At 59.1% G+C, this 230,686-nt stretch carries 183 protein-coding genes, 3 tRNA genes and 15 pseudogenes (2 of these 201 only partly in view); 98 read left to right on the forward strand and 103 right to left on the reverse strand.

Going from position 1 to position 230,686, the window contains the following annotated elements:
* From xdhC to guaD, 4 genes and pseudogenes are all read left to right on the forward strand, one after another.
* Positions 1-403: the 3' end of a xanthine dehydrogenase accessory protein XdhC gene (xdhC, locus tag BLW24_RS20800; protein WP_090386559.1), read on the forward strand. It extends 443 nt beyond the left edge of the window; 403 of the gene's 846 nt are visible here — the last part of the coding sequence; its start codon lies beyond the left edge, outside the window; the stop codon is at positions 401-403.
* 61 nt (positions 404-464) lie between these two features.
* Positions 465-578 (forward strand): annotated as a pseudogene (locus BLW24_RS26085) (hypothetical protein); the annotation flags it as partial.
* Between the two features lie 35 nt (positions 579-613).
* Positions 614-1,594: an IS5 family transposase gene (locus BLW24_RS20805; RefSeq protein ID WP_090375326.1), complete on the forward strand. Its 981-nt coding sequence runs from the start codon at positions 614-616 to the stop codon at positions 1,592-1,594.
* Between the two features lie 138 nt (positions 1,595-1,732).
* A pseudogene (gene guaD, locus BLW24_RS20810) lies at positions 1,733-2,965 on the forward strand (guanine deaminase); the annotation flags it as partial.
* 74 nt (positions 2,966-3,039) lie between these two features.
* On the opposite strand, the gene BLW24_RS20815 reads toward guaD, so the two are convergent.
* Both BLW24_RS20815 and BLW24_RS25765 read right to left on the reverse strand, forming a co-directional pair.
* Positions 3,040-3,798 (reverse strand): GntR family transcriptional regulator, encoded by a 759-nt coding sequence (locus tag BLW24_RS20815; protein ID WP_090253579.1) that lies wholly within the window; start codon positions 3,796-3,798, stop codon positions 3,040-3,042.
* Positions 3,799-4,019: 221 nt separating this feature from the next.
* A complete protein-coding gene (locus BLW24_RS25765; protein ID WP_139272725.1) occupies positions 4,020-4,244 on the reverse strand; it encodes a hypothetical protein in 225 nt (74 codons plus the stop codon).
* Positions 4,245-4,412: 168 nt separating this feature from the next.
* Here BLW24_RS25765 and BLW24_RS20820 point away from each other — a divergent pair, with 168 nt between their 5' ends.
* Together BLW24_RS20820 and BLW24_RS20825 are read left to right on the forward strand one after the other, a co-directional pair.
* Positions 4,413-5,762: an NCS2 family permease gene (locus BLW24_RS20820; protein ID WP_394236665.1), complete on the forward strand. Its 1,350-nt coding sequence runs from the start codon at positions 4,413-4,415 to the stop codon at positions 5,760-5,762.
* Positions 5,763-5,829: 67 nt separating this feature from the next.
* Complete coding sequence (locus BLW24_RS20825; RefSeq protein WP_090386561.1) at positions 5,830-6,456, forward strand: LysE family translocator; 627 nt, start codon at positions 5,830-5,832, stop codon at positions 6,454-6,456.
* Positions 6,457-6,752: 296 nt separating this feature from the next.
* Here the strand turns inward: BLW24_RS20825 and uraH are convergent, their stop codons facing one another.
* Positions 6,753-7,106 (reverse strand): hydroxyisourate hydrolase, encoded by a 354-nt coding sequence (gene uraH, locus BLW24_RS20830; RefSeq protein ID WP_090386563.1) that lies wholly within the window; start codon positions 7,104-7,106, stop codon positions 6,753-6,755.
* A gap of 413 nt (positions 7,107-7,519) precedes the next feature.
* On the opposite strand from uraH, the gene puuE reads away from it, so the two are divergent.
* From puuE to BLW24_RS20845, 4 genes and pseudogenes are all read left to right on the forward strand, one after another.
* A complete protein-coding gene (puuE, locus tag BLW24_RS20835; RefSeq protein ID WP_090386565.1) occupies positions 7,520-8,461 on the forward strand; it encodes an allantoinase PuuE in 942 nt (313 codons plus the stop codon).
* Positions 8,458-8,580 (forward strand): annotated as a pseudogene (locus BLW24_RS26090) (2-oxo-4-hydroxy-4-carboxy-5-ureidoimidazoline decarboxylase); the annotation flags it as partial. The gene puuE and the pseudogene BLW24_RS26090, both read left to right, overlap by 4 nt.
* Positions 8,581-8,601: 21 nt before the next feature.
* A pseudogene (locus BLW24_RS20840) lies at positions 8,602-9,843 on the forward strand (nucleobase:cation symporter-2 family protein); the annotation flags it as partial.
* 82 nt (positions 9,844-9,925) lie between these two features.
* Positions 9,926-10,798, forward strand: a complete 873-nt coding sequence (locus BLW24_RS20845) for an outer membrane protein OmpK (RefSeq protein ID WP_090386567.1) — start codon at positions 9,926-9,928, stop codon at positions 10,796-10,798.
* Positions 10,799-11,002: 204 nt separating this feature from the next.
* On the opposite strand, the gene BLW24_RS20850 is transcribed toward BLW24_RS20845, so the two are convergent.
* Both BLW24_RS20850 and moaA read right to left on the reverse strand, forming a co-directional pair.
* Complete coding sequence (locus BLW24_RS20850) at positions 11,003-11,824, reverse strand: transporter substrate-binding domain-containing protein (protein ID WP_090386569.1); 822 nt, start codon at positions 11,822-11,824, stop codon at positions 11,003-11,005.
* A 73-nt stretch (positions 11,825-11,897) separates the two neighbouring features.
* Positions 11,898-12,890 (reverse strand): GTP 3',8-cyclase MoaA, encoded by a 993-nt coding sequence (moaA, locus tag BLW24_RS20855; RefSeq protein WP_420875009.1) that lies wholly within the window; start codon positions 12,888-12,890, stop codon positions 11,898-11,900.
* Between the two features lie 215 nt (positions 12,891-13,105).
* On the opposite strand from moaA, the gene BLW24_RS20860 reads away from it, so the two are divergent.
* Entirely contained in the window at positions 13,106-13,750 is a 645-nt protein-coding gene (locus BLW24_RS20860; protein ID WP_090386572.1) for a TetR/AcrR family transcriptional regulator, read from the forward strand.
* Positions 13,751-13,915: 165 nt separating this feature from the next.
* On the opposite strand, the gene BLW24_RS20865 is transcribed toward BLW24_RS20860, so the two are convergent.
* Entirely contained in the window at positions 13,916-14,356 is a 441-nt protein-coding gene (locus BLW24_RS20865; protein ID WP_090386575.1) for a GlcG/HbpS family heme-binding protein, read from the reverse strand.
* Between the two features lie 605 nt (positions 14,357-14,961).
* Here BLW24_RS20865 and gcl point away from each other — a divergent pair.
* The 7 genes from gcl to BLW24_RS20900 all read left to right on the forward strand — a co-directional run bounded on the left by gcl (position 14,962) and on the right by BLW24_RS20900 (position 23,413).
* A complete protein-coding gene (gene gcl, locus BLW24_RS20870) occupies positions 14,962-16,746 on the forward strand; it encodes a glyoxylate carboligase (RefSeq protein WP_090386577.1) in 1,785 nt (594 codons plus the stop codon).
* Positions 16,747-16,841: 95 nt separating this feature from the next.
* The gene (hyi, locus tag BLW24_RS20875) at positions 16,842-17,624 is read left to right on the forward strand and encodes a hydroxypyruvate isomerase (RefSeq protein ID WP_090386579.1); all 783 of its coding nucleotides are present in this window, start codon (positions 16,842-16,844) and stop codon (positions 17,622-17,624) included.
* Between the two features lie 13 nt (positions 17,625-17,637).
* Complete coding sequence (locus BLW24_RS20880; protein ID WP_090386581.1) at positions 17,638-18,537, forward strand: 2-hydroxy-3-oxopropionate reductase; 900 nt, start codon at positions 17,638-17,640, stop codon at positions 18,535-18,537.
* Between the two features lie 190 nt (positions 18,538-18,727).
* A complete protein-coding gene (locus BLW24_RS20885) occupies positions 18,728-20,014 on the forward strand; it encodes a glycerate kinase type-2 family protein (protein WP_090386583.1) in 1,287 nt (428 codons plus the stop codon).
* The gene (pyk, locus tag BLW24_RS20890) at positions 20,011-21,426 is read left to right on the forward strand and encodes a pyruvate kinase (RefSeq protein ID WP_090386585.1); all 1,416 of its coding nucleotides are present in this window, start codon (positions 20,011-20,013) and stop codon (positions 21,424-21,426) included. The genes BLW24_RS20885 and pyk overlap by 4 nt, the downstream gene beginning before the upstream one ends.
* 141 nt (positions 21,427-21,567) lie before the next feature.
* Positions 21,568-22,521, forward strand: coding sequence for an urea transporter (locus BLW24_RS20895; protein WP_090386587.1), 954 nt, complete (start codon positions 21,568-21,570; stop codon positions 22,519-22,521).
* A gap of 52 nt (positions 22,522-22,573) precedes the next feature.
* A complete protein-coding gene (locus tag BLW24_RS20900) occupies positions 22,574-23,413 on the forward strand; it encodes an ion transporter (RefSeq protein WP_090386589.1) in 840 nt (279 codons plus the stop codon).
* A gap of 56 nt (positions 23,414-23,469) precedes the next feature.
* Here BLW24_RS20900 and argR read toward each other — a convergent pair whose 3' ends face one another.
* From argR to BLW24_RS20945, 9 genes are all read right to left on the reverse strand, one after another.
* Positions 23,470-24,450, reverse strand: a complete 981-nt coding sequence (gene argR / locus BLW24_RS20905) for a transcriptional regulator ArgR (protein ID WP_090386591.1) — start codon at positions 24,448-24,450, stop codon at positions 23,470-23,472.
* Between the two features lie 67 nt (positions 24,451-24,517).
* A complete protein-coding gene (locus tag BLW24_RS20910; protein ID WP_090386593.1) occupies positions 24,518-25,282 on the reverse strand; it encodes an ABC transporter ATP-binding protein in 765 nt (254 codons plus the stop codon).
* Positions 25,283-25,300: 18 nt separating this feature from the next.
* Entirely contained in the window at positions 25,301-26,413 is a 1,113-nt protein-coding gene (locus BLW24_RS20915; protein ID WP_090386595.1) for a succinylglutamate desuccinylase/aspartoacylase family protein, read from the reverse strand.
* Between the two features lie 10 nt (positions 26,414-26,423).
* On the reverse strand, positions 26,424-27,122 hold the full coding sequence (locus BLW24_RS20920) for an ABC transporter permease (RefSeq protein ID WP_090386598.1): 699 nt from the start codon (positions 27,120-27,122) through the stop codon (positions 26,424-26,426).
* Between the two features lie 15 nt (positions 27,123-27,137).
* The gene (locus BLW24_RS20925; protein WP_090386600.1) at positions 27,138-27,827 is read right to left on the reverse strand and encodes an ABC transporter permease; all 690 of its coding nucleotides are present in this window, start codon (positions 27,825-27,827) and stop codon (positions 27,138-27,140) included.
* Positions 27,828-27,946: 119 nt separating this feature from the next.
* Positions 27,947-28,726, reverse strand: coding sequence for an ABC transporter substrate-binding protein (locus BLW24_RS20930; RefSeq protein WP_090386602.1), 780 nt, complete (start codon positions 28,724-28,726; stop codon positions 27,947-27,949).
* Positions 28,727-29,259: 533 nt separating this feature from the next.
* Entirely contained in the window at positions 29,260-31,215 is a 1,956-nt protein-coding gene (gene acs / locus BLW24_RS20935; protein ID WP_090386603.1) for an acetate--CoA ligase, read from the reverse strand.
* Between the two features lie 266 nt (positions 31,216-31,481).
* Positions 31,482-32,378: a DUF4824 family protein gene (locus tag BLW24_RS20940; RefSeq protein WP_090386604.1), complete on the reverse strand. Its 897-nt coding sequence runs from the start codon at positions 32,376-32,378 to the stop codon at positions 31,482-31,484.
* Complete coding sequence (locus tag BLW24_RS20945; RefSeq protein ID WP_090386606.1) at positions 32,375-33,457, reverse strand: DUF2157 domain-containing protein; 1,083 nt, start codon at positions 33,455-33,457, stop codon at positions 32,375-32,377. The genes BLW24_RS20940 and BLW24_RS20945 overlap by 4 nt, the downstream gene beginning before the upstream one ends.
* Positions 33,458-33,641: 184 nt before the next feature.
* On the opposite strand from BLW24_RS20945, the gene BLW24_RS20950 reads away from it, so the two are divergent.
* The 4 genes from BLW24_RS20950 to BLW24_RS20965 all read left to right on the forward strand — a co-directional run bounded on the left by BLW24_RS20950 (position 33,642) and on the right by BLW24_RS20965 (position 36,298).
* Complete coding sequence (locus BLW24_RS20950) at positions 33,642-34,313, forward strand: nucleoside deaminase (protein ID WP_244161225.1); 672 nt, start codon at positions 33,642-33,644, stop codon at positions 34,311-34,313.
* A gap of 274 nt (positions 34,314-34,587) precedes the next feature.
* On the forward strand, positions 34,588-35,256 hold the full coding sequence (locus BLW24_RS20955; RefSeq protein WP_090386608.1) for a CsgG/HfaB family protein: 669 nt from the start codon (positions 34,588-34,590) through the stop codon (positions 35,254-35,256).
* A 17-nt stretch (positions 35,257-35,273) separates the two neighbouring features.
* Positions 35,274-35,630, forward strand: coding sequence for a DUF4810 domain-containing protein (locus tag BLW24_RS20960; protein WP_090386610.1), 357 nt, complete (start codon positions 35,274-35,276; stop codon positions 35,628-35,630).
* A 5-nt stretch (positions 35,631-35,635) separates the two neighbouring features.
* Positions 35,636-36,298 (forward strand): DUF799 domain-containing protein, encoded by a 663-nt coding sequence (locus tag BLW24_RS20965; RefSeq protein WP_090387819.1) that lies wholly within the window; start codon positions 35,636-35,638, stop codon positions 36,296-36,298.
* A 71-nt stretch (positions 36,299-36,369) separates the two neighbouring features.
* Here the strand turns inward: BLW24_RS20965 and BLW24_RS20970 are convergent, their stop codons facing one another.
* Complete coding sequence (locus BLW24_RS20970) at positions 36,370-37,923, reverse strand: sigma-54-dependent transcriptional regulator (RefSeq protein ID WP_090386612.1); 1,554 nt, start codon at positions 37,921-37,923, stop codon at positions 36,370-36,372.
* A gap of 258 nt (positions 37,924-38,181) precedes the next feature.
* On the opposite strand from BLW24_RS20970, the gene phhA reads away from it, so the two are divergent.
* The 6 genes and pseudogenes from phhA (at position 38,182) to ggpS (ending at position 45,945) form a co-directional block, all read left to right on the forward strand.
* Positions 38,182-38,967 (forward strand): phenylalanine 4-monooxygenase, encoded by a 786-nt coding sequence (phhA, locus tag BLW24_RS20975; RefSeq protein WP_090386614.1) that lies wholly within the window; start codon positions 38,182-38,184, stop codon positions 38,965-38,967.
* Between the two features lie 94 nt (positions 38,968-39,061).
* The gene (locus tag BLW24_RS20980; protein ID WP_090386616.1) at positions 39,062-39,415 is read left to right on the forward strand and encodes a 4a-hydroxytetrahydrobiopterin dehydratase; all 354 of its coding nucleotides are present in this window, start codon (positions 39,062-39,064) and stop codon (positions 39,413-39,415) included.
* Positions 39,412-40,608 carry an amino acid aminotransferase gene (locus BLW24_RS20985; protein WP_090386618.1) on the forward strand — a complete coding sequence of 399 codons (1,197 nt, stop codon included), beginning with the start codon at positions 39,412-39,414 and terminating at the stop codon, positions 40,606-40,608. Before BLW24_RS20980 ends, BLW24_RS20985 begins: the two co-directional genes overlap by 4 nt.
* Positions 40,609-40,708: 100 nt before the next feature.
* Positions 40,709-42,044 (forward strand): annotated as a pseudogene (locus BLW24_RS20990) (DUF2254 domain-containing protein).
* 259 nt (positions 42,045-42,303) lie between these two features.
* Positions 42,304-43,581 carry an MFS transporter gene (locus BLW24_RS20995; RefSeq protein ID WP_090386620.1) on the forward strand — a complete coding sequence of 426 codons (1,278 nt, stop codon included), beginning with the start codon at positions 42,304-42,306 and terminating at the stop codon, positions 43,579-43,581.
* Between the two features lie 96 nt (positions 43,582-43,677).
* Positions 43,678-45,945, forward strand: a complete 2,268-nt coding sequence (ggpS, locus tag BLW24_RS21000) for a glucosylglycerol-phosphate synthase (RefSeq protein WP_090386622.1) — start codon at positions 43,678-43,680, stop codon at positions 45,943-45,945.
* Between the two features lie 52 nt (positions 45,946-45,997).
* Here the strand turns inward: ggpS and BLW24_RS21005 are convergent, their stop codons facing one another.
* From BLW24_RS21005 to BLW24_RS21055, 11 genes are all read right to left on the reverse strand, one after another.
* Complete coding sequence (locus tag BLW24_RS21005) at positions 45,998-46,417, reverse strand: VOC family protein (RefSeq protein ID WP_090386624.1); 420 nt, start codon at positions 46,415-46,417, stop codon at positions 45,998-46,000.
* A 31-nt stretch (positions 46,418-46,448) separates the two neighbouring features.
* The gene (locus BLW24_RS21010; RefSeq protein WP_090386626.1) at positions 46,449-46,868 is read right to left on the reverse strand and encodes a YciI family protein; all 420 of its coding nucleotides are present in this window, start codon (positions 46,866-46,868) and stop codon (positions 46,449-46,451) included.
* Between the two features lie 306 nt (positions 46,869-47,174).
* On the reverse strand, positions 47,175-47,588 hold the full coding sequence (gene arfB / locus BLW24_RS21015; protein WP_090386628.1) for an alternative ribosome rescue aminoacyl-tRNA hydrolase ArfB: 414 nt from the start codon (positions 47,586-47,588) through the stop codon (positions 47,175-47,177).
* 192 nt (positions 47,589-47,780) lie between these two features.
* Complete coding sequence (locus tag BLW24_RS21020) at positions 47,781-48,575, reverse strand: DNA adenine methylase (RefSeq protein ID WP_090386630.1); 795 nt, start codon at positions 48,573-48,575, stop codon at positions 47,781-47,783.
* A complete protein-coding gene (locus BLW24_RS21025; protein WP_090386632.1) occupies positions 48,545-48,739 on the reverse strand; it encodes a Com family DNA-binding transcriptional regulator in 195 nt (64 codons plus the stop codon). The genes BLW24_RS21020 and BLW24_RS21025 overlap by 31 nt, the downstream gene beginning before the upstream one ends.
* A 134-nt stretch (positions 48,740-48,873) precedes the next feature.
* A complete protein-coding gene (locus BLW24_RS21030) occupies positions 48,874-49,332 on the reverse strand; it encodes a YiiX/YebB-like N1pC/P60 family cysteine hydrolase (protein WP_090386634.1) in 459 nt (152 codons plus the stop codon).
* Between the two features lie 2 nt (positions 49,333-49,334).
* Positions 49,335-50,078 carry a hypothetical protein gene (locus BLW24_RS21035; RefSeq protein WP_090386636.1) on the reverse strand — a complete coding sequence of 248 codons (744 nt, stop codon included), beginning with the start codon at positions 50,076-50,078 and terminating at the stop codon, positions 49,335-49,337.
* 10 nt (positions 50,079-50,088) lie between these two features.
* Positions 50,089-51,855: a phage tail protein gene (locus BLW24_RS26700; RefSeq protein WP_244161226.1), complete on the reverse strand. Its 1,767-nt coding sequence runs from the start codon at positions 51,853-51,855 to the stop codon at positions 50,089-50,091.
* Positions 51,855-52,490, reverse strand: coding sequence for a phage tail protein I (locus BLW24_RS21045; protein WP_090387820.1), 636 nt, complete (start codon positions 52,488-52,490; stop codon positions 51,855-51,857). The genes BLW24_RS26700 and BLW24_RS21045 overlap by 1 nt, the downstream gene beginning before the upstream one ends.
* Positions 52,483-53,607, reverse strand: a complete 1,125-nt coding sequence (locus BLW24_RS21050; protein WP_090386639.1) for a baseplate assembly protein — start codon at positions 53,605-53,607, stop codon at positions 52,483-52,485. The genes BLW24_RS21045 and BLW24_RS21050 overlap by 8 nt, the downstream gene beginning before the upstream one ends.
* Entirely contained in the window at positions 53,585-53,968 is a 384-nt protein-coding gene (locus BLW24_RS21055; protein ID WP_090386641.1) for a GPW/gp25 family protein, read from the reverse strand. The genes BLW24_RS21050 and BLW24_RS21055 overlap by 23 nt, the downstream gene beginning before the upstream one ends.
* Before the next feature lie 254 nt (positions 53,969-54,222).
* Here BLW24_RS21055 and BLW24_RS21060 point away from each other — a divergent pair, with 254 nt between their 5' ends.
* Positions 54,223-54,660, forward strand: a complete 438-nt coding sequence (locus tag BLW24_RS21060; RefSeq protein WP_167360424.1) for a DUF4145 domain-containing protein — start codon at positions 54,223-54,225, stop codon at positions 54,658-54,660.
* Between the two features lie 130 nt (positions 54,661-54,790).
* On the opposite strand, the gene BLW24_RS21065 is transcribed toward BLW24_RS21060, so the two are convergent.
* Positions 54,791-55,771, reverse strand: coding sequence for an IS5 family transposase (locus BLW24_RS21065; RefSeq protein ID WP_090375222.1), 981 nt, complete (start codon positions 55,769-55,771; stop codon positions 54,791-54,793).
* 11 nt (positions 55,772-55,782) lie between these two features.
* Between BLW24_RS21065 and sph the strand changes: the two genes are divergently transcribed.
* The 5 genes from sph to BLW24_RS21090 all read left to right on the forward strand — a co-directional run bounded on the left by sph (position 55,783) and on the right by BLW24_RS21090 (position 61,448).
* Positions 55,783-57,027, forward strand: a complete 1,245-nt coding sequence (gene sph, locus BLW24_RS21070) for a sphingomyelin phosphodiesterase (protein WP_090386646.1) — start codon at positions 55,783-55,785, stop codon at positions 57,025-57,027.
* Between the two features lie 358 nt (positions 57,028-57,385).
* On the forward strand, positions 57,386-58,096 hold the full coding sequence (locus BLW24_RS21075; RefSeq protein WP_090386647.1) for an AzlC family ABC transporter permease: 711 nt from the start codon (positions 57,386-57,388) through the stop codon (positions 58,094-58,096).
* The gene (locus BLW24_RS21080) at positions 58,093-58,401 is read left to right on the forward strand and encodes an AzlD family protein (protein ID WP_090386649.1); all 309 of its coding nucleotides are present in this window, start codon (positions 58,093-58,095) and stop codon (positions 58,399-58,401) included. Before BLW24_RS21075 ends, BLW24_RS21080 begins: the two co-directional genes overlap by 4 nt.
* Positions 58,402-58,534: 133 nt before the next feature.
* The gene (locus tag BLW24_RS21085; protein ID WP_090386651.1) at positions 58,535-59,515 is read left to right on the forward strand and encodes an IS5 family transposase; all 981 of its coding nucleotides are present in this window, start codon (positions 58,535-58,537) and stop codon (positions 59,513-59,515) included.
* A 346-nt stretch (positions 59,516-59,861) separates the two neighbouring features.
* Positions 59,862-61,448: an ABC-F family ATPase gene (locus BLW24_RS21090; RefSeq protein ID WP_090386654.1), complete on the forward strand. Its 1,587-nt coding sequence runs from the start codon at positions 59,862-59,864 to the stop codon at positions 61,446-61,448.
* Between the two features lie 69 nt (positions 61,449-61,517).
* Here BLW24_RS21090 and BLW24_RS21095 read toward each other — a convergent pair whose 3' ends face one another.
* Positions 61,518-62,126 (reverse strand): FMN-dependent NADH-azoreductase, encoded by a 609-nt coding sequence (locus tag BLW24_RS21095; protein ID WP_090386656.1) that lies wholly within the window; start codon positions 62,124-62,126, stop codon positions 61,518-61,520.
* A gap of 124 nt (positions 62,127-62,250) precedes the next feature.
* Here BLW24_RS21095 and BLW24_RS21100 point away from each other — a divergent pair, with 124 nt between their 5' ends.
* Positions 62,251-63,150, forward strand: coding sequence for a LysR substrate-binding domain-containing protein (locus tag BLW24_RS21100; RefSeq protein WP_090386658.1), 900 nt, complete (start codon positions 62,251-62,253; stop codon positions 63,148-63,150).
* 2 nt (positions 63,151-63,152) lie between these two features.
* Here the strand turns inward: BLW24_RS21100 and BLW24_RS21105 are convergent, their stop codons facing one another.
* Both BLW24_RS21105 and BLW24_RS21110 read right to left on the reverse strand, forming a co-directional pair.
* The gene (locus BLW24_RS21105; RefSeq protein WP_090387821.1) at positions 63,153-64,082 is read right to left on the reverse strand and encodes an alpha/beta fold hydrolase; all 930 of its coding nucleotides are present in this window, start codon (positions 64,080-64,082) and stop codon (positions 63,153-63,155) included.
* Positions 64,083-64,168: 86 nt separating this feature from the next.
* The gene (locus BLW24_RS21110; protein ID WP_090386660.1) at positions 64,169-64,999 is read right to left on the reverse strand and encodes an undecaprenyl-diphosphate phosphatase; all 831 of its coding nucleotides are present in this window, start codon (positions 64,997-64,999) and stop codon (positions 64,169-64,171) included.
* 405 nt (positions 65,000-65,404) lie between these two features.
* On the opposite strand from BLW24_RS21110, the pseudogene BLW24_RS27280 reads away from it, so the two are divergent.
* The 5 genes and pseudogenes from BLW24_RS27280 to BLW24_RS21135 form a co-directional block, all read left to right on the forward strand.
* A pseudogene (locus BLW24_RS27280) lies at positions 65,405-66,067 on the forward strand (cache domain-containing protein); the annotation flags it as partial.
* A gap of 135 nt (positions 66,068-66,202) precedes the next feature.
* Positions 66,203-66,973, forward strand: a pseudogene (locus BLW24_RS27285) (methyl-accepting chemotaxis protein); the annotation flags it as partial.
* 7 nt (positions 66,974-66,980) lie between these two features.
* Entirely contained in the window at positions 66,981-67,598 is a 618-nt protein-coding gene (locus BLW24_RS21120) for a hypothetical protein (RefSeq protein ID WP_090386664.1), read from the forward strand.
* Between the two features lie 574 nt (positions 67,599-68,172).
* The gene (locus BLW24_RS21130) at positions 68,173-69,831 is read left to right on the forward strand and encodes a nitrite/sulfite reductase (RefSeq protein WP_090386668.1); all 1,659 of its coding nucleotides are present in this window, start codon (positions 68,173-68,175) and stop codon (positions 69,829-69,831) included.
* The gene (locus BLW24_RS21135; protein ID WP_090386671.1) at positions 69,815-70,312 is read left to right on the forward strand and encodes a DUF934 domain-containing protein; all 498 of its coding nucleotides are present in this window, start codon (positions 69,815-69,817) and stop codon (positions 70,310-70,312) included. The genes BLW24_RS21130 and BLW24_RS21135 overlap by 17 nt, the downstream gene beginning before the upstream one ends.
* 43 nt (positions 70,313-70,355) lie before the next feature.
* Here BLW24_RS21135 and BLW24_RS21140 read toward each other — a convergent pair whose 3' ends face one another.
* Positions 70,356-70,934, reverse strand: coding sequence for a TetR/AcrR family transcriptional regulator (locus tag BLW24_RS21140; protein WP_090386673.1), 579 nt, complete (start codon positions 70,932-70,934; stop codon positions 70,356-70,358).
* 113 nt (positions 70,935-71,047) lie between these two features.
* Here BLW24_RS21140 and BLW24_RS21145 point away from each other — a divergent pair, with 113 nt between their 5' ends.
* Positions 71,048-71,485 carry a hotdog fold domain-containing protein gene (locus BLW24_RS21145; RefSeq protein WP_090386674.1) on the forward strand — a complete coding sequence of 146 codons (438 nt, stop codon included), beginning with the start codon at positions 71,048-71,050 and terminating at the stop codon, positions 71,483-71,485.
* A 54-nt stretch (positions 71,486-71,539) separates the two neighbouring features.
* On the opposite strand, the gene BLW24_RS21150 is transcribed toward BLW24_RS21145, so the two are convergent.
* Both BLW24_RS21150 and sohB read right to left on the reverse strand, forming a co-directional pair.
* Complete coding sequence (locus BLW24_RS21150) at positions 71,540-72,529, reverse strand: YhdH/YhfP family quinone oxidoreductase (protein WP_090386675.1); 990 nt, start codon at positions 72,527-72,529, stop codon at positions 71,540-71,542.
* Between the two features lie 25 nt (positions 72,530-72,554).
* Positions 72,555-73,574 (reverse strand): annotated as a pseudogene (sohB, locus tag BLW24_RS21155) (protease SohB).
* 210 nt (positions 73,575-73,784) lie between these two features.
* On the opposite strand from sohB, the gene BLW24_RS21160 reads away from it, so the two are divergent.
* The 4 genes from BLW24_RS21160 to BLW24_RS21175 all read left to right on the forward strand — a co-directional run bounded on the left by BLW24_RS21160 (position 73,785) and on the right by BLW24_RS21175 (position 77,117).
* Positions 73,785-74,495, forward strand: a complete 711-nt coding sequence (locus BLW24_RS21160) for a histidine phosphatase family protein (protein ID WP_090386677.1) — start codon at positions 73,785-73,787, stop codon at positions 74,493-74,495.
* A gap of 60 nt (positions 74,496-74,555) precedes the next feature.
* Positions 74,556-74,867 (forward strand): SCP2 sterol-binding domain-containing protein, encoded by a 312-nt coding sequence (locus BLW24_RS21165; RefSeq protein WP_090255840.1) that lies wholly within the window; start codon positions 74,556-74,558, stop codon positions 74,865-74,867.
* Positions 74,868-75,075: 208 nt separating this feature from the next.
* Positions 75,076-76,143, forward strand: coding sequence for a phosphotransferase family protein (locus tag BLW24_RS21170; protein ID WP_090386679.1), 1,068 nt, complete (start codon positions 75,076-75,078; stop codon positions 76,141-76,143).
* Positions 76,144-76,349: 206 nt separating this feature from the next.
* Entirely contained in the window at positions 76,350-77,117 is a 768-nt protein-coding gene (locus BLW24_RS21175; protein ID WP_090386681.1) for an SDR family oxidoreductase, read from the forward strand.
* 54 nt (positions 77,118-77,171) lie between these two features.
* Here BLW24_RS21175 and BLW24_RS21180 read toward each other — a convergent pair whose 3' ends face one another.
* Positions 77,172-77,819: a hypothetical protein gene (locus BLW24_RS21180; RefSeq protein ID WP_090386683.1), complete on the reverse strand. Its 648-nt coding sequence runs from the start codon at positions 77,817-77,819 to the stop codon at positions 77,172-77,174.
* Between the two features lie 102 nt (positions 77,820-77,921).
* Between BLW24_RS21180 and BLW24_RS21185 the strand changes: the two genes are divergently transcribed.
* A complete protein-coding gene (locus BLW24_RS21185) occupies positions 77,922-78,707 on the forward strand; it encodes a TSUP family transporter (RefSeq protein ID WP_090386685.1) in 786 nt (261 codons plus the stop codon).
* On the opposite strand, the gene nudC is transcribed toward BLW24_RS21185, so the two are convergent.
* The 7 genes from nudC to BLW24_RS21220 all read right to left on the reverse strand — a co-directional run bounded on the left by nudC (position 78,675) and on the right by BLW24_RS21220 (position 86,658).
* Positions 78,675-79,502 (reverse strand): NAD(+) diphosphatase, encoded by an 828-nt coding sequence (gene nudC, locus BLW24_RS21190; RefSeq protein WP_090386687.1) that lies wholly within the window; start codon positions 79,500-79,502, stop codon positions 78,675-78,677. The two genes, BLW24_RS21185 and nudC, sit on opposite strands and share 33 nt — an antisense overlap.
* Before the next feature lie 2 nt (positions 79,503-79,504).
* Entirely contained in the window at positions 79,505-81,184 is a 1,680-nt protein-coding gene (locus BLW24_RS21195; RefSeq protein WP_090386689.1) for a FimL-related protein, read from the reverse strand.
* Positions 81,185-81,234: 50 nt separating this feature from the next.
* Positions 81,235-82,047 carry a crotonase/enoyl-CoA hydratase family protein gene (locus tag BLW24_RS21200; protein WP_090387822.1) on the reverse strand — a complete coding sequence of 271 codons (813 nt, stop codon included), beginning with the start codon at positions 82,045-82,047 and terminating at the stop codon, positions 81,235-81,237.
* A gap of 237 nt (positions 82,048-82,284) precedes the next feature.
* Positions 82,285-84,543 (reverse strand): Orn/Lys/Arg family decarboxylase, encoded by a 2,259-nt coding sequence (locus BLW24_RS21205; protein WP_090386691.1) that lies wholly within the window; start codon positions 84,541-84,543, stop codon positions 82,285-82,287.
* 128 nt (positions 84,544-84,671) lie between these two features.
* Entirely contained in the window at positions 84,672-85,415 is a 744-nt protein-coding gene (dnaQ, locus tag BLW24_RS21210; RefSeq protein WP_090386693.1) for a DNA polymerase III subunit epsilon, read from the reverse strand.
* Positions 85,408-85,860, reverse strand: a complete 453-nt coding sequence (gene rnhA, locus BLW24_RS21215) for a ribonuclease HI (RefSeq protein ID WP_090386696.1) — start codon at positions 85,858-85,860, stop codon at positions 85,408-85,410. Before rnhA ends, dnaQ begins: the two co-directional genes overlap by 8 nt.
* 36 nt (positions 85,861-85,896) lie before the next feature.
* A complete protein-coding gene (locus BLW24_RS21220) occupies positions 85,897-86,658 on the reverse strand; it encodes a class I SAM-dependent methyltransferase (RefSeq protein WP_090387823.1) in 762 nt (253 codons plus the stop codon).
* Positions 86,659-86,732: 74 nt separating this feature from the next.
* Here BLW24_RS21220 and gloB point away from each other — a divergent pair, with 74 nt between their 5' ends.
* A complete protein-coding gene (gloB, locus tag BLW24_RS21225; RefSeq protein WP_090387824.1) occupies positions 86,733-87,506 on the forward strand; it encodes a hydroxyacylglutathione hydrolase in 774 nt (257 codons plus the stop codon).
* A 98-nt stretch (positions 87,507-87,604) separates the two neighbouring features.
* Complete coding sequence (locus BLW24_RS21230) at positions 87,605-89,182, forward strand: lytic transglycosylase domain-containing protein (RefSeq protein ID WP_090386698.1); 1,578 nt, start codon at positions 87,605-87,607, stop codon at positions 89,180-89,182.
* On the opposite strand, the gene BLW24_RS21235 is transcribed toward BLW24_RS21230, so the two are convergent.
* A complete protein-coding gene (locus BLW24_RS21235; RefSeq protein WP_090386700.1) occupies positions 89,183-90,607 on the reverse strand; it encodes an HDOD domain-containing protein in 1,425 nt (474 codons plus the stop codon).
* A 168-nt stretch (positions 90,608-90,775) separates the two neighbouring features.
* On the opposite strand from BLW24_RS21235, the gene BLW24_RS21240 reads away from it, so the two are divergent.
* From BLW24_RS21240 to fabI, 6 genes and pseudogenes are all read left to right on the forward strand, one after another.
* Positions 90,776-92,605: an extracellular solute-binding protein gene (locus tag BLW24_RS21240; RefSeq protein WP_090387825.1), complete on the forward strand. Its 1,830-nt coding sequence runs from the start codon at positions 90,776-90,778 to the stop codon at positions 92,603-92,605.
* The gene (locus BLW24_RS21245) at positions 92,602-94,455 is read left to right on the forward strand and encodes an extracellular solute-binding protein (RefSeq protein WP_090386702.1); all 1,854 of its coding nucleotides are present in this window, start codon (positions 92,602-92,604) and stop codon (positions 94,453-94,455) included. The genes BLW24_RS21240 and BLW24_RS21245 overlap by 4 nt, the downstream gene beginning before the upstream one ends.
* Position 94,456: 1 nt before the next feature.
* Positions 94,457-95,530: a microcin C ABC transporter permease YejB gene (locus BLW24_RS21250; RefSeq protein ID WP_090386705.1), complete on the forward strand. Its 1,074-nt coding sequence runs from the start codon at positions 94,457-94,459 to the stop codon at positions 95,528-95,530.
* 1 nt (position 95,531) lies between these two features.
* A complete protein-coding gene (locus BLW24_RS21255; protein ID WP_090255856.1) occupies positions 95,532-96,551 on the forward strand; it encodes an ABC transporter permease in 1,020 nt (339 codons plus the stop codon).
* A gap of 1 nt (position 96,552) precedes the next feature.
* Positions 96,553-98,159: pseudogene (locus BLW24_RS21260) on the forward strand (ABC transporter ATP-binding protein).
* Positions 98,160-98,275: 116 nt separating this feature from the next.
* The gene (gene fabI, locus BLW24_RS21265) at positions 98,276-99,070 is read left to right on the forward strand and encodes an enoyl-ACP reductase FabI (protein WP_090255858.1); all 795 of its coding nucleotides are present in this window, start codon (positions 98,276-98,278) and stop codon (positions 99,068-99,070) included.
* Positions 99,071-99,181: 111 nt separating this feature from the next.
* Here the strand turns inward: fabI and BLW24_RS21270 are convergent, their stop codons facing one another.
* From BLW24_RS21270 to BLW24_RS21310, 9 genes are all read right to left on the reverse strand, one after another.
* Entirely contained in the window at positions 99,182-101,059 is a 1,878-nt protein-coding gene (locus BLW24_RS21270; protein WP_090386707.1) for a SurA N-terminal domain-containing protein, read from the reverse strand.
* Positions 101,060-101,279: 220 nt separating this feature from the next.
* Positions 101,280-101,552, reverse strand: a complete 273-nt coding sequence (gene hupB, locus BLW24_RS21275) for a nucleoid-associated protein HU-beta (RefSeq protein ID WP_010490206.1) — start codon at positions 101,550-101,552, stop codon at positions 101,280-101,282.
* A gap of 136 nt (positions 101,553-101,688) precedes the next feature.
* A complete protein-coding gene (gene lon, locus BLW24_RS21280; protein WP_090386709.1) occupies positions 101,689-104,082 on the reverse strand; it encodes an endopeptidase La in 2,394 nt (797 codons plus the stop codon).
* A gap of 149 nt (positions 104,083-104,231) precedes the next feature.
* Positions 104,232-105,512, reverse strand: coding sequence for an ATP-dependent Clp protease ATP-binding subunit ClpX (gene clpX / locus BLW24_RS21285; RefSeq protein ID WP_090386711.1), 1,281 nt, complete (start codon positions 105,510-105,512; stop codon positions 104,232-104,234).
* 112 nt (positions 105,513-105,624) lie between these two features.
* Positions 105,625-106,260, reverse strand: coding sequence for an ATP-dependent Clp endopeptidase proteolytic subunit ClpP (gene clpP, locus BLW24_RS21290; protein ID WP_090386713.1), 636 nt, complete (start codon positions 106,258-106,260; stop codon positions 105,625-105,627).
* 91 nt (positions 106,261-106,351) lie between these two features.
* Entirely contained in the window at positions 106,352-107,662 is a 1,311-nt protein-coding gene (tig, locus tag BLW24_RS21295; protein WP_090386716.1) for a trigger factor, read from the reverse strand.
* A 127-nt stretch (positions 107,663-107,789) separates the two neighbouring features.
* Positions 107,790-107,874: transfer RNA gene (locus BLW24_RS21300), tRNA-Leu, on the reverse strand.
* A 52-nt stretch (positions 107,875-107,926) separates the two neighbouring features.
* A tRNA-His gene (locus tag BLW24_RS21305) sits at positions 107,927-108,002 on the reverse strand.
* A gap of 34 nt (positions 108,003-108,036) precedes the next feature.
* Positions 108,037-108,113: transfer RNA gene (locus tag BLW24_RS21310), tRNA-Arg, on the reverse strand.
* Positions 108,114-108,384: 271 nt separating this feature from the next.
* Between BLW24_RS21310 and folD the strand changes: the two genes are divergently transcribed.
* Positions 108,385-109,239, forward strand: a complete 855-nt coding sequence (gene folD / locus BLW24_RS21315) for a bifunctional methylenetetrahydrofolate dehydrogenase/methenyltetrahydrofolate cyclohydrolase FolD (RefSeq protein WP_090386718.1) — start codon at positions 108,385-108,387, stop codon at positions 109,237-109,239.
* Positions 109,240-109,312: 73 nt separating this feature from the next.
* Here folD and BLW24_RS21320 read toward each other — a convergent pair whose 3' ends face one another.
* From BLW24_RS21320 to BLW24_RS21345, 6 genes are all read right to left on the reverse strand, one after another.
* Entirely contained in the window at positions 109,313-111,055 is a 1,743-nt protein-coding gene (locus BLW24_RS21320) for an ABC transporter substrate-binding protein (RefSeq protein WP_090386720.1), read from the reverse strand.
* Between the two features lie 83 nt (positions 111,056-111,138).
* The gene (locus tag BLW24_RS21325; protein ID WP_090386722.1) at positions 111,139-111,411 is read right to left on the reverse strand and encodes a DUF2160 domain-containing protein; all 273 of its coding nucleotides are present in this window, start codon (positions 111,409-111,411) and stop codon (positions 111,139-111,141) included.
* Between the two features lie 11 nt (positions 111,412-111,422).
* Positions 111,423-112,223: a carbohydrate ABC transporter permease gene (locus BLW24_RS21330; RefSeq protein WP_090386724.1), complete on the reverse strand. Its 801-nt coding sequence runs from the start codon at positions 112,221-112,223 to the stop codon at positions 111,423-111,425.
* 8 nt (positions 112,224-112,231) lie between these two features.
* Positions 112,232-113,095 (reverse strand): carbohydrate ABC transporter permease, encoded by an 864-nt coding sequence (locus BLW24_RS21335; RefSeq protein WP_090386726.1) that lies wholly within the window; start codon positions 113,093-113,095, stop codon positions 112,232-112,234.
* On the reverse strand, positions 113,092-114,204 hold the full coding sequence (locus tag BLW24_RS21340; RefSeq protein WP_090386728.1) for an ABC transporter ATP-binding protein: 1,113 nt from the start codon (positions 114,202-114,204) through the stop codon (positions 113,092-113,094). The genes BLW24_RS21335 and BLW24_RS21340 overlap by 4 nt, the downstream gene beginning before the upstream one ends.
* A complete protein-coding gene (locus BLW24_RS21345) occupies positions 114,204-115,298 on the reverse strand; it encodes an ABC transporter ATP-binding protein (RefSeq protein ID WP_090386731.1) in 1,095 nt (364 codons plus the stop codon). Before BLW24_RS21345 ends, BLW24_RS21340 begins: the two co-directional genes overlap by 1 nt.
* A 260-nt stretch (positions 115,299-115,558) precedes the next feature.
* Between BLW24_RS21345 and BLW24_RS21350 the strand changes: the two genes are divergently transcribed.
* Together BLW24_RS21350 and BLW24_RS21355 are read left to right on the forward strand one after the other, a co-directional pair.
* A complete protein-coding gene (locus BLW24_RS21350) occupies positions 115,559-117,424 on the forward strand; it encodes a sigma-54-dependent Fis family transcriptional regulator (protein ID WP_090386734.1) in 1,866 nt (621 codons plus the stop codon).
* 31 nt (positions 117,425-117,455) lie between these two features.
* Positions 117,456-117,671: a hypothetical protein gene (locus BLW24_RS21355; protein WP_090386736.1), complete on the forward strand. Its 216-nt coding sequence runs from the start codon at positions 117,456-117,458 to the stop codon at positions 117,669-117,671.
* Positions 117,672-117,771: 100 nt separating this feature from the next.
* On the opposite strand, the gene BLW24_RS21360 is transcribed toward BLW24_RS21355, so the two are convergent.
* The 3 genes from BLW24_RS21360 to BLW24_RS21370 all read right to left on the reverse strand — a co-directional run bounded on the left by BLW24_RS21360 (position 117,772) and on the right by BLW24_RS21370 (position 121,745).
* Positions 117,772-118,560, reverse strand: coding sequence for an alpha/beta hydrolase (locus BLW24_RS21360; RefSeq protein WP_090386738.1), 789 nt, complete (start codon positions 118,558-118,560; stop codon positions 117,772-117,774).
* 75 nt (positions 118,561-118,635) lie between these two features.
* A complete protein-coding gene (gene cysS, locus BLW24_RS21365; RefSeq protein WP_090386740.1) occupies positions 118,636-120,018 on the reverse strand; it encodes a cysteine--tRNA ligase in 1,383 nt (460 codons plus the stop codon).
* Between the two features lie 62 nt (positions 120,019-120,080).
* Positions 120,081-121,745, reverse strand: a complete 1,665-nt coding sequence (locus BLW24_RS21370; protein ID WP_090386742.1) for a glutamine--tRNA ligase/YqeY domain fusion protein — start codon at positions 121,743-121,745, stop codon at positions 120,081-120,083.
* A 306-nt stretch (positions 121,746-122,051) separates the two neighbouring features.
* Here BLW24_RS21370 and BLW24_RS21375 point away from each other — a divergent pair, with 306 nt between their 5' ends.
* From BLW24_RS21375 to BLW24_RS21385, 3 genes are all read left to right on the forward strand, one after another.
* A complete protein-coding gene (locus BLW24_RS21375) occupies positions 122,052-122,546 on the forward strand; it encodes a peptidylprolyl isomerase (protein ID WP_090386745.1) in 495 nt (164 codons plus the stop codon).
* Positions 122,543-123,271: a UDP-2,3-diacylglucosamine diphosphatase gene (gene lpxH, locus BLW24_RS21380; RefSeq protein ID WP_090386747.1), complete on the forward strand. Its 729-nt coding sequence runs from the start codon at positions 122,543-122,545 to the stop codon at positions 123,269-123,271. Before BLW24_RS21375 ends, lpxH begins: the two co-directional genes overlap by 4 nt.
* 99 nt (positions 123,272-123,370) lie before the next feature.
* On the forward strand, positions 123,371-124,705 hold the full coding sequence (locus BLW24_RS21385) for an SPFH domain-containing protein (RefSeq protein WP_090386749.1): 1,335 nt from the start codon (positions 123,371-123,373) through the stop codon (positions 124,703-124,705).
* Positions 124,706-124,755: 50 nt separating this feature from the next.
* On the opposite strand, the gene BLW24_RS21390 is transcribed toward BLW24_RS21385, so the two are convergent.
* Entirely contained in the window at positions 124,756-125,361 is a 606-nt protein-coding gene (locus tag BLW24_RS21390; RefSeq protein WP_090386752.1) for a MiaE family protein, read from the reverse strand.
* Positions 125,362-125,609: 248 nt separating this feature from the next.
* Between BLW24_RS21390 and BLW24_RS21395 the strand changes: the two genes are divergently transcribed.
* On the forward strand, positions 125,610-126,473 hold the full coding sequence (locus tag BLW24_RS21395) for a universal stress protein (RefSeq protein WP_090387826.1): 864 nt from the start codon (positions 125,610-125,612) through the stop codon (positions 126,471-126,473).
* Between the two features lie 61 nt (positions 126,474-126,534).
* On the opposite strand, the gene BLW24_RS21400 is transcribed toward BLW24_RS21395, so the two are convergent.
* The gene (locus BLW24_RS21400) at positions 126,535-127,011 is read right to left on the reverse strand and encodes a DUF1289 domain-containing protein (protein ID WP_090386754.1); all 477 of its coding nucleotides are present in this window, start codon (positions 127,009-127,011) and stop codon (positions 126,535-126,537) included.
* Between the two features lie 406 nt (positions 127,012-127,417).
* Here BLW24_RS21400 and acnB point away from each other — a divergent pair, with 406 nt between their 5' ends.
* The 5 genes from acnB (at position 127,418) to alaC (ending at position 134,908) form a co-directional block, all read left to right on the forward strand.
* Positions 127,418-130,027, forward strand: coding sequence for a bifunctional aconitate hydratase 2/2-methylisocitrate dehydratase (acnB, locus tag BLW24_RS21405; RefSeq protein WP_090386756.1), 2,610 nt, complete (start codon positions 127,418-127,420; stop codon positions 130,025-130,027).
* Positions 130,028-130,242: 215 nt separating this feature from the next.
* Positions 130,243-131,439 (forward strand): CmpA/NrtA family ABC transporter substrate-binding protein, encoded by a 1,197-nt coding sequence (locus BLW24_RS21410; protein WP_090386758.1) that lies wholly within the window; start codon positions 130,243-130,245, stop codon positions 131,437-131,439.
* Between the two features lies 1 nt (position 131,440).
* Positions 131,441-132,019: an ANTAR domain-containing response regulator gene (locus BLW24_RS21415; RefSeq protein WP_090386762.1), complete on the forward strand. Its 579-nt coding sequence runs from the start codon at positions 131,441-131,443 to the stop codon at positions 132,017-132,019.
* Positions 132,020-132,197: 178 nt separating this feature from the next.
* Positions 132,198-133,562, forward strand: a complete 1,365-nt coding sequence (locus BLW24_RS21420; protein WP_090386764.1) for a pyridoxal phosphate-dependent decarboxylase family protein — start codon at positions 132,198-132,200, stop codon at positions 133,560-133,562.
* 119 nt (positions 133,563-133,681) lie between these two features.
* Entirely contained in the window at positions 133,682-134,908 is a 1,227-nt protein-coding gene (gene alaC, locus BLW24_RS21425; RefSeq protein ID WP_090386767.1) for an alanine transaminase, read from the forward strand.
* A 35-nt stretch (positions 134,909-134,943) separates the two neighbouring features.
* Here alaC and BLW24_RS21430 read toward each other — a convergent pair whose 3' ends face one another.
* On the reverse strand, positions 134,944-135,336 hold the full coding sequence (locus tag BLW24_RS21430; RefSeq protein ID WP_090386769.1) for a hypothetical protein: 393 nt from the start codon (positions 135,334-135,336) through the stop codon (positions 134,944-134,946).
* 211 nt (positions 135,337-135,547) lie between these two features.
* Between BLW24_RS21430 and BLW24_RS21435 the strand changes: the two genes are divergently transcribed.
* The 10 genes and pseudogenes from BLW24_RS21435 to BLW24_RS21480 form a co-directional block, all read left to right on the forward strand.
* On the forward strand, positions 135,548-135,865 hold the full coding sequence (locus BLW24_RS21435) for a transcriptional regulator (RefSeq protein ID WP_090386771.1): 318 nt from the start codon (positions 135,548-135,550) through the stop codon (positions 135,863-135,865).
* A gap of 513 nt (positions 135,866-136,378) precedes the next feature.
* Positions 136,379-137,698, forward strand: coding sequence for a CmpA/NrtA family ABC transporter substrate-binding protein (locus BLW24_RS21440; protein WP_244161227.1), 1,320 nt, complete (start codon positions 136,379-136,381; stop codon positions 137,696-137,698).
* A gap of 55 nt (positions 137,699-137,753) precedes the next feature.
* Positions 137,754-138,746 carry an ABC transporter permease gene (locus tag BLW24_RS21445; protein ID WP_090386775.1) on the forward strand — a complete coding sequence of 331 codons (993 nt, stop codon included), beginning with the start codon at positions 137,754-137,756 and terminating at the stop codon, positions 138,744-138,746.
* Between the two features lie 14 nt (positions 138,747-138,760).
* The gene (locus BLW24_RS21450; protein WP_090386778.1) at positions 138,761-139,555 is read left to right on the forward strand and encodes an ABC transporter ATP-binding protein; all 795 of its coding nucleotides are present in this window, start codon (positions 138,761-138,763) and stop codon (positions 139,553-139,555) included.
* 133 nt (positions 139,556-139,688) lie between these two features.
* Positions 139,689-140,378: a polysaccharide lyase family 7 protein gene (locus tag BLW24_RS21455; RefSeq protein WP_090386781.1), complete on the forward strand. Its 690-nt coding sequence runs from the start codon at positions 139,689-139,691 to the stop codon at positions 140,376-140,378.
* A 103-nt stretch (positions 140,379-140,481) separates the two neighbouring features.
* The gene (locus tag BLW24_RS21460; protein ID WP_090386783.1) at positions 140,482-140,739 is read left to right on the forward strand and encodes a hypothetical protein; all 258 of its coding nucleotides are present in this window, start codon (positions 140,482-140,484) and stop codon (positions 140,737-140,739) included.
* Between the two features lie 145 nt (positions 140,740-140,884).
* The gene (locus tag BLW24_RS21465; protein WP_090386785.1) at positions 140,885-141,331 is read left to right on the forward strand and encodes a thioesterase family protein; all 447 of its coding nucleotides are present in this window, start codon (positions 140,885-140,887) and stop codon (positions 141,329-141,331) included.
* Positions 141,332-142,191: 860 nt separating this feature from the next.
* On the forward strand, positions 142,192-143,403 hold the full coding sequence (locus tag BLW24_RS21470; RefSeq protein WP_090386787.1) for a nitrate/nitrite transporter: 1,212 nt from the start codon (positions 142,192-142,194) through the stop codon (positions 143,401-143,403).
* Positions 143,404-143,643: 240 nt separating this feature from the next.
* Positions 143,644-145,311, forward strand: a complete 1,668-nt coding sequence (locus tag BLW24_RS21475) for a bifunctional protein-serine/threonine kinase/phosphatase (RefSeq protein WP_090386789.1) — start codon at positions 143,644-143,646, stop codon at positions 145,309-145,311.
* 283 nt (positions 145,312-145,594) lie between these two features.
* A pseudogene (locus tag BLW24_RS21480) lies at positions 145,595-145,819 on the forward strand (SAM-dependent methyltransferase); the annotation flags it as partial.
* 49 nt (positions 145,820-145,868) lie between these two features.
* On the opposite strand, the gene tnpC reads toward BLW24_RS21480, so the two are convergent.
* Together tnpC and tnpB are read right to left on the reverse strand one after the other, a co-directional pair.
* A complete protein-coding gene (gene tnpC / locus BLW24_RS21485) occupies positions 145,869-147,425 on the reverse strand; it encodes an IS66 family transposase (RefSeq protein ID WP_090384538.1) in 1,557 nt (518 codons plus the stop codon).
* A gap of 18 nt (positions 147,426-147,443) precedes the next feature.
* Positions 147,444-147,839 (reverse strand): IS66 family insertion sequence element accessory protein TnpB, encoded by a 396-nt coding sequence (gene tnpB / locus BLW24_RS21490; protein WP_244161054.1) that lies wholly within the window; start codon positions 147,837-147,839, stop codon positions 147,444-147,446.
* A gap of 61 nt (positions 147,840-147,900) precedes the next feature.
* Here tnpB and BLW24_RS21495 point away from each other — a divergent pair, with 61 nt between their 5' ends.
* The gene (locus tag BLW24_RS21495) at positions 147,901-148,929 is read left to right on the forward strand and encodes an IS30 family transposase (RefSeq protein ID WP_090375993.1); all 1,029 of its coding nucleotides are present in this window, start codon (positions 147,901-147,903) and stop codon (positions 148,927-148,929) included.
* 120 nt (positions 148,930-149,049) lie between these two features.
* On the opposite strand, the gene sigX is transcribed toward BLW24_RS21495, so the two are convergent.
* From sigX to ppsA, 8 genes and pseudogenes are all read right to left on the reverse strand, one after another.
* Positions 149,050-149,649, reverse strand: coding sequence for an RNA polymerase sigma factor SigX (gene sigX, locus BLW24_RS21500; RefSeq protein ID WP_090386790.1), 600 nt, complete (start codon positions 149,647-149,649; stop codon positions 149,050-149,052).
* Positions 149,650-149,737: 88 nt separating this feature from the next.
* Entirely contained in the window at positions 149,738-150,553 is an 816-nt protein-coding gene (locus tag BLW24_RS21505) for a mechanosensitive ion channel family protein (RefSeq protein WP_090386792.1), read from the reverse strand.
* Positions 150,554-150,555: 2 nt separating this feature from the next.
* A complete protein-coding gene (locus BLW24_RS21510; RefSeq protein WP_090255899.1) occupies positions 150,556-150,801 on the reverse strand; it encodes a CrfX protein in 246 nt (81 codons plus the stop codon).
* A 54-nt stretch (positions 150,802-150,855) separates the two neighbouring features.
* Positions 150,856-151,600 (reverse strand): annotated as a pseudogene (locus BLW24_RS21515) (CorA family divalent cation transporter).
* 20 nt (positions 151,601-151,620) lie between these two features.
* Positions 151,621-152,109, reverse strand: a complete 489-nt coding sequence (rraA, locus tag BLW24_RS21520; RefSeq protein WP_090255901.1) for a ribonuclease E activity regulator RraA — start codon at positions 152,107-152,109, stop codon at positions 151,621-151,623.
* Positions 152,110-152,139: 30 nt separating this feature from the next.
* Entirely contained in the window at positions 152,140-152,268 is a 129-nt protein-coding gene (locus BLW24_RS27425; RefSeq protein ID WP_477742880.1) for a Rieske (2Fe-2S) protein, read from the reverse strand.
* 215 nt (positions 152,269-152,483) lie between these two features.
* Entirely contained in the window at positions 152,484-153,491 is a 1,008-nt protein-coding gene (locus BLW24_RS21530) for an alpha/beta fold hydrolase (protein ID WP_090386794.1), read from the reverse strand.
* Between the two features lie 141 nt (positions 153,492-153,632).
* Positions 153,633-156,008: a phosphoenolpyruvate synthase gene (ppsA, locus tag BLW24_RS21535; RefSeq protein WP_090386795.1), complete on the reverse strand. Its 2,376-nt coding sequence runs from the start codon at positions 156,006-156,008 to the stop codon at positions 153,633-153,635.
* 180 nt (positions 156,009-156,188) lie between these two features.
* Here ppsA and ppsR point away from each other — a divergent pair, with 180 nt between their 5' ends.
* On the forward strand, positions 156,189-157,007 hold the full coding sequence (gene ppsR, locus BLW24_RS21545) for a posphoenolpyruvate synthetase regulatory kinase/phosphorylase PpsR (RefSeq protein WP_090387827.1): 819 nt from the start codon (positions 156,189-156,191) through the stop codon (positions 157,005-157,007).
* 67 nt (positions 157,008-157,074) lie between these two features.
* Here the strand turns inward: ppsR and prpF are convergent, their stop codons facing one another.
* The 5 genes from prpF to BLW24_RS21570 all read right to left on the reverse strand — a co-directional run bounded on the left by prpF (position 157,075) and on the right by BLW24_RS21570 (position 163,798).
* Entirely contained in the window at positions 157,075-158,262 is a 1,188-nt protein-coding gene (gene prpF / locus BLW24_RS21550; protein WP_090386797.1) for a 2-methylaconitate cis-trans isomerase PrpF, read from the reverse strand.
* A gap of 110 nt (positions 158,263-158,372) precedes the next feature.
* On the reverse strand, positions 158,373-160,982 hold the full coding sequence (gene acnD / locus BLW24_RS21555; protein ID WP_090387829.1) for a Fe/S-dependent 2-methylisocitrate dehydratase AcnD: 2,610 nt from the start codon (positions 160,980-160,982) through the stop codon (positions 158,373-158,375).
* Between the two features lie 11 nt (positions 160,983-160,993).
* Positions 160,994-162,154 (reverse strand): bifunctional 2-methylcitrate synthase/citrate synthase, encoded by a 1,161-nt coding sequence (prpC, locus tag BLW24_RS21560; RefSeq protein ID WP_090386799.1) that lies wholly within the window; start codon positions 162,152-162,154, stop codon positions 160,994-160,996.
* Positions 162,155-162,185: 31 nt separating this feature from the next.
* A complete protein-coding gene (gene prpB, locus BLW24_RS21565; protein WP_090386801.1) occupies positions 162,186-163,070 on the reverse strand; it encodes a methylisocitrate lyase in 885 nt (294 codons plus the stop codon).
* Positions 163,067-163,798, reverse strand: a complete 732-nt coding sequence (locus BLW24_RS21570; protein WP_090386802.1) for a GntR family transcriptional regulator — start codon at positions 163,796-163,798, stop codon at positions 163,067-163,069. Before BLW24_RS21570 ends, prpB begins: the two co-directional genes overlap by 4 nt.
* A gap of 306 nt (positions 163,799-164,104) precedes the next feature.
* Here BLW24_RS21570 and rloA point away from each other — a divergent pair, with 306 nt between their 5' ends.
* The 3 genes from rloA to BLW24_RS21585 are packed head-to-tail and all read left to right on the forward strand — an operon-like array spanning position 164,105 to position 167,164.
* Complete coding sequence (gene rloA, locus BLW24_RS21575; protein ID WP_090386804.1) at positions 164,105-164,641, forward strand: retropepsin-like aspartic peptidase RloA; 537 nt, start codon at positions 164,105-164,107, stop codon at positions 164,639-164,641.
* A gap of 5 nt (positions 164,642-164,646) precedes the next feature.
* Positions 164,647-166,173, forward strand: a complete 1,527-nt coding sequence (gene rloB, locus BLW24_RS21580) for an osmotic stress tolerance membrane protein RloB (RefSeq protein ID WP_090386806.1) — start codon at positions 164,647-164,649, stop codon at positions 166,171-166,173.
* Positions 166,174-166,177: 4 nt separating this feature from the next.
* Positions 166,178-167,164: an alpha-L-glutamate ligase-like protein gene (locus BLW24_RS21585; protein ID WP_090386808.1), complete on the forward strand. Its 987-nt coding sequence runs from the start codon at positions 166,178-166,180 to the stop codon at positions 167,162-167,164.
* A gap of 61 nt (positions 167,165-167,225) precedes the next feature.
* On the opposite strand, the pseudogene BLW24_RS27290 reads toward BLW24_RS21585, so the two are convergent.
* Positions 167,226-167,324, reverse strand: a pseudogene (locus tag BLW24_RS27290) (hypothetical protein); the annotation flags it as partial.
* Between the two features lie 72 nt (positions 167,325-167,396).
* Between BLW24_RS27290 and BLW24_RS21590 the strand changes: the two are divergent.
* Complete coding sequence (locus BLW24_RS21590) at positions 167,397-168,440, forward strand: IS110 family RNA-guided transposase (RefSeq protein ID WP_090375479.1); 1,044 nt, start codon at positions 167,397-167,399, stop codon at positions 168,438-168,440.
* Between the two features lie 262 nt (positions 168,441-168,702).
* On the opposite strand, the pseudogene BLW24_RS21595 reads toward BLW24_RS21590, so the two are convergent.
* The 7 genes and pseudogenes from BLW24_RS21595 to BLW24_RS21625 form a co-directional block, all read right to left on the reverse strand.
* Positions 168,703-169,755: pseudogene (locus BLW24_RS21595) on the reverse strand (MalM family protein); the annotation flags it as partial.
* Positions 169,756-169,764: 9 nt separating this feature from the next.
* Positions 169,765-171,357 (reverse strand): annotated as a pseudogene (locus tag BLW24_RS21600) (outer membrane protein transport protein).
* A gap of 17 nt (positions 171,358-171,374) precedes the next feature.
* Positions 171,375-172,382, reverse strand: a complete 1,008-nt coding sequence (locus BLW24_RS21605; protein ID WP_139272729.1) for a transporter — start codon at positions 172,380-172,382, stop codon at positions 171,375-171,377.
* Between the two features lie 38 nt (positions 172,383-172,420).
* Entirely contained in the window at positions 172,421-173,182 is a 762-nt protein-coding gene (locus tag BLW24_RS21610; protein WP_090386814.1) for a C39 family peptidase, read from the reverse strand.
* 88 nt (positions 173,183-173,270) lie between these two features.
* Positions 173,271-173,705 (reverse strand): DUF6160 family protein, encoded by a 435-nt coding sequence (locus BLW24_RS21615; RefSeq protein WP_090386816.1) that lies wholly within the window; start codon positions 173,703-173,705, stop codon positions 173,271-173,273.
* A 244-nt stretch (positions 173,706-173,949) separates the two neighbouring features.
* On the reverse strand, positions 173,950-176,673 hold the full coding sequence (locus BLW24_RS21620) for a helix-turn-helix transcriptional regulator (protein ID WP_090386818.1): 2,724 nt from the start codon (positions 176,671-176,673) through the stop codon (positions 173,950-173,952).
* Positions 176,670-179,384, reverse strand: coding sequence for a winged helix-turn-helix domain-containing protein (locus tag BLW24_RS21625; RefSeq protein WP_208600204.1), 2,715 nt, complete (start codon positions 179,382-179,384; stop codon positions 176,670-176,672). Before BLW24_RS21625 ends, BLW24_RS21620 begins: the two co-directional genes overlap by 4 nt.
* A 163-nt stretch (positions 179,385-179,547) precedes the next feature.
* On the opposite strand from BLW24_RS21625, the gene pabB reads away from it, so the two are divergent.
* Positions 179,548-180,897 carry an aminodeoxychorismate synthase component I gene (gene pabB, locus BLW24_RS21630; protein ID WP_090386820.1) on the forward strand — a complete coding sequence of 450 codons (1,350 nt, stop codon included), beginning with the start codon at positions 179,548-179,550 and terminating at the stop codon, positions 180,895-180,897.
* 128 nt (positions 180,898-181,025) lie between these two features.
* Here pabB and thrH read toward each other — a convergent pair whose 3' ends face one another.
* Complete coding sequence (gene thrH / locus BLW24_RS21635; protein WP_090386823.1) at positions 181,026-181,643, reverse strand: bifunctional phosphoserine phosphatase/homoserine phosphotransferase ThrH; 618 nt, start codon at positions 181,641-181,643, stop codon at positions 181,026-181,028.
* Between the two features lie 188 nt (positions 181,644-181,831).
* On the opposite strand from thrH, the gene BLW24_RS21640 reads away from it, so the two are divergent.
* Positions 181,832-182,566 (forward strand): phosphoadenylyl-sulfate reductase, encoded by a 735-nt coding sequence (locus tag BLW24_RS21640; protein WP_090386825.1) that lies wholly within the window; start codon positions 181,832-181,834, stop codon positions 182,564-182,566.
* 68 nt (positions 182,567-182,634) lie between these two features.
* Here BLW24_RS21640 and BLW24_RS21645 read toward each other — a convergent pair whose 3' ends face one another.
* On the reverse strand, positions 182,635-182,916 hold the full coding sequence (locus BLW24_RS21645) for a GNAT family N-acetyltransferase (protein WP_090386827.1): 282 nt from the start codon (positions 182,914-182,916) through the stop codon (positions 182,635-182,637).
* Positions 182,917-183,123: 207 nt separating this feature from the next.
* On the opposite strand from BLW24_RS21645, the gene BLW24_RS21650 reads away from it, so the two are divergent.
* Together BLW24_RS21650 and oprI are read left to right on the forward strand one after the other, a co-directional pair.
* Entirely contained in the window at positions 183,124-184,104 is a 981-nt protein-coding gene (locus BLW24_RS21650; RefSeq protein ID WP_090378610.1) for an IS5 family transposase, read from the forward strand.
* 525 nt (positions 184,105-184,629) lie between these two features.
* Positions 184,630-184,881, forward strand: a complete 252-nt coding sequence (gene oprI / locus BLW24_RS21655; protein WP_090242095.1) for an outer membrane lipoprotei OprI — start codon at positions 184,630-184,632, stop codon at positions 184,879-184,881.
* 136 nt (positions 184,882-185,017) lie between these two features.
* Here oprI and BLW24_RS21660 read toward each other — a convergent pair whose 3' ends face one another.
* The 3 genes from BLW24_RS21660 to BLW24_RS21670 all read right to left on the reverse strand — a co-directional run bounded on the left by BLW24_RS21660 (position 185,018) and on the right by BLW24_RS21670 (position 186,992).
* Positions 185,018-185,971: a L,D-transpeptidase family protein gene (locus BLW24_RS21660; protein WP_090386829.1), complete on the reverse strand. Its 954-nt coding sequence runs from the start codon at positions 185,969-185,971 to the stop codon at positions 185,018-185,020.
* A 75-nt stretch (positions 185,972-186,046) separates the two neighbouring features.
* Complete coding sequence (locus BLW24_RS21665; protein WP_090386831.1) at positions 186,047-186,328, reverse strand: hypothetical protein; 282 nt, start codon at positions 186,326-186,328, stop codon at positions 186,047-186,049.
* Between the two features lie 58 nt (positions 186,329-186,386).
* Complete coding sequence (locus BLW24_RS21670; RefSeq protein WP_090386832.1) at positions 186,387-186,992, reverse strand: arylesterase; 606 nt, start codon at positions 186,990-186,992, stop codon at positions 186,387-186,389.
* Positions 186,993-187,002: 10 nt separating this feature from the next.
* On the opposite strand from BLW24_RS21670, the gene BLW24_RS21675 reads away from it, so the two are divergent.
* From BLW24_RS21675 to mnmC, 4 genes are read left to right on the forward strand one after another with little or no spacing between them, the layout of a single operon-like run.
* Complete coding sequence (locus tag BLW24_RS21675; RefSeq protein WP_090386834.1) at positions 187,003-187,686, forward strand: ABC transporter ATP-binding protein; 684 nt, start codon at positions 187,003-187,005, stop codon at positions 187,684-187,686.
* Positions 187,686-190,184, forward strand: a complete 2,499-nt coding sequence (locus BLW24_RS21680) for an ABC transporter permease (protein WP_090386836.1) — start codon at positions 187,686-187,688, stop codon at positions 190,182-190,184. Before BLW24_RS21675 ends, BLW24_RS21680 begins: the two co-directional genes overlap by 1 nt.
* Before the next feature lie 33 nt (positions 190,185-190,217).
* Entirely contained in the window at positions 190,218-190,715 is a 498-nt protein-coding gene (gene greB, locus BLW24_RS21685) for a transcription elongation factor GreB (protein WP_090386839.1), read from the forward strand.
* Positions 190,716-190,726: 11 nt separating this feature from the next.
* Positions 190,727-192,706: a bifunctional tRNA (5-methylaminomethyl-2-thiouridine)(34)-methyltransferase MnmC2/FAD-dependent 5-carboxymethylaminomethyl-2-thiouridine(34) oxidoreductase MnmC1 gene (mnmC, locus tag BLW24_RS21690; protein ID WP_090387831.1), complete on the forward strand. Its 1,980-nt coding sequence runs from the start codon at positions 190,727-190,729 to the stop codon at positions 192,704-192,706.
* Positions 192,707-192,809: 103 nt separating this feature from the next.
* Here the strand turns inward: mnmC and rlmKL are convergent, their stop codons facing one another.
* On the reverse strand, positions 192,810-195,083 hold the full coding sequence (gene rlmKL, locus BLW24_RS21695; RefSeq protein WP_090386841.1) for a bifunctional 23S rRNA (guanine(2069)-N(7))-methyltransferase RlmK/23S rRNA (guanine(2445)-N(2))-methyltransferase RlmL: 2,274 nt from the start codon (positions 195,081-195,083) through the stop codon (positions 192,810-192,812).
* Between the two features lie 424 nt (positions 195,084-195,507).
* Here rlmKL and rmf point away from each other — a divergent pair, with 424 nt between their 5' ends.
* Positions 195,508-195,723, forward strand: coding sequence for a ribosome modulation factor (gene rmf / locus BLW24_RS21700; protein ID WP_090386842.1), 216 nt, complete (start codon positions 195,508-195,510; stop codon positions 195,721-195,723).
* Between the two features lie 170 nt (positions 195,724-195,893).
* Here rmf and BLW24_RS21705 read toward each other — a convergent pair whose 3' ends face one another.
* A complete protein-coding gene (locus tag BLW24_RS21705; protein ID WP_090386844.1) occupies positions 195,894-196,928 on the reverse strand; it encodes a quinone-dependent dihydroorotate dehydrogenase in 1,035 nt (344 codons plus the stop codon).
* An 80-nt stretch (positions 196,929-197,008) separates the two neighbouring features.
* Complete coding sequence (locus tag BLW24_RS21710; RefSeq protein ID WP_090387832.1) at positions 197,009-197,230, reverse strand: DUF2835 domain-containing protein; 222 nt, start codon at positions 197,228-197,230, stop codon at positions 197,009-197,011.
* A gap of 10 nt (positions 197,231-197,240) precedes the next feature.
* On the opposite strand from BLW24_RS21710, the gene BLW24_RS26095 reads away from it, so the two are divergent.
* Together BLW24_RS26095 and BLW24_RS21715 are read left to right on the forward strand one after the other, a co-directional pair.
* Positions 197,241-197,534, forward strand: coding sequence for a hypothetical protein (locus BLW24_RS26095; RefSeq protein WP_167360425.1), 294 nt, complete (start codon positions 197,241-197,243; stop codon positions 197,532-197,534).
* Entirely contained in the window at positions 197,531-198,403 is an 873-nt protein-coding gene (locus tag BLW24_RS21715; protein WP_090386845.1) for a DUF6685 family protein, read from the forward strand. Before BLW24_RS26095 ends, BLW24_RS21715 begins: the two co-directional genes overlap by 4 nt.
* A 103-nt stretch (positions 198,404-198,506) precedes the next feature.
* Here the strand turns inward: BLW24_RS21715 and BLW24_RS21720 are convergent, their stop codons facing one another.
* Positions 198,507-215,882: a retention module-containing protein gene (locus tag BLW24_RS21720; RefSeq protein ID WP_090386847.1), complete on the reverse strand. Its 17,376-nt coding sequence runs from the start codon at positions 215,880-215,882 to the stop codon at positions 198,507-198,509.
* Between the two features lie 437 nt (positions 215,883-216,319).
* Between BLW24_RS21720 and BLW24_RS21725 the strand changes: the two genes are divergently transcribed.
* From BLW24_RS21725 to BLW24_RS21735, 3 genes are read left to right on the forward strand one after another with little or no spacing between them, the layout of a single operon-like run.
* Positions 216,320-217,675 (forward strand): TolC family outer membrane protein, encoded by a 1,356-nt coding sequence (locus BLW24_RS21725; protein ID WP_090386850.1) that lies wholly within the window; start codon positions 216,320-216,322, stop codon positions 217,673-217,675.
* A gap of 32 nt (positions 217,676-217,707) precedes the next feature.
* Complete coding sequence (locus BLW24_RS21730) at positions 217,708-219,858, forward strand: type I secretion system permease/ATPase (RefSeq protein WP_090386852.1); 2,151 nt, start codon at positions 217,708-217,710, stop codon at positions 219,856-219,858.
* Between the two features lie 8 nt (positions 219,859-219,866).
* The gene (locus tag BLW24_RS21735; RefSeq protein ID WP_090386854.1) at positions 219,867-221,225 is read left to right on the forward strand and encodes an HlyD family type I secretion periplasmic adaptor subunit; all 1,359 of its coding nucleotides are present in this window, start codon (positions 219,867-219,869) and stop codon (positions 221,223-221,225) included.
* A gap of 6 nt (positions 221,226-221,231) precedes the next feature.
* On the opposite strand, the gene BLW24_RS21740 is transcribed toward BLW24_RS21735, so the two are convergent.
* From BLW24_RS21740 to aceK, 6 genes and pseudogenes are all read right to left on the reverse strand, one after another.
* A complete protein-coding gene (locus BLW24_RS21740) occupies positions 221,232-221,852 on the reverse strand; it encodes a tRNA-uridine aminocarboxypropyltransferase (protein ID WP_090386856.1) in 621 nt (206 codons plus the stop codon).
* Between the two features lie 96 nt (positions 221,853-221,948).
* Complete coding sequence (locus tag BLW24_RS21745; protein WP_420875044.1) at positions 221,949-222,968, reverse strand: methyl-accepting chemotaxis protein; 1,020 nt, start codon at positions 222,966-222,968, stop codon at positions 221,949-221,951.
* Between the two features lie 264 nt (positions 222,969-223,232).
* Positions 223,233-223,514 (reverse strand): annotated as a pseudogene (locus BLW24_RS27295) (PAS domain-containing protein); the annotation flags it as partial.
* A 178-nt stretch (positions 223,515-223,692) separates the two neighbouring features.
* Positions 223,693-223,824, reverse strand: coding sequence for a PA1414 family protein (locus tag BLW24_RS27025; RefSeq protein WP_338062088.1), 132 nt, complete (start codon positions 223,822-223,824; stop codon positions 223,693-223,695).
* A 99-nt stretch (positions 223,825-223,923) separates the two neighbouring features.
* Positions 223,924-225,966, reverse strand: a complete 2,043-nt coding sequence (locus BLW24_RS21750; protein ID WP_244161229.1) for a TonB-dependent receptor family protein — start codon at positions 225,964-225,966, stop codon at positions 223,924-223,926.
* Between the two features lie 5 nt (positions 225,967-225,971).
* Positions 225,972-227,702 (reverse strand): bifunctional isocitrate dehydrogenase kinase/phosphatase, encoded by a 1,731-nt coding sequence (gene aceK, locus BLW24_RS21755; RefSeq protein WP_090386860.1) that lies wholly within the window; start codon positions 227,700-227,702, stop codon positions 225,972-225,974.
* A 201-nt stretch (positions 227,703-227,903) separates the two neighbouring features.
* On the opposite strand from aceK, the gene BLW24_RS21760 reads away from it, so the two are divergent.
* Positions 227,904-228,785, forward strand: coding sequence for a DMT family transporter (locus tag BLW24_RS21760; protein WP_090387834.1), 882 nt, complete (start codon positions 227,904-227,906; stop codon positions 228,783-228,785).
* A gap of 66 nt (positions 228,786-228,851) precedes the next feature.
* Here BLW24_RS21760 and cysK read toward each other — a convergent pair whose 3' ends face one another.
* Positions 228,852-229,826, reverse strand: coding sequence for a cysteine synthase A (gene cysK, locus BLW24_RS21765; RefSeq protein WP_090386862.1), 975 nt, complete (start codon positions 229,824-229,826; stop codon positions 228,852-228,854).
* A gap of 214 nt (positions 229,827-230,040) precedes the next feature.
* On the opposite strand from cysK, the gene BLW24_RS21770 reads away from it, so the two are divergent.
* A protein-coding gene (locus BLW24_RS21770) for an AAA family ATPase (protein ID WP_090386864.1) crosses the window boundary here: on the forward strand, positions 230,041-230,686 show its 5' portion. The gene runs 200 nt beyond the window's last position; only the first 646 of its 846 coding nucleotides appear in the window; the start codon lies at positions 230,041-230,043; its stop codon lies off the right edge, out of view.

The raw sequence follows: 230,686 nt of genomic DNA on the forward strand, positions 1-230,686 counted from the left end.
TGTGGAAAAAGTGATCAATGAAGAGGTGATCGACGAGATCGAACGCATGCCCGCCGGCAGCTACTTTATCGTCATGACCCACAACCACCAGCTCGACCTGGAGCTGACCGCCGCAATCCTCAAGCGCAACGACTTCACCTACTACGGCCTGATCGGCTCGCAAACCAAGCGCAGCAAATTTGAACATCGCCTGCGTGATCGCGGTTTCAGCCCTGAAGTGATGCAGCGCATGCGTTGCCCCATGGGTCTGGCCGAGGTCAAAGGCAAGTTGCCGGTAGAAATCGCCGTGTCCATCGCCGGCGAAGTGATCGCCACCTATAACGCCGCCTTTGGCCAAGAGAGCAAAAAGGGCCAGTCCAGCGTTACCAAGCTACTGCCCGCCTCTCGCCGCAGCCAGGCCTGACTATCTGCTCAAGCGCACGCACGCCTGAGCGACCAACTCCATAGATTGAGATCAGCGTTACATGACTAGCCCAGTGAAAGCCTACCGCGCCGCCATCCTGCACAGCATTGCCGACCCTGCCGTGGTGGGCGTTGAACAATCCTATGGATGGTCTGAAAAAGACTTCCTGATTTTGGCAAAATATCCGCACTCCACCCGCCGAGTTTTCCGATGAAGCAGATGACCTTCGCCGACGCCGAGTATGCCGGCAAGCGCAAGCAGACCCGCAAAGAATTGTTCCTGATCGAGATGGATCGGGTAGTGCCATGGAAAGGGTTGATCGCTTTGATCGAGCCGCATTATCCAAAGGGTGAAGGCGGCCGACCGTCCTATCCGCTGATGGCGATGCTGCGAGTGCATCTGATGCAAAACTGGTTCGGTTACAGCGACCCGGCGATGGAAGAGGCGCTGTACGAGACCACCATCCTACGCCAGTTTGCCGGGCTGACTCTGGAGCGCATTCCTGACGAAACCACCATCCTCAACTTCCGCCGCTTGCTGGAAAAACACGAACTGGCTGCCGGCATCCTGGCCGTGATCAATGGCTACCTGGGTGACCGTGGTTTGTCGCTGCGCCAAGGCACCATCGTCGATGCCACGCTGATCAACGCGCCGAGTTCAACCAAGAACAAGAACGGTAAGCGTGACCCTGAGATGCACTCAACCAAGAAAGGCAATCAGTATTACTTCGGCATGAAGGCGCACATCGGGGTGGATGACGAGTCTGGCTTGGTGCACAGCGTGGTGGGTACTGCCGCCAACGTGGCGGATGTCACCCAGGTCGATAAGCTGCTGCACGGCGAGGAAAACATGGTGGGGGCCGATGCCGGATATACCGGTGTCGAGAAGCGCCCCGAGCATGAGGGCCGTCAAGTGATCTGGCAGGTTGCAGCACGGCGTAGCACTTACAAGAAACTCGGTAAGCGCAGCGCGCTGTACAAAGCCAAGCGCAAAATCGAGAAGGCCAAGGCCCAAGTGCGAGCCAAGGTCGAGCATCCGTTTCGGGTGATCAAGCGTCAGTTCGGTTATGTGAAGACGCGCTTCCGTGGCCTGGTCAAAAACACGGCGCAACTGGTGACTTTATTCGCGCTGTCAAATCTGTGGATGGCGCGCCGACATTTACTGACGAATGCAGGAGAGGTGCGCCCGTAATGCTGGAAATGGCTGCCGCGAGGTGCTCGCGGCGGCTAAAAACACAGAAATGAGCCGGTAATCTGATCGTTTTTGATCGATTTATCACTTTCGAAATCAGCAGAGGCTGACGTCAGCCAGAAATGCATGGCTACTTCAGAGGATCCCTATGAGTATTTCGAAGACGGTGTGCTGGTCGTCGATAACGGTCAAGTGGCCAAAGTCGGCCATGCCGCCGACCTGCTGCCAACGCTCAAGGGCGTGGAAATCACCGAATACCGCGACGCGCTGATCACCCCCGGTTTTATCGACACCCATATCCACTACCCGCAAACCGGGATGATCGCATCCTACGGCGAACAGCTGCTGGATTGGCTGAACACCTATACCTTCCCCACCGAACAGCAGTTTGCCGACAAGGCCCATGCTGCGGATGTGGCCGGTATTTTCCTGAAAGAGCTGCTGCGCAATGGCACCACCACCGCGCTGGTGTTCGGCACGGTGCACAAGCAATCGGTAGACGCCTTCTTCGAAGCCGCCCAAGCGCTGAACCTGCGCATGATCGCCGGCAAAGTGCTGATGGACCGCAACGCCCCGGACTACCTGACCGATACACCGGAATCCGGCTACGCCGACAGTAAGGAGCTGATCGAGCGCTGGCACGGTAAGGGCCGCCTGCATTACGCGGTAACACCACGCTTCGCCCCGACCAGTACCCCGGAGCAACTGACCCTGGCCGGCAAGCTGCTGGGCGAGTACCCGAACCTGTATATGCACACCCACCTCTCTGAAAACCACAAGGAAATTGAATGGGTCAAGGCACTGTTCCCCGAGCGCAAGTGCTATCTGGATGTGTACGACCACTACCAGCTGATCGGCGCCCGCTCGGTATTCGCCCACGGCGTGCACCTGTGCGACGAAGAATGCAAACGCCTGGCCGAAACCGGTTCGGCCGTGGCCTTCTGCCCGACTTCCAACCTGTTCCTCGGCAGCGGTCTGTTCGATTTGAACAAGCTGGAAGCGCATGGCGTGCGCGTCGGCCTAGGCACCGATGTCGGTGCAGGCACCAGCTTCAGCCAGCTGCAATCGCTGAACGAGGCCTACAAGGTGATGCAACTGCAGGGCAAGAAGCTCGACCCGTTCAAGTCGCTGTACCTGGCCACACTCGGCGGTGCCAATGCGCTGTACCTGGACGACAAGATTGGCAACTTCGCAAGCGGCAAAGACGCCGACTTTGTGGTGCTCGACTACAACGCCACACCGCTGATCAGCTACCGCATGCAACAGGCCAAAACCCTGGACGAAAAACTCTTCGCCCTGACCATGCTCGGCGATGACCGCGCAGTGAAGGAAACCTTCGCCGCCGGCCAGTCAGTGCATCTCCGCGACTAAGCCTGGTTGATAAACCACCACCACAAAAAAGCCCGCTGATTAAGCGGGCTTTTTGTTGATGCCGGTTACGCTGCTTAACGACTTGCAGCTTTCTTCTTGCTACCCGGCAACAGGTGCGAGAACACCGCGTGCAGGTCATCGGAGGCGGTCTCGCCATCCAGATTGAGCTTGGCGTCAACGCTGTCCATATGGCGCATCATCAGATCCACGGCCACTTCAACGTTGCCGGCTTCGATGGCATCAATCACCTGATCATGCTCGGCATCCGAGCAATGGGTGCGGCTGTTGCTTTCGTACAGGGCGATGATCAGCGAGGTCTGCGAAATCAGGCTGCGCAGAAAACCCAGCAGGGTCAGGTTACCGGCTGCTTCCGCGAGTTTCAGGTGGAACTCACCCGACAGGCGAATACCCATGCCACGGTCACCACGGGCGAAACAGTCGCGCTCATCGATCACCATCTGGCGCAGCGCGGCAATCTGCTCCGGCTTGGCATTCTTGCAGGCCAATTCGGTAATCGCCCGCTCGATCATGCGGCGCACATAGAAGATTTGCCGGGCTTCTTCGGCCCCCGGGCTGGCCACCACCGCGCCACGGTTCGGGCGCAGCAGAACCACGCCTTCATGGGCCAAGCGTGACAGTGCACGACGAATAATGGTGCGACTGACGCCGAAGATTTCACCGAGCGCTTCTTCACTGAGCTTGGTGCCAGGAGCTAGACGCTGCTCGAGAATGGCATCGAAGATATGGGCGTAAACGACATCGTCCTGAGTCCCGCTGCGAGTGCTCTTGCCTTCGCGCGTCTGCTTCTTAAGGGGCTGCAATTGTTCGTTCATTGTGGCTCGCGTGATCTGGATTCGGCGGTTGCTGATGCAACTCTACTGTGTCTCCCCCGCCTTCTGGCAAGCAGCACATCAGTAAAAAGCCCTTGCATTGTACACAATGTGATCAATGCGTACACCGCTACCAATGCATAACGGTCGTGCAAACGTGCATTTGCACGCGCTTTCCAGGCGCATTCCTCGGCCGCCTCATCCGAAGTGACCAGAATAATTGCTTATATGCAGCCTTTTCCTTGTTCGAGAATCTGCTTAGCAACGCTCAAGACGGCTCGCCATTTCTGCACCAACACAGCGGCAAATAATGCTGAACCGCCGCCAATCAAGGTGCTGTAAGCGCTTTGCCTGACTGCATTGGTGAACACTCCGATACACAGCGTAGAAAGCACGGCTAATCCATAGGTGAAAAAACCGTGTGCATACCGAATTTTAACCAGAAACATTATTTGCTTTTTTTGTATACAACATCATAATCGGCCTCAGTGTTATTTATTGACCGATAGGTCAGCTAAGCACGACAGCAAGGCAAAAAAACACCACCTACCTCAAGAGTCGAGCAGTGCGCAGCACAGGCTCTGGGTGGCACACAACAAGAGATGAGGAGTACCCCTGTGGAAAGCGCTAAACAAGAACAACAGGCGACGCAGATGCAAGACCTGATCAAACCCGGTCTGCTTGACCGCTTCTTCAAGCTGACCGAACACCGCACCACAATCAAAACCGAGCTGCTGGCGGGCCTGACGACTTTCGTCACCATGGCTTACATCATCTTCGTTAACCCCAACATCATGGCTTCGGCCGGCGTCGACCATGGCGCAGCCTTTGTCGCCACCTGCATTGGCGCAGCCATCGGTTGCTTCCTGATGGGGCTGTATGCCAACTGGCCAGTTGGCCTGGCACCCGGCATGGGCTTGAATGCCTTTTTTACCTACACCGTGGTCGGCGAAATGGGCTACAGCTGGCAGATCGCCCTCGGCGCGGTATTCATCTCCGGCGTGCTGTTCATGATCATGAGCCTGTCGAAGATCCGCGAATGGCTGCTCAACAGCATTCCCATGAGTCTGCGTTTTGCCATGGGTGCGGGGGTGGGTCTGTTCCTCGGGCTGATCGGTCTGAAGACTGCTGGCATCGTTGTCGACAGCCCAGCAACGCTGCTGACCATGGGTTCGTTCGGTGAACCGAGCGCGATCCTGGCGGCCGTATGCTTTCTGCTGATTGCCGTGCTGAGTCACCGCAACGTGTTTGGCGCCATTCTGTTCAGCATGCTCGGCGTCACCGCTCTGGGCTGGGCACTGGGCCTGGTTGAATACAACGGCCTGGTTTCCATGCCACCGAGCCTTGCTCCGACCTTTATGGCCATGGACATCGCAGGTGCCTTCAACGTTGCCATGGTCAGCGTGATTCTGGCCTTCCTCTTCGTCAACATGTTCGACACCGCTGGCACCCTGATGGGCGTTGCCCATCGCGCCAACCTGGTGGATGAAGACGGCAAGATCCAGAACCTGTCCAAGGCCCTCAAGGCTGACAGTACCTCCAGCGTGGTTGGTGCCATGGTCGGCTGCCCACCGGTAACCAGCTATGTGGAAAGTGCTGCAGGCGTTGCTGCCGGTGGCCGTACCGGCCTGACCGCTGTTGCTGTGGGCGTGCTGTTTCTCTGCGCGATGTTCTTTGCCCCGCTGGCCGGCATGATCCCCGCCTACGCCACCGCTGGCGCACTGATCTATGTAGCGATGCTGATGATGAGCGGCATGGCGCATATCGACTGGAAAGATCACACCGACACCATCCCGGCGATCGTCACCGTGGTCATGATGCCGCTGACTTTCTCCATCGCCAACGGTATTGCCCTGGGCTTCCTGACCTATGCGACGCTGAAACTGCTGACCGGTCAGCGCGACAAGGTATCGGTAAGCCTGTACGTTCTGTGCATCATTTTTATCGCCAAGTTCGCCTTCCTGTAAGGTTGGCCGGCGAGTAACCAAGCCCCGGCGCGCGCGTCGGGGCTTTTGCGCATCTGGAGAATCGCTCATGAGCCTGGAAACCTGGCTGTTGTTCGGAAGCGCTGCACTGGTGGTGATTCTGATCCCGGGGCCACTATCACTGTTGATGGTCAGCAACAGCCTCAACTACGGCCTGCGCCGCTCGGCCCCGGCCTTTATTGGCGGGGTGTCTGCTTCTATCTGTTTATTGAGTGCTTCAGCCCTTGGCCTTGGCGCACTGCTACTGGCTTCGGAGCAGCTGTTCAGCCTGCTGAAGCTGGTCGGCGCGCTGTACCTGTTCAACCTCGCCTGGCAGAGCTGGCAGGAATCGCGCAAAGCCGCCAAACCGGTGACGGCGGAAGAGCAGCCGGTCAATCCGAGCTTTCGCGCCATGTTCTGGAAGGCCTTCGGCCTTGGCGCCAGCAACCCCAAGGACATTCTGTTCTTTGCCGCCTTCCTGCCGCAGTTCATCAGCGCTGAACGGCCCATGCTGGGCCAGCTGCTGGTGATGATCGCCACCTGGGCGGTGCTCGATCTGTGTTGCAAGCTGTTTTACGGCCTCAGCGCCCAGGGCGCCGCGCGCTACCTGCGCTCGGGCAAGGGCCAGGTGTGGTTCAACCGCATCAGCGCTGCCTTGTTTGGCGGTGCAGGTGCAGCTTCGTTGCTAAGCAGGTAGACCGGGTCTTATTTGTTGGGCTTCGCTACGCTCAGCACCAACCTACAAAAGCATTCCACGCAAAGTAGGTTGGCGCTGAGCCTGCGAAGCCCAACGCCGGCCCCAGACGCACGGTCCGTAGGTAGATCCAGACGTAGCTCACCGCTCGCTGACATCTCTCCGGATTGCCTCCAGGCTACAAAAAGCGTTCTGCATCCAGGTGTATGGCCGCAACCCGAATCGCAGGCAAAAAAAAGCCCGCAGTGTGGGCGGGCTAGGGACTCTTAAATTGAGTCAGAGGGTGACAAGCATTCGGTTCAGCTACCGCGGTAGGTGGAGTAGCTGTAAGGGGAAATCAGCAGCGGCACGTGGTAATGCTCCTGCCCGGCATCGATGCCGAAGCGCAGCACCACGACATCCAGAAACGCCTGCTCTGGCAATTTGACGCCGCGTGCGCGGTAGTAATCGCCTGCATGGAAATGCAGCTGGTACACCCCGCTGCGGTAATTGTCACCTTGCAGCACTGGCGCATCACAGCGGCCGTCATGGTTGGTGACAACGCTGTTGAGCAGCTCCATCTGAGCCCCTTCAACGCGGTACAACTCAATCTTCAATTCGCTGCCCGGGCAACCATGGGCGGCATCCAGTACGTGTGTGGTCAATCGTCCCATCGCTTATGGGCGCCTACGCAGATATGCCAACGCAGGTACCGTACCTCCTCTACTTTTATTGAATTCGGCAGATTTATCAGGCTAAGCAGCCTCGACTGAGCTCAAGCATAGCATGTTGAAAATCAAAAATAAGACACTTTCACAAAAAAGTGTACACAATAAAGCACTCATCAAGCCCACTTTGCGCACCATAAGCGGGCAGTAAATTTGCCATAAGTGCTTGCTAACACTGCTTTTGCACAGAAACAGCTGACGATTCGGACAGATTCAGCATTAAGGAAAAATTTCACAAAATAAGTGAATTTTAGATTTACAAGATGCAAAGCACTTTGTATACAATCAGCCAATCACGGTCGTGCAACGCATTTATGCCTGCCCAATGACCGCCACAAACAGCAAGAAGGAAGACTGCAGTGAGCGCTGACTACCCACGCGACCTGATCGGTTACGCCAACAACCCGCCCCACCCGCACTGGCCGAACGATGCACGCATCGCTTTGTCCTTTGTGCTCAATTACGAGGAAGGTGGCGAACGCAACATCCTGCACGGCGACAAGGAGTCCGAAGCGTTTCTCTCCGAAATGGTCGCAGCCCAACCGCTGCAGGGCCAGCGCAATCTGTGCATGGAATCGCTCTACGAGTATGGCAGTCGTGCTGGCGTCTGGCGTTTGCTCAACCTGTTCCAGAAACACAACATCCCGCTGACCATTTTTGCTGTGGCCATGGCTGCGCAGCGTCATCCGGACGCGATCAAGGCGATGGCCGACGCCGGCCACGAGATCTGCAGCCACGGCTATCGCTGGATTGACTACCAGAACATGAGCGAGGCCGATGAGCGCGAGCATATGCTCGAAGCCATTCGCATCCTCACTGAACTGACCGGCGAACGCCCGGTGGGCTGGTACACCGGCCGCCTCGGCCCGAACACCCGCCGCCTGGTACGTGAAGAAGGTGGCTTCCTGTATGACAGCGACACCTACGACGACGACCTGCCGTACTGGGACCCGGCCAGCACCGTGGACAAACCGCACCTGGTGATCCCGTACACACTCGACACCAACGACATGCGCTTCACTCAGGTGCAGGGTTTCAACAAGGGCGATGACTTCTTCGAGTACCTGAAAGACGCCTTCGATGTGCTGTATGCCGAAGGCGTTGCCGGCGCACCGAAAATGCTCTCGATCGGCATGCACTGCCGCCTGCTCGGTCGCCCGGCACGCCTGGCTTCGCTGGCGCGCTTCCTGGAATACGTGCAAAGCCACGAAAAAGTCTGGTGCGCCCGCCGCGTCGACATCGCCAAACACTGGCACGCGACCCATCCGCTGCAAGAGCCATCCAAGGAGAGCTCGAAATGAGCCGTTTTCAAACCCTGACTCCGTCCCGCCTAAGCCGTGAAGACTTCGTAAAGGTCTTTGCCGACATCTACGAGCACTCGCCCTGGGTCGCGGAGAAGGCCTTCGACCTGGGCCAGGACGCCGGAAGCCCGGACGCCAGCATCGGCCCGGTCGGCTCCGGCTTGCTGTGCCTGCAGGGCACCAGCTTCGGTTTTCTCAGCGTGATTCTCAGCGCCGGGTTGATCGTCAAGGGCCGTGGCGGCAGCGAGGAGGAAATTCTCTCGACGATCTTTGGCGTGTGCTTCTGCGCAGCCTTTGTCGAGATCGCCTTCAGCCAGTTCATCAACAAACTGCGCCGTGCCATCACCCCAGTCGTCACCGGTACCATCATCTGCTTGATGGGCTTGCCGCTGATCAAGGTGGCCATGACCGATATCGCTGGCGGCTACGGCGCTGCGGACCTCGGCGCCCTGCACCACCTGGGTCTCGGTGGCCTGGTGCTGGTCACCATTGTGATCCTCAACCGTTTCCCATCGCAGGTCGTGCGCCTGTCGGCCGTGATCATCGGCCTGGCGCTGGGCTTTGGCGTAGCCTGGTTCACCGGCAAGGTGGATTTCGCCAATATGGCTGACGTGCCACTGGTCAGCATCCCCGTACCGTTCAAATACGGTTTCAACTTTGACTGGGTAGCGTTTGTGCCAATTGCAGTGATCTTCCTGATCACCCCGTTGGAAACCGCAGGCGACCTGACGGCCAACTCGATCATTTCCAAGCAGCCGGTCAAAGGCCCGCTTTATATGCGTCGAATCAAATCCGGCGTATTGGCCGATGGCTGTAACTCGGCCATCGCGGCAATGTTCAACAGCCTGCCAATGACCACCTTCAGCCAGAACAACGGCGTGATTCAGCTGACCGGCGTAGCCAGCCGCCACGTGGCCTTCTATATCGCTGGCATCCTGGTGTTGCTGGGTCTGTTCCCAGCAGTGGGCGCGGTATTGCAGCTGATGCCGAAACCGGTTCTCGGTGGCGCCACCCTGATCATGTTCGGCACCGTGGCCGTCGCTGGCATCAAGATTCTTACCGAGGCGGGCCTGCATCGGCGCAATGTACTGATTGTGGCTATCTCTCTAGGCCTCGGCCTGGGCGTTGCAGCCGTGCCGGAAGTGCTCTCGCAGATGCCCGATGCGCTGAAGAACATCTTCGGCTCGCCCATCACCATCGGTGCCTTCAGCGCCATTGTGCTGAACATCTTCTTGCCAGAAGAGCACCTGCAGCTGGAAGAAAACGACTACGACCCCGAAGCCCATCTGCACACCGTGCTGCAAAACCCGCAGGACGGCAGTGACGCCGATACGCCGGACAACAGCCGCAACGCACTCAACGTGGCACCGCGCACCAGCTGAACCACCACCTCTTTGCCTCACTGAGCCTGCGGTTCACCGCAGGCTCAAGAAAGCTTGTAAGTCCAATAATAAGGAACCCATGATGAAACTGAAGCACCTGCCCTATAGCATCGCCCTCGCGGTCGGACTGTTTTCCGGTCAACAAGCCTTGGCCAGCGATGCCTTCCTCTGGCAAGACACCAGCCTCTCCTACCTCTACGGCAGCAACTTCCAGCGCCTGAACAATAACGCCGAAGAGCAGCGTTCGCAGAGTACCTTCACCTTGGAAAACGCCAGCGGATGGACCTGGGGCGACACCTTTTTCTTCCTCGACTACATCGATGCCGACAACAGCCAGGCGCGTGGCAGCAACTTTGGCAACCTCAAGGTCAAAGAGAAAAGCAGCTTCTACTACATGGAGTTTTCGCCACGCGTCAGCCTCAGCTGGCTGACCGGCCAGGATCTGTCCGTAGGTCCACTGAAGGATGTCTACGCCGCCTTTACCTATGAAAAAGGCAACGGCGGCCCAGGCACCGAAAACTACCTGTATGGCATCGGCACTGCCTGGAACGCTCCAGGCTTCGCCTACCTGAATGCCAATCTGTATGCGGTGAAGGTCAACAACCACATCTTCTTCGATCATGACTTCAAGGCATCGGACAAGGGCAACGGCCACACCTATCAGCTGACCGTAAGCGGCGCCTATCCGTTCGCCATTGGCGAACAGGACTTTGTGGTCGACGGCTATATCGACTGGCGCGCCCCGTCCAGCGATGCCGACACCCAGACGTCGGTCGGCTCCTCGATCCAGATCAAATGGGATGCGGGCAAGGCGCTGTTCGGTGAAGGTCGTAAGTTGTATGTCGGTACCGAGCTGAACATGTGGCACAACAAGTACGGCATCAAGCCAATTGACGGCTCCACCAATGGCTTCGATCAGACCGCCGTGCAAGCGCTGGTCAAGTATCACTTCTAAGCCGCTGCGCTTAATGCGGATCGCCGGGTAGGCGGCCTCCGCAACCAAAGGGGATGGCAGTGCTGCCACCCCCTTTTTATTGCCTGTAGAGCGGTTTATGGCCGCTATCAGCTTTTTCGCGGACGTGGCCCACGCCTATACCCACGGCACGGTTACGCGCAGAAAAAAACCGCTCAATGGAGCGGTTTTTGTTGGTTCATCACATCACTGCGACTGCGCTTCCTTAAGCTTTTTCCGCTCTAGGAAATCCAGCTTCCATTGCTCCAGACCGATGCGCTCGGGGTCCAGATTAGCTTCGACCTTGTACTGGTTTTTCAGCGCAGCAATCTCACTTTTCTGCTCGACCAGAAAACGGTCAAAACGCTGCATCAAGGCCGTGTGCTCGAGGGTTGAAAGCTTGAAGCTGCCACGGTTGTGCGGCAGCGTCGGATCAAATACTAGGGCGCCAGGCCGGGCGCGAATGTTGTCCAGGTAATGAGTGGCCACCACCACGTTGAAATAGGCACCGTCAGTGTCCTTCTTCAACGCCTGGCGAATCATCTGGCGCAGATCATCGCTGTAGGTCAGCTCGATCTGGCCGGCATCGATCCGCTCCTGATAGCCCCAAGGCGTCCAGCCGTTGACCATAGCCAGGCGCTTGATCTGCTCAATGGGCTGACCGTGGCACTGCGGCGCAACCAGTACACCATCGACATACTCGACTACACCTTGGCTGTAGCTCAGGGTCTTGCCGGCCTTCTGCTCCTGGGCCCAGGTTTCACTGTCGGGGTATTTGAAATCCACCTGGCCGCTGAGCAGCGCGGGCAACAGCTGCTCAACAGGCAGCACCTTGTAGCTCAACTCCACCCCACTGGTCTGCGCGAACAGGTCGAACAGCTCACGGGCAAAACCCTGGTACTGGCCTTGCGCATCGATGCTGTAGTGCGGCGCAAAGGCCAGCTTCTCTACACCGATCACATAACTTTCAGCGCTGACCGCGCTGGAACAGACAACGGCGAACAAACTGCAGACGTGCAAGGGCTTCACAGCAAACCTCCTGTTTAGATTGTGAGAGTGAAACAAATGAAACCGCCCAAGGCGGTGAAGAAACGGCTAAGGGCTAGCCACCGGTCATGCTCATAAAGCGAATCACCTGCACCTGGGCATCGCTCTCGAAGTGATGACGCTCAGGCTTCAACTGTAAAGCCTGCATCAGGGCCTCACGCAGACGCTGACTATCACCTGGGTGGGCACGCATCAGACTTTTCAGGTCCAGGGCATTCTCATGACCCAGGCAGAGCACCAGCTTGCCTTCAGCGGTCACCCGCACGCGGTTGCAGTCGCCGCAGAAGTTATGGCTATGGGGCGAGATAAAACCGACCTGGGTGTCGCTGCCAACCACCTGCCAGTAGCGCGACGGCCCACCGGTCAGCTTGCTGCTACGCACTAGGGCATAACGCTGTTCGATGCGTTCACGCACCTCATCGCTGGAGCAGAAGGTCTGCTTGCGCTGATGGCTGGAAATACTGCCCAGCGGCATTTCTTCGATAAAACTGATGTCCAGGCCGCGCGCCATGGCGAACTCGACCAAGTCGAGCACTTCGTCATCGTTACGGTTTTTCTGCACCACGGCGTTGAGTTTTATCTTGCGAAAACCCGCCGCGCGCGCCACCTCGATGTCTTCCAGCACTTGATCGAGTTTGTCCCGACGGGTAAAGGCGGCAAAGCGCTCTCGCTGCAGCGAATCCAGGCTGACATTCAGGCGCTTGACCCCGACCGCGCGCAGTTGCGGCGCCAGCTCGGCCAGTTGCGAGCCATTGGTGGTGATGGCCAGGTCGTCCAACTCGGGACGCTGGCCCAGGCGATTCAGCAAGCTGGGCAGGTTCTTGCGCACCAGCGGCTCGCCACCGGTGATGCGGATGCGCTTGACCCCTAAGCCGATAAAGGCGTCGGCCACTGCATAGAGCTCTTCAAGGCTGAGGATCTGCTCGCGCGGGGCGAACACCATGTCCTCACTCATGCAGTAGGTGCAGCGGAAATCACAGCGATCGGTAACCGATAACCGTAGATAGGTGATGCGCCGACCGAAGGGGTCAACCAGCTGATTGTTCACTACGTGTCTCCTGGAGCTCATCGAGCCGAGACTTTTTGTTATGAATGCATATGGCGAGATAAAAACAGAAAAATTAAATTTTGCATACAACAACCTGACCTGCAAGTCAGATAGCCCGCCAGAGCCCAGGCCACAAGCCTTGAGCGCCGCGTAAAGCCGGTGCTACCATCCCGGCGCTGCCCAGCGACGGGCGTTCGACAGAAGCAAAGAGGCTTATGACCAGTATTCGCGAGCGTAACAGAGAGCTGATTTTACGCGCAGCCAGTGAGGAGTTCGCCGACAAAGGCTTTGCTGCCAGCAAAACCAGCGATATCGCCGCCAAGGCCGGTGTGCCCAAGCCCAACGTCTACTACTACTTCAAGTCGAAAGAAAACCTCTACCGCGAAGTGCTGGAAAGCATTATTGAACCGTTGCTGGAAGCCTCCGCACCGTTCAACCAGCCCGGCAAGCCTGCCGACGTGCTGCGCGCCTATATCCGCTCGAAGATCCGCATCTCCCGCGAACTGCCTTTCGCTTCCAAGGTGTTCGCCAGCGAAATCATGCACGGTGCGCCGCACCTCTCTGCCGACCAGACCGAACAGCTCAACGCCCAGGCCAAACACAATATTTCCTGCATTCAGGGCTGGATCGACCAGGGTCTGATGGCCAAGGTTGACCCGCACCACCTGCTGTTTAGCATCTGGGCCGCAACCCAGACCTACGCCGACTTCGACTGGCAGATTTCCACCGTCACCGGCAAAGCCAGCCTGGATGAAGCCGACTACGAAGCCGCCGCGCAGACCATCATCCGCCTGGTGATCAAGGGCTGCGAGATCGACGAAATCCAGCCCAGCCCTTCCGAGCAGGTCACCAGCGCATAAGCCGGGTTAGCACTCTGCCCTTCGCCATTTGGGTAATAAAAAACGGTGAATGCCGCAAAGCATTCACCGTTTTTTATTACCTGCGCAACCTGTAGGAGGCGCTTTAGCGGCGAGCGGTTAACCGTAGTTATCGCGGCTAAAGCCCCTCCTACAAGTCGCACACTATCAAGCGGCGATACCCGCGTCCGGCTTCAGGCCCACCGACTCCACAGCACTCACCGCGCACTGCTCATCGATATCCGAGGTATCACCAGTGATACCCACTGCACCGATCACCTCACCGCGCTCATCACGAATCAGCACACCACCCGGCGCCGGCACCAATTGACCGTCTGCCAGATTGTTAACCGCGCCGATAAATGCCGGACGCTGCTGCGCGTCAGCAGCAATCAGGCGCGAGCCCTTGCCCAACGCCAATGCACCCCAGGCCTTGCCGATGGCGATTTGTGGGCGCAACAGGCTGGCACCGTCTTCGCGCTGCAGGCTGATCAGGTGACCGCCGGCATCCAGCACAGCCACGGTCAACGGCGCTGCAGAGATTTCCCGACCGACCGCCAGGGCGCGGTTACTGATGGTGGTGGCGATTTGCAGATTCAACGTACTCATCTTGGGTCTTCCTCAATGCTGATAAATATTAGGGTCTGTTGCCGTTTCATCGCGAACCGCGTTGCAGCAAGAAATGGCCCCCGGTTAGGCGCTGAACGCAGGTAATGGTTGTTCCCTTGCCAAGTCCTGCAACAACAGCGGGGGCCATTTCCTGCGCAACCCGAAGGGCCGGGCCGGTTTTTGCGCGATGCGGCGTTTCTCGTCGCTTATTTGGAACAACCAAACCACGCTCCTCGTGCCTTGCCTCGCGCAAAAACCGGCTCCGGCGCGGCCGCGACTGAAACCGCAACAGCCCCTTAGAAACACCCAGCGCTGCGCCGCCTACAGGGCGATTGACAGCAACCGGGCAATCCAAAGCTCGCCACCACTATCCCACCAGAAACAAAAAACTCAATAGCCGAATACAATACAAATAGTCTTTGTATACAGTTCCGCGTATCGCCTTCCGCATCAGATCAAGCACCCCAGCTAAAACGGTTGTTTTAAAAGATTTTTTGTCAGACGGCGGCTTGGCGACAAAACGTGTTGACCAGAAGGTCAGGCCATGAATAGAATCAAAGCCAGCTGCTTTGTATACAATCTGATAACGAACGAGGCACAAGACAATGGCCAAAATGAGAGCAATCGAGGCCGCCGTACTGGTGATGCGCCGCGAAGGCGTTGACACTGCGTTCGGCATTCCCGGCGCCGCCATCAACCCCCTGTACGCTGCACTGAAAAAAGTCGGTGGTATCGACCACGTCCTGGCTCGCCACGTCGAAGGTGCCTCGCACATGGCTGAGGGTTACACCCGCACCAATGCCGGCAACATCGGTGTGTGCATCGGCACTTCCGGCACTTCCGGCCCTGCAGGTACCGACATGGTGACCGGCCTGTACTCGGCATCGGCCGACTCCATTCCAATTCTGTGCATCACCGGTCAAGCACCGCGTGCCCGTATGCACAAAGAAGACTTCCAGGCCGTCGACATCACCAGCATCGTCAAACCGGTGACCAAGTGGGCCACCACCGTGATGGAGCCAGGCCAAGTGCCGCGCGCCTTCCAGAAAGCCTTCTATGAAATGCGCAGCGGTCGTCCTGGCCCGGTGCTGATCGACCTGCCGTTCGACGTGCAGATGGCCGAGATTGAATTCGACATCGACGCCTACGAGCCGCTGCCACTGGCCAAACCGGCCACCAACCGCGTGCAGGCAGAAAAAGCCATCGCCATGCTCAACGACGCCGAGCGCCCATTGCTGGTTGCCGGTGGTGGTATCTTCAATGCCGACGCCGCCGACAAACTAGTGGAATTCGCCGAACTGACCGGCGTGCCGGTTGTACCGACCCTGATGGGCTGGGGCGTGATCCCGGATGACCACAAGCTGATGGTCGGCATGGTCGGCCTGCAGACTTCACACCGTTACGGTAACGCCACCCTGCTGGCTTCCGACCTGGTGTTCGGTATTGGTAACCGCTGGGCCAACCGCCACACCGGTTCGGTTGATGTCTACACCGAAGGCCGCAAGTTCATCCACGTCGACATCGAACCGACGCAGATTGGCCGTGTATTCAACCCGGACCTGGGCATCGTTTCCGATGCGGGTTCGGCGCTGGACGCCTTCCTGGAAGTGGCCCGCGAGTGGAAAGCCGCTGGCAAGCTGAAAGATCGCAGCGCCTGGCTGGACAGCTGCCGCGAGCGTAAGCGCACCCTGCAGCGCAAGACCCACTTCGACAACGTGCCGGCCAAGCCGCAGCGCGTGTACGAAGAGATGAACGAAGCGTTCGGCAAGGACACTTGCTACGTCACCACCATCGGTCTGTCGCAGATCGCCGGCGCGCAGTTCCTGCACGTCTACAAGCCGCGTCACTGGATCAACTGTGGTCAGGCCGGCCCGCTGGGCTGGACCATTCCGGCAGCGCTGGGTGTGGTCAAGGCCGACCCGAGCCGCAAGGTTGTGGCGCTGTCCGGCGACTACGACTTCCAGTTCATGATCGAAGAACTGGCGGTGGGCGCGCAGTTCAACCTGCCGTACATCCACGTGCTGGTGAACAACTCCTACCTGGGTCTGATCCGTCAGGCGCAGCGCGGCTTCGAGATCGACTACTGCGTGCAACTGGCGTTCGAGAACATCAACGCGCCGGAAATCAACGGCTACGGTGTTGACCACGTTGCTGTGGTGGAAGGCCTGGGCTGTAAGGCAATCCGCGTGTTCGACCCGAACGAACTGCAGAACGCCTTTGCCGAAGCCAAGCGCCTGATGGCCGAGCACCGCGTACCGGTGGTGGTGGAAATTATCCTGGAGCGTGTCACCAACATCTCCATGGGTACCGAAATCAACGCCGTCAACGAGTTCGAAGAACTGGCCGAGCGCGGCGTTGACGCCCCGACTGCCATCTCGCTGCTGGATTGACGCAACCGTAGGGTGGATGTCGCGAAGCACATCCACCAACTCCCAGGTGGAAAACGCTGCGCGGTTTTCCACCCTACGCAACCGAGGAATGTTTTATGCCCCGTTTTGCTGCCAACCTGTCGATGCTGTTCACCGAAGTGGACTTCATGGACCGTTTCGCCGCTGCCGCCGATGCCGGTTTTAGCGGTGTCGAATACCTGTTTCCCTACGATTTTGCCGCCGAAGAAATCAAAGCGCGCCTGGATGCCAACAAGCTTGAGCAGGTGCTGTTCAACCTGCCAGCCGGTGACTGGGCCAAGGGTGAGCGCGGTATCGCCTGCCACCCCGACCGCGTTGAAGAATTCCGCGCTGGCGTGGACAAAGCCATCGCCTATGCCAAGGTACTGGGCAACACGCAGATCAACTGCCTGGCCGGTATCCGCCCGCAAGGTCTGGATTGCGTCACCGTCGAGCAGACCTTTGTCGACAACCTAAAGTTTGCCGCCGAAAAACTGCAAGCTGCGGGCATCAAGCTGGTCATGGAAATGATCAACACCCGCGACATCCCGGGCTTCTACCTGAACACCACGAAGCAGGCGCTGGCCATTCGCGACAAGGTCGCCAGCAGCAATCTGTACCTGCAATACGACATCTACCATATGCAAATCATGGAAGGTGACCTGGCGCGTACCGTCGAAACCAATCTCTCCGTGATCAACCATGTGCAGTTGGCTGACAACCCGGGCCGCAACGAGCCGGGCACTGGCGAGATCAACTACCGCTTCCTCTTCGAGCACCTGGACCGCATTGGCTACCAGGGCTGGATCGGCTGTGAATACAAGCCGGCAACCACCACCGCTGCCGGCCTCGGCTGGATGAAAGCGCACAACGCAATCTGAGGAGACTCTACTCATGGCTAAAATCGGATTTATCGGCACCGGCATCATGGGCAAGCCCATGGCGCAGAACCTGCAGAAAGCCGGGCACACCCTGTTCTTCTCCGAGCACTTCGACAAGGCTCCGGCCGACCTGCTGGGCGACAACGGTATCGGCCTTGCCAACCCGCGCGAAGTGGCGCAGGAAGCCGAGTTCATCATCATCATGGTGCCGGACACCCCCCAGGTTGAGGACGTTCTGTTCCGCGCCGACGGCGTTGCCGCAGGCGTGGGCGCTGGCAAAGTAGTGATCGACATGAGCTCGATCTCGCCGACCGCCACCAAAGTCTTCGCCGAAAAAATCAAAGCCACTGGCGCGGCTTACCTGGACGCCCCGGTATCCGGCGGTGAAGTCGGTGCCAAAGCGGCCACCCTGTCGATCATGGTCGGTGGTTGCCCGAGTGCCTTCGAACGCGCCCTGCCGCTGTTCCAGGCCATGGGTAAGAACATCACCCGCGTAGGCGGTAACGGTGACGGCCAGACCGCCAAGGTCGCCAAGGTCGCCAACCAGATCATCGTTGCCCTGAACATCCAGGCGGTGGCCGAGGCCCTGCTGTTCGCCGCCAAGAACGGCGCCGATCCAGCCAAGGTGCGTGAAGCGCTGATGGGCGGTTTCGCCGGTTCGAAGATCCTTGAAGTGCACGGTGAGCGCATGATCAAGGGCACCTTCGACCCAGGCTTCCGTATCAGCTTGCACCAGAAGGACCTCAACCTGGCCCTGGCTGGCGCGCGCGAACTGGGCCTCAACCTGCCCAACACCGCCAACGCCCAGCAAGTGTTCAGCACCTGTGCGGCCATCGGTGACAGCAACTGGGACCACTCGGCGTTGATCAAAGGCCTGGAACATATGGCCAACTTCAACATCCGCGGCGAGTAAGCAACAGGTTTCAGAGCGGGGTCAGCCGCTCTGAAACAACCCCTTCGATCTGTCCGGCAGGCGGTGTCACGGCCTGCCTGCCGGGTGGGTCGATTCTAGTGCGCAGCGCCTTGGCCCAGGGCGCTGCGCACTAGAATCGAACGTGCTTCAGTAATAAAAAGTGGCTCCGGCCCTATCAAGAGAGATCGCCATGTCCATCGATCCGTCTTTCAATCCAACGTCCCTGCTGCGCGAGCTGTTCGCCAGCGCCATCGACGCCGCCCACCCGCGCCAGGTGCTGGCTGATTACCTGCCGGAAGATCGCAGCGGCCGCGTGATTGTCATCGGCGCCGGTAAAGCCGCTGCGGCCATGGCCGAAGTGATCGAGCAGGAATGGCAAGGCGAGGTCTCCGGCCTGGTAGTTACCCGCTACGAGCACGGCGCCAACTGCCAGAAGATCGAAGTGGTCGAAGCCGCCCACCCGGTTCCGGATGACGCCGGCGAGCGCGTGGCGCGTCGCGTGCTGGAGCTGGTGAGCAGCCTCAGCGAAGCCGACAAGGTGATCTTTCTGCTGTCTGGCGGCGGCTCTTCCCTGCTCGCCCTACCTGCTGAAGGCATCAGCCTGAAAGACAAACAAGCGGTCAACAAGGCGCTGCTGAAATCCGGCGCCTCGATTGGCGAAATGAACTGCGTGCGCAAGCACCTTTCCGCCATCAAGGGCGGCCGCCTGGCCAAGGCCAGCTGGCCGGCCAGCGTCTACACCTATGCGATTTCCGATGTACCAGGCGATGAAGCCACGGTAATCGCCTCCGGCCCGACCGTGGCCGACCCGACCACCTCGGCCGAAGCCCTGGCGATTCTCGCCCGCTACAGTATCGAGATCCCGGCCAACGTGCGCGCCTGGCTGCAGAACCCGGCCTCGGAAACCGTCAAACCGGGCGATCCGTGTCTGGCCCGCAGCCACTTCCAGCTAATCGCCCGCCCGCAGCAATCCCTCGACGCTGCCGCCGCCAAGGCGCGCGCCGCCGGCTTGCCAACACTGATCCTCGGTGATCTGGAGGGCCAGTCGCGAGATGTCGCCAAGGTGCACGCTGGCATCGCCAAACAGGTACGTCTGCATGGTCAGCCGATCAAGGCACCCTGCGTGATCCTCTCCGGTGGCGAAACCACGGTGACCGTACGCGGCAATGGCCGTGGCGGACGCAACGCCGAATTTTTGCTGAGCCTTACCGACAGCCTCAAAGGCCTGCCCGGTGTCTACGCCCTGGCCGGTGACACCGACGGCATCGACGGCTCGGAAGACAACGCCGGGGCCATCATGACCCCCGACAGCTATGCCCGCGCCCATGCAATGGGCCTGAGCAGCAGCGATGAGCTGGATAACAACAACGGCTACGGCTACTTCGCCGCCCTCGATCAACTGATCGTCACCGGGCCGACGCGTACCAACGTCAACGATTTTCGCGCCATTCTGATCCTTGAGAACCCTGCCCAATGAACGCCGACAAGAAAGTAAAAATCCTCGCCACCCTTGGCCCAGCGATCAAAACCATCGATGACATTCGCCAGCTGGTGGAGGCTGGGGTCAACCTGTTCCGCCTCAATTTCAGCCACGGCGAACACGCCGACCACGCCCAGCGCTACGACTGGGTGCGTGAAGTCGAGCAGCAGCTGAACACCCCGACTGGCATCCTCATGGACCTGCAAGGGCCGAAGCTGCGCGTCGGCCGTTTTGCCGAGGGCAAGGTCAACCTGCAACGCGGCCAGACCCTGCGCCTGGATCTGGACAGCACCCCAGGCGACGTCCATCGGGTCAACCTGCCCCACCCGGAAATCATCGAAGCGCTGCAGCCGGGCATGAGCCTGCTGCTCGACGATGGCCGCCTACGTCTGCAGGTCACCGCCAAGCACAGCGATGTAGTGATTACCGAAGTGATCGCCGGTGGTGAGCTGTCCGACCGCAAGGGCGTCAACGTGCCAGAAGCGGTGCTGCAATTGAGCCCGCTGACCGAGAAAGACCGCCGCGACCTGAGCTTCGGTCTGGAGCTGGGCGTGGACTGGGTCGCGCTGTCGTTTGTGCAGCGCCCGGAAGACATTATCGAAGCCCGCCAGCTGATCGGTGATCGCGCCTTCCTGATGGCCAAGATTGAGAAACCATCCGCGGTGATTCACCTGGAAGAGATCACCAAGTTGTGCGATGCGATCATGGTCGCCCGTGGCGACCTGGGCGTGGAAGTGCCGGCCGAGAACGTGCCGCGCATCCAGCGCGACATCATCCGCACCTGCCGCCAGCTCGGTAAGCCGGTGGTAGTGGCCACGCAGATGCTCGAGTCCATGCGCTTCTCCCCTGCGCCGACCCGCGCCGAGGTTACTGACGTGGCCAACGCTGTGGCCGAAGGCGCCGATGCGGTGATGCTCTCGGCGGAAACCGCCTCAGGAGATTACCCACTGGAAGCCGTGCAGATGATGAGCAAGATCATCCGCCAGGTGGAAAACGGCCCGGAGTTCCAGGCCCAGCTCGACGTCAGCCGCCCGCAGGCCGAAGCCACCGCCTCGGATGCAATCAGCTGCGCGATCCGCCGCATCAGCACCATCCTGTCGGTAGCAGCGCTGGTCAACTACACCGAGTCGGGCAACTCCAGCCTGCGCGCCTCGCGCGAGCGGCCGAAAGCGCCAATCTTGAGCCTGACCCCGAGCCTGGATACCGCACGGCGTCTGAGCGTGGCCTGGGGCGTGTACTCGGTGGTCAACGAGCGCCTGCACAAGGTTGAGGAAGTCACCCGCACCGCTTTGGAAACTGCCCGCTCGGCTGGGCTGGCGAACACTGGTGACACCGTGGTGATTACGGCCGGCGAGCCGTTTGGCCAACCCGGCAGCACCAACAGCCTGCGTATCGAAATTCTGCACTGATCCGGTTCTGCGGCAGGTTGCAAGACCCGCCGCAGAACACCTCTCCCACGCTGGCTTTGCCAGTTTGAAGGCACTCACTGTTCCCGCGGTGGGTGCCTCTTTTTATTCCCCCCCGGTGATCGTTTATTCAGGTTCGTCTGTATGTCGCCATTACCGCTCCCCACCCACGCCCTGCAAGGCTTTCGCGCACTACTTAACGGCTTTAGCCAGATATTTCTGCAAGCCAACCCCGTCTGCGGCTTGCTGATGCTGTTGGCGATTGCCATCGGCGCGCCGCAATTGCTTGGCGGCGCCCTGCTCGGTGGCCTGAGCAGCACACTGACGGCTCAGCGTCGCGGTTATGCCAAGGCAGATATTGAAATTGGCCTGTATGGCTATAACAGGGTGCTGCTGGGCATGCTGATCAGCCTGCAGTTCGCCTGGTCAGCACTGTTGCCGCTGCTGATCATCGTCAGCGCCGGGGCATCCAGCCTGCTGCTGGCCGCCTGGATGCAGCGCATGCGCGAGCGTCAGTGGCTGCCCGCTTTTACCTTCCCCTTTGTTGGTTTGAGCTGGCTGCTGTTATGGCTGGCACCCGTTCTGCAGCTTGAGCTGGCCCCGGCCATCCCAAGCCAGGCGAAGCCGCTCGACTGGTGGGCCAGCCTGATCGCCATGGCGCGCGGCTTGGGTCAGGTGATTTTTCTCGATCAGCCGTTGGCCGGCGTTTGTCTGCTGCTCGGCCTGCTGCTGGCGGACAGACGCGCCGCCTGCTGGGCGCTGCTCGGCTCAACAGGCGGACTGGCGCTGGCGTTGTATCAAGAGTTGCCGCAGCACAGCGCGTTGACCGGTCTGTACGGCTATAACGCTACCCTGGCGGCCATCGCGCTCAGCCAGGTACACCGCCGCCCCTGGTTACCGGCTCTCGGTATCGCCTTGGCGCTGGTGCTGCAACCCGGTTTTAGCGCACTGGGCCTGCCAGCCCTGACCATGCCGTTTATCCTCACCTGCTGGCTGGTCAGTGCCACCCAGCGTCTGCTGCGCAAAGCCGCGGCCGACTGCACACCGCCGCTACCCAACAAAGGTAAAGGCTTGCATCACCGCAACAAAACTCCCTAGGCTGCCTCCTCACGTTATCAGCGAACACCGCATACGGAGCAGCCAGAGCATCATGGATACGCCGCAGAACCTGCGTCAGCAGCTGTACAGCATCATCTTCCACACTGACACGCCAAGCGGGCAGCGCTTCGACCGTTATCTACTGCTAACCATTATGGCCAGCCTGGTGGTGGTGATGCTCGACAGCGTCGACAGCGTGCACAGCCAGTACGCGGGGCTGCTGGCGAGTATTGAATGGGGCTTTACCGCGTTGTTCGCCATCGAGTACCTGGTGCGCCTGTACTGCTCACCAAAACCACTGCGCTACGCTTTCAGCTTCTTCGGCCTGATTGACCTGCTGGCGATCCTGCCGGGCATCCTCGCCCTCTTCTATGCCGACGCCCAATACCTGCTGATCATCCGGGTGATCCGCATGCTGCGGGTCTTTCGCGTACTCAAGCTCAGCCCCTACCTACGCCAGGCCAATTTCCTGCTGACAGCACTGCGCGGCAGCAAACAGAAGATCATTGTGTTCTTTGCCTGTATCGCCATTCTGGTCACGGTGTTCGGCACGCTGATGTATGTGATTGAAGGCCCCGTACACGGCTTTACCAGCATTCCCAAGGGCATCTACTGGGCCGTAGTCACCCTGACCACCGTCGGCTTTGGCGATATCGTGCCGAGAACCCCACTGGGCCAAGCGCTGTCGACCCTTGTGATGATCACCGGCTACTCGATTATCGCCGTACCCACTGGCATCTTCACCGCCGAACTGGCCAACGCCATGCGCGGCGGCGACCAGCTGATTCATGACTGCCAAAGCTGCGCCAAAAACACCCACGAACACGGCGCCGCCTTCTGTACCCGCTGCGGTAACCCACTGTTTCCGCGGCAAGCCGATAAATCCGAGTAATACCAGGCCAATAAAAACCGCAGCGAGCTGCGGTTTTTTATGCGCGTTAAGTCAAGTCAGCCACGTTCGATCGGCGTAGAAGTCAGCTCAAATGGGCTGTTGCTGCGCCGCTGGTTGCGGTCTTCACGCGGCGTGGCACCGAAGAAGTTGCGGTAGGCGCTGGAGAAGTGCGGGCCGGAGGAGAAACCGCATGACAGGCCGATCTGGATGATCGACTTGCTGGTTTGCATCAGCAACTGGCGCGCCTTGTTCAGACGCAGTTCCAGGTAGTACTGGCTGGGTACGCGGTTGAGGTATTGCTTGAAGATGCGTTCCAGTTGACGGCGCGAGACACACACGTGTTGAGCAATTTCGTCGGAGGTCAGCGGCTCTTCGATATTGGCCTCCATCAGCAGCACGGCCTGGGTCAGCTTCGGGTGGCTGGAGCCCAGACGATTCTGCAACGGAATACGCTGACGCTCGCCACCCTCGCGAATACGCTCGACCACCAGCTCTTCGCTCACCGCACCGGCCAGTTCGGCGCCGTGATCACGGGCCAGCAAGGCCAGCAGCAGATCAAGCACGGCCATACCGCCACAGGCGCTCAGGCGATCACGGTCCCAGTCAAATAGATGGCTGGTGGCGATCACCTTGGGGAAACGCTCGCTGAAATCATCCTGCCAGCGCCAGTGCACCGAAGCACGGTAGCCATCAAGCAAGCCCAGCTGCGCCAGCGGATAGACTCCGGCGGCAATCGCACCGATCACGCAACCGCCACGCACCAGTTGCTTGAGCGCGCCGGAGAGTACCGCTGGCATCGGCCCTGGTGGCTCGTCGGCGAGCAGAAAGAGCTTCTGGCAGCCTTCCAGCTTGCCCACCCAGGACTCCCCCGGAAGCCGCCATGCACCTTCAAGCGGTGCTTCAGCCTGCAGAAACAGCAGCTCGTAGACCACCTCGGGGTGGACGCGCTGGGCTACGCGCAGCGCTTCTTCCGCTAAGGCCAGGGTCAGGGGCTTGGTGGTGGGCCAAAGCAGGAAGCCAATTCGGTGGGCATTCATGGGGGGCAGTTTAGGCTCTGTTGGCGATTATGGGCATAGCGCGGGTGCGTGCAGATGTTGCCGCGGGTTATTTGAGACTGCCAGAGAGAAACTGTTGCAGACGTACGGATTGCGGATTGGCCAGCACTTCTTTCGGGCAGCCACGCTCTTCCACCACGCCTTTATGGAGGAACACCAACTGGTTGGACACTTCACGGGCAAAGCCCATTTCATGGGTCACCACCACCATGGTGCGGCCTTCCTGCGCCAGGTCCTGCATGACTTTCAGTACTTCACCGACCAATTCCGGGTCCAGCGCCGAGGTCGGTTCGTCAAACAGCATCACCTCAGGCTCCATGGCCAGGGCACGGGCAATCGCCACACGCTGCTGCTCGCCGCCGCTCATGTGCGCCGGGTAGGCATCTTTACGATGGGCCACGCCAACCTTGTTCAGGTAGTACTCGGCTTTTTCCAGGGCGTCCTTTTTACTCATACCGAGCACGTGTACCGGAGCTTCCATGACGTTTTCCAATACGTTCATGTGCGACCACAGGTTGAAGTGCTGAAACACCATGGACAGGCGCGAACGCATGCGCTGCAGCTGCTTGGGATCAGCGGCTTTCAGGCCGCCGTCCTTATTGGCCACCAGTTTCAGCTCTTCGTTGTTGAGCAGAATCTTGCCGCCGTGAGGCTGCTCCAGCAGGTTGATGCAACGCAGGAAGGTACTCTTGCCCGAGCCGCTGGAGCCGATGATGCTGATCACATCGCCGGCCTTGGCCGCCAGTGACACGCCTTTCAATACTTCGTGGCTGCCGTAGCGCTTGTGCAGATCCTGAACTTCAAGTTTGTACATGGTTTCCACTCTCTTGAATCAGTCGCTGAGCAAGCGACCCTGGCGAATAGGGGTACGACCGGCCACCTTGGCCAACCACAAACCGGGCTGAGCAAAGCGCAACCGCTCGCGTGCATAGAGCACACCATCTGTAACGGCACAGACAGTTGTGTGGCGATCATCCAGAGGATCGATCACTTCAAACAAGGGGTCACCGGCCTTAACTTGCGCACCCACCGGCTGCAGAAAACTCACCACCCCGGCATGCGGGGCATAGGCGTATTGCGCGCCATCAAACGGCGTGGCCTCGCAGCTTTCGGCGGGCGCGGGCGGCCAGTCACCGGCAATCAGGCCCTGTTCGGCGAGGAACGCCAGAATGCTTTCGGCACTGGCCTCGGCGTCGGGTTTGCCGGTATCGGCCATGCCGCCCAACTCGACTGTTACTGCCAGGCAAGCCAACGGCACAGCCGCCTGAGGAAATTGCCGGGCCAGATGCACCCAGGGCAAAGCACAGGCTTCATCGAATGAGCTGCCGCCGGAATCCTCGACGGTCAGCGCCGCACCGGCCTGCATCCGTGCAGCCAGCGAGCGCAGTTGCGGCCACTGCTGTGGCAGCAGGTACAGGTGCACTGCCGCATCAAAATCACAGTGCAGATCGAGCACCACATCGGCATCGCAGGCATGTTTCAGCAGCAGGCGCTGCAAGCCTTGCAGTTCAGAGCCGGCTGGCGGCAAGGCCTCCAGTGCAGCGAGCATGGCCGTGCGAATCAGTCGCACATTACTCGGGCCGTCACTGCCCAGGCAGCCCTCCAGCGCCGGCACGATGGCGGCAGCCAGGTCAAAGAAATCGCGGTTGAAGTTCTTCCCGCTGCCCATCTCAAAACGGCCCTGATGGGTCGCCTGGAACATCTGCCCCAGGCCAATCGGGTTGGCCACGGGCACCAGCTCGATCACCCCAGTCAAACGCCCCTGGGCTTCCAGCTGGCGCAAGCGGCGCTTGAGTTCAACCGCCACGCGCATGCCCGGCAACTCATCAGCATGCAGCGAGGCCTGGATATAAGCCTTGCACGGCCCCTGGCCGAAGCGGAAGACACTCAAGCGGCGTTCGGTGCCGGGGCAGCCCCAAGGCAGTGGATGATCGATACGCTGCATGCTCTGTTCCTCAGGCCTTGCGCGGGGCCAGGTAGGCCAGCCAGCGGCGTTCGGCCAGCTTGAACAGGCGTACAAGGATAAAGGTCAGGCACAGGTAGAACAGGCCGGCAGTGATAAACGCCTCGAACGGCAGGTAGTACTGCGAGCTGACGGTACGTGCTGCGCCGGTGATGTCGATCAGGGTGACGATCGAGGCCAGCGATGTGGTGTGCAGCATCATGATCACTTCGTTGCTGTACTGCGGCAGTGCGCGGCGCAGCGCCGAGGGCAGCAGGATGCGGCGATACAGTTTGACGCGCGACATACCCATGGCCTTGGCGGCCTCGATCTCACCATGCGGCGTGGCCTTGAGGCTGCCTGCGAGAATCTCCGCGCTATAGGCGCTGGTGTTGATGGCAAATGCCAGGCAGGCGCAGAAGGTCGCGCTGGAGAAATACGGCCACAGCACGCTCTCACGCACAGTTTCGAACTGCGCCAAGCCGTAATAGATGAGAAACAGCTGCACCAGCATCGGTGTGCCGCGAATCACGTAGGTGTAAAGCCAGGCCGGAAAGTTGACCAGGGCCGACTTGGAGACACGCATCAAACCCAGAGGGATGGCCAGGGCCAGACCGCACGCCAGGGAAATCAGCAGAATTTTCAGGGTGACCAGTACGCCGCCAAAGTACAGCGGCAGGTTCTCCAGAATTACGTTGTAGTCAAAAATCATCGCTGCGCTCCCCGCTTACAGATCAGCGGCTTTGATGCCGACCGAGTAACGTTTTTCCAGGTAACGCAAAGCCAGCAGCGACACGCTGGTCAGCACCAGATACAGGGCCGCAACGGCCAGGTAGAAGGTGAATGGCTCACGGGTGGCATCGGCAGCACTTTTTGCCTTGAACATCATGTCCTGCAGACCGACCACGGAAATCAGTGCGGTAGCCTTGGTCAGCACCAGCCAGTTGTTGGTGAACCCAGGAATGGCGAAGCGAATCATCTGCGGCACCAGGATGCGGAAGAACACCTGTATGCCACTCATACCGTAAGCCGCACCGGCTTCGGCCTGACCTTTGGGGATGGCCATAAAAGCCCCACGAAAGGTCTCCGACAGGTAAGCACCAAAGATAAAACCCATGGTGAACACGCCGGCAATAAAGGGGTTGATGTCGATGTAGTCGTCATAGCCGAGCATCGGCGCCAGACGGTTAACCATATCCTGACCGCCGTAGAAGATCAGCAGGATCAGCACCAGGTCGGGAATCCCGCGGATGACCGTGGCGTAGGTTTCACCCAGCAGCGCCAGCCACTTGATCGGCGACAGGCGAAACGCCGCACCCAGAAGCCCTAACACGATGGCCACTGCCATCGACGTCAACGCCAGAATCAGGGTGAGCCAGGCACCCTCTAGAATGGTCGAGCCGTAGCCGTTGAGCATGCTCTGCTTACCTCATGCAAACGCAGGGCGGCGCCTGGGAGTACAACGGGAAAGTGGCGCAAGCTTCAGGGTATAGCCAGCTTGCGCCACTTTCAGTGAAAGCGACTGAGCGAACTCAATCAGTCGCCGTAGACGTTGAAGTCGAAGTACTTGTCTTGCAGTTCCTTGTACTTACCGTTGGCGCGAATGGCATCAATGGCGTTGCTGATCTTGTCCGCCAGCTCCTTGTCGCCCTTGCGCACGGCGATACCGGCGCCGTGGCCGTAGTACTTCTCTTGGGTGAAGTCCGGGCCTACCAGGGCGAAGCCTTTGCCTGCGTCAGTCTTGATAAAGCCTTCGTCGATATTGACCACGTCGGCCAGGGTCGCGTCTATACGACCGGAAGCCAGGTCGAGGAAAGCTTCGTTCTGCGAGCTGTAACGCACGACTTCAACGCCTGCTGGCTCGAACTCATCACTGGCATGACGATCGTAGATCGACGAGCGCTGCACACCGACTTTCTTGCCCTTGAGGTCGACCAGTGGATCGTTGATCACGGTGCCGGCCTTCATCGCCAGCTTGCCCGGAGTGTGGTAGTACTTCTTGGTGAAATCGACCGACTTCAAGCGGTCTTCGGTGATGCTCATGGACGACAGCACGGCGTCGAACTTGCGCACTTTCAGGGCTGGGATCAGGCCGTCGAATTCCTGCTCGATCCATTTGCATTCCACTTTCATCTCTTCGCACAGGGCGACGCCGATGTCGTAGTCAAAACCGCTGATAGCACCTTCAGGGGTTTTGAAGGCGAACGGCGGGTAAGCCGCTTCGATACCGATACGCAGAGGCTTAGCCTCTTCAGCCATGGCCAGCGGCGACAGCATGGACAGCGCCAGTGCGCCGAGAAGTGCAATCTTCTTCATTTTGTGACTCCTTCGAATGGGAATGGCATCGGTTGGCAGAGATTGTTCGGGTATGCATCCAGCCTTGCATGAATTGTAGCGAGTCACCGCCAAGCTGCGCGCTGCGCGCAGCGCAGAAGCCAGACGGCCCCAGCCGGGTGAGCGGCATTCTAGCGACAGCTCGAAAGTCGATATTTCTTCAATGCGACAAGTAATTACAAAAGGCCCGGACGGGTATAGCGAGGATATTGACAGCCCCTGGGCTTTATGCAGAGACAGAAAAGACAGTTAACCATTGGTTAAAGCAATTAACGCGCCCATCTTTAACAAAGCCTTTATTTTCGCGGCCTGATGGCGGTTTTTATTTTCACAGCTACACCGAACAATGCGCCATCCTGGCGCAAAACGTTCCCGCACACCCCATAAAAGTGCGCGTTGTTACGCCTAAGTGACAAGTAAATACTCAGATGAAAATCGATAACACCACACAAAGCACAACGCCCTGCCCGGCTTGTGGCCGGACAGGGCGTTGCTTACAGGCGCTTCAACCGAAATCAGGCAGCCTGCATCTCACGGTGAGTGTCGATAAGGTGCTGCACCACGCCAGGATCGGCCAGCGTGGAGATGTCGCCGAGTGCATCGTATTCGGCGGTTGCGATCTTGCGCAGGATACGGCGCATGATCTTGCCCGAGCGGGTTTTCGGCAGGCCTGGGGCCCACTGAATCACGTCCGGTGAGGCAATCGGACCGATTTCCTTGCGCACCCAGTTTTTCAACTCCTGGCGCAATTGCTCGGATGGCTGCTCGCCGCCATTCAAGGTGACATAGACATAGATGCCCTGCCCTTTGATGTCATGCGGCACACCAACCACGGCGGCCTCGGCAACTCTCGGATGAGCAACCATGGCGCTTTCGATCTCGGCTGTGCCCATACGGTGGCCCGACACATTGAGTACATCGTCAACCCGACCGGTAATCCAGTAGTAACCATCTTCATCGCGGCGCGCACCGTCACCGGTGAAGTACATGCCTTTGAAGGTCTTGAAGTAGGTGTCGACGAAGCGGTCATGATCGCCGTACAGAGTCCGCGCCTGACCTGGCCAGGAATCGATGATCACCAGATTGCCTTCGGCAGCGCCTTCGATCAGGTTGCCGAGGTTGTCCACCAGCGCCGGCTGCACACCGAAGAACGGACGGGGCGCCGAACCTGGTTTGAGCGCAGTAGCGCCCGGCAGTGGGCTGATCAGGATGCCGCCAGTTTCGGTCTGCCACCAGGTATCGACAATCGGGCAACGCTCTTTGCCGACAGTCTTGTAGTACCAGCTCCAGGCTTCCGGGTTGATCGGCTCACCGACCGAGCCGAGCAGGCGCAAACTTGAGCCATCGGCACCGGCCACCGCCGCATCGCCCTGGGCCATCATGGCGCGGATCGCCGTCGGCGCGGTGTAAAGGATATTGACCTTGTGCTTGTCGATGATCTTCGACACACGGGTAATGTCCGGACAGTTCGGGATGCCCTCGAACAGCAGCGTCGTCGCACCATTGGCCAGCGGGCCGTAAACGATGTAGCTGTGGCCGGTAACCCAGCCCACATCGGCGGTGCACCAGTAGATGTCGCCTGGCTTGTAGTCAAACACCCGCTCATGGGTCAACGCGGCATACACCAGATACCCGCCAGTGGTGTGCTGCACGCCTTTCGGCTTACCGGTGGAGCCTGAGGTGTAAAGGATAAACAGCGCCTCTTCGGCGCCCATTTCTTTCGGCGCGCAATGGCTGGACGCCACGGCCATCAGGTCTTCGTACCAGATGTCGCGGTGCTGGTTCCACTTGATCGGGCTACCGGTGCGCTTGCAGACAATCACTTTCTGCACACTGCTGGTTTCCGGGTTGGTCAGAGCGTCATCAACGTTGGCTTTCAGTGGGGTTTTCTTGCCGCCGCGCAGGCCTTCATCGGCGGTGATCACCACCTTGGACTGGCAGTCGATGATACGGCCGGCCAGTGCTTCCGGGGAGAAACCACCGAACACCACCGAGTGGATTGCGCCAATGCGGGTACAGGCCAGCATCGCTACCACCGCCTGCGGAATCATCGGCATATAGATGGTGACTACGTCACCGCGGTGCACATCCTGGCCACGCAGGGCGTTGGCGAATTTGCACACCTGCTCATGCAGCTGGCGGTAGGTGATTTCCTCGTGCTCGGACGGGTCATCACCTTCCCAGATAATCGCTACCTGATCGCCACGCTCTTCCAGGTGACGGTCCAGGCAGTTGTAGGACACGTTGAGGGTGCCATCGGCAAACCACTTGATGTCGACGTGGTGATCATCGAAGGAGGTCTGTTTGACCTTGGTGAACGGCTTGATCCAGTCCAGGCGCTGAGCTTGCTCACGCCAGAAACCGTCAGGGTTGATCACCGACTGCTGGTACATGGCTTTATAGGTGGCTTCATCAGTCAGCGACTGGGCCGCCACCTCAGGGCGCACGGGATACAAGGACGCAGCACTCATCAGAAACGCCTCAGTGGGTAGTTGTTGTTCTATGCGCCATTTTGTAGCCAGGCCCCCACCTTTGAGCCATTCGACCATGGTCTTAACGCTCTACGACCATGGTTGCAGAGGTAAATCGCACGCAAAAAAAGGCGGTCATCTGACCGCCCACCCAAATCATTCCAGGGAGAGGAATGGAGAAACGCTTGCATCCAAACCACGCAGGATTGGAACGCCGCCACTCTCGCCCAACACACTGTGCCGAGCTATTGCACCTTGGTCGTAGGCTACGGCGCGTTCACCTGCCGAGCACTTAAGTCAACAAACCAGGGCTCCAGCCTCCGGCCGAAGGCAACATCAGCAGTAAACAGTTTCTGATCACTCAGATAATCAACTGCGAGCTGCTCATTCTGCTGCGGCAGGCTGTCGAACGTCGCATGCCAGCGCTGCGGCAGATTCAGGCTCTGCACCCCAGGGGTTTCGGCCGAACCGCCGAGTTGCCAAGTCCAGCGCTGGTTATTCGGGCGCGGGTCATCGCCCTTTCCATCCCAGTCAGTCGCCACGCTGCTGGCCTGCACCTCGATGATGCTGCGCACAATGGCGTAGCGCGTACGATCCGGGTAACGCGCGCGCAGTACCTGCTGATCCATTCCGACATCGACCACCAGCAAGCGACTGGCGCACCGCCGCTCATAGTCCAGCGCATTAGCAGCATGCTGGGCCGCCTCGTGCAGCTCTTTGCTGTCCGGCACCGACTTCTGCAGGCGCAAAGCCTCGGCATGAGCGGCAGCCATCAGCGCGACTTCACGCTGATAGGCTGGGCCATCGAGCTCCAACACCAGCAACGCATCACGGTCCAGCTGACGACGATAGCGCCGCACTGTCTGCTCGTTCAGTTCAGTGGGTACATGGAAGCCCAGCTCTGCCATCTTCTCGGCACTGATCGACAGGTAGTAGTGATCATCATCCGCCTGGCTCGGCCAGCGGTAATCCAGACGCAGCGCCAAGCTGCTGTTGTCCTTGCGCCAATAGGCGTAGGTCGCGGCAAGCTCGCGCTCGGACAGTTGCAGGCGGCTGTCTTCAGGCGGCTGGCGATTCCAGGCCACACCCGCCAGGACGATGGCGTTGACCACGCCAATCAGCACCAGACCGGCAACCAGATAACCTGCACGCACCCCGTTCATTGCCCACCTCCCAGCAAGCCATGGCGGCTACGCAGACGCCGCAGCACCAGCAGAATCAGCAGAATCAGCACTGCACTCAGGCCCAGCACCAGGAAGAACAGGTACTTGGGCATGCTCTCCCACCACCAGTCGAACAGCTTGGTGTAGAGAAAAATCACAAAGAAACTCAGCCCGGTGTTCACCACATCCGCCCAGCCACGGCGCACGCCTAGCCAGATCACCAGCGCCGCGAGGATAAAGCCGCCGATATGGTAGGCATTCTCGAGGTATTCGGGCGGATAGTCGAAGTAACTGCCGCCCCCCCAGTGCGCCAGCACCAGTACCGGGACAAACACCCCGAGCAGGCCAAATATCCGGTAGATCACGGCAAAGCCATCGAAACGGCGCTGATCAATCAGCAGTGGCAACGTAAAGATCAGCAGCGCTGGCAGGATGAAGTTTTCCGGCCGCTGAGCAAACCCCAGCCAGTAGATGCCATCCCAGCTACCGATTCGCGCCGCGACAAAAGCCAGCAAACAGCTAAGCCCGGCCGCCAGTAGCAGGCGCGCACCACAGGCATAGGCCAGCAACAGCGCGTAGAGCGCCCAGGGCAGCAAGGCGTTGTTCGAGGGAGTGATATTGAAGATCTGCCCAAGCATGACGATGTTCAGCACAAAGCAGGTAAAGGCCACCAGTGCCGCCAACTTGCTGAAGTAGCCCGAGCTATCGAGGCGTTGCACCCACAGCGTCAAACCGAACGAGGCGATGCTCGCGGTCAGCAGAATCGCCACCTGGCTCCGGGTACCGAACACCCCCCAGAATTGATAGAACAGAAAAAACACACTGGCCGCCAACGCCAGCGCGCCAAGAAACGAGGCGATACGCATGCCCAATGACAGCTGCCGGGCCTGGATGTCGTGATCAATATCGAAGGCCGCCAGGTAGCTGTTGAGCAGCTGTTGCTGGTAGCCATGCAGACTGGCGCGCTGGCTGTCACTCAGGCGCAACACTTGCTCGGCCTCAAGGCGCGCCAATTCGCGGTTGAAAACGCCGATGTCATCGGCACGTCGCTGGGCATCACTGCGGTTTATGTTGGGCATGGCAATCCTTGCTGCGAGTCCATAAGGTCATAAGCTGATCAGCACACTCTAGCGCTAAAGTTTCGGCGGTGGGCTGACCCAATAGACTGTTTGTATACGCGAATAACCCCCGCGGCCAGAGCCCCTCCTACAAACAACATCTCCACGACTAAACTGCCCTGGGCATTTAGCTCACAGAAACCCGATGAAAAGCGCATACGCTGATCTGCTGCAACACGCCCCTCCCAGCCAAAAACCAGCCGACACCTGGGCCAGGCTCTGCTGTGAACAGGCGCTGTGGGCAGTGGAGCAAGGCTGCTATGGCTTAGGCGCGGTGCTGGTTAACCAGAACCAGGAGCGGCTGTGCAGCGCGCGCAATAAAGTATTTGTCGATGGCCACTACAACAGCGCCGCTCACGCCGAAATGCTGCTCCTCGATCAACTGGAAGCTGAATACCCAGAGCAGGACCGCAGCGCCCTCACCCTGTACGTCAGCCTGCAACCTTGCCTGATGTGCTACGGCCGCATTCTGCTGGCTGGTATCACCCGTGTGCGTTACCTGGCTCGTGACAAGCCAGGAGGCTTTAACGGCAAACACCTTCCCGCAGCCTGGGCAGAGCTGGCCGCATCCACCTACACCTCGATGCATCGGATGGCTACTGGATCAAACTGGCTGCGCAGGCGATCAGCACGCTACAAGACCGTCAGACGCTGCGTGAGCGCGTGGTTGCTGCCTGGAGTGGCGAGCCGAAAGCCTAAGCCGTCCGCAGAGTTGCCAGCACTGACTCAAATATCGCCATTAACACCCGCAAGACTCCGTGCGTGTGCTCCTGTCTCTGCAATATGGGCTCCTGATACGGATATACCGGCTGAATAATGAAGCGATAACACAGCTCATCACGCTGCAACGAGACACATAACATCAAATAGCCAGCATTTCTGGCAAAGCGCTCTGATGCCGATTAGAATCGCCGCCGCAGGACGCGCCCCCCCCCCCACCTTTTGGACTTACCGTCATGGATAAACTTATGCCGTCATTCGCACTCAGCACATGCTGCGGCAAACGCTCCCAGCGTTAGCACCATGCGAAACTCCTTGACGCCTCCCGGCCCGTTGCTGCTTTCCCTGTCTATTAATTCAATGAGATTCGTATGAACAAAATCATCACTGCCAGCCTCGCAGGCTTGCTTGTAATACTCAGCGGCTGCGCCACTGAACAATCGCGCACCCTGGAAGTTGCAAAAGTCACCACCGCCAGCAGCCACTACAGCGGCCCACGCAGCCCGATTGCCGTAGGCAAGTTCGATAACCGCTCCAGCTATATGCGCGGCATCTTCACTGACAATGTTGACCGCCTCGGTGGCCAGGCCAAAACTATTCTGATCACTCATTTGCAGCAATCGAACCGCTTCAATGTGCTCGACCGCGACAACCTAGCCGAACTGCAACAGGAATCGGGCTTTTCCAAACAGGTTCAGCAGGTGCGTGGGGCAAACTTTGTCGTCACCGGTGATGTAACCGAGTTTGGCCGTAAAGAAGTAGGTGATCACCAGCTTTTTGGCATTCTCGGGCGCGGCAAGCAGCAGATCGCCTATGCCAAGGTCAACCTGAATATCGTCGATGTACTGACATCCGAAGTCGTCTATTCCGCTCAGGGCGCGGGCGAATACAGCCTGTCCAACCGGGAGATCGTTGGTTTCGGTGGCACAGCCAGCTATGACTCGACGCTCAACGGCAAAGTACTGGATCTGGCGATTCGTGAAGCCGTGAACAATCTGGTCAGTGGCGTTGATAGCGGCGCTTGGCGACCAGCCAAGTGAGCACGGAGAAATTGCCCATGAACCTCACTCGTCGCGCACTTTCTCTAGCCGCCTTGGTTGCCGCAATCACTCTGGGCGGCTGCGTGTCTCAGCCGCAGCCGCTCTATTACTGGGATGGTTATCAGCAGCAGGTTTACCAGCGTTTCGAGAGCACCAGCAGCGCTGAAGAGCAGATTGCAGCCCTTGAAGAAAGCCTGCAAAAAGCCCGCGCTGCGGACCGTGCTCTGCCGCCTGGCTTCCACGCTCATCTCGGCATGCTCTATGCCGAAATCGGCAAAGCCGATCAAGTGCGCCAGCAATTCGAGACCGAGAAAACCCTGTTCCCCGAGTCCGCCCAGTACATGGACTTCCTCATGCGTAAATTTGCCAAGTGATCAGCATGCCTTTTCTAAACCCACTTCAAGCGCTCGCCGCACTGGTTTGTGCCGCGCTATTGGCTGGTTGTGTCACGCAACAGCCCTACGATTACAGTGCATTCAAAGAAAGCAGCCCAGCCTCTATCCTGGTTCTGCCGCCAGTTAACAAGTCACCAGATGTCAAAGCGTCCTACAGCGTTTACTCGCATATCACGCTGCCTTTGAGTGAGGCTGGCTACTATGTGTTGCCTGTCGCTGTGGTCGATGAAACCTTCAAGCAGAATGGCCTGATGAATGCGGATGAAATCCGCGAGGTTTCGCCGAAGAAACTTCACGAGATTTTTGCCGCGGATACAGTGCTGTATATCGACGTCACCGAATACGGCAGCAGCTACATGATCATCAGCAGCGAGGTTGCGGTCGCGGCTACAGCAACGCTGGTCGATCTACGCAGCGGCAAGGAACTGTGGAAAGGCGTCGCACGGGCCAGCACAGCCGAGCAGCAACAAAACAGCGGCGGCGGATTGGCGGGTATTTTGATCACCGCACTGGTCAACCAGGTGGTGAACACCTTGAGTGATCGTGGTCATGAAATCGCCGGCATCGCCAGTAACCGTCTGCTTTCGAGCAATCCGGTGAATGGCATTCTGCCTGGACCAAGAGCGCGGCCAACTACACCTCGCTAAAGCATCTAGATGCCAAGCCCCTACGCTGCAGTGGCGGGACTTGGCATCGTCAAGCGCAGCGCCTGGCTGCGCTACTCCTTGCCCAGCCCATGCTGACGCAGCTTGTTGGCAATAGTGGTGTGCGACACGCCAAGGCGCTTGCCCAGCTGACGGCTGCTCGGGTGGTCGTGGAACAGCCGCTCCAGCACGGCTTTTTCGAAACGACCGAGAATTTCATCCAGCCCGCCTTCCACGGAAAACTCGCCCAGCGGCTGCGGCGCGCCGTAGTCCGGCAGGCGGATATGTTCGCCCTTGACCAACCCGCCATCGCACAGGGAAACGGCCTGAAACAGCACGTTTTCCAACTGACGCACGTTACCCGGCCAGTGGTAGTGGCCGAGCTTGTCCAGCACCTGCGGCGCGAGTTTGGGCAGCGGGCAACCAATCTGCCGGCTGGCCTGATCGAGAAAATGCTCCACCAGCGGCGGCAGGCCATCCAGGCATTCGCGCAGCGGCGGGATATGCAGGCTGAGTACGTTGAGGCGGTGGTACAGATCCTGACGGAACTCGCCCTTGGCACACAGCTCGGACAGATCCACCTGAGTGGCGCAGATCACCCGCACATCCAGGTACACCTCCTCGTCACTGCCCACGCGGCGGAAGCAGCCATCCTGCAGAAAACGCAGCAGCTTGGCTTGCAAACGCGGGCTCATCTCGCCGACACCATCGAGAAACAGCGTGCCGCCGGCCGTCAGTTCCAGCAGGCCGAGTTTGCCTTCCGGGCGCGCGCCTTCGAAGGCACCAGGGCCGTAGCCAAACAGCTCGGTTTCGGCCATGGACTCCGGCAAACCGGCGCAGTTCAGCGCCATAAACGGCGACTGCCCGCGCGGACTGGCCAGGTGACAGGCGCGCGCCAGCAACTCCTTGCCGGTGCCGGTTTCGCCCTCGATCAGCAGAGGCGCATCCAGCGGCGCCATACGCCGCGCTTCGCGCACCACAGCGGCCATTACTTTGGAGCTCTGAAAGATCGAATCGAAGCCGCGCAGCTCCTGCTTGCGCACGTTGTAGATGCGCTCACCCACACGATCCGCGCGGTGCAAGGTCAACACCGCACCGGCCATGGCATCACTCTCCTCATGCTCGGTTTGCAGCGGCGCGATATCGGCGAGAAACACATCGCCTTTCACTTTCACCCGCAAGCCATTGATCCGCGACTTGTTGGCGCGCACCAGCTCGGGCAGGTCGAAATCCTCGGCATAACGCGACAGCGGAATCCCCGGTACTTCATCCACCCGTACGCCAAGCAACTGTGCCGCGCTGCGGTTGGCAGCAACGATGGAGCCGCCCATATCGATCGACAGCACTGGGAAGTCCAGCGCGCCGAGCAGAGCATTCAACTCCAGATGACGGCGCTCGCTGGGCATCAGACCGACACGCTTGACGCCGAACACCCCGGAAATCGCCTCGAACTTGGGCCGCAGCGATTGGAACTGCAGGTTGATCAGGTTCGGGCAGTGCAGGTAGATGGCGTTGCCCTGCTCGCCACCGACCTCGCCACGAGCAACGTTGATGCCGTATTCGACCAGCAGGTTTAGGATGTCGCGCAGGATGCCAATTCGGTTCTGGCAGTGGACTTTGATACGCATGGCAGGGCTCTGATCAGGCTTCTTATTAGGCCGCTGCGTGAAAAAATCGACACTGGCGGCGGATTATTCGTCAAGAATATGTGACAGATTAGCGCAGCAGCAAGACGATAGTTCGCCGCGCCGCCGACCACGTAACCATTTCTTTACGAAATAACGACCCTTTCCTCCCGCATCAGATCCAGGCCTGGGCTGCATAACCGCACGGGCTGGCGTATTCCTGAATCAAATAAAACAACAAAGCCCCAGCAGGAGGCAGCGATGAAGAGCACGCAATACCTGGCTCGCGAACCGGATGACAGTGGCTTTATCCATTACCCGGAGGCCGAGCATCAGGTGTGGAATACCCTGATCATTCGCCAGCTCAAGGTGATCGAGGGTCGCGCCTGCCAGGAATACCTGGATGGCATCGAGCAACTCGGTCTACCCCATGAGCGTATTCCGCAGCTCGGTGAGATCAACCAGGTGCTGCAAGCTACCACTGGCTGGCGCGTGGCGCGGGTGCCGGCGCTGATTCCCTTCCAGACCTTCTTCGAACTGCTGGCCAGCAAGCAATTCCCGGTCGCGACCTTTATCCGCACGCCTGAGGAGCTGGACTACCTGCAGGAGCCGGACATCTTCCACGAGATCTTTGGCCACTGTCCGCTGCTGACCAACCCCTGGTTCGCCGAATTCACCCACACCTACGGCAAACTCGGCTTAGCGGCGAGCAAGGAAGAGCGCGTGTACCTGGCGCGCCTGTACTGGCTGACCATCGAGTTCGGCCTGCTCGACACCAGCCAGGGTCAGCGGATTTACGGCGGCGGCATTCTCTCTTCGCCGAAAGAAACCCTCTACTGCCTGTCCGATACGCCGCAGCACCTGGCTTTTGATCCGATCGAGGCCATGCGCACGCCCTATCGCATCGATATCCTGCAGCCACTGTATTTCGTCCTGCCCGAACTCAAGCGCCTGTTCGAACTGGCCCACGAAGACATCATGGCCATGGTGCAGCAAGCCATGCGTCTGGGTTTACATGCGCCGAAGTTTCCGCCGAAAGCGGCGTAACGTGGACATGCCGCAGGGCGCACTCATCACGCCCGCACACGGTGGACAAGCTGCGCATGTCCACCCTACAAGATCTTATATTCAGGAGAACCCCATGAGCCTTGCCCAAGCCCAATGCGAAGCCTGCCGCGCCGATGCACCAAAAGTCAGCGATGAAGAGCTGGCCGAACTGATCCGCGAAATCCCGGACTGGAATATCGAAGTGCGTGGCGACCATATGGAGCTGGAGCGGGTGTACCTGTTCCGCACCTTCCGCCATGCCCTGGCCTTTACCAACGCGGTCGGCGCAATTGCCGAGGAAGTCGGCCACCACCCGGCGCTGCTTACCGAATGGGGCAAGGTCACCGTGACCTGGTGGAGCCATGAGATGCGCGGCCTGCACCGTAACGACTTCATCATGGCCGCACGTACCGATGTGCTGGCTGCAGGTGCCGAGGGCCGCAAGTGAGCCATTTCCAGAGCATCAACCGCGTGCCGGGCGACCCGATTCTCGGCCTGATGGACGCCTACCGCGCTGACCGCAACCCAGCCAAGCTCGACCTCGGCGTGGGTGTGTACAAGGACGCCCAAGGCCTGACCCCAATTCCGCGCGCGGTAAAGCTCGCCGAACAGCGGCTGGTGGAAAGCGAAACCACCAAGAGTTATATCGGCGGCCATGGCGACCCACTGTTTGCCAGCCTGCTCAGCCAGCTTGTGCTGGGTGTGGACAGCCCGCTGCTGGCCGAACGAGCTGGTACCACCCAGACACCTGGCGGCACCGGTGCGCTGCGCCTGTGCGCGGACTTCATCGCCCAGTGCCTGCCGGGCCGTGGCATTTGGCTGAGTGACCCGACCTGGCCGATCCACGAAAGCATCTTTGCTGCCGCTGGCCTGCGCGTTGGTCATTACCCCTATGTCGGCGCGGACAACCAGCTGAATGTCGAGGCGATGATTGCCGCCCTCGCCCACGTGCCCAAGGGCGACGTGGTGCTGCTGCACGCCTGCTGCCACAACCCGACCGGTTTCGACCTCACCCCGCGAGACTGGAAGCGCGTGCTGGAAGTGGTCAAAGCTCGCGAGCTGCTGCCGCTGATCGATTTTGCCTACCAGGGTTTTGGTGATGGCCTGGAGCAGGACGCCTTTGCCGTGCGCCTGTTTGCCGCCGAGCTGCCCGAACTGCTGATCACCAGTTCCTGCTCGAAGAATTTCGGTCTGTACCGCGAGCGCACTGGCGCACTGATCGTCTGCGCAGAGACTGCGACAAAGCTGCAGGACGTACGCAGCCAGCTGGCGTTTATCGCGCGAAACCTCTGGTCCACCCCGCCAGCCCATGGCGCGGCAGTGGTTGCCAACATCCTGGCTGACAGTGAACTGCACAGTCTTTGGGTCAGCGAACTGGACGCCATGCGCCAGCGCGTCGCCAGCCTGCGCGCCGGCCTGATTGAAGCCCTGCAACCGTATGGCCTGAGTGAGCGCTTTGTGCATATCGCAGTGCAACGAGGGATGTTTTCCTATACCGGCCTCTCGCCGGTTCAGGTGCAGCGCCTGCGCGATGAGTTCAGTGTGTATATGGTCGGCTCAGGCCGGGCGAATATGGCCGGGTTGGACGCCGAGCGCCTGGATCAGCTGGCCAGCGCCATTTCGCGCGTTTGCAGCGACTGACGCCTACCTGAGCCCTGCAGCGGTAGCTCCAGGGCTCAGGTAGCAGCATGTGCCGACAAGCTTGCTATAGTCGCCGCACGCCCATCGCGCCGAGACGACCGTGCCCCGCTTGTTGAATTTTGCCTTTCGCCTGTACCAGCGCATCTTGCACAGCCTGGCCCTCTACCCGACGCTGATCGCATCGGGCTTCTTCGTTCTGTGCCTGCTGAGCATGAGCATCGAGTACCAACCCTGGATGATGTCGCTCAAAGCTGAGATTGATGTCGGCCTGGTGCGCAATGCCGACAATGCCCGCTTGGTTCTCGGCACCCTGGTCGGCGGCATCCTGTCGCTGATGGTGTTCAGTTTCTCCATGGTCATGGTGGTGCTCAACAATGCCGCCGCCGCGCTGTCACCACGCGTGGTGCCAGGCCTGATCAGCGACAAGAGCCATCAGAAGCCCCTGGGCTTCTACCTCGGCACCATCCTCTTCTCGCTGCTGCTGATCACCACAATTGAACAGAACCACTCGACCCAGGTGCCCAGCCTCGGCGTGCTGATGGCATTGGCGATGGGCATCGCCTGCCTCGGCCTGTTTGTGCATTTCATCCACTCGATTTCCCGCTCGATTCAGGTGGAGTACATCCTCAACAATCTGTACCACACCACCCTGGCCAAACTCGCCGCGCGCGAAGCCAAGCTGGCCGCCATCGACAATCTGCCCAACTGGCCAGATGAGCAAAACTGGCAGGAGGTCTGCGCGCAACGCAGCGGTTATTTCAAAGAGCTCAACGTCAACACGATCAACAGCATCCTGTGCGATGCACGATCTGCGCATGACCGTGCTGATCCACCGCGGCGTCTTCGTGATGAGTGGCCGGCCGCTGTTCAAGCTCGACCGTGAGGTCGATTCAACAGTCAGCGATGCGCTGCTCGACTGCTTCGATTTCTTTCTCGAAGAATACGCCCATACCCACTACCTGTTTGGCTGCACACAGATGTCGGAAATCGCCGTCAAGGCGCTCAGTCCCGGCATCAACGACCCCGGCACAGCGATTACCGCCATCGACCTGCTCAGCGTGTTGCTCAGCAAGCGCCTGGCGTTGCCGGACCTGGATGTCACCCTGGCAGACGATAACCTGCCTCGCCTGCTGCATTACGAACTCTCGCTGGATGAGCTGCTGCAACAGGTGTTCGGGCCCATTCGCCACTACGGTTGCAGTGATGTCAGTGTGCTGCTCGGTTTGCTGCAGGCCTTCAAGAACCTGCTCTACCAGCCACTGCGTGCAGCGCAGAAAACCGATCTGCTGCGGCATGTGCGCAGCGTGCAGGAAACTGCCGATCAGCATCTGAGCAACAGCCGTGATCGCCAAGCCATCAATCAACTACTGGAACGGATCAACCAGACCGGTTCAACTCAGGAGCCTGTCGCACTGCTTGCCATACCGAGCGCTTGAAACAGCAACAAGCAACCTTCACACGGCTCGCGATAGCCTGGCAAAACGGCGAAGAATCAGGCGTTGGCCACGAACAGTATTGGTGCAACACGGCTTTTCAGCGCCCTTTGTGCCCACACAAGCGCTACCTGAAAAAATCAAAAGACCGTTTATCTATAAAATTAATCTTTTAAAAACAATAGCTTAATTCGTTACCCGACTAAGCACTGGCACCCTTCATGCTTGCACTCAGCGACATAGTTCCCTAGGGTAGATCGCCATGTGGTTCCTGATTGCCCCTATCAGCTCGCTGCTCGGTGGGGTTGCGTTACTCCTCCTCGGCAATGGTCTGCTCAACACTCTACTGACCCTGCGTGGCGTCGCCGAAGGCTACTCCACCTCGATGCTCGGCCTGATCATGTCCGGGTACTTTGTCGGTTTTCTCCTTGGCACCTGGCTGGCGATTCCGCTGGTCCGCCGCGTTGGGCATATTCGTGCGTTTGCCTTTTGCGCCGCCATCACCGCCCTGCTGCATGTACTGATCGTCGACCCTTGGGTCTGGTTGGGCCTGCGCGTGCTCTACGGCCTGGCGTTGGTTAGCCTGTATATGGTGATCGAGAGCTGGCTTAACGCCCAGGTACCCAACGACAAGCGCGGCCAGGTGTTTGCCGTGTATATGGCGGTCAACCTCGGTGCGCTGGCCGCCGCGCAGCAACTGCTCAACCTGTCCTCGCCAAGTGACTTCGTATTGTTCGTACTGGCCGCCATGCTGATCAGCGCGGCGTTGATGCCCATCACCCTGACTCGCCAACTTCAGCCCAGTGTGCCGGATACCCTGCACACCAACCTGCGGCAGATTGTCGGTATCGCCCCCTTGGCGCTGGCCGCCGCGGGCTTATCCGGCCTGGCCCTCGGCGCGTTCTGGGGTATGGCGCCGGTATACGCCAGCCTGAAAGGCTTCGATGCCACCGGCGTGGGTTTGCTGATGAGCAGCACGATTCTCGGCGGCGCATTGCTGCAATGGCCGATTGGTATCTATTCGGATAAACACGACCGCCGCCTGGTGCTGTTCTGGGTCGTCGCGTTGGCCGTCGTGGTTGCCGTGCTGATGAGCCTGTTGCCGGCCGGTCGCCTGCTGCTTGGGTTGATATTTATCTGGGGCGGTTTGGCCTTTGCCATCTACCCGATTGCCGTGGCGCAGCTGATTGACCAACTGCACAGCGATGAAGTCCTCGCCGGTTCCAGCAGCCTGCTGATGGTCAATGGCATCGGCTCGGTGTGCGGCCCGCTGCTCGCCGGTCTGCTGATGCAACACCTTGGCGCCCAGGCGCTGCCTTTGTATTTCGCCGCCACCCTCGGCCTGCTCGCGGCCTACACGCTGTATCGCCTGCGCCATGTCAGTGACCTGGTCAGCGCACCCGCCGGGCACTTTATGCCCATGCTGCGCACAAGCCACACGGTGCTTGAGCTGATGCCCGATGCACCGCCCACAGACGACCCAGACTCCCCTGACTCACATGAGGACCCGCCCAACCCGGCGCCGCAGACGCCTGGGTAAACCAAGAGGCGAACGCCCCATGGCGCAATCGCCCATAGCTCGTCGGCCTTTGTCGGCGCGTCACTGCACCCACTTAACTGGACAGGAAGACAGCGCATGTTACTTGCCACCGATCTCGATGGAACCTTTCTCGGCGGCGATCCCAAGGATCGCCTGAGCCTCTATCAGACCATCGCCGCCCACCCGGAAATCCGCCTGGCCTACGTCACTGGCCGCAGCCTGGAATCAGTGCTGCCACTACTGGCAGACCCGACCCTGCCGCAACCGGATTTCATCATCTCCGACGTCGGTGCCAGCCTGGTACATGGCGACACCTTGCAGCCGATCCAGCCCCTGCAAAGCGCGGTGGACGCCCTCTGGCCCGGCGACAGCCAGGTTGCCAGCGCCCTCGAACGCTTTGCTCTGGAGCGCCAGGACGTACCGCAGGTGCGCCGCTGCTCGTACTTCTGCAGCCCGGAACAGGCGGCCAACCCGGAGCTCCTGGAAGTCGCAGAGAGTCTGGGCTGCGATCTGCTCTATTCGGCCGAGCGCTACTTGGACTTTCTACCCAAGGGCGTCAACAAGGGCAGCAGCCTGCAGGCGTTGATCGACTGGCTGGAACTGGACAACGACCAGGTGCTGACCGCTGGCGACACGCTCAACGACCTGTCCATGCTCAGCGGCCAGTTCAAGGGCGTATGCGTGGGCGAGTCCGAAGACGGCCTGCTGCAGGCCACCCGCCAATATTCGCGGGTATTGCATGCCGAACGCGCCGGGTGCGGTGGGATTCTTGAAGCCTTTGTGCATTTTGGCTTTCTCGGCAAACAGGGCATCGCCGCCGAAGGCAAGCAAGTCGCCGACCCGGGCAAGGCCGATCTGGTGATGGTCTACCACCGCCTGCCCTATGAAGAATTCCGTGGCGCAGATGGCAAGCTGCAACGTCGCCGCCCGACTTCACCCAACGGCATTATCCCCACCCTATTGAGTTTCTTCGGCGACGGTCGCGCCGGCTCCTGGGTCGCCTGGGCCGAGCATGACGCAAACAGCGGCGAAACCTTCGACAGCCACACCACGGTGGATGCCGAACGCTACCCAAAGCTGACCGCCGCACGCGTGGCGCTGAGCAAGGAAGAGGTCGACATCTTCTACAAGCGCTTCTCCAAGGAAGCCTTCTGGCCGACCCTGCACACCTTCTGGGAGCGCGCGCAGTTCCGTGAGGACGACTGGCAGGTGTTCCTCAAGGTCAACCGTGCCTTTGCCGAACGCACCGCCCTGGAAGCGGCTGAAGGTGCCACGGTCTGGCTGCATGACTACAACCTGTGGATGGTGCCCGGCTACCTGCGCGAACTGCGCCCGGACCTGCGCATCGCCTTCTTTCACCACACCTACTTCCCCTCGGCGGATGTGTTCAACGTATTGCCCTGGCGCCGGCAGATCATCGGCAGCCTGCTGCAGTGCGACTACATCGGCTTTCATATCCCGCGCCAGGTGGAAAACTTCGTCGATGCCGCGCGCGGCGTGATGCCGCTGCAAACAGTCAGCAGGCAGAACTGCGCGCCACGCTTTATCACCTATGGCTGCGCCGTAGGCCTTGAGCGCATGACCACCGCCGTGGATACCGGCAACCGCGTGGTCAAACTCGGCGCCCACCCGGTGGGCCTGGATATCGAGCGGGTACGCAGCGCCCTGACCGCACCGAAGATCAGGGAGATGATGGAACGTCTGCGCAGCGAACTTGCCGGGGTCAAACTGATTCTCTCGGTGGAACGCCTCGACTACACCAAGGGCATTCTGGAAAAGCTCAACGCCTATGAGCGCCTGCTGGAAGAAAACCCCGAGCTGCTAGGCAAGGTCACCCTGGTCACCGTCTGCGTGCCGGCGGCCAAGGAAATGACCATCTATGACGAACTGCAAGGGCAGATCGAGCAGGCCGTGGGCCGCATAAACGGCCGCTTTGCGCGCATCGGCTGGACGCCGCTGCAGTTTTTCTTCCGCAGTCTGCCGTTCGAGGAAGTCAGCGCCTGGTACGCCATGGCCGACGTGATGTGGATTACCCCACTGCGCGACGGCCTCAACCTGGTGGCCAAGGAGTTTGTCGCGGCTCAAGGCCTGCTGGATGGCAGTGGCGTGCTGGTGCTTTCGGAGTTTGCCGGCGCTGCCGCCGAGCTCAAAGGCGCGCTACTGACCAACCCGCATGACCCGGTGGATATGACGCAAACCTGCTATGTGGCGCTGAATATGCCCAAAGCGGAGGCCCAGGCACGCCTGCGTGAGCTGTTCGATATTGTCAACTACAACGACATCCGCCGCTGGGGTGATGAATTTCTCACCGCCGTCAGCGACCCGCAGGATCAACTGGACCGCGCCCTCGGGCTGGTCGGCTAGGCGGCAACGGCGCAGCTGCATAGGCCAGCTGCGCCGAGCCAAGCCTGCACATCTAACCCATCTGCGCGTCAATATCGCAGTTGATCATCCAGCTCACGCCGAAACGGTCGGTAAACATGGCAAAGCGCGTGGCCCAGAAAGTCTGCTGCAACTCCATCTGCACCGAACCGCCCGCCGACAGCGCTTTGTACAGGCGCTCGGCCTCCGGCACGTTGTCCACCTGCAGGGATATCGAGCAGCCCTTGATGCCCTCATACGGCATACCCGGGAAGGTGTCGGACGCCATCAGCAGCTGGTCGCCCATGGTCAGGCAAACATGCATTACGCGGTCGTGAAACTGCTCCGGTACATTGCCAGCTTCCGGGCTTTCGCCAAAACGCATCAGCTCCAGACTGCCACCCAGGCACTCGGCGTAGTAATTAAAGGCCGCTTCGCACTGACCATCGAATATCAAATAGGCATGGATCTTCATTTGCACTCTCCTTAGTACGGTTTTCTGGGGTTTACGATTCAAGCCGCGTGCGCAGAAGTTCTTCCTGCTCGCGCAACTCGGGGGTGAATTCATCGCCAAAATCCTCGGCTTCGAAAATCTGCCGGATCTCGATTTCGCTGTCGCCGGGCATCGGATTGGGGCAACGCTTGACCCACTCGATACACTCCGCCAGAGACGCCACCTGGAAAATCCAGAAGCCGGCGATCAGCTCCTTGGTTTCTATAAAAGGCCCATCCGTAACGCTGCGCTGGCTGCCGGAGAACTTCACCCGTGCGCCTTTGCTGCTGGGCTGCAGACCTTCGCCTGCGAGCATCACGCCCGCTTCAATCAGTTCTTCGTTGTAACGCCCCATCGCCGTCAGCAGCTCCTCGCTGGGCATAAAGCCGGCTTCGGAATCTGCAGTAGCCTTGACTATCACCATAAAACGCATGCCGCTGTCCTCGCGTAATTGATTGATCAGCCTGCCGCCAGGTGGTTGTCCGGGTATGTAATGGCAGACCGCAAACCCAAAGCTGGGTTCTATAAAGTAGTCGAACGACGAAATGACAAATCGACAGGCGAGGAGAAAATATTTAGCGCTACGCTTCGAGTAACACAAAGCAGATTGGCAATACTCGATGGCAAGCACCGCTATTCAGCCGTTTATGGAAACGGGCCGTTAACGGCGCCACTGCCCACAAACAGTGCGGCAAGCAACAACATCACACTAGTCACCGGTCGCTGACTCACAAGAGGCCTAGAAGTCGACCCTGCCGCGCCCTGCCTTGATCGTGCCGCGGATACTCTTGCCTTCCAGGCGGCGCTTTTTCGAACCTAGGGTTGGCTTGGTCGGGCGGCGGGCTTTCTCGGTTTTAGCGGCGCTGCGAATCAGCTCGGCCAAACGCTCCAGCGCGTCGGCACGGTTCTGCTCCTGGGTGCGGTACTGCTGGGCTTTGATAATTACTACGCCTTCAGCGGTGATACGGCTGTCGCGCAATGCCAGCAGCCGCTCCTTATAAAACGGCGGCAAGCTGGACGCCTGGATATCGAAGCGCAGATGTATCGCGCTGGAGACTTTATTGACGTTCTGCCCGCCCGCGCCCTGAGCACGGATAGCGGTTAGTTCGACTTCATCGTCAGGCAGATGAACGCTGTTGGATATAGCCAGCATGGATGGGCTTCAGTGCGGCAAAGGGGGGTTCAGGATAACGCTAACGTAGGACCGTTGCCTGATCGCATTACCAGTCGTCCTAAGAATTTTTAACAGAGCTAGCCGTTGCGCCGTGAAGCCGCGCGCGAAAAATTGAGGGGCTGAGGTGAGATAAATCACTTCGGCCCCTTTTGCATAGTGTGCAAAGAAATATCAGAAAAGCCCAGCCGGTTCGGCCAGGATGTCCCAGCTGAAGATCAGCACCTCCTTCGCATCACTCCCCTTGCCACCACCCACCGTGTACTTGATGTCGGTTGTCTCGATGTGGAAGTCGGCGAAGCATTCGCGGATGGCTGGGTGGTCGTTGAGGCTGATGATCGCCTTGCCCTTGATCACCTTCAGCAGCCTGGCCATCTCCAGGTACTGCTCGAACTCGAACGGCACGCCATAGCCTTCGGTCTCCCAGTACGGCGGATCGCAGTAGAACAGCGTGTGCTCGCGGTCGTACTTCTTCATTACCTCCTGCCAGCTCAGGTGCTCGATGTAGGTGTTGCTGAGGCGCAGGTGGGCTGCTGACAGCGCCTCCTCGATCCGCAGCAGGTTAAGCCCAGGTGGCTGGGTGGTGGCCGTGCCGTAGCTCTGGCCATCGACGCGGCCACCGAAGGCAGACTGCTGCAGGTAATAAAAGCGGGCAGCGCGCTGGATGTCGGTGAGGGTTTCGACTCGGGTCATCTGCAGCCACTTGAACACCTGGCGGCTGCTGAGCGCCCACTTGAACTGCCTGACGAACTCTTCCAGGTGGTTCTGCACCACCCGGTAGAGGTTGATCAGGTCGCCGTTTACATCGTTGAGCACTTCGACCTCGGCCGGTACCGGCCGGAGGAAGAACAGCGCTGCGCCGCCCGCGAACGGTTCGACGTAGCAGCTGTGCTGAGGGAACAAGGGGAATATCCGGTCTGCAAGGCGGCGCTTGCCACCTATCCAGGGGATGATCGGTTGTGCGGACATGGTGCCTCCTGATGGCTGGTTGCGCTCGATGGCGATAACAGGAGGCTCTCGGCCTTCAGGTGATTGAGTGTCCGGCAACGCGGGCACTTGATCTGTATCTCGGTGAAGCCACTGGCAGTTGCCAGCTTGCGGCCACACTGGCCACATCGAATATCTTTCATCATCTGCAAACCTTTTGCGCTTCTGGTAGGCTCCCCGCCGCTCACGCGTGAGCAGGGGGCCTTGGCTGGCTTGCAGGCCTGATCTGCAGGTTGGCGGTCAGCTTGGGTGTTCCCGCACCCAGGCTGACAGCCCTCTCTTATCCTTCTATTGGGCAGAGCCCTCGCTCGGGTGACAGCATCCAAATGTGCTGAGGGGTGATGCGGCGCAGCGCCTCCGGGCGGAACCACGGCTGGCCGGCCTGATCGGCCGCCCAGGCCACCAACTCCGAACAGAACCACGCATCGTCTTCCTGCCAGTCACGGCGCAGGCCGAGGGCGGCGATGGCTGTCCAGTCGTAGGGCTTGCCGAGCTGGCTGCGTGCGGCGTCGATGATGGCCTGCGGGTTACGGGCTGGCAGGTCGACCAGGCTGTATGCCGAGGCACGCTCAATGGCGTAGGCCTTGGACACCTGGCGCACACCCTCCAGCGCAACGGCCTCGATCACATGGTGCCCGGCAACCAGGGCAACATGGCTCCAGCGCGACCAGGTGGCGGCGCGGATCAGCCCGCTGAACGGGTAGTGAGTGGTACTGAACAGCAGCTGGATGCTTCCCATGGCTAAACCCCTGCGTTGTTGCCGATGCCGGCGACGGCGGCTTGGATGCTGGCGATGGTTTCATCCGCGATGTCCTGCGCCTGCTCGACGTTGCCAGCGGTCATGGCATTGCGGATCAGTTCCTTGGCATTCAGGCGCACGGTACGCAGTAGCACCAGGGCAGCGTTGTACTGGGCGGCCTCACCCAGGATGTTGTCAGCCGCCTGCTGGGCGGTGCGCCCGTTAATGGCCCAGGCCGCGACCATGGGCGGCACGTCACCCTGGTAGTTGGCAGCAGCGAATTCTTTGGCCTGCTCGGCTGCTTTGTCATATTCCACGGCACGCAGAGGATCGCCTGCGACCTTAGCGCGGGCCACATCGGCTGCTGCGTCTACTGATTGGCAGAGCGCCACTGAAAGAGCCTGACGATTGCTCGCCTGCAAGGCCGCATCGAAGGCCCATGCGCTACCTGTCCAGCGGTGATCGGCTGAGGGGCGTGGCGCAGCGGTCAGGCCTTCCGGCAGGTCACCCAGCGCGCTGTACTGCTCGGCCGCACCTGTGCTGGTGCGATAAACCGTGCCACGCAGGTCGGCCAGTTGCTGCGGTTGATCACCAACCAGTGCCCAGGCTTTACCAGTGGCTGGCTTGGCCAGTTTGGCAGCCAGCTGAATGGCGTTGCTCGGCAACTGGATGCCAAGGCCAGGGATAACGGGAAGCTCGACCGGTCCATTGAGGACGCCCGCGTTGTCTGCGATATAGATGTGCATGGTGGGTTCCTCAGATCAGTTTGATGCGGCCTGGGTAGGCAATGTTGCGTGGACGTGTGACGCCGTGGGCAAACCCCGTGGTTGCCGCTGTGCCAGATATCCAGACAACTGCATGCCCCGGATACTTGCTCAGACCATTCGGCTCGTAGTCCAGGCCAGTTCGCGCCGCCACAAGCGGCCCATCACCACCAGGAACTGCCTGGCTGGTGAAGTTGGCGACATAAGGCGATTCAATCCCCGTAGCGTCGACCGGCAGAACCGACCCTAACTGGCTAGAACCTGCGATGCGGTTGGGATCAACACCACGACCGACATCAACAATTCGAAGAAACTCACCACGCCCCTCGGGGCCACGGAAAGTCGTAGCTCCATCACCGCTAGTCCAGCCACCCTCCATGCCCACACGGGCCGCTTCTGTGGTGAGCATTCCGGACTGCTGGCCGTGATCCCACAGCCATGGCCAGTCCGCACGATTGAACAGACTGCTCGCGAATACCCCCCAGCCGCCTGGGGAGACCATGGTGGTGGTTTCAAACACCGGACGGCCGAGTGCATCGCTGTCATGCCGGCCGACTGGCCACCAATTGCCTGCCCCATCGCTGCGCAGGTGCCACCAGTCGCCCGCGCCCATCAGGTAGAGGAAGGCGTAACCCGCCGCGTTTAGGTGGGTATGGAACTTGATCTTGTTTGCGCCGCTGGCCTGCACCTTGAGGCGGTTGCCGCTGTTGTCTACGCGGCGCAGCAGGATATCCATGACGCCCAGGCCGGCATCGGCCAATGGCAAGGTGATGGTGCGATTACCTGCAGCCGCGTCGATCAGCACCAACCCACGGTTGGCAGCGGTCAGTGTGGTGTCCGCAGCGATGCTGGACACGGCAGCGCGAGTGGCACCGACCACCTGGCCACGCGCATTGACCGTGACTTGGTCATAGGTACCGCCTGCCACGCCCGTGCGGCCTGCGGCCATCTCGAACTGCAGGGCCGTAACGCCCAAGGTGATAGGGCCATCGGTGACCAGTTGCCAGAGGCTGTCGGCATGCACAGTGCCTTGCTCGACCGGAATCAGCAGCCCCGGCGTCACCTCAAGATTTGCATCCGCATCGGTCGCCCGCGCCCATGCGCCTGCTGCCGCGATATAGATGCCGTTGTCTTTAGCGTCGGGCTGATGCCTGGGCAGGATGCGTGCGCCGGCAGGCAGTGCAGTGGGCCAATCACCACCGGCTTGCACGCCCAGGCCGCTGAGCGCGATTGCAGCGGTAGTGGTGTACAGCACGCTGTTCTTGGCATCGCGCTTGGCCAGCTCGGCCTGTACGTGCTCCAGAACGAACGCACGGGAAGCCATCACAATCGAGTTGTCGATCAGCAGGGTGACGCTGGTGGCGTTGCTGGTCTGGAAGATGGCGCGCACATAGAACTGCTTGCCAGAGCCTTGGGCCAACACGGGCTTGACGCTCTCTGGGTACCTGCCGATGGCATAGAGAATGTTGGTGTCGGTGTAGATGCCGACCTCGCGGATCGTCCAGCCGCCCACATCATCGGCAATCATGGCTTCGGCCAGCAGCCAGCTGGGGTTGGCTTCATCCTGGATCAGCGAGTTAATCGGCTGGCGGTGCGTCTCACGGCGCAGCGCCGTAGCCTCTGGGCCAGGTCGATAAGTCGCCCCGTTGCCATCACCTACCGCAAAGTGGGTCAGTTTGATCGGCACCTGGTTGGCTTTACACGCCGCCTCGTAAGCCAGACCGGCGTTGGTGAGGACGCAGTAGTATTCCTGTTCCATCATGCCTCCAATGGATAAATGGTGGTGATCTCAATGGTCGCCAGGCCGGCACCGATAAACACGGGGCTGGCCTGCTCGACGCCATCGAGCTGTAGTGGGTAGATGGTGGTGAACTCCCCGCCTATGAGGGCGGCAGCAATCACCGGTACCTGGGAGCGGTTGGTCAGCGCGACGGTGAGTGCGTCCAGCCTGGAGCGCTTGTTCTTGTACTCACGGATCAGGTCGACCAGGGCGTCGTAGGTGGCCTCATCAATGCCTCGGTCGGTCAGCTCGATGTCGACGCGGAAGCGATACGGCGAGCCGCCGTACTCGTACCACTCCGACACCCTGCCGATGAGGTTGAGCGTGACCAGCACCTGTTCGATGGCCCAGGGCGTGCCCTTGTAGCGGTGCAGCTCGATGGCACGCTTGATCAGCTCGCGCTGCTCTTGGTCGTCACGGGCATAGCGCCAGCCCTCCAGGCCCATGACGTGGAACTGGTCAGCCAGGTGCGGGAGTACTTGTGGCGGCACCACGTCGACCAGGTAAACCAACATGGGCGAAAGATCGAGGTTGTCGAACTCCTCCTGGAGCAGCTCGCACAGGACGGCGAAGCGCTCATCACCGGCCAATGCCGGTGGCAGTTGGTCAGCCACGGGCGACACCGATCACGTTCAGCTCGATGGCGGTGCAGTTGGCCCATTCGTGGCTGGCCACGTCGCGGAAGGCAGGCTCGGTCAGCTGCAGGCGGTACACCCCGGCAACCTGCACCTCGCGGATGATCTGCTCGGGCACGATGTCTCGGCCCAGGCCGGCGCGGCGCTCTGCTGCATAGGCGGTTGCAGCCTTCAAGGCCAGGGCGTGCACGCTGTCTGCATCGGTATTCTGGTACAGGGTCAGGTTGCCCCGGATGGCATAACCCACCTCGGGCGAGAGCTTGGTCAGCACCTTGTCCGTCAGGGGGCGTTTCTTGCGAGCGCTGACATTGGCTTGCACCAGCGACAACAGCTCGGGGCTGGGCAGGCCCGTCTTGGTCAGCGGGTAGATCCACACCTCGCCATCCGGCACGGTTGGGTCATCCTCGCCACCGCGCACGGCCACTTCGATGATTGACTGGCTCGCCGCGCGGGCGTGGTAGATGTACGCGCCTTCCGGCCCGGCCGTGCTGAATGACTCTGGTGCGAGGATGATGCGCTCAATGTAGGGCTCATCCTCTTCATCGTCGATGCCGTCTGCCGGCACGGACTCATTGCTGGTGGTCATGCCGACTGCAGGCGGTTGCCCCAGCACTGCAATCTGGCCGATGGCCCAGCCGTTGCCGCTGGTACCAGGCGTTTCGCAGACCACTGTAGTGCGCACCTCGGTCGCGCCGGCTGCCAGGGTCACGGCCTCCTCGGTGACAAAGGCAATGCGCCCATCCTGACTGGTGACCCGCGTGCCGGCACTGATCAGCACCGCCTGCAACGCAGGGGCTGGCAGTCGGAATACCTGGGCGCAGCGCGCCGGCTGGGCGAGCAAGCGCGGCGTGTCCACCAGTTCGCCCAGGTAGTCGAGGATCGGCCCACCGGAGAAACGCACCAACAGGCGCTCACCGGCTTGCTGGATGGCCATCAGGGCGAGCGTCTTGGCGTAGGCCACCTGGTCGATGAACAGCCGCTCGACCTGAGCCGGGTACAGCGTCTTGCCGGTTTTCTGCTCATAGCGGGCAACCAGGGCCGCTTCGATAGCGGCCGGGTCGATCTTGACGAACTCAGGCGGCGGCAGCGCGCGCATAGGGCACCTCGGTTTGCTGGAGAACCCCATCAGCCACCTTCCACTGCACACGCAGGGTGATGCGCTCGTCCTCGATCTCGACCAGTACCTGAACCACCGTGACACGCGGCTCCCAACGGCGAATAGCGTCCACTGCCTCACGCACCAGGTGCGGCACAACGCGGTTGGTGGGCCAGTCGATATAGAGGTTGATGTCGCTGCCGAACTCGGGGCGGTGCGGGTCGCTGCCACGCGGCGTGGTCAGGATGATGCGGATGGCCTGGTCGATATCGCGCAGGCCCTCGACCACTTCACCGGGCGTGCCGAGAGCCGGCTGCCAGTGGGCGGAGGTGATGCTGGTATAGGGGATGGTTGTGGTCATGCGCCCATAGTGAGGACGCCAGATCGAGTGGGATTTTAATCGGGTTTAAAGATAGGCTTGGACTCTACTGCATTGGGGAAAATAGGGGATTAGCTTTGATCAGCCCACAACTCGACCTAGAAACTTTTAACTGTCCGAACTGCGGAGCGCTATCTCACGCGAAATGGATGAATTTGCTCATGGTTCAATACAACCAGACTCAGCATGTGCCCCAGCCTGTCAGGGTCGCGGTAACAACATGTTGTCCAGCTCGGATGAGTCTTTGGCTAGTAGAAGAAGATGATTATCGTCAGCCAAATGGGCGGATGATTTATCCAACTTGCGCAACAGCTCCGCTTCCGCATCCAGATATGCCCGAAGACATAGCTCGCGACTTTGAGGAAGCAAGACAGGTCTTAAATCACTCGCCCCGAGCTGCTGCTGCCTTGTTGCGGCTGTGCGTACAAAAAATATGTAACCACCTGGTTGGCAAGCCAGGCGGTATTGATGAACAGATCGGTCAACTAGTTGCCAATGGACTACCACGGCGCGTTCAGCAGGCTCTGGACTCAGTTAGAGTGATTGGCAATGAGTCAGTGCATCCTGGAAGCATGGATCTCAACGACACCCCTGAAGTTGGGCAGGTGCTGTTCAGGTTGGTAAACCTGATAATTCAAGACTGTATTACCGCCCCTAAGGATCCTCTGAAGTAGCCATGCGTTTCAGGCCGACTTCAGCCTCCGCTGATTTTGAAAGCGGAAAATCGATCAAAAACGATCATATCATCCGCTTATTTTTGTGTTTTTAGCCGCCGCGAGCACCTCGCGGCGGCTATTGCCCATATTACGGGCGCACCTCTCCTGCAGTTGCCAGTAAATGTCTGCGTGCCATCCACAGGTTCGACAGCGCAAACAGCGTGACCAACTGCGCCGTGTTCTTGGCCAGGCCGCGGAAGCGCGTCTTCACATAGCCGAACTGCCGCTTGATCACCCGAAACGGGTGCTCGACCTTGGCGCGCACCTGGGCTTTGGCCTTCTCGATCTTGCGCTTGGCTTTGTATAGCGCGCTGCGCTTATCGAGTTTCTTGTAGGTGCTGCGGCGTGCCGCCACCTGCCAGATAACCTTCCGACCCTCATGCTCCGGACGCTTTTCCACACCGGTGTAACCTGCGTCGGTACAAACCACGTTCTCGTCGCCATGCAGCAGCTTATCCACCTGGGTGACGTCCGCCACGTTGGCCGCCGTGCCCACCACGCTGTGCACCAGTCCAGACTTGTCATCCACACCGATGTGGGCCTTCATGCCGAAGTAGTACTGGTTGCCCTTCTTGGTCTGGTGCATCTCCGGGTCGCGTTTACCGTCTTTGTTTTTGGTCGAGCTGGGCGCATTGATCAACGTCGCATCGACGATGGTGCCCTGGCGCAGGGACAGGCCGCGATCCCCCAGGTAGCCGTTGATCACAGCCAAGATGCCAGCCGCCAGTTCGTTTTTTTCCAGTACGCGACGGAAGTTGAGGATGGTGGTTTCGTCAGGGATACGCTCCAGGCTCAACCCGGCGAACTGCCGCAGAATGGTCGTTTCGTACAGCGCCTCTTCCATCGCAGGATCGCTGTAACCGAGCCAGTTTTGCATCAGATGAACACGCAGCATCGCCATCAACGGGTACGCCGGGCGACCGCCTTCACCCTTGGGGTAATGTGGATCGATCAGGGCAATCAAGCCCTTCCACGGCACCACCCGATCCATCTCGATCAGGAACAACTCTTTGCGGGTCTGCTTGCGCTTGCCGGCGTACTCGGCATCGGCGAAGGTCATCTGCTTCATCGGAAAACTCGGTGGGTGGCGTCCGGGCATTTTGCCAAAATCAGGAAGACTTATTCAGAGTTTCCCTAGGCGCCTACTCGGACACCACACCGGAAGACGGCGGCGTAGCCATCGTCAGCCGCTGGCCCATCGAACAACGCGTGCAATATGTCTACAGCCAGGGTTGCGGGGCGGATTACCTGTCCAACAAGGGCTTCGTCTACGTCAAACTCAATCGCAATGGCCAGGCCGTGCATATCATCGGCACCCATGCACAGGCGGCAGATACCGGCTGCCCGGATGACAAAGGCACAGCGGTACGTGCCAGCCAGTTTGATGAGCTGCAGAACTTCATCAGCGCGCGAGGCATTAGCCTCGATCAGCTGGTGTTTATTGGCGGCGACTTCAACGTCATCAAGGACAGTAGCGAGTACCACGACATGCTCGCGCGTCTGCAGGTCAACGCCCCTGACAGCTATGCCGGCAGCGACACTACCTTTGATACCCAGCGCAACGGCATCGCCAACTACCAATACTCCAACCATGCCCCGGAATACCTGGATTACATCTTCGTCTCGCGCAACCACCGGCAACTGCCGTTCTGGCATAACCAGGCCTTGGATACCCCAGCACCGCGCTGGACGGTCAACCTGGCGGGTGCGACCTGGCAATTTCAGGACTACTCCGATCACTCACCTGTAGCCGGCTTTACCCGCGCCGACAGCGCGACGCCAACCCGCGCCAGCAAACCGCAACAGAACCTCTATGGCGAGGTGGTCTTGCAAAGCACCACCACCGGCAAAACCCTGCGCGCCGGCAGCAGCAAGGCCAACGACTGGCTGAAGATCAGCGGTAACGGGCTGGAGCCGGAAAGCCTGTTCAGCCTGCGCAACTGGTACCACCCGAAGAGTTTCTGCATTCGCAGTGGCGACTACATTGAAGTCGAATCACGTCGCCACCCCGGCTATTGGCTCAACTGGTGGCTGGGCGGTGGCGGCGGTAACTACGCCTATTACATGAAGGCAGGCGACTCATCCAACCAGCTACGTATCGAACTGCCCAACAACAGCGGCTGCCTCAAGGATGGTGACAACATCCGCCTGCGCGACCGTGACACCGTGCGCGGCAGTGACTACTACCTGCAGAACTGGGCTTCCGGCAGCTGGAAAGAGCACCTATACCTGTGGAGCAGCTCACCCGCCAACGCCGAACAGTTCCGCGTGCACCTCAAACGCCCTGCGCACTACCCAGACTGGAGCAGCAAACTGCACTACTGATCAACACAAGGCGGCTGCAATGGCCGCCTTTTTCATGCACCCAGGCACAACCGGCTTAGTGGCCAATCACCCAACCGTCGCTTTTGCCAATCCACACTGTGCCGAGCACGGCATTCGGCTATGGTCCCAGCGGCTGCACAGTCTGCCACCCTCACACAAAGGGTTTAATAAACCGCTGAGCGCTTGCCGAATCACGGCTGTCACCTTGAGTGGCTTGCTCGCAGAGCGCAAGAAAGCCGCTGCTGAATTCTGTGTTTTCCTTCACAAGGCGCCTAGGTGCATAGTTCTGCCCTGCTGCCCACTCACCCGTGAGGAACGCAGTGCATAAACAGACTAGAAACGAAGTAGAGGCTGCAAGATGTCGGACAACACCAGGCAGTTGCATGAATTCAGCCGCCAGGATGTGTGGGCGGGTTTCAAGCAACTCGTCCCTCTTTCCATTTTCGTTATCGCCTTCGGTGCAGCTTTTGGCCTGGCGGCAGTACAGACTGGATTAAATAACCCCTCGACCGTGCTGATGAGCACCCTGGTTTTCGCCGGTGCCTCACAGTTCGCCGCGCTGGAGTTGTGGGGCGTGCACATCGCCCTCATTCCGCTGGCCCTCACCGTATTTGCCATCAATGCGCGTCACCTGCTGATGGGCGCATCGCTGTATCCCTGGCTGCGTCATTTATCCCCGGCAAAACGCTATGGCGTGATGCTGGTTGCCTCCGATGCCAACTGGGCCCTGGCCATACAGGCCTTCAATCGCGGTAAACCGGGCTTCGGTCTGCTGCTCGGTGGAGGCCTTGCGCTGTGGTCATTCTGGATCTTCGGCACCTGGCTGGGCATCTATTTCGGCGGTGCCATTCATGATCCCAAAAGCTTCGGCCTGGACATGGTGATGGGGTGCTTCCTGCTGGCGATGGCCGTGGGCGGCGAAAAGAACCTGCGCCTGTTGCTTATCTGGACAATCGCCGCCGGTTCCTCGCTGCTGGCCTACTGGTATCTACCGGACAATAGCCATGTGGTTGTCGGTGCACTGGCAGGCGGCGTCCTGGGTGCTCTGTGGATGGAGAAGAAGAAATGAGTATTGCAACAACGGGGTTTGGCACGCTGATCATCGTCCTGATCATGGCGGCCGTAACACTGGCGACCCGCTGGGGTGGCGTGTTCGTGATGTCGTATGTGCCAATCAGCTACAGGGTTCAGCAGTTCATCAGCGCGATGTCCGGTTCGGTGCTGGTGGCCATTCTGACCCCCATGGCAATTGATGGCGATATGAGCGCACGACTGGCCTTGCTGACTACCGCAATTGTCATGCTGCTGGTAAAGAAACCTCTGCCTGCAATCGCAGCCGGCATACTGGTTGCGGCTATCAGCAGGCAATTCTGAAGATCGAAGCCTGCTTGCCGCAGAACTCGGCCGATTACGGCTGCGTCCTAGGCCGATAACCCCCTTAGGGAAACTCTGAATAAGACTTCCTGATTTTGGCAAAATGCCCGGACGCCACCCGCCGAGTTTTCCGATGAAGCAAATGACCTTCGCCGATGCCGAGTACGCCGGCAAACGCAAGCAGACCCGCAAAGAGTTGTTCCTGATCGAGATGGATCGGGTGGTGCCGTGGAAGGGTTTGATCGCACTGATCGAACCGTATTACCCCAAGGGTGAAGGCGGTCGGCCGGCCTATCCGCTGATGGCGATGCTACGTGTGCACCTGATGCAGAACTGGTTCGGCTACAGCGACCCGGCGATGGAAGAAGCGCTGTACGAGACCACTATCCTGCGGCAGTTCGCCGGGCTGAGTCTGGAACGTATCCCCGACGAAACCACCATCCTCAACTTCCGTCGTCTGCTGGAGAAACATGAGTTGGCTGCCGGCATCCTGGCCGTCATCAATGGCTATCTTGGCGACCGTGGCCTGTCGTTGCGCCAAGGCACCATCGTCGATGCCACGCTGATCAATGCGCCGAGTTCGACCAAGAACAAGGACGGCAAACGCGACCCAGAGATGCACCAGGCCAAGAAGGGCAACCAATACTACTTCGGCATGAAGGCGCACATTGGCGTGGATGACGAGTCGGGGCTGGTACACAGCGTGGTAGGCACGGCGGCCAACGTGGCGGATGTCACTCAGGTCGACAAGTTGCTGCACGGCGAGGAAAACGTGGTGTGCGCCGATACGGGTTATACCGGCGTCGAAAAGCGCCCCGAACATGATGGGCGCGAGGTGATCTGGCAGGTTGCTGCCCGCCGCAGCACCTATAAGAAGCTGGGTAAGAGCAGCCCGCTGTACAAAGCCAAACGCAAGATCGAGAAGGCCAAGGCCCAGGTGCGCGCCAAGGTTGAGCACCCGTTCCGGGTGATCAAGCGTCAGTTCAGTTATGTAAAGACACGCTTCCGTGGCTTGGCCAAGAACACGGCGCAACTGATGACGCTGTTCGCGCTGTCGAACCTGTGGATGGCACGCCGACATTTACTGACCAATGCAGGAGAGGTGCGCCTGTAATGCGGGAAATGGCTGCCGCGAGCTACTCGCGGCGGCTAAAAACACAGAAATGAATGGGTAATCTGATCGTTTTTGATCGATTTGCCGCTTTCAAAATCGGCGGGGGCTGAAGTCAGCCAGAAATACATGGCTACTTCAGACCATCCCTTAGCGAACTGCCGACAAGCCGATTGGGCTTTCCGCATTGACAGGGCGTTCGCCAGGGCAGCCCATGACATGTCCTGCAGCACGGCCAAACAGCTCGAATAGACATTCCGCCCGTCCCATCTGCTGCCTTTTGTGGCCGTAAACCGCTACAATCGCGCCCCTTTCGCGCACGTGCGCCCGTTTATCTGGACCAAGATTCGTGATCTCCACCGCCAACATCACCATGCAATTCGGGGCCAAGCCCCTGTTCGAGAACGTTTCCGTGAAGTTCAACAACGGCAACCGTTACGGCCTGATCGGGGCCAACGGCTGCGGTAAGTCGACCTTTATGAAGATTCTTGGCAGCGATCTGGAGCCGAGCGCTGGCCAGGTGATGCTGGAGCCAAACGTACGCCTGGGTAAGCTGCGCCAGGACCAGTTCGCCTACGAAGAATTCAGCGTGATCGACACCGTGATCATGGGTCACGAAGAGCTGTGGAAGGTCAAAGCCGAACGCGACCGCATCTACTCCCTGGCGGAGATGAGTGAAGAAGACGGCATGAAGGTCGGTGAGCTGGAAGGTGAGTTTGCCGAAATGGACGGCTACACCGCCGAATCCCGCGCTGGCGAGCTGTTGCTCGGCCTGGGCATTCCGCTGGAGCAGCACTTTGGTCCGATGAGCGAAGTCGCTCCCGGCTGGAAGCTGCGCGTGCTGTTGGCCCAGGCGCTGTTCTCCGACCCGGAAGTGCTGCTGCTCGACGAGCCGACCAACCACCTGGATATCAACACCATCCGCTGGCTGGAAAACATCCTGGTGCAGCGCAACAGCACCATGATCATCATTTCCCACGACCGTCACTTCCTCAACTCGGTCTGCACCCATATGGCCGACCTGGACTACGGCGAGCTGCGCCTGTTCCCCGGCAACTATGACGAGTACATGACTGCAGCGACCCAGTCGCGCGAGCAGTTGCTGGCCGACAACGCCAAGAAGAAAGCGCAGATTTCCGAACTGCAGAGCTTCGTCAGCCGCTTCTCGGCCAACGCTTCGAAAGCCAAGCAGGCCACCAGCCGCGCCAAGCAGATCGACAAGATCCAGCTGGCCGAGGTCAAGCCGTCAAGCCGCGTCAGCCCGTTTATCCGCTTCGAGCAGAACAAGAAGCTGCACCGCCAGGCCGTGATGATCGACAAAGTGGCCAAGGGTTTCGACGGCAAGGCGCTGTTCAAGAACTTCAGTTTCCAGGTTGAAGCCGGCGAGCGCGTGGCGATTATCGGTCCGAACGGTATCGGTAAGACCACCCTGCTGCGCACCTTGATGGGCGAACTGACCCCGGATGCCGGTACGGTGAAATGGACCGACAGCGCGGAACTCGGCTACTACGCCCAGGACCACGCCCACGATTTTGAAGACGATGTCAGCCTGTTCGACTGGATGGGCCAGTGGACCACCGGCGAGCAGATGATCCGCGGCACGCTGGGTCGCATGCTGTTCTCCAACGATGAAATCCTCAAATCGGTAAAAGTCATCTCTGGTGGTGAGCAAGGCCGCATCCTGTTCGGCAAGCTGATCCTGCAAAAGCCCAACGTGCTGGTGATGGACGAACCGACCAACCACCTGGACATGGAATCCATCGAGGCGCTCAACCTGGCGCTGGAGAACTACCCGGGCACGCTGATCTTCGTCAGTCATGACCGTGAGTTCGTTGGCTCCCTGGCAACCCGCATTATCGAGCTGTCGCCCAACGGCATCACCGATTTCAGCGGCACCTACGATGACTACCTGCGTAACCAGGGCGTGATCGTCTAAACCGGCAGTAACCTGCGTCCAAGAAAAAGCCCGCTCAGTTGAGCGGGCTTTTTGCTTTATGCGGTGCCATCAGGCAGTGGCGAACAACTCCGCAACTTTCGCCTGCGCCGCCGCGAAAGCGTTGGCACGTGGCTCGTCACCGTAGGCCAGGCCTTCGGCGCGGACGATTTCGATATCGGTAATGCCAAGGAAACGCAGCACCAGCAGCAGGTAGTCTTCGTGGGCCTGACCACTTGGCTGGCCGGCGTGAATGCCGCCAGCGGTGGAAACGATCACCACCTTCTTGCCGCCCGCCAGGCCCTTGGGGCCGTTTTCATCGTAGGCGAAGGTCTTGCCGGCTACCGCCACACGATCAATCCAGGCCTTGAGCTGAGTTGGTACGGTGAAGTTGTACATCGGCGCGCCAATCACGATGGCATCGGCCGCAAGAAACTCATTGAGGGTGTTTTCAGCCAGCTCGACCTCATGCTTCTGCGCTGCATCACGCAGCTCGGCTGGAGTACCGCCTGCCACCAGGCTGGCTGCCGACAGATGGCTCAGCGCATCGCTGGCCAGGTCGCGATAGCTCACCTGCGCTTCAGGTTCAGCCACGAGCCAGGCGTCAACTACGGCACGGCTGAGTTGGCGGGAAGCGGACGAGTCGCCGAGGATGCTGGAATCGAGGTGCAGTAATTTCATGACAATCTCCAAATTGAGATCGCCCCACGGCGATCAAGATGCTGGAGATACTATCAATGAAAGCAATAGCCGATTAGTTGGCAAAAATGCGATAGTTCAGTCCCACTGATAGGACGATAAAGCCATGCACGACCTCAATGACCTGTTCTACTTTGCCAAGGTTGTGGAAGCCGGCGGCTTCGCTGCAGCCGGGCGCACCCTTGGCATCCCCAAATCACGCCTGTCGCGGCGGATTGCCGAACTGGAAAACCGTCTGGGCGCGCGCCTGCTGCAACGCACCACGCGCAAGCTGGCGCTGACCGATATCGGTGAGCGCTACCTGCGCCATTGCCAGGCCATGCTGCAGGAGGCCGAACAAGCCGAGGAAACCGTGGCCAGTCTGACCAGCGAACCGCGCGGCCGCCTGCGGGTCAGCGCACCAGGCGGTATCGCCCTGCTCTCGGAGCTGGTGGTGAGTTTTCTCGCGGCCTACCCCAAGGTGCAACTAGAGTTGATTCAAACCAATCGGCGCATCGACCTGCTCAACGAGGGCGTTGACGTCGCCTTGCGTGTGCGCAGCGCCGAGGATGAAGCCCCGACGCTGATCACTCGCCGCCTGCGTCCGGCACAGGCTTTTATGGTGGCCGCACCTGCCTTGCTGATGGAGGTCAAGATCAGCACGCCTGATGACCTATCCGCACTGCCGGCCCTGGGAGCCCTGGAAGCGGACCGCAAAATTCACCTGCGTTTGCAGCATGACAGCGGACGCGTACAGGAAGTTGTGCTGGAAGCTCGCCTGGCCATTGAGGACTTCAACGTGCGCAAACACGCCGCCATAAGTGGCCTGGGGTTTACCATGCTGCCCGCGCCCCTGTGCCTGGATGAACTGGCTGATGGCCGACTGATCCGCCTACTGCCTGACTGGACGCTGCCCGCCGCTAATCTGCAAGCGGTGTACACCCACAGACGCGGCATGCTGCCAGCCGTGCGGGCGTGGATCGAACATATCAGCGAAGCCTTCAGCCGCTGGGATCAGCCGATCTAGGTTTAACGGGGAAAATGCCGAGCGAGAAACGCCAGCAGCAGCTGATTGACCCACTCGGCCTGCTCGTTCTGAATCCAGTGGCCGCACTCACTCAGCACATGCTGCTCCAACTGGGGCACACGTTTGGGCATCTGCTTGAGAGTGTAAGCCTCCAAGGTGCCGACCGGATCCTGATCACCGAGTAGAAACAGCGCTGGCTGCTCGATCTGCCGATCCGCCAGGACCTCAGTGCGCAGCCAGTTGCGCTCGAAATTGCGGTACCAGTTCAGTGCCCCGTAAAAACCGCGACCCTCGAAGGTTTTCAGGTAGTGCTCGAATGCCGCGTTGTCACACCAGACAGGCAGCGTGCCGGGGTCAAACATGCCATCAAACAGCCCTGCCCCGGCCGGCTTTTCCTGCAGAAAGTGATCCTTGGGCACGGCCGCCGAGGTGTTGTACATCATCATGCGCAGGGTGCGAGGAATATCGGCATCCATTTCCGCCTCGGCTACGCCTGGCTGCTGAAAATGCAGGATGTAGTGAAAGCGCTCAGCGTACAGTTGACGCATGATCTCGATGGCCGGCTGCCTGGGGCGTCCGCCAAACGGCACTGCCATAGCGACCCAGGCAATCGGTGCGCCCCAGTCGTGGCCGACCACACAGACCTGCTGCTGCCCCAGCCGATCCATGGCCGCCTGAATATCACCGCAGATCGTCAGCACATCGTAGGCAGCCGGATCACGCGGTGCACTGCTCTGGCCATAACCGCGCATTTCCGGGATCAGCACGCGATAACCGGCAGCCGTCAGCGGCGCAATCTGCTGGCGCCAGGAATGCCAGCACTCGGGAAAGCCGTGCAGCAACCAGACCGGCCGCCCAGTCGCGGGGCCGGCACTGTATAGACTCAGATCAATGCCGTTGACCTGAAGGATGTGCTGCTCGATCTGATGCATATGCGCCCCCATTACCCGAGGCCACTATGACAAAGGTGCACCCGAGGGTGCCCCCTTAATCCATCTGCCGAATACAGCCTAAGCAATCAAAGCTGCGCCGTGCTCCAGTCAATCCACTGCAGCTGCCAGGTCGCCAGAATCAGCAAGCCGAAACCAATGCGGTACCAGGCAAACGCCGCATAGCTGTGCTTGCCAATAAAGCTGAGCAGCGCCCGCACCGCGATCATCGCGAAGATAAAGGAGGTGACAAAGCCAATGGCAAATACCGGCAGATCACTGGCCTGGAACAGATCGCGGTACTTGTAACCGGAGTACACCGCGGCACCGACCATGGTCGGCATGGCGAGAAAGAAGGAAAACTCGGTCGCCGCTTTGCGCGACAAACCGAACAGCAGGCCACCGATAATCGTCGCACCGGAGCGTGAAGTACCCGGAATCATCGCCAGGCACTGGGTGCAACCGATCTTCAGTGCATCCTTCCAGGTCATGTCATCCACGCTCTCGGCGTGTACCAGATGCGTGCGCCGCTCAGCCCAGAGCATGATCACCCCGCCCACCACCAGCGCCAGGGCTACAGTGATCGGGTTGAACAGGTAATGGTGAATCAGGTCGGCAAACAGTACACCCAGCGCCACGGCCGGCAGAAAGGCAATTAGCAGATTAGCCGTGAAGCGTTGCGCTTGCGGCTCTTTAGGCAGCCCGACAACGATGGCGAGAACCTTGCGTCGGTACTCCCATACCACTGCGAGAATCGCCCCCAGCTGGATGATGATATTGAAAGCCATCGCCCGCTCGCCGCCAAAATCAATCAGGTCGGCAACTATGATCTGGTGGCCGGTGCTGGATATCGGCAGAAACTCGGTCACGCCTTCCACAACGCCCAGAATCAGTGCCTGTACGGCAACCCAAAGATCCATCCCCGCTCCTAAATACGTGCGTTATCAGGCACGAACAACAAATATGCTGATGAACTTGTGAGGGCGTCCGACCGAACCATTCATAAAAGGTTCCTGCCGACAGAAAAAATAATCAAATCACGTACTTAACCCGCAATGGCGCAAATCCTAGCAGAGAACCTGCGTATTTAATGCACGCGACGCTGCCCGCAAATGCACTCCACGCCTGAAACGCCTCATGCAATAGCTCGCCTACACTCTGCTTATCTGCCAATTAGCCTAAGGTCTAACGCAACCAGGTAATACTCCTGGCCTATAAGAGGCGACCCAGCGCCTAAAACAACAAGGGAGAACAACTCCATGAATAGCCTGCGCAGCCTGCCCATTAACCGTCGCCTATGGCTGATCCTGGTGGTCGCCATCCTTATGCTGATTATTCAGGGCGCATTGTTGCTCAAGCAGATCCACAGCGACCTGTACGCCGCCAAAGCCGAAAAAACTCAGCACGTGGTACAGAGCGCAGCCGGTGTTCTGCAGCACTATCACGCCCTGGAAGCTGCCGGCAGCATAGCTCGCGAAGATGCACAGAAGCAGGCGATGGAAACCATCCGCGGCCTGCGCTACGCCGGCCAGGAATACTTCTGGATCAATGACCAAACCCCGGTGATGGTCATGCACCCGACCAACCCCAAACTTGAAGGCCAGGACCTCTCGGGTTTCAAGGATCCCGATGGCAAGGCACTGTTCAATGAAATGGTCGCCATCAGCAAACGCCAGGGCGCCGGCCATGTCGATTACCGCTGGCCAAAACCGGGCGCCAGCGATCCCGTGCCCAAGGTGTCTTATGTGCAACTGTTCCAGCCCTGGGGCTGGATCATCGGTTCAGGCGTCTATGTCGACGATGTGCAGGCCGAGTTCCAGGCCCAGGCGCTAAAAGCCATGCTGATCGGCCTGGTGATTGCCGCGCTGGTCGCCCTGCTGATTGTGCTGATCGTACGCAGCATCACCCAGCCCCTGCAGCACGCCGTCAGCGCCATGGCCAATATCGCCAGCGGCGACGGTGACCTGACACGCAACCTCGACACCCATGGCAACGATGAGCTGTCTGCCCTGTCCCGTCACTTCAATGCCTTTACCGACAAGCTACGTCTGGTGATCAAGCAATCCCTAGACTCCGCCGGCCAACTGGATACCGCCGCACGCAACCTCGGCGAGGTTTCCGGCCAGGCGCAGCAGCACAGCGAACAGCAATCACAACAGATGGAACTGGTAGCCACCGCCATAAATGAGGTGACCTATGGCGTGCAGGATGTGGCAAAAAACGCCGAGCACGCTTCCTCCGAAGTGCACGCCGCAGAAGAGCAAGCCCTGCAAGGCCAGCAGAGCATTGAAGCAAGCCTGCGGCAGATCAACGAATTGTCCGGTACCATCGACCAGGCCGTAACGGTGATTCAAGCCCTGGCCCAGGAAAGCACGCAGATTGGCAGCGTCTTGGAGGTGATCCGCTCGATTGCCGAACAGACCAACCTGCTGGCGCTCAATGCCGCCATCGAAGCTGCGCGAGCCGGCGAACAAGGCCGTGGGTTTGCAGTGGTTGCCGATGAGGTACGCCTGCTGGCGCAGCGCACGCAAAAATCCACGGCGGAAATCCAGGTGATGATCGAGCGCTTACAAGGCAACTCGGAAGCCGCGGTCAAGGTGATCAACGACAGCAGCAAAGCCTCGCAGCTGACCATCGAGCAAGCCAGTCAAGCCGGCGCCAGCCTGACGTCGATCGCCAGCGGCCTGCGTAATCTCACCGGTCTGAACGCTTCCATCGCCAGCGCGACACTGCAACAATCGCACGTGGTCGAAGACATCAATCAGAACGTCACCCAGGCAGCCAGCCTGACCCATAACAATGCCCTGGCGGCGCAACAATCCAGTGATGCCGGGCAACACCTAGGTCAGTTGGCCGAGCAGCTCAACCGGCTGCTTGGACAGTTCAGGGTATGAGAACGCAATGAGCGATATGGAGCACCAGGAAGTCGACCTGAGCAAACCGCAGAATCAGGACCTGATCTGGGATCTGGACAGCATCGCCCGGCGCGAGCTGGCGGAACGCTTTATCAAGCTGTTCGAGAACCGCCTGTGCGTGTACTCGGAGTCGACGCGCCAGCTATACACCAACTACGACCTGCACTTCCCAAGCGATATGGGCCGCAAGATGGTGGTGCTGCCCAACCCCTACGCCTTCCATGACACCCTGCATGGCATCGAAGCGCATGCTGTGCGTAAAACCGGGCTATGCGTGCTGCCCGGCGTAGTTCTGCGCAAGCCTGGCTTGCTGCTGACTACGATGATCAAGGAAGGCGGCCCGGCACCGAAAACCATGCCGTTCAAACCGGCGTTGGCGCAAATCATCAGCAACCAGAAGAAGGCCGGCGATATCTTCCTGCCGATCATGATGAAGGGCGACCTGCGCGAGTTTGATCAGCAGATGCCCTACATTCACCTGCATCGCCTGCAGGTCAGCCGCCTGACCCGGCTATCGACCTTCGAGCGTGACGATATTCAGCAGTCCATTACACGCAAGTTGCTTATGCTCTATCGCCAAGCCGACAGCCTTAGCTGCCACTGACTACCAACCCTGCTCTGCGGACAATAAAAAAGCGGGATCAGTTAACTGATCCCGCTTTGTGCTTTAGCCGCTGCTAGGTCTTATTGCTGACTGACCCAGAACACCGCGGTGACAACGAAAATCACAATCAAGGCGAATATGGCCTTGGCATCGACCACGCTGTCAGCATTATCCGGTTCACTGTGTTCGCTCATGGACTACCTCCTTTAGTTGTGCTTATGGGTGAATCGTCTTGTGCAGTTAAGACCAGCATGGCCGCTTACTCAAGCCGTGGGGCTATGTTCAACGGCCGCCTTATCCCTTTAAGTTCTTTCCATATACTCAAACATCACTTTTGCGCATAACCCTGAGCTGGTATCTTCCTCCGGCTCCGCAGGGAGTGCGCGGCCGTGCGCGCTGATTAGCTGTGAGAGCCGGTTTACGATATAGCGAGCTAGAGCCATGCCAGGCAAAAACAGGCGAGGAAGCGCAGTGTACGAGCTGTACATGAGCATTCCGAACCTGTTTTAACGCCGCAGGGCCGACGCGCAGCAGATCGGAAACGGGTTCTAAAAGCCTGATAACAGGACACCCCATGTACGTATACGACCAGTACGACCAAAAAATCGTCGAAGACCGCGTCAAGCAGTACCGCGATCAAACCCGCCGTTACCTCGCCGGTGAACTGAGCGGTGAAGAGTTCCGCCCGCTGCGCCTGCAGAATGGCCTGTACATCCAGCGCTTTGCGCCCATGCTGCGCGTTGCCGTGCCGTACGGTCTGATGTCGTCCGCCCAGGTGCGCATGATGGCCAAGATTGCCCGTGACTATGACAAGGGTTACGCGCATATCAGCACCCGTCAGAACGTGCAGTTCAACTGGCCGGATCTGGAAGATGTGCCTGACATTCTCGCCGAGCTGGCCACCGTGCAGATGCACGCCATCCAGACCAGCGGCAACTGCATCCGTAACACCACCACCGACCAGTTCGCCGGCGTGGCCAAGGATGAAATCATCGACCCACGCCCGTGGTGCGAGATCATCCGTCAGTGGTCGACCTTCCACCCCGAGTTCACCCACCTGCCGCGCAAGTTCAAGATTGCCGTCAACGGTGCCGTGAGCGACCGTGCAGCGATCGAGGTGCATGACATCGGCCTGGAAGCGGTACAGAATGACGCCGGCGAGCTGGGCTTCCGCGTCTCCGTCGGTGGCGGTCTCGGTCGTACGCCGATCGTTGGTAGCTTTATCAACGAGTTCCTGCCGTGGCAGCACCTGATCAGTTACCTCGACGCCATCCTGCGTGTGTACAACCGCTATGGCCGTCGTGATAACAAGTACAAGGCGCGCATCAAGATTCTGGTCAAGGCGTTGACGCCTGAAGTCTTCGCCGAGCGCGTCAATGCTGAGTGGGCTCACCTGAAAGATGGCCCGACTACCCTGACCGACGCCGAAGTCGCCCGCGTTGCAGCGCACTTTATCGACCCAAGCTACAAAGCCCTCGACGATCAGGATGCCGCACTGGCGGCCCTGGATGCCGAACACCCAGGCTTTGCCCGCTGGCGTCAGCGCAACACCTTCGCCCACAAGACGCCGGGCTATGTCGCCGTTACTCTGTCGCTCAAGCCGACCGGCGTGGCGCCAGGCGATGTCACCGACAAGCAGCTCGACGTGATCGCCGACCTGGCCGACCGCTACAGCTTTGGCGAAGTGCGCAACAGCCACAACCAGAACATCATCCTCGCGGATGTCGAGCAGGCGCAGCTGTTCACCCTATGGGGCGAGCTGCGTGAAAACGGTTTTGCTACGCCGAACGTCGGCCTGCTGACCGATATCATCTGCTGCCCGGGCGGCGACTTCTGCTCGCTGGCCAACGCCAAGTCGATCCCGATTGCCGAAGCCATTCAGCGTCGTTTCGACGACCTGGATTATCTGTTCGACATCGGCAATATCGACCTGAACATCTCCGGTTGCATGAACGCCTGCGGTCACCACCACGTTGGCCATATCGGCATCCTCGGGGTGGACAAGAAAGGTCAGGAGTTCTATCAGGTGTCCCTCGGCGGCAGCGCCGGTCGTGACGCCAGCCTGGCGCAGATCCTCGGCCCCTCCTTCGCCGAAGCGGACATGGCCGATGTGATCGACAAGATTATCAAGGTCTATGTCGAGCGCCGCACCGAAGAAGAGAGTTTCCTCGACACCTTCCGCCGTATCGGCGTCGACCCGTTCAAGGAGCGCGTATATGCAGCGAATCATTAAGAACGGCCAGTTGGTAGACGAAAGCTGGCACCTGCTGCCCAAAGACGCCACGCTGGATGGTATTTCCAACTGCGACGACCTGATTGTGCCGCTGACACTTTGGGTCGAGCACAGCACCGCACTCAAGGCCCGCGATGGCGGCCTGGGTGTGTGGCTGGATGCCGGTGAGGAAATCGAAGAAATCGCCGATCAGCTGGATAACTTCCAGGTTATCGCGCTGAACTTCCCGGCGTTCACCGATGGCCGCCACTGCTCCACCGCCTACCTGCTGCGCAACCGCTACAGCTACAAAGGTGAAGTGCGCGCCATCGGCGATGTACTGCGCGATCAGTTGTTCTCCTACCTGCGCGTGGGCTTCGATGCCTTCGCCCTGCGCGAGGACAAAGACCCGCTGGATGCCTTGAAAGCCTTCGAGGAGTTCAGCGAGGTCTATCAGGCCTCCACGGATCAGCCCTTGCCGCTGTTCCGCCGCCGCGCCTGATTGGCTCAGCACTGAAAAGCCCCGCACTGCGGGGCTTTTTATTTCAGGCTTTCACGCTGTCCCAGGCCAGCTGCGCCAATAACTCGCGGCAATCCGCCAGCTGCGTTTGCGTACGCCCCGCCAACCAGTTACGCGCGAGGTCGTGGGTTGGCCCGATAATCACCGAAGCAAAACAGTCCACCGGCATGGCCTTAAACAGCCCCTCTTCACGGTAGCGCGATAGCGCGGCAAAGATGCGCTGAAAGTGCTCGCGGTTTGCCTCCCGCAGCTGCTCGCCCATTTCTCCCGCCTCAACCCGGCTGCGGCTGTGCAGAACAAAACGCGCCCAATCAGGATTCGCCACCACCCAGTCGATACAGCTGGTGACCAGCAACTTGACGCAAGCCTCGGCGCTGTCAGCCGTGGCAAAGCCTTCTTCCAGCATCGCCGCATACTCTGCCGTACCTGCCAGATAGAGCGCGGCGATGATCCGCTCCTTGTTGCCGAAATGGTGATACAGACTGCCGATACTGGCCTCGGAACGGTCACGAATCATCTCGATGGTGGTGCCATCAACACCGACCTCGGTAAAGCAGGCCAACGCGGCCTGGAGGATTTCATCTTTGCGGGAACGACGAGCCATGCTTTCCTCGTACAGCCATCAACAAGAAAATAATTCTAGAATTTAATTCTAATATTTGTACACTGCCCTGGCGCGCACTCAATCCATCACGCCAATCCGCCCAGGAGAAGTCCATGAGCCAGATGTTACAGATGTTCCAGCAAGCAGGCCCGGTGCAGTTCAGCGCCATGATTGGCCAGGTCGCGCCCTACTTCGCCAGCATCGCCCCACAATTCGTTGAGCTGCGCCCAGGCTACGCTGAAGTCACCTTTCCCAAACGCCGAGAAGTGCTCAACCATCTTGGCACCGTACACGCCATTGCCCTGTGCAATGCCGCTGAACTGGCTGCTGGCACTATGACTGACGCGTCGATCCCGAAGGGTTGCCGCTGGATTCCGCGCGGAATGACTGTGGAATACCTGGCAAAGGCTGATGGTGATATTCGCGCCGTGGCCGATGGCAGCGCCATCGACTGGAACCAGCTGGGTGACGTCACTGTGCCTGTGCAAGCCTTTGTCGGCGACAAAGCTGTGTTCCGTGCAGACATCACCATGTACATCAGTCAAGCCTGAGCCCCAGAAACACAAAGGCCCGGAAGTACCGGGCCTTATCAGACACGCTAGCCATCAAGCCAGATTGACCAACACGCGCCCGACCTGCTTGCCAGCCAGGATCTGCGCAATGGTTGCCGGCAATTGCTCAAGCGTTACCTCGCTGACCAGTGCATCGAGCTTGACCTTCCATTGCAACGACAGCTTGTCCCACATCGACGCCTTGACCACCAGCGGTAACTCCACCGAATCGACCCCCAGCAGGTTCACTCCGCGCAGAATAAACGGCAGCACACTGCCCTTGAAACCGACCCCGGCTGTCAGGCCGCAGCAGGCAACACTGGAACCGTAGCGCATCGATTTGACCACGTTGAACAGGATATCCCCGCCCACGCAATCCACCGCGCCAGCCCACTGTTCCTTGAGCATCGGCTTATCGATGCCTTCCTGTAACTCAGAACGCAGCACAATTTGCTGCGCACCTAGCGCCTTGAGGTAATCCGCCTGCTCGGCCTTGCCGGTCGATGCCGCCACGCGGTAGCCCAGGGCAGTCAACAAAGCCACCGCGACACTGCCAACACCACCTGTGGCACCCGTCACCAGTACGGTGCCGGCATCCGGCGTCAGCCCGCTTTGTTCCAGCTTGTCGACACACAGTGCTGCGGTCAGCCCGGCGGTACCAAGCACCATGGCCTCGCGCAGCGACAAGCCCTTGGGCCGTTTCAGTGCCCAGCTGGCAGGAATACGAATGTATTGAGCAAAACCGCCCGAGGTGTTCATGCCCAGATCGTAACCGGTGACGATTACCTCATCACCGATGCTGAATTCGGCCACGCTGGAGGCCTCCACCACGCCTGCAGCATCAATGCCAGGTGTGTGTGGAAAGTTTCTGGTCACGCCGCGGTTACCGCTGGCCGACAACGCATCCTTGTAGTTGAGCGAGGAGTATTTGACTCGAATCAGCAACTCGCCAGCGGGCAAGTCACCGATATCGCGCTGCACAATCACCTGTTCGAAATCGCCCGCTGCGCTTTCACGGGCTTGCAATGCACTGAACTTGCTCATGTTCTTCCTCTGTGTGACGGATCGATTACCAGAAACGCTGCTGATTCAAACGACTCAGCCAGCTCAGAACAAAACGATCCAGCGCTACGCTGCCCGCCAGTCCAACGCGCTCCTGCAGGGTTTTCTTCTCGGCATAGTGCAAATGAAACAGCTCGGCGCTCTTGGCGCGCTCTGCCAGGTATTCGTCACTGGTCTTCAACTCATCAACCAGTTGTTTCTCCAGCGCCGCCAGGCCAAGCCAGACTTCACCCGTGGCAATCTGGTCGATATCCAGCTACGGTCGGTAGCGGGCAACAAAGCCTTTGAACAACTCGTGGGTGGTTTCCAGGTCTTCTTGGAACTTCTCCCGGCCCTTCTCAGTGTTCTCGCCGAACACGGTCAGGGTGCGCTTGTACTCACCAGCGGTAAGTACTTCAAAATCGATGTCATGCTTCTTCAGCAGGCGGTACACATTAGGCAGCTGAGCAACCACGCCAATCGAGCCAAGAATGGCGAACGGCGCGGAAATGATCTTCTCGCCAATGCAGGCCATCATATAGCCGCCGCTGGCCGCTACCTTGTCGATACAGACGGTCAGCGGTACACCCGCCTGCCGAATGCGCGCCAGCTGCGAAGAGGCCAAGCCATAGCTGTGCACCATGCCGCCGCCACTTTCCAAACGCAGCACCACTTCATCCTGCGGCGTTGCCATAGTCAGTAAAGCAGTGATTTCGTGGCGCAGGCTGTCGGTGGCCGACGCTTTGATATCGCCATCGAAATCCAGCACGTAGACGCGCGGCTTGTGGATGCCAGCCTTTTTCTCCTGCTTAGCGGCCTTGGCTTCGGCCTTGCTCGCGGCTTTCAGTTGCTCCTTATCGAGCACCGCGTGCTCCATTCGCTGATGCAACTGCTTGAAAAAGTCATTGAGCCTATTTACCTGCAGCTGGCCAGTGCTCTGCCGGCCCTTGCTGCGCAGTGCGGCAATCGATACCAACACCACCAGAATGGCCACAACCAGGGTCACTGTCTTGGCCAGAAAGCCGATGTACTCTGCAAAAAACTCCACGAATTCCCCCTTGCTCCAATGGCAGCGCGCGCTCATCGGCCGCGCTGAATAGTGCCCAAGCATACCGAGGCCATGGATTGGCGGCCAGCAAACAGACCACCGCTATTCAGCGCACTCATGCAATTCAAACAAGCGTATGTTTTTACGTTGACAGCTCCTGAGCTTCCTCATACCCTCGCGAAACTTTCAACGTACCGGAATCGAGCGGACGTGGGCAGCATCTACCTGATTCGACATGGCCAAGCCTCCTTCGGTGCAGACGATTACGATGTGCTATCGCCCATCGGAATTCGCCAGGCCGAAGTGCTGGGCGCGCACCTCGCACAACTCGGCACGCGGATTGATCGCAGTGTCAGTGGTGATCTGCGCCGCCAGCAACACACCGCTAACAGCGCCTTACAGCAACTGCACGATGCCGGCATTGCCATACCGCAACTGGACATTGACTCTGCCTTTAATGAGTTCGACGCAGACGCAGTGATCCGCAGCCTGCTGCCGGGCATGCTTGGCGAAGAACCTGAAGCCATGCATACCCTGCGTAACGGCGCGAGCAACCGTGCCGAATTTCAGCGCTTGTTCGCCAAGCTGATTGGCCGCTGGATTTCTGGCGAACATGACATGCCGGAACTGCAAAGCTGGCAAGGCTTCGTCGAGCAGGTCCAGGGCGGCCTCACCCGCCTGCTTGAGCAGGCTGACAGCAAACAGAACATTGCCGTATTCACCTCGGGCGGCACTATTACCGCGCTGCTGCACCTGATTACCGGTATCGCGCCTGCGCAGGCTTTCGAGCTGAACTGGCAGATTGTTAACACCTCACTAAGCTGCCTGAAGTTTCGCGGCAGCCAAGTGAGCCTGGCTTCCTTCAACAGCCATGTGCATTTGCAGCTGTTGAAGGCGCCGGAGCTCATCACTTATCGATGAGCTCCGGCCCACTGCACCCATCACGGGCGCTAGAAAAAACCTGAGAAAAAGGAAGAAACCATGAGCGTTGCAGACATCGTCAATACCATGCAGTCCAAATTCAACGCCGGTGCCGCTGCAGGCCTGGACCTGGTGTTCCAATTCAACATCGAAGACGGCGAGAACTACGCTCTGATCGTCAAAGACGGCACCTGCGCCGTTGAGAAAGGCGACAATGCCAACGCCAACGTGACCCTGATCATGGACACCGAAACCCTGAAAGGCATCACCAGCGGCGAAACCGACGGTATGCAAGCCTTCATGTCCGGCAAACTGCGCGCCGAAGGCGACATGATGCTGGCCATGAAACTGGGCGAGCTGTTCCCGGTTTAAGCGGCAAGGCAACTACGCTACAGAACAAACCGGAGTCCTCGACTCCGGTTTTTTTATGACTAAAAACCGAGCTTTAATGGCCAATCAGGCAGCTTGATTGGGCAGCAACACGCCCACCTATAACGGCGTGTAATCCTTGTGAGCCACAGGTTGCAGCATTAGATTAGCTAATTATCTTAGGCACCCATCATAAGCAGAAGGGATAAACATGGCGCTTACTGACCAGTCCACCCGTATCCGCGAAGGCGAAGAACTCGACGCCGCGGTCATCGACCAGTACCTCAAGGCGCATATCCCCGGTCTGACGGACGAGCCACGCATCAGCCAATTTCCGGGCGGCGCCTCGAACCTGACCTACCTGCTGGAATACCCGGACAAAGAATTCGTCCTGCGCCGCCCGCCCTTTGGCCACAAGGCCAAATCCGCCCACGACATGGGCCGCGAGTACCGCATCCTCAATCAACTCAACGCCGGCTTCCCCTACTGCCCGAAAGCCTACGTGCACTGCACCGAGGAATCGGTAATCGGTGCCGAGTTCTACGTGATGGAGCGGGTCAACGGCATCATCCTGCGTTCGGACATGCCGGTTGAACTGAACTTCAACGCCGAGCAAACCCGCGAGCTGTGCAAGAGCTTTATCGACAAGATGGTCGAGCTGCACAACGTCGACTATCAGGCCTGCGGCCTGGGCGACCTGGGCAAGCCCGAAGGGTATGTGCAACGGCAGATCGGCGGCTGGAGTGATCGCTACGATAAGGCCCTGACCCCCGACGCCCCGTTGTGGGAACCGGTCAAAGCCTGGCTGCGCGACAAGATGCCAGCAGACCACCACAAGCCCGGCATCGTACACAACGATTACCGCTTCGATAACGTGATTCTCAACCCACAGAACCCAAGCCAGATCATCGGCGTGCTGGACTGGGAGCTGACCACCATCGGCGACCCGCTGATGGACCTGGGCAACACCCTCGCCTATTGGATCGAAGCCGGCGACTCGGCACCGATCCAGATGATGCGCCGACAGCCGAGCAATGCACCAGGCATGCTCACCCGTCAGCAGTTTGCCGATTACTACGCCGAACGCTCGGGCATCGAAATCAAGAGCATCGATTTCTACTACACCTACGGCCTGTTTCGCCTGGCCGGCATCGTGCAGCAGATTTACTACCGCTACTTCCATGGCCAGACCCAGGACAAGCGCTTCGCGCAGTTCATTCACATGAACAAACTGCTGGAGCAGATGAGCCTGCAGGTCATCAATAAATCGCAGCTGTAAACGGCCGAACAGGCCTCATAGAACCCATTCAAAGGCTTGCGAGCTAGAGCCATGCAAGGCGCTACGTAGTAACAGCCTCCGGCTGGTCAAAACGGCGAGGAAGCGGAGTTTACTTTTGTAAATGAGCATTCCGAGCCTGTTTTTAACGCAGCAGGGCCGACGCGCAGCAGACTTTGGATACGTTCTCAATAAGAAAGGAAAATCCCATGTCCAAAACCCATCTGTTCGACCTCGACGGCAAGATCGCTTTCGTCTCCGGCGCCAGCCGTGGCATCGGCGAGGCCATTGCCAAACTGCTGGCCCAACAAGGCGCTCATGTCATCGTCTCCAGTCGCAAGATTGATGACTGCCAGAAAGTCGCTGATGCCATCATCGCCGACGGCGGCAAGGCCACTGCGATTGCCTGTCACATTGGCGAAATGGAGCAGATCAGCAATGTCTTCGCGCAGATCAAAGAGCAATTCGGCCGCCTCGATGTGCTGGTCAACAACGCCGCCACCAACCCGCAGTTCTGCAACGTGCTGGACACCGATCTGGGCGCATTCCAGAAGACCGTGGATGTGAACATCCGTGGCTACTACTTCATGTCCATCGAAGGCGGCAAGCTGATGAAGGCCAACGGTGGTGGCAGCATTATCAATGTGGCCTCGATCAACGGCGTCTCGCCGGGCGAATTCCAGGGCATCTACTCGGTGACCAAGGCCGCCGTAATCAGCATGACCAAGGTCTTCGCCAAGGAGTGCGCGCAGTTCGGCATCCGCTGCAACGCCCTGCTGCCAGGCCTGACCGACACCAAGCTTGCCTCGGCCCTGACCAAGAACGACGCCATTCTCAAAGTCGCCCTGCAGCGCATCCCGCTCAAGCGCGTGGCCGATCCGAGTGAAATGGCCGGCACCGTACTATACCTGGCCAGCGACGCCTCCAGCTACACCACGGGCGTGGCGCTGAATGTGGACGGTGGCTTCCTCTCCTGAGATAGGCCATCCAATAAAAAAGGGACCCTCGGGTCCCTTTTTACTTCCTGGAATTTACTGCCAGTCTTTGAGCGCCTGCTTGGCCGCCGGATTCATCGGCTCGGCGAGCAAGCCTGCAGGTGTCAGGTTGATGCTGTACACCGCCTCATCTGCCAACGGCAGGTAAGTTACCCGGTGCGCCTGGGGGTCGAAGATAAACAGATCATGCTGGCCCAATCGCAGCCAGCGCCACAGATCGATGCCATACGGGCTGTGCGCCAGCTCGACACGGGTATGCTGGGCCAGGCTCTGCTGTTCGATGGAAAGAAAACGCCCCGAGAGTTTTTCCAGGCGATAACCTGGCTGCAAACCAATCAATTCGGCCAGGCCTTTCCACTGCAGGAAGCGCGCATCCAGCTGCCAGAGGTCGCCCTCCATGGTCAGCGTGCGTTCACGACCGCCCTCCAGCACGCTGACGCGATACAACGGGCCGTCAGCCTTGAAGCTCAATGTGGCCAGCGGCTTACCTTCAGGAATTGCTGCGTAGCTGCGCAAATCGTTGGCCAGCAGACCAATCAGCGCCGCCAGGGCGAGGAATGCCAGGCCGCAGGTACCACGCAACCAACCGAGAAACCAGTGCCGATTGAACAGGATGCGCGCCGCAACAAACACCGCCAGTAACCCCAGCAATGCCGTTGCCCATGCCAGTCCGCCATATTGCATCGCCATGCATTCCTTATGCTTGAAATTGCCGGCATTATGCGCAGCTACCTAGCTGTAGAACAGCAAGAGAACACCACAATTAGACACAGGACGTGTTTTTCAATGGCTTTCCCGTTTGAACTCAGTGTTGACCTGACCACCCTGGCGATTCTCGCCCTGGTCGCGTTTATTGCCGGCTTTATCGATGCAATTGCCGGCGGCGGCGGTTTGCTGACCATCCCCGCGCTACTCACTGCCGGCTTGCCGCCGCACCTGGCCCTGGGCACCAATAAACTCAGCTCAACCTTTGGCTCAGCCGCCGCCAGTTACACTTTCTACCGGCGTAAACTGTTTGACCCCGACCAATGGCGCAATGCATTGATCGGCACGGCCGTCGGCGCGCTGCTAGGCGCTGCCATGGCGCAGTGGCTGCCCTCGGAGTGGTTGAATCAGCTGTTACCTGCCGTGGTGTTTGGCTGCGGCCTGTACCTGCTGTTCGGCAAGACCCCGGATGCACCGCTGCTCGCCGAGGCACCGATTGCCAGAGGCCGACAGTGGCCGCAAAGCCTCAGCCTGGGTTTCTATGATGGGGTCGCGGGGCCCGGCACTGGCGCCTTCTGGACGGTCAGCAGTCTGCTGCTCTACCCGCTCGACCTGGTCAAGGCAAGCGGCGTGGCCCGCAGCATGAACTTCGTCAGCAATATCTGCGCCCTGACTGTATTTATAATCAGCGGGCAAGTGGCCTGGCTGCTAGGTGTCTGCATGGGGATGGCGCTGATGGTCGGCGCATTTCTCGGGGCACGCACAGCGATCAAGGGCGGTTCGAAGTTTATCCGCCCGGTATTTATTCTGGTGGTACTGGCGTTGACCGCACGCCTAGCCTGGCAGCACTGGTTCGGCCTGGCCTAGACGACGCGCCACATAGACGTCAATCAGATAACGGGCAATCGAACGCGAAGCCGGTAGTGGCGGCAGGTTATGCACACTGAACCACTGCGCATCCTCGATTTCATCGACCTGCATGACGATATCGCCACCGGCGTATTCGGCATGGAAGCCCAGCATCAGCGAATGCGGAAACGGCCAACCCTGGCTACCCAGGTACTGCAGGTTGCTGATCTCGACCCCAACCTCTTCACGAACTTCACGGGCCACGCAGTGCTCGACCGACTCCCCCGCTTCCACGAAGCCTGCCAGGGTGCTGTAGACCCCGGAAACAAAGCGCGGCGAGCGCGCCAGCAGAATCTCATCGCCGCGAGTAACCAGCACGATCATGCTTGGTGAAAGCCGCGGATAATGCTGCAGCTCACAGCGCACGCAGTGCATCGCGCGTTCGCCCGGCACATGTTGCATCGCTCCACCACAGCTGCCACAGAAACGATGCTGGCTGGCCCAGGTGCCAATCTGGGTGGCATAGCTGAGTAACTTGAAGGTATCGGCATCGCCCTGCAGCATAAATTGGCGCAGACTCTGCCAGGCGCAGCCCGGCATGTCGAAAGGCTGGCCAAGCTCCAACAGATAGACCGCATCACCATCAAAATGGCCAAGGCCATGTTCGGCGATAATCGGCAAATCCTGTTTTTTCAGCCATTCGCGGGGAAACAGCACACCGTTGCTGTCCGCGAGAAAGTGCTGCTTGCAGTGCACGACCACCCAGCCACCGGATTGCTGATTATCGAGCAGACTGGGTTGCCAGCGTTGCATGCTCAAGCCTCCAGCGGCATGCCCAGGGCCCGCACGCTTTCTGCGGCGAGATCAAGCACGCTCGGCTGCGTTTCCGGCCGCATCACCGCACCGGCCTCGAGGTAGTACTCCAGGCTACTCAGCGCGTCGGCGAGGGTTTCCAGCATCTGCTCGGACGGCATCTGCGATGCGTCGAACATATGCTGCTGGATGTAATCGGCGCAGGCACCCACCAGCAGCGCAGCACGCTCCTGACCGAGGAACCACAACCCACCACGCACGGCTTGCAGACTGAATGGTACGTTGGAAAGTCGCATGCGCTCGCCACCCGACTCCAGGTACGCGGTAATTGCACGCTTGGCCAGAGCCAGACCGGCCTGAGCCTCATCGACCACGACGATGCGTGCTTCATTAAGCTGATGCAGGGCAAAGGACTCGGCCTCGTCACCCGGCTGCGCCTGCGCAGGCCGCGTTTCACGGCGCTCGCCGCGCTCCAGACTGGCAACCATGCCTTCAACGTACAGCACGGCATCGGCCAGCTTATGCAGCTCCTGAGGTGCTGGCGCGTGTTCCTCGCTCCAACTGGCAACGGTTTGCAGTTGAGCATTAAGAGAGTTGCCCGCCGAACTCAGGCCAACCATGCCGAGGGTCTTGCTCAGTTTGCCGAGCAAGGTATGCAGGCTATTGAGGCTGTCGCCTTGCAGGGTGCCGCGCTCAATCAGGTCAAGCATATCCTTGACGCTGTTGAGCTCTTCGCGAATCGCCGAACTCAGCGAACGCATGACCGCCTGACCCGGGCCTGACAGACGCTGGTATTCCTCTTCCAGCAAATGATCGGTAAAGGGCAGCGGCGTCAGGCCGAAGACTTCACTGAGGGCTGCCGCTTGCGGCCCACGGGTATCCGCCAGGGCCACCAGATAGAGCAATTCCTTAAGCAGTCCCCGCGGCGCCTCGTACTGCCCATTGGCGAGCATCTGCTTGAGTTCGCGGTCAATCCGCGAGAACAGCTGCTTACGCGACTTGCGCGCCAGCAGCTGACCATCGACCTGCGCCTCAACGGCGGCAGCACCGACCCAACACAGGCGACCGCGTGGCTCGTTGGCAAACAGGCTATCGAGTCGCGTCAGTGCGCGCCCCATCAGCTTGAGGCTGGCCTGCGGGTTCTGCTCGCGGATAAAACCCAGCAGTCCTACCTGATACATATGCCGCAGACGGCGCCCTTCACTTTCACGTGCGGCACCATCAACCGATGGCGGAGCGGTACGTGGGCGAGCGTGGTCAAGGCGCGCACTGAAAAAGAAACTTTCCGGCAAGGCAGGCTGACCACCGGCCTGACGCAGATCATTGATTGCCGGCAGCAGCAGTTCCGGCATTTCCTGGCGATGAGCTTCAACGTTTTCCAGATAACGGCGCAGCACGTGCAATGCGTTACTCAACGCGGAAAGCTGCACATCGCGCTCTTCACCGGCGCCGGCAGGAATATCGGTGGCCTGATCCAGCACTTCCTGGGCCAGCAACTCGGCGCCGGCCAGCTCGATCAGGTTCAGCGTGCCGCGTACCTGATGCAGGTTTTCCACGGCCTGTTGCAGCAGGCTGCCATTGTGGCGGTCGGCGATAAAGTGTTCGAGGCTCGACTCAGCCTCCTCCATGGTGGTGAACAGTTCATCGCGCACCAGATTAAGCGACGTGGCTCCAGAAACCATGAGTTATTGCGCCTCCCGCGTCGGTGATAAGAACAGATGGAAGGGCAACATCAGTCAGCGAACTCCGGTTTCTGCTTGCTCATATGAGCCGTCATGGCCACCCGTAGATCTGCCGATTGCAGCATGGCGGCGTTCCAGGTGGCGATATATTCCAGGCCGTCATCGACCCGGTGATCACGCATGTAGCGAATCATTTCCTTGGTACCACGAATTGCCACCGGCGACTTACTGGCGATCTCGCGGGCGATGCCCATCACGCCATCAAGCAAGGCATCAACATCGGCATAGGTACGATTGACTAGACCAATGCTGCATGCCTCTTCACCACCAATGGTGCGACCGGTAAAGGCCAGCTCACGCATCATGCCATCACCAATAATGCGCGGCAGACGCTGCAGGGTGCCAACGTCAGCGGCCATGCCGATATCAATTTCCTTGATCGAGAACTGCGCATCGGTCGTCGAGTAACGCATGTCGCAGGCCGAGATCAGATCGATCGCACCACCCAGGCAATAGCCTTGAATGGCTGCAAGCACTGGCTTGCGGCAATTGTCCACGGCATTGAACGAGGCTTGCAGTTCGAGAATCTTGCGCCGCAGTTTTTCGGCATTACGGCCAACATCCGGACCCAGCTGGCTACCCACCGAGGCCAGCATCATCAGGTCGATGCCTGAGGAGAAATGTTTTCCTGCACCGGAGATCACCACTGCGCGCACCTCATCGGTGTCATCGACCCAGCGGAAAATCTCGATGATTTCGCGCCAGAAGTCCGCGTTCATCGCGTTGACTTTTTCCGGGCGATTGATCACCACATGGGCGACCTTATCTGCCAACGCGACATTAAAGGCTTTGTAGTCGGACACGGCAGTCATCCTCAGCTAGGGCGCAAGCGCACAATGAAAATCTTCTTATGCTAAAAATCGAGCAACTATAACAACCAACCGACAAATGTCGATGCTAGCCACTGTGACGCAGAACACGTCATCAAAGTTAAGCTCATTTTTTACTTATCGGCGATAAGCGCTTGATCTACTGAGGAAGACTGGCGGCAGCCAACGAATAACGCCGACGCCGCCAAGCAAAGCTGCAATCCAGAGCTGTCAGACCTTGATGCAATCCACGGTGTAGACGCCTTCCTCACGTTGCAGGCCATGCACATCGGCATCGAAACCAGGGAAGCTGCGATCAAAGGTGCGGGCAAATGCCAGGTAATCGATGATCGAGCGGGTCTGCGCGGTGAAACGCTCACCCGGCATGATCAGTGGAATACCTGGAGGATAGGGCACCAGCATCACCGCAGCAATTCGGCCTTCCAACTGCTCAATCGGTACCGCCTCGACTTCACCACGCACCAACTGGTTGTAGGCATCAGCCGGCTTGATCGCCACTTCCGGCAGCACCGTGTACATGCGTTTAAGCGCCTTGGCCGTAGCATTTTCACGGTAACAGGCATGCAGAGCATCGCACAGGTCGCGCAAGCCCATGCCCTGATAAAAAGTCTTACCGGCCTGGGCAATCGATGGCAACACATCACTTAATGGCAGGTTGGCGTCATAGCTGCGTTTGAACTCCAGAAGTTCGGTCAGCAGCGTGCTCCACTTGCCCTTGGTAATGCCCATGGAGAACAGCACCAGGAAGGAATACAGCCCGGTCTTTTCCACCACCAGGCCGCGCTCCCAAAGAAACTTGCTGACAACCGCAGCCGGAATACCGCGCGCGTCCAGCTTACCGTCGGCAGTCAACCCCGGCGTCACCAAGGTCACCTTGATCGGGTCGAGCAGCACGTAATCCTCGGCTACATCGCCAAAGCCGTGCCAGTCGGCTTGCGGTTGCAGCAGCCAGTTCTGGGTGACTACATCATCGGCGCCTTCGGCCTTGGCCGGCTGCCAGATGCTGAACCACCAGTCATCGCTACTGAGGTTCTGCCGCAGATTGGCCAGGGCACGGCGGAAGCTCAGCGCCTCATCGAAGGTTTCCTGAATCAGTGAGCGCCCGGCCGGACCTTCCATCATCGCCGAGGCCACATCCAGCGAAGCGATGATGCCGTACTGCGGTGAAGTCGAGATGTGCATCATGAAAGCTTCATTGAAGCGATCCCGATCCAGCTGACGCTTACCACCGTCCTGAACGTGGATCATTGAGGCCTGGCTGAACGCGGCCAGCAGCTTGTGGGTGGAGTGAGTGGTAAACACCAGCGGTGTATCTTCAGTGCGCGCGGTGCCCATGCCGTAACGCCCGCTGTAAAACTCATGAAATGCCGCATAGGCGTACCAGGCCTCGTCGAAATGCAGCACCTCGACGCTGTTGCCCAGGGTCTGCTTGATCAGTTCGGCGTTGCAACAGAGCCCGTCATAGGTCGAATTGGTCACCACCACCAGCCTGACCATCGCCCCGCTGCTGCTCGGCACGCGACCGCGGGCCAGCGGGCTGGCATCGATCTTGGCCTGAATCGATTCACGGCTGAATTCGCTCAGCGGAATCGGCCCGATAACCCCTAGCTCGTTGCGTTCCGGACACAAGTAGAGCGGGATCGCGCCAGTCATGATGATCGAATGCAGGATCGACTTGTGGCAGTTGCGATCCACCAGCACCAGGTCATCGCGGCCAACCATGGAATGCCAGACAATCTTGTTCGCCGTTGAGGTGCCGTTGATCACAAAATAGGTGTGATCCGCGCCGAAATTGCGCGCCGCGCGTGCCTCAGCCTCGGCCAAGGGGCCGGTGTGATCGAGCAGCGAGCCCAGTTCGGGCACCGATACCGAAAGATCCGAACGTAAGGTGTTCTCGCCAAAGATCTGGTGAAACGCCTGCCCCACTGGGCTTTTGCGATAGGCCACACCGCCGCCATGGCCGGGCGTGTGCCAGGAATAGTTGGATTGTGCAGTGTGCTGCACCAGGGCCTTGAAGAACGGCGGCAGCAGGCAATCCAGGTAATTGCGCGCAGCGCGGGCCACCTGACGGGCCAGAAAGGGCACGGTGTCTTCGAACAGATAGAGAATGCCGCGCAACTGGTTGAGATCGACCATGGCTTCGGCCGGCGCGTTCTCGATGGTCACCTGCTCACCCAGGGCGAAAATCGGCAACTGTGGCGCACGACGGCGAGCGATGCGGATCAGCTCGACCATGTCCTGCAGCAGGTTTTTGTTTTCACCCGCACCTTCGGCGGCGACCAGAATGCAGGCCAAGCCGTGGTGCGTGGAGGCCACAATGCGCCCCTCGGCGGAGCTGGCGGTGGAAAGAATGCTGAAGCCGTCCTGCTCCAGTTCTTGGGCGATGGCGCGTACCCGGTCACCGGCCACGGTATCGGCCTTGATGTCACGGTGCACGATCAGGACGGGGAACTTTAGGTCTTTATACATTGTGGCGTCCCTGAGAGTGACAGACTGAGCCTGCCTATCGTCTCAGGGTAGAGGCTGGCTCCGCCAGGCGGAACCCCCTCTGCGTGACGCTGTACGAAAAGGTCGCGAGTGGATAACTCGCGACGCTATCAAACCTCAGCTTTGGGCTGTTCCATCTGCACCCAGAGCGGCGGCGCGCCGGCGGATTTCTCGATAATCGCCAGACGCGCGGCATGCTCGGCAAGCTCAGCAGCACTGGTCTGGATCACCCGTGTACGCGCTCGCTCGGCAGGTAGGCGGCGGATCGCACTGGGCTGCTGACGGCCATTACCGTCGCCTTCCGAGCCATCGCCAGCCAGGGACAGATTGGTCTGCCCGCCGGTCATGGTCAGGTAGACGTCGGCAAGAATCTCGGCGTCGAGCAAGGCGCCGTGCAGATCACGGCCAGAGTTGTCGACGCCATAGCGTTTGCACAGGGCATCGAGGTTATTGCGCTGCCCTGGGTGGCGCTCGCGGGCCATCATCAGGGTATCGAGGATTGAGCAGTGCTCGCTGATATCGGCGCGGTCGTCCTGCTTGATCAGGGCGAACTCGTTGTTGATAAAGCCAACGTCGAACGCCGCGTTGTGGATGATCAGCTGCGCGCCCTTGATGAATTCGAAGAACTCATCGGCGACTTCCTTGAAGCGCGGCTTGTCTTTGACAAAGTCGTTGGTGATGCCGTGCACCGCAATCGCGCCTTCGTCAATCTCGCGATCAGGCTGCAGATAAACGTGAAAATGCCGCCCGGTCAGGCGCCGGCCGATCAGTTCGACACAACCGATTTCGATAATCCGGTGGCCATCAGCCACCGGCATACCCGTGGTTTCTGTATCGAGCACCACACTACGCATGCTTCAACCCTCTTACTTCATCCACACCGCGATTGGCCAATTGGTCGGCACGCTCATTACCCGGATGGCCGGTATGACCACGCACCCATTGCCACGTCACCTGGTGGCGATTGACCTGTTCGTCCAGCGCCTGCCATAGATCGGCGTTCTTCACTGGTTCTTTGGCGGCGGTTTTCCAGCCGCGCTTCTTCCAATTCGGCATCCACTCCTGGATACCCTTCATCACATACTGCGAGTCGGTAATCAGGCGCACCGAACAGGGCCGAGTCAGCGCAATCAAGGCACAAATCGCCGCCATCAGCTCCATGCGGTTATTGGTGGTGTTGGGCTCACCGCCCCACAGCTCCTTCTCCACACCTTTGCAAACCAACAACGCGCCCCAGCCACCAATGCCAGGATTGCCCTTGCAGGCGCCGTCGGTATAGATCTCGACCTGTTCACTCATGTATCTGCAATCCTCGCTCAATTATTCCGGCCGATGCTATTTCTGAGGTGTTTCGCGGCGACTGACTTTGGCCACCGGCATCGGCAGCAGCTTGCCCACCGGTTGCCGATTGGGCTGGCGCAATGGCCGCAGCCCCACGACCAGCTTGCGGGCCACCAGCACGTAAAAACCGCCGCCGGGAGGCTGCCAGGCCACGCCCAGTCGCTCCAGCCCAGCCAGCCGCGCCTGCCAGGCCGGCGCAGAAAGCGGCGGACGATAGCACCCGAAGCGGCGTTTCTCCAGCGCGAAGCCCAGCAGGTGCAGCCAGTCACTGACCCGATTGGGCGCAATGCAACGGGCCTGACGCAGTGCGTCGCGGGTAAATAGGCGGCGCACGCCCCAGCTACTCATCGGGTTGATCCCGACGATCAGCAGATGCCCTCCCGGCCGCACGCTGCGCGCCGCCTCACGGAGCAAACCGTGGGGCGACAGACTGAAATCCAAGCCGTGCTGCAACACCACCACATCGGCGGCATGTTCGGTGAGCGGCCAGGATTGCTCCTCACAAACGATCTCCACGCCCTTGAACGGCGCGCCCAGGCGCACGCTGCGCTGAATCTGCTGAGCGTCCGGCGGCGTGTCGGCGGCTGGGCCGTAATGCACCAGGTAGCCACCAAAGAAGCGCGCCAGCTCTTCTTCGAGCAATTGCCGCTCCTGCTCCAACAGCAACCGCCCGAGCGGGCCGCTCAGCCAGTTGCGCGCTGCGGCGATCAGGTCGAGCCATTCACTGTCTGCGTGGGCAAAAGCGTGATCGGACATAAGAAATACCTGCGTAGCCAGCACCGCCATTGCACCCTAAGATGCACCTTTGTGCCCTGCTTAGCGACCAACTGATGATAAAAATCGACGCCTTGCCTGCATTCTCCGACAACTATATATGGCTGCTGCAAGACCTGAAGCAGCGTCGCTGCGCGGTTGTTGACCCCGGTGACGCCGCGCCGGTCGAGGCCTGGCTGTCGGCCAACCCCGGCTGGCAGTTGAGCGACATTCTGATCACCCACCATCATTTCGATCACGTCGGTGGTATTGAACGACTGAAGACGGCAACCGGTGCTCGGGTATTGGGTCCGGCCAATGAAAAGATCCCAGGGCGCGACCTGGCGTTGCGCGACGGCGACCAGGCTGAAGTGCTGGGCCAGCGATTCGACATATATGAAGTACCGGGTCACACGCTCGGGCATATCGCCTATATCCAGCCCGAGCAGCACTGGCTATTCTGCGGCGACACGTTGTTTGCTGGTGGCTGTGGTCGCCTGTTCGAAGGCAGCCCCGAACAGATGCACCACTCGCTCAGCCGCCTGGCTGCCCTCCCCGAACAGACTCAGGTGTTCTGTACCCATGAATACACCCTGAGCAACTTGCGCTTTGCCGCGGCTGTTGAGTCCGATAATCCGCAAATCCAGCAACGTCTAGCACAGGTCAGCCAATGGCGCGAAGCCGGACAAATCAGCCTGCCGTCATCAATTGGCCTGGAGCGTGCCACCAATCCTTTTTTACGCAGCGCACAACCGTCGGTCGGCGCCCGTATTAGCGAGCGTGAAGGGGCTGCAAGCCGCTCACCAGTGCAGGTTTTCGCTGCCTTACGTGCCTGGAAGGACCATTTCTAAACCTCGACAACCACACAAAAGACTGGTTAAAACTTGACCAACGCCATGCTACTTCCTAGAATCGCCCGACCTTTTCGCCGGGAAGTACATCGCCGCCAATGCCTTTATCACCACGCAAGACCTTGAATTTAAAGGCATTGACACAAAGCGCTCAGACGCTTGTGGTGATCATGTGCATAACCCTGGCCGGTTGCCAGACCAGCAACCGATACCGCCCAGACAGTGACCGCGATACCGATCACGCGGTCGGTCTCGAGCAAGAACCGGAATGGCTCAGCAGCGGCGTGGCACCAGCACCCGAAGAACCCAAGGACATCTGGGAACGGGTGCGCAACGGCTACCAGCTGCAGGACACCATCACCCTCAACCCGCGTATCGAGCAACAACGTCTGTGGTTCGTCAGCAACCCTACGTTTATCGAAAAAGCCGGCGAGCGCAGCAGCCCTTATATCCACTTCATCGTTGAGCGCCTGGAGCAGCGCAACATGCCGATGGAGCTGGCACTGCTGCCAATGATCGAAAGCTCGTACAACCCGCTGGCTTACTCCCATGCCAATGCAGTTGGGCTGTGGCAGTTCATCCCCTCTACCGGCCGCAACTTCAACCTGCGCCAAACCAACTGGTATGACGGCCGCCGCGATGTGATGGCCTCAACCGATGCGGCGATCAGCTACCTGACTCGTCTCAAGGAAATGTTCAACGGCGACTGGCTGTTGGCCCTGGCGGCATACAACGCGGGCGAAGGCCGCGTCAGCCGAGCGATTGAGCGCAACCAGAAGCTCGGCCTGCCGACCGACTACTGGAACCTCTCGCTGCCGGTTGAAACCCAGAATTACGTGCCCAAGCTGCTGGCCCTCTCGCAAGTGGTGATGACGCCGCAAGCCTATGGCGTCAGCCTCGCTCCGATTGCCAACGAACCGTATTTCGAGAAGATTGTGTTCACCCAGCGCATGGATCTCGCGCGCGTCGCCGCCATGGCCGACCTGGATGAAGACGAGCTGTACCTGCTCAACCCCGCATTCAAGAAAGGCATAACCCTCGACGGCCCAAAGCACCTGCTGGTACCAACCGACAAGGCCGAGCTGCTGACCGCCAACCTGTCATTAATGAAACCTCAGGAATTGGTGGACTGGCAGCAGTACCGGGTGCGCTCAGGCGACAGCCTGCACAGCATCGCCAACCGTCATCAGCTGACCGTGAACACCCTGAAGGACATCAACAAGCTGACAAGCAATAACCTGCGTATTGGCCAGGTGTTGAGCATTCCCGCACAGCCCGGTGTAGCGGCACGCGAACCGGTATTCCAGCGCAGCGTTGCACACAGCGCACCGAGCCTGAGCTATCGGGTAAAAAGCGGCGACAACCTCTGGCTGATAGCCAAGAACCACAAGGTTGCGGTCAAGGATGTGCAGCGCTGGAACAAGCTGTCCGGCAACAGCTTGCGGGTCGGTCAGGTGCTCACCTTGCAAGCCGGCAGCCCCAGCAGCGGTGCGAGCGGCAGCAGCGGCAGTGCGCCACGGCAGAGCGCGACCTATTACAAGGTGCGCCAGGGTGACTCGCTGTACTTGATCGCCAAGCGCGTCAAGGTGCCGATGAAGAGCCTGCAGAACTGGAACCCCAAAGCCGGCAAGGCGCTCAAGCCAGGGCAGACCCTGACTTTGTACAGCGTCAACTGATCAGGCCTTCTTGCTCATCGCTTCCAGACAGCGCCCGGTCAACTGGGTAAAACGCTGAAAGGCAACAAACTGTTCATGTTTCAACGCCCGCCCCGATACCCGACTGTCGGCATACAGAAGGCCGATCTCCCGAGTACCGGCCAATAGTGGCGCGATAAAGAGCATGCCCTGCCCCAGGCGGTGACGAATGGGCTGAGTGACCAGTTCATTAAGGTTGTAACTGGCCGGCACGCCCATCCAGAGCGCTTCTTTATTACGCAGTGCATAACTGAAAATATGCGGTTGCTCTTTCTGCGACACGGGCAGAACGAAGTCATGGTTCCAGCCCTCAGTGCCTTCGCCAATCACCCGTTTGGCGCGGAAACAGCTCTGCCCGTCCGCCAGCACCACCAACATGATGCGCTCCAACCCCGCGCCCTGATGCAGGCCCTTGAACAAGGTGTCGAGCACCAGGCCGAGATCGCCACGACGCGAAACCATCAGACCGAGGTCCTGCAAGGCCTGCTGCAAAACCAGCAGATTGGGCTGCAACAGACGCGCCTTGCGCTGTTCCTGCTGTAAACGAATCTGTTCCGGGTCGGTATTGGGGATCAGCTTGCACAGCTGGCTGGCGCCGAAGGTCGCTGCCATCTTCACGGTTTCCTCGGCGCTGGCCAGCACTTGCTGCATGGCTTCCTGCGGGGTCACCCCGATAAAACTGGCCAACTGCCCTATCAGCGCCTCCATTACTGGAGTATCCCAGCCATCCAGCGCCGCCTGACTGATCTTTGCCCCCAGGGCCACAGCCTTGACGGCCGGATCATTCTGGCTGGTTGACTGATGCGCGAGGCTGACGGTGTCGCCCAGGCTCCAGCTTTTCACCAGCGCCAAACTCAGCTGGCGGAAACTGGTGCCCAGCAGCTGCATCACCACCTCATCTTCATCGACACCCGGCTGAGCCAGAGCACTGGCCAGATCATCCGCCGCATCCCCGGCACAACCCCAGAACGCGAGCTCACCGACGTTATGCAGCAAGGCGGCGATAAACACTTCCTCATCATTTTTCGTCAGCACATAGCCGGCGATATTGCGCGCCTGCACGGCGGCATGAAACGAGCGTGCCAATAGTTCGGCAAGCTGATCGCGTGAGCTGCGCGCCAGCAGGCCATCGATCAGACTGACCGACAGACCGATCTGCCGCACATTATCGAAACCGATCAGCACGATGGCTCGAGAAATGGTGCGGATAGGCTCTTGGGACGGGTTGTAATACACACTATTGCCGATACGCAGCACCTTGGTGGTCAAGGCCGCGTCGCGTAGCAGAACGTCTGCCAGTTGCTGCACAGACGATTTGTCACCCAGGGTCAAACGATGCAGATCCTGCACCACTGCGGCCAGAGCGGGTAATTCGGCTTGGTTGAAGCGATCAATCCATGACTGCAAACCATGGCAAGCTGTTACCAAAGTGACACCCTCATATTCTAGTGATTTCAGTGTAGTCAAAGTGCCGCTATCGGCTGCTGTCGAGCCTACCCTTTTTCCAGCCCATACAAGCTGTTAATGTGCCTGACCAGCAGCCCACAAGACGCCACTGATCGGATATTTCACTTGATACGTCCCCTCCTCTCGTTACTTCTCTGCATGGCCATCAGTTCATCTGCCTGGGCCACTCTGTATAAAAGCCACGGTTACGCCCAGTTTGGCGAGTTGAAGTATCCCGCGAGCTTCACCCATTTTGCCTGGGTCAACCCGGAAGCCCCCAAAGGTGGCACGCTGCGGATGATGGCCAACGGCACGTTCGACACGCTCAACCCCTACACCCTCAAGGGCAGCAGCCCGATCAGCACCGCCAATTTCTTGCAATACGGAGTCAACGAGCTGAATGCGCCGTTGATGGTCGGCACCGGCGCCTATGACCCTTCCGGTGACGAGCCCGCCTCCAGCTACGGCCTGATCGCCGCGTCGGTTGAGTACAGCGATGATCGCAGCTGGGTGGTGTTCAACCTGCGTCCCGAGGCGCGCTTTCACGACGGTAAGCCGATCACCGCCTATGACGTGGCCTTCTCCTACCGCCTGCTGCTCAAGGACGGTCACCCGCAGTACCGCACCAACCTGCAGGAAGTAAAACGGGTCGATATCCTCAATCGCCACAGCATCCGTTTTGTTCTCAAGCGTGCCGGCAACTCTCTGCTGATCCTGCGCCTGGGTGAATTACCGGTACTGCCGCAGCACTACTGGAAAGGACGCGACTTCAAGGCCACCACCTATGAGCCACCACTGGGCAGCGGGCCCTACCGCATTACCCAGGTCAGCCCTGGGCGCAGCCTGCGCTTTGAGCGGGTCAAGGACTGGTGGGGCGCGAAACTGCCGGTCAACCGCGGCAAATACAATTTCGATCGGGTCGACGTGGAGTTCTACCGCGACAGCCATGTGGCGTTCAAGGCGTTCAAGGCCGGCGAGTTCGACATTTATATCGAACAGCAGGCGAAGAACTGGGCCAACGGCTATCGCTTCCCGGCATTGAGCAGTGGCGAAGTGATCCGCGCCGAGATCCCGCACCAGATCCCGACCCAGACCCAGGCGCTGTTTATGAACACCCGCCGCGAGGTGTTTGCTGACCGCCAGGTACGCGAAGCCCTGGGCCTTATGTTCGACTTCGAGTGGGCCAACCGCGCACTGTTCAACAGCTCCTACACTCGCGCTAAAAGCTACTACCCCAACAGCGAGTTTTCAGCGCGAGGCAAACCGGAAGGTGCCGAATGGCTGTTGCTTTCGCCCTACCGCAAGCAGTTGCAAGCACGCCTGTTCAGTGAGCCGTTCAGCATGCCGCAGACCGACGGCCGCGGCATCCCGCGGGAAACCTTGCGCCGCGCCCTCGGTCTATTGGCCGAAGCCGGCTGGAAGCCCTCCGGCCAACGCCTGCTCAACAGTGAGGGGCAGCCGCTGCGCTTTGAAATATTGCTGGTCAACCCGAACCTTGAACGCATTCTCCAACCCTTTACCGAGAACCTTGCCAGCATTGGCATCCAGGCCAACCTGCGCACCGTCGACCGCGCCCAATACAAGCAGCGCCTCGACCAGTACGACTTCGACATGATTCTGCTCACCCTGCCGCAAACCCTCAGCCCCGGCCTGGAACAGTCGCTGTATTTCCATTCCTCCCAGGCCAAGATCAAAGGTGGCAGGAACTACGCCGGGGTCACCCACCCGGCGGTCGACGCACTGATTGAAAAGCTGCTGTCGGCACAGAGCCGCGACGAGCAAGTCGCCGCCACCCGCGCCCTTGACCGAGTACTGTTGTGGCAGCACTACAGCATTCCGAACTGGTATATCGATTACCACCGCCTGGCTTACCGCAACCGATTTGCCTTCGTCACCACGCCGCCCTACACCCTGGGCCTGCGTACCTGGTGGCTGAAATCCATGGAGAACGCTGAATGACCCATGCATTGCGCGCCCTGTTTATCCACGCCAGCAGCATTGCCCTGCTTGGCGTTGCCAGCCTGGCCCTGGCCAGCCCCAAGCACGCACAAACCCTGTATGACGAACAGCCCAAGTACCCGCCTGACTTCAAGCACTTCGACTACGTCAACCCGGATGCGCCCAAAGGCGGCACCCTGCGTCAGGCCGGTTTTGGCGGCTTCGATAGCCTCAACCCCTTTATCAACAAGGGCGTGCCGGCCGACGACATCGGCATGATCTACGACACTTTGACTCGCCACGGCCTGGATGAACCCTTTACCGAATACGGTCTGCTCGCGGAAAAGATTGAGAAAGCCCCGGACAACGCCTGGGTACGCTTCTACCTGCGCCCCGAGGCACGCTTCCACGACGGTCAGCCGGTGACCGCCGAAGACGTCAAATTCAGCTTCGACACCCTGATGAGCAAAGGCGCTCCGATGTACCGTGGCTACTACGCCGATGTCGAAAAGGTCGAGGTCGAAAGCCCCCGACGCGTGCGTTTTGTCTTCAAGCATGCCGGTAACCGTGAGCTGCCATTAATCGTCGGCCAGCTACCAGTGCTGCCAAAACACTGGTGGGCCGAGCGTGACTTCAGCAAAGGCAACCTCGACGTGCCACTGGGCAGCGGGCCGTACAAGGTGGCAGACGTGCAGGCAGGCCGCTCGATCCGCTATGAGCGAGTCAAGGAGTGGTGGGGGAAAGACCTGCCGGTCAATCGCGGCTTCTACAACTTCGACACCCTGCAAATCGACTACTACCGCGACAATACAGTCGCCCTGGAAGCGCTCAAGGCTGGGCAATTCGACTACTGGCTAGAAATCAGCGCAAAGAACTGGGCCACCGCCTACAACACCCCCGCAGTTGCCAACGGCCAGCTGATCAAGGAAGAGATCGCCAACCACAACCCCACGGGTATGCAGGGCTTTATCTTCAACACCCGCCGCCCGCTGTTTGCCGATCGCCGCGTGCGTGAAGCATTAGGCTTGCTGTTTGATTTTGAATGGGCCAATCGGCAGTTGTTCAACGGCGCCTACACGCGCACGCGCAGCTACTTCGACAACTCCGAGCTGGCCTCCGTCGGCCTACCTTCCGCGGATGAGTTGAAGCTGCTGGAGCCACTGCGTGCACAGATTCCGCCTCAGGTATTTACCGACGAATATCAGCCTTCGGTCACCGATGGCAGCGGCATCATTCGTGAGCAGCAGCGCCGCGCTTACCAACTGCTGCAGGAGGCCGGCTGGCGTGTGGATGGCGACAGGATGCTCGACAGCACGGGCAAGCCGGTGAGCATCGAATTCCTGCTGGCGCAAACCGAATTCGAGCGCATTCTGCTGCCGTTCAAACGCAATCTGGCCGACCTGGGTATTGAACTGGTAATCCGCCGCGTCGACGTATCTCAGTACATCAACCGTCTACGTTCACGCGACTTCGACCTGATCGTCGGAGGCTTTGGTCAATCCAACTCCCCTGGCAACGAGCAGCGCGAATACTGGCACTCCAGCAGCGCCGACAATCCCGGCAGTCGCAACTTTATCGGCCTGAAAGACCCGGCCGTGGACAGCCTAGTCGAGGGCCTGATCAATGCCGACTCGCGCCAGAGCCTGATCACCCATACGCGCGCCCTCGACCGCATACTGCTGTGGGGCCATTACGTGGTGCCCAACTGGCATATCAAGACCTGGCGCGTGGCCTACTGGAACCGCTTCGAGCACCCCAAAGTCAGTCCGCAATACGACATAGGCCTACACACCTGGTGGGCTCGGGCGAAATCTCCTGAAGCGGCGGCCGACGGAGCTGCCACACAGAACACTGCCGACGTGGAGCAATAACATGCTGGCGTATATCGTTCGTCGGCTGCTGCTGATCATTCCCACGTTGTTCGGCATTCTGCTGATCAACTTCATCATCATCCAGGCCGCCCCCGGTGGCCCGGTCGAGCAGATGATCGCCAAACTGGAAGGTTTTGACGGTGCCACCAGCCGGATTGCCGGCGGCGGCGCCGAAGTCTCGGTGGCGGGTTCCAACTACCGTGGCGCCCAGGGGCTGGACCCGGAGCTGGTGGCGGAAATCGAACGCATGTACGGCTTCGATAAATCCGCACCGGAACGCTTCTGGCTAATGCTCAGGAGCTACGCGCAGCTGGACTTCGGCTCGAGCTTCTTTCGCGATGCCGAGGTTATCGACCTGATCATCGAGAAGATGCCGGTGTCGATCTCCCTGGGGCTGTGGAGCACGCTGATCATGTATCTGGTGTCGATCCCGCTGGGCATCGCCAAGGCCACCCGCCATGGCAGTGCTTTCGACGTGTGGACCAGCTCGGCGATCATCGTCGGTTATGCCATCCCCGCCTTCCTCTTCGCCATTCTGCTGATCGTGCTGTTTGCCGGCGGCAGCTACTGGGACTGGTTCCCGCTGCGCGGGCTGACTTCGAACAATTTCGACGAGCTGAGCTTTACCGGCAAGCTGCTCGACTACTTCTGGCACCTGGCGCTGCCCGTCACCGCCCTGGTGATCGGCAACTTCGCCACCCTGACACTGCTGACCAAGAACAGCTTTCTCGATGAGATCAACAAACAATACGTGGTCACTGCCCGCGCCAAGGGCTTGAGCAACAACCGCGTGCTCTATGGCCATGTGTTCCGTAACGCCATGCTGATCATCATCGCCGGCTTTCCGGCGGCCTTTATCGGCATTTTCTTTACCGGCTCCTTGCTGATCGAGGTGATCTTCTCCCTCGACGGCCTTGGCCTGATGAGTTTCGAGGCCGCCATCAACCGCGATTACCCGGTGGTGTTCGGCACCCTGTTTATCTTCACGTTGCTGGGCCTGGTGGTGAAATTGATCGGCGACATTACCTACACCCTGGTCGATCCGCGTATCGACTTTGAAAGCCGGGAGGGTTGAGATGAAACTGTCGCCAATCAATCAACGCCGCTTCCAGCTGTTCAAGGCGCACAAACGCGGCTGGTGGTCGCTGTGGGTGTTCCTCGCACTGTTTTTCGTCACCCTCGGCGCCGAACTGATCGCCAACGACAAACCGCTGGTGGTGGGCTACGACAACGAGCTGTATTTCCCGGTATTCAAGCGCTACCCGGAAACCACCTTCGGTGGTGAGTTTCCGCTGCAGGCCAACTATAAAAGCCCGTATATCCAGGAGCTGATCAAGGAAAAGGACGGTTGGATGATCTGGCCGCCAATCCGCTACAGCTACTCCAGCATCAACTACGACCTGCAGGTGCCGGCCCCTGCGCCGCCCTCGGCGGAAAACCTGCTGGGAACAGATGACCAAGGCCGCGATGTATTGGCGCGAGTGATCTACGGTTTTCGCATTTCCGTGCTGTTTGCCCTGATTCTGACCCTGGCCAGCTCGGTGATCGGCGTGTTTGCCGGCGCCCTGCAGGGCTTCTATGGTGGTTGGGTCGACCTGGCTGGGCAACGCTTTCTGGAGATCTGGTCGGGCCTGCCGGTGCTGTACCTGTTGATCATCCTCGCCAGCTTCGTGCAACCGAACTTCTGGTGGCTGCTGGGCATCATGCTGCTGTTTTCCTGGATGAGCCTGGTGGATGTGGTGCGTGCCGAGTTCCTGCGCGGGCGCAACCTGGAATACGTGCGCGCAGCCCGTGCGCTGGGCATGCAGAACGGCTCGATCATGTTCCGCCATATCCTGCCCAACGCGATGATTTCTACCATGACCTTTATGCCGTTTATCCTCACCGGCGCGATCGGCACCCTCACCGCGCTGGATTTCCTCGGTTTCGGCCTGCCGCCTGGCGCGCCGTCACTCGGCGAACTGGTGGCCCAGGGCAAATCCAACCTGCAGGCGCCCTGGCTCGGTATCAGCGCCTTTGCCGTACTCGCCCTGATGCTCAGCTTGCTGGTGTTTATCGGCGAAGCGGCACGCGATGCCTTCGATCCGAGGAAATAACATGACCGACTCCAACAGCCTCATCGAAGTCCGCGACCTGGCGGTCGAATTCGTCACCGGCAGCCTGAAACAGCGTGTACTGGAAGGCGTCAGCTTCGATATCAAGCGCGGTGAGACCCTGGCTCTGGTGGGCGAAAGCGGCTCGGGCAAATCGGTCACCGCGCATTCCATCCTGCGTCTGCTGCCCTACCCGCTGGCCCAACACCCCAGCGGCAGCATTCACTACGCAGGGCAAGACCTGCTCAAGCTGAGCGAGAACAAACTGCGCGGCATTCGCGGCAACCGCATCGCCATGGTCTTTCAGGAGCCCATGACCTCGCTGAATCCGCTGCACAGCATTGAAAAGCAGATCAACGAGGTACTGGCCCTGCATAAAGGCCTGCGCGGCAAGGCGGCTACCGCACGCACTCTGGAACTACTTGAGCTGGTCGGCATTCCCGAGCCGCATAAGCGCCTCAAGGCCTACCCACACGAGCTGTCGGGCGGGCAACGCCAGCGCGTGGTGATTGCCATGGCCCTGGCCAACGAGCCTGAACTGCTGATCGCCGACGAGCCCACCACCGCCCTGGACGTCACCGTACAGCTGAAAATCCTTGAGCTGCTCAAGGACCTGCAGGCGCGCCTGGGCATGGCGATTCTGCTGATTAGCCACGATCTCAACCTGGTGCGGCGCATTGCCCATCGCGTCTGCGTGATGCAACGCGGGCATATCGTCGAACAGGCGGCCTGCGAAACACTGTTTAAAGACCCGCAGCACCCTTACACCCGCGAACTGCTGGGCGCCGAACCCACGGGGGGGCGGTCGATCAGCCGCCTGGTAACACCATGCTGGAAATCGACAACCTGCGCGTCTGGTTCCCGATCAAGAAGGGCTTGCTGCGCCGCACCGTCGACCATGTCAAAGCCGTGGACGGCATCAACTTCAGCCTGCCGCAGGGACATACTCTGGGCATCGTTGGCGAAAGTGGTTCGGGAAAGTCCACCCTGGGTCTGGCAATCCTGCGCCTGCTTGGCAGCCAGGGAGGTATCCGTTTCCAGGGCCAAGCCATCGACCAGCTCTCGCAACACGACGTGCGCCCGCTGCGCCGGCAGATGCAGGTGGTGTTTCAGGACCCCTTCGGCAGCCTCAGCCCGCGTATGTGCGTTGGCCAGATTGTCGGCGAGGGCTTGCAGATCCACCGCATGGGCAGCGAAGCCGAGCAGGAACAGGCGATTATCGACGCCTTGGTGGAGGTTGGGCTGGACCCGGAAACCCGTCACCGCTATCCCCACGAGTTTTCCGGTGGCCAGCGCCAACGCATCGCCATCGCCCGCGCTCTGGTGCTGAAACCTGCGTTGATCCTTCTGGATGAGCCGACCTCGGCCCTCGACCGCACCGTACAGCGCCAGGTAGTCGAGCTGCTACGTTCGCTGCAGGCCAAATACAACCTGACCTACCTGTTTATCAGCCACGACCTGGCGGTAGTCAGGGCCTTGAGCCATCAGGTGATGGTGGTCAAACAGGGCAAAGTGGTCGAACAAGGTCCGGCAGCACGTGTCTTTGCCGCGCCACAGGACATCTATACACAGCAGTTGCTGGAAGCAGCCTTTATGGCCCCAGCTGATTAACCGGCTATTGAAAAGCGTTGGCGAGGTAGCCAACGCAAGGCAAATACAGTGATGGCCACGCAGGTAGTTCTTCAACTGCCTGCCAATCCTTGTAGACAGGAAGAGGAACAACACAAATGGGTTTTCTAAGCGGCAAGCGCGTACTGATCGTTGGCGTCGCCAGCAAACTGTCCATCGCCTCTGGCATCGCGGCAGCCATGCACCGTGAAGGCGCCGAACTGGCTTTCACCTACCAGAACGAAAAACTCAAGGGTCGCGTCGAAGGTTTTGCCGCTGATTGGGGCTCGAACGCTGATCTGTGCTTCCCTTGCGATGTGGCCAACGATGAGGAAATCGCCTCGGTATTCGAAGCCCTGAGCAAGAAGTGGGATGGCCTGGATTGCATCGTTCACTCTGTTGGTTTCGCCCCTGGTGATCAACTGGATGGCGACTTCACCGACGTCACCACCCGTGAAGGCTTCCGCATCGCTCACGATATCAGCGCCTACAGCTTCGTCGCCCTGGCCAAAGCCGGCCGCGAGATGATGAAAGGCCGCAACGGCAGCCTGCTGACTCTGTCCTACCTGGGCGCCGAACGCACCATGCCCAACTACAACGTCATGGGTATGGCCAAAGCCAGCCTGGAAGCCGGTGTACGCTACCTGGCCGGCAGCCTCGGCCCAGAAGGCACTCGCGTCAATGCCATCTCCGCTGGCCCGATCCGCACCCTGGCGGCATCCGGGATCAAGAGCTTCCGCAAGATGCTCGCTGCCAATGAGAAGCAGACCCCACTGCGTCGCAACGTGACCATCGAAGAAGTCGGTAACGCCGGCGCCTTCCTCTGCTCCGATCTGGCCTCGGGCGTCAGCGGCGAGATCATGTACGTCGACGGCGGCTTCAACACCACCGCCATGGGCGCCATGGAAGAGTAAGATTGTCCGCGCAGGGGGATAAGTTCTTCCTGCGCCACAGGTGCTGCCACGGATGGCAGGCATAAAAAAGGCCGCTTGAATAAGCGACCTTTTTACATTCAGCAATATCGATCAGAAGCGCTCGATATCCGCTGTCTCTTCCAGCTGCTTGCGGAACGCAGCAAAGTCCTGCTGCCCGACGCGCGAGGCGAGGAAGCGGCTGTACATGGCCTTATCCTCATCCGACAGCGCTTGCTCCGGCTGGCTCACGCCATTGAGACGGATGATCATGAAATCACCGTTGCTCAGACTCATACCGGCGAAAGTCGGCTTGTCGACAGCCTCAGGCTTGGGCATGCGGAACAACGCCTGCAGCACTACCGGCTCAACGCCTTCCTGGCTGCGCGTCGCTGCTTCGACAATATTCCAGCCCTGCTTGGCATCGGCCTGAGTAACCGGCGTCTGGCCGTCGCGCAGAGCAGCCAGCTGCTCTTCACCCTTGGCTTTCACGGCTTCGCTTGCACGAACCTTGGTCAGCTGGGCACGGATGCTATCGGCAACCTGCTCAAGCGGCAGCTGCTCAGGTTTGTTGTGCTCTTTAACGCGCACCACCACAACAGTGTTGGGGTCGAGTTCGATCACACTGCTGTTGCTGCCGTCTTCAAGCACTTCATCGCTGAATGCCGCTTGAATCACCTGACGATTAGCCGTGAGACCTTCAGTGCCACCCTGACGACCGAAGGCTTCAGTGGTCTTGACCTCAAGACCCAACTCCTGAGCAGGCTGGGCCAGATCAGACGCTTCAAACGCAGCGTCTTCGAGGTCTTTGGAGACTTCGACAAAGCGCTGCTCAACCTGACGCGCCTTAAGGTCGCGCTTCAGTTTCTCTTCCAGGCTGGCCAAGCTCGGTACTTCCGGCGCCTGAACGCCCAGGAGCTTGATCAGGTGCCAGCCGAACTCGCTGCGTACGGGAGCCGACACAGCATTTTCGTCCAGCGCATACAGCGCTTCTTCAAAGGCAGGGTCATACACACCTGGGCCGGCAAAGCCCAGATCACCGCCCTCACCTGCCGAACCCGAATCATCGGAAACTTCTTTGGCCAGCGCGGCGAAATCTTCGCCCTGCTCAAGACGTTTTTGCACCGCAACCAGCTTGGCCTGGGCTTGTTCGTCATTCAGCTTATCGTTGACCTCGACCAGAATATGCGCAGCACGGCGCTGTTCGGCGAGGTTGGCGATTTCACTCTGATAAGCGCTTTGCAGCGCCTCATCGGTAACTTCAACCTGATCGAAGAAGGCGTCTTTTTTCAGCTCAACGTATTCCAACACAACCTGCTCAGGGCTCATGAACTCGCTGGCCTGAGCCTCATAGTAGGCCTTGATGTCATCGTCACTGAGTGTGACGGCATCCAGATCAGCTTTGAGGGTCAAGGTAGCGAAGTCGCGAGTTTGCTTTTCCAGTGCGGCAAAGGCTTGCACTTGGGCATCGGTGACAAAACCGCTGTTTGCCAGGCCGGCGCGCAGCTGACCGATGAGCATTTCCTGCTCAAGCATCTGACGGAACTGCAAGCGGCTGTAACCCAGCTGACGGATAACTTGATCGAAACGCTCAGCATTGAACTGGCCATCGACAAGAAATTCAGGTGTTTTCAGGATCAGCTGATCAAGCGCTTGTTGCGAAAAAGCGAACTTGGCGTCTTTGGCGCTATCGAGCAGCAAGGTACGCTCAACCAGACCATTCAGGGCGGCTTCACGCAGCAGCTTCTCATCCAGCAAGGAGGCATCAAAATCGCGCCCCAACTGTTGCAGCAACTGACGACGCTGCATCTCGACAGCCTGGCTGAGCTCGGCGGAAGTGATCTTCTCGCCATTCACATCAGCGGCATTCTGGCTATTACTGGTGCTGGTAAAAATGGCATCCACACCCGTCAGCGCAAGCAGCGCGACAATGATGCCGATGATGGTTTTGGCAATCCAACCCTGTGAATTGTCCCTGATGTTTTGCAGCATGCGTCCCCCAGAACGACTGTAAAAATAAAGCAGTCGCGCAGTGTGGGTAAAATCCGGATAGAAGAAAGGCGCATCAGTTGATGCGCCTTCTCGTAACTGGCGAAGCGGATCGAACTCAAGCAGCTGATTCGTCGTATTCAGCAAGTTATGACTGACTGAACATCCCGCCCCGCATCAGACCAGCAATTCAACTGATCTGCTGGGCAAAACCGAAAGAGGCTTAGTTGACAGCGTCTTTCAGAGCTTTACCGGCTTTGAAGCCTGGAATCTTGGCAGCAGCGATGCTGATCGGGTTACCAGTTTGTGGGTTACGGCCAGTGCGAGCAGCACGCTCTTTAACAGCGAAAGTGCCGAAGCCAACCAGTACTACGGAGTCACCAGCCTTCAGAGCGCCAGTAACGGATTCAATTACTGCGTCCAGCGCACGGCCGGCAACAGCTTTTGGGATATCAGCAGATGCAGCGATGGCATCGATCAGTTCCGACTTGTTCACTCTTAAGTCCCCTTAATTTCTATTGAGTTTATTTCTTGCTTTTAAATGTAAGCGAAGCTGGTGCGGAGAGCCTGCTGACACGATAAGAGCCGCTTTATAACAAGGGCTCTAAAAATGTGTCAAGAAACCCCTCCGGCTAATGCGTGCTAATTCGCTCCTTGGAATCAGTCTCGCGCTTTTCATCCTTTGCAACCATGGGAGCCGCATCAGGCAAGGGCTCCGGGGCGTATTGCAGCGCAATTTGCAGGACCTCGTCAATCCATTTAACCGGTTTAATCTGCAGGTCTTGCTTAATATTCTCCGGAATCTCTTTCAAATCGCGCACATTCTCTTCCGGAATGATCACCGCCTTGATTCCACCACGGTGAGCAGCCAGCAGTTTTTCTTTCAAACCACCGATGGCCAATACCTGGCCACGCAGGGTGATTTCACCGGTCATTGCCACGTCCGCACGCACAGGGATCTGCGTCAGGGCTGAAACCAGCGCCGTACACATACCAACGCCTGCGCTGGGGCCGTCTTTGGGCGTAGCCCCCTCCGGCATATGGATATGGATGTCCTGCTTCTCATAGAAGTCCACAGGCACGCCCAGGCTCTTAGCCCGACTGCGCACAACTGTCTGCGCAGCAGTGATGGATTCCAGCATCACATCGCCGAGCGAGCCGGTTTTGATCAGCTGGCCTTTGCCAGGCACCACAACCGCCTCAATGGTCAGCAACTCACCACCAACCTGAGTCCAGGCAAGGCCCGTAACCTGGCCGATTTGATCCTGCTGCTCGGCCAAACCGTAGCGATGCTTGCGCACGCCGAGGAAATGTTCGAGCGAATCAGCCGTGACAGTGACCTGGAAACGCTTCTCGGTGGAATGTTCCTTTACCACCTTGCGGCACACCTTGGCGATCTGTCGCTCCAGTCCGCGCGCACCAGCTTCGCGTGTGTAGTAGCGAATAATGTCGCGAATCGCTGCGTCCTCAAAAACCAGCTCGACCTTTTTCAGACCGTTGGCCCGAACCTGCTTGGGCGCCAGGTATTTGATTGCGATATTGATCTTCTCGGCTTCGGTGTAACCCGGTAGACGAATCACTTCCATACGGTCCAGCAACGGACCTGGAATGTTCATCGAGTTAGCGGTGCAGAGGAACATCACATCGGACAGATCGTAGTCGACTTCCAGGTAGTGATCGTTAAAGTTGTGGTTCTGCTCTGGGTCCAGCACCTCGAGCAACGCAGAGGCAGGATCACCGCGCATGTCCTGGCCCATCTTGTCGATTTCATCGAGCAGGAATAGCGGATTACGCACGCCAACCTTGGTCATCTTCTGAATCAGACGGCCCGGCATGGAGCCGATATAAGTGCGGCGGTGGCCACGAATCTCTGCTTCATCACGCACGCCGCCAAGGGCCATGCGCACGAACTTGCGGTTGGTGGCACTGGCAATCGACTCAGCCAGCGAGGTTTTACCCACGCCAGGTGGACCGACCAGGCAGAGGACCGGACCTTTGATTTTCTTCACACGTTTTTGCACGGCGAGGTATTCAAGGATTCGCTCCTTGACCTCATCCAAACCGTAGTGATCGGCATCCAGGATGGCTTCTGCACGCGCCAGATCCAGGCGCACCTTGCTCTGCGCCTTCCACGGCACATTGACCAGCCAATCGATGTAGGAGCGCACCACGGTGGCTTCAGCCGACATCGGCGACATCTGCTTGAGCTTGTTCAGCTCGGCATTGGCCTTGGTATGCGCCTCAGCGGTCAAGCCAGCATTTTCGATGCGCTTTTTCAGCTCATCGAGTTCGTTATGGCCCTCTTCACTGTCGCCAAGCTCTTTCTGAATGGCCTTCATCTGCTCATTCAGGTAGTACTCGCGCTGACTGCGCTCCATTTGTTTCTTGACCCGACCACGGATGCGCTTCTCGACCTGCAGCAGATCGATTTCCGCATCGAGCAGCGCCAGGACATGCTCAACCCGCGCTTGCAGATCGGTGATCTCCAGAATTTCCTGCTTCTGCTCGATCTTCAGCACCATATGAGCAGCCATGGTGTCGACCAAACGGCTCGGCTCATCAATGCCATTGAGTGACGCCAATACTTCGGCAGGCACCTTTTTGCCGAGCTGCACGTACTGTTCAAACTGGCTGAGTAGGCTGCGGGTGAAGACCTCGGACTCACGTTCGGCGGCATCAACCTCGTCAATCAGTTGCACTTCAGCCCGGCAATGACCGTCGACCTCGATAAAACGCTCGATTTCGCCGCGCTGCTCGCCTTCGACCAGCACCTTGACGGTGCCGTCTGGCAGTTTCAGCAACTGCAACACAGTGGCCACGGTACCGACGCGATAGAGACCAGCCTCATCGGGGTCGTCGTCAGCAGGATTTCTCTGCGCAAGGAGCAGAATCTGCTTCTCGCCCGTCATCGCAGCCTCAAGGGCTTCAATGGATTTTTCACGCCCGACGAATAACGGAATGACCATGTGCGGATAGACCACAACATCGCGCAACGGCAGGAGAGGCAATTCGATGGTTGTCTTCATGATTTCGGCTCTACGGCGGCCATACGGCCGTAAACAGATGGGATGACCCTTAGCCCTAAGATGGGGGCAGCCCAAACAAAAAACAAGCGCTGGCGCAGCAAAAGCAAAGGGGCCCGCAGGCCCCTTGCTTTCAACATGTTACAACGCTGTTACGCGTCAGGCGCAGCCTTGGCTGGCAGCTCGTTGTTCTCATAAATGAGCAACGGCTTGGAGGTGCCATCGATCACACTTTCATCGATAACCACCTTACTGACGTCGGACTGCGAGGGAATCTCGTACATGGTATCGAGCAGGACACCTTCGAGAATCGACCGCAGGCCGCGGGCACCGGTCTTACGCTCAAGCGCCTTGTGGGCAACCGACTTCAGTGCATCAGGACGGAATTCCAGCTCTACGCCTTCCATCTCGAACAGCTTGCCATATTGCTTGGTCAAGGCGTTTTTCGGCTCGGTCAGAATTTGCACCAACGCCGCTTCATCGAGCTCATCCAGTGTTGCGATAACCGGCAAACGGCCAACGAACTCAGGGATCAAGCCAAATTTGACCAGATCATCAGGCTCAACAGCGCGCAGTGACTCGCCAACTTTTTTGCCTTCTTCCTTGCTGCGAACCTCGGCATTGAAACCGATTCCGCCTTTGGTCGAGCGACCCTGAATAACCTTCTCCAGCCCTGAAAAAGCACCACCACAGATAAACAGAATATTGCGCGTATCAACCTGCAGAAATTCCTGCTGGGGATGCTTACGGCCACCTTGCGGAGGCACAGATGCCACAGTCCCTTCGATCAGTTTGAGCAGCGCCTGCTGCACGCCCTCACCCGATACATCTCGGGTAATCGATGGGTTGTCGGACTTGCGCGAAATCTTGTCAATTTCATCGATATAGACAATACCCATCTGGGCTTTTTCTACATCGTAGTCGCACTTCTGCAACAGCTTCTGAATGATGTTCTCGACGTCCTCCCCCACATAACCGGCTTCGGTAAGGGTGGTGGCGTCAGCGATGGTGAAAGGTACGTTGAGCAAACGAGCCAGCGTTTCAGCCAACAGGGTTTTACCCGAGCCAGTTGGACCAATGAGCAGAATGTTGCTCTTGCCTAACTCAATGTCATCTTTCTTGTCGCGCTGGTTGAGACGCTTGTAGTGGTTATAAACCGCTACAGCCAAAATTTTCTTCGCGCGCTCCTGACCAATCACGTACTGATCAAGGATGCCGCTGATTTCCTTGGGGGCAGGCAATTTATGCGCACTGCTCTCGGCCTGGGCTTCCTGCACCCCCTCGCGGATGATGTCGTTGCACAGGTCTACGCACTCGTCGCAGATGAAGACCGAGGGGCCGGCAATTAATTTGCGCACTTCATGCTGGCTTTTGCCGCAGAAGGAGCAATAAAGCAACTTGCCGTTGTCCTCGCCGTTGCGGGTGTCAGTCATTCGTTCGATCCAAATCCGATAGGCTTGCAACACAAGATGAAGGCTTATGCGGGCTTTTTCAAGCCCGCCGGAGGCCGGACACGCCGACCCGCCCTATTTAGAGCTGCTTATATTAAGCGGGGCGCTTTTCAATCACCGCGTCGATCAACCCGTACTCACGAGCGGCTTCGGCGCTCATGAAGTTATCACGATTGGTATCGCGCTCGATTTCTTCCAGGGTGTGCCCACTGTGCTTGGCCATCAGCGTGTTAAGACGCTCGCGGATAAACAGGATTTCCTTGGCGTGGATTTCGATGTCCGACGCCTGGCCCTGGAAACCACCCAGAGGTTGGTGAATCATCACGCGCGAGTTCGGCAGGCAGTAACGCTTGCCCTCGGCGCCAGCGGTCAGCAGGAATGCGCCCATGCTGCATGCCTGACCAATACAGGTGGTCGACACGTTAGGCTTGATGAACTGCATGGTGTCGTAGATCGACATACCCGCCGTCACCGAACCGCCTGGGGAGTTGATGTAAAGATGGATGTCCTTGTCCGGATTTTCCGCTTCAAGGAACAGCAGTTGCGCACAGATCAGGTTGGCCATGTAGTCTTCTACAGGGCCTACAAGAAAGATCACTCGCTCCTTGAGCAGGCGCGAATAGATGTCATAGGCGCGCTCACCGCGAGCCGACTGTTCGACAACCATGGGTACCAGGCCGCCAGCGGCTTGGATATAAGGCATTTGCTGCATAAAAGGATTGCGGGACATGCGTGCACTCGCTCCCTAAATAGTCATGTCACAAATACTCATAAGCCAGCACGACGGCTGGCTTATGACGCATTCGAACGAGGTAAAGAAATCAGGCGGCTTGTGGTGCTTCTACCGGCTTGACAGCTTCTTCGTACGAGACCGCTTTATCGGTCACGTTAGCCTTCTGCAAAACAGTATCTACAACTTGCTCTTCCAGTACAACCGAACGCACTTCGTTCATCTGCTGGTCGTTTTTGTAGTACCAGGCCACAACCTGCTCAGGCTCTTGGTAAGCCGAAGCCATTTCCTGAATCATTTCGCGAACACGTGCGTCATCCGCCTTCAGTTCGCACTGCTTGACCACTTCAGCCACAACCAGACCCAGCACAACGCGGCGCTTGGCTTGTTCTTCGAACAGCTCAGCTGGCAGCTGATCAGGCTTGAGGTTGCCACCGAACTGCTGAACGGCCTGCACACGCAGACGGTCCACTTCATTGCTGATCAGCGCCTTCGGCACTTCGATCGGGTTAGCAGCCAGCAGACCGTCCATAACCTGGTTTTTAATCTTGGATTTGATGGCCTGGCGCAGCTCGCGCCCCATGTTCTTGCGCACTTCAGCGCGGAAGCCTTCCAGGCCGCCTTCTTTCACGCCAAACAGGGCAAAGAAATCATCATTCAGCTCAGGCAGCTGAGGTGCCGCGATGCTGTTGACGGTGACGGTGAACTCGGCAGTTTTGCCAGCCAGGTCGAGGTTCTGATAATCAGCTGGGAAAGTCGGGCTGATTACGCGCTCTTCGCCAGCCTTGGCGCCTACCAGTGCATCTTCAAAGCCTGGGATCATGCGGCCAGAACCGAGAACCAGCTGAGCACCCTTGGCTGAACCGCCCGCAAAGGCTTCGCCATCAATCTTGCCAACAAAGTCGATGTTCAGTTGGTCGCCATTCTCAGCAGCGCGCTCGGCAGCTTCGAAACGAGTGTTCTGCTTGCGCAGGATTTCCAGCATGTTGTCGACGTCAGCGTCAGCCACGTCAGCCTGCAAGCGCTCGATGGCGATGGACTCGAACCCGCCAACGGTGAATTCAGGGAATACTTCGAAGGTCGCAACGTATTCCAGATCCTTGCCTTTCTCGAACGACTTCGGCTCAACGGCCGGAGCGCCAGCTGGATTGAGCTTCTGCTCAACAACGGCTTCGTAGAAAGTGGATTGGATCAGATCACCCAGAGCTTCCTGACGAGCAGCATCTTCATAACGCTGACGGATCACGCTCATTGGCACTTTGCCAGGACGGAAACCAGGAACTTTGGCACGGCGGGCAGTCTGTTGCAGACGCTTGTTGACTTCAGTTTCGATGCGCTCAACAGAGACACCAACGGTCATGCGGCGCTCGAGAGCAGAAGTGTTTTCAACAGAAACTTGCATGGATAATCCTCGTTGCACACATAAGCCGGCCGTTTACCGGGCCCTAATTAAGGGCATGCATTCTAGAGGGTCAATATGCAGAAGTCACCCTAGATGCAGGCAGCAAACGGGAGGAAGCTCTAAAAGATGGTGCGGACGGAGAGACTCGAACTCTCACGCCTTGCGGCGCTGGAACCTAAATCCAGTGTGTCTACCAATTCCACCACGTCCGCGTGGTAAAGCTTTATACAAAAACGCCAGGATTTAACCTGGCGCCTTGGAATATGGGGTGGACGATGGGGATCGAACCCACGACAACAGGAGTCACAATCCTGCGCTCTACCAACTGAGCTACGCCCACCATATTGCATTTTGCTTGAGCCAAGACCGCCAAATGGCGCACCCGGCAGGACTCGAACCTGCGACCATCCGCTTAGAAGGCGGATGCTCTATCCAGCTGAGCTACGGGCGCCTATCCATCTGCTAATGCAGACTTAAAGCTTTCGGCTTCGGAAAAAACTTTGCAGCTTCCACCTTTGCCGTCTTACCCAGCGACTGGCTGTGCTCGACAAGCGGGGCGAATGTTATAGAGCCGGTTTCAGGTCGTCAACAGGAAAAGTTAAAAAAATTCAGCCATTTAAAGGAGTTACGCGAAAACCGCGGCGTGCGCCTTTGCCCCACAGCATGGTCATGCGAGAATGCGCGTCCTTTTTCCATCCTTTCTTTATGGTTAACCAAGCGCAATGACCGCACAACTGATCGATGGCAAAGCAATTGCCGCCAGCCTGCGCCAGCAGATCGCCCAACGTGTCGCCGAACGACGCCAGCAAGGCCTGCGCGCACCCGGGCTGGCAGTGATTCTCGTCGGTAGCGACCCTGCGTCTCAGGTCTACGTTTCGCACAAACGCAAAGACTGCGAAGAAGTTGGCTTCGTCTCACAAGCCTATGACCTGCCAGCCACTACTGGCCAAGACGAGCTGATGGCATTGATCGACCGCCTGAATGACGAGCCGAGCATCGACGGCATTCTGGTACAACTGCCGCTGCCGGAACATCTGGACGCTTCTTTATTGCTGGAGCGCATCCGCCCGGATAAAGACGTTGATGGCTTCCATCCCTACAACATCGGCCGCCTGGCCCAGCGCATGCCATTGCTGCGCCCCTGCACTCCGAAAGGCATCATGACCCTGCTGCAAAGCACGGGCGTTGACCTGTATGGCATGCACGCAGTGGTGGTTGGCGCGTCGAATATCGTCGGCCGACCGATGGCAATGGAGCTGCTGCTGGCCGGCTGCACCGTTACCGTCACCCACCGTTTTACCAAAGACCTACCGATGCATGTCGGCCAGGCCGATATCGTCGTAGTCGCGGCCGGTAAGCCTGGCCTGGTGCATGGCGAGTGGGTCAAGCCCGGCGCCATCGTCATTGACGTTGGCATCAACCGCCAAACCGACGGCAAGCTGATTGGCGATGTAGTGTATGAAACCGCCCTGCCCCGCGCTGGCTGGATTACCCCAGTGCCAGGCGGCGTTGGCCCGATGACCCGCGCCTGCCTGCTGGAAAACACCCTGCATGCCGCCGAGCACCTGCACGACTGAGTGCAGCGCTGACAGAAATAAAAAACGGCACCTGTAGGTGCCGTTTTTTTATGCCGAGCTCAAGCCACTACGCTTATTCGCGGGCTTGCTCCCAGGACTTCAGCAGTTCGTTGTAGTTGATGGTTTCACCCTGAGGCTTCTCGTTGGCCAGCTTGGGCTTCGGTGCACCCGGCTGATCCAGCCAGTATTGCGGATCACGTGGTTCATTGAGTTTCGGGCCACACTCACCGAGCACGCCAGAACGCTCCAGACGAGCCATCATGGTGTCCTGTGCAGCAGCAAGGCCATCCAGCGCCTCTTGTGGTGTTTTATCACCGCTGGCTGCTTCAGCAATAAACTGCCACCACAGCTGAGCCAGACGCGGGTAGTCCGGCACATTGGTACCGGTTGGAGTCCACTGCACGCGAGCAGGGCTGCGATAGAACTCCACCAGGCCGCCCAGTTTCGGCGCGACGTCGGTCATGGCTTGCGAGTTGATATCCGACTCACGAATCGGCGTCAGGCCAACCAGAGTCTTCTTCAGCGAAACGGTTTTTGAGGTAACAAACTGCGCATACAGCCAGGCTGCCAGGCGCTGTTTCTCTGGGGTGGACTTGAGGAAAGTCCAGGAACCAGTGTCCTGATAACCCAGCTTCATGCCCTCTTCCCAATACGGGCCTTTAGGTGACGGCGCCATACGCCATTTCGGCGTGCCATCTTCGTTGACCACTGGCAAACCAGCTTTGGTCATGTCGGCAGTGAAGGCGGTGTACCAGAAAATCTGCTGAGCAATGCTGCCCTGTGCTGGAACCGGACCAGACTCAGAGAAGGTCATGCCCTGCGCTTCTGGCGGCGCGTATTTGCGCATCCAGTCGACATACTTGGTGGTGGCATACACCGCCGCCGGGCCGTTGGTATCGCCGCCACGGGCAACGCTGGAACCCACCGGACGGCAACCGTCGACGCGAATGCCCCACTCATCCACCGGCAAGCCGTTAGGCAGGCCCTTGTCGCCGCCACCCGCCATGGAGAACCAGGCATCGGTAAAGCGCCAACCCAGGGACGGGGCCTTCTTGCCGTAATCCATATGGCCATAGATGCGCTGGCCATCGATTTCCTTGACCTTCTCAGAGAAGAATTCGGCGATGTCTTCATAGGCCGACCAGTTAACCGGCACGCCTAACTCATAGCCGTAAATTTCTTTGAACTTGGCCTTCAGTTCCGGGCGCTCGAACCAGTCAGCGCGGAACCAATAGAGGTTGGCGAACTGCTGGTCGGGCAGCTGATACAGCTTGCCATCAGGCCCGGTCGTAAACGACAGGCCAATAAAGTCTTCGAGATCCAGGGTCGGCGATGTTACCGCCTTGCCCTCGCCCTCCATCATGTCGCTGATCGCCACCGCCTTACCGTAGCGAAAGTGCGTACCAATCAGGTCCGAGTCGTTGATATAGCCGTCATAGATGTTCTTGTCCGACTGCATCTGAGTTTGCAGCTTTTCGACTACATCACCCTCCTGCATCAGGTCGTGCTTAAGGTTGATACCGGTGATTTCACTGAAGGCCTTGGCCAGAACCTTGGATTCATATTCATGAGTGGCAATGGTTTCCGAAGCCACACTGATGCTCATGCCACGGAACGGCTCGGCCGCTTTGATAAACCACTGCAATTCAGCCAGCTGCTGCTCAGGCGTCAGGGTCGAGGGGTTGAACTCCTCACCGATCCACTTCTTTGCCGCTTCTTCGTAGGCATCAGCCCAGGCTGCGCCGCTCAAGCCGGACAACGTCAGCAGGGCAGCCAGCGCCATGCTATGTCGAGTTTTGTTGTTATTGTCGAACATAGAGACCTCCATCTCAGGGTTTGGAATGAGGCAAACGGGTCATGGCCGCGCCCAACAAGCTGGCGTATCCAAGGCAGCCCGAATTAGCCCCAACGCATCACTGCAAACAACCAGAACAGGGACAGCACCGAGGCTATCCAGACACTCCAATCGGTCGCGCCCACCACCAGCAGGTGCAGGTAGGCACTTCCAAGCAGACCGATAAACAACCGATCACCACGCGTGGTACTGATCGGCAACAAGCCTTTGCGCTCGATACAGGGCGAACGCAGTTCCCAGATCGTCATGCCGACCAGCAGCATGCCGATAAAGCCGAAAAACAACGCCGTCGGCAGAGTCCAGGCCATCCAATCCATAGTCGCTGCTCCTATACCCGGCCCAGGGCAAAGCCCTTGGCCACATGGTTACGCACAAACCAGATCACCAGCATGCCCGGCAATATGGTCAACACCCCCGCCGCCGCCAGCACGCCCCAATCGATCCCCGACGCCGACACGGTGCGGGTCATTACTGCGGCAATCGGTTTGGCATCCACCGAGGTCAGGGTGCGCGCCAGCAGCAGCTCGACCCAGGAAAACATGAAGCAGAAGAACGCGGTGACGCCGATGCCCGAGCCGATCAGCGGGATAAAAATCTTCACGAAGAATTTTGGAAAACTGTAGCCGTCGATATAGGCGGTTTCGTCGATTTCCTTCGGCACTCCTGACATAAATCCTTCAAGAATCCACACCGCCAGCGGCACGTTAAATAGGCAGTGCGCCAGTGCCACGGCAATATGCGTATCGAACAAGCCGATGGACGAATACAGCTGAAAGAACGGCAGCAGAAATACCGCCGGTGGCGCCATGCGGTTAGTCAGCAGCCAGAAGAACAGGTGCTTGTCGCCGAGGAAACGGTAGCGTGAAAACGCATAGGCCGCCGGCAATGCCACCGTCAGCGAGATCATCGTGTTCAGACACACGTAATACAGCGAGTTTAGATAGCCCTCGTACCAGCTCGGGTCGGTGAAGATCACCTTGTAGTTTTCCAGGGTGAACGCATGCGGCCAGAGCGTCAGGCCACCGAGGATCTCGGTATTGCTCTTGAACGACATGTTCAGCAGCCAGTAGATCGGCACCAGCAGGAACAGGACATACAGCCCCAGTACCACCTTCTTGCGTAGGGTCATGGTCGGCCTCAGCGAGTCTTATCGTTGTGGGTCATGGCGGTGTAGAACAGCCAGGACACCAACAGGATGATCAGGAAGTACACCAGCGAAAACGCCGCCGCTGGGCCCAGGTCGAACTGGCCGATGGCCATTTGCGTCAAGGTCTGACTGAGGAAAGTAGTGGCGTTTCCCGGCCCGCCGCCAGTGAGCACAAAGGGCTCGGTGTAGATCATGAAGCTGTCCATAAAACGCAGCATCACCGCGATCAGCAGCACGCTCTTCAACTTGGGCAGCTGGATATGGCGGAACACCGCCCAGTCAGATGCACGGTCGATACGCGCGGCCTGGTAATACACATCAGGAATGGCGCGCAGGCCCGAATAGCACAGCAATGCCACCAAAGAGGTCCAGTGCCAGACGTCCATGATCAGCACAGTGACCCAGGCGTCGCTGGTATTGGAGGCATAGTTGTAGCTGATGCCCAGGCTATTTAGGGTCCAGCCAAGCAGGCCAATGTCGGCACGGCCAAATATCTGCCAGATGGTGCCAACCACGCTCCACGGAATCAGCAGCGGAATCGCCAGCACGATCAGTACCAGCGAGGCCATGCGACCCTTGGTCGGCATGCACAGGGCGATGGCAATCCCTAAAGGAATTTCGATCAGCAGTACACACGCGGAGAAGATGAACTGGCGTAGCAGCGAGTCATGCAGGCGGGTGTCCTGCAGTACCTGCTTGTACCAATCGACCCCGACGAAATAACGGGTGGAGTGGTCGAAGATGTCCTGCACCGAGTAATTGACCACCGTCATCATCGGCACGATGGCGCTGAACGCCACCAGCAGAAATACCGGCAGCACCAGCCACCAAGCCTTGTTGTTCTGCACCTTCATGGCTGCACCTCCAGCGCTTGCGCCTCAACCAGAAAATCATCGGCGTAAAGCATCAACCACTGCGTCGGGAAGCTCAGGTATACCTGCTGCTGCGGCACGGGCTGATCTTCCTGCAGGCGGACCTTGAGTGACTGGCCATCGAGCTTGAGGGTAAGAATTTTATAGGTGCCGAGGTCTTCAACATGCACCACCTCGCCACACAGCGCATCTTCGTTTGGGCCATCCCAGACGTGGATGAACTCCGGGCGGATACCGATTTTCAGCTTGGCCCCTGGGAATTCGGCCAGGCGTCGATTGAGCGCTGCCGATAACGGCAGCACGGTGTTGTTGAAACGCACTCCGCCGGCATAAGGCAGCACATCAATCAGGTTCATCCCCGGGCTACCAATGAAGTAGCCGACAAAGGTATGGCTGGGGCGCTCGAACAACTCACGCGGCGTGCCGAACTGGACAATCTGACCGCCATACATCACCGCGATCTTGTCGGCGAAGGTCGAGGCTTCGAGCTGGTCGTGGGTGACGTAGACCATGGTGATATTGAACTGCTCGTGAATCTGCTTGAGCTTGCGTCGTAGCTTCCACTTGAGATGCGGATCGATCACCGTCAATGGCTCGTCGAACAGGATCGCCGAGACATCATCGCGCACCAGGCCGCGGCCCATGGAAACCTTCTGCTTTTCGTCGGCAGTCAGGTTGCTGGCGCGCTTGTGCAGCAACGGGTGCAGCTCCAGTACCTCGGCAATTTCGTTGACCTTGGTGAGGATCTTCGCCTCACTCATGCCCTGATTACGCAAGGGGAAGGCCAGGTTGTCGAACACCGTCATGGTGTCGTAGACCACCGGAAACTGGAAAACCTGGGCGATATTGCGCTGCTCGGGCGGCAGCGCGTTGACCACCTTGCCATCAAACTGCACTTCGCCGTGCGAAGGGCTGAGCAGCCCGGAAATGATGTTGAGCAGGGTCGACTTGCCACAGCCGGATGGCCCCAGCAGCGCATAGGCGCCGCCCTGCCCCCACACATGATTCATCTCGCGAATGGCGTAATCGGCCGCGCCAGTCGGCGTGCGACTGTAACTGTGGGCCAGATTGAGCAAACGGATCTCGGCCATCAGGCAACCCTCCCCAGACGCCGGCTTGGCGCCTGAATCAGCTGCCCATCCGCGGAAAAGACAAACAATTTATGGGTCGGGATATAAATAAGAATCGCGCTATCCACGTCGTATTCATGCACCCCAGGCAGATGCAGTACCAGCACGAACTGCTCGTTGCGCACATGCAGGAAGGTTTCCGAACCGCTGATCTCGGCCAGCTCGACCGTCACCGCCAGCTCCAGATCATCGTCGTTAGACGGCACTAGACCGATATGACTGGGACGTACGCCGAAACGATACTCACCTTCGGCGATACCTTGCAGGTCCGGGTTGAGCGGGAAATGCACGGTATCGGCAAAACTTACTTCGGTGCCGCTGACGCGCCCCGGCATCAGGTTGATCGCCGGTTCCGAGAACAGCTCGGCGGCCAACACCTGCTGCGGACGGTGATAGACCTCGACGGTCTTGCCGCTCTGCACCACCCGCCCCTCATGCAGGATGGTGGTGGTGCCACCCAGGGCCAGCGCCTCATTGGGCTCGGTGGTGGCATAGATGGCGATAGTGTGGCGAGCCTGGAACAGCTCGCGCATCTCCTGGCGCAGCTCTTCACGCAGCTTGTAGTCGAGGTTGACCAGCGGCTCATCGAACAGAATCAAGGAAGCGTCCTTGACCAGCGCCCGCGCCATCGCCGTGCGCTGCTGCTGGCCGCCGGACAGTTCCAGCGGGTAGCGCTTGAGCAAACCATCAATGCGCAGCATCTGCGCCGTGGCATGCACTTTCTCTTCAATCAACGCCTTACTCACACCGGCCTGGCGCAGCGGCGAGGCGATGTTCTCGAACACCGTAAGGGTCGGATAATTGATGAACTGCTGATAGACCATCGACACGTTGCGCTGGCGCACCGGCACCTGGGTCATATCGGCGCCACTCATCAGAATGCGTCCGCTCGTGGGTTTATCCAGGCCCGCCATCAGGCGCATCAGGCTGGTCTTGCCAGACAGCGTGCGCCCCAGCAGCACATTGAAGGAGCCAGGTTCGAAGCTCAGGCAGGCATCGTCGATATACAGCTGGTGATCAACGATCCGCGTGACATGCTCCAGGGTAAGTGACATGGGCCGTCCTTTTTCTTGTTATCTACCCAGCTACAAGGCGAGTTCCGTGCCAACCCTTCAAAGCAAAAATAAGCCATTGATTTAAAACAACTACCACCAAAGTTAAACAACACACGGAGACAGCACTGAACAGTTTTGAACAGTGCACAGTGAACAACTGAACAGTTACAGCGTTGACATTGAACAGCCTTCGGCGACACTGCACAGGCCCGGCGCAGACCGTGGCCCATAACAACAAGAACCCGCGCGAGAGACCTGTCATGGCTGACGCTGTCACTGCCCTGCCTCACGAGACCATCATCCAGGACTCCTGGACACGTTGCCGTGACTACGGCCTGACCCACCAGAGCACACCTATCTTCAACCAGCCCGAACGCGGCGAAGTCAACGCCCTGCTGGAAAGCCAACACGCTCTGGTGCACACCACCCACAAGGAAGTGCTGCCTTACTACGGCACCATCCTGGCCAATTCCAATTGCCTGATCATGCTGGCCGACCATCAGGGCCAGGTGCTGCAATCCTGGGGTGACCAACGCTTTATCGAACCGAGCCGCGCCGCCGGCTTTGTCGCTGGAGCCACCTGGCTGGAGCGCTATACCGGTACCAATGCCATCGGCACCGCCCTGAGTTGCTCCCAGGCCGTCCACATTCAGCACGATGAGCACTTCCTCAAAGCCAACCGCTTTATGACCGGCTCGGCCTCGCCGATTTTTGATGAACAACGGCAGATGATCGCGGTGCTGGATGTGTCCAGCGACAGCTACCTGCCGCCCTCGCACACTCTAGGCATGGTCAAGATGATGAGCCAGTCGGTGGAAAACCGCCTGATCCTCAACCTGTTCCAGCAGCGATACTTCCAGCTGAGTTTCAATACCAGCCTGGACAACCTCAGCAGCCCCTGGGCTGGGTTGCTGATTTTTGATGAGCAAGGCCAGGTGGTTTCCGCCAATCGCCGTGCCGACAGCCTGCTCGGCGTGGGCCTGACCCGGGTGAATATCGAAAGCCTGTTCGACGTACCGCTGCAGCAACTGCTCAACCAGCCCGAGGCGCTGCCGTTCAACCTGCGCGCCAGCGGGCGTTTTCGCTTTCATGCTCAGATCAAACGCCCACAGCAACCCTCGCCAATCCAGGCCCGCGACTTTCGCCAAACCCAGCAGCCGCCTGCCAACGCCACGTGCACCTCCTTCGCCCTCGCCTCGCTCAACCTCGGCGACCCGCGTGTCGATAAAGCCGTGCGTCAGGCCGAGCGGTTACTGGAAAAGAACATCCCGATCCTGGTGCATGGCGAAACTGGCGTCGGCAAGGAGGTTTTCGTCAAAGCCCTGCACCACGCCAGCTCGCGTGCCAGCCAGGCATTTATCGCAGTCAACTGCGCGGCCATTCCCGCCGAGCTGGTGGAGTCCGAGCTGTTTGGTTATGAAAAAGGCGCATTTACCGGGGCCAATCAGAAAGGCAGCATCGGCCTGATCCGCAAGGCCGACAAAGGCACGTTGTTTCTCGACGAAGTCGGCGATATGCCGCTGCGGGTGCAGGCCCGCTTGCTGCGAGTATTGCAGGAGCGCTGCGTACAGCCGTTGGGCAGCAGTGAGCTGTACCCGGTGGATATCCGCCTGATTTCTGCCACCAACCGCCCGCTGCGCCAAGATGTGGAAAGTGGGCTATTTCGCCAGGACCTCTACTACCGCATTAGCGGCCTCAACCTCGAGCTGCCGCCGCTGCGTGAACGCACCGACAAGGCCGCCATGGTCCAACGCATCTGGGATTACCACCGCGAGCCACAGCAATGGGCGGGACTCAGCCAGGAGGTACTGAGCCTGTTCGAGCGTCACCCATGGCCTGGCAATCTGCGCCAGCTGAGCAGCGTCCTGCAGATTGCCCTGGCCATGGCGGAGGATCAGCAGATCCGTGCAGAACACTTGCCGGATGATTTCTTTGCCGACTTGCAGCCAGCTGCTGCGCCAACAGCCGCCACCCAGCCGCAACCGCTGGTGAGCAACAGCGCTGATGATCTGGCCAGCCAGTACCAGGCCTGCGGCGGCAATATCTCGCACCTGGCGCGCAGCCTAGGGGTCAGCCGCAACACGCTGTACAAACGCTTACGGGAATCAGGGCTGACGTCGCGCTAGAGCACGTCGTAGCCTTTGTAACACCCAGCCTGTGCCAGCCTTCGTGACCTTCCACGACCTCAACCCCTACACCGCACGGCATATGCAGAAGTACCTGCAGGCTCTTCCGGATGTGGCAGAAGATGTGAGCCTGGCCACCGACAAGCAACCGCTCTGTGCCCAACGCGACACTCTGCAACGTGCTGCATCAAGACGTGCTCTCGGTACCCCACTGCAGTACGCCCGCCTGCCGGGCCTATGGAACTGACTGTGGAACTTAGCCCTGCGGCCTAACGGTTCACGTGATCACTATGAGTCTGCTCACACTCTCACGCGCATAGATCAAACAAGGCCAAGCCAGCACCGCCTTAGCCCTTACACAACGCGCCCTTAAGCAGCTCCAAGTATTCCGGGCGTTGCGATAACGAGTTATGTCCCGCTGCCGGAATAACCTTGAGCGCAGCCACACCCGGGGTGAAATGGCTGAAAAGCGCATCGGTGCTGACGCGAGGAATGACCTGATCCCACTCCGCCGCGATCAACAGTGTTGGCACACGAATCTGCTGGGCGTACTGCCAGGACTCGAATTTATCCTTAAGCAGCCACTGCACGGGGATATAAGGGAAACGGCTCTGCGCCAGCTCCTGGATGCTGTTGTAAGGCGTAATCAGAACCAAATGGGCTGCCGGCCGCTGACTGGCAAGGCGCACTGCCACACCCGAGCCCAAACTGCGCCCCACCACCACAGTGCAGGGGTGCTGGGCATAAACCTGGTCGAACAGAGCAAGCGCATCGGTTTGAATAGCCTCTTCTGTGAGCGAGCCGCTGCTTCCGCCGTAACCTCGGTAATGCAGCAGGTAGAGCGCATGGTCGCTGAAAGCCTGGGAAAATTCGGGCAGATTGAGGGAGACATCCTCGCCGTTGCCGCCGAAATAGATCAGGGCATTGCGCCCCTCGAGTAGCCGGGTAGAAACCAGCACCTCGGCATCTTCCATGGACAGCTTCAGCAGCGTGTTGGGGTTATCGATAGCGCGGGGCTGTGGGAAGTAGATAAGCGAACGCTGGAACACCAGCAAAGCAACGCAGAGCAACACATACAAGGCCGCCACCCAGAGCAGAAACGTAACCAAGGTTCGCGATAGACGACTGGCGTGCATTGAGTCTTCCCTCTATTTCCATAGCCGCAAATAAACAAGCCGCTCGAAAGCGGCCTGTTTAATCCAACACCTGCCTTACTCCGCCAAACGCCAGGTAGTGCCACCCTTGCCGTCTTCCAGCACCACGCCCATGGCGGTGAGCTGGTCGCGAATGCGGTCAGACTCGCCCCAGTTCTTCTCGGCACGGGCCTGCAGACGTGCGGCAATCAAGGCTTCAACTTCAGCAGCATCGACCTTGCCTGCAGCGCCAGCCTGGAGGAAGGCTTCAGGCTCCAGCTGCAACACGCCGAGCACCCCAGCCAGGCCCTTCAAGCGCGCAGCCAGCCCAGCAGCAGCCTGCACATCGCTTTCGCGCAGGCGGTTGATCTCACGCGCCAGTTCGAACAACACAGCGCAGGCTTCCGGCGAGTTGAAGTCGTCATCCATGGCCGCCGCAAAACGCTCAACAAAGGCTTCGCCACCAGCCGGGGCAGCAACAGGCAGGCCCTTGAGTGCGTTATAGAAACGTTCCAGGGCGCCTTTGGCTTCACGCAGGCTGTCTTCTGAGTAGTTGATCGGGCTGCGGTAATGGCTGGACACCAGCAGGTAGCGCACCACTTCCGGGTGATACTTCTCCAGCACTTCGCGAATGGTGAAGAAGTTGCCCAGGGACTTGGACATCTTCTCGCCGTCCACACGCACCGCGCCGGCGTGCATCCAAGCGTTGGCGTAGAGCTTGCCGGTGGCCGCTTCGCTCTGCGCGATCTCGTTTTCGTGGTGCGGGAACACCAGATCCGGGCCGCCGCCATGAATATCGAAGGTCTCACCCAGGCAGCAGGTCGACATCACCGAGCACTCGATATGCCAGCCCGGACGACCGGCACCCCAAGGCGACTCCCAGCTCGGCTCGCCGGGTTTGACGCCTTTCCATAGGACGAAATCCAGCGGATCTTCTTTGATTTCGTCCACTTCAATGCGCGCACCGATCTTCAGCTCATCGATCTTGCGGCGCGACAGCTTGCCGTAGGTTTCGAACTTGGTGACGCGGTAGTACACGTCACCATTGCCGGGCGCGTAGGCAAAACCCTTGTCGATCAGGGTCTGGATCATCTGGTGCATACCGGCGATATGCCCAGTAGCACGTGGTTCCTGATCCGGGCGCAGCACATTCAGGCGTGCCTCGTCTTCGTGCATAGCGGCGATCATGCGCTCGACCAGCGCTTCAAACGGCTCGCCGTTCTCGTTGGCACGCTTGATGATCTTGTCGTCGATGTCGGTGATATTGCGCACGTAGGTCACGTCATAGCCACGGTGGCGCAGCCAGCGAGTCACCACATCGAACGCCACCATCACCCGCGCATGACCGATATGACAGAAGTCGTAAACCGTCATGCCGCACACATACATGCGCACCTGGTTACCCACCAGCGGTTTGAAGACGTCTTTGCTTTTGGTCAGCGTGTTGTAGATCGAGAGCATTGCAGTTCCTTGGAAACCGCGGGCCAGCGTACCGGCCCGGTTCTAATCAGAGCGACTGGGCCTTAGGCCCAGGAGTCACGCAGCGTTACGGTACGGTTAAACACTGGCGCACCCGGTTTGCTGTCCTTCATATCCGCGCAGAAGTAGCCTTCGCGCTCGAACTGAAAGCGCTCTTCCGGGGCAGCCTCAGCCAGGGATGGCTCAGCGCGACAGCCCTTGAGCACCACCAGCGAATCCGGGTTGATGTTGTCGAGGAAGCTGCCACCCTCTTCGTCCTTCTCCGGGTTGGCGGAACGGAACAGGCGGTCATACAGGCGCACTTCACACTCAACGCTTTCAGCGGCCGGCACCCAGTGAATCACGCCCTTGACCTTGCGACCTTCAGGGTTCTTGCCCAGGGTGTTTTCGTCGTAGCTGCAGCGCAGTTCAACGATATTGCCCTCGGCATCCTTGATCGCCTCATCGGCGCGAATCACGTAGCTGCCACGCAGACGCACTTCACCGCCTGGGATCAGGCGTTTGAAGCCGGCCGGCGGGACTTCTTCGAAGTCGCTGGCATCGATGTAGATTTCGCGACTGAACGGCAGCACGCGTACGCCCATGTCCTGCTTGGGATGGCGCGCCAGTTCCAGGTTTTCCTTCTTCCCTTCCGGGTAATTGCTGATCACCACTTTCAGCGGCTTGAGCACGCACATGGCGCGTGCGGCATTGGCGTCCAGGTCATCACGAATAGCGAATTCCAGCATGCCAATATCCACCACGCCGCCAGCGCGGTTGACGCCAATCATATCGCAGAAGGCGCGGATCGACGCCGGGGTATAGCCGCGACGGCGGAAGCCCGACAGGGTCGACATGCGCGGGTCGTCCCAACCATTGACGTGGTTTTCGTCAACCAGCTGCTTGAGCTTGCGCTTGCTGGTAATCGTGTAGTTGAGGTTCAGGCGAGCGAACTCGTACTGACGCGGCTGCGCCGGCACTGGCAGCTGCGCCAGGAACCACTCGTACAGCGGACGGTGGTCTTCGAACTCCAGGGTACAGATCGAGTGGGTGATGCCTTCGATGGCGTCCGACTGACCGTGGGTGAAGTCATAGCTCGGGTAGATGCACCACTTGTCACCCGTCTGGTGGTGGTGAGCATGACGAATGCGATAGAGGATCGGGTCGCGCAGGTTGATGTTCGGCGAGGCCATATCGATTTTCGCACGCAGCGAACGAACGCCATCAGCGAATTCGCCGGCTTTCATACGCGCGAACAGATCAAGGTTTTCCTCAACGCTGCGCTCACGGAACGGGCTGTTCTTGCCCGGCTCGGTAAGATTGCCGCGGTAGGCACGCATCTCTTCGGCGTTCAGGTCACAGACGAAGGCTTTGCCCGCCTTGATCAGCTCGATGGCCCAGGCATGCAGCTGGTCGAAATAATTGGAGGCATAACGCTCCTCGCCCGCCCACTGAAAACCCAGCCACTGCACGTCGCTCTTGATCGCGTCGATGTACTCCTGGTCTTCCTTGGCGGGGTTGGTGTCATCAAAGCGCAGGTTGCACTCGCCACCAAACTCCTTGGCCAGGCCGAAGTTCAGACAGATCGACTTGGCGTGGCCAATATGCAGGTAGCCATTAGGCTCCGGCGGAAAACGGGTAATGATCTTCGCGTGCTTGCCGGCATCCAAGTCAGCCTGGACGATGGGACGAAGAAAGTTAGCGGCGGCGACAATTTCTGGCTTGCTCATGGGGTCCTTGGCGAGTGCGGGGCACGATTTAGAGCCTGTTCACAACCTTGCGAGCTAGAGCTAATCGGTGGCGAAAATAGCCGAGGAAGCGGAGTTTACGACTGTAAATGAGCATTCCGAGGTAGTTTTCAACGCCGTTTAGCCAACGCGCAGCAGGTTGTGGACAGGCTCTCAGGGTAGGCCGGCTTATACAAAGCGCTTATCATAGCCGAAGCTGTCAACCCCCTGACAGGCCCAAGAACCGCTGCAATGCCCTTTGCTGGAAATTCAGCGGCTCACGGATTTATCGACAGAGCGATTACCTACATGATCAAGCTGCACACCAACCACGGCGTTATCACCCTTAACCTGTTCGAAGACAAAGCCCCGGAAACTGTGGCCAACTTCAAGCAGTACGTCTCGGAAGGCCACTACGACAACACGGTGTTCCACCGCGTAATCAGCAACTTCATGATTCAAGGCGGCGGTTTCGAGCCGGGCATGAAACAAAAAACCACCCGCGCCCCGATCAAGAACGAAGCCAACAACGGCGTCGCCAACAAGATCGGCACCGTAGCTATGGCCCGTACCATGGAGCCGCATTCGGCCTCTGCGCAGTTCTTTATCAACGTGGGCGACAACAGCTTCCTCAACCACAGCGCGCCGACCGTACAAGGCTGGGGCTATGCGGTGTTCGGTGAAGTGGTTGAAGGCATGGACGTGGTCAACGCCATCAAGGCCGTTGCAACCACCAGCAAGTCTGGCCACCAGGATGTACCGGTTGATGACGTGATCATCGAGCGCGCCGAGATCGTTGAGTGATTCTACTGATCTCCGATCTGCATCTTGAACAGGCGCGCCCGGATATCAGCCGGGCGTTTCTGCACTTTCTCGAAACCCGTGCAGTTCACGCTGACGCCCTGTATATCCTCGGCGACTTCTTTGAAGTGTGGATCGGCGACGACGCCATCACGCCTTTTCAACGCTCGATTGCCCAAGCATTGCGCAGCCTTAGCGAGCGCGGCACACGTATTTACCTGATGCATGGCAATCGTGATTTCCTGATCGGCAAGACCTTCTGCCAAGAAGCTGGTTGCACCCTGCTTCCCGACCCGTGCGTGATCGAGCTTAACGGTGAGCGGACATTACTGATGCATGGCGACAGCCTGTGCACTCAGGACATCGGCTACATGAAGTTGCGCCGTTGGCTGCGCAACCCCATTTCGCTGTTTATCCTGCGCAACTTGCCGCTCAAAACCCGGCAAAAACTGGCGCGCAAACTGCGCAATGAAAGCCGCACGCAAACGCGGATGAAAGCCGGCGATATTGTCGACGTCACCACGGATGAAGTACCGCGCATCATGGCCGCCCACCGTGTGTGCTCCCTGATTCACGGCCATACCCACCGCCCTGCTACACACTCGCTACAAGTCAACGGCCAGGTAGCGCAACGCATTGTGCTTGGCGACTGGGATAAACAGGGCTGGGCGTTGCAAGTTGACTGCCAGGGACTGCAACAAAGCGCCTTCGAACTGGCTCCTGCCTGAAACTTTGACGGCGCGCACAAAGCGCTAAACGGCCCCCCTTGACGGATTATTCGCCGATCATCAGCATCGGCGACCTCAAAACGCCATCAGGGACCGATCATGCTGATCAACAAGGTACAGCTCTTAAAATACGCCATTGCCCCCGCCGCACTCGTAGCGCTGAGCTTTGTTACATTCAACAGTGTTTTTTTCTATAACGAAGCCGGTTTTGCCACCCACGTGCGGACCATCTTCGGCGAAGAGAAAGTGGTCGACGACGTTGGCTACGCCACCAAATGGTTCGGCCGCGCCACCGCCTGGAAGAAGGCCCTGAGCGTACAGTCGGTGCTCACCGAAGCCCTGGCCATCGACGACAGCAGCGACAACGACTCGCTCGGCGCGACTATCGAAGCCTTCCCTATCGTGTTTCTCGGCAACGTCGACGCCAAGGTCGAGTCCTCCGCGCGCTTCCGCCTGCCGGCGGGCGAGCAGTTCCTGAAAATCGCCCAGGAATACCGCAACCCGGAGAACTTCATCAAAACCGCGCTGGTGCCGGCCATCAAGGAAACCCTGCAAGCCACCGCCTCGCTGATGAGCGCCGATGACTTCTATGCCGGTGCACGTAGCGAGTTCGCCGCCGAGTTTGAAAACCAGCTCAATGACGGCCTGTACCTGATCAAGCGCAAGGAAATTCGCGGCCCGCGCGGCCATCAACCGAGCCAGACCGCGATTCTGCAAGCTGGTACCGAGCAAGGCGCGTTCGGCGACAACAACGTCAGCCAGTTCGTCACCGAAAAGGTCATGGACAGCAAAGGCATCCCGGTACGCAAGCAGCAGCAATTCCGCAAATACGGCGTGGAAGTGGTTGAAGCGCGCATCACCAACGTCGACCCCAACCCTCAGTACAAACAGCGCATGGTCAAGGTGCAGCAAGCCCTGGCTGAGCTGGCCGTCGCGCGGCAGAACCGCCTGAAGGAAGAAGAAGAGAAGCTGCTGGTGACCGCCCGCGGTGAAAAGGAAGTGGAAGCGCGCCGCCAGGAAACCCTGCGCGACCAGATCGAACGTACCACCCAGGCAGAAACCGAGAAGCAGCTGGCGATCATCAACGCCGAGCGTGAGAAAGGCCGCGCCGAGATCGAAAAACAGACCGCCGAACTGCTGCGTGATAAAGCAGCGATCACTGCAGACGCAACGAAAATCACCGCCGACGCCGAAGCCCATGCCCGTGAAGCCGTGATCAAGGCGGACGGAGCGCTACAACCTAAGCTTGATGCGCTGATCGCGATCAACAAGGTCTGGGCCGAAGCTGCTGCTCAGGCACCGGTGCCGAGTGTGATGATGGGCGGCGGTAGCGATGGCACCAGCAGCCGCCAGGATGAAATCGGCCAGCTGATGGGCGTACTGGCCACCAAGGCGGCACGCGACCTGGCGCTAGACCTGAAAGTGCAGCAGTAAGCACCACACACTCACCTACAAAAAAGCGCCCAATTGGGCGCTATTTTATTTTAGAGCGGCGGCACACCGCTGTGAAAGCGAAACTCAGTGTCTGGCGACTCGATCAGTTCGCGCTCCGCCGCCCTCACCCGTTCGATGGCCTGATCAACGTCACGCGCCTCGCCATACTGATAAGCCAGCTTCAGGTAATTCTGAAAATGCCGCGCTTCGCTTTTCAGCAAACCGAAGTAGAACTTGCCCAGTTCTTCATCCAGATGCGGCACCAAGGCCTCGAAACGCTCACAGCTGCGCGCCTCGACAAACGCACCGACCACCAGGGTATCCACCAGTTTGTGCGGCTCATGGGTACGCACCACCTTACGTAAGCCTGAGGCGTAGCGCGCCGCCGACACCGGGCGCAGGCCGATTTTGCGGCGTTTCATGATGCGCAGCACCTGTTCATGGTGCACCAGCTCCTCACGGGCCAGGCGCGACATGGCGTTGAGCAGATCAACGTAGGTGCTGTACTTGGCCATCAGACTCAGCGCCGTGCTGGCGGCCTTGAATTCGCAGTTCTTGTGGTCAATCAGCAAGGTCTGCTGATCGGCCAAGGCAGCGGTGATCCAGGCATCTGGTGTGCGGCAACCGAGAAACTCGTGGATTTCCGGCAGGTTCATCGGTGCACACTCAACATCGGGCTATACCCGGACTGAACGATGGTGCAACGCAGCAAATGATCGGTTTGGGCTGACAGATACATAAATTCACAAAAATGGGCGGGCTTGGCTTGAGCAGTGCGGCTGCAGGGCCGCCATTATACGAATGAACACGCGAACAGCCACTCGATTGACGCCGGTCAAGCAGCAAGCCAGTGGCAGCGATCTATAGTGATAAACAGTACAACCGACTGCACATGGAGATGATCATGCAAGCTATTCGCAGCATTCTGGTGGTGATGGAGCCCAATCACACGGAAGACCTGGCCCTGAAACGCGCCAAGCTGATTGCCGGCGTCACTCAATCGCACCTGCACCTGTTGGTATGCGACAAGAAAAGTGATCACACCGGCTACCTGCGCGACCTTACTGGCTTGCTCAACAGCGAAGGTTTCAGCACCTCCAGCCAACAAGCCTGGGATGAAAGCCAACACCAGACCATCGTGAACGTGCAGCAGGCCGAAGGCTGTGGGCTGGTAATCAAGCAGCATTTCCCTGACAACCCACTGAAAAAAGCCCTGCTCACCCCCGATGACTGGAAGCTGCTGCGCTACTGCCCTGCACCAGTGCTGATGGTAAAAACCGAAAAACCCTGGGCCGGCACCGCGATCCTGGCGGCCGTCGATGTCGGGAATGCCGACAGCGAACACCGCACTCTGCACACCAGCATCGTCAGCCATGGCTTTGATATTGCTGCCCTGGCCAAGGCCGAACTGCATGTAATCAGCGCTCACCCGGCACCCATGCTCTCGGCGGCCGACCCAACCTTCCAGCTCAAGGAAACCATCGAAGCGCGCTACCGCGAGCAATGCAAAGCGTTTCAAGCCGAGTACGAGATCAGCGATGAGCGTCTGCATATCGCTGAAGGCCCGGCCGATGTGCTGATTCCTCAGACGGCGCATCGACTCAATGCTGGCGTGACGGTGATCGGCACTGTGGCGCGTACCGGGATTTCCGGCGCACTGATCGGCAATACCGCCGAGGTAATTCTCGACTCGCTGGAAAGCGACATTCTGGTACTCAAGCCAGATGACATCATCACCCACCTGGAAGAGCTGGTCGCCCAGCGCTAACCCTTCTGCCGCGTAACGAAAAAGCCGCCTGAACAGGCGGCTTTTTCGTTTGAAGATGGCTTCAGACTCTTATCTCAAGTCCTTCAAGCAGAAAACGCGGCGCGATGTAGCGCTCGTAATGCGCCTCGGACAGCAGAAAGAACTCGCGATCAATCGCATCGCGCAGCTCCGGCAGGCCCCAGCTGCGAAACTCTGGCAGCAGCACCATGCCATAGGCCTCCAACTGACTGATCACTCGTGCGCCACGGGCGATCAGTTGATAGGCCCAGCAATACGGTGACTGTTGCGGGACAAAACGGATCTTGCGCTGCTCCAGCTGCATTCGCAGACGATCAGCATCGAAAACCTCCAGCTTAGCCGCCATCACCTGCACCAACAGCACCTCCAGGCGCAGCCAAACGGCACGCTTTTCCTCATCGTTATAGCCGTTCCAGTTGATCACCTCATGGTGGAAGCGCTTACAGCCACGGCAGACCAGATCACCGTAAACAGTGGAGCACAGGCCGACACAAGGGGTTTTGATACGTTGGTTGGACATAACGAAAGGCATGGGTACTGGCGGATAAGGCGGCATCTTAGCCCTTTGTCTAAGGCAGATCACCCCCAGATAAACAGGGCCTTTGGCTTAACTTTATCAAAGCTTTCCAGTAGAATTGGCCGGCCTTTTAGAGGCAGCAACGTCCGTTGGAAGCTGTTTTCAAAGCGTCACGAGCACAGTCAATCCTGCAGGTTCGATGTTGGTGCCGACCCTTGAACCACCCTTCAAGTGTCTGCACCAGCCCTCATCCAGCCCGTCCTGCCGGCGTAAAACTTTGAAAACAGCTTCTGCAAGAAAGCAGCGCAACCTCGGCTGAGCGGCCCATAAAGCCACGAAGCGCCTGGTTTGTTGCTTTCTGGATCGCGTCCCGGACAACCCTTTGGGACCACTGATGAGGGTAATAACTGTGCTTGAAGCCTATCGCAAACATGTAGCAGAGCGTGCCGCTCAGGGTATCGTGCCCCAGCCGCTGAACGCCGAACAAACCGCAGGCCTGATCGAGCTGCTGAAAAACCCGCCAGCCGGCGAAGAAGCTGTTCTTCTCGACCTGATCACCAACCGCGTGCCGCCAGGCGTCGACGAAGCTGCCTACGTCAAGGCCGGTTTCCTCTCTGCCCTTGCCAAAGGCGAAGTCACTTCCCCACTGATCAGCAAGCAACACGCTGTTGAACTGCTCGGCACCATGCAAGGCGGTTACAACATCGCCACCCTGGTTGAGCTGCTCGACGACAGCGAACTGGCTGCCGTGACTGCCGAGCAACTGAAGCACACCCTGCTGATGTTCGACGCCTTCCACGACGTCGCTGAAAAAGCCAAGAACAGCAACGTTCACGCCAAAGGCGTACTGCAATCCTGGGCTGACGGCGAGTGGTTCAAGAACCGCCCGACCCTGGCCGACAAGATCAGCCTGCGCGTATTCAAGGTCACCGGCGAAACCAACACCGACGACCTGTCCCCAGCTCCAGATGCCTGGTCGCGTCCGGATATCCCGCTGCACGCCCTGGCCATGCTGAAAATGGCCCGTGACGGCATCGTGCCGGACGAGCAAGGCGTAACCGGCCCGATGAAGCAGATCGAAGCCATGCGCGGCCAAGGTTTCCCGATTGCCTACGTCGGTGACGTAGTCGGTACCGGTTCCTCGCGTAAATCCGCCACCAACTCGGTGCTGTGGTTCTTCGGCGACGACATCCCTAACGTGCCAAACAAGCGCGCAGGTGGCTTCTGCTTCGGCAGCAAGATTGCACCGATCTTCTACAACACCATGGAAGATGCCGGCGCTCTGCCAATCGAATTCGACGTTTCCAACATGCACATGGGCGACGTGATCGACCTGTACCCGCATGCTGGCAAAGTCTGCAAGCACGGCACCGACGAAGTACTGGCCACCTTCGAAATGAAGACCCCGGTACTGCTCGACGAAGTCCGCGCTGGCGGCCGTATCCCGCTGATCATCGGTCGCGGTCTGACCGAGAAAGCCCGTGCCGAACTGGGCCTGGGCCCAACCGACCTGTTCAAGCTGCCTGAGCCACCGGCTGCCAGCACCAAGGGTTTCACCCTGGCGCAGAAGATGGTCGGCAAGGCGTGCGGCCTGCCAGAAGGCAAAGGCGTGCGCCCTGGCACCTACTGCGAACCGAAGATGACCACCGTCGGCTCCCAGGACACCACTGGCCCGATGACCCGCGACGAGCTGAAAGACCTGGCGTGCCTGGGCTTCTCCGCTGACCTGGTGATGCAGTCGTTCTGCCACACCGCGGCGTATCCAAAGCCAATCGACGTCACCACCCACCACACCCTGCCGGATTTCATCCGCACCCGTGGCGGCGTGTCCCTGCGTCCTGGCGACGGCATCATCCACAGCTGGCTGAACCGCATGCTGCTGCCGGATACCGTCGGTACCGGTGGTGACTCGCACACCCGCTTCCCGATCGGCATCTCCTTCCCGGCCGGTTCCGGTCTGGTTGCCTTCGCCGCTGCCACTGGCGTTATGCCGCTGGACATGCCGGAGTCGGTACTGGTGCGCTTCAAGGGCAAACTGCAACCAGGCATCACCCTGCGTGACCTGGTGCATGCCATCCCTTACGTGGCCATCCAGAAAGGTCTGCTGACCGTCGAGAAGAAAGGCAAGAAGAACATCTTCTCCGGCCGCATCCTTGAGATCGAAGGTCTGGACGAGCTGACCGTTGAACAGGCTTTCGAGCTGTCCGACGCCTCGGCCGAGCGTTCCGCTGCAGGTTGCACCATCAAGCTGCCGGAAAAGGCGATTGCCGAGTACCTGCGTTCGAACATCACCCTGCTGCGCTGGATGATCAGCGAAGGCTACGGCGATGCCCGCACCATGGAACGTCGCGCTCAAGCGATGGAAGCCTGGTTGGCCGATCCGAAGCTGATGGAAGCCGACAAGGACGCCGAGTACGCCGAAATCATCGAAATCGACCTGGCCGACATCAACGAGCCGGTTCTCTGCGCACCGAACGACCCGGATGATGCTCGTCTGCTGTCCTCCGTTCAAGGCGAGAAGATCGACGAAGTGTTTATCGGTTCGTGCATGACCAACATCGGTCACTTCCGCGCTGCCGGTAAGTTGCTGGAAAAAGTCGAAGGCACCCTGCCGACTCGCCTGTGGCTGTCGCCGCCGACCAAGATGGACCAGCATCAGCTTACCGAAGAAGGCTACTACGGTATCTACGGCACAGCTGGCGCGCGCATGGAAATGCCGGGCTGCTCGCTGTGCATGGGTAACCAGGCACGCGTTGAGGCGAACTCCACCGTGGTTTCGACCTCCACCCGTAACTTCCCCAACCGTCTGGGCGATGGTGCCAACGTCTACCTGGCTTCGGCCGAGCTGGCGGCTGTTGCGGCCATCACCGGTAAACTGCCGACTGTTGAGGAGTACATGGACTACGCGAAGAAAATCGACACCATGGCTGCGGACGTTTACCGCTACCTGAGCTTCGACCAGATCGCCGAGTTCCGTGAAGCTGCTGCAAACGCCCAGATCCCTGCTGTTCAGGTCTAAGCGTTACCCGCAACAAGAAAGCCCCGCCTAGTGCGGGGCTTTTTATTTCCCATCGTACCCGCTTGCAGGCAGATGGCATATACCTTGCTCTGGCTTAAGTCATCAGGCCTTTCCAACGGCGGAAATGGCTCAAATAGACAATGGTGTCGTTCCGATCGCAGACTGAAGTCGGCGTTTGACACGGCACCTTTTTGTGTGGGCACAGGAAACGCACCATGAATGAGCACGACATCAGCCGCAGCGATACACCGGAAAAACCGGTACTGAATATCGGCTTTATGGCCCTCACAGACGCCGCATCGGTCATCGTGGCCGCCACCCAGGGCTTTGCTGAGAAGCATGGTTTGACCCTCAACCTGCAACGCCAGGCATCCTGGGCCACCTTGCGCGATAAGCTGCTGAGCGGCGAGTTAGATGCCGCCCACTGCCTCTACGGTTTGATTTATGGCGTGCAGCTGGGTCTTGGCGGGGCGCCAGCTACCGACATGGCGGTGCTGATGGGCCTGAATCAGAATGGTCAGAGCATCAACCTGTCGCCCGCTTTGCAAGCTGCTGGTGTGAGCACTGGCAGCGCATTGGCGCAACGCGCGCACCAGTCTGGCGCCAAACTGACCTTCGCCCAGACCTTCCCCACCGGCACCCACGCCATGTGGCTGAACTACTGGCTGGCCAGCCAAGGCATCCACCCGCTAAATGATGTCGACAGCGTCGTCGTTCCACCACCACAGATGCTCGCCCACCTTAAGGCCCGGCGTATCGACGGCTTCTGCGTTGGTGAGCCCTGGAGTGCCCAGGCAGTGGATGAACAGATGGGCTGCACCTTGACCACAAGCCAGGCGATCTGGCCCGACCATCCGGAAAAAGTTCTGGGTTGTACCCGCGAGTTTGCCGAACAGCACCCCAACAGCGCCCGCGCCCTGATCATGGCGGTGCTGGAAGCCAGCCGGTTTATCGATGAAAGCGAGGAAAACCAGCGCAGCACGGCGCAACTGCTCAGCGGTAGCGAGTATGTCGATGCGCCGCTGTCGGCGATCCAGCCGCGCTTTCTCGGCCAATATCAGGACGGTCTCGGCCACGCGTGGCAAGACGCCCATCCACTGCGTTTTCACGCAGGCGGCGCGGTCAACCAGCCCTACCTATCCGACGGCATGTGGTTTATGACCCAGTTCCGCCGCTGGGGCCTGCTGCGCGAAGACCCGGACTACCTGGTGATTGCCCGCCAGGTGCAACAACTCGACCTCTACCGCCAGGCCGCCGAGGCGCTCGGCATCGAGGTACCAAGCGACATGCGCAGCAGCCAGTTGCTCGACGGCCAGGTCTGGGATGGCAGCGACCCGGCCGGTTACGCACGCAGCTTTGCCCTGCACGCCCTGGCGGATGCATCTATCGGCGCCCAACAGGAGGGCCGCTGACATGCTGCGCATCCTGCTGATCAACGACACTGCCAAGAAAGTCGGCCGCCTGAAAACCGCCCTGACCGAGGCCGGCTTCGAAGTCATCGATGAATCCGGCCTGACCATCGACCTGCCGGAGCGGGTCGAGGCAGTTCGCCCTGACGTGATCCTGATCGACACTGAATCACCCAGCCGCGATGTGATGGAACAGGTGGTGCTGGTCAGCCGCGATCAGCCGCGACCGATTGTCATGTTCACCGACGAGCACGATCCCGGCGTAATGCGCCAGGCGATTCAGAGCGGCGTCAGCGCCTATATCGTCGAGGGCATTCATGCCCAGCGCCTGCAGCCGATTCTCGACGTGGCCATGGCGCGTTTCGAGAGCGACCAGGCGCTGCGCGCACAACTGCAGGCCCGCGATGCCCAGCTGGCTGAACGCAAACGCATCGAATTGGCCAAGGGCCTGTTGATGAAGATGAAAAGCTGCGACGAGGAACAGGCCTACACCCTGATGCGCCGCCAGGCCATGAGCCGTCAGCAGAAACTGGCGCAGGTGGCCGAACAGATCATCGCCATGCACGACATGCTCGGCGACTGAAACAAGCAGCGGCGCCCGACCTACGGGCGCCATAACTGTACCGGTCAACCTTGCACTGTTACCCCATCAGTACCGTAGCAACTTCAACTGTACGGCTCACTTCCTACAACTGTGTATCTGCGCTAGCAGGCCCTGACTGGCTAAGGTGAAGGCATCATCGCCCACCGCCGAGAGTGCCATGCCCACCTCCCATGAAGAACGCCAGCTACTGGCCGAAGCGGATCGCCGCGCCCTCGGCTATTACGATGGCATCGACAGCCGTCCGGTCTACCCCTCACCCACCGCCATAGCCGCACTACAGGCATTCGAGCAGCCACTGCCCGAACAGGGCCTGAATGATCTGGAAGTGCTACGCCAGCTGGATGAGATCGGCTCGCCCGCCACCGTGGCCAGCAACGGCCCGCGCTACTTTGGCTTCGTCATCGGCGCCGCCCTACCCGCAGCCGCCGCAGCGGAACGCATGGTGCTGGCCTGGGACCAGTGCGCTTCCTCCTTCGACAATGCGCCGGTCGCCGATGTGCTGGAGCGCACCGCCGGACGCTGGGTACTGGATGCTCTCGATCTGCCGCGTAGCAGCGCCGTCGGCTTCGGCACCAGCGCCACCGCCTGCACCCTGGCCAGCCTGTCGGCCGCGCGCCGCGCACTGCTGGCGCGCAAAGGCTGGGACTTCGATGGCGATGGCCTGATTGGTGCGCCGGAAGTGCGCGTAGTAGTTTCCGCCACCTGCCACATCACGGTGAAGAAGGCCCTTCGCATCCTCGGTTTCGGCATAAACCGGCTGATTGTCGCCCCCACCGGCGCCCAAGGCCGCATCGACCCGGCGCAGCTGCCGGCTCTAGATGACCTGAGCATCCTCTGCCTGCAAGCCGGCGAGGTGAACACCGGCGAATTCGACCCGTTCGCCGAGCTGATCCCCAGAGCCAAGGCCGTCGGAGCCTGGGTGCATGTCGACGGCGCCTTCGGCCTATGGGCCCGCGCCTCCTCTTCTGCGCATCTGGCCACTGGCGTGGAGCTGGCCGACAGCTGGACCTGCGACGGCCACAAGTGGCTAAACACCCCCTACGACGGCGCCATGACCATCTGCCGTGATGCCGATGCCCTGGCCACGGCGATGAACAGCGACGCCGCCTATGCCAGCGCGAGCAAAGACGCGCAGAAGAACCTGACCCTGGAGTTCTCCCGCCGCGCCCGCGGCGTGGCGATCTGGGCGGCACTGGCCAGCCTCGGCCGCGATGGCCTGCGCGAACTGATCGACCGGCATATTCGCCAGGCCGGTCGGCTGGCCGAGCGCCTGCGCGATGGCGGTTACCCCGTACTCAACCGTGTAGTACTCAATCAGGTACTGGTGCGCGGCGATAACGACGCACAGACCGTGGCCATTCGCGAAGCGGCGCAGGCCAGCGGCGAAGTCTGGTTCGGCCCGACAATTTGGCAGGGCCGCCCGGCCTTTCGCCTGAGCGTCTCGTCGTGGCGCACCATGGATGCCGATATCGAACTGCTGGCCGATTTGCTGCTGCGCCTGAAACGACAGATTCCGACCTGAAACCAGCGTTGCTATGGGGCTCGACAAAGCTCTGCAGCAGCGCTTATCTTCGCCGCCTGGCCAGCGCACTGGCCAACGTCGCTCGGACGGTTCCGGGCGCTTACGTATCCGAGGAAAGCATGGCTGACCAAGCTTCGCGCCGCTTTGCGCGCATAGATCGACTCCCCCCCTACGTTTTCAACATCACTGCCGAATTGAAGATGGCCGCGCGTCGCCGTGGCGAAGACATCATCGACTTCAGCATGGGCAACCCGGATGGCCCTACGCCGCCGCATATCGTCGAAAAACTGGTGCAGGTCGCCCAGCGTGAAGACACCCACGGCTACTCCACTTCCCGCGGTATCCCGCGCCTGCGCCGCGCCATCTCGCGCTGGTACAAGGACCGCTACGAAGTCGAGATCGACCCGGAAAGCGAAGCCATCGTCACTATCGGTTCCAAGGAAGGTCTGGCGCACTTGATGCTGGCCACCCTGGATCATGGCGACACGGTACTGGTACCCAACCCCAGCTACCCGATTCATATCTACGGCGCGGTAATCGCTGGCGCACAGGTGCGTTCGGTACCGCTGATTCCCGGCGTGGACTTCTTCGCCGAGCTGGAACGGGCGATTCGCGAGTCGATCCCCAAGCCGAAGATGATGATCCTCGGCTTCCCCTCCAACCCCACTGCACAGTGCGTGGAGCTGGACTTCTTCGAGCGCGTGGTGGCTCTGGCCAAACAATATGACGTGCTGGTGATCCACGACCTGGCCTACGCCGATATCGTCTACGACGGCTGGAAAGCCCCGTCGATCATGCAGGTGCCGGGCGCCAAAGACATTGCCGTGGAGTTCTTCACCCTGTCCAAAAGCTACAACATGGCCGGCTGGCGCATCGGCTTCATGGTCGGTAACAAGGAGCTGGTCAGCGCCCTGGCGCGGATCAAGAGTTACCACGACTACGGCACCTTCACCCCGCTGCAGGTGGCGGCGATTGCCGCGCTGGAAGGTGATCAGCAATGTGTGCGCGATATCGCCGAGCAATACCGCCAGCGCCGCAATCTGCTGGTCAAAGGCCTGCACGAGCTGGGCTGGATGGTCGAAAATCCGAAAGCCTCGATGTATGTCTGGGCAAAAATTCCCGAGCAGTACGCGCAGCTCGGCTCGCTGGAGTTCGCCAAGAAGCTGCTGCTGGAGGCCAAGGTCTGCGTCTCGCCAGGTATCGGCTTTGACGACTACGGTGATGACCATGTGCGCTTTGCCCTGATCGAAAACCAGGACCGCACCCGTCAGGCGATTCGCGGGATAAAAACGATGTTCCGCGCAGACGGTCTGTTACCCGCCAAGAAGGCCAAGGCCGACGAGTAGCAAAAAGAGGGCACCTTAGGGTGCCCTCTTTCGTTTCAGCCGGAGTAATCCAGCACCGTCCAAACCTTGCTTAGACCACTGCTGATGACGCAGCCACTCTGCCCGAGTTGATTGTTGCTGTGCAGCGACATCAGGTTGGTCATGCCATCCGCCGCATCCGAGCGTTCGCTCAGCCACTGCACGCGGCCGCAGTTGGCCGTTTCAATCACATAACTGGCCGCCACGGCAGAATTCTCGCTCGGCTGCCTGATCACATCCACCACCGTGCCCTGCTCTTCCACGCGCTTTCCGTCGGATACCAGCACGGCCCAAGCCAGGCCGTTCTCAATCACCAGGTAGGTGCCATTGGCCCTGGGTTGCTCAAGCTGCGGCTGCGCACAGCCAGCCAAAAGACCCAACAGCACAATTGTCATCAGCATCTGTTGCATTGTTAGTGACTCCTCTGCAGTGCCTGTAGCCATTGGCTTTGCGGGCAGATGGCGCGAGTGATCGAGTAGGTGCCGGTTAAGGCCTTGGGCTTACTATTATCGAATACTGTTTATTTGTACAGTATTTTTCGATTACCCTTGGCTATGCCATCCAGCCAACCATACCGCCCGGCAGATCGGGCCCATACAAGGCATTAACAGGAGTACCCAGATGCTCGACGTACTGCAGCTGAAACACAGCGTAAACCGCATGCCTTTGGAAAAAGTCCGGGCCACAGTCAATGAATTGCAGCTTGAAGGCATCGTTACCGAGGGTAAAACGCCGTTTTCCCGAGTGCACTTCAACACCTGCTTTGCCGAGATCGAAGCCTTGCTGCAGCGCGCCGGCTATCACCGCCAGCTGGATGTAGTCGGTTATCAGGGCCTGGCCTATGCCATGTTCGACCCCTCGCGCTGGGAGGCGGTGGAGGTGCTGCGCTGGCTCAAGGAATTTGTCGAGGAAGCTCAGGGTAAATCGCTGTCCCGCTAAGCTAGCGGTACGCGATCAACACCTGGGCGCCCCCGGCACCAAGGCGAAGCAAAAGCGCTTGGCAGCAGTTAGCCATGCACAGCATTGGCTCGCAGAATCTGCGGCAGAGCGATATGGGCCAACTTCAGGAAGACATCGCCATGAAATTTGAACTTAAAGTTATTACTAGATACAGTAAGTAACTAACTGATTTATATAGATATATAAGCCTATTTATAAATCATTACTTACCGTCACAACACCATCCCAAACGCGCCGTAGCAGTCGCCAGCTAAAGCTGGCAAGCCCTTTGCTTATTCACCCTCAGGCACTAGCCAACACCCGTCTTCAGATCGCCAACGGCGGTGATCAGGACGAATTGACAAAGACGTCAAAGACACCCCGCCATTACTGGCGGCGATGTCTGCGACGTCTTTTTTCGTTTCTGGGACTTGAGGAAGCACTATGCGCAACTCCATTGCTCGCCGTTCACTACTGAAGAAAACGTTAACTGGCCTAGGCTGTGCCGCGGCCATGATGCTGTCACCGCTAAGCCTGCAAATGGCCCTCGCCGCTGAAGCGGAGAAAGACGAGCTGAAGTTTGGCTTTATCAAACTGACCGATATGGCGCCGTTGGCCATCGCCTACGAGAAAGGTTTCTTCGAAGATGAAGGTCTGTACGTCACCCTAGAAGCCCAGGCCAACTGGAAAGTGCTGCTGGATCGGGTGATCGACGGCGAACTGGACGGCGCACACATGCTCTCCGGCCAACCGATCGGCGCCACCATCGGTTTCGGCACCAAGGCCGACGTGGTCACCGCGTTTACCATGGACCTCAACGGCAACGCCATCACCGTCTCCAATGCAGTCTGGGAGGAGATGAAGAAGCACGTGCCGATGGAAGGCGGCAAACCTGTGCACCCGATCAAGGCCGACGCCCTGAAGCCGGTGATCGAGAAGTTCAACGCCGGCGGCAAGTCCTTCAACCTGGGCATGGTGTTTCCGGTGTCCACGCATAACTACGAACTGCGCTACTGGCTCGCTGCCGGCGGCATCCACCCGGGCTATTACGCCCCGCACAAAGGCGACACCAGCGGCCAGATCGACGCCAAGGCTCTGCTTTCGGTAACCCCGCCGCCGCAGATGCCCGCCACCTTGGAAGCCGGCACCATCCACGGCTACAGCGTTGGCGAGCCGTGGAACCAGGCGGCCGTGTTCAAGGGCATTGGCGTGCCGGTAGTCGCCGACTACTCCATCCGCAAGAACATGTCGGAGAAAGTCTTCGGCGTATCCAAGAGCTGGGCCGACGCCAACCCGGAAACGCACAAGCGCGTGGTCAAGGCGCTGATTCGCGCCGGCCAGTGGTTGGACGCAGACAACAACGCCAACCGCCAGGAAGCCGTGGAGATCCTTTCCCGTCCTGAGTACGTCGGCGCCGACGCCAAAGTGATCGCCAACTCGATGACCGGCACCTTCGAGTTCGAGAAGGGTGACAAGCGCGAGGTGCCAGACTTCAACGTGTTTTTCCGCTACCACGCCACCTATCCCTACTACTCCGATGCCGTGTGGTACCTGACACAGATGCGCCGCTGGGGCCAGATCGCCGAAGCCAAGCCGGACAGCTGGTACCTGGAGATGGCCAAGAAGGTCTATCTGCCAGATATCTATCGTGAAGCCGCTGCCGAACTGGTGGCAGAAGGCAAGTTCAGCGCCAGCGATTTCCCGCCGGCCGATGACGATGGCTTTCGTGCAGCGCTGACCGACACCATCGACGATGTGCCTTACGACGGTCGCAAGCCTAATGCCTACCTCGAGCAGTTCGAGATCGGTCTGAAGGGCGACACGCAGATCTAACCAGGTACTCCCGGGGCCGGTACGCCGGCTCCCTCCTAACAAAGAGGATAGGACGATGAGCAATCCGAGCGTCGCCACCCCGATTACCGAAACACTGAAAACAGCTCGCAGTAGTGCGCTCTTCAAGCGTTGGACACCGGCCCTGGTATTACCCATGCTGGGCATCATCGGCTTCCTGCTGTGCTGGCAATTGCTGGCTAACAATATTCAGACCAGCCTTGGCCAATTCCCCGGCCCAGTGCAGGTCTCCGAACAGTTTTCCGGCCTGGTAAGCGCCCATTTCAAGGAGCGTGAAAAAGCTCAAACCTTCTATGAGCGCCAGGATGCGCGTAACGCCACCCTGCTGGCGAAAAAACCCGACGCCGAGATAAAAGTGCGCCCCTATACCGGCAAGCCAACCTTTATCCAGCAGATCTTCACCAGCCTCTACACCGTGATGGCCGGCTTTGTCATCGCCTCGCTGATCGCCATTCCACTGGGCATCGTTTGCGGCCTGAGCAAGAGCATCTACACCGTCATCAACCCGCTGATCCAGGTGTTTAAACCGGTATCCCCACTGGCCTGGCTGCCGCTGGTGACCATGCTGGTCAGCGCGCTGTATGTCAGCGACGACCCACTATTCGCCAAATCTTTCCTGACCTCGGCTATCACTGTGGCGCTGTGCTGCCTGTGGCCGACGGTGATCAACACCACGGTGGGCGTGGCCAGCATCGAACAGGATCTGAACAACGTCAGTAAGGTGCTGAGCCTGTCGCCACTGTCGCATGTAAGACGCATCGTCCTGCCCGCCGCAGTGCCGATGATTTTTACCGGCCTGCGCATGTCGCTCGGCACCGGCTGGATGGTACTGATCGCAGCCGAGATGCTGGCGCAGAACCCGGGCCTGGGTAAGTTCATCTGGGATGAATTCCAGAACGGCAGCTCCAACTCCCTCGGTCGGATCATGGTGGCGGTGATCGTCATCGGCCTGATCGGCTTTGCCCTCGACCGCCTTATGCTCCTGCTGCAACGCCAGTTCAGCTGGGACAAGAATGCCGTACTGCGCTAATCAGGAGACTTCCCATGAGCCATTCACACCTCGAACTGACCGGCGTCGGCATCGATTTTCCCACCGACAAGGGACTGTACCGTGCGCTGCAGAACGTCAATCTGCGTATCAACAAGGGCGAATTCGTTTCCCTGATCGGCCACTCCGGCTGCGGTAAGTCCACCGTACTGAACATAGTCGCCGGTCTCTACAAGGCCACCACCGGCGGGGTTATCCTTGACGGCCGCGAAGTCGACGAGCCTGGCCCCGAGCGCGCGGTGGTGTTCCAGAACCACAGCCTACTGCCCTGGCTAAGCTGCTACCAGAACGTCGAATTGGCGGTTCGCCAGGTGTTCCAGGGCAAGAAATCGCGCAGCGAAATGCGCGACTGGATCGAACACAACCTGCAACTGGTGCACATGATGCACGCCAAGGACAAGCGCCCTAACGAGATATCTGGCGGAATGAAACAGCGCATCGGCATCGCCCGCGCCCTGGCCATGCAGCCCAAGGTATTGCTGATGGACGAACCCTTCGGCGCGCTGGACGCCCTGACCCGCGCCCACCTGCAGGACTCGCTGATGGAGATCCACGCCGACCTCGGCAATACCGTGATCATGATCACCCACGATGTCGACGAGGCCGTGCTGCTGTCCGACCGCATTGTGATGATGAGCAACGGCCCGGCGGCCAGTGTCGGCGAGATTCTTCAGGTGGAACTGCAGCGCCCACGTGATCGCATTGCCTTGGCCCATGACTCGCGCTACCACGAATACCGCGCCGCCGTGTTGGAGTTCCTCTATCAGAAACAGCAACGTCCGGCTGCGTGAGGCACGGATTTGCCCGTCGCGCTCCCCCTGCCTGGCGCGACGGCAAAGACGATTAGCCGCCGATCAGGCTGATTGAACTTCATCCAGTGATATTCGACGAACAGGAGTCCCCCCTCTTCACTAAGGCCCACCAGTGCTCGACCTCACTACCTGGAATCTCTCCGTGCCCAGCGCACCCGCGCCGAGCACCATCAGCACAGCCCGCCTGAACAATGGTTACAGCGGCCAGTATTTCCGCCGCAACGCCGATAACAGTGTGACCTTCTGGGTACCAGTCAACGGCTCGCGCACCACCGACGCCCGCTACCCACGCAGCGAACTGCGTGAAACCCAGGCCGATGGCAGCCTGAGCAACTGGTATCACGCCAGCACCGACAGCTACCTGAGCGCGGTGTTGACGGTCAATCAGGTGCCGAGCAGGAACAAGATCGTGATCGCTCAGATCCACAGCAAGGACGAACCCGGCAGCAACAACGACCCCCTACTGAAATTGCAGTACCACTATCTGCGCGGCGTCGGCCGCCTCGAACTGCTACTGCGCAAGCGTCCGGGTGACAGCGGCGTACAGAACATCCTGCTGGCAGAAAATATCCAACTGAACCAACGCTTCAGCTACGAGCTGCGCATCACCCCAAGCGGCAAGCTCGGCGTCAAAGTCACCAGCAGTCATGGTGATAATGGCTCGTTCTACCAGCAACTGAGCGGATACTGGAGCACGCAACTGCTCTACTTCAAAGCCGGCGCTTACGTTCAGGATAACTACGGCCCTAGCACCGAAGGTGCGCGGGTGACCTTCTACTGGCTTAACAGCCTGCACCGTTAAAAATGTCTCTGGGTTAAGCCTCGCTTAAACCAGCCGCCTTAGGGGCAAGGCTTCGTGCATCTCTAATTGGGCTCATCGGAATCCAGCGAGCGCTGGTTTTGCCTTGATTGCCCTCGCCACAGTAGCCGGCCAAGGCGCGCTCTATCTGCTGGCCGCAGGCTTGGTGCGCAAGGCACGCGGCGTGCCAGTGCCGCGCCTGCTGTGGGTGCTATCGCTGTTTATCCTGCTGGCCGTGGGTGAACGAACCAGCTACGCGCTCAGCCATTTCTATGGTTACAGCCCACCGCTGGAAACCACCCAGCGCATGCCGTTTATCAGCCCTGACCACGCGCGGCTTCCTCGAGAAACGCCTGCACCTTGAGCGGCCGCAGCGCATGGAAGTGGAAAGCGAACTACAGGGCATTCGCCGCTTTCCCGCGCATTAACTGGCGCGGGCGTATGCAGCCATGGATGGCGTCTACCCCTAGTGGGTAAACTGTCGATCTTTCTCGACAGCGATTTTGCCCATGGCCCGCCTGACCCTTGACTTTCCCGAAGACCAGTTCTGCTACAGCACCCACCTGACTGTACGGGTGACCGATATCAACGCCGCCAACCATCTGGGCAACGACTCGATGATCTCGATGATTTCCGAGGCGCGGGCACGCTTTCTGTTCGAGTTCGGCATCGAAGAAACCCCGGAAGACGGCACCGGCATCATCGTCACGGACCTGGCCACTACCTACCGCGCTGAGGCCCACGCCCGCGATCAGTTGCTGTTTGAAGTCGGCGTGATGGACTTCAACACCTATGGCGGCGACATTACCTTCCGCGTCACCCGCCCTGCCGACAACGCACTGGTGGCCATGGCCAAGTCCGGATTTGTGTTCTTCAACTACAAACTGGGCAAAGTGGTGCAGATGCCGGCGACTTTCAGCAGCAAATTCAGCAAGGTCAACTGGCTGGGCAAGTAATCTGGGTTTACCGGCATAAGGCGGGGGATTGCTCCCTGATCATGCCTGATCGCGACAACACGAGCAGATCGCGGCTTAATTGCGCAATTATTCGGCTACCGCCGTGACAGCTGGGGCATCCTCTGCTACGCCTTAGGCATAACAACAAAAGCAGGGGAGTTGCTATGCCAACCACGCGCAGCCATGTCCGCCACGCTGGGCTCTTGAGCAACCTACTCGCTCTGGCCCTCCTGACCCTTCCCTTACCGACCCAGGCTGCAAGTATCGCCGCCGACGCCAGACCAAGTGAGTCACGCTGCAGCGTGCTAACGCTTATCAGCTGACGCGCTCGAACCAAGGCCCATCGCGGCCTGCCCTTTCCCAACCTGGTTTGCCAGAACCGGGAACAGATTCTGCGCCCCATTCAAGGGCAAATCGTCCGCCAGCGCCTCCTTTTGCAGCACAGGCGCAGCTATACAACAGCTTAAAGCCCCGTGAATCCATGGATTGCCCGGTTGGCGCAGCTCTTGCTATAGCCCTGTTACAGGTAGCCAATGGCGGCTGCTCAACAAACGACAAAGACGTCGCATAAACCTCGCCCCTGGCGCTCGGCTTATGCGGCGTTTTGCGTTTTACGCCCCAGCGTTTGGGGCTGGCACCTGCCCTGCGATCCAGGGCTTGCGCTGATAACTCTCTCAACCCAGCTGCGGCGGAGGGTCTGTTGATGTTGCTCCACAATCGCGTCGAAGCGTCAACAGAGCCTGTTCCTCAGGGTGGCGTACCACAAGTACACCACCTCCCAGATGGGTTGCGGCCGCCATGTCCACGACCATGGCGTACCGCACCCCACCGGGACCCTTTTTTGCTGAATGAGGTTTTCGATGAATACAAGTTTCTGGAAATCCGGCCACGCCCCAACCTTGTTCGCCGCGTTTCTGTATTTCGACCTGAGCTTTATGGTCTGGTACGTGCTCGGCCCACTAGCTGTGCAGATCGCCACCGATCTGGACCTGACCGCGCAACAGCGCGGCCTGATGGTTGCCACGCCGATCCTCGCCGGCGCCGTGCTGCGCTTGCTGATGGGCTTTCTGGCTGATCGCCTATCGCCCAAGAGCGCCGGCCTGATTGGCCAGATCATCGTCATCGTGGCGTTGTTCTGCGCCTGGCAGATTGGCATCAGCAGCTATGAACATGCCTTGTTATTGGGCCTGTTCCTCGGTTTTGCCGGTGCCGCATTTGCCGTCGCTCTGCCGCTGGCCTCGCAGTGGTATCCGCCGCAGCATCAGGGCAAGGCCATGGGCATTGCCGGTGCAGGCAACTCCGGCACTGTACTGGCCGCACTGTTTGCTCCCGGTCTGGCGGCGCTGTTCGGCTGGCAGAATGTCTTCGGCTGGGCACTGATCCCACTGCTGGCAACCCTGTTGATCTTTGCCCTGCTCGCCAAGAATGCCCCTGAGCGGCCCAAGCCCAAAGCCTTGGCTGACTACCTGAAAGCCCTGGGTGACCGTGACAGCTGGTGGTTTATGTTTTTCTACAGCGTGACCTTCGGCGGCTTTATCGGCCTGGCCAGCGCCCTGCCCGGTTACTTTAACGACCAGTACGGCCTGAGCCCGGTGACTGCCGGCTACTACACCGCCGCCTGCGTCTGCGCCGGCAGCCTGATGCGTCCATTGGGCGGCGCACTGGCCGACCGTATCGGTGGCATCCGCTCGCTGCTGATGATGTACACCCTGGCCTCCCTGAGCATTGCCGCTGTCGGCTTCAATCTGGAAAGCTCGGCAGCCGCGCTGACCCTGTTCGTCACCGCCATGCTTGGTCTCGGTGCGGGTAACGGCGCGGTGTTCCAGCTGGTGCCACAGCGCTTTCGCAAGGAAATCGGCGTGATGACCGGGCTGATCGGCATGGCCGGCGGCATCGGCGGCTTCCTCCTCGCCGCAGGCCTGGGCACCATCAAGCAGCAGACCGGTGATTACCAGCTCGGCTTGTGGCTGTTCGCCAGCCTCGGCGTACTCGCCTGGTTCGGCCTCTACGGGGTCAAGCTGCGCTGGCGCACCACCTGGGGCAGCGCCGCAGTCACCGCCGCTCGGGTGTAACTGCCGAATGTAGGGTGGATGACGCTTTATTCATCCACCACAAAGCAACGGTGGATCGGTAAAGCGCGATCCACCCCACACCAACCCCTTGGAGCACTGAGGCAAAGGCGGGGCTGACTGGCAGCGCTTATTGCACTGGTCAGGAAAGGCGGGAGAAGTCGGCAGCGGCTCTCCTTAGCTGCCTCACCAGCCTCGCCTTTGCCTCAGCGCTTCCTCAGCCAACGACCCAGGAACCTCTGCATGGCCTTGCAACTGACCTTTGGCGAAGCCAGCGCCACCGGCCCACGCAGCGAAAATCAGGACGCCATTCGCGTGGTCACCCCGGCTCCGGCACTGGCAGCCAGCAAGGGCTACCTGTTTGCCATCGCCGATGGCGTTAGCCAATGCGCCGACGGCGGTCTGGCCGCCCGTGCCACCCTGCAGGCCCTGGCACTGGATTACTACTCCACCCCGGAAACCTGGGCGGTGACCCAATCGCTGGACCGCGTACTGGTCGCGCACAACCGCTGGCTGCAAGCCAATGGCGGTGGTCAGCCGTTGCTTACCACCCTGAGCGCGCTGATCCTGCGCGGCCGACGCTTTACCCTGGCGCATGTCGGCGACTGCCGCGCCTATCGCTGGCTGGACGGTACGCTCGAACGCCTCAGCGAAGACCATGTGTGGGAACAACCCGGCATGCAGCATGTACTCAAGCGCGCCATGGGCCTGGATCAGCATCTGGTGATGGATTACCTGGATGGCGAGCTGCGCGAAGGTGAATGTTTCGTACTGGTCAGCGACGGTATCTGGGCCACCCTGGGCGACGCGGGCATTCAGCGCATCCTCCATGATGAGCAGGATTTGCCTGCCGCCAGCCGTGCACTGGTCAATGCCGCGCACCTGGCTGGCAGTCAGGACAATGCCAGTGCTCTGTTGCTGCGCGTCGAGGCATTGCCGCAAAGCGATCTGGCCGACACCCTGGCGCAACTGCAGCACTGGCCGCTACCGGCCAAACTGCGTGAAGGGCAGAACTTCGAAGGCTGGCAGATCGAACGACTGCTGGCCGAATCGCGTCAATCGCTGGTCTACCGGGTGCGCGATAGCCAAGCACGGCGTTGGCTGCTGAAAACGCTGCCGCCCAACCGCAGCGATGAGTCGCAAGCCGGCCCCGCGCTGCTGCTTGAAGAATGGTTTCTGCGTCGCGTAGCCGGGCGCTTCTTCGCCGAAGTGCATCCACTGCCGCAACGTCAGCATCTGTATTACGTGCAGCGCGAGTACGCCGGGCAAACCCTGGCCGAACACCTGCGCCTGAGCGGCCCACTCGGGCTACCGGAATGGCTGGACATTGCCCCTAGGCTGATCAAGGCTCTGGGTATGCTGCATCGGCGCAATATCCTGCACCGTGATATCAAGCCAGAAAACCTGCTGTGGGGCGATGACGGCGAACTGCGCGTGCTGGATTTCGGCCTGGCCTACTGCCCCGGCCTGACCCGCGATGGCGCCTGCGAGCTGCCCGGCACCCCCAGCTATATAGCTCCGGAAGCCTTTACCGGTGCAGCGCCCAGCCCGCAACAGGATCTCTACAGTGCAGGCGTTACCCTGTATTTCCTGCTTACCGGGCATTATCCCTACGGCGAGATTGAAGCCTTCCAGCATCCGCGCTTCGGCCAACCGATCCCAGCCAGCCGCTACCGGCCAGATTTACCCAACTGGGTCGACGACAGCCTCAACCGTGCCCTCAGCGCCGAACCAAAACAGCGCTATGAAACCGCCGAAGAATGGCTGCTCAACCTGGAGCAGGCAGAACGTAAATCCCTGAATAGCCGGCCACGTCCGTTACTGGAGCGCGAACCACTGCTGGTCTGGCGCAGCGTCGCGTTGTTTTCCCTGCTGCTGAATCTTCTCCTGCTGATCGGGCTGCTGCGTTAAAAGCACCGCCTGCGCACCAATAGCGCGCATAACGCCCTTAAGTGGTGCGTAAAAACTTCGCAAATAAGCTGTAACTTGCTGATAATCCTTGAGAATACACACTACGCAAGTTGGCACAGGCTCTGCATTGGTAATCGCACAATTTAATAAAGCGCGGCCTCAACGAAGAAGGTTGCACTTCCCGATAAAACGGGACTTGGACAAAGGCGTCCTCGCTAGGAGACTAGCGGGACGCCTTTTTTGTTGCCGCCATCCGAAACACACGAGGCCTGAGGAGATCAATATGAGCGCAAAAGTCTGGCTGGTAGGCGCAGGCCCCGGCGACCCGGAGCTGCTGACCCTCAAGGCGGTCAAGGCTCTGAACCAGGCCGAGATCGTAATGATCGATGATCTGGTCAATCCTGCGGTACTGGAGCACTGCCCCAACGCGCAGATCGTGCCGGTAGGCAAGCGCGGCGGTTGTCGCTCCACTCCACAGGCGTTCATCCATCGCCTGATGCTGCGTTATACCGTAAGCGCTCCATAGACCCCACCTCCCTCTGGAGAGGTTTTGCGTTTTACAGTGGCGTCGTTGGTTGGCAGTTCCAAGGCAGCAGCGCTTCGTAGGCTTCAACGCTGTTGGCCAGCGGCAGGCGTTCGAGGACATGGCGCAGCCAGGCGTAGGGCTCCTGGCCATTGGTCTTGGCGGTTTCCACCAGGCTGTAGAGTTGGGCGCTGGCGGTCGCGCCTTTCGGCGTGTCGCTGAACAGCCAGTTCTTGCGACCTATGACGAAGGGCCGGATCGCGCGCTCGGCAGCGTTGTTATCGATCGGCAGGTGGCCAGCCTCGATGTAGCGTTCGAGTCGGCTCCAGTTGCTCGCCAGGTAGTTCACTGCTTTGCCCAGGGCATTCTGCGCCGTGACCTGCGGCTGGGTTTTCTCCAGCCAGGTCTTGAGCTGATCGAGGAGCGGTAGGCTGTGCTGCTGGCGGCCCCGGTAGCGCTGTTCATCGCTGGCATCCTTAAGTTCGCGCTCGATGCCGTAGAGCTTGTTGATCATCCCCAACGCGATGTCGGCACGCCCGGTTTTGCCCTTCGGTTGCACCTTTTGCGCTTCGACGAACTTGCGCCGCGCATGCGCCCAGCAGGCCAGGCGCTCAACACCTTGTTGTGCGGCCACGGCGTTGTAGCCGGCGTAATCGTCGGTCATCAGGTAGCCGCGATAACCGTCGAGCAGGCGCAGCGGCACCTCCTGCGCGCGGCTGGTTGTGTAGTCGAAGAGGATCACCGGTTTGCCAGGCGGGCCACCGGTCTGCACCCACATCCAGGAGTGGCTGCTCGGATCGCGCCCAGGCTCCTTGAGCACCTGCACGCGGGTTTCATCGCAGTGGATCACCGGACTGTCCAGCAGCCTGTCGCGCATCAGGTTGAGCAACGGTTGTAGCAGTTCGCCGCACTGGATCACCCAGCGCGCCAGGGTCTGCCGGGGGATGTCGATGCCATGGCGACTGAGCATCTTTTCGAAGCGATACAGTGGGATGCCGTCGGCGTATTTGCTGGTCAGCAGCATCGCCAGCACGCTCGGGCTGGCCAGCCTTTTCTCGATCAGTTGGGCCGGTTTGTCAGCGGTGACCGGCGCGCTTTCGCAGGCCTTGCAGGCATAGGTCTTGCGAACGTGGCGGATCACCTGAACCTGCATCGGGATGATTTCCAGCTGCTCGCTGGTTTCTTCGCCGATGGCCTGCTTGCGGCAACCGCATTCGCAGGTCAGTTCGTGTTCGGGCAGTTCGTGGATGACCTCGACACGCGGTAGTTCGGCCGGTAACGGCTTGCGCTTGCCGCGGCACTTGGTCGGCGCAACGACTTCTTCCTCGACCTCAGCGGCCGGAGCTTCAGCCGCCGCTTCGGCCAGGCTTTCCGCTTCGTTGAACATCTCTAGCTGCGGTGAATCCGGGTCGCTGCTCTGCTCGGATTTACGGCCGAACAGGCGCTGGATCAACAGCGCGTTTTGTTCGCGCAGGCGCTCGATCTGCCCATCCTTGTCCTTGGCCAATTCCTGCGCCGACGACAACACCTCAGCGAGCAATTGCTTGAGCGCGGCGGGGTCATCAGGAAGGGTTTCGGGCACAGAAATCATGCCGTGGATTATACCGGCTCAGGTGACGAACCTAGGGGTCAAAACCTGGTGCGGCCGGTTGCGCCACAGGTCGATACCGTCCAACAACCAGTTCAACTCCTGGGCCGTCAGCACGATCGCATCTTCGCCAGGTTCCGGATGCGACTTGAAGCGTTCAGCCTCCAATCGCTTGAGCCACAGGCAAAAGCCGTTGCGCTCCCAATACAAAATCTTCACCCGGCTGCGCGCGCGGTTGAGGAAGACGAACAGCACCGGGTCGAACACCGCCACCTTGATATCCAGCTCGACCAGGGCGGCCAGGCCATCGATGGATTTTCGGAAATCCACCGGCTTGGGGTATAGATAGACTTTTTCGACTTTGGCGTCGGGGCGCATCATGACGGCTGGCTCCAGAAAGAAATTGGAGCTCAGCATTGGCTGGGCGGCGGCAAAAACTGAGTGCAACACCTGATCTTTCCGATACGGTGCTGCCCCTATGTCTTATTCCGAACTCAGCGTTGAAGAGCGCGCCACTATTCAAATCGGTCATGCCCAAGGCTTTAGCCTGCGCAAGATTGCCCACCTGATCAACCGATCCCCCTCGACTATCAGTCGCGAGTTGCGCCGTAATCGAGAGGTCTGCGGTCGTTACTCGGCCCGTGCGGCGCAGCAGCAGATGAGAGCCCGGCGCCAAGTCTGCCGGCCCAAGCGAAAGCTGCTGCCCGGTAGTGAACGCTTCGAGTTGGTGACCCATATGCTGCGTGAGCGTTTGTCTCCCGAGCAGATTGCCGGCAAGCTGCGCAGCATGAACATACCCAGCCTCAGAGATGCCTACGTCTGTCGCGAGACGATCTATACCGCGATCTATGCCTTGCCGGTCGGCGAGCTGCGTAAGGAGCTGATTATCTGCCTGCGCCAAAGCAAGACGACGCGCAGGCCGCGCTCTGGCGGCGTGGATCGACGTGGCCAGCTCCCGGAGCTGGTCAGTATTCACGTGCGCCCGCCGGAGATTGAAGACCGCCTGATGCCGGGCCACTGGGAGGGCGACCTTATCAAGGGCAAGGCCAACGCCTCGTCGGTCGGCACCTTGGTAGAACGCACCAGTGGCTACCTGATGCTGATCAAGATGAACGATGCGACGGCGACCTCGGCGATGGAAGGTTTCAGCGCCGCACTCAATCGTATGCCGCTGGCGATGCGTAAGAGCATGACCTACGACCAGGGCCGGGAGATGGCGCGGCACGCCGAGATCACCCAGAGAACCGGCATAGCGATCTACTTCTGCGACCCACACAGCCCCTGGCAGCGCGGCAGCAACGAAAACATCAACGGCCTCATTCGCCAGTACCTGCCCAAGGGCACAGACTTGTCGGGACACAGCCAAGAACAGTTGGATGCCATTGCACTGCAACTGAATATGCGGCCGCGTAAGCGCTTCGACTTCAAGTGCCCGATCGAAGTCATGAGCGAAGTAATGCAAGAAGCCATGGCTATGCGGCATGATGCGCCAGCGTCAATTCAATAACCGTGTTGCACTCAGCTCCTGCAACCGCCTTCCCTATCTTGGTGGTCAGTAAGTTGTCTGACAAACACAAGACAACTCAGCCAGCAATTCTAACAGAATTAACCGATAGCTAAGATGGCTTTATTCAAGATAAGTTTCAGTACTGTCCGAAAATTTCTCGCGCAAACGATCAAGTGCGCGCTTATAGCGCATTTTCGTAGCACTCAGACCCATGTGCATAATGTCGGCGATCTCCTGGAACTCCAGCTCTGCGACAAAGCGTAGCACCAGAATTTCCCGATCAATCGGATTGACATGCACCAGCCAACGGTCAAGACCGCCTTTATCTTCAGGCTTTGGCGCCTTTTCTTCGGACGCTTCTTCAAGCGGATCCAAACTTAAGGCGTCAATAAGACGGCGCTTACGCCGCTCTTTGCGATATTGAGTAATACATTCATTGTAAGTAATGCTGTACAGCCAGGTTTTGAACTTTGATTTGCCCTCAAAGTTCTTCAGGCCATATAAGACCTTGAGCATGACCTCCTGACAAACATCATCAGCATCACGATCGTTACCTAAATAACGCGCACACACGTTGAATAATGTGCGCTGGTAACGACGCATCAACTCTTCATAGGCGCGGGTTATATGGAATAACTCGTCATGGGCACGCGCCACCAACTCTTCGTCCGAGAGTTCGCGGGGGTCGTAACGCAGAGACGCAGAGTGGGCTTTATTCAAAACGAGTCGGGCCGACAGTCAGGACATAAGCCAGCGCAGCCTGCAAATCAGGCTGCGGATTGGCCGCATACAATAACAGGGATTGGCCTTAGCGGCTGCTTACCTGCTGCTCGAGCAAAGTACGGTTGGCCACTGAAACCAGCTCGCCGGCTTCCGTCAGCAGCGTGGTCTTGACCGTGCCGATTTCCTCGATCTGCCCTTCGACCGCACCAACCTGCACTTGTTGCCCAACCTCGTACAACTCGCGCACATAAATGCCGGCCAGGATCTGGCTGGCAATGTCCCGGCTGCCCAGGCCCAACGCCAGAGCGGCCGCCAGACCGACCGAGATCAGCACAATGGCGATCACGTTGTTGAGCAGGTCGGTTTTCACTTCCAGCTGGCCGATCGCCACCGAGATACTGATGATGATCACCAGCCCCTGAGCTACGCGCCCCAGCCCGCTTGCATAGTCCAGCCCGACACCTTCTGCAGCGCCGCGCACCAGCCCGCTGACCAGTTGTGCCAGCAGCACACCCGCGAGCAGCACCAGGGCCGCGCCGAAGACTTTCGGCAGGTACAAAGCCAGCACATCAAGCGTCGCGGAAACCCGCTCCAGCCCCAGAGACTCAGCAGCAGTGACCAGGAAGATCAACAGCACGAACCAGTAGACGATCTTGCCGATCAGGGCCGATACCGGCACCTGAATGCCAGCTCGGCTCAGCAGTTTGGTCAGGCCAGTGCCAGCCATCAGGCGATCCAGACCGATCTTGCCGAGCAACTTGGACAGCAGCGTGTCGAGGAACTTGGCCACCACAAAACCCAGCAGTACCACCACCATGGCGCCAAACAGGCGCGGGATAAAGGCGGCAATCGGGGTCCAAACGCTGGCCATCGCGTCAACCAGAACTTGAGTAAATTCCATGCTCAGTCAGCCTTATTAACAGTTGAGTCGGTGGTTTTACGGCGCGAGACCGGCGCCACATGCGCCGAGCCGTTGTTCAGCGCGAGCATCAGGGCGCCGGCCCAGTGCCCCATCAGGGCAAACAGATCGCCTGCGCCGACCTGGCGATTGGCGGTTTTCAGCACACGATGCAGACAGGCGTCGTCGTCGTGACTCGAGGTGGGCGACTTAAGCAAATCGCGCAGTGATTCTTCAAAGGGATCGTGCATGGCGCACCTCACAGGATGTGTCGGCTAGACGAGACGAGTGCAGGGCAAGTCACATCAGATCCAGCGCAAGCGACGAAATAGCAGCCACTGCACCAGCGCCACTACAGCCATCAGCGAACAGGCCAGCAGAAAGCCATGCGGGCTTTCCGAGCCCGGAATACCGCCGACATTGATACCGAGCAAACCGGTGAGAAAACTCACTGGCCGCACGACGGCGGATTTGCAGCAGTGCGGCATGGTCAGGTGCCTGCCCCTCCAACGCATCGGCACGCTCTTCCTGATCATCGACCTGCTCGGACAACTCGCCGACCAGCAACTCGATCTTGTCAGTCAGGTAATGCGCCAGACTCAGAATCAGCTCCGCCGAGGTTTTCGGCCCCCTGCCCGCCAGCAAATCCTCAATCAAGGCTTCGGTTGCGTGCAACGGCCGCAGCCGCAGGGAAATAGCACGCTTGATATCGGCAAAGATGCGCACCGAGACCATGTCCTCGGGTTCTGCCCCAGGGTTGAGATTCAGACCACGCAGAAACAGCAGCAGTTGCTGCTCAGGCAGCGGCAGTAAACGCGGACGGGTGTTTTCTTCCAGCAGCAGATCGCAAGCAAAGCCGCTCAGGCCACTCTCTGTGCGCAGCCAGGTGTGCGTCTGCGGATGACCGCGATCCCAATGCAACCAGAGACTTTCCTGCTCACCCAGCACCAGGCCGTGCAGCTCATCCCGAGCAATGCTGCGGGCGCCGCCCTTACCATTGAGGACAAAGGCGTGCACCAGCCCCCATTGCGCGCTGTCACCTTCGTGCATGACAGTTTCCTGCAAGCGCCCTACTCCGGCATCTGCAGCGCAGATGGCGAGATAATCACGCCGTTGTTGTCGGCATAGATGAATTCACCGGGGCGGAAGGTCACGCCGCCAAAGGTCACCGCGACATTGAGGTCACCGATACCGCGCTTGTCGGTTTTCATCGGGTGGCTGGCCAGAGCCTGGATGCCCAGGTCGGTTTGCGCCAGCACGTCGACATCGCGCACGCAGCCATATACCACAATGCCTTCCCAGCCATTCTTCGCGGCTTTTTCGGCCAGCATGTCGCCCAGCAGCGCGCGGCGCATGGAGGCACCACCATCCACCACCAGCACCTTGCCTTTACCCGGCAGGTCGACCTGCTCCTTGACCAGCGAGTTGTCCTCGAAACACTTGACGGTGACGATCTCGCCGCCAAAGGAATCGCGACCACCGAAGTTGCTGAACATAGGCTCAACCACCTGGACCAGTTCCGGGTAGGCGTCGCACAGATCGGGGGTGATGTAGTGCATGGCAAAGCTCCTTGGATAGTGTGAGGGTGCTTACAGGTCGATCCCGACCCGGTCCGCATCATAAGCCACAGGCAAATACACAAGACAGGCGCAAGGCGCATTCAACGCGCGACCACCGGCCAGGTCAAACTCAATTCCGTGCCGCGGGCAACGCAGCACACCAGCAGTGACGCTGGCCTTATCCAGCGCTGCACCTTAATCGAGGCAGTTTTCCAGCAGCCAGGTACGACCTTCGACCACCATCAACAGCAGACTACGCCCCTGCAGCTGAAAAACCTGTCGGTAGCCGTCATCCAGGCTGAGCAGCGCTCAAGAGCAATAAACATCGCAGCAGCGCCTTTACCGTGAACGTGAACGCGATACTAGCCACAAGCTTACTCGGCGGAAACGGCTTTATTGCCTTCTAGCTCGCGGCTTTCCAGTTCCGCAGCCACCTGTGGGCTCTTGTATAGCCACTGCTCGACCAGCGGCCAGACCTCGCGCTGAGCCTCTTTACTGACGAGCATTTCAACATGGCCAAAATCACCACTAAAACCATGCTTCTTACCCAGGCAGAGAAATTCGCTCAAGGGTGAACCGAACTGCTTCAGCAGTTTTTCGCAGGCCCAGGCCGGATCCTGATAATCACCCAGCGCGGCCACTGCCATAATCGGCACACGCACCTCAGCCAGGCCAGCCCACCAATCGCGCTCAGCATCGCCAAAACGGCCGAACAAACCGTGCCAGCGCAAGCTTTCGACCGCCAGACCAATCGGTTCATCCTCAGGGCCGCGCTTGAGCCGAGTCCCAGAAATCACCGAGAAGCGTTTAAGCAGCAAGCGGCTGCCCCATTCCAGCGGCGGCACCTTCAGCGGCCAATAAACCCGGCTGACCTGGCTGCCGAACAACACGCCAGAAGCAACTCTACTTTCACCCAGGTAATGTCCACCGAGTGCACCCGCCAGAATGATCCCGCCAAGGGAGTGCCCCAACCAATGGGCCCTCTGTGGATTCTTCTCATAAATAAAATCGGCAATTGCCGGCAGGTCGTAACGCACGTAGTCACTGACCGTGTTGCGTGAGTAGTCGCGGTTGCGCGGCGACAGACCATGACCACGCATCTCGGCGATCCACACATCAAAACCGGCGCGCGCCAGGTAAGGACCAAGGCCAATGCACTTGGGTGAATACCAGAAACGCCGATTGGAAAAACTGCCGGGGATCAGAATCACCGGCACGCCACGCACCTGCTCATACCCAGCACGACCGAGACGGGTCAGGGCCAATTCGACACTGCTGTCCGGGCTGTTACCGGGCTTGAGACGATAGACATCCTCGCTCAAATCGCCCCGAAACTCGGCACTGATCAAGGTGACGGGGAAAAGCTCACTGCTGCTTTGCATCTATCTTCGCTCTGGTACAACAAATTGCCGGGAGCAATTCTTTCACGCCGCAGACGACGGCCCGGAGAAGTGCAGCACAGCTATGTGCTGGCACAAAAAAGGGCAGGATCACCGCCCTTGAACAGCGATTTGAAAGTGCTATCAGGCTGGCGCTTGACCTTCGGCCAGGAAGAACCAGGTGTCGAGCACCGAATCAGGGTTCAGCGACACGCTTTCGATGCCCTGTTCCATCAGCCAGCGCGCCAGATCCGGATGATCCGAAGGGCCCTGACCGCAGATACCGATGTACTTACCGGCCTTATTACAGGCCTGGATAGCGTTGCTCAGCAGCTTCTTCACCGCCGGGTTACGCTCATCGAACAGGTGCGCAACGATGCCGGAGTCACGGTCCAGACCCAGGGTCAGCTGAGTCAGGTCGTTGGAACCGATGGAGAAGCCATCGAAGAACTCGAGGAATTCTTCAGCCAGAATCGCATTGGACGGCAGCTCGCACATCATGATGACCTTCAGGCCATCCTGACCGCGGGCCAGACCGTTGGCAGCCAACAAGTCGACCACCTGGCTGGCTTCGCCCAGAGTACGCACGAACGGCACCATGATCTCGACGTTGCTCAGGCCCATCTCGTTGCGCACTTTCTTCAGCGCGCGGCACTCCAGCTCGAAGCAGTCGCGGAATGATTCGCTGATGTAACGCGAAGCGCCACGGAAACCGAGCATCGGGTTCTCTTCTTCCGGCTCGTAAAGTTTGCCGCCGATCAGGTTGGCGTATTCGTTGGACTTGAAGTCCGACAGGCGCACGATGACCTTTTTCGGCCAGAACGCAGCGGCCAGGGTGCTGATACCCTCAACCAGCTTCTCGACGTAGAAGTTGATCGGATCATCGTAACCGGCAATGCGCTTCTCGACGCTGTCTTTAATCTCAGGCGGCAGCCCGGCAAAGTTCAGCAGCGCTTTGGGGTGTACACCGATCATGCGGTTGATGATGAACTCCAGACGCGCCAGGCCAACACCTTCGTTGGGCAACTGAGCAAAGTCGAAGGCGCGATCCGGGTTGCCGACGTTCATCATGATCTTGAACGGCAGCTCGGGCATGGCGTCGACCGAGTTCTTGCGAATATCAAAGCCCAGCTCGCCTTCGAAGATAAAGCCGGTATCACCTTCAGCGCAGGAAACCGTCACACCCATGCCATCTTTCAGCACCTGAGTGGCGTTACCGCAACCGACTACTGCCGGAATACCCAACTCACGGGCGATGATCGCGGCGTGACAGGTACGCCCACCACGGTTGGTGACGATGGCGCTGGCACGCTTCATCACCGGTTCCCAATCCGGGTCGGTCATGTCGGAGACCAGCACATCGCCCGGCTGGACCTTGTCCATCTCGGACACGTCATGGATAACCCGCACGCGGCCGGCACCGATCTTCTGACCGATCGCACGACCTTCCACCAGCACGGTGCCGGTTTCCTTGAGCAGGTAGCGCTCCATCACATTGACATTGGCGCGGCTTTTCACAGTTTCAGGGCGCGCCTGAACGATGTACAGCTTGCCATCATCACCGTCTTTGGCCCACTCGATGTCCATCGGACGACCGTAGTGCTTCTCGATGATCATGGCCTGCTTGGCCAGCTCGCTGACCTCGGCATCCGTCAGGCAGAAGCGCGCACGTTCGGCGCGATCCACATCGACCACCTTGACCGATTTACCGGCCTTGGCTTCGTCGCCGTAGATCATCTTGATCGCTTTGCTACCCAGGTTGCGGCGCAGAATGGCCGGGCGACCGGCTTCCAGCGTTTGCTTGTGCACGTAGAACTCATCTGGGTTCACTGCGCCCTGCACCACAGTTTCGCCAAGGCCGTAGGCGCCAGTGATAAACACCACGTCACGGAAGCCTGACTCGGTGTCGAGGGTGAACATCACACCAGCGGTGCCGGTTTCCGAACGCACCATGCGCTGTACGCCTGCAGACAGGGCGACCAGTTTATGGTCGAAGCCCTGGTGGACGCGGTAGGCAATTGCGCGGTCGTTGAACAGCGAGGCGAATACTTCTTTGGCAGCGCGGATCACGTTGTCCACGCCACGAATGTTTAGGAAGGTTTCCTGCTGGCCAGCAAACGAGGCATCTGGCAGGTCTTCGGCGGTGGCCGAGGAGCGCACGGCAACGGCCATATTCTCGTTACCGCCAGCCATTTCGGCGAAAGCGGTACGGATCTGCGTGTTCAACTCTTCAGGGAAAGCAGCGTCCATCACCCACTGGCGGATCTGCGCGCCGGTCTTGGCCAGGGCGGTGACGTCATCGACATCAAGCGCATCGAGCGCGGCATGGATCTGATCGTTCAGACCGCTCAGTTCGAGAAAGTCCCGGTAGGCCTGGGCCGTAGTGGCGAAACCGCCGGGTACCGAAACTCCGGCACCGGCAAGGTTGCTGATCATCTCGCCCAGGGAGGCGTTCTTGCCCCCTACGTGCTCAACATCGTGATTGCCGAGCTTATCGAGGGAAACTACGTACTCTACCAAGGTGATCTCTCCACTAAGGTGTTGGAAAAGCTCAAGGGGCTGGGGAAGCTCGGCGGTACACATGCCCGCACGATTGTGGCCTGGCCCTGGAAAATAAGTAACAATGCAGGCCAGATCGGCCCTGCAAAGGCGGGCCTATGATAGCCAAGATTCGTCCTCAGCTTAAGGCCCATGGTGCAAATGAAACGAACCGCTTTTTTCATCTCCGATGGCACCGGTATTACTGCCGAAACCCTGGGCCAAAGTCTGCTGGCACAGTTTGAAACCATCGAATTCACCAAACTCACGCGCCCCTACATCGACAGCGTGGAAAAAGCGCGCGCAATGGTACAACAAATCAACGCAGCGTCAGAGAAAGACGGCGCGCGGCCGATCATCTTCGACACCATCGTCAATCAGGACATTCGCGACATCCTGGCAAAGTCCGAAGGATTCATGATCGATATTTTCGCGAGTTTCCTGGCGCCACTCGAACAAGAACTGACCTCTCACTCCTCCTACTCGGTCGGCAAATCGCATTCCATCGGGCACAACTCGAATTACATGGAGCGCATCGAGGCAGTCAACTTCGCCCTCGACAACGACGACGGTGCGCGCACCCACTACTACGACAAGGCCGATCTGATCCTGGTGGGCGTCTCGCGCTGCGGTAAAACACCCACCTGCCTGTATATGGCCATGCAATACGGCATTCGCGCTGCCAACTACCCACTGACCGAAGACGATATGGAACGTCTGCAACTGCCCACGGCGCTGAAAAAGTATAAGGACAAACTGTTCGGCCTGACCATCGATCCGGACCGCCTTACCGCCATCCGCCACGAGCGCAAACCCAACAGCCGATATGCCAGCTTCGCCCAGTGTGAATTTGAAGTCCGTGAAGTGGAAAACCTCTTCCGCCGTGAAAATATCGCCTTTATCAATTCCACCCATTTTTCGGTTGAAGAAATTTCGGCCAAAATTCTGGTGGAAAAAGGTGTTGAACGCCGCCTCAAGTAACCCGCACAACTCATTGAAATCAAAAGAAAAGGCTCGAACACCTCGAGCCTTTTCTCATTTATAAACGCTATAAAATATCACCCGGCACACACACCCAACCTTCCATCAAGATCCGCGCGCTACGCGACATGATCGCCTTGGTTACCGTCCACTGCCCATCCACCAGCGCCGCCTGCGCGCCAACGCGCAAGGTGCCGGATGGATGACCAAAACGTACCGCCTCACGCGCAGTGCCTCCCGCCGCCAGATTGACCAGAGTGCCGGGAATCGCTGCTGCAGTACCGATAGCCACCGCGCAGGTACCCATCATCGCGTGATGCAACTTGCCCATAGACAGCGCACGCACCAGCAGATCGATTTCCGTAGCCTGTACTGTCTTACCGCTGGATGAAACGTAATCCTTGGGTTTGGCAACAAAGGCGATTTTCGGCGTGTGCTGCCGGGTCAGTGCCTCTTCCGCTGTTTTGATCAGGCCCATGCGCAAGGCGCCAGCCACACGGATTTTCTCGAAACGCGCCAGCTGCTCAGGGTCGCCATTGATTTGCTCGCGCAGCTCAGTCCCCTGATAGCCAATGTCTTCGGCGTTTAAGAACACTGTCGGAATACCTGCGGTAATCATGGTTGCCTTGAAGGTGCCGACGCCAGGCACATCTAGGTCGTCCACCAGATTGCCGGTGGGGAACATCGAACCGCCCTCCTCGCCATCATCAGACGGATCGAGAAACTCCAGCACGATCTCCGCGGCCGGAAAGGTCACCCCATCCAGCTCGAAGTCGCCGGCTTCCTGCACCTGGCCACTGCTGACCGGCACATGGGCGATGATGGTTTTCTGGATATTCGCCTGCCAGATGCGTACCACGCACACGCCGTTTTCCGGGATACGCGCAGGATCCAGCAGACCAGCATGAATGGCAAACGCCCCGGCACCAGTGGACAGGTTGCCGCAGTTGCCGCTCCAGTCGACGAAGGCCTTGTCGATGGACACCTGGCCATAGAGGTAATCCACATCGTGATCCGGTTGACTGCTTTTCGACAGGATCACGCACTTGGAAGTCGAGGACGTTGCGCCGCCCATGCCGTCGATCTGCGCAGCATAGGGATCTGGGCTGCCGATCACCCGCATAAACAGCTTGTCGCGGGCCGCGCCCGGCACCTGGCAGCTTGGCGGCAGATCCTGCAGGCGGAAGAACACACCCTTGCTGGTACCGCCACGCATATAGGTGGCGGGAATTCTAATCTGGGATAGATGAGCCATGGTTTGGTCCTGGCTGAAGAGTGAAATTGCCGTAGGGTGGATCACGCCTCACCGATCCACCATCAGTGCGCGAAAACGGTGGATGCAAAAGCGCCATCCACCCTACGTAATCAGGCGACGGCGCCCTCGAGGAAGTCCTGGGCGAATCGCTGCAGCACACCGCCGGCCTTGTACACATGTACTTCGGCCGCGGTATCCAAACGGCAGGTCACCGGCACGTTGACTACCTCGCCATTGCGGCGATTAACCACCAGGATCAGGTCGCAGCGTGGCGACACATCGCCCTGGATGTCGTAAGTCTCGGTGCCGTCGAGGCCGAGAGTCAGGCGGGTAGTACCCGGCTTGAACTCGACTGGCAGCACGCCCATGCCCAACAGGTTGGTGCGATGGATGCGCTCAAAGCCTTCGGCGACGATCACTTCCACACCCGCCAGGCGCACGCCCTTGGCCGCCCAGTCGCGCGAGCTGCCCTGCCCGTAGTCGACACCGGCGACGATGATCAGGTTCTGCTTGCGGTTCATGTAGGTTTCGATCGCTCCCCACATACGCATCACCTTGCCTTCCGGCTCGACGCGCGCCAGTGAACCCTTCTTCACCACACCGTCGACCACAGCCATCTCGTTGACCAGTTGCGGGTTGGCGAAAGTGGCGCGTTGAGCGGTCAAATGGTCGCCCCTATGAGTCGCGTAGGAGTTGAAGTCCTCTTCCGGCAAGCCCATCTTGTGCAGGTACTCACCCGCAGCCGAATCCAGCAGGATGGCGTTGGACGGCGACAGATGATCGGTGGTGATGTTGTCCGGCAGGATCGCCAGCGGCAGCATGCCCTTGAGCGTGCGCTCGCCGGCCAGTGCACCTTCCCAGTAAGGCGGACGACGGATGTAGGTGGACATCGGGCGCCAGTCGTACAGCGGGCTTTCGGCCTCCTGCACGGTGCCCAGATCGAACATCGGGATATAGATCTGCCGGAACTGTTCAGGCTTCACCGAGGAGGCAACGATTGCGTCTATCTCTTCGTCGCTCGGCCACAGATCCTTGAGGGTAATCGGATTGCCGCTGGCGTCATGGCCGAGCACATCCTGCTCGATATCGAAGCGCACGGTGCCGGCAATAGCGTAAGCCACCACCAGCGGCGGCGAGGCCAGGAACGCCTGCTTGGCGTAGGGGTGGATACGACCGTCGAAGTTGCGGTTACCCGAGAGTACGGCGGTGGCATACAGGTCGCGGTCGATGATTTCCTGCTGGATCTTCGGGCCCAGAGCACCGGACATGCCGTTACAGGTGGTGCAGGCGTAGGCGACGATGCCAAAACCGAGCTGTTCCAGCTCGTTCAGCAGCCCAGCCTCTTCCAGGTACAACTTGGCGACCTTGGAACCCGGGGCGAATGACGTCTTGACCCACGGCTTGCGCAGCAATCCCAACTGGTTGGCTTTTTTCGCCAGTAGGCCGGCCGCCACCACGTTACGCGGATTGGAGGTGTTGGTGCAGCTGGTGATAGCGGCGATGATCACCGCACCATCCGGCATCAGCCCCTCGCCCTCTTCCACCTTACCGGCGGCCAACTTGGCCTCATCGGCAATACCACGCTCGTGCAGCGCCGAGGTTGGCAGGCGCTTGTGCGGGTTGGACGGGCCGGCCATGTTACGCACCACCGTAGACAGGTCAAAGCTCAGCACCCGCTCATATTCGGCTGTTTCCAAGGCGCTCGCCCACAGGCCGGTGGTTTTGGCGTACTGCTCGACCAGGGCCACCTGCTCCGGCTCACGGCCGGTGAGCTTGAGGTAATCGATGGTCTGCTGATCGATATAGAACATCGCCGCGGTGGCACCGTACTCCGGGCACATATTGGAGATGGTGGCGCGGTCACCGATGGACAGGCTGTCTGCGCCCTCGCCGAAGAACTCGACCCAGGCACCAACCACCCGCTCCTTGCGCAGGAACTCGGTCAGGGCCAGGACGATATCGGTGGCGGTAATGCCAGGCTGGCGCTTGCCAGTCAGCTTGACCCCGACGATATCGGGCAGGCGCATCATCGACGGCAAACCGAGCATTACGGTTTCCGCTTCCAGCCCGCCCACACCGATGGCGATTACACCCAGAGCATCGACGTGCGGGGTGTGCGAGTCGGTACCCACGCAGGTATCCGGGAAAGCCACGCCGCTACGGGCCTGGATCACCGGGCTCATTTTCTCCAGGTTGATCTGGTGCATGATGCCGTTGCCGGCCGGGATCACGTCGACGTTCTTGAACGCGGTCTTGGTCCACTCGATAAAGTGGAAGCGATCCTCGTTGCGGCGCTCTTCCACCGCGCGGTTCTTCTCGAATGCATCCGGATCGAAACCGCCGAATTCGACGGCCAGGGAGTGGTCGACGATCATCTGGGTCGGCACCACCGGGTTGACCTTGGCCGGATCACCGCCCTGTTCAGCGATGGCATCGCGCAGGCCAGCCAGATCCACCAGCGCAGTCTGGCCAAGAATGTCATGGCAGACCACGCGCGCCGGATACCAGGGGAAATCCAGCTCCTGCTTACGCTCGATCAGCTGCTTGAGCGCATCGGTCAGCAGCTCCGGATCACAGCGACGCACCAGTTGCTCGGCCAGTACGCGGCTGGTGTATGGCAGCTTGGCGTAAGCGCCCGGAGTGATGGCATCGACCGCCTCGCGGGTGTCGAAGTAATCCAACGCGGTACCGGCGAGCGGCTTGCGGTATTGCATATTCACTGGGCTGCTCATTATTTGCGGTCCTTGAGCGGCACGAACTTCAGGTCTTCGGGGCCGGTGTAGTTGGCGCTCGGGCGGATGATCTTGCCGTCGATGCGCTGCTCGATGACATGGCTGGACCAGCCGGAAGTGCGCGCAATCACGAACAGCGGAGTGAACATGGCGGTAGGCACGCCCATCATGTGGTAGCTGACGGCGCTGAACCAATCGAGATTGGGGAACATCTTCTTGATGTCCCACATGATGGTTTCCAGGCGCTCGGCAATGTCGTACATCTTGGTGTTGGACTGCTCGAGCGACAGCTCACGCGCCACTTCCTTGATCACCTTGTTGCGCGGGTCCGCCACGGTGTACACCGGGTGACCGAAGCCAATCACCACTTCCTTGCGCTCGACACGGGCGCGGATGTCAGCCTCGGCCTCGTCGGGGTTGTCGTAGCGCTTCTGGATCTCGAAGGCCACTTCGTTGGCGCCGCCATGTTTCGGGCCACGCAATGCGCCGATGCCACCGGCAATACAGCTGTACATATCCGAGCCAGTACCGGCGATCACCCGCGAGGTGAAAGTCGAAGCATTGAACTCGTGCTCGGCATACAGGTTGAGCGAGGTGTGCATGGCGCGCACCCAGGACTCGCGCGGCTTCTCGCCGTGCAGCAGATGGAGGAAATGCCCGCCGATGGAATCGTCGTCGGTTTCCACCTCGATGCGCTTGCCATTGTGGCTGAAGTGGTACCAGTACAGCAGCGCGGAACCCAGCGAAGCCATCAGCTTATCGGCGATATCACGGGCGCCGGGGTGGTTGTGGTCGTCCTTCTCCGGCGACACGCAACCCAGCACCGACACAGCCGTGCGCATCACATCCATCGGATGGGCGGACGGCGGCAGCTGCTCAAGGGATACTTTCAGCGCTGCGGGCAAACCACGCAAGGCCTTGAGCTTGGCCTTGTAGCCGGCCAGTTCGGCGACGTTGGGCAGCTTGCCGTGCACCAGCAGGTGGGCGATTTCTTCGAACTCGCAGCGGTTGGCAAAGTCGAGCACGTCATAACCACGGTAGTGCAGGTCGTTGCCAGTACGGCCCACGGTGCACAGGGCGGTGTTGCCGGCAGCAGTGCCAGAGAGGGCCACGGATTTCTTCGGCTTGAAGCCTGGGGTGGTTTCCGGGGTTGCGCTCATGCTTATCTCCTCAAATCCGGTTGATGCGTTGTTATTTTTTTGCGGCAAACAGGGCGTCGAGTTTCTGCTCGAAGGCGTGGTAGCCGATGCGGTCATAGAGTTCGGCGCGGGTCTGCATCAACTCGATCACATCTTTCTGATGGCCGTTCTGGCGAATCGAGGTGTAGACACTTTCTGCGGCCTTGTTGGCGGCGCGGAAGGCCGACAGCGGGTAGAGCTGAATGGCTACGCCGACCGAGGCCAGTTCGTCACGGCTGAACAACGGCGTGGCACCGAATTCGGTGATATTGGCCAGCACCGGCACATTCAGCGCATCGACGAAGCGTTTGTAGGTCGGCAGGTCATAGGCGGCCTCGGCGAAAATACCGTCGGCACCGGCTTCAACGTAGCGCTGGCAGCGCTCGATGGCGGCATCCACACCTTCGGCTTGAATTGCATCGGTGCGAGCAATCAGGAAGAAATCAGGATCTGTCTTGGCATCAGCGGCAGCGCGGACGCGGTCGACCATTTCCTCGCAGGAGACGATCTCTTTGCCCGGACGGTGGCCACAACGCTTGGCACCCACCTGATCTTCGATATGCGCGGCGGCTGCGCCGGCCTTGATCAGGTTCTTGATGGTGCGCTCAATATTGAAGGCGCTCGGGCCAAAGCCAGTGTCGATGTCCACCAGCAGCGGCAAGTCGCAGACATCGGTGATACGACGCACATCGGTGAGCACGTCATCCAGAGTGTTGATGCCCAGATCGGGCAAACCGAGGGAGCCGGCGGCCACCCCGCCACCGGACAGGTAGATGGCCTTGAAACCTGCGCGCTTGGCCAGCAAGGCGTGGTTGGCATTGATCGCACCGATTACTTGCAGGGGCGACTCAATGGCAAGCGCCTGACGGAAACGCTGGCCGGGAGAAAGCTGACTCATGACTCACCTCGTGGTTTGGCTGTCTTGGTGTGTGCGCCCGTGCTGCTGGAGAAATGGCGCTCGATATTGCGTTTGGACGCGCCGATATGACGGCGCATCAACAACTCGGCCAGCTCGCCGTCTCGGTCGGCGATGGCATCGAGAATACGGTGGTGTTCGGCAAAAGCCTGACGCGGCCGATTAGGCGTCGCGGAGAACTGTAGGCGGTACATGCGCACCAGTTGATAGAGCTCGCCACAGAGCATCTGGGTCAGGGTCTTGTTACCGCTACCCTGGATGATCCGGTAATGGAAGTCGAAATCACCTTCCTGCTGGTAGTAACCGACGCCCGCCTTGAAGGCTGCGTCCTGCTCATGCAGGTTCAGCACCTGGCGCAACTCGTCGATCTCCGCCTGGGTCATGCGCTCGGCAGCCAGGCGGCAGGCCATGCCTTCCAACGACTCGCGAATTTCATAGAGTTCGATCAGCTCGGCATGGCTGAGCGACACCACTCGAGCACCAATGTGCGGCACGCGCACCAGCAGTTTCTGCCCTTCCAGGCGATGAATCGCTTCACGCAGCGGGCCACGGCTGATGCCATAGGTTCGCGCCAGCTCCGGCTCGGAAATCTTGCTACCCGGGGCAATTTCGCCCTTGACGATAGCGGCCTGAATCCGCCGAAAAACCTGTTCAGAAAGGGTTTCCGAGTCTTCCTGGCTGGACTCGATGGGCTCAATTACATCAAGCATATTGTCGACACTATGCGAGTTAAGTGCCTAAAAAGTACGCCTAGACCACATTACTGTCAAACAAACCAATAAGATTGTTGACAGTATACAGCGCTACTTTAGTCGCCCGCAGCCGCGACCTTACTTGCATAAACGCCTATAAGCGCCTGTCACGACTGAAAAAGCCCATGGTAGAATGCCGCCCGCTTGACGCTTGCAGAGGAATTTCTGACTGCCTGCTAGACTCCAAGCCCAGGAGCGCCAACCGCAACGCGCGCGCCCGCCCGCCATTGCTCGACCCTTCATCAACACCACACCCCAGGACTTATGACACTAAAGCCCTCCATCCTTGTGCTATGCCTGCTACTTGCTCCCGGCCTGAGTTTTGCCGCGGAGAAGACAGTCTATGGGCTTAATGAATACGTCCGATTATTCGACCTCGATCTGAAACTTGCCGCCAAACTCGACACAGGCGCCAAGACCGCATCACTCAGTGCCCGCGACATCAAACGTTTCAAACGTGATGGCGAGACTTGGGTACGTTTCTACCTGGCCATCGACGAAGCGCATAGCAGCCCGATCGAACGCCCCCTGGCGCGCATCAGCAAGATCAAACGCCGCGCAGGCGACTATGATCCACAGGAAGAAAAAACCTACACAGCACGCCCCGTGATCGAAATGGATGTGTGCATGGGCAGCAGCCTGCGCACAATTGAAGTGAACTTGACCGACCGCAGTGCTTTCCAATACCCGTTGTTGATAGGCTCCGAAGCACTCAAACGCTTTTCGGCGCTGGTCGATCCGAGTCTTAAATACGCAGCAGGCAGACCTGCCTGCGACCCTGACGCAAACCTTGGCGAGTAACTTCCATGCGCTCTCTTACCCTTCATCTGAAAGTCCTGGTCATACTCCTAGTGAGTTTGGGCGTTCTGATCACGGCTTATCAGATCTTCATTCTCGGTATTCCGATGACCGAAGACGAGACTGATGATCTATGGAACATCGACGCCAAAGTCGAATTTCAGGCCAGCCCACGTGAACCGGTCAAGCTGCAGATGTTCGTGCCGCCCCTGGCTCAGGATTACGTCAGTCTGAATGAGAGCTTTATCTCGAATAACTACGGCGTGAGCATCAATCGCGCCGACGGCAACCGCAAAGTCACCTGGTCCGCACGCCGCGCCAGTGGCAAGCAGACCCTCTACTACCGCCTGGTATTGACCAAGCGCTACAGCGGCGAGCAAGCCAAGGCTAAAGGCCCTATATTCCGCGACAGCATCCCGGTCGAGGGCGCCGAGAAGATTGCCGCCGAAGCGCTGCTCGCTCCGATCCGCCAGCACTCGGCGGACGTCGAAACCTTTATCAGTGAGACCATCAAACGCGTCAATAACGACAATGATGACAACGTCAAACTGCTGTTGGGCGGCGATGCCTCTACACCCAATAAAGCCAAGGTCATCGAGCTGCTGCTGTCCATCGCCCACGTACCGATGGAACGCGTGCACACCATTCGTCTGGCGGCCGATATCCAGCAGAGTCCGGAGTTGTGGCTGCGCAGCTTTAACGGCGAAAACTGGTTGTACTTCAACCCCGAAAGCGGTGAACAAGGCTTGCCGGTTGATCGCTTGATCTGGTGGATCGGCGATGACAGCCTGGTCACGCTTGAAGGCGGCAAGCAGGCACAAGTCAGCTTCAGCCTGAACAACAGCGAAATGAACGCCATTCGCCTGGCCAAACTGACCGACGAAAACACCGACGCCGACTTCCTCGAATACAGCCTGTATGGCCTGCCACTGCAGACCCAGCAGACCTTTATGATCATGGTGATGATCCCAATCGGCGTGCTGGTGATCCTGGTCCTGCGCAACCTCGGTGGCCTGCAGACATTGGGTACCTTCACCCCGGTACTGATTGCCCTGGCCTTCCGCGAGATGCAATTGGGCTACGGCATAATGTTCTTCACCATCATCACCGCCCTGGGCCTGTCGCTGCGCTCCTACCTGGAGCACCTAAAACTGCAGATGTTGCCGCGCCTGTCAGTGGTACTGACCTTCGTCGTGGTATTGATCGCTGCCATCAGCCTGCTCAGCCATAAGCTGGGGCTTGAACGCGGCCTGTCGGTGGCACTGTTCCCGATGGTGATCCTGACCATGACCATCGAGCGCCTGTCGATCACCTGGGAAGAGCGCGGCGGCGGCCATGCCTTTAAAGTGGCCATCGGCACCCTACTCGCTGCAACCCTGGCGCACCTGCTGATGAGTGTGCCGGAGCTGAACTACTTCATCTTCACCTTCCCGGCCGTACTGATGATTCTGGTGGGCTTTATGCTGGCGATGGGTCGCTACCGTGGCTACCGCCTGACCGAACTGTTCCGCTTCAAAGCCTTCCTCAAGGACTAATGCCATGTTCGGTCTGATCAAGACGTGGAAAGCCCTGGAAGCCAAAGGCATCATGGGCATCAATCGGCGTAACGCGGACTACGTGCTGAAGTACAACAAACGGCACCTGTACCCGATCGTCGATGACAAGATCATCACCAAGATGCGCGCCATCGAAGCGGGTATCGATGTACCGGAAATGTACGGCATCATCGATACCGAAAAAGGCATCGATAACCTGCGCGCGATCACCGGCGACCGTCCGGACTTCGTTGTTAAGCCGGCGCAGGGTGCCGGCGGTGACGGCATCCTGGTGATCGCCGATCGCTTCGAAGAAAAGTACAAGACCGTCTCGGGCAAGATCATCAGCCATGAGGAGATCGAGCATCAGATCTCCAGCATCCTCACCGGCCTCTACTCCCTGGGTGGCCACCGGGATCGCGCGCTGATCGAATACCGCGTAACCCCAGATCAGATCTTCAAAAGCATCAGCTACGAGGGCGTACCCGACATCCGCATCATCGTGCTGATGGGCTACCCAGTGATGGCCATGCTACGCCTGCCCACCCGCCAGTCCGGCGGCAAGGCCAACCTGCACCAGGGTGCGATCGGTGTCGGGGTGGATTTGGCCACCGGCGTTACCCTGCGGGGCACCTGGCTGAACAACAAGATCAGCAAGCACCCGGACACCACCAACGCGGTGGACGGCGTGCAACTGCCGAACTGGGATGGCTTTATGAAGCTCGCCGCCGGTTGCTACGAGCTGTGCGGCCTGGGCTATATCGGCGTGGACATGGTGCTGGACCAGGACAAGGGCCCGTTGATTCTCGAACTCAACGCCCGCCCCGGCCTGAACATCCAGATCGCCAACGACTGCGGCCTCACCCACCGCGCCCACGCAGTCGAGGCGCGTATCGCCGAACTGCAGAAAAAAGGCATAGTGGAAACCGCCGAAGAGCGCGTGCGCTTCTCGCAAGAGCTATTTGGCCATGTCTCGATTGCGCAGATCTGATTGATCGCCACAAAAAAGCCCGGACTTGTCCGGGCTTTTTTGTGGCTGCTTGATTGAGTCACTAACGCACAATCGCCAATTCGAACGCGCCTTCATCGCTGTGTGCATGAGTCTGCATGCCAGCCTCATCGACTGCCAGTGCCTGCAGAGGCCGCTTGAAGCTGTAATGGACTCTCCCCGCGCCACACTTCTATACCCAGAACCGCGGTGACTGAACAAAGGGAGAGGCGCGATGAAACGAATTGCGGTTGATCTGGCCAAGTCCGTTTACCAAGTTGCCGAGAGTGTCCGTTCCGGCCAGGTGGTGCAGCGCAAGCGGCTGAACCGAGAGGCGTTCAGGCGATATATACAGGAGCAAACTGAGCCGGTCGAGTGGGTGATGGAGGCTTGCGGCACGGCCCATTACTGGGGGCGCGTGGCACAGGCACTGGGCCATTCGATAAAGCTGATCCACCCGCGCTATGTACGCCCGTATCGACGCCGCAACAAAACCGACCGTAATGACTGTGATGCGATGCTGGAGGCCGCGCGCTGCAAGGATATCTATCCGGTGCCGGTGAAAACCCATGAGCAACAACAGGTGCAGCAACTGCACGGGCTGCGCGAAACCTGGAAGAAAAGCCGTACCCAGCGGATCAACCTGCTGCGCGGCATCCTGCGCGAAGCGGGTATCGAAGCCCCGGTCGCCACCGCCGCGTTTATCCGTGCGGCCCACGAGTTGGTTGAGCGCCCAGAAGTCGCCCCCTTGAGCCATCAACTGCATATCGTCCTGGCGGAAATCAACCTGCACGAACAGTGCGTGGCCGAGTGTGAGCAGCAACTCAAACGCTGGCACGCCGACGATGAAGTGGTGCGCAAACTCGATGAAGTCAGCGGTATTGGCCTGCTGACCGCCAGCGCCCTGAAAAACGCAGTCGGCAAGCCCGAGCGCTTTGCCAGTGGTCGTCAACTCAGCGCCTGGCTGGGCCTGACACCACGCGAATTCAGTAGCGGCGACCGGCGCAAGTTGGGTCACATCAGCCGACAGGGCAACGTCTATGTGCGCACCTTGTTAATCCACGGCTCGCGAGCGGCCTTGCTGGCAGCACAGCGCTGTCAGGCTCGCTCACCGGAAAAACTGACCCAATTGCAACGCTGGGCCGTCGAGACGGCAGCCCGTATCGGCCACAACAAAGCGGCTGTAGCCCTGGCCAACAAGTTGGTCAGGATTTGCTGGGCCGTGTGGTGCCATGAGCGGCGTTTCAGTGGTAACTGGCAAAGCCTAAAGCCCGCCTGACGGCGGGGTAATCAGAAGGGAGAGATGGTTTTCTTGTGGTTGTGGTGAGCAGCAGCACTGTCGGAACAGGCGAGTCCTGCAGCGGAATAAGGCCGATAACAATCATGATCCGCGTGATCGATTGAACGCTTGGCCCCCGCTGCGCGAACTACAGAGTGGCCAGGGCGGTGAGCCCAAAACAGGCCGGATATACGAATGCAACCGCGCTGACGACAGGTGCAAAAGCAAAGCTTTGCTCACTACTTGTGGGGAGAGTCCATATAGGTTTGTTATCCAGGGTTTGCAGGCTGCGATCTTCATCCGTGGTCAATAGCAGCACATAGTGCTCACCGGCGGCGGCTCTTACCGGAACAGTGCCTTCGATAAAGGCATAGCGATACCAGGTTTCCGCATGCAGCTGGTAAACCGCATCACTGACCAGGCGCGTTGGTTGCTTGGCCTGATCGAGGAACAACAAAGAGGGATAGGCGACCTGCTTGTTGGCGAAGCTGCGAATACGCAAACCGAAGTCGTACTGCGAGCGTGGCAATTTCAGGGCAGCGTAGTAGCTCTTGCCCATGGGGAAATCCAGGCTGGGGGAAAAACGATTTAGCTCTTCATAACGAGGCTCATCGGCGCTGATAGGGGTGAAATCTTCCTCACTCAATTGCCCGCAGCAACGCTCGACCAACTCCTGATAGCGCCCCTCAGCCCTCTCTTCAGTTCCGGCCAGCAAGGCCTGCATCGCGGCAGTGGGCTGCCCGTCCAGCCCCGGCAAGGCTTGTGGTTTGGCGTCAAAGGTCACTTCCCTACCCTGGGTCAGCGGCACATTGTGCAAGGTGGGTGTCGACGCCTTGGCTCCCTTGGGCGGCACCTTAGAGTTACGCATGCGGCCCTGCTCATCAACCCAGGTGAAGTAGCGGCCATCCTGCTCATCACGGGCAAAATCACGGCCTTCCAGCACATCCGAGCTGATGTAGGCACTGGAGCGCTCACCGGTTCCTAGAAGAATCTCATTGCCCCCCGCCTGCACCTGCTGGCCGGCATAGAAGCTGTTCTGCAGATTGCCGCTGGCGTCCACCCAGGTGAAATAGCGCCGCTTGCTCTCACCACTGTTCTTACTGCCCGGCCAACTCCCCGCACCCGCCTCGTCACGTAAACGGGCCTGATCACTGCGCTGGATCGTACTGGCAGCCGCACGCTGATGGGCCGCATAACGGTCACCCACAAAGGTGTTATGCACCCTGCCCTGATCATCAACCCAGGTCAGATAGCGGCCGTTGGCACTCGCATGCAAGCAAACTAACAACCCGAGCAGTATCCACAGCACGCGCATAGCAGAAACCTAGAAAGTGGTGCGGTAGGTCAACGCCAGTACATAGGCTTTGACGCTGGTTTTCACATCCAGATCGGCATAGGGGTTGTACACCATGCTGTCGATGGATGAGCAGTTGAGATTGCAGCTGGAGCGCGCCGGAATGTCCTGCTTGCTGACCAGATAGTTGAAACCCAGGTCGATCACCGTGTCCTTGTCCCACTGGTAACCCAGCCCCAAACCATAGAGCTTGGCATCGCCCAAAGGCGCTAGTACGTCGGCCTTGTTGCCGGGAATGGCTGAAGGTCTTGGCTCATAGCCCATACGCAGGCTCAGGCGATCATTAACTTGGTACTCGACGCCTACGGCCCAGCTCCAGACGGATTCATAACCCCGGTCAAGAATAATGCTGGTTGAGGTGGCATTTTCCGGGGAGAACAGGCTGGCGATGGTGAGAATATCCAGCTGACGATCAAACTCCAGCTCGAATTTGTCCCAAGCCGCATAGTCGGTCCACTTTACATCCAGGTTGATCTGCCAGCGTTCATGCGGTTTGAACTTAATACCACTGGCAAAGTGCGCCGGGTAGGTCATGTTCAACGAGACGTTGCCCTGCTCCTTATCGAACAAGCCGTCCGGTGTCAGGGTATTGAACACCGCGCCGATAAACGAGTTGTCCAGCCCCTGCCAGAAGCCCTGCCAGTTCTCCGACTAATCCACTACATAGCGCCCTTTCAAGCGCATTTTGGCCTAGCTCTGATACACCGCCCCTAACGCAAACCAGTCGTTTGGCTCCCACAGGAAACCGACGTTCCAGGTGGGCGAAAGAGTCTGCTGCATATCGATATCGATATTGGCAATATCGGTGAAAGGTCCCAGCTCACCACCGCAGATATTCAGAAATATCTCAAACGGATTATTGTCCACGAGGCACAGTGCATCCTGAGCCACCCCGACAAAACCGGTGAGGATGCCTGGCGCGCGGAAATCCTGATTAAGTGCCATGGCCTGATGGGAGAAACCAATAGACAACCCCAGCGACAGCTCATCATTAACCTGATATGCCAACGAGGGTGAAAAGTAGGTCAGGCGCTGAATCACCAGCTCCTTGCCCTGGTAACGCCCAGGATCGTCATCGCCACGGGCAAAGCCAAGCGCCTGCGGTGTGTACATATTGGTGGCGAAGGTCAGCTTGGAGCCTGGCGGCGTAATCGACAATCCTGCCAGCGGGGCAAACAGCATCGGCAACTCGGTGGCGCCACCTACACCTGGCAGGTACATCATCGCAGCCCCTGCTCGACTGGACGAGTTGGCGACAGGATCATTGTTCAAGCCAAGAAAGTTGCTGCCGTAACCGGGTGGAGTATCGAACTCAGCACGAATATCCATCATCCCGGTGATGAATTTGACCGTTGTCTGCCGACCCTTGAGCTTACTCAAGGCAGCCGGGTTGTAGTGCACAGAGTCAATACCGGTAAAGTCGGCCGTTACCGCATTGCCTAACGCCATGGCCTTGGGGCTGCCAATCGTCAGGTTCTGAGCCAGTTGTGCATGGGCCTGCCCTGCACAGAGCGCAAATGCCCAAAATATCGTCTGCGCAAGCAGCGAAATTCGCATATTCATGGAGTGCTCGCTCGCGTCTATTGGGCCTTCAGGCCTTTGATATCCAAAGGCATGGAGATGCCCAACAGCACATCCGGCGAATCCTCGGTCATACCGAAACCAGCGTTGACGTTGACGATACGCTCCGGCGATGTACGCAAGCCCAGCGAGAAATTCATCACCGCACTGGTCTGCCCACGGCCCTCGGCTTCGCCATCGGCAAAGGTGAAGGTCGGCTTAAGCGAGTGCGACATCTGATAGGAGGTCGCCAGCGACACGTCATAGGACAGTGCATAGGCAAAACCCATGCTCAGGGAGAATGACGAGCCGGGGTCAACCTCTTCCAGCAAACGACCGCCACGTACCTGGCCAATGCCGGTGATTGGCATGTTGTAGGTGTAACCAACCGAGCCGAACAACACGACCGGGTCAATCACATAGGACATATTCGCGCCTACGCCCAGGCTGTAGGTACCGCTGCCCGTAGACAGGTCGCTCGCAGTATTAATGTCGTAGGGGCTGTTACCCGTTGGTAAGCCCAGGGCCGCGTAAAGAGTGGTGACCGGCTTGCCGCGCAAGGAGGTCCACGGCTGCCAGCGCAGACTGGCGGAGATATCGCCCAGGCTGTAGGCATTTAGATCACGTTCGGTGTCGTACTTGGCGACCATGGGCAGACGAACGCTGAAGGTCAGGTTGTCCCAGACGCCGTAGTCGAAGGTGAACGAGTTGGTAAAGGTGTGCTGTGCCTCGCTCTGGCCAATCACACTGAATACGTTGTTGCCGGTACGCACAGTTTCGATAACCGTATCGCGCAGCAGCGAGTAATCGAAGCCATAGGTCAGGGTTCGCTCGCCCTTTTTCAGCAAGGTGTAGCTCTTTTCCGCAGCCTGAAATACCTCCTCCAGCGCCTTGGCGCTATCGGCGTCGTCTTCCTGCTTGCTCAATGCTTCACGTGCCTGCTCGACCGAAGTCGGGTCGTCGGCAAACACCGCAGAACTGGCAGCCCCTGCCAGCATGGCCAGCCATACATAATGCAAAACTCTCATGGCGCAGCCCCCAAATATTTATTGTTATGCCGGGCGTTCTACTTGCGTCGGATATAGCGAATATCGCCCTCGGAACCCAGCTCTGTGGCTTGGTTCTCGGTGAACTTGGTCATCTGTGGGAACTCACGAAATGCCAGCAAGCTGGTGGTGCGATCATCGATGATGCGCAAATCCTGCTCACTCAAGGCCAGGGCATTCGGTGGTTCATTGCCGTTGGGGAAAATCACAAACAGCACGTTCTGATCCCAGATCTCCTCAAAACGCGTACGGGTAAAACTGATATTGCCAAGTGCCGGATCCGCCACAAACACATGGTCGTTGTACACATCGCGCACCACCACAAAGTGTTTGAAGCCGGCATATTCGATCGGCACGATGGCCGGATGCTCAAGCGCGTCGAGATCGGCAAAAGCAGCGCGAAAGCCACCACTTTTGTAACCCAGCGCCGTGACAAACCGTTTCATATCGAGCAGGGAGAAGCCACGCCGCTCGACAATTTTGTCGGCCTCGCCAAACTGCAGCAGACCTTCCATGACCTGGCGTTCCTGCAGGTTACGGCCAAGGAAATAATCCAGCAGCGAGGTCAACGCTGCCGATCCACAGCTGTAGTCATAGGCCTGACGAATCACATTGCGAAACTGCAACTGGCTCATCGGTTCAAGCGTCACTGTCTCACTCAAAGGCCCATTCGGCAGCAAGTGCTGATTGATATGCACAGTGCCTGGCGCCGGTGGCTTGGTATCCACCGCTTCGGTAAAACCCCACACGCCGATCAGGCTGCCCAACAGAATCTCGATCATCAGCCAACCGCACTCCTATCCGACAAGAGAAAAGTCTTACCGGCCGAAGCCGGTAAGACTTTTCATCACACGGAACAACTAAACGATCTTAGTGGCCCCAAACTTTTACGGTGGTGCCGGCCATGTTCATGTCGTTGATCGCCAGGGAGCCGATGCTGGCAGCGCTGCTGTCGCCAATTTTGATGGCGCCAACACTCAGCTGACCAGTGATGGTCGGCAGGCTGATTTGCAGTTGCTGGGTACCGCTGCCGTTGGTGACCACGTCAACCATGACCGGAGCGTTGTCATCGATGTTGAAGCCAGTGAAGGAAACGGTTTCCATGCGCAGCGAACCGCCACCAGTGTCGCCATCGGTGTAGACCAGGCTACCGATGGTGCCGTTGAAGTTACCGGAGATGCTGATGCCATCCTGACCGGTTACGGTTGCCAGAGCAGTGTCATCCATGGCCTTGAGCTCAGCCTGAGCCATGAAAGGAACAGCCAGAACAGCGGTGGCCAAGGCCAGTTGTTTGAGGGTTTTCATTGTTATTGTCTCCACAGTTCACTTATGGGTTGTCCCCGGCAGGCTGCTCTGGACTCCTGTCCGTCTCAGCTACAGCGGCGTGCGCCGCTCACCAGGTCTGACACTGCTTCCCTATTCGCGTCAGGCTTGGAATCGTGAAGCACCATGCTTCTCGTCCTGACGCTAAAACTACTGGTGCAAGCCCTGGCTGCCAGCCCATCCAAGGGATGGAGCGCCCATCTGACGCAAATCCGACAGCAAACGCTCAGGCCTCGCTCAACAACCCCAGACTCTTGCCCTTCAAAACCGCTTGCGTACGGCTGCGCACACCCAGCTTGGCGAACAGGTTGTGTAGGTGCCATTTGATCGTGGCCTCTGACAGATGCACTGCCTGGGCGATATCACGGTTCGACAAGCCAGCCGCGACAAAGCGCAGAATCTCCCGCTCTCGATGGCTAACATCTTGATTTTCATCGAAAGTTTCTAGATCAATAGACAGCCGACGGCATTGTTCACGCAGCTGTTCGGCCAGCCCTTGCCAAGCGCTGGTGCGCTTGGGTTCGGCGCCGTGCCAGGCGTCCCAGAGCGGTAGCAGCCAGAGTGCATCGTCCAGAAACATGCGCCGGTAACCGCTTGCCCAGGCGTCTTCAAGCGTGGTTTTGAGCAAGGCGAAAGCCTTGTCGCTGTTACCTTTGCGCCAGTACGCCACAGAAAGTAACAAGGAAAGACGCAGGCGCCGATCCCGCTGATGCTCGGCCGTCTGTTTGGCTAGGCAGGCCTCAAGCACCGCTTGCGCCTTGTCGGCACGGCGTTCGGACAAGGCCAGTCGCGCTTCAGAGAGTACCTGTACGGTTTCCGCATCGGCATACCGACCCGGCGGCAATACCGCCAGATGGCGCTGCAGCTGCAGGCAGGTACGCTCAGCCTCATTAGGCTTACGCAACCACAGCAGGAACTGCACCTTGCAGCTCATACCCAAGGCGTAGACTCGCCCATAACCCGGGCCATGCAATCCGGCCAGCCATTCATCCAGCTCCGCCAAGGCAGACTCGCCCTCGCCGGCAAAGAAGCGCGCCTTGGCCATGACCAGCTTGCCGCGACTGATAAGCTCAATCGGAGTGGCCACATCACGCCAGGTGTTCGCCAGTGGCAACTCAGCGAGAATCGCCGCATGCCGATCCTGCTCATACAGCAGATCCGCATAAGCCAGAGCAAGCGGCCCACCTACGCGGCTGCGCCGGCCAAATACCTGCTCGACCCGCGCCCGCGCACTTTCCGCCAATGCGCGGCCGCGCTCGGGCTGGCCGAGCTCCTTACAAATTAACGCCTCAATCAGGCTGACCACTGCATGCAGGTATTCGCTATCGGCCTGCTCTAGGTTGTCGCGCGCCACCGCAATCGACTTGGCCGCATCGCCGAACTCGCCCAACAATGCGTAAACCGCAGCCTGAATACAGGACATGCTCGCGCGGAAAATCGGCTGGTCATCCGGCACCAGAGCCAACCAGTGACGCGCCACCTTCAGCGCGCCCTCCAGCTTGTCCTGATACAGCAGTACCAGCGCCTTGAGCACCTGAGCCACTGCCAACAGCACCGCCAGACCAAAGTGCATCGGCTTGCCACGCCCCTGCATCAGGCGCGTGCTGACCTCCTCGATCAGCGCTTCAGCCTCGGCGTACTTCTGCTCGAAAGCCAACTGCCAGGCGTAGAAAATCTGGAACACCGGATGCTCGCGAATCACCTCGGCCGGCACATCCTTGAGAATCGTCAGAATGCCGTACACCTGATTACCGGCAATCAGTGTCGCGCCCTGGCGCTCCAGCAGCTCGGCGGCGAAGGCGTAGTCACGTGCACGCAAGGCGTACTTCACCGATTTATCAGTGAGCTCATGGCTTTCACACCAGCGTGCGGCGGCGTGCAGCAGATGGGTTGGATCCCCCGCTCGGCTCAGACGCCCCTGGAGGAACTCGGCAAACAGATGGTGATAGCGAAACCACTCGCCCTGCTCGTCCAGCGCGATGATAAACAGTTGGGCAGTCTGCAGGCGCTTGAGAATTTGCGCACCGTCCGTGCGCCCCGTCAGAGCGTTGCACAACTCTGCATTGAACTCATCAAGCACTGAAGTCTGATCGAGAAACAGCTGCTGATCCTGCGGCAGATGATCAAGCACGTCCTCGGCCAGGTAATCGGCGATATTGCGCTCAGTGCCTGACAGCCCTGCGAGAAAGGCAGCGCGCTCCGGCTGCCGCGCCAGTGCCAACGCCACCAGGTGCAAAGCGGTAATCCAGCCCTCGGTACGCCGATGCAGCAAATCCAGCTCGGTGCTGCTCAGCTGCAACTGCTTGAGTTCGTGAAAATAGGCCTCAGTTTCGCTACGGGTCAGGCGCAACTCGTCTGCCTTAATCCACAGTGCCCAGGGCGTAACAACCGGCTGCTCATCGAGAAAGCGCGGGTTGTAGCGAGTGCTGCCAATCATCCGCACATTGGCCGGCACGTGTTTGACGAAGTAATTGACCAGAGGCCCCAGGTCGACATGCCGCACTCGATGAAAATCATCAAAGATCAGATACAGGTCACCCTGCACCTTCTTCAGATCAGCAATAAAGGAATCCAGCAGCACCTCATTGGGCACGCTCAAATCATCCCGCAGCAACCTCGCAGTACCGGCCCCAAAGCCTGGCAGCTGCGCCTCGATCGCCGCAATCAGATAATGCAGCAGACGTTGTGGCTCGCTGTCGGCTTCATCGCAGGACAACCAGGCGACCCGTGCGCCAGTCTCCAGCAAACGCAGACGAAACTGACTAAGCACCGTGCTCTTGCCGAAGCCAGCCGGTGCGCTGAGCAGAATCAGACGCTGCTCGCGGGCCTTGAACAGCCGGTCAAGCAAGGCATCACGGGCCAATAAAAGCCGGCCGGCAGACTCAGCAGGAAACAGTTTGGTGCGCAGCAACGGCAACTTGCCCGGACGGGGCTTCGATTGGCTATTCATTGATCAAGAAGACTCAGTTCGCGCGCGCGCCGGATGGCTTGTGTGCGGTTACGCACTTTGAGCTTTTCGTAAATGTTGTGCAGGTGCCATTTGACCGTACCGAGGGCCAATGAAAGCTGTTGACCGATCTCATCGTTCGACATGCCCTGAGCCGCCAGGCAGACCACCTCGCGCTCGCGCTCGGTCAACCCTTCCTCAAGCACTTCCAGCGATTGCCGCGCGCTATTGCCCGGCCAAATGGCCAGCAAGCTGCGGATAAAGCCCTGCAGCGCTGGCTGGCGTTCGGCAGCCTCCAGTTGCTGCAGCAACTGGCGAATGGCTTCGCCTTCCTCGACAAACAGACTGCGCACACCTTCGCGCTCGGCGCCGATCAGGCATTGCACCAACAGGCTTTGCGCACGCTCCTGATAGCCCAGGCGCTGATAACTAAGCGCCGCTAGCAGATCGAGCCGCAGGCGCTGCAGGCCATGCCAGTTATCCAGCAGCATGCCGCGCAGCTGAGTGATTTCATGCAGCGCTTCGCTGTAATGCCCCCGCGCCTGCTGCAGGCGAATACGGGTCAGGCCCTTCACCCACAACACCGGATTGAAGCGCATATGCTGGTAATGCTTGGTCAGCTTGTTCCAGTCCACGGTCTTAAGGCGCTGTTCGGCGCGCTTGAGCCGGTCCGCCGCAGGTTCCTGAAGAATCTGTACCACCTCATCGGCCACCGCCTGGGCGTAGAAACGCCAGGACTGATTGCGTGCGGCGAGGTTCTGCATCAGCACCAGGCTAGCGTAGGCATCCTTGGGGTTGTCCTGCATGCGCTGAACATGGGCCATGCACAACATGCCCTGGGCATACAGATCGATCGGATTGATCACATCAACCGTGGCCAGTGCCCAGCGCAAGCGCTCCTCAATACCGTCCAGGCGCCCTTGGTTATAAGCGATCAGGGCTTCAGTGATGGTCGGCAGCGCCAGAGCCCGCGAACGATCGGAAAACCAGGGTATGACCCGGGCGCGCAACTGCGCGAACAACAACTCGGCCTGACGGATCTGCCCCTGCTCCAGACTCAGCAGCACCTCGACGTTGGCCAGCTGCATATCCAGGTAGCGCCCCTCGAGGAAGTGATTGCGCTGCTGCGCCAGGGCCAGCAAGCGCTTGGCCTGATCCGGTTGGCCGATCATCACATTGGCCAGCGCACCGACGATCAGCATTGCCACTTCAAGAAAGGCGGTGTGCTGGCCCAACTGCACTTCAACCCGGCGCGCCAGGGCAATGCAGGTTTGTAGATCGTCTTTCTGCAGGGCGATGACGGATTTGATCGCCAGGGTTGCCAACAGCTTGTCGCTCAACGGCGCCCCAGGCTTGGCCTCCGTCCAACGCTCAAGCAGTTCATCGAGCATGCGATTGGCTTCCACCAAGCCCAACTCAGCCGCACGGGTCCAGACATCGGCGAGTACCAGCACGGGGAAACGCTCGGCAATCTCATCCGGCACATGCTGGCGCCATTTGTAGATCAGGTTGAGCTGGCCGCGGTTGATCAGTTCCAGGCCGCAACCATCGACCAGTGCTGCGAGCATTTCCGGGTCTTCGGCGAGGCAAGCATGCTCAATGGCCAGGTTCTGCATATGGTGATTGGTGAACCACAGGCTGGCGTTGAAATGCAGCTGTTTGAAACGCTCGGGGTCGCGCTCTTTCAGGCGACCGCGCAAGAACTCGGCAAACAGGTTGTGGAAGCGATACCACTGGCGCTCGCGGTCCAGCGGCAAGAGAAACAGCTGCATGGCCTCCAGCTCTTCCAGCAACTGTTGGCCGTCATGCCGCCCGGTCAAAGCATTGGCCAGGTCACCGCTGAGCTGCTGCGCCACGCCCAGGGCCAGCAGCAACTCCTGCTTGTCGGCGGGCAGCTGCTCGAACACGCTACGCAGCAGGTACCCGCCCACAGCCGCCTGGTCGGTGCCCATATCAGCAATCTGCGCGGCGGCCTGGGGCTGATGGCGCAGCCACAGACTGGCCAGGTGCACACCCACCATCCAGCCTTCGGTCTGGCTGTAGAGCGCAGAAAACGCCACGGCATCCAACTGCAGGCCGCAGTGCTGCAGATAATCGCGGGTTTCCGCCTCGCTCAAGCGCAACTCCTGCTCACCGATCTCGACCAGCAGATCCTTGGCGCGCAGAGTGGCCAAGTTCAGTGCCGGTTGCGAGCGGCTGCCAATGGCCAGGGCAAAACCTTCAGGGGCAAATTTGATCAAACGATTGAGTGCGCTGAGCAACTCCGGATCCTGAATCAGGTGCAGGTCATCAAGCACCAACAACAGTGGAGTGTCCAGCTGGACCAAGTCCACCAAAAGGCTTTCCATGACCGCGGAAACCGGTACACGCATGGTGTTCTGCAGGTAAGCCAGGGCTTCTGCGCCAAAGCCCGGCAGCAGGCGAGAAAGTGCCTCGATCAGTTGCAGAAGAAAACGCGATGGTTCGTCGTCGCCAGGGCCAAGCGACAGCCAGGCCACCGCCTGACCACTTTGCTCGCGAGCATGGGCCAGTGCGACCAACGCACTGGTTTTGCCAAAGCCAGCCGGGGCTGCCAATAGCAACACCCGCGCATGTTGGTTGGCGCTCAGGGCAGATTCAAGCTGCGCCCTGACCAGGTATTCCGTAGAGACCTGGGGTGGCATCAGCTTGGCGCGCAAAAGGCTGCCTGCGGCAGGATCCATTACTTCGTCCATGGCCTTGATCCCGTAATAATTATTGTTTTATGAGTCACATCGAACATCCGGGGATCTTTCCATACTAATGAGCACAAGCATCCCGAGTAAACCCACGCGCAAGCTCTAGGATGAATGTTGGCGACGTTCTACAATCGGCGTCCGCGCACCTTGAAAGTGTCATATGCCTACTTGCCTTGTACAGGCTCTGCCCTACCTCGCAGACCCTTCGCGTTACTTCAACAGCGTCATGCAAGCACCCGGCGCGGTGCTGCTGGATGCCGGGCGCCCAACCGCGCAGCGTGGACGCTATGACCTTATCAGCGCCTGGCCATTGGCAGAGCTGGCACCGACACCTGACGAAACGGCCAACGCTTTCTTGCAACGCCTGCGCCAGAGCCTTGCAGGCCTCGGCACGTGCCAGCCGCCGGCAGATAATCCGCTCCCGTTCGTCGGAGGGTTGATTGGCTACCTGAGTTACGACTTCGGCCGCAGGCTGGAACAGCTGCCGGCCCAGGCTCTCGATGACCTCAATCTGGCCGATGCCCGTTTTGGACTCTACGCCTGGGCTCTAATCACCGATCACCAGCAACAGCGCAGCCAGCTGATGTTTCACCCAAGCCTGGACACGGCCGAACGCCAACGCCTGAGTGCGCTGTTCGCAACGTCGACAACGCCCGAGCCGCAACCCTTCAGGCTGCTGGAGCATTTCCAGGCCGATACTAGTGAAGCCGAATACCAGCAATGCTTTGCACGCATCCAGGCCTATATCCAGGCCGGCGACTGCTATCAGGTTAATTTTGCGCAACGCTTTCGTGCAGGCTATCAAGGCTCACCATGGACTGCTTACCAGGCCTTACGCGCCGCCTGCCCAACGCCATTTTCGGGCTATCAGACGTTGCCGGGCGGCGGTGCCATCATCAGCCTGTCGCCTGAGCGCTTCTTACGCATCAGCGATGGCCAGGTGGAAACCCGGCCGATCAAGGGCACCCGCCCACGGCATGCCGATCCGCAGCAGGATCAAGCCCAGGCTGACGCCCTGCTCGGCAGCCAGAAGGACCGTGCGGAAAACCTGATGATTGTCGACCTGCTGCGCAATGACCTCGGGCGTAGCTGCCAAGTAGGCTCGGTGCGGGTGCCGGAGCTCTTTGCCCTGGAGAGCTACCCCAATGTGCATCACCTGGTCAGCGCCGTAACCGGCGAACTGGCGGCCGACAAGGATGCCCTGGACCTGATCGCCGGCAGTTTCCCCGGCGGCTCGATTACCGGCGCCCCGAAGATCCGCGCCATGCAGATCATCGACGAACTGGAACCGACCCGCCGCGCCCTGTATTGCGGCTCGCTGCTGTATCTGGATGTGCGCGGCGAAATGGACAGCTCGATCGCCATCCGTAGTCTACTGGCCAAGGATGGACAGATCAGCTGCTGGGGCGGCGGCGGCATCGTCGCGGACTCCAAGGGTCAAGCCGAATACCAGGAGTCGATTACCAAGGTCAAAGTGCTGCTGGAGACCCTGGAACAGTTCTGCGATTGAACTGGACGGCAGGCAAAAAAACTCCGGAGAAGTTTTTGACGTCGCCTAGCGACGGCCCGAAGGGGGGCCGCCATGAATGGCAGGCCACAAAAAAGCCCGCTAATGCGGGCTTTTCAATAGAGCGCTGATTACAGGCTCAGCTCGCGATTGGACGCCTTGAGGAACTCGCGCTTGAGGTCCTCATAGGTGTGCACCGCAGGGAATTGCGGGAACTCGCGGATCACATTGTCTGGCGCATGGAACAGAATGCCGGCATGAGCTTCGCTGAGCATGGTGGTGTCGTTATACGAATCACCCGCCGCAATCACGCGGTAGTAGAGGCTCTTGAACGCGATGACCGACTGACGCTTGGGGTCCTTCTGACGCAGCTGATAATCCACTACCCGATCAGTTTCATCGGTGATCAGCTTGTGGCATAGCAGAGTCGGGAAACCTAGCTGACGCATCAGCGGCTGGGAGAACTCGTAGAAGGTGTCCGAGAGAATCACCACCTGAAAACGCTCACGCAGCCAGTCGACAAACTCCACCGCGCCGTCCAGCGGCTTGAGTGTGGAGATCACTGCCTGGATGTCGGACAGCTTCAAACCGTGCTCGTCCAAGATGCGCAGGCGCTGCTTCATCAGCACGTCATAGTCCGGAATATCCCGGGTGGTCGCTTTCAGCGATTCGATGCCAGTTTTTTCCGCGAAGGCGATCCAGATTTCCGGTACCAGCACGCCTTCCAGGTCGAGACACGCGATTTCCACAGGACACTCCTAGCTTGGATTTATTTGAGAGGCGGCACTCTAGCCGCTCCCCTAAAGCTCTGCAACGCAGAGCTTTATATCCAAATCAGAGGTCTACTACGGCACTTGGTTATTTAGTCGTATAACCGGCTTTTGCTACCATCGCCACACAAGACGCGCGACGTCACCATAACTAGGAATTCAGCCCGATGAGCCACCCCTTCGATGCAACCGAGCTGGCGTCAAGCTACGCCAACAAGTCGCCCCAGGACATTCTCAAGCTCGCCTTCGAGCATTTTGGTGATGAGTTGTGGCTGTCCTTCAGCGGCGCGGAAGATGTGGTGCTGGTCGACATGGCCTGGAAACTCAACAAGAACGTCAAAGTCTTCAGCCTCGACACGGGTCGCCTGCACCCGGAAACGTACCGGTTTATCGACCAGGTACGCGAACACTATGACATCAGCATCGACATACTCTCTCCGGAGGCCGCTGCACTGGAGCCCTTCGTCAAGGAAAAGGGCCTGTTCAGCTTCTACAAGGATGGCCATGGTGAATGCTGCGGCATCCGCAAAACTGCCCCGCTACGCCGCAAGCTTGCCACGGTAAAAGCCTGGGCCACCGGCCAGCGCCGTGACCAGAGCCCTGGCACACGCAGCCAGGTAGCGGTCGTGGAAATCGATGGCGCCTTTTCTACAGCGGATAACACCCTATACAAGTTCAACCCGCTGGCGCAGATGAGCAGCGAAGACGTCTGGGCCTATATCCGCATGCTCGAGCTGCCCTACAACACCTTGCATGAACGCGGTTTTATCAGCATCGGGTGCGAACCCTGCACCCGCCCGGTGCTGCCTAATCAGCATGAGCGCGAAGGCCGCTGGTGGTGGGAAGAAGCCACACAGAAAGAATGCGGCCTGCACGCCGGTAATCTGATCGCCAAAATCTGATGTTGAAGAGATAAAGACAGATATAAAAAAGGCCAGTCATTGACTGGCCTTTTTCTTGTACGGGCAGCTCAGCTCTTATCCGTATTGCGCTGACGGCGCACCATATAACGTTCGACGTAGGAACACGAAGGAATCACCGTATAGCCCAGTCGCTCGGCATACTGCAGCGCATGCTCGGTCAACGCCGCCGCGATCCCGCGCCCACGCAACGAATTGGGCACGAAGGTGCGATAGATATCCAGGGTTTGCTTCCCAAGATCCATATAGGCTAGGTATGCCCGATCACCATCCACTGTGGTCTCGAATTGATGGCCTGCCAGGTCATGGTGAATGGACAACGCCTCGCTCATCGCAACTCCTCTGTTTACTCGCGCAACCCGTTCTCGCTTCTGCAGCCATCGGGTTACAGCATCTTGCACCTATTAAGTTGTAGGCAATTATCCCGAGCTTATCAGGCCAAAAGCTGCGAGGTCACGCGAATCAACAACTTAGGGAAACCCTGAAGAAGACTTCCTGAATTTGGCAAAATACCTGAACTCCACCCGCCGAGTTTTCCGATGAAGCAGATGACCTTCGCCGACGCCGAGTACGCCGGCAAGCGCAAGCAAACCCGCAAAGAGCTGTTCCTGATCGAGATGGATCAGGTTGTGCCGTGGAAGGGTTTGATTGCCTTGATCGAACCGCATTACCCCAAGGGTGAAGGCGGACGTCCAGCCTATCCGCTGATGGCGATGTTACGGGTTCATTTGATGCAGAACTGGTTCGGCTACAGCGACCCGGCGATGGAGGAGTCTCTGTACGAGACCACCATCCTGCGCCAGTTTGCGGGTCTGAGCCTGGAGCGCATTCCCGACGAAACCACCATCCTCAACTTCCGCCGATTGCTGGAGAAACACGAACTGGCTGCGGGCATCTTGGCCGTCATCAATGGCTATTTGGGTGACCGCGGTTTGTCATTGCGCCAAGGCACCATCGTCGATGCCACGCTGATCAATGCGCCGAGTTCGACCAAGAACAAGGACGGTAAGCGTGACCCGGAAATGCACCAGACCAAGAAGGGAAACCAGTATTACTTCGGCATGAAGGCGCACATCGGCGTCGATGACGAGTCGGGTTTAGTGCATAGCGTGGTCGGCACGGCAGCCAATGTTGCAGACGTTACTCAGGTCGACAAGCTGCTACACGGCAAAGAAAACATGGTGGGTGCCGACGCGGGTTACACCGGCGTAGAGAAGCGGCCAGAACATGAAGGCCGTGAAGTGATCTGGCAGATCGCAGCCCGCCGCAGTACGTACAACACGTTGAGTAAGCGCAGCGCGCTGTACAAAGCCAAGCGCAAGATCGAGAAGGCCAAGGCGCAAGTTCGCGCCAAGGTCGAGCACCCGTTCCGGGTGATCAAGCGTCAGTTCGGTTATGTGAAGACGCGTTTCCGTGGCCTGGCCAAAAACACCGCACAACTGGTAACGCTGTTCGCCCTGTCGAACCTGTGGATGGCCCGTCGACATTTGCTGACGAATGCAGGAGAGGTGCGCCTGTAATGTGGGAAATGACCGCTGCGAGGTGCTCGCGGCGGCCAGAAACACCGAAATGAGCGGATGACTTGATCGTTTTTGATCAGTTTTCCGCTTTCAAAATCAGCGGAGGCTGAAGTTGACCGGAAATACAGGGCTACTTCAGACCATCCTTAGATCGCCTGACTGGGTATTTCGACACTCGCACAAGCCAAGCATTGCATCTGTCAGCGATGCTTGTAGACCCTGCCCCCTCTGGCAATTCACGCATGGAAAACTGCGGCCTCACTTATCAGCCACCTTCAACAATCCGCGCAGCTAGAAAAGTGCTCTTAAACACTGCGCAAAGAACTGCCAAACGCCCTAGAACTGATTGTTTTTTAACCAAAAGATGACGAATAGGCGGCCAACTATGCATTAAACAGAAAAAAACTCTGGCGGCTTGCCTTGCCTCCGTTTACTTACTACAAGTTACAGGTAGTATGTACCCCGGCTAATTTCCTACCATCAGGAAATTGCTTTTATGGAAAACTCCACCTCAAGGGGAACACGATGAACAACGTTCTGAAATTCTCTGCTCTGGCATTGGCCGCAGTTCTGGCTACCGGTTGCAGCAGCATGTCCAAAGAAACTGAAGCTCGTCTGACTGCAACTGAAGATGCAGCCGCTCGCGCTCAAGCCCGTGCCGACGAAGCCTACCGTAAGGCTGATGACGCTATGGCTGCTGCTCAGAAGGCTCAGCAAACTGCTGACGAAGCCAATGAGCGCGCTCTGCGTATGCTGGAAAAAGCCAGCCGCAAGTAATAGCTCACTAGGCTATGACAAGCCGACCCAGTTTTCTGGGTCGGCTTTTTTATTGCCAAGAGAATATGTCGCCCTTCAACAGGCAATAAAAAACCCGTTAGCGCTTACGATAACGGGCTCTTTAAACAAACTGAAATCAGATAGCAGACTCACTCACTGCCATGGCCTGATCAGGTTGAGCAATTTCAACCGGCAAACCGTCTTCAGCAGCTACTACTTCGCGCAGCATTTCCCAGTCCAGACGCAGGTCGGCGAACTGATCATTTTTCAGCAGCGCATTGATTACAGCGGTGTGCTTATCGACAACCGAAGCATCACCAGAATCTTCCAAAGGTGCGTGCGCTTCCAGATAAACCTTACCGCCACTGCGACCGAACTTGTAGGGCTCGTTAATAATGCGCACCGAAGTACCTACGGAAACCATCGATGCCAGCTTCAGTACGTTGTGGTTAAGCATGCGGAAACAGCCATGACTGACACGCATACCAATACCAAACTTCTTGTTGGAGCCATGAATCAGGTAACCCGGCACCGACAAACCTAACTTGTATGGACCAAGCGGATTATTAGGACCTGGCGGCACGTAAGCCGGCAACGGATCGCCATCGGCCGCATGCTCTTCGCGGATCGACTTAGGTGGCGTCCAGCCTGGGTTAGGCGTTTTGGCCGTGATACGCGCATTGGCAACCGGCGAACTCCAGCCCTCGCGACCAATTCCCAGCGGATAGGTGTAAACCACGTTACGACCTTTCGGGTAGTAATACAGGCGGTACTCCGCAAGGTTGATCACGATGCCTTCGCGCGGACCAGGCGGCAGAATGTAGCGCGTCGGCAAAATAATCTCGTTACCGGCACCCGGAAGCCAAGGATCAACACCCGGGTTAGCCACAACCATCTCCAGATAACCCAGATCATTGACCACACCCAGATCGGCAAAGGTGTCTTCATACTTGGCCTTGATCACCTGCACTTCGCCAACGATATCCTCACCAGGTGGCGGCAGAGGAAACTCGAGGGCATTGGCAGAGGCTACCGCAAAGACAGCGGCAAGCGGCAGGCAGCGGGTGACGGCAAGGGCACGCGACAACATCCGGAAATTCCTGACGAAAATGGTTGGTGAAAGTGGGAGGCGATTGTACACCGATTGATCAGCTGCTTGGATAGCTCAACGCCCTGGCAATGCTGGGCGATCACCGCGTTTCTGCGCCTCAAGCATGGCCCGGCACGCCGGACACAAGCGCTTGTCACGCAGCATCGTCTTATCCAGGTCGCGCCATACTGGCTGCGCGGGCAACAAACCACCGCACAATGTGCGATCGGCAAACTGCCCCAACTCAAGCTGGCGCGCCAGCAGATGTACACGCACTTCGCGGCAGGCGAACAGGTCAAGCTGCTCGTCGGGCTCGATCAGTTGATAGGCGTGCAAGGACCAGGCAGGGCGCGGCATTGAGGGCTCCAGTGAGGGGTCGCCACATTAGCCGAAAGGCACGGTACAGAAAAGCCTGTCAGAGCAAAGGTTTCAGGGTCGGCCATACGTTTTCCAAGAGCTTGGGCTGCGCCTCGGCCGTGGGGTGAATGCCATCGTTCTGCATCAGCGAAGGCACGCCACCTACGCCCTCCAGCACAAAAGGCACCAGGGCGGCATCATGTGCCTGCGCCACCTTGGGGAACACCTCAGCGAACGCCGTGGTATAGCGCACGCCATAATTCGGCGGTAGCTGCATGCCGAGGATCAGTACCTTGGCCCCTGTCTTTTGTGATTGCTGAACCATGGCCGCAAGGTTTTGTTGTAATTGCGCAGGTGGCTGGCCGCGCAGGCCATCGTTCCCACCCAGCTCGATAATCACCAGCTTCGGTTGATGCTCTGCAAGCAGCGCAGGCAGCCGTGCGGCACCGCCTGCACTGGTGTCGCCACTGATCGACGCATTGACCACCTGATGGTCAAAACCCTCTTCGGCCAGGCGCTTTTCCAGCAAAGCGACCCAACCCTGGCGGGTATCCAGGCCAAAAGCCGCGCTGATACTATCGCCGACGACCAGTACGGTACCCGCGAACGCCGCAGGCCCCCACAGCAGCAGGCTCAGGGCAGTACCGATCAACCACTTACGCATTGGATTCTCCATGAGCTCAAGCATTCTCACCGCGCGAAACCTTAGCAAAGTGGTCCCCAGCACGGAAGGCGAGCTAACCATACTCCATGATCTGTCGCTGGGGCTGGTTTCCGGTGCCAGCCTGGCGATTGTTGGCAGCTCCGGCTCGGGCAAATCCACCCTGCTCGGCCTGCTGGCCGGGCTCGACCTGCCCAGTAGCGGCAGCGTGGTGCTGGCCGGCAACGACCTGGCCAGCCTCGATGAAGATCAACGTGCGCGCGTGCGCGCCGAGCACGTCGGCTTCGTCTTTCAGTCTTTCCAGTTGCTCGACAGCCTGAACGCCCTGGAAAACGTCATGCTGCCACTTGAGCTAGAAGGCCACGCCGATGCCCGCCAGCGCGCCAGCGCCCTGCTCGAGCGCGTCGGCCTTGGGGAGCGCTTGACCCACTACCCACGTCAGCTCTCCGGTGGCGAACAACAACGTGTGGCGATCGCCCGAGCCTTCGCCGCCGAACCCGCTGTGCTGTTTGCCGACGAACCAACCGGCAACCTCGACAGCCACACCGGCGAGCGCATCAGCGACCTGCTGTTTGAACTGAACCAGGAGCGCGGCGCGACACTGGTTCTGGTCACCCATGACGAGCGCCTGGCGCACCGCTGCCAACGCCTGATCCGTCTGGAGGGCGGCCACCTGGTCGACCACGTGGAACCCTGATGAAACAACTGCCATTTACCCGCCTGCTCTCCCTCGCTAGCCGTCAGCTGCTGCGTGATGCCCGCGCCGGCGAGTTGCGCGTGCTGTTCTTTGCGCTACTGATCGCGGTCGCAGCCAGCACGGCCATCGGCTATTTCAGCGCACGTCTGAATGACGGCATGCTGCTGCGCGCCACCGAGTTTCTTGCTGCCGACCTACGCCTGACCGGCAGCTCGCCCAGCGCGCCCGAACAGATCAGCACGGGCAAACAGCTGGGATTGGAACACGCGCAGCTGGTCGAATTCTCCAGCGTGGTGGCCAGCGATGCTGGTATCCAATTGGCCAGCATCAAGGCAGCGGACAGCGCCTACCCGCTACGGGGCCAACTGAAGAGTGCCGCCGCGCTGTATGACGCTGAACAAATCGGCACCGGCCCGCAGCCCGGTGAAGCCTGGGCCGAAGCCCGCCTGTTTGTCGCCCTCAACCTGAAACCCGGCGACAGCGTTGAAGTCGGCGCCAAAACGCTGCGACTGACCCGCGTATTGACCTTTCTCCCAGATGAAGCCGGTGACTTCTACAGCCTGACCCCGCACCTGCTGATGCACCTGGATGACCTGGCCGCCACCGGCGTGGTGCAACCCGGCAGCCGCGTGCGTTATCAGGAATTGTGGCGTGGCGAAGCGGATGCCTTGGCGCAGTACCGCCAGGGCATCACCCTCGCGTCCAACCAGCGCCTGGAAGACGCCAAAGATGGCAACCGTCAGGTCGGCAGCGCCTTGGGCCGCGCCGAGCGTTATTTGAATCTCGCCAGCCTGGCCGCCGTGTTGCTGGCCGGGGTTGCGGTGGCGCTGTCGGCGGCGCGCTTTGCCGCCAGGCGTTTCGATGCCAGTGCACTGCTGCGCTGCCTGGGACTATCCCGTAACCAGGCACTCGGCCTGTTCAGTCTGCAACTGGCGCTGCTGGGGGTTACTGCCAGCCTGATCGGCGCATTGCTGGGCTGGCTGGCGCAGCTGGCGCTGTTCAATCTGCTGCAAGACCTCCTGCCAGCGCAGATCCCACCCGGCAATCTGTGGCCAGCGCTGGCCGGCATGGCCACCGGACTGGTCGCTCTCGCCGGCTTTGCCTTACCGCCACTGGCCGCATTAGGCCGTGTACCGCCATTGCGCGTTCTGCGTCGCGACCTGCTGCCGGTGCCGGTCAGTTCCTGGCTGGTGTATGGCGCTGCCTTGCTGGCGCTGGGCCTGATCATGTGGCGGTTGAGCCTCGATCTGCAGCTGACCTTTGCCTTGCTCGGCGGCGGCCTGGTTACCGCGCTGCTGCTCGGAGGCCTGCTGTTGTTCGGCCTGCAGAGCCTACGCCGCATGCTGGCCGGCGCATCGCTGCCTTGGCGGCTGGGACTGGGCCAATTACTGCGCCACCCACTGGCTGCTGCCGGGCAGTCGCTGGCCTTTGGCCTGATCATTCTGGCCATGGCGCTAATTGCTCTGCTACGCGGCGAGCTGCTCGATACCTGGCAGGATCAGCTGCCCGAAAATGCGCCCAACCACTTTGCGCTGAATATCCTGCCGGCAGACAAGGACGCCTTCGCTGCTCGCCTTAACGAATTATCACCGCATCCCGCGCCACTGTTCCCCGTGGTGCCCGGGCGCCTGGTGATGATCAATGGCGAACCGGTACGGCAGATCGTCAGCAAGGAATCCCAGGGTGAGCGGGCGATTCGCCGTGACCTGAGCCTGACCTGGGCTGCGGACCTGCCTGCGGATAACAACCTCATCGCTGGCAGTTGGTGGACGGATGCCAATAGCAGCGAATTGCCCGGCGTGTCGGTGGAATCCGAACTGGCCGAAAGCCTGAAGCTGAGACTGGGCGACCGCCTGAGCTTCAGCGTCGGCGGCCTTAACCGCGATGCGGTGGTCAGCAGCCTGCGTGAAGTGGACTGGAACAACTTCCAGCCCAACTTCTACATGATCTTCCAGCCCGGCACTCTTCAAGACCTGCCGGTAACCTACCTGACCAGCTTCTACCTGCCGCCGCAGTACGAAAAACAGCTGGTCGAGCTGTCGCGCACCTTCCCGGCCGTCACCCTGCTGCAGGTCGAGGCGCTGCTGGCACAATTGCGCAGCATCCTCGCCCAGGTCACCCTGGCCATCGAGTTTGTTCTGCTGTTCGTGCTGGCTGCAGGTCTTGCCGTGCTGTTCGCCGGGCTGCAGGCGACGCTGGATGAGCGTATCCGCCAGGGCGCTCTGCTACGTGCCCTGGGAGCCGAGCGCAAGCTGCTGATCAAGGCGCGTCGTGCGGAGTTCGGCCTGCTTGGCGCCTCAAGCGGCCTGCTGGCGGCCTTTGGCTGTGAGTTGATCAGCTTCCTGCTCTATCGATTTGCCTTCGCCCTCACCTGGCAACCACACCCCTGGCTGCTCCTGCTGCCATTGATCGGTGCACTGCTGGTGGGTACGGCCGGCGTTATCGGTACGCGCAGAGCGCTCAACATCAGCCCGCTGACGGTGCTGCGCGAGGGCTGATAGACTCGCGCACCACCCTCAGCAAGCTGAACCATGAGCCGTTATCGCCCACCCCGCTCCGCCGGCACGCCCTTGATCACCCCCGAGGGCGAGGCGCGCATGCGCGCCGAACTGCATGAGCTGTGGCATGTACGCCGCCCTCAGGTTACCCAGTCGGTCAGTGAAGCCGCCGCCCAGGGCGACCGCTCGGAGAACGCCGAATACACCTACGGCAAGAAGATGCTGCGCGAGATCGACAGCCGCGTACGCTTTCTGACCAAGCGCCTGGAAAACCTCAAGGTCGTCAGCGCCCGCCCCAGTGACCCGGACAAGGTCTACTTCGGCGCCTGGGTTACCCTTGAAGACGAAGATGGGAGTGAAGCGCGCTACCGCATCGTCGGCCCGGATGAGCTGGATCTGAAAAACAATCTGATCAGCATCGATTCTCCCTTAGCCCGCGCCCTGGTCGGCAAGAGCCTGGACGCCGAAGTACGGGTACAGACGCCAACCGGCGAGAAGACCTGGTACATCGTCGCGATCGACTACCCGTGACCACGCCGAGCATGCCCTCCGCACCTGACACCGCACCCCATCAAGCCCGCCTTGAGTGGGATGAGCAGGGCCAGCCGCTTTCCAGTCAGTTCGCCGATGTGTATTTCTCCAACGAGAACGCTCTGGCCGAAACCCGTTATGTGTTTCTCGCCAACAACCTGCTGCCTGAGCGCTTCGCCGCGCTGACGGCCGATCAGCAGCTGGTGATCGGTGAAACAGGCTTCGGCACCGGACTGAATTTTCTCTGCGCCTGGCAGCTGTTCGAGCAGCACGCCACGGCAACTGCGCGCCTGCACTTTGTCAGCGTGGAAAAGTACCCGCTTAACCATGCTGATCTGCAACGCGCCCTGGCGTTGTGGCCGGAACTGGCGCCCTATGCCGAACAGCTGCTGGCGCAGTACGTGGCGCTGCATCCGGGTTTTCAGCGCCTGGTATTTGCTGACGGGCGCATTGTTCTGACCTTGCTGATTGGCGATGCACTTGAGCTGTTCGGGCAACTGGATGCTCAGGTCGACGCCTGGTTTCTCGACGGCTTCGCCCCGGCAAAGAACCCGGATATGTGGACGCCGGAGTTGTTCGCCGAACTGGCCCGGCTGTCCCATGCCAGCACCACCCTGGGCACCTTTACCAGCACCGGCTATGTACGCCGCCGCCTGAACGACGCCGGCTTCAAGATGAAGCGTGTGCCGGGCCTGGGGAAAAAATGGGAAGTGCTTAAAGGTATCTTTGTTGGGACAACTGAGGCGACCGAAAAGCCCTGGTTTGCTCGCCCACCGCAACCTGCCGGCGCCCGTACTGCATTGGTGATCGGCGCCGGTCTAGCCGGTTGCGCCACAGCCGCCAGCCTGGCTCAGCGCGGCTGGCAGGTCACGCTATTGGAGCGGCACGCCGCCATCGCTCAGGAAGCCTCGGGTAACCCACAAGGCGTGCTTTATCTCAAGCTTTCAGCTCATCACACCACGCTGTCACGCCTGATCGTCAGCGGCTACGGCTATAGCCGACGACTGCTGGAGCAACTGGATAGAGGCACTGACTGGGATAGCTGCGGGGTGCTGCAACTGGCTTTCGACGCCAAAGAAGCGCAGCGCCAGGCGCAACTTGCAGCGGCCTTTCCCGCCGACTTGCTGTGCGCCCTGGATAAAATCGCTGCCGAAGCCAAGGCCGGCATCCCACTGCCAGCTGGCGGCCTGTTCTACCCCGAAGCGGGTTGGGTGCATCCGCCAGCGCTGTGTGCACTGTTTAGCCAGCAGCCGAATATTCAGCTGCAACTGCATCAGGAGGCGCTGGAGCTGCGCCGTGACGGTGGCAACTGGCAGGCCTGGAATGGCGAGCAACTGCTGGCCAGCGCCAGTGTCGTGGTGCTGGCCAGTGCCGCCGAGATCAAGGGATTTACCCAAAGCGCAGGCCTGCCGCTTAAACGTATCCGCGGGCAGATCAGCCGCTTACCTGCCACCGCAGCCAGTCGCGCATTGAACACCGTGGTATGCGCCGAGGGCTACGTTGCGCCGGCCCGCCGGAATGAACACACCCTTGGCGCAAGCTTCGATTTCAACAGCGACGACCTGACACTGAACAGCGCCGATTACGCAAGCAACCTGCAGCTATTGGACGAGATATCACCAGAGTTTTCCGGCGCACTGAATGCTTCAGCACTCGACCCTGAAAACCTGCAAGGCCGCGCCGCATTTCGCTGCACCAGTCCGGATTACCTGCCGATTGTCGGCCCTTTGGCCGATACCGCCGCCTTTACCCAGGCCTATGCGGTGCTGGGCAAGGATGCCCGACAGGTACCGGATACGCCCTGCCCCTGGCTGGATGGCCTGTATATCAATAGCGGCCACGGCTCACGCGGGCTGATCACCGCACCGCTGTCCGGTGAGCTGATTGCCGCCTGGCTGAATAACGAGCCGCTGCCCGTGCCTGCCGATGTGGCACAGGCCTGCCACCCCAATCGCTTTGCCTTGCGTGCGCTGATCCGCAATAAACCGTAGGTTGAGTCGGACGGCGCTCCATTGAGGCGCGCAGCCAAGCCCAACGAGGCCCTGCCGCCGCTCGTTGGGCTTCGCTGCGCTCAGCGCCAACCTACCTGCGACCTCAGCCGCGCAGGCTAAATCGCCAGGCGCGGTGGATTTTCGGGTTACGGGCGAAATCCGGATCGAGGGTCGAAGCACTGATTTCTTCAACCTGATAACGCGCAGCCAGGCTCTCATCGAGCTCAAACTTGCGGAAGTTGTTGGAGAAGTACAGCACGCCACCCTTGGCCAGACGGGTCATGGCCAGGTCGAGCAGCTGCACATGATCGCGCTGCACGTCGAAGATGCCTTCCATGCGCTTGGAGTTGGAGAAGGTCGGCGGATCGATAAAGATCAGCTCGTATTCACCACGGTCTTCGGCCAACCAGGCCATCACGTCGCCCTGCTCCAGACGGTTCTTGTCGGAGAAACCATTGAGCGACAGGTTGCGCCGCGCCCAGTCCAGGTAGGTCTTCGACAGGTCGACGCTGGTGGTGCTGCGCGCGCCGCCCTTGGCCGCATGCACGGTGGCCGTGGCGGTGTAGCAAAACAGGTTGAGGAAGCGCTTGCCGACAGCCTCCTTCTGGATGCGCAGACGCAGCGGACGGTGATCGAGGAACAGCCCGGTATCCAGGTAGTCGGTGAGGTTGACCAGCAGCTTTACGCCGCCCTCGCTGACTTCGAGGAACTGCCCTTGCGTGGCTTGACGCTGGTACTGCTTGGTACCGCTCTGGCGTTCGCGGCGCTTGATCACCACCTTGCTCTTGTCGACGCCCAACGCCTGCGGAATCGCGGCGATGGCGTCGAACATGCGCGCCTTGGCTTTCTCAGGATCAATGGACTTGGGCGCGGCATATTCCTGCACATGCACCCAATCGCCATACAGATCCACCGCCATGGAGTATTCCGGCATGTCGGCGTCGTACAGGCGGTAGCACTCAACGCCTTCCTTGCGCGCCCACTTGCCCAGCTGCTTGAGGTTCTTCTGTAGGCGGTTGGCAAACATCTGCCCGCCTTCACTCAGGCGTGCCTGCTCCACCACTGGCGCAGGAGCAGGGGCTGGTTTGATCGGGTTGCCGTTCTTGTTGTACTGACGCTCTTGCGGCTCAAGCGGCGCCTTATCGGCCTCAGCCTGTTCACGCTCGCGTTCACGCTGCTCAGGTGTACGGCGCTCGCCGGTAACGAACTGCTCGGGCTGCACCTTGATCAGCAGCAGCTTGCACGGCAGCGCGCCGTTCCAGAAGGCGTATTGCTTGTGGCTGCGGATACCCATGCGCTTGCCCAGGTCCGGCGCACCGGTAAACACCGCCGCTTCCCAGCCCATACAGGCCTGACGCAGACGCTCGCCGAGGTTCTGGTAGAGGTACAACAGGCTCGCCTCATCACCCAGGCGCTCGCCGTAGGGTGGATTGCAGATCACCAGGCCTTTCTGGTTTTGATCAGGACGCGGCTCGAAGGTCGCCACTTCGCCCTGATACACCTTGATCCAATCGCCCATGCCTGCACGCTCGATATTGTTACGCGCCGGCTGGATCAGCCGTGGATCGGCTTCATAACCGCGAATCCACAACGGCGGCTTGGCCATACCGGCAGCAGCACGCTGCTCGGCCTCGGCATGGACTTTCTTCCACAAGGCCGGCACGTGGCCCAGCCATTTGCTGAAGCCCCATTGCTCACGGGTCATATTCGGCGCGATATCGGCGGCGATCATCGCCGCCTCGACCAGGAAAGTACCTACGCCGCACATCGGGTCAGCCAGTGCGCCGCCTTCGGTAGCGATGCGTGGCCAGCCGGCGCGTATCAATACGGCAGCCGCAAGGTTTTCCTTCAGTGGTGCGGCGCCCTGCTGCAGGCGGTAACCGCGCTGGTGCAGACTATGACCGGACAAGTCGAGGGAGAGAATCGCCTCGCCGCGATCCAGGCGCAGGTGCACGCGCAGGTCTGGATTCACCTTGTCCACCGATGGTCGCGTGCCGTCTTTCAGGCGCAGCTTGTCGACAATGGCATCCTTGACCTTCAACGCGCCGAAATGGGTGTTGTCGATGCCCGAACCGTTGCCGCTGAACTCCACGGCCAGACTGCCGCTGGATTCCAGATGCTCGAACCAGTCGACCTCCAGCACGCCCTCGTAAAGACTCTGCGCGTCCTGCACGCTGTAGCGCTTGAGCACCAACAGCACACGGTTAGCCAGACGCGACCACAGGCACAGACGGTAGGCCGTTTCCATGTCGGCCATACCACGAATGGCCGAGGTGTGCTCACGCGCCTCTTCAAGGCCGAGGCTGCTGGCTTCTTCGAGCAGCAGACCCTCAAGACCCTTGGGGCAAGTAAGGAAGAGTTCGTAACGATCCGACATGGGGGTTTCCAGTGCCTAAGGCAATCAACGGCGCGCAGACCAATCAGCACGGCCAAAATAAGTGACAAAGCGTCGCAGCGCGACCCTTCGTCGGAATAAACAACAGTCTCAATCGCAATTCATTCGCGATAGCAAAACACCAGCACACCCGACGCATACGCCCACAGCATGGGCGCTACAGCGAAAAATCCGGACGCTGCCATAACGCCTTATGGCCCGACCCTCAAAAAGGTTACGGCCTTATGACGAAACGGTTATTCACAGGCACCCGCGCATTCGTTAGAAATCTACCTAGGCCAGCACTGCAACGGTGCTGGCAAGGAGGCTCGCGACGCCGGCAGCGGACTCCGTAGGCAGAACGTTTCTGCCTGACCTTGCTACAAGGTCTAAGGGACATAACAGTCAACATTGAGGGCTACACCCTATGAGAAGACTTAAGCGTGATCCGTTAGAAAGAGCTTTTTTGCGCGGCTATCAATACGGCATCAGTGGTAAATCCCGCGAACTCTGCCCCTTCACCCTCCCCTCTGTCCGCCAAGCCTGGTTAAACGGCTGGCGCGAAGGCCGCGGTGACAATTGGGACGGCATGACCGGCACCGCCGGCATCCATCGACTCAACAAACTTCACGCTGTCGGCTGATTCAGGAACCTACCGACTCACCATGCGCGCTCCATCCGAGCGGCGGGCGCGAGCCCAGGGGCTCCTTTAGGGAGCCCTTTTTATTGCCTGCCATCCATGGCGGTCACTCTTCGGGCCATCGCTACGCGACGTCAAAAATGGCTCCAGGCCATTTCTATTGCCCGCAGGATTTAGTTCTGAGGTTTCTGCGGCAACGCCGCAATTGCATCAACCGCTTCGCGGATCAATGCCGGGCCCTTGTAGATAAAGCCGGAGTAAATCTGTACCAGGCTGGCACCGGCGGCAATCTTCTCAGCTGCATGCTTGCCTTCGGTAATCCCACCCACTGCGATGATCGGCAAACGGCCTTTCAACTCACCGGCCAACACCTGAACAATATGCGTACTCTTCTCACGCACCGGTGCACCGGACAATCCACCGGCCTCGTCTGCACACTCCAGACCATGCACACCTTCGCGGCCCAGCGTGGTGTTGGTGGCAATCACTGCATCCATACCGGCCTCAACCAGCGCATTGGCCACCTCGATGGTTTCCTCATCGCTCATGTCCGGTGCGATCTTGATCGCCAGCGGTACACGCTTGCCGTACTGGGCAGCCAGATCTTCCTGACGCTTGCGCAGGGCCTCGAGCAATTGCTTGAGCGAGTCGCCAAACTGCAAGCTGCGCAGACCTGGGGTGTTCGGCGAGCTGACGTTAACGGTGACGTAGCTGGCATCTTGATAGACCTTGTCCAGGCACAGCAGGTAGTCATCCACTGCGTTCTCGACCGGCGTATCGAAGTTCTTGCCGATATTGATGCCCAGCACGCCCTTGTATTTGGCTGCCTGCACACGGGCCAGTAGGTGATCGACACCATGGTTGTTAAAGCCCATGCGATTGATGATCGCCTCGGCCTCAGGCAAGCGAAACAGACGTGGCTTGGGGTTACCGGGCTGCGGACGCGGCGTCACGGTGCCGATTTCCACAAAACCGAAGCCCAGCTGAGCAAAACCATCGATGGCGTCGCCGTTCTTGTCCAAGCCGGCAGCCAAACCGACCGGGTTAGGAAATTCCAACCCCATCACCTTGACCGGTAGCGCGGCTGGGCTCTTGGCCAGTAACCCGTTAAGCCCCAGGCGACCGCCAGCACCGATCAAGTCGATGGACAGTTCATGGGAGGCTTCGGGGGAAAGTTTGAACAGCAGCTCGCGGGCCAGGGTATACATGGGCAGGCTTAGCTCGATAAAGTTACAAAGGCCGCGATTATAGCCCGCTGAGCAGCTGATAGGCGAGGCGCACGGCGCTATCAGCCCAGACGGCGCAAGCTGAGTAATTTCCCAGCAGCACTGAACTCTAGTTCGAAGGAACCATAAACACCGTCATGGGTCAAAAACGGCCGAAAATGGTGGGCCGGCACACTGACACTCCGTCCGTCGCGACTTTGCACTAATATCCGGTTGGCACGCCCTTGATAAACCGCACGCAAGCGCTCGGCCGGTAACGCAATATCAAACACCAAACTGGGCATGGAGGCACCTTTGCAACTGACTGCAGCAATCTTGCCATACGCCGCGCGCCTGCCCGGCAAAAAATGGCCAAGCGCCATTTCTCAACTCACCTGCGTCGCCTCGCAGCATGTCCGAGCATGGGCAACAGGCCATAAAAAATTACCGGAAGGAATTTTTAACGGCGCACAACGACAGCCCAAAGGGTGGCCACCAGGGATGACAGGCCATAAAAAACCTGTCTATACGGCCGATAAAGCCTGTGCAGAGCCCTGCGGGCTCTGCCAAACTGGCAACGGTGATTTTGGAGTTCGTACCTGGCTATGAGTCTGTCTGAGCAGCCTTCCACCCTCAGCTCACGCCTCGGTGCCTTAGCGCAACGGCTAGGCCTTATCGGCCGTGGGCAACGCCAGATACTCGAGCGCGCCAGCCAGCTTCGCCTGCCCTTCAGCCCTCTGCCGCAACTGCGTGACAGCATTTGCTGGCAAGATGGTCCTCAGCTACACCGCCTGATAGACCTGCCCCGCAGTGCACTCTCCGGCCCGGTTCAGGAAGACAAGGCGCAAGCCCACGCCATGCTGGTGCGGGTGATTGATGCGCAAGAACAGCAGCTGTCATCGTTCGACCTGCGCATGATCGACGGCCTATCGACCTGCAATCCTCAACAAGCCAACCACACCAGCTTCGAGGCTTTCGCCGCCAGCGAACCCTGCCGTCAGGTACGCATCATCAGTTACAAGGACTTCGTCAAAGCCATCAGCCAACCACTGCCGCGTTTTCTCGCAGGTGAGCGCATCAGCCTGCGCCAAGCCAGCTGGCGCGGCGAGCGGGTGTTCTGGACTGGTGAGCATCACAGCGAAGCCTTTGCCTGTGCCATTGCCTACGCCCGCAGGCGCGAGTTGGAGGTCAACCTGCCGGCTGAACTCAGCCATTACCGCTTGAGCGAACAAGGCCTCTGCAACCTGCAGCAGCACTACCACGTGCTTGGCATGCCCAATGCTGCCTGGAGCGACCCGGCGTTTATGGCGCTGTTGTTGGATAACGGCCTACCCTATGCGCGCTTATCCTTGTTGGGCGGCTCAAGCTCACCGGAATTTCTCCTGCTACCCAAACATTCAACCGAGGCTACAGCCGTGGGTGAAGGCCTTCGTTTAGCGGGTGCGCCAGATGTGGTGGCCTATCTGCAAAAGCTGTAATCGCAACATAGCCGCCATCCAAGTGAGCGCTTAATAAACCCAGTAAGAAAAAGCCCGCAATCTGGTTAGGATTGCGGGCTTTAGATTGGCTATCAATCTAGCATCACACTACCTGCAAGGCGTTATCTCCCAGCAGCCCGTTGATGACTGTGGCTGTATCAGCACCTCCAGAAATGATGCCGCCACCGCCCGGAGTCACACCATACTCAACAGCGACATTAAAGCCTGTCAACTCAATGGTTGTGGTTGCAGCACCACCTGCTGTAGGGCTAACCGCAATAATGGTGCTGTTATCAACTACCGAGAAGCTAAGGAAGTCATCTAGCGATCCGGCGTTGTAGGACTCACCAATCAGCAGCTGGGTGAGATCCAATTTGTCGCCTTCGCTTAAATTGAAGTCCAACACTTTGTCGACACCAGTGGTATCGCCCGACAGCCAGCGGAAGGTATCCGCCCCCACGCCGCCAGAAAGGATGTCATTGCCCAGACCACCGATGAGGATGTCATTACCATCGCCACCAGACAGCACATCGTTGCCAGCTAAACCACTGAGCGTATCGTTATCCCCCAAGCCGAAGAGGTAATCAACTCCAGCGGTACCAACCAGATTATCCACGCCGGCAGTACCATCCACCGACAGCGAATCAGGGACCAACATAGCGCTCAGCACGCTACTTACACTGTCCCCATCACCATCAATACCTACAATATTGTGGGAAAGGCTAATGGGCTGCCCAGTGCTTGCCTGCTCATACTCGAAGAAGCCCAACTTGAAGGTTTGACCGCTGCCACCAGTAATCTGCACAGCACTGAAGTTATTGGTGGAGCTGACTTCGTACCACCACCCTTCCTCCATCCCGGTCACACGAATCGAATTACCCAAATCAGTGAGACCAACCTCACTGGTTTTATCCACCTCTACGCCGCCCTCAATGGCGTAAATGCGGATATTACTGGTAGCCAGGTTACGAGTGGTTTCACCTGAAGCATCGCCGATAAAGTTGTAGTCATTATCGGCCAGCAGCACAGAGATCACGAAGGTTGCGGTCCCTGCACCGCTAGGGCTAACCCAGGCAATTTTCTGGGCGAAGCGATTGGTGGTGTTGTGGCTGGTGTAGGTGAAGCCGGTGCCATTGGCACCTCCTGTTGCCAGACCATTGACCAGATCGATACGCAGCTGCTCACCATTCTTGATGCTGTTGCCATCGCTAATGCCAATTTCGGTGCTATTGGAATTGATGCTCTGTCCCGAGGTGCTCGACAACAAAGCATCGAACGTTGTCCCTCCCATGTCGATCAGCCCTTTGAAGGCAGAGTTACCACCGCCAACACCGGTCTGATTTGTGGCCGAAACCTCTGAGCCGTTGGCAATCGGGCCATAGGTGGTCAACGTGTAGCTATCGGTCGAGGCATCCATATCAATGCGATAACCAAGAGTTCCATTGGCGCTGGTCTTGGCCTCGATAATGGACTGGTCACTGCCATAGAACAGGTAGAGCTGCTGACCATTAAGACTCAATAGATTGCCACTGGCATCCCGAGCAGCAGCGCCCTGCACAATGGAGAAATTGACCTCATCTGGACCATCGCCCCCCGCCGAAGCCTCGAAACGTAGATCCGCAGTAATCGAGCGTGAGTCATTGACCTGGTCGACCAACAGTGCGGTGACCGGGGTGAAAGCGATCGGTACATCGTCCTCGACCTGAATCAGTAGGCTGCCGGCCAGCGGCAACGGATTCACCCCGTCGGAAGCCGCGAGGGCTCCGGTGAGATTCAGCGTCATCACTTCATTATCGTCGTTGTTGTCGTCCGGATGATCCAGCGGCCCGAGCAGGGTGAAGGTGTAGCCACCGTCTGTTTCGACCTCCAGGGTGAAGATATCCTGCAACCCAGCCTTCGCCGTCATGATGTTGCCGGAGAAGTGGTAGGTGATGGCTACTCCGCCGGAAGTCAGTGCTGGCAAGCCAGTCGGAGTGCTGTCCAGGCTGAACTGACCGGAGTTGGTACCTACCTGCAGTTCCGCCAGGCTGCCGGAGACCGTGGTGGTATGAGCATCGTTGTCGGTAATACCGCCAGGCAGCTCATCCTCGTCGACCTTGCCGATCACCGGTGCCGGATCTTCGACATGGATCGTCAGGGTTGCTGTCGACGGGTCACCATCCTTGTCGAGGATGCTGTACTGGAAGCTCTCGAGCTTGTCGCCCTCGATCAGAGCCGGCGGCTGATAGCTCCATGCGCCGGTAGCGAAGTTGAACGACAGGGTGCCGCCCCACTCGGTGGCTATGTCGGTTAACTGCTGATCGCCATCCAGAACACCATCCCAGGTGTAAGTGGTACCGTTGATCTCGATGGAGGCTATGCGGCCGGGGCCGTCGGCACCGAAGGCATCGTCGTCGCCACTAACCACACCGTCGCTGCCGAGCAGAACATTGCCCTCGGCCGGGTCGGGCATTACCGCATCCCGCAGGGTATCGATCAGATCATCGAAGTCGCCTACCAAAATCGGCGCGCCGCTACCATCTAGGTCGACATCCTGTAGCCGATCCTCGTCGATACCGCCACCCACGCCGATGGTGGTGACGTTGAGGTCATTAGTGTTGATGAAGTCCGCCCAGTCGCTGGCGGTGTCGTCCTCAAGGGAGTTACCTCCCGTGCCCAACTGCTCATTGGGATTGCCGCCGCTAATAAAGAACACCTGATTGCTCCACCCTGGAATCGGCGTGTAGGCGCTCATGGTTTGTTCGATGGCAGCAGTGAAATCGGTATTGCCATTGAACGGCCGGGTTCCACCATCATCCGGGTTGATGCTGTCGATCAGCGCAGAGAAACTGGCGAAGTCACTGATCACCGGGTAGGACAGAGCCGTGCCGGAGAAAGCCACGATCTGCACATTGACGCCGGACGCACCGCTGAACAGCGTCTGAGCCGCAGCACGCACGGCCTCCAGCATCTGGTTCAGCTCGGTGTTATCAATGCTGCCGCTGAAATCCAGCACGAACACCGCGTTGACGTCGAGCGGTTTTCCCGCCACCGCCACGGCGTAGTCGTCCTGCGCCTCGGGCACATCGTCCTCGACATTGATAACAAAGCTGCCTGGTGCGAAACCGCCCACCGGGTCGCCATCACCGTCGGTGGCGGTCAGCACGCCGGAAAAGTCGATCGGTAGGCCAAGCAACTGATCATCGTCGGTACTGCCGGGCAGCGGGTGATCCAGCGACCCGAGCAGCTCGAAGGAATAACCGCCACCTGCCATCACGCTCAGGGTGAAGACTGGATCGACACCGGCCATGGCCGTCAGCACATTGCCCACTACCGAGAAAGTCAGTGGCGTATCGTCCGAAGTCAGCCCTTGGGCTTCGAGCGTTGCAATGTCCAGCGGGTCATCGCTCAGACCAAAGCTACCAGCTCCGTCTGCACCGAAGTTGACCAATGCATTGAGGGTACCGTCAGGCGCACTGGTAGTGGTTCCAGTGACGTCGCCATCACCGATGCCACCGGGCAATTCATCTTCATCGACTTGCCCGGAAACCAGTGGAATCGGCTGCTGTGCCTGGTCGTATTGCAGTGGCATGGCAACCGGCACATCGTCTTCCACCTGAATCACTAAGCTGCCTGGATTGAGTCCGTTCAGCGGGTCACCGTCGCCATCGGTAGCAGTGATCAAGCCGGAGAAGTCGATCGGCATGCCAAGCAACTGATCATCGTCGGTGCTGCCCGGCAGCGCATGATCCAGCGGGCCGCCAAGCACAAATTCCCAACTGCCATCTCCGTTCACCGTCAGAGTGAAGATGGTGTTGCCGTTGGCTGTCGCGGTCAGCACGTTACCCACTACCTCGTAGCTCAGAGGTGTGCCTTCGGAGCTCAACGCTTGGGCTTCCAGAGAGCTCATATCCGAGGACAGACCCATGGCGCCAGGCCCGTCCGCACCGAAGCTGACCAGGCTGAATAACGAACCTGCCAGGCCACTGGTGACAGTGACTTGGCCACCTTCAGGGTTACCGTTGTAGGGCGCACCTGCCCCCGTGCTCAAGGCATCTTCCTGCACACTGCCACTAACCGCGATACCCTCCCCGGTCGCCGCAAGCGGCACATCATCTTCAATATCAATCGCAAAACTGCCGGCTGGGAAGCCACCCACCAGAGGATCGCCATCGCCGTCGGTGGCAGTCAACACACCGGAGAAGTCGACACCTACACCTGGCAGATCTTCGCTGTCATTGCCGTCCATGTCCGGATGATCGATTGGACCGCTGAGTACAAACTCGTAGCTGCCATCAGCGTTCACCGTCAGGGTGAAGATAGTGTCAGCACCCGCCGTGGCGGTCAGCACATTGCCAACTACGGCGTAAGTCAATGCGACACCGCCAGAAGTCAGCGCCTGCACGTTCATAGAGCTGACATCGCTGGACAGACCAAAGCTGCCAGGGCCATCTGCGCCAAAGCTGACCAGGGCCGACAAGGTTCCTGCCGGGCCACTGGCGGTGGTGCTCTGCCCACCTTCTGGATTGCCATCATGGGGCGCGCCGGCTCCCGTGGTCAGCGCGTCTTCCTGAACGCTGCCAAGTACACGAATGAACTCTTGCTCATCTCCACGTGCCAGTTGCGGTACATCATCTTCAATATCAATCGCAAAACTGCCGGCTGGGAAGCCACCCACCAGAGGGTCGCCATCGCCGTCGGTGGCAGTCAACACACCGGAGAAGTCGACACCTACACCTGGCAGATCTTCGCTGTCATTGCCGTCCATGTCCGGATGATCGATTGGACCGCTGAGTACAAACTCGTAGCTGCCATCAGCGTTCACCGTCAGGGTGAAGATAGTGTCAGCACCCGCCGTGGCGGTCAGCACATTGCCAACTACGGCGTAAGTCAATGCGACACCGCCAGAAGTCAGCGCCTGCACGTTCATAGAGCTGACATCGCTGGACAGACCAAAGCTGCCAGGGCCATCTGCGCCAAAGCTGACCAGGGCCGACAAGGTTCCTGCCGGGCCACTGGCGGTGGTGCTCTGCCCACCTTCTGGATTGCCATCATGGGGCGCGCCGGCTCCCGTGGTCAGCGCGTCTTCCTGAACGCTGCCAAGTACACGAATGAACTCTTGCTCATCTCCACGTGCCAGTTGCGGTACATCATCTTCAATATCAATCGCAAAACTGCCGGCTGGGAAGCCACCCACCAGAGGGTCGCCATCGCCGTCGGTGGCAGTCAACACACCGGAGAAGTCGACACCTACACCTGGCAGATCTTCGCTGTCATTGCCGTCCATGTCCGGATGATCGATTGGACCGCTGAGTACAAACTCGTAGCTGCCATCAGCGTTCACCGTCAGGGTGAAGATAGTGTCAGCACCCGCCGTGGCGGTCAGCACATTGCCAACTACGGCGTAAGTCAATGCGACACCGCCAGAAGTCAGCGCCTGCACGTTCATAGAGCTGACATCGCTGGACAGACCAAAGCTGCCAGGGCCATCTGCGCCAAAGCTGACCAGGGCCGACAAGGTTCCTGCCGGGCCACTGGCGGTGGTGCTCTGCCCACCTTCTGGATTGCCATCATGGGGCGCGCCGGCTCCCGTGGTCAGCGCGTCTTCCTGAACGCTGCCAAGTACACGAATGAACTCTTGCTCATCTCCACGTGCCAGTTGCGGTACATCATCTTCAATATCAATCGCAAAACTGCCGGCTGGGAAGCCACCCACCAGAGGGTCGCCATCGCCGTCGGTGGCAGTCAACACACCGGAGAAGTCGACACCTACACCTGGCAGATCTTCGCTGTCATTGCCGTCCATGTCCGGATGATCGATTGGACCGCTGAGTACAAACTCGTAGCTGCCATCAGCGTTCACCGTCAGGGTGAAGATAGTGTCAGCACCCGCCGTGGCGGTCAGCACATTGCCAACTACGGCGTAAGTCAATGCGACACCGCCAGAAGTCAGCGCCTGCACGTTCATAGAGCTGACATCGCTGGACAGACCAAAGCTGCCAGGGCCATCTGCGCCAAAGCTGACCAGGGCCGACAAGGTTCCTGCCGGGCCACTGGCGGTGGTGCTCTGCCCACCTTCTGGATTGCCATCATGGGGCGCGCCGGCTCCCGTGGTCAGCGCGTCTTCCTGAACGCTGCCAAGTACACGAATGAACTCTTGCTCATCTCCACGTGCCAGTTGCGGTACATCATCTTCAATATCAATCGCAAAACTGCCGGCTGGGAAGCCACCCACCAGAGGGTCGCCATCGCCGTCGGTGGCAGTCAACACACCGGAGAAGTCGACACCTACACCTGGCAGATCTTCGCTGTCATTGCCGTCCATGTCCGGATGATCGATTGGACCGCTGAGTACAAACTCGTAGCTGCCATCAGCGTTCACCGTCAGGGTGAAGATAGTGTCAGCACCCGCCGTGGCGGTCAGCACATTGCCAACTACGGCGTAAGTCAATGCGACACCGCCAGAAGTCAGCGCCTGCACGTTCATAGAGCTGACATCGCTGGACAGACCAAAGCTGCCAGGGCCATCTGCGCCAAAGCTGACCAGGGCCGACAAGGTTCCTGCCGGGCCACTGGCGGTGGTGCTCTGCCCACCTTCTGGATTGCCATCATGGGGCGCGCCGGCTCCCGTGGTCAGCGCGTCTTCCTGAACGCTGCCAAGTACACGAATGAACTCTTGCTCATCTCCACGTGCCAGTTGCGGTACATCATCTTCAATATCAATCGCAAAACTGCCGGCTGGGAAGCCACCCACCAGAGGGTCGCCATCGCCGTCGGTGGCAGTCAACACACCGGAGAAGTCGACACCTACACCTGGCAGATCTTCGCTGTCATTGCCGTCCATGTCCGGATGATCGATTGGACCGCTGAGTACAAACTCGTAGCTGCCATCAGCGTTCACCGTCAGGGTGAAGATAGTGTCAGCACCCGCCGTGGCGGTCAGCACATTGCCAACTACGGCGTAAGTCAATGCGACACCGCCAGAAGTCAGCGCCTGCACGTTCATAGAGCTGACATCGCTGGACAGACCAAAGCTGCCAGGGCCATCTGCGCCAAAGCTGACCAGGGCCGACAAGGTTCCTGCCGGGCCACTGGCGGTGGTGCTCTGCCCACCTTCTGGATTGCCATCATGGGGCGCGCCGGCTCCCGTGGTCAGCGCGTCTTCCTGAACGCTGCCAAGTACACGAATGAACTCTTGCTCATCTCCACGTGCCAGTTGCGGTACATCATCTTCAATATCAATCGCAAAACTGCCGGCTGGGAAGCCACCCACCAGAGGGTCGCCATCGCCGTCGGTGGCAGTCAACACACCGGAGAAGTCGACACCTACACCTGGCAGATCTTCGCTGTCATTGCCGTCCATGTCCGGATGATCGATTGGACCGCTGAGTACAAACTCGTAGCTGCCATCAGCGTTCACCGTCAGGGTGAAGATAGTGTCAGCACCCGCCGTGGCGGTCAGCACATTGCCAACTACGGCGTAAGTCAATGCGACACCGCCAGAAGTCAGCGCCTGCACGTTCATAGAGCTGACATCGCTGGACAGACCAAAGCTGCCAGGGCCATCTGCGCCAAAGCTGACCAGGGCCGACAAGGTTCCTGCCGGGCCACTGGCGGTGGTGCTCTGCCCACCTTCTGGATTGCCATCATGGGGCGCGCCGGCTCCCGTGGTCAGCGCGTCTTCCTGAACGCTGCCAAGTACACGAATGAACTCTTGCTCATCTCCACGTGCCAGTTGCGGTACATCATCTTCAATATCAATCGCAAAACTGCCGGCTGGGAAGCCACCCACCAGAGGGTCGCCATCGCCGTCGGTGGCAGTCAACACACCGGAGAAGTCGACACCTACACCTGGCAGATCTTCGCTGTCATTGCCGTCCATGTCCGGATGATCGATTGGACCGCTGAGTACAAACTCGTAGCTGCCATCAGCGTTCACCGTCAGGGTGAAGATAGTGTCAGCACCCGCCGTGGCGGTCAGCACATTGCCAACTACGGCGTAAGTCAATGCGACACCGCCAGAAGTCAGCGCCTGCACGTTCATAGAGCTGACATCGCTGGACAGACCAAAGCTGCCAGGGCCATCTGCGCCAAAGCTGACCAGGGCCGACAAGGTTCCTGCCGGGCCACTGGCGGTGGTGCTCTGCCCACCTTCTGGATTGCCATCATGGGGCGCGCCGGCTCCCGTGGTCAGCGCGTCTTCCTGAACGCTGCCAAGTACACGAATGAACTCTTGCTCATCTCCACGTGCCAGTTGCGGTACATCATCTTCAATATCAATCGCAAAACTGCCGGCTGGGAAGCCACCCACCAGAGGGTCGCCATCGCCGTCGGTGGCAGTCAACACACCGGAGAAGTCGACACCTACACCTGGCAGATCTTCGCTGTCATTGCCGTCCATGTCCGGATGATCGATTGGACCGCTGAGTACAAACTCGTAGCTGCCATCAGCGTTCACCGTCAGGGTGAAGATAGTGTCAGCACCCGCCGTGGCGGTCAGCACATTGCCAACTACGGCGTAAGTCAATGCGACACCGCCAGAAGTCAGCGCCTGCACGTTCATAGAGCTGACATCGCTGGACAGACCAAAGCTGCCAGGGCCATCTGCGCCAAAGCTGACCAGGGCCGACAAGGTTCCTGCCGGGCCACTGGCGGTGGTGCTCTGCCCACCTTCTGGATTGCCATCATGGGGCGCGCCGGCTCCCGTGGTCAGCGCGTCTTCCTGAACGCTGCCAAGTACACGAATGAACTCTTGCTCATCTCCACGTGCCAGTTGCGGTACATCATCTTCAATATCAATCGCAAAACTGCCGGCTGGGAAGCCACCCACCAGAGGGTCGCCATCGCCGTCGGTGGCAGTCAACACACCGGAGAAGTCGACACCTACACCTGGCAGATCTTCGCTGTCATTGCCGTCCATGTCCGGATGATCGATTGGACCGCTGAGTACAAACTCGTAGCTGCCATCAGCGTTCACCGTCAGGGTGAAGATAGTGTCAGCACCCGCCGTGGCGGTCAGCACATTGCCAACTACGGCGTAAGTCAATGCGACACCGCCAGAAGTCAGCGCCTGCACGTTCATAGAGCTGACATCGCTGGACAGACCAAAGCTGCCAGGGCCATCTGCGCCAAAGCTGACCAGGGCCGACAAGGTTCCTGCCGGGCCACTGGCGGTGGTGCTCTGCCCACCTTCTGGATTGCCATCATGGGGCGCGCCGGCTCCCGTGGTCAGCGCGTCTTCCTGAACGCTGCCAAGTACACGAATGAACTCTTGCTCATCTCCACGTGCCAGTTGCGGTACATCATCTTCAATATCAATCGCAAAACTGCCGGCTGGGAAGCCACCCACCAGAGGGTCGCCATCGCCGTCGGTGGCAGTCAACACACCGGAGAAGTCGACACCTACACCTGGCAGATCTTCGCTGTCATTGCCGTCCATGTCCGGATGATCGATTGGACCGCTGAGTACAAACTCGTAGCTGCCATCAGCGTTCACCGTCAGGGTGAAGATAGTGTCAGCACCCGCCGTGGCGGTCAGCACATTGCCAACTACGGCGTAAGTCAATGCGACACCGCCAGAAGTCAGCGCCTGCACGTTCATAGAGCTGACATCGCTGGACAGACCAAAGCTGCCAGGGCCATCTGCGCCAAAGCTGACCAGGGCCGACAAGGTTCCTGCCGGGCCACTGGCGGTGGTGCTCTGCCCACCTTCTGGATTGCCATCATGGGGCGCGCCGGCTCCCGTGGTCAGCGCGTCTTCCTGAACGCTGCCAAGTACACGAATGAACTCTTGCTCATCTCCACGTGCCAGTTGCGGTACATCATCTTCAATATCAATCGCAAAACTGCCGGCTGGGAAGCCACCCACCAGAGGGTCGCCATCGCCGTCGGTGGCAGTCAACACACCGGAGAAGTCGACACCTACACCTGGCAGATCTTCGCTGTCATTGCCGTCCATGTCCGGATGATCGATTGGACCGCTGAGTACAAACTCGTAGCTGCCATCAGCGTTCACCGTCAGGGTGAAGATAGTGTCAGCACCCGCCGTGGCGGTCAGCACATTGCCAACTACGGCGTAAGTCAATGCGACACCGCCAGAAGTCAGCGCCTGCACGTTCATAGAGCTGACATCGCTGGACAGACCAAAGCTGCCAGGGCCATCTGCGCCAAAGCTGACCAGGGCCGACAAGGTTCCTGCCGGGCCACTGGCGGTGGTGCTCTGCCCACCTTCTGGATTGCCATCATGGGGCGCGCCGGCTCCCGTGGTCAGCGCGTCTTCCTGAACGCTGCCAAGTACACGAATGAACTCTTGCTCATCTCCACGTGCCAGTTGCGGTACATCATCTTCAATATCAATCGCAAAACTGCCGGCTGGGAAGCCACCCACCAGAGGGTCGCCATCGCCGTCGGTGGCAGTCAACACACCGGAGAAGTCGACACCTACACCTGGCAGATCTTCGCTGTCATTGCCGTCCATGTCCGGATGATCGATTGGACCGCTGAGTACAAACTCGTAGCTGCCATCAGCGTTCACCGTCAGGGTGAAGATAGTGTCAGCACCCGCCGTGGCGGTCAGCACATTGCCAACTACGGCGTAAGTCAATGCGACACCGCCAGAAGTCAGCGCCTGCACGTTCATAGAGCTGACATCGCTGGACAGACCAAAGCTGCCAGGGCCATCTGCGCCAAAGCTGACCAGGGCCGACAAGGTTCCTGCCGGGCCACTGGCGGTGGTGCTCTGCCCACCTTCTGGATTGCCATCATGGGGCGCGCCGGCTCCCGTGGTCAGCGCGTCTTCCTGAACGCTGCCAAGTACACGAATGAACTCTTGCTCATCTCCACGTGCCAGTTGCGGTACATCATCTTCAATATCAATCGCAAAACTGCCGGCTGGGAAGCCACCCACCAGAGGGTCGCCATCGCCGTCGGTGGCAGTCAACACACCGGAGAAGTCGACACCTACACCTGGCAGATCTTCGCTGTCATTGCCGTCCATGTCCGGATGATCGATTGGACCGCTGAGTACAAACTCGTAGCTGCCATCAGCGTTCACCGTCAGGGTGAAGATAGTGTCAGCACCCGCCGTGGCGGTCAGCACATTGCCAACTACGGCGTAAGTCAATGCGACACCGCCAGAAGTCAGCGCCTGCACGTTCATAGAGCTGACATCGCTGGACAGACCAAAGCTGCCAGGGCCATCTGCGCCAAAGCTGACCAGGGCCGACAAGGTTCCTGCCGGGCCACTGGCGGTGGTGCTCTGCCCACCTTCTGGATTGCCATCATGGGGCGCGCCGGCTCCCGTGGTCAGCGCGTCTTCCTGAACGCTGCCAAGTACACGAATGAACTCTTGCTCATCTCCACGTGCCAGTTGCGGTACATCATCTTCAATATCAATCGCAAAACTGCCGGCTGGGAAGCCACCCACCAGAGGGTCGCCATCGCCGTCGGTGGCAGTCAACACACCGGAGAAGTCGACACCTACACCTGGCAGATCTTCGCTGTCATTGCCGTCCATGTCCGGATGATCGATTGGACCGCTGAGTACAAACTCGTAGCTGCCATCAGCGTTCACCGTCAGGGTGAAGATAGTGTCAGCACCCGCCGTGGCGGTCAGCACATTGCCAACTACGGCGTAAGTCAATGCGACACCGCCAGAAGTCAGCGCCTGCACGTTCATAGAGCTGACATCGCTGGACAGACCAAAGCTGCCAGGGCCATCTGCGCCAAAGCTGACCAGGGCCGACAAGGTTCCTGCCGGGCCACTGGCGGTGGTGCTCTGCCCACCTTCTGGATTGCCATCATGGGGCGCGCCGGCTCCCGTGGTCAGCGCGTCTTCCTGAACGCTGCCAAGTACACGAATGAACTCTTGCTCATCTCCACGTGCCAGTTGCGGTACATCATCTTCAATATCAATCGCAAAACTGCCGGCTGGGAAGCCACCCACCAGAGGGTCGCCATCGCCGTCGGTGGCAGTCAACACACCGGAGAAGTCGACACCTACACCTGGCAGATCTTCGCTGTCATTGCCGTCCATGTCCGGATGATCGATTGGACCGCTGAGTACAAACTCGTAGCTGCCATCAGCGTTCACCGTCAGGGTGAAGATAGTGTCAGCACCCGCCGTGGCGGTCAGCACATTGCCAACTACGGCGTAAGTCAATGCGACACCGCCAGAAGTCAGCGCCTGCACGTTCATAGAGCTGACATCGCTGGACAGACCAAAGCTGCCAGGGCCATCTGCGCCAAAGCTGACCAGGGCCGACAAGGTTCCTGCCGGGCCACTGGCGGTGGTGCTCTGCCCACCTTCTGGATTGCCATCATGGGGCGCGCCGGCTCCCGTGGTCAGCGCGTCTTCCTGAACGCTGCCAAGTACACGAATGAACTCTTGCTCATCTCCACGTGCCAGTTGCGGTACATCATCTTCAATATCAATCGCAAAACTGCCGGCTGGGAAGCCACCCACCAGAGGGTCGCCATCGCCGTCGGTGGCAGTCAACACACCGGAGAAGTCGACACCTACACCTGGCAGATCTTCGCTGTCATTGCCGTCCATGTCCGGATGATCGATTGGACCGCTGAGTACAAACTCGTAGCTGCCATCAGCGTTCACCGTCAGGGTGAAGATAGTGTCAGCACCCGCCGTGGCGGTCAGCACATTGCCAACTACGGCGTAAGTCAATGCGACACCGCCAGAAGTCAGCGCCTGCACGTTCATAGAGCTGACATCGCTGGACAGACCAAAGCTGCCAGGGCCATCTGCGCCAAAGCTGACCAGGGCCGACAAGGTTCCTGCCGGGCCACTGGCGGTGGTGCTCTGCCCACCTTCTGGATTGCCATCATGGGGCGCGCCGGCTCCCGTGGTCAGCGCGTCTTCCTGAACGCTGCCAAGTACACGAATGAACTCTTGCTCATCTCCACGTGCCAGTTGCGGTACATCATCTTCAATATCAATCGCAAAACTGCCGGCTGGGAAGCCACCCACCAGAGGGTCGCCATCGCCGTCGGTGGCAGTCAACACACCGGAGAAGTCGACACCTACACCTGGCAGATCTTCGCTGTCATTGCCGTCCATGTCCGGATGATCGATTGGACCGCTGAGTACAAACTCGTAGCTGCCATCAGCGTTCACCGTCAGGGTGAAGATAGTGTCAGCACCCGCCGTGGCGGTCAGCACATTGCCAACTACGGCGTAAGTCAATGCGACACCGCCAGAAGTCAGCGCCTGCACGTTCATAGAGCTGACATCGCTGGACAGACCAAAGCTGCCAGGGCCATCTGCGCCAAAGCTGACCAGGGCCGACAAGGTTCCTGCCGGGCCACTGGCGGTGGTGCTCTGCCCACCTTCTGGATTGCCATCATGGGGCGCGCCGGCTCCCGTGGTCAGCGCGTCTTCCTGAACGCTGCCAAGTACACGAATGAACTCTTGCTCATCTCCACGTGCCAGTTGCGGTACATCATCTTCAATATCAATCGCAAAACTGCCGGCTGGGAAGCCACCCACCAGAGGGTCGCCATCGCCGTCGGTGGCAGTCAACACACCGGAGAAGTCGACACCTACACCTGGCAGATCTTCGCTGTCATTGCCGTCCATGTCCGGATGATCGATTGGACCGCTGAGTACAAACTCGTAGCTGCCATCAGCGTTCACCGTCAGGGTGAAGATAGTGTCAGCACCCGCCGTGGCGGTCAGCACATTGCCAACTACGGCGTAAGTCAATGCGACACCGCCAGAAGTCAGCGCCTGCACGTTCATAGAGCTGACATCGCTGGACAGACCAAAGCTGCCAGGGCCATCTGCGCCAAAGCTGACCAGGGCCGACAAGGTTCCTGCCGGGCCACTGGCGGTGGTGCTCTGCCCACCTTCTGGATTGCCATCATGGGGCGCGCCGGCTCCCGTGGTCAGCGCGTCTTCCTGAACGCTGCCAAGTACACGAATGAACTCTTGCTCATCTCCACGTGCCAGTTGCGGTACATCATCTTCAATATCAATCGCAAAACTGCCGGCTGGGAAGCCACCCACCAGAGGGTCGCCATCGCCGTCGGTGGCAGTCAACACACCGGAGAAGTCGACACCTACACCTGGCAGATCTTCGCTGTCATTGCCGTCCATGTCCGGATGATCGATTGGACCGCTGAGTACAAACTCGTAGCTGCCATCAGCGTTCACCGTCAGGGTGAAGATAGTGTCAGCACCCGCCGTGGCGGTCAGCACATTGCCAACTACGGCGTAAGTCAATGCGACACCGCCAGAAGTCAGCGCCTGCACGTTCATAGAGCTGACATCGCTGGACAGACCAAAGCTGCCAGGGCCATCTGCGCCAAAGCTGACCAGGGCCGACAAGGTTCCTGCCGGGCCACTGGCGGTGGTGCTCTGCCCACCTTCTGGATTGCCATCATGGGGCGCGCCGGCTCCCGTGGTCAGCGCGTCTTCCTGAACGCTGCCAAGTACACGAATGAACTCTTGCTCATCTCCACGTGCCAGTTGCGGTACATCATCTTCAATATCAATCGCAAAACTGCCGGCTGGGAAGCCACCCACCAGAGGGTCGCCATCGCCGTCGGTGGCAGTCAACACACCGGAGAAGTCGACACCTACACCTGGCAGATCTTCGCTGTCATTGCCGTCCATGTCCGGATGATCGATTGGACCGCTGAGTACAAACTCGTAGCTGCCATCAGCGTTCACCGTCAGGGTGAAGATAGTGTCAGCACCCGCCGTGGCGGTCAGCACATTGCCAACTACGGCGTAAGTCAATGCGACACCGCCAGAAGTCAGCGCCTGCACGTTCATAGAGCTGACATCGCTGGACAGACCAAAGCTGCCAGGGCCATCTGCGCCAAAGCTGACCAGGGCCGACAAGGTTCCTGCCGGGCCACTGGCGGTGGTGCTCTGCCCACCTTCTGGATTGCCATCATGGGGCGCGCCGGCTCCCGTGGTCAGCGCGTCTTCCTGAACGCTGCCAAGTACACGAATGAACTCTTGCTCATCTCCACGTGCCAGTTGCGGTACATCATCTTCAATATCAATCGCAAAACTGCCGGCTGGGAAGCCACCCACCAGAGGGTCGCCATCGCCGTCGGTGGCAGTCAACACACCGGAGAAGTCGACACCTACACCTGGCAGATCTTCGCTGTCATTGCCGTCCATGTCCGGATGATCGATTGGACCGCTGAGTACAAACTCGTAGCTGCCATCAGCGTTCACCGTCAGGGTGAAGATAGTGTCAGCACCCGCCGTGGCGGTCAGCACATTGCCAACTACGGCGTAAGTCAATGCGACACCGCCAGAAGTCAGCGCCTGCACGTTCATAGAGCTGACATCGCTGGACAGACCAAAGCTGCCAGGGCCATCTGCGCCAAAGCTGACCAGGGCCGACAAGGTTCCTGCCGGGCCACTGGCGGTGGTGCTCTGCCCACCTTCTGGATTGCCATCATGGGGCGCGCCGGCTCCCGTGGTCAGCGCGTCTTCCTGAACGCTGCCAAGTACACGAATGAACTCTTGCTCATCTCCACGTGCCAGTTGCGGTACATCATCTTCAATATCAATCGCAAAACTGCCGGCTGGGAAGCCACCCACCAGAGGGTCGCCATCGCCGTCGGTGGCAGTCAACACACCGGAGAAGTCGACACCTACACCTGGCAGATCTTCGCTGTCATTGCCGTCCATGTCCGGATGATCGATTGGACCGCTGAGTACAAACTCGTAGCTGCCATCAGCGTTCACCGTCAGGGTGAAGATAGTGTCAGCACCCGCCGTGGCGGTCAGCACATTGCCAACTACGGCGTAAGTCAATGCGACACCGCCAGAAGTCAGCGCCTGCACGTTCATAGAGCTGACATCGCTGGACAGACCAAAGCTGCCAGGGCCATCTGCGCCAAAGCTGACCAGGGCCGACAAGGTTCCTGCCGGGCCACTGGCGGTGGTGCTCTGCCCACCTTCTGGATTGCCATCATGGGGCGCGCCGGCTCCCGTGGTCAGCGCGTCTTCCTGAACGCTGCCAAGTACACGAATGAACTCTTGCTCATCGCCATGTGCCAGCTGCGGTACATCATCTTCAACATCAATCACAAAGCTGCCAGCGTTAAAACTGCCAACCGAGTCACCATCGCCATCGACGGCCGCCAATACACCAGAGAAATCAATCGCCAGCTCCAGCAACTCGTCGTCATTGCCATCAGCGAGCGGGTGATCGAGTTGACCGACCAGAGTGAAGGTGAAACTGCCATCGCCACCCACCTCCAAAGTGAAGATGGTCTCAGCCCCCGCCGAAGCGGTTAGCACACCGCCGATTACGCTAAAGCTAAGAGCAGTGCCGCCGGAAGCAAGGCCCTGAGCCTCAAGACTGGCAATGGCGCTAGGGCTACCAGAAAGGCCGAAGCTACCGACACCATCGGCACCGAAATTGACCTGTGCACTCAGGGTGCCTGGGCCGCCGGAGGCCACGTTGGTAATTGCATCGCCATCACTGATGCCATCAGAGGTTTCGTCCTCATCGACGATGGCAGAGACCAAGGCGTCCTCACCTTCGGCGAGAATGGGCCCGTCGTCATTTACCAAAACATCAATAAACACAGTAGGCGAGACGTCACCGTCTAGGTCGAACATCCGCACAGGGAAGCTTTCGCCAACTTGGTCAGCAGCCCCTGTTGCATTAGGGTTCGTGTGATCAAAGGTGTTACTGGTGAGGGTATAAGTCCAGTTGCCGGCCGCATCCACAGTCAGAATGCCGTACTGCCCTTGAACCACACCGCCGCCGGTTACATTTATCCAGTCGCCGTTGACATCCTGAACTTCCAGTGCAGACACACCATCTGGAGAATTGATAACGATGGCGCCACTGGCCTGATCAGAATTACTGGCAGGATTGGTCCCGTCAGCCAGGCCCTCTTCATCCACGATTGCTGGGCCGGCAATCAACGTACCGCTACCGTCTTCGTATTCGATATCTATAACTGGAGTGAAATCCGGAGCATCCGGCGCCTCATCACTTACCACCGGTTCAGGATCGGGAAACTCCGGCCCAGTGTTCAGCCCTTCGGTCGGGAAGCCAATGATCGGATCAAGCGCGCCGCCAGTTTCACCCAGCAGTACAAACGAGTGACCGCCTCCCGCGCCACCTGCGCCACCCGCACCTGGGCCCGCTGCAGTTGCTTCACCTTCAAGGGTCGGGTCGACACCTGCTTCAATGGCGGCCTGCAATTGCTCAACATCGGTCAAGTCGCCATCACTCGGCGCTGCCGGAGGCGTCTCAGCTGTAGGCGCTTGTTGGTTGGAATTGCCTGCGAGCATTTGCTCGGTGAGATTCAGGCTGCTATCGCGGCCCAAGGTGAGTTGTTGCCCATTGCTCATGGCAACCGCAATAGATCCTGCGGCGCCAGTAACGATTTGTTCCCCCGCAAAAACTCGATCGCCTTCACTGAGTGGCCGACGCGTTCCGTCGCCAGCTACCGCATAGACTTCGCCGATAACTTGGCTGACGACACCAATCAAAGTAGCCATGACTCCATCCTCACTACAACTGCCGACCACCGCCGACACGTATGCCAAAAAGGTCTGAATACCTTTCAAGGAGAGAACAAAGCCACTGGCTGATTACAACGACGTCACACTCAAAAACAAAAACGACAAAAAACTGTCACCCTGACCCGCGTCGCCCACCACACCAGAAAAATCCCGCCCCTATTTGCATTTGACCATCTGTTTTAGCTACGCACGCCACCTAACGGCACGAAATGCGCAGCTTCTGAATGGAAACAATGTGCTGTTTTTCGCAGGCTGCATAAGATTTTTTCCTTATAGGCCTTGTAACTATTTTTTCTTAGCTACGCTTGAAACTGTTCTTAGCTGTGATTTTACAGGCTGAGAGTAATCCACAAGATGGACAAGCCATTTTTTTGGCGACTGGATTTAGAGAATCTCATAAGGAGAGTTACCAGATGCGCGCACTCAACCCTTTATGGAGCAGTATCGTGCTGGCGGCGGTCTGTATCCAGGCACAAGGCATTACCTTGTCGGAGGCGATCCAGAGCACGTTGGACAACCACCCTGAGGTTCATGCCGGGGCAAACAGCCGCCTTTCATCGGATGAAGAAGTCAAGATTGCTAAAGGCGGTTATCTGCCAACCGTCGACCTGCTGATGGGTTATGGTCGCGAAAATACCGACAGCCCCAGCACCCGAGCACTGGGCAACCACAACACTGAAACCCTGAACTACGGAACCTCTGAGCTGCGCCTGCGGCAGATGATCTTTGATGGCTTTAATACACCCAATGAAGTAGCGCGCACCAAAGCCGTAGTGAACTCCCGCGCTTACCGCTTGCTCGGCACCTCGGAAAGTCTGGCCCTGCGTACCGTTGAGGTCTATCTGGACCTGCTGATGCGCCGCGAAATGGTCGAACTCGCACGCAACAACTTTCAGGCTCACCAACGTATTCATGATCAGATCAGCCTGCGCAGCCAACAAGGCGTTGGCAGTACGGCAGACCTTGACCAATCCGAAGCGCGTTTGGCGCTGGCGGAGAACAACCTTTATACCGAGCAGGTAAACCTGGCTGATGCCGAAGCCAACTTCTTCAGTGCCGTTGGCCGTATGCCCGACGAGCTGGCCTCCCCAGCCTCACTGAAAGGCTCATTGCCGGAAAATCTCACCGACGCTCGGCAGGCGGTAATGGACAACAACCCCTTCCTGAAATCCGCACAGTCCGATGTGCAAGCGGCCGAAAAACAATACGAGGTCGCCAAATCGACCTTCTATCCGCGCGTGGATCTTGAGCTGGCCACCAATGCCGACAACAACACCCAGGGCGATGAAGGTCATAACAACGGTTGGCGTGCGGCCGTTGTAATGAACTACAACCTGTTCAACGGTATGCGCGACAAGGCGCGCCTGCAATCGACTGCCCACCAGATCAATGAGTCGATGGACATCCGCAACAACGCCCTGCGCGTACTCAACGAGAACCTCTCCCTGGCCTGGAATGCCATGGAAAACGCCCGACTGCAAACGCCAAAAGCGCGTGATTACGCGGATTACACCGCGCGTGTTCGCGAAGCCTATCAACAGCAATTCAGCCTGGGCCAACGCACACTGCTCGACTTGCTGGACAGTGAAAACGAACTCTTTACCGCCAACCGCCGTTACAGCGAAGTGCGCTTTAGTGAAGAGTTCTCGATGTATCGGGTAACCGCAGCGATGGGTGACTTGTTGCGTCAGCAACAAGTGGTCGTACCGGCAGAAGCTGTAGCCCTCACCGAAGTGAAGAGCGAGGCCCGTCTGCCGGACATGAAGTAAACCGGCATAAGGAGTAGTACACCTTGACCACCATGGAACGGCCGGGGTCATCCAGCGATCCGCGTCTCAACCATGACGACCCGCTGCTTGATGGCTTGTTGATACTTTGCAAACTCCACGGCTGCTCAGCCAGCCGTGGCAGCTTGAGTGCAGGCCTGCCGTTGCCAGAGCAGCGTCTTACTGCCGAGTTGCTACCCCGCGCTGCGGCGCGGGCGGGTTTGCAAGGGCGTTTGCTGCAACGCGATCTGGCCAGCATTTCAACCCTCAACCTTCCTGTACTGCTGCTGTTGAAAAACGGCCGTAGCGCTGTGCTGCGTCAATGGGGCCCGAAAAACCAGGCGCAGATACTGCCCTGCGAAGCCGACGGCGGCGAGCAGTGGGTAAACCGTGAACAACTGGCCAGTGAGTATAGCGGCCAAGCCTTCTTTGCCCGCCCACGGCATGAGCTGGAAGAAGCACGTTCACCACTCGTACCGCGCATCGAGGCCTGGTTTCGCGACACCCTGAAGCTGTCACGCTGGCTGTACACCGATGCCATCCTCGCCAGCCTGCTGATCAACCTGCTCGGCCTGATGGTGCCGCTGTTCGTCATGCAAACCTATGACCGCGTCGTACCCAACCAGGCCACCTCAACCCTCTGGGTACTGGCCATCGGCTTGTTTATCGGCATGGGCTTCGAGCTGTTACTGAAAATCCTGCGCTCACACTTGCTTGATACTGCAGGTAAGAAAACCGATGTGGTGCTGTCGGCCACCTTATTCGAACGCATCACTGGCATGTCGATGACGGCCCGCCCGGCCACCATAGGCGGCTTTGCCCAAAGCATTCATGACTTCCAGGGCCTGCGCGAATTTCTCACAGCCGTGACCCTCACCAGCCTGATCGACCTGCCCTTCTCGTTTCTGATGATCGCGGTCATCTGGCTGATCGGAGGCTGGCTGGTGGTTATCCCCCTGCTGGCCTTTCCACTTACCGCACTGTTCGCCTTTATCATCCAGGCACGCCTGCGCGACACCGTGGAAAAAAGCCTGCAACTGGCCTCACAACGCCAAGCACTGTTAATCGAGACCCTCGGCGGTCTGGAAACCCTGAAAGCCTGCAGCGCGGAAAGCGAACGCCAGCACCAGTGGGAGAAAACCCACGGTGCCCTCACCCGCCTGGATATACACGCCCGTTCGCTGGCGGCCATCGCCACCAACGGCACGCTGTTTCTGCAACAGTTCGCCGGCATGGCCACCATCGTCGCAGGGGTTTACATCATCATCGCCGGGCAGCTCAGCGTTGGCGCGCTGGTGGCCTGCTACATGCTGGGCAGCCGCATTCTCGCGCCGCTTGGGCAGATTGCCGGACTGATCACCCGCTACCAGCAAGCGCGCCTGACCATGACCAGCACCGATGCGCTGATGGCTTTGCCGCAGGAGCGTCAGGCCAAACAACGCCCACTGGACCGCACCCAACTGCACGGAGCACTGGATGTACGCGACGTCACATTCAGCTACCCGGGACAAAGTACCCCGGCGCTTGCAAGCGTCAGCCTGCGCCTGACAGCAGGTGAACGCATCGGCATCATCGGCCGCAGCGGCTCCGGCAAGAGCACCTTGGCGCGCTTGGTGATGGCCTTCTACACACCCAGCAAAGGGCAGATCCTGCTGGACAACCTCGACCTGCGTCAGCTCGACGTGGCCGACTTGCGCCATCAGATTGGTTACGTAGCCCACGACTTACCGCTTCTGGCTGGCAGCCTGCGCGACAACCTGACGCTGGGTGCACGCTATGTCAGCGATGCGCGCATGCTCGAAGTGGCGGAACTGACTGGCGTCGTCGACCTGGCCCGGCAACATCCGCAGGGCTTTGACCGCCCGGTAGGCGAGCGTGGGCAGCTGCTGTCTGGTGGTCAACGGCAAGCCGTACTACTGGCCCGCGCCCTACTTTTAGACCCACCCATTCTGCTGCTGGATGAACCCACTAGTGCGATGGACAACACCAGCGAGGAAATCCTGCGTAACCGCCTGCAAACATGGGCCCAGGGTAAAACCATGCTACTGATCACGCACCGCGCTTCCATGCTCAGCCTGGTTGATCGCCTGGTGGTGCTGGATAACGGCCATATTGTTGCTGACGGCCCTAAAGAAGCGGTCATTGAAGCGCTACGCAAAGGTCGAGTTGGCCCCGCAGCGGCATAGGAACGCTCATGCAAATAAGCACCTCGATTCGCGACTACTTCGCCAGCATGCGCCAGCGCAAGCAGGACACCGAGTTTATGCCGGAAGTCGACGGCGCCATTCTCGAAGACTCGCCCTGGTTCACCCGTATCACCATCTGGGTGGTCAGTACGTGCCTGATCGTGGCATTGATCTGGGCCAACTTTGCCGTGCTCGAAGAAGTCACTACCGGTGAAGGCAAAGCGATTCCCTCCAGCAAGATCCAGGTTATTCAGAACCTGGAAGGCGGCATCGTCAGCGAGATATTTGTACGCGAAGGACAGATTGTCGAAAAAGGCGCTGTGCTACTGCGCCTGGATGACACGCGTTTTCTCTCCAACCGAGGCGAAGCCGAAGCCGATCGCCTGGCTCTGGTGGCGAGGGTCGAGCGGTTAACCGCAGAAGCAGAAGGCCGTCCTATAAGCATGCCGGAAGATATTCTGCGCGAAGCCCCGCAACTGGCTGAGGATGAACTGGCGCTCTATCAGTCTCGGCAAAATCGCCTGCAAAGTGAGCAACGCACTCTCGGCGAACAACTGCAGCAAAAAACCCAAGAACTGGCCGAATTTCGCGCCAAATCCCAGCAATACCGCTCAAGCATGGGCCTGCTGCGACAGGAGCTGAATATGTCGCAGCCTCTGGTCGCAACCGGTGCCATTTCCCAAGTAGAAATCCTCCGCCTACGCCGCAGCTTAGTGGAGATACGTGGCTCGCTGGACGCTACCAACCTGGCGATTCCCCGAGCCGAATCGGCAATGGATGAAATCAAAAGTAAGATCGAAGAGTCCGAGTTGAGCTTTCGCTCCGACGCATTTAAGGAACTCAATGAAATCCGCACCGAACTGAAGAAACTAACCGCCACCAGCGTGGCCATCGATGACCGCGTCAGCCGCACCACCGTGGTCTCCCCCGTGCGCGGGGTGATCAAGCAACTCAAGGTCAACACGATTGGCGGCGTGGTCCAGCCCGGCAATGACATGCTGGAAATTGTGCCGCTCGATGACAGCCTGCTGATCGAGGCCAAGGTACGCCCACAGGATGTCGCCTTTCTGCACCCTGGGCAGAAGGCCATGGTCAAATTCACCGCCTACGACTACACCATCTACGGCGGACTGAAGGCCAACCTTGAACTGATCAGCGCTGACACCATCACCGACGAAGAAGGCAACAGCTTTTACCTGATCCAGGTACGAACCGATAAAAGCCATTTGGGTAGCGAGGAACACCCACTGCTGATAATCCCCGGCATGGTCGCCAGCGTAGACATCATCACTGGCGAAAAAAGCGTGCTCGATTACCTGCTCAAACCGGTGCTGAAGGCGCGCTCGGAAGCCATGCGTGAGCGCTGAAATGCCCTAGCTGACACCTGCCCCATCCGGCGTGCCGTGATTACGCTGGAAAGTCTGCTCTCCCATCGCCTCGATCTGCCCCTCAATCAATGCCTCAAAGGGCTTGAGCAGCGCATCGAAGCAAACCGGTGCCTCGACGGTATTCAGTGCAGTAACAATCGCCTCGATGGTCGATAAGGCACCGGGCATCGGCGCTTTGCGCAAGCGATAACGCGACTGCAACCCCTCCGGCAGCACAACTCTCGGCAAAGCCGCCAACAACGGATTGAGGTGCAACAGCTTGCGCGCTTTACGCCAGGTGCCGTCGGGCACCACCAATAACAGCGGCTGCTCACTGTGCTGTTCAGCAAACTTCAGCAAGGCTTGCGCCTGCTCGCCAGGGAACAGCAAACACGCGCGATAGTCAGATTGCTGTAACAGCGCCGCAAGCGACTCGAAGACCTCGCCCACCAGCAGCTCAGCATTGCTCAAGCCAAGAGCTGCTAGGCGGGCGGTATTCAGCGCATGCTTGACCTCGCTCGGATGCTGCAGGATCAGCACCCGAGTACGGCTGCTCAGGCAGGGAATAAGCGCACATAAACAGCGCTCGGTTGGGCGGGTACAACGTGGGCATTGCGGGCGGGGCATCGGTATCTCCTCAGCCGCGCAGTTTGCCACAACACATGGAAAATCGGCCCACCTCAGGCACGAGGTGGGCCTATAAGCATGCACACGAGCCGTTATTTAGCGGTTGAAGCGCTCCGCCAGGCTGTGCAGGTAATCCGCCATGTCTTCCAGTTCCTGACCAATGGCCGCGCCCTGATGCGCCTGCTCGGCGCTGCGATCGGAGAACTGGGCAATCTGGGTAATCTGCCGGCTGATATCTTCCGCCACGTGGCTTTGTTCTTCGGAAGCCGAGGCCATCTGCTGACTCATGCCGGTGATGCGGCTAACCGCTTCACTGATGCCATCCAGTGCGGAACGCACACTCTCCACACTCTCCACGCTCTGTTTGGAAATTGACTCGCCCTTGCCCGCCGTTACCACCGCCCGTTCAGCGCCGGCACGTAGTGAGGAAATGATCTGGTGAATCTGCTCGGTCGACTCTCGCGTGCGTGAATCCAACGAGCGCACCTCATCAGCCACCACCGCAAAGCCCCGTCCCTGCTCGCCTGCGCGCGCCGCTTCGATTGCAGCATTGAGCGCAAGCAGGTTGGTCTGTTCGGCAATCGAGGTAATAACATCCGCCACACTGCCGATTGACTGAGTGGAGTTAGCCAGGTCATTAACTGCCTGGCCAATGTCCACCACAGCCTTGGCCATGTGCTGCATGGAGTCGAGACTGCCGCTGGCCAGTTGCAAGCCCTGCTTGGCCAGGCGATCCGCTTCTTCGGCGGCGTGTGAGGTGCTCTGCACGTTATGCGTCACCTCCTGAATGGTTGCCGCCATCTGGTTGATCGCCGTGGCCGATTGATCAGTTTCGCTGCGCTGCTGATCAAGCATTTTCGCCCCAGAGCGCGACAGGTCTGCGGAGCGAGTAGCGTGTGTCTTGACGTTTGCCCCGGCGTCTTCAATACGTGTCAACGCCGTCTGCAGGCGCGCGTCCTCGCTGATCATTGCCATATCCAGCAAGGCCTGTGCACCACGGCTGTCGGTATAGGTCAAGGCAACCAGAGCACTGGTAAACGCCTTGGGATGCTCGGAAAGCGTGCGCCTGATCAAGCTGCGTTTGGCATACAGCTGGTAGGAACCAAGGCAAAACATGGCCGCAAAAATAAAGCTCCATAACCAGGGACCACTCAGCACAAAGTGCGCACCGAGAATCAGCAGACCAGTCAGAATCAGCGGCCATGACTGGATAATGTCGTACGTCCAGTACTCCAGTTTTGGCACCCGCGCTTTGCCCTCGCGCAAACGGGCATAGAGTTTTTCAGCACGGCGTTTCTGCGCTTCATCGGGCAAGGAGCGTACCGACTCGTAGCCAGCAACCCGGCCATTCTCATAGATCGGCGTGACATAGGCGCTGACCCAATAGTAATCACCGTTTTTTGAACGATTCTTGACGATCCCCATCCAGGGCTTGCCCTGTTTGATGGTTTCCCACATATGGCCGAATACACTGGGGGGCATATCCGGATGGCGCACCAGATTGTGCGGCTGACCGATCAGTTCTTCGCGAGTAAATCCGCTGATTTCGACAAAGGCGTCGTTGCAATAGGTGATATTGCTGTTCAGGTCGGTGGTGGAAATCAGCCGTTCATCCGCAGGAAAGGTTCTTTCCCGCTGAGTCACTGGGAGGTTCTGGCGCATTGGGACTGTCCCTGTCTGAGCTATTTACATAACTTCAGATGTAGGTCTAGCACAGCAGTGCCAACGTGTTAGCAAATGCTTGTTTTAATGCTTGCAATAATGATCTAGGACAATTATCCGCTGCTACAGCCAGATATTATCTGGCCGTAGCCAAGCGCATGAATAAGGGCGGGAAAAGCTAGCGTCGAGGGGGAACCGCTTTAGAATCAGGCGAATTGCTACGTACAGGAATCGGCTGCAGTTTTGGCCGCTCACACAGGCCAAGGGCAACCAACAGATCAAGCAAGGTATTCTGCAACTTGGCGCTCATAAAGTAGCCTCCAACCAAGGGCATCGAATAGGTGCTTGGACACCTTTTCTCAGTCTAGCTCAGGTGGTTTGAAACTGCCGCCCACTTCGTCGCGACTGTCTAAAACAGCACACGTAAACCGGCATACAAAGTACGTCCAGGCCCTGGCTCGAAGTAGCGCGCGTTGCCGTCATTGATGCGCAAGTTATCGAAATACTCACGCCCCAGTAGGTTATCGATACCCAGGTAAGGCTCCAGGCTTTGCTCGCTGACCTGAAAACGCTTGCCTAGGCGCAGATTGAACAAGGCATGGCCGGGGGCGGACTGCGTATTGGCATCATTGGCATACACCCGCGTTTGAGCCGTAACACCGAGGCGCACATAGCCGCCTTGGTGCTCATAGGCCAACTCGCTGAACAGGGTTTGCCGTGGGATACCGGGAATGCGCTTGCCGGAAAAGTCGCCAACGGTCGTTTGATAATCCTCGAAGTGGTAGCGGTTGTAGGCGTATGCCGCCGACCAGCGCCAGGCATCGGCAAACTGCCAATCCAGGCTCAACTCCAGACCATCGCGGCGCGACTGCCCGGCATTGCGATAGAAATTACGGCCTGGCTGAGTCGGCAGACTGAAGCCCACCAACTCATCTTCCAACTCAATTCGGTAAAGCGACAGGCTGTAACGTAGCGAGGGCCATTCGCCTTTGATGCCCAGCTCCCGGCTGAAGGCCTGAGCCGGCTGCAAGGCACTATTAAAGCCGCCACCTTGCGGGTTACCCAGCTCGCTGATGGTGGGGGTTTCAAAGGAGCTGGCCAGCCGCGCATAGACCGATTGTTGCGGGGTAAAGCGGTAACTCAGACCGGCGCTGTAGTTCCAGTCCTCCAGGCTGCTCGAGCCTGAACCATCGTGATTATCGGCCAGAAAAAAGTCATCCACAGCCAACAGAACCTGGTCATAGCGCAGTCCAAGCGTGGCTTGCCACTGCTCGTTCAGGGCGATCTGATCCTCGATAAACAGCCCCTGGCTCAGTGCCGACTCATCCTGCTGCTGACGTGATTGCCCGCGCTCGCCAAGCTGGTTGTCATAACGCCGACGGTCATCACGCTGCGCCTCGAGCTCGAAGCCTGTGGTGATTTTATGAGGCAGGCCAATCAACTCGCGGTGATGGCTGTACTGCCCGCCAACTCCGCTGAAATAGCGTTCAAATGTCGTCTGCCCGCCGTTGACAAAGCCCAGCCGATTAGCAAACTCGCGATGCCCCAGGTAACTGCGTAGCTGGTAATCATCGTCACTGGCTGCGTAACCATCCCAAACCAGGCCCAGGCGCTGTTGACGAATGTATTCATCGGCGTCAAAACGCAGGTTGTTCGGCGCCGCCTGGCGGCGATCTGCCTTTACTTCGGCGGAGGTCAAGCCACCTGGGTCTTCGGCGCGATTGTCGATGGCATTGAAGTTCAGACGCAAACGCCCCGTCGGGGCATACCAGCGCAGCTTGCCGGTGAAGCTGTTGGTCTGCGCCCGGCTGTGTTCGCGATAGCCGTCCAGAACAGTGCTGTTGAATGCCAGCAAGCCACCCAGGTTACCGTCGCTACCGCCGATCTCGCCGCGCGTGCGCTGATAACCCAGTCCGGCCGCACTCAGGTCCAACTGCACCGTGGGCAACGTCGGCGGCGCGCGGGTTTCAATCGCCAGCACGCCGCCAGCGGCATTGCCGTACAGCACCGAGGCAGGGCCGCGCAGCACCTCCATGCGCTCAACCAACCCCAGATCAAGGCCGTCGAGTTCGGTCTGACCATCAGGCATGGTCAAGGGCACGCCATCGACCAATACGCGAATGCCGCGCACGCCGAAATTACCGCGCGCACCAAAGCCACGAATCGCGGGGCGCAGACCTTGAGCCAGGTTGTAGTGGTTGAGACTGAACACGCCCGGTACGCGGGCCAGCAAAACATCCAGCGCTAGGTTCTGCTCGCCTGGCACTTCACCGGCGTCGATTACAGTCACCGCGGTCGGGGTGCTCAACCAGCGAGTGGTGCTGCGCGGCGAGGTGATCAGCAATGGCGCTAATTCGACTGCTGCTGTGTTTTCAGCCTCGGCCACCTGAGCAACAGCTTTGTCGTTCAGCAGCCATAGGCCGGCGGCAAGCACCCCAAGTACCAGACGCACGCCGTTCAATACTCCTTGTCGGCCTGGTCCTTGCGTCGATAGGGGAACACGTCGATGACCTTGCCGGCACGTATCGCCTCCTGCAGGCTTTTCCAGTAATCGGCGTCATACAGTTCGCCATGCAGTTCATTGAACAGCTTGCGCTGCTGCATATCGGCAAACAGGAACGGCGGAAACTCCTCGGGGAATACATCCAGCGGCGCCACCGAATACCAAGGCTCAGAGGACATTTCATCCTCGGGGTAACGCGGTGGCGGAATGCGCCGGAAATTGGCCTCGGTGAGGAAACAGATCTCGTCGTAGTCGTAGAACACCACGCGGCCGTGACGGGTCACCCCGAAGTTCTTCAGCAGCATGTCGCCAGGAAAGATATTGGCCGCGGCCAGCTGTTTGATGGCCAGGCCATAGTCGTCCAGCGCTTCGCGCACCTGGGCTGCACTGGCGCTTTCAACATACAGGTTGAGTGGGGTCATGCGCCGCTCAGTCCAGCAGTGGCGCACCAGTATCGTATCGCCCTTCACCTCGACGGTGGACGGCGCGACTTCTAGCAGCTCGGCCAGGCACTCGGGGTCAAACTTACTCAGCGGGAAACGGAAATCGGCGAACTCCTGGGTATCGGCCATACGCCCTACCCGGTCGACGGTTTTTACCAGCCGGTACTTCTCGATCACCGTATTGCGGTCAACGTTTTTCGACGGCGAAAAACGGTCCTTGATGATCTTGAACACGGTGTTGAAGCCCGGCAGGGTAAACACGCTCATCACCATGCCACGCACGCCAGGAGCCATGACGAACTTGTCATCAGTGGTGGCCAGATGGTTGATCAGCGCACGGTAGAACTCTGACTTGCCGTGCTTGTAGAAACCAATCGAGGTGTACAGCTCAGCAATATGCTTGCCCGGTAGAATGCGTTTGAGGAAGCCGACAAACTCAGCCGGGTAACCGACCCGCACCATGAAATAGGAGCGGGTGAAGGAGAAAATGATCGACACCTCTGCCTCATCGGTGATCAACGCATCAATCTGGATACCCTGGCCTTCGCGGTGCAGTAGCGGAATCACCAGCGGCCATTGCTCATCGCGGGTGTAGATACGTCCCACCAGGTAGGCGCCCTTGTTGCGATAAAGACGCGAGGCAAACAGCTCGATGCGCAGGTCCGGGTCCTTGCACACCCAATCCGGCAAGTTGGCCTGCAGTTGTTTAAGCAGCCGTGCCAGGTCGCGCTCGAGGTTTTCATAGCCGACTTCAAAACTGAAGTCCTCGAAAATCTGCCGCAGCGCCTGCTCGACATTGCCCTTGGGTTCATAAAGACGGGTTTGCGGTGCCCGCTCATTAACCCGCAACGCTGGGCGCGTGGTATGGATAAACATGCAGCCATCATTGATCTGGTCATGGCTGAACAGCCCGCAGAAGATCGAGTTGAACCAGGTTTCCGCCAGCTCATCGTCGTAACGAAGGTCGATCAGGGCAATATAAGCCGACTTGACCAGCGGCCACTGCGCCACATCCAGCAGCACCTCTGCACTGTAAGCCTGGCCCAGGCTTGCGCTGACCGCGCTGACACACTCCTCATACAAGGCAATACGCGCCGCTGAAGCCTGCTGGATTTCCTGCCACTGCGCCTGCTCGAAACGTACTCGCGCGCCGTTGGTAATCTGCCGAAACTGCTCGCGGTAATCGTCAAAGCCTTCGAGGATAAGCGCGGCAATCGCGCTGGCCGGCCATTGCTGTGGCATAAACAACCCCCTGCAGATGAAATGCGGACAATCCGCCGAGCTTATCCAGTGGCCGCACCAAGTAAAAGCTGGCAATGCGTGCACAGGCGTTTATCTGCCACGAAATATTGCCAAGCAACGGCTTTGAAAGCGCATTTCGAATTGCCTTGGCGTGCGCGCCCGGCAACACTGCTCGCCTTTCTAACTGTCATGGAGTTCGTTGTGCGTCTTGCCGACCTGATCCGTCTGCTGTTGCTTGCTGCCATCTGGGGCGCCAGCTTTCTGTTTATGCGCATCGTCGCACCGGTACTGGGCAGCATGCCGACGGCGTTCTTTCGCGCCAGCCTGGGCATGCTCGGCCTGCTGGCGATTCTGCTGCTGATGCGCGTGCGCTGGGATTTCAGCGGCAAGCTCAAGCACTGCTTGATGCTCGGGGTCATCAACGCCGGCCTGCCCTCGGCCATGTACTGCCTGGCGGCGCTGGTACTGCCAGCGGGCTACTCGGCGATTCTGAATGCCACCACACCGATGATGGGCGTGCTGATCGGCATGTTGTTCTTCGCTGAGGCGCTGACCCTGAGCAAAGCTGCCGGGGTGGCCATCGGCCTTTTCGGGGTAGCGGTGCTGACCCGCACCGGCCCGGTGGAGTTTGATTTGCCGCTGCTCTGGGGCGCCACCGCCTGCTACGGCTTCGCCGGTTTTCTCACACGGCGCTGGATCGGCCAACAAGGCGGCCTGGATAACCGCCTGACCGCTTTCGCCAGCCTGTGCGGTGCCAGTCTGTTTCTGTTGCCATTCTTCGGCGGCTCTCTGCTGATACAGCCACCTGCTAGCTGGGGCGGACTCGACGTCTGGCTGTCCCTGGCCGGGCTGGGCTTTATCTGCACCGCATTCGCCTACGTACTGTATTTCCGCCTGCTCAGCGACATCGGCCCGATCAAGGCCAGCACCACCACCTTTCTGATCCCACCCTTCGGCGTGCTGTGGGGCGCCTTGCTGCTGGATGAGCCGCTGTCCTGGGCCTACCTGTACGGCGGCGTGCTGATCGCCATCGCGCTGTGGCTGGTGGTGCGACCGAGTAGCCCGGCCAAGGCACCAGCCTGATGGACACAAAACCCACGCCCATAAAAAAGCCGCCCTGATAGGCGGCTTTTTTATGGCGATCAATGCTTACTGCTGCAACTCCTGCTCAGTAAACATATCGCTGAACAGCATGCTCGACAGGTAGCGCTCGCTCGAGTCAGGCAGGATCACCACGATGGTTTTGCCCTGCATGTCGGGTTCGGCGGCGATACGCAGGGCCGCAGCCATAGCGGCGCCGCAGGAGATGCCGCAGAGGATGCCTTCTTCGCGCATCAGGCGCAGGGCTACAGCCTTGGCGTCGTCATCAGTCACCAGCTCAACCCGGTCAACCATGGCTAGGTCCAGGTTGCCTGGAACAAAGCCGGCGCCGATGCCCTGGATCTTGTGCGGGCTGGGTTTGACTTCATCACCGGCGATGGTCTGGGTGATGACGGGCGAGCCAATCGGCTCGACCGCCACTGAGAGGATCAGCTTGCCCTGGGTCTGTTTGATATAGCGCGAAATACCGGTGATGGTGCCACCAGTACCGACGCCAGCAACCAGCACGTCAATCGCGCCATCGGTGTCGTTCCAGATTTCCGGGCCGGTGGTTTTTTCATGGATCGCCGGGTTGGCCGGGTTGTTGAACTGCTGCGGCATAAAGTAGGTAGCAGTGTCAGAGGCGGCGATTTCCGCGGCCTTCTCGATGGCGCCCTTCATGCCCTTGGCCGGTTCGGTCAGCACCAGTTCGGCGCCTAGGGCCTTGAGCACCTTGCGCCGCTCCAGGCTCATCGAAGCGGGCATGGTCAGCAGCAGCTTGTAACCGCGCGCAGCCGCCACAAAAGCCAGGCCGATGCCAGTATTGCCCGAGGTCGGTTCGACAATGGTCATGCCCGGTTTGAGCACGCCCCGTTCTTCGGCATCCCAGACCATGCTGGCGCCAATGCGGCATTTCACCGAATAGGCGGGGTTGCGACCTTCGATCTTGGCCAGGATAGTCACCCCGTCCGGGCCCAAACGGTTGATCCGAACCAGCGGGGTGTTGCCGATAGCTTGTGCGTTGTCTGCGAAGATGCGGCTCATGGCGGGGTTCTTGTGCGGTGGTTGCCGATAGTCAGCCAGACTAAAACGCCCGCCCGCCTGCGTCCAGCATGGTAACAAAGGCTGGGTGACCCGCCATTCAGTGACTGAATGGCCCGTCTGCGTTCACAGCCACCGGGGCTGCGCGTTATAGTCTGTTTTTCAAATACTGAACCCGCGGGTATGGCCCTGCGCGTTACCGTTCGAGGATTTACCGATGAAGTTCGAAGGCACCCAGTCCTACGTCGCCACCGACGACCTCAAGCTCGCGGTCAATGCCGCCATCACCCTGGAGCGCCCGTTGCTGGTCAAAGGTGAGCCGGGTACCGGTAAAACCATGCTGGCCGAACAACTGGCCGAATCCTTTGGCGCACGCCTGATTACCTGGCACATCAAGTCCACTACCAAGGCCCACCAGGGTCTGTACGAGTACGACGCGGTCAGCCGCCTGCGCGACTCACAGCTGGATTCGGACAAAGTCCACGACGTGCGCAACTACATCAAGAAAGGCAAGCTGTGGGAGGCCTTCGAGGCCGAAGAACGGGTGATACTGCTGATCGATGAGATCGACAAGGCCGATATCGAGTTCCCCAACGACCTGCTGCAAGAACTCGATAAGATGGAGTTCTACGTTTACGAGACCAACGAGACAATCAAGGCGAAAAAACGCCCGATCATCATCATCACCTCGAACAACGAAAAAGAACTGCCGGACGCCTTCCTGCGCCGCTGCTTCTTCCATTACATCGCCTTCCCGGATCGCGCGACCCTGCAGAAGATCGTCGATGTGCACTACCCCGACATCAAGAAGGACCTGGTCGCCGAGGCCCTAGATGTGTTCTTCGACGTGCGCAAGGTACCGG

It is taken from the genome of Pseudomonas anguilliseptica, from assembly GCF_900105355.1.
GTDB lineage: Bacteria > Pseudomonadota > Gammaproteobacteria > Pseudomonadales > Pseudomonadaceae > Aquipseudomonas > Aquipseudomonas anguilliseptica.

Excerpts from the sequence above, each read along its gene's own strand:
- BLW24_RS20925 (WP_090386600.1), bottom strand. The coding sequence starts at position 27,827 with ATGCTCAACGGCTACGGCTCGACCATTCTAGAGGGTGCCTGGCTCACC.
- BLW24_RS21180 (WP_090386683.1), bottom strand. The coding sequence starts at position 77,819 with ATGCAATATGGCGGACTGGCATGGGCAACGGCATTGCTGGGGTTACTG.
- alaC (WP_090386767.1), top strand. The coding sequence starts at position 133,682 with ATGGCTGACCAAGCTTCGCGCCGCTTTGCGCGCATAGATCGACTCCCC.
- BLW24_RS21255 (WP_090255856.1), top strand. The coding sequence starts at position 95,532 with ATGAAACTGTCGCCAATCAATCAACGCCGCTTCCAGCTGTTCAAGGCG.
- prpB (WP_090386801.1), bottom strand. The coding sequence starts at position 163,070 with ATGAGTCAGCTTTCTCCCGGCCAGCGTTTCCGTCAGGCGCTTGCCATT.
- BLW24_RS20940 (WP_090386604.1), bottom strand. The coding sequence starts at position 32,378 with ATGAACGGGGTGCGTGCAGGTTATCTGGTTGCCGGTCTGGTGCTGATT.
- arfB (WP_090386628.1), bottom strand. The coding sequence starts at position 47,588 with ATGCTGGCTATATCCAACAGCGTTCATCTGCCTGACGATGAAGTCGAA.
- BLW24_RS21640 (WP_090386825.1), top strand. The coding sequence starts at position 181,832 with ATGAGCCACCCCTTCGATGCAACCGAGCTGGCGTCAAGCTACGCCAAC.
- BLW24_RS21135 (WP_090386671.1), top strand. The coding sequence starts at position 69,815 with ATGCAGCGAATCATTAAGAACGGCCAGTTGGTAGACGAAAGCTGGCAC.
- BLW24_RS21130 (WP_090386668.1), top strand. The coding sequence starts at position 68,173 with ATGTACGTATACGACCAGTACGACCAAAAAATCGTCGAAGACCGCGTC.
- dnaQ (WP_090386693.1), bottom strand. The coding sequence starts at position 85,415 with ATGCGTAGTGTGGTGCTCGATACAGAAACCACGGGTATGCCGGTGGCT.
- tnpB (WP_244161054.1), bottom strand. The coding sequence starts at position 147,839 with ATGCTGAGCTCCAATTTCTTTCTGGAGCCAGCCGTCATGATGCGCCCC.
- BLW24_RS21105 (WP_090387821.1), bottom strand. The coding sequence starts at position 64,082 with ATGCATCAGATCGAGCAGCACATCCTTCAGGTCAACGGCATTGATCTG.
- BLW24_RS20895 (WP_090386587.1), top strand. The coding sequence starts at position 21,568 with ATGTCGCCATTACCGCTCCCCACCCACGCCCTGCAAGGCTTTCGCGCA.
- BLW24_RS21680 (WP_090386836.1), top strand. The coding sequence starts at position 187,686 with ATGAAACAACTGCCATTTACCCGCCTGCTCTCCCTCGCTAGCCGTCAG.
- BLW24_RS21320 (WP_090386720.1), bottom strand. The coding sequence starts at position 111,055 with ATGTTCGACAATAACAACAAAACTCGACATAGCATGGCGCTGGCTGCC.
- tnpC (WP_090384538.1), bottom strand. The coding sequence starts at position 147,425 with ATGATTTCTGTGCCCGAAACCCTTCCTGATGACCCCGCCGCGCTCAAG.
- BLW24_RS21170 (WP_090386679.1), top strand. The coding sequence starts at position 75,076 with ATGGCGCTTACTGACCAGTCCACCCGTATCCGCGAAGGCGAAGAACTC.
- oprI (WP_090242095.1), top strand. The coding sequence starts at position 184,630 with ATGAACAACGTTCTGAAATTCTCTGCTCTGGCATTGGCCGCAGTTCTG.
- BLW24_RS21725 (WP_090386850.1), top strand. The coding sequence starts at position 216,320 with ATGCGCGCACTCAACCCTTTATGGAGCAGTATCGTGCTGGCGGCGGTC.
- BLW24_RS21340 (WP_090386728.1), bottom strand. The coding sequence starts at position 114,204 with ATGGCCGAGATCCGTTTGCTCAATCTGGCCCACAGTTACAGTCGCACG.
- lon (WP_090386709.1), bottom strand. The coding sequence starts at position 104,082 with ATGAAGACAACCATCGAATTGCCTCTCCTGCCGTTGCGCGATGTTGTG.
- BLW24_RS21030 (WP_090386634.1), bottom strand. The coding sequence starts at position 49,332 with ATGGGAAGCATCCAGCTGCTGTTCAGTACCACTCACTACCCGTTCAGC.
- BLW24_RS21140 (WP_090386673.1), bottom strand. The coding sequence starts at position 70,934 with ATGGCTCGTCGTTCCCGCAAAGATGAAATCCTCCAGGCCGCGTTGGCC.
- BLW24_RS21035 (WP_090386636.1), bottom strand. The coding sequence starts at position 50,078 with ATGCACATCTATATCGCAGACAACGCGGGCGTCCTCAATGGACCGGTC.
- BLW24_RS20910 (WP_090386593.1), bottom strand. The coding sequence starts at position 25,282 with ATGTACAAACTTGAAGTTCAGGATCTGCACAAGCGCTACGGCAGCCAC.
- pabB (WP_090386820.1), top strand. The coding sequence starts at position 179,548 with ATGCCTACTTGCCTTGTACAGGCTCTGCCCTACCTCGCAGACCCTTCG.
- BLW24_RS25765 (WP_139272725.1), bottom strand. The coding sequence starts at position 4,244 with ATGTTTCTGGTTAAAATTCGGTATGCACACGGTTTTTTCACCTATGGA.
- BLW24_RS21055 (WP_090386641.1), bottom strand. The coding sequence starts at position 53,968 with ATGACCACAACCATCCCCTATACCAGCATCACCTCCGCCCACTGGCAG.
- BLW24_RS21665 (WP_090386831.1), bottom strand. The coding sequence starts at position 186,328 with ATGCCGCGCCCTGCCTGGTCCTTGCACGCCTATCAACTGATCGAGCCC.
- clpP (WP_090386713.1), bottom strand. The coding sequence starts at position 106,260 with ATGTCCCGCAATCCTTTTATGCAGCAAATGCCTTATATCCAAGCCGCT.
- BLW24_RS21400 (WP_090386754.1), bottom strand. The coding sequence starts at position 127,011 with ATGTCCAACCAACGTATCAAAACCCCTTGTGTCGGCCTGTGCTCCACT.
- BLW24_RS21670 (WP_090386832.1), bottom strand. The coding sequence starts at position 186,992 with ATGCGTAAGTGGTTGATCGGTACTGCCCTGAGCCTGCTGCTGTGGGGG.
- BLW24_RS21440 (WP_244161227.1), top strand. The coding sequence starts at position 136,379 with ATGATGCTGTCACCGCTAAGCCTGCAAATGGCCCTCGCCGCTGAAGCG.
- ppsR (WP_090387827.1), top strand. The coding sequence starts at position 156,189 with ATGAAACGAACCGCTTTTTTCATCTCCGATGGCACCGGTATTACTGCC.
- pyk (WP_090386585.1), top strand. The coding sequence starts at position 20,011 with ATGAACGCCGACAAGAAAGTAAAAATCCTCGCCACCCTTGGCCCAGCG.
- BLW24_RS20860 (WP_090386572.1), top strand. The coding sequence starts at position 13,106 with ATGACCAGTATTCGCGAGCGTAACAGAGAGCTGATTTTACGCGCAGCC.
- hyi (WP_090386579.1), top strand. The coding sequence starts at position 16,842 with ATGCCCCGTTTTGCTGCCAACCTGTCGATGCTGTTCACCGAAGTGGAC.
- BLW24_RS21060 (WP_167360424.1), top strand. The coding sequence starts at position 54,223 with ATGAGTCTTTGGCTAGTAGAAGAAGATGATTATCGTCAGCCAAATGGG.
- BLW24_RS20915 (WP_090386595.1), bottom strand. The coding sequence starts at position 26,413 with ATGCAGCGTATCGATCATCCACTGCCTTGGGGCTGCCCCGGCACCGAA.
- argR (WP_090386591.1), bottom strand. The coding sequence starts at position 24,450 with ATGAATGCCCACCGAATTGGCTTCCTGCTTTGGCCCACCACCAAGCCC.
- BLW24_RS21220 (WP_090387823.1), bottom strand. The coding sequence starts at position 86,658 with ATGTCCGATCACGCTTTTGCCCACGCAGACAGTGAATGGCTCGACCTG.
- BLW24_RS21230 (WP_090386698.1), top strand. The coding sequence starts at position 87,605 with ATGCCTTTATCACCACGCAAGACCTTGAATTTAAAGGCATTGACACAA.
- BLW24_RS21175 (WP_090386681.1), top strand. The coding sequence starts at position 76,350 with ATGTCCAAAACCCATCTGTTCGACCTCGACGGCAAGATCGCTTTCGTC.
- BLW24_RS20960 (WP_090386610.1), top strand. The coding sequence starts at position 35,274 with ATGAACCTCACTCGTCGCGCACTTTCTCTAGCCGCCTTGGTTGCCGCA.
- BLW24_RS21110 (WP_090386660.1), bottom strand. The coding sequence starts at position 64,999 with ATGGATCTTTGGGTTGCCGTACAGGCACTGATTCTGGGCGTTGTGGAA.
- BLW24_RS27025 (WP_338062088.1), bottom strand. The coding sequence starts at position 223,824 with ATGAGCGCCAAGTTGCAGAATACCTTGCTTGATCTGTTGGTTGCCCTT.
- BLW24_RS20920 (WP_090386598.1), bottom strand. The coding sequence starts at position 27,122 with ATGATTTTTGACTACAACGTAATTCTGGAGAACCTGCCGCTGTACTTT.
- BLW24_RS20805 (WP_090375326.1), top strand. The coding sequence starts at position 614 with ATGAAGCAGATGACCTTCGCCGACGCCGAGTATGCCGGCAAGCGCAAG.
- rnhA (WP_090386696.1), bottom strand. The coding sequence starts at position 85,860 with ATGAGTGAACAGGTCGAGATCTATACCGACGGCGCCTGCAAGGGCAAT.
- BLW24_RS21625 (WP_208600204.1), bottom strand. The coding sequence starts at position 179,384 with ATGGACGAAGTAATGGATCCTGCCGCAGGCAGCCTTTTGCGCGCCAAG.
- ggpS (WP_090386622.1), top strand. The coding sequence starts at position 43,678 with ATGTTACTTGCCACCGATCTCGATGGAACCTTTCTCGGCGGCGATCCC.
- BLW24_RS21385 (WP_090386749.1), top strand. The coding sequence starts at position 123,371 with ATGCTGATCAACAAGGTACAGCTCTTAAAATACGCCATTGCCCCCGCC.
- BLW24_RS21165 (WP_090255840.1), top strand. The coding sequence starts at position 74,556 with ATGAGCGTTGCAGACATCGTCAATACCATGCAGTCCAAATTCAACGCC.
- cysK (WP_090386862.1), bottom strand. The coding sequence starts at position 229,826 with ATGAGCCGCATCTTCGCAGACAACGCACAAGCTATCGGCAACACCCCG.
- BLW24_RS20900 (WP_090386589.1), top strand. The coding sequence starts at position 22,574 with ATGGATACGCCGCAGAACCTGCGTCAGCAGCTGTACAGCATCATCTTC.
- BLW24_RS21740 (WP_090386856.1), bottom strand. The coding sequence starts at position 221,852 with ATGCCCCGCCCGCAATGCCCACGTTGTACCCGCCCAACCGAGCGCTGT.
- BLW24_RS21590 (WP_090375479.1), top strand. The coding sequence starts at position 167,397 with ATGAAACGAATTGCGGTTGATCTGGCCAAGTCCGTTTACCAAGTTGCC.
- BLW24_RS21050 (WP_090386639.1), bottom strand. The coding sequence starts at position 53,607 with ATGCGCGCGCTGCCGCCGCCTGAGTTCGTCAAGATCGACCCGGCCGCT.
- BLW24_RS20965 (WP_090387819.1), top strand. The coding sequence starts at position 35,636 with ATGCCTTTTCTAAACCCACTTCAAGCGCTCGCCGCACTGGTTTGTGCC.
- BLW24_RS20825 (WP_090386561.1), top strand. The coding sequence starts at position 5,830 with ATGAGCCTGGAAACCTGGCTGTTGTTCGGAAGCGCTGCACTGGTGGTG.
- BLW24_RS21645 (WP_090386827.1), bottom strand. The coding sequence starts at position 182,916 with ATGAGCGAGGCGTTGTCCATTCACCATGACCTGGCAGGCCATCAATTC.
- BLW24_RS21020 (WP_090386630.1), bottom strand. The coding sequence starts at position 48,575 with ATGTCCGCACAACCGATCATCCCCTGGATAGGTGGCAAGCGCCGCCTT.
- BLW24_RS21010 (WP_090386626.1), bottom strand. The coding sequence starts at position 46,868 with ATGCGTTTTATGGTGATAGTCAAGGCTACTGCAGATTCCGAAGCCGGC.
- BLW24_RS21605 (WP_139272729.1), bottom strand. The coding sequence starts at position 172,382 with ATGAGAGTTTTGCATTATGTATGGCTGGCCATGCTGGCAGGGGCTGCC.
- aceK (WP_090386860.1), bottom strand. The coding sequence starts at position 227,702 with ATGCCACAGCAATGGCCGGCCAGCGCGATTGCCGCGCTTATCCTCGAA.
- BLW24_RS21005 (WP_090386624.1), bottom strand. The coding sequence starts at position 46,417 with ATGAAGATCCATGCCTATTTGATATTCGATGGTCAGTGCGAAGCGGCC.
- rloA (WP_090386804.1), top strand. The coding sequence starts at position 164,105 with ATGACACTAAAGCCCTCCATCCTTGTGCTATGCCTGCTACTTGCTCCC.
- BLW24_RS21100 (WP_090386658.1), top strand. The coding sequence starts at position 62,251 with ATGCACGACCTCAATGACCTGTTCTACTTTGCCAAGGTTGTGGAAGCC.
- BLW24_RS21615 (WP_090386816.1), bottom strand. The coding sequence starts at position 173,705 with ATGAAAACCCTCAAACAACTGGCCTTGGCCACCGCTGTTCTGGCTGTT.
- BLW24_RS21705 (WP_090386844.1), bottom strand. The coding sequence starts at position 196,928 with ATGTATACCCTGGCCCGCGAGCTGCTGTTCAAACTTTCCCCCGAAGCC.
- phhA (WP_090386614.1), top strand. The coding sequence starts at position 38,182 with ATGAAGAGCACGCAATACCTGGCTCGCGAACCGGATGACAGTGGCTTT.
- BLW24_RS21360 (WP_090386738.1), bottom strand. The coding sequence starts at position 118,560 with ATGCACGCCAGTCGTCTATCGCGAACCTTGGTTACGTTTCTGCTCTGG.
- BLW24_RS21610 (WP_090386814.1), bottom strand. The coding sequence starts at position 173,182 with ATGATCGAGATTCTGTTGGGCAGCCTGATCGGCGTGTGGGGTTTTACC.
- BLW24_RS20885 (WP_090386583.1), top strand. The coding sequence starts at position 18,728 with ATGTCCATCGATCCGTCTTTCAATCCAACGTCCCTGCTGCGCGAGCTG.
- BLW24_RS20865 (WP_090386575.1), bottom strand. The coding sequence starts at position 14,356 with ATGAGTACGTTGAATCTGCAAATCGCCACCACCATCAGTAACCGCGCC.
- BLW24_RS21205 (WP_090386691.1), bottom strand. The coding sequence starts at position 84,543 with ATGTATAAAGACCTAAAGTTCCCCGTCCTGATCGTGCACCGTGACATC.
- gloB (WP_090387824.1), top strand. The coding sequence starts at position 86,733 with ATGATAAAAATCGACGCCTTGCCTGCATTCTCCGACAACTATATATGG.
- BLW24_RS20930 (WP_090386602.1), bottom strand. The coding sequence starts at position 28,726 with ATGAAGAAGATTGCACTTCTCGGCGCACTGGCGCTGTCCATGCTGTCG.
- greB (WP_090386839.1), top strand. The coding sequence starts at position 190,218 with ATGAGCCGTTATCGCCCACCCCGCTCCGCCGGCACGCCCTTGATCACC.
- BLW24_RS20955 (WP_090386608.1), top strand. The coding sequence starts at position 34,588 with ATGAACAAAATCATCACTGCCAGCCTCGCAGGCTTGCTTGTAATACTC.
- BLW24_RS21185 (WP_090386685.1), top strand. The coding sequence starts at position 77,922 with ATGGCTTTCCCGTTTGAACTCAGTGTTGACCTGACCACCCTGGCGATT.
- tig (WP_090386716.1), bottom strand. The coding sequence starts at position 107,662 with ATGCAAGTTTCTGTTGAAAACACTTCTGCTCTCGAGCGCCGCATGACC.
- BLW24_RS21150 (WP_090386675.1), bottom strand. The coding sequence starts at position 72,529 with ATGAGCAAGTTCAGTGCATTGCAAGCCCGTGAAAGCGCAGCGGGCGAT.
- BLW24_RS21350 (WP_090386734.1), top strand. The coding sequence starts at position 115,559 with ATGGCTGACGCTGTCACTGCCCTGCCTCACGAGACCATCATCCAGGAC.
- prpC (WP_090386799.1), bottom strand. The coding sequence starts at position 162,154 with ATGAGCGCAACCCCGGAAACCACCCCAGGCTTCAAGCCGAAGAAATCC.
- BLW24_RS21120 (WP_090386664.1), top strand. The coding sequence starts at position 66,981 with ATGAGCGATATGGAGCACCAGGAAGTCGACCTGAGCAAACCGCAGAAT.
- uraH (WP_090386563.1), bottom strand. The coding sequence starts at position 7,106 with ATGGGACGATTGACCACACACGTACTGGATGCCGCCCATGGTTGCCCG.
- BLW24_RS21395 (WP_090387826.1), top strand. The coding sequence starts at position 125,610 with ATGCAAGCTATTCGCAGCATTCTGGTGGTGATGGAGCCCAATCACACG.
- BLW24_RS21065 (WP_090375222.1), bottom strand. The coding sequence starts at position 55,771 with ATGAAGCAGATGACCTTCGCCGATGCCGAGTACGCCGGCAAGCGCAAG.
- BLW24_RS21445 (WP_090386775.1), top strand. The coding sequence starts at position 137,754 with ATGAGCAATCCGAGCGTCGCCACCCCGATTACCGAAACACTGAAAACA.
- BLW24_RS21075 (WP_090386647.1), top strand. The coding sequence starts at position 57,386 with ATGTCGGACAACACCAGGCAGTTGCATGAATTCAGCCGCCAGGATGTG.
- BLW24_RS21745 (WP_420875044.1), bottom strand. The coding sequence starts at position 222,968 with ATGTTTTGCCTTGGTTCCTACCAGCTGTATGCCAAACGCAGCTTGATC.
- BLW24_RS21660 (WP_090386829.1), bottom strand. The coding sequence starts at position 185,971 with ATGTTGTCGCGTGCCCTTGCCGTCACCCGCTGCCTGCCGCTTGCCGCT.
- BLW24_RS21475 (WP_090386789.1), top strand. The coding sequence starts at position 143,644 with ATGGCCTTGCAACTGACCTTTGGCGAAGCCAGCGCCACCGGCCCACGC.
- BLW24_RS21195 (WP_090386689.1), bottom strand. The coding sequence starts at position 81,184 with ATGGTTTCTGGAGCCACGTCGCTTAATCTGGTGCGCGATGAACTGTTC.
- BLW24_RS21730 (WP_090386852.1), top strand. The coding sequence starts at position 217,708 with ATGGAACGGCCGGGGTCATCCAGCGATCCGCGTCTCAACCATGACGAC.
- BLW24_RS21675 (WP_090386834.1), top strand. The coding sequence starts at position 187,003 with ATGAGCTCAAGCATTCTCACCGCGCGAAACCTTAGCAAAGTGGTCCCC.
- BLW24_RS20995 (WP_090386620.1), top strand. The coding sequence starts at position 42,304 with ATGTGGTTCCTGATTGCCCCTATCAGCTCGCTGCTCGGTGGGGTTGCG.
- BLW24_RS21410 (WP_090386758.1), top strand. The coding sequence starts at position 130,243 with ATGAATGAGCACGACATCAGCCGCAGCGATACACCGGAAAAACCGGTA.
- BLW24_RS21505 (WP_090386792.1), bottom strand. The coding sequence starts at position 150,553 with ATGGAATTTACTCAAGTTCTGGTTGACGCGATGGCCAGCGTTTGGACC.
- mnmC (WP_090387831.1), top strand. The coding sequence starts at position 190,727 with ATGCCCTCCGCACCTGACACCGCACCCCATCAAGCCCGCCTTGAGTGG.
- BLW24_RS21025 (WP_090386632.1), bottom strand. The coding sequence starts at position 48,739 with ATGATGAAAGATATTCGATGTGGCCAGTGTGGCCGCAAGCTGGCAACT.
- BLW24_RS21370 (WP_090386742.1), bottom strand. The coding sequence starts at position 121,745 with ATGAGCAAGCCAGAAATTGTCGCCGCCGCTAACTTTCTTCGTCCCATC.
- nudC (WP_090386687.1), bottom strand. The coding sequence starts at position 79,502 with ATGCAACGCTGGCAACCCAGTCTGCTCGATAATCAGCAATCCGGTGGC.
- BLW24_RS21415 (WP_090386762.1), top strand. The coding sequence starts at position 131,441 with ATGCTGCGCATCCTGCTGATCAACGACACTGCCAAGAAAGTCGGCCGC.
- BLW24_RS21330 (WP_090386724.1), bottom strand. The coding sequence starts at position 112,223 with ATGACCCTACGCAAGAAGGTGGTACTGGGGCTGTATGTCCTGTTCCTG.
- clpX (WP_090386711.1), bottom strand. The coding sequence starts at position 105,512 with ATGACTGACACCCGCAACGGCGAGGACAACGGCAAGTTGCTTTATTGC.
- BLW24_RS21345 (WP_090386731.1), bottom strand. The coding sequence starts at position 115,298 with ATGTCACTTACCCTGGAGCATGTCACGCGGATCGTTGATCACCAGCTG.
- BLW24_RS21570 (WP_090386802.1), bottom strand. The coding sequence starts at position 163,798 with ATGCTTGATGTAATTGAGCCCATCGAGTCCAGCCAGGAAGACTCGGAA.
- BLW24_RS21510 (WP_090255899.1), bottom strand. The coding sequence starts at position 150,801 with ATGCACGATCCCTTTGAAGAATCACTGCGCGATTTGCTTAAGTCGCCC.
- gcl (WP_090386577.1), top strand. The coding sequence starts at position 14,962 with ATGGCCAAAATGAGAGCAATCGAGGCCGCCGTACTGGTGATGCGCCGC.
- fabI (WP_090255858.1), top strand. The coding sequence starts at position 98,276 with ATGGGTTTTCTAAGCGGCAAGCGCGTACTGATCGTTGGCGTCGCCAGC.
- BLW24_RS21470 (WP_090386787.1), top strand. The coding sequence starts at position 142,192 with ATGAATACAAGTTTCTGGAAATCCGGCCACGCCCCAACCTTGTTCGCC.
- BLW24_RS21650 (WP_090378610.1), top strand. The coding sequence starts at position 183,124 with ATGAAGCAGATGACCTTCGCCGACGCCGAGTACGCCGGCAAGCGCAAG.
- BLW24_RS21710 (WP_090387832.1), bottom strand. The coding sequence starts at position 197,230 with ATGCCCAGTTTGGTGTTTGATATTGCGTTACCGGCCGAGCGCTTGCGT.
- BLW24_RS20815 (WP_090253579.1), bottom strand. The coding sequence starts at position 3,798 with ATGAACGAACAATTGCAGCCCCTTAAGAAGCAGACGCGCGAAGGCAAG.
- BLW24_RS20950 (WP_244161225.1), top strand. The coding sequence starts at position 33,642 with ATGAAAAGCGCATACGCTGATCTGCTGCAACACGCCCCTCCCAGCCAA.
- BLW24_RS21720 (WP_090386847.1), bottom strand. The coding sequence starts at position 215,882 with ATGGCTACTTTGATTGGTGTCGTCAGCCAAGTTATCGGCGAAGTCTAT.
- acs (WP_090386603.1), bottom strand. The coding sequence starts at position 31,215 with ATGAGTGCTGCGTCCTTGTATCCCGTGCGCCCTGAGGTGGCGGCCCAG.
- BLW24_RS21420 (WP_090386764.1), top strand. The coding sequence starts at position 132,198 with ATGCCCACCTCCCATGAAGAACGCCAGCTACTGGCCGAAGCGGATCGC.
- BLW24_RS20880 (WP_090386581.1), top strand. The coding sequence starts at position 17,638 with ATGGCTAAAATCGGATTTATCGGCACCGGCATCATGGGCAAGCCCATG.
- cysS (WP_090386740.1), bottom strand. The coding sequence starts at position 120,018 with ATGCTCTCGATCTACAACACGCTGACCAAAAGCAAAGACGTCTTCAAA.
- rraA (WP_090255901.1), bottom strand. The coding sequence starts at position 152,109 with ATGCACTACATCACCCCCGATCTGTGCGACGCCTACCCGGAACTGGTC.
- prpF (WP_090386797.1), bottom strand. The coding sequence starts at position 158,262 with ATGGCTCATCTATCCCAGATTAGAATTCCCGCCACCTATATGCGTGGC.
- BLW24_RS21095 (WP_090386656.1), bottom strand. The coding sequence starts at position 62,126 with ATGAAATTACTGCACCTCGATTCCAGCATCCTCGGCGACTCGTCCGCT.
- BLW24_RS21390 (WP_090386752.1), bottom strand. The coding sequence starts at position 125,361 with ATGAACCTGCCGGAAATCCACGAGTTTCTCGGTTGCCGCACACCAGAT.
- BLW24_RS21325 (WP_090386722.1), bottom strand. The coding sequence starts at position 111,411 with ATGGATTGGATGGCCTGGACTCTGCCGACGGCGTTGTTTTTCGGCTTT.
- BLW24_RS21495 (WP_090375993.1), top strand. The coding sequence starts at position 147,901 with ATGTCTTATTCCGAACTCAGCGTTGAAGAGCGCGCCACTATTCAAATC.
- BLW24_RS21335 (WP_090386726.1), bottom strand. The coding sequence starts at position 113,095 with ATGAAGGTGCAGAACAACAAGGCTTGGTGGCTGGTGCTGCCGGTATTT.
- BLW24_RS21250 (WP_090386705.1), top strand. The coding sequence starts at position 94,457 with ATGCTGGCGTATATCGTTCGTCGGCTGCTGCTGATCATTCCCACGTTG.
- BLW24_RS21270 (WP_090386707.1), bottom strand. The coding sequence starts at position 101,059 with ATGCTGCAAAACATCAGGGACAATTCACAGGGTTGGATTGCCAAAACC.
- BLW24_RS21080 (WP_090386649.1), top strand. The coding sequence starts at position 58,093 with ATGAGTATTGCAACAACGGGGTTTGGCACGCTGATCATCGTCCTGATC.
- BLW24_RS21435 (WP_090386771.1), top strand. The coding sequence starts at position 135,548 with ATGCTCGACGTACTGCAGCTGAAACACAGCGTAAACCGCATGCCTTTG.
- BLW24_RS26700 (WP_244161226.1), bottom strand. The coding sequence starts at position 51,855 with ATGGAACAGGAATACTACTGCGTCCTCACCAACGCCGGTCTGGCTTAC.
- BLW24_RS20845 (WP_090386567.1), top strand. The coding sequence starts at position 9,926 with ATGAAACTGAAGCACCTGCCCTATAGCATCGCCCTCGCGGTCGGACTG.
- BLW24_RS20970 (WP_090386612.1), bottom strand. The coding sequence starts at position 37,923 with ATGCGTATCAAAGTCCACTGCCAGAACCGAATTGGCATCCTGCGCGAC.
- rlmKL (WP_090386841.1), bottom strand. The coding sequence starts at position 195,083 with ATGTCGGATCGTTACGAACTCTTCCTTACTTGCCCCAAGGGTCTTGAG.
- BLW24_RS21430 (WP_090386769.1), bottom strand. The coding sequence starts at position 135,336 with ATGCAACAGATGCTGATGACAATTGTGCTGTTGGGTCTTTTGGCTGGC.
- rloB (WP_090386806.1), top strand. The coding sequence starts at position 164,647 with ATGCGCTCTCTTACCCTTCATCTGAAAGTCCTGGTCATACTCCTAGTG.
- folD (WP_090386718.1), top strand. The coding sequence starts at position 108,385 with ATGACCGCACAACTGATCGATGGCAAAGCAATTGCCGCCAGCCTGCGC.
- BLW24_RS20980 (WP_090386616.1), top strand. The coding sequence starts at position 39,062 with ATGAGCCTTGCCCAAGCCCAATGCGAAGCCTGCCGCGCCGATGCACCA.
- BLW24_RS21450 (WP_090386778.1), top strand. The coding sequence starts at position 138,761 with ATGAGCCATTCACACCTCGAACTGACCGGCGTCGGCATCGATTTTCCC.
- BLW24_RS21585 (WP_090386808.1), top strand. The coding sequence starts at position 166,178 with ATGTTCGGTCTGATCAAGACGTGGAAAGCCCTGGAAGCCAAAGGCATC.
- BLW24_RS21245 (WP_090386702.1), top strand. The coding sequence starts at position 92,602 with ATGACCCATGCATTGCGCGCCCTGTTTATCCACGCCAGCAGCATTGCC.
- BLW24_RS21620 (WP_090386818.1), bottom strand. The coding sequence starts at position 176,673 with ATGAATAGCCAATCGAAGCCCCGTCCGGGCAAGTTGCCGTTGCTGCGC.
- BLW24_RS21085 (WP_090386651.1), top strand. The coding sequence starts at position 58,535 with ATGAAGCAAATGACCTTCGCCGATGCCGAGTACGCCGGCAAACGCAAG.
- BLW24_RS20945 (WP_090386606.1), bottom strand. The coding sequence starts at position 33,457 with ATGCCCAACATAAACCGCAGTGATGCCCAGCGACGTGCCGATGACATC.
- BLW24_RS21530 (WP_090386794.1), bottom strand. The coding sequence starts at position 153,491 with ATGCAAAGCAGCAGTGAGCTTTTCCCCGTCACCTTGATCAGTGCCGAG.
- BLW24_RS21465 (WP_090386785.1), top strand. The coding sequence starts at position 140,885 with ATGGCCCGCCTGACCCTTGACTTTCCCGAAGACCAGTTCTGCTACAGC.
- BLW24_RS21375 (WP_090386745.1), top strand. The coding sequence starts at position 122,052 with ATGATCAAGCTGCACACCAACCACGGCGTTATCACCCTTAACCTGTTC.
- rmf (WP_090386842.1), top strand. The coding sequence starts at position 195,508 with ATGAGAAGACTTAAGCGTGATCCGTTAGAAAGAGCTTTTTTGCGCGGC.
- BLW24_RS21735 (WP_090386854.1), top strand. The coding sequence starts at position 219,867 with ATGCAAATAAGCACCTCGATTCGCGACTACTTCGCCAGCATGCGCCAG.
- BLW24_RS21715 (WP_090386845.1), top strand. The coding sequence starts at position 197,531 with ATGAGTCTGTCTGAGCAGCCTTCCACCCTCAGCTCACGCCTCGGTGCC.
- BLW24_RS21145 (WP_090386674.1), top strand. The coding sequence starts at position 71,048 with ATGAGCCAGATGTTACAGATGTTCCAGCAAGCAGGCCCGGTGCAGTTC.